Raw genomic sequence first — 228,141 nt, forward strand, 5'->3', positions numbered from 1 at the left:
TGCTTTGCGGAAACGCGGCGGCCAGGACCGTGCCGGGGATCGCTCAGGCGAGCCTTCGTGATCCGGTCGTGGTGGGCGGGTTGTCCCGCCGGACCGGCGCACCCGCGGGTTCACGTCGGGGGAGGACCGAGCTCGTCCGCGTTGGTGAAGCGGTGGAAGTCCCCGTCCGCGGCCGGCAGGGTGACCGCGGTCATCGCGGCGACCCTGGGGACGGTCATCAAGCGCCGCGCGACCGGGTCGTCCAACGCCTCGGCGGCCGGCCGCCGTTCCACCTCGGCGAGTTCGGCATCGTAGAGGTCGAGCTACCGCATCAGGGCACCCACGGTCTGCCGCTCGTCGGCGGACAGCGTCTGATGCTCCAGCCAGGCCATGCTGCGAGTGCCGAAGAGATCGGTCACCGGCGGTCGCTCCAGCATGTTGCGGTGCAGCACTGCCTGGACCTGGCTCGTCACCCGGATCCGCCCGCGCACGAGCTGAGTTCGGTGCGCGGACCTGCGCTGCAGCATCCTGATCCGCTCGTCCGGCGGCCAGGTACCCGGTAGGAAGTCAGCGGGCAGAACCTGGGCCGGGTTACGGGCGTCGACCTTGCCGGTCTTGCCCTGCTGGTGGCCTCCAGTGCCACTTGGTCGTCCGGGCGCAGCCCGGCGGCGAACCGATGAACCGCCCCACGGTCTGCTTCCGACACCTACGGACTCGCGCTCACGACGCAACCAGGCAGGTCGCAGGGGTGGCCATCATTCGCATCCTCGGTGAGATTGAGATTGAGATCGAGGAGTGGAAATGTCTCGGGGAATTGATCGTCAATGCCTTTGGCGACTTTCAATTCCTTCGCTATTGTTGTCGCCGCGTACCCCCTGTTGGCGCTGCTGTAGTCAGTCGGACTGCTCAACCGTGCTTTGAAACGGAATTGCTTCCAAGCTGCCACATTTCATAGTTCCCGCATTCTGCCGTGATCTCGGCCGTCGCTTGAGCGGCGGTGATGAAGTCGTCGACCACTGGCGAGGTGTGCGATGCCGCCACCGCGAGGCACACCTGGTCGGGCGCCAGATCCGGGATGGGTACATAGACGATGTTCGGATGTGAGTAGAACACGGTCGCCGAACGGGCCAGGAACGAGATGCCCCGGCCGGCCGCGACATGCTCGAGCGTTTCGTCCACCCCGCGCACCAGGTACCCGGCATTGGGGTGCGGGCGCCTGGTGGGCTGTGTGCTCGGGTCGGTGTGCCAGACCAGCGGTTCGCCGGTCAGGTCTGCCTCGGTGACCTCCTCCTTGCCGGCCAACCGGTGGCCGACGGGCAGCACCGCCACCCGCGGCTCGGTGTACAGCGGGGTGACGTGCAGGCCGGCCTCGTCGATGGGCAGCCGCACATAGCCGACGTCGATGCGGCCGTCGAGCAGCATCGGGGCTTGGTCGTCCCCTTCGATCCGCTGCACGTCCACGACCACGTCCGGGTGCTGGGCCTCGAACGCCCGCGCCGCCGGGATGACCGGGATGCCGGCCCGGAAACCGACCATCAGCCGCCGGCTGCCGCGGGCGGCCACGGACACCCTGCGGCGGACCGCGTGGGCGGAGGCGAGGAGCGGACCGGCGTCGGTCAGCAATTGTCGGCCCGCGTCGGTCAGCTCTACGCCGTGGCGATCCCTGGTGAACAGCGAGGCGCCGAGATCCTGCTCGAGTGCACGGATCTGCCGGCTGAGCACTGGCTGCGCGATATGTAGCTCTTCGGCGGCGCGGCCGAAGTGCAACTGGTCGGCCACGGCGGCGAAGTAACGCAATTTGCGCAGGTCCAGATCCATGACGTCTCCCAGTCCGGTGATGCCTTCAGGGTATCACCACGGCCAAAAGAAGTCTTGGACACGCACTCAGGTCAATGGCAACCTGAAAAGGTGCCTATCGGGGCCGAATTGAGTTCGGCACAAGAATTCGACATCGAAACTTGACAGCAGGGTCCAGGCCCAGAATGAGCACGCTGTTTCGGATACCTATTTAATTCAACGGAGTGATCGTGGGAAAGCTCGATGGCAAGGTGGCGGTGATCACCGGCGGATCCACCGGCATGGCACTGGCCGGAGCCAAACGGTTCGTCGAGGAAGGAGCGCACGTCTTCATTCAGGCCCGGCGGCAGGAAGCACTGGACGACGCCGTCAGGCTGATCGGCCGCAACGTCACCGCCGTCCAGGGTGACGCGGCCGAACTGGACGACCTGGACCGCTTGTACGACACCGTCAAGCGGGAAAAGGGCTCGATCGACGTGCTGTGGGCCAGCGCCGGGACGGGCGAACCCGCCGTCCTCGGCGAGATCACCGAGGAACAGTTCCACCGCGCCTTCTGGCTCAACGCGCGCGGCACCCTGTTCACCGTGCAGAAGGCGCTGCCGCTGATCAACGACAACGGCTCGATCCTCATGACCGGATCCAACGCCTCCCTCGGCGCCTTCCCCGGCTGGAGCCTCTACGCGGGAAGCAAAGCCGTCCAGCAGGCCTGGGCCCGCGTCTGGCTCAACGAACTGCGCGACCGCAGGATCCGGGTCAACGTCCTGACCCCCGGCCAGGTCTCCACCGCCAAACAGGAAGAACTGTTCGACGAGGCGACCAAGGCCGCATTCGAGTCCCTCATCCCCCGCGGAGAGATGGGCCGCCCCGAAGAAATCGCCACCGTCGCCCTGTTCCTCGCCTCCGACGACTCCAGCTACGTCAACGGCCTGGAACTGGTCGCCGACGGCGGCACCACCGCCATCTGAACCACACACCAGGAATGCCGCGGGCACACCCCACGCGAACGCCGAATTCGCTTGCCGACGAGCCGGAGGTGCCGGGAAAAGCACGGCAGTCGGCCCGGAACGCCGCGGCCGACGCCCTGCGGCCTGACCCGGCACGAGCGAGACAGAGCGACATCCCGAGAACAGGAAGAGAGCGCACCTCATGAGCAGCATCACCCTCATCGGTACGGGGAACATGGCCCGTACCATCGGCACGCTCGCGGTGGCGGGCGGCAACACCGTCGAGGTCATGGGACGCGATCAGTCCAAGGCCGATGACCTGGCCAAGGCTCTGGGCGGCGGCGCTACGACGGGCAGTTGGGGCGCCGTCCCGGCAGGGGACATCGTCATCACGGCCCTGTTGTACGACGGTGTCGTTCCGGTCGTAGCCGAGTACGGAGACGCCCTCGCGGGCAAGGTCGTCGTCGACATCAGCAACCCCTTCAACGCCACGTTCGACGGACTGGCCCACAGCGAGGAGACCTCGATCGCGCTGGAAGTCGCCAAGGTGGCCCCGGCCGGCGCCAGCGTGGTGAAGGCGTTCAACACCATCTTCCGCAATGTCCTGGAGAAGGGCCGGCCCAACGTCTTCATCGCCGGCGACAACGCGCAGGCCAAGGCCCGCGTGGCGGCATTCATCGAAAGCCTCGGGCTGCGCCCGCTGGACGTCGGCGGCCTGAAAATGGCGCACTGGCTGGAAGGAGTGGGCGTGGTGACGATGGGTCTCGCCGGCAACGGGGTCGGCCACGGGGACTTCGCCCTCGGCGTCCACGAGTTCACCGGCTGAGCCCCGGGGCCGAGCAGCCGGCGAGCAGGGCGCCGTGCGCCCTGACCATGGTTGACCCGGGCGGGGACAGCCGGGCCTTTTGCCCGCTCCGTCAACACACCGACTTCTTCCTCGGCGCCGGCATTCTCGGCTGAGCGCACCCGCACCACCACTTCTCGCGCCACATCACGCCAGTGGATCTGCGGCACGGGGAGAAGCGGCCCCTCCACCTACTCTCACAAGGACAGCGGTATGCGTGTTTTCGTCACGGGCGGGACCGGCCATTCCGGTTCGTACATCATCCCCGAGCTCATCGCCGCCGGACATGAGGTCACCGGCCTTGCCCGGTCGGACACGGCCGCGGCGGCGGTGTCCGCGCTCGGCGCGAAGGTGCGTCGCGGCGACCTCGAGGATCTCGACGGGCTCAAGGAGGCGGCCGCGGACTCCGACGGCGTCATCCACGTCGCGCACAGGCAGGACCTGCTTCCCTCCGGCGGGATCGACGCCGTGGCCGCTGCGGAGCTCCCCATCATGCTCGCGTACGGCGAGGCACTGGCGGGAACCGGAAAGCCGCTGGTCGCGGCGGGGAGCATAGGCTCGCCAGGGGATCTGGGCCGGCCGGCCACCGAGGAGGACCCGGCACTTCCCGGCGGCGATGAGTACCGGGGCACCCTACGGGTTCGCAACGTCGTGGAAACCGCCGTGGTCGGCCTCGCCGAGCGGGGAGTGCGGTCTTCGGTCGTGCGGATCGCCAACATCGCGCACAGCACGACCGATCGTGCCGGCTTCCTCGTGCAGTTGATCGCGCTCGCGCAGGAGAAGGGTTACGTCGGCTACCCCGGAGACGGCGCGAACCTGTGGAACGCCGTGCACGTCCGCGATGTCGCCTCCGTGTTTCGCCTGGCGCTGGAGAAGGGGCCGGCCGGCAAGTACTGGCACGCGGTCGGAGACGGGGGCATCCCGTTCCGCGAGATTGCCGAGGCCTTGGGCAGCCGTCTGGGCCTGCCCGTCGTGAGTGTTCCCGCGGACGTGCTGATGGTGCCGGGATACTTCGGGTTCCTCGCGAACGTGGTCACGCAGAGCTACCCGGCGTCCAACCTCATCACCCGCCGGACCCTCGGCTGGGAACCCGCTGAGCTCGGCCTGCTCGCCGATCTGGACAACGGCCATTACTTCTCCGCCGGTTGACGGCAGGGACCCGAATCGTAATGAGCCCGGCACGTGACAGGGGTTCGGCTCTTCTGGAAGGACGCTGAAAATATGACGACTGTGGGATTCATCGGAAGCGGCAACATCGGCAGTGCCGTCGCGCGGCTCGCCATCGAGGCCGGGCACCAGGTCGTGCTCAGCAACTCGCGCCGTCCCGAAACGCTCGCGGACACGGTCGCGGACCTGGGGCCGCGGGCATCCGCGGCGACGAGCGGGGAGGCCGCGGCGGTCGGCGACATCGTCGTGGTCACGGTGCCGGTCAAGGCCTTCCCCAACCTGCCGGCCGCGTCACTGGCCGGGAAGACGGTCATCGACACGTGCAACTACGGCCCCGAGCGTGACGGGCACATCCCCGAGCTCGACAGCGAGTCGCTCACTTCGAGCGAGCTGCTGCTGCGGTACATCCCGGACGCCGTGCTCGTGAAAGCGTTCAACAACATCTTCTTCAAGCACCTGCTGTCACTCGCCCGCCCGGCGGGGGCGGCCGACCGCTCGTACCTGCCGATCGCCGGGGACTCCGTGCCGGCGAAGGCGGCGGTGACCGAATTCATCGAATCCGTCGGGTACGGCGTGGTGGACGCGGGACCGCTGGCCGACAGCTGGCGGCAGGCGACGGGCACGCCGGTGTGGGGGACCCCGTATGGGCCGTACTCGGACGAGAAGGGTCGGCCGGTCGACGAGGACGCCATCCGCGCGGCACTGGCCGCCGCAACGCGGTAACCGTAAGTTGGCGCGGGCCGCGGTACAGCCGGACCGTGTCAGGGCCCGTCCGGTAGAGAGGCACCGGGCGGGGCCATGACGCAGAACTCGTTACCGTCCGGGTCCGCCGGATGCCATGTCCTGCCATGCTCGCGGACCGGACGCCCGTGAGCGCGGCCGCTTGCAGGTCGGTGACCTGGCGGACCTCGGCGGTCAGGTCCCGGGTACGCAAGTCCAGGGGAAGACGGTTCTCCCGCTTCCTGAGCCGGGGATCAGATGGGCGCGCGTGCATGGCTTGGCAGTTCGTCGTGGTCGAGCCAGCACTGTCGTGGCCGCCGGCTGGTGGACACGATCAAGGGCTCGGCAGGGCCACGGAGGTGCGGTCGTTGTTCGTGTTCGACCCGTACCGCCAGGCCGTGATCCTGGTCGGTGGTGACAAGGCCTCCTGTATGACATGACACGCGAGTCGGGCACCGAGTCGAGGGCGGGGCGGAGAGGTGAGACGGCTCTGGAGAGCATGGACCAACTGCTGGCTGACGTGGGCCGCAGGACGCTGTCGTGGAACGTCACACGCCAGGCGCTGCTGGCGCTGGCCCGGCACACCCCTTTCGACCAGTCCTACATCAGCGAGCACCTCCGCGATGTCGCTGTCTACTTGAAGCGTGGCCGCGAACAGGTCCTGGCCGTCGTACGGGAGAGCGTTCCGGCGACCGGTTCCCTGGTCATCGTCTCGCACAGCCGTCCAGCGAAACCTGAGGCACCCAGGCCCACACGCCATGGGCGTCGACTGGCTCACGGCCCACGACCCCGAGGACATCGTCGCACTGGGCCATCCCCTCCCGACCCGGTCCGCTTCGCTGGGTCGCCCTGCCTGGGGAGACGTACAGAACATCGCGGTCGACAACGGCGACAAGCCGCACGCCATCGACCGCTACCTCGCCCACCCGGACGTCGCTCAGCACATCGGGAGGGCGGCGACGCTGTGACGGCGTGCCAGGGGTACGGATCGTGGACCTCGGCTACCGGTATCCCACCCTCCACGCCGGGCCGCGCTCGTTCGGGCTCGACCCCGTACCGCTGGAGCACGAGGTGTGCAAGGCCAGGGGTTCCACCGGTGAACGCCCGTCACGGCACACCCGTACCCCCTGTCGTGACAGACCAGACACAGCAGCCGCACCGACGCCCCACAACCCGCCTGCGCCACGGCGCCGCCCTCGCCCTGCTCCCGCTGGCCGTGGCCTGCGGCGGAGGCGAGGACGACGGCGCGGCGGAACGCAAGCGCGCGTCCGTGACCGCCGCGCCCGAAGCCGGTGTCGTGGCGCCGGCGAAGGTCGAGGTGATCGCCGGGCTCACCGGCTGTACGGCCGAGATCCGGATCGACGCGGAGGAGTTGCGCGAGGGTGTGTGCCGGACGAAGCGGGGCGAGTACCGGATCACCACGTTCCCCGAGGACCGGTTCCAGGTGACCTGGCTCGACAGCGCCGCCGTCTACGGCGGCAAGTACCTCGTCGGCACCCGCTGGGTCGTCAGCGCGCGGCCGGAGCTGCTGGACGGCTTCCGCTCCCGGCTCGGCGGCACCGTGCGGGAACTGCGCGGGATCGGGCCCACCACGGCGCCCTGAGTCAAGGCTTCGCCATATGGCCCAGGTGAGTGAGAGGGCGGGAGTCTCCCGACGTATCCACAGGGGCAAGTGGTACGCCCGGCGAAGGGAAGCTCCGTGATCCAGCAGCGCATCGTCCTCCTCTCGGCCGCGGGCCTCGCCGCCACGTTCCTGCTGGCGGCGTGCGACAGCTCGATGGACAACACCTCTTCCGCACCGGCAGCCGTGACCTCCGTACCCGCGACCTCCGTGCCCGCCACACCCGCCACCGCGAGCAGCGCGCCGTCGGGCGCGACCACCGGCCTCGTGGCCGAGGCGGTCAAGGGCGGGGGTGATGTGGTGACCGACGACAAGGGGATGACCCTCTACCGCTACGACAAGGACGAGCCGTCTCCGTCCAAGTGGACGTGTTCCGGGGAGTGCACGAAGACCTGGATCCCCGTCATCGTGCGGAACTCCGTACAGACCACGGGAGTTGAGAAGAGTCTCCTCGGCACGGTCCACCGGTCCGGTCAGACGCAGCTCACCCTCGGCGGCTGGCCGTTGTACCGGTACGTGGGCGACACGGCGGCGGGTCAGCTCAACGGGCAGGCCAAGGACCGGATGTGGTATGCCGTCACCCCGTCCGGGCAGAAGCTGACCGCCGCGGGTTGAACCGGACGGCGCACAGGCCCAGTTCAGTGGAGGTGGGCCAGCACCTCCTCCAGCGGCAGGTCGAAACGGTCCTTGTCGTCGGTCCAGCGGCGCAGCACCGTTGCCGCTCCCTCCGCCAGGTCCGGCGGCAGTCCCGCCGTGCGCAGGGTGGCCGCGATCTCCTCCAACTCCGGTGCCCACCGCCACGCACGGGCGGCGACGCTCGGCAGTTGCTCCGTCTCCGCGAGGATGTTGGACGTCAACGCGCTTGCCTCCAAGGCCAGTTCGGCGCCCACTCCGTGGCTCGCGGCCAGGGCGTGCGACACGGCGGCCAGGACGCGGGCCGACTTCTGGTAGGAGGCGTACGACATCTTCAGCGCCGAGGCCGCGCCGACCCCGGCGTCGAGCGGGCGGGCCAGGACCCGGGTGTCCTCGAACACCGCCGCCACCCCGGCCACCGCCTCCCCGTCGCCGCTCAGATAGAGGCGCGGGGCGCTGTCCGGTCCTGGTGGGCCGCCCAAAATCGAGCCGTCGACCAGGAGCACCCCGCGCTCGGCGCAGGCCGCGGCGATACGCCGGGTGCGGTCCGGGCTGATGGCGTTGGCCTCGACGTACACGCCCCGGAAGGGGTGCGCGAGGACCTCGTGCGCCACGTCCTCCGCCGCGTGCGGCGGGCAGACCGACAGCACGAAGTCGCTTGCGGCCAGGGCGGATTCGAGGGACTCGGCCGCCTCCAGGCCTGCCTGCCGGGCCCGTTCGAGACTGGCGGGGCTCCGGCCGGTGGGGACGTACAGAACCCGGGTACCCGCAAGGGCCGCCTGGCCGCCGACTTTCGCGCCCATGGCGCCGGGATGCAGAAGCGTGAACGTGGTGGTCATGAGGCCACGTTACGAGGGTGCCGTGACAGCGCCGATGTTCTTGAGCGTCGAGAGGAAGAGTGTGGGGCATAGGAGAGGGGCATAGGAGTTATGAGCCTCGGGAGGGCGCCATGAACCGACAGATCCGTGTTCGCGTCAGTCGCCGGCCCGCCACGCCTCGTGACGACACCATCGACCGCAGGACGCCCTCGGGCCGACTCCTGCCGTACTGACGAGGCCCTGCCCCTCACAGAGGCGACCGCCAGTCCACCGTCGTGCCGGTGTCGCCGCCGTCGTCGTACACCGTCAGGCGTACGGCGTCCCGGCCGTCCGGCAGCGGGGTCGTCACGTCGAGTGTGATCTCCAGGCGGGAGGCGCCGGGGCGGCGGGACGCGGTGGTGAGGGCGCGGCGCAGGGCGGTGAGGAGTTGGGCCGCCACCTGGTCGGGGACGAGGGTGTCCACCGGGCCGGTGAAGTGCGTGGAGGGCTGGAAGCCCAGGGCGGCCGACGCGCTCGCCGTCTCCCGAAGTACCTTGCCGCGCAGGGTGGTTGGTGCTTCGGCCGGTGGTTGTTGCAGGGCGAAGATCGCCGTGCGGACCTCCTGGATCGTCGACTGGAGTTCGTCGACGGCACGACCGAGGACCTCATGGGCCGGGTCGGCAGGGCCGCCCCTGCGCTGGGCGGACTCCAGCAACATGCCGGTGGCGAACAGGCGTTGGACCACCAGGTCGTGCAGATCGCGGGCGATACGGTCGCGGTCCTCGTAGACCGCGAGGCGTTCGCGGTGGTGCTGGGCGTCGGCGAGGACCAGGGCGAGGGCGGCCTGCGAGGCGAACTGCGTCGCCAGCGACCGCTCCACGACCGTGTAGGGGCGGTCGGCCGGGCGGCGGGGGAGCGCGAGGGTGCCGATGAGATGGCCGTCCGCCTGGAGCGGCAGCATCATGCTGGGGCCGAACCGGTGCCGTACATGCGTCGTCATGCGCGGGTCGGTCGCCGAGTCGTCGATGAACACCGGTTCGCCGCCCAGGAGTTGGACGAGGACGGGGCTGCCGGGCGCGATGGTCGTACCGACGATGTCGCCCGGGTCCTCGAAGGTGGAGGCGGTGACGATCTCCATGCCGCCCGCCTCGGTGGGCTGGAGGATCACGCCCGCGGCGGCGTCGGCGAGCGCCCGGGCGCCCTCCGCGACGGTCATCAGCGCGTCGGCCGCGCTCTCGCCGGTGAGCAGCGCGGTGGTGACGGCCGCCGCGCCCTCGATCCAGCGCTCGCGCTGCCGGGCCGTCTCGTACAGGCGGGCGTTGCCGATCGCGATGCCGGCCTGCGCGGCGAGGACGTGCAGGAGTTGTTCGTCCTCGGCGGTGAAGGGGGCGTCGTGCCGTTTCCCGGCGAGGTGGAGATGGCCGAACGCCTCGTCCTGGACGTGGATCGGCACGCTGAGGGCGCCGGGGGACGGGGGCGCGACCGCACCGGTGCGGATCTCGGTGAGCCCGTCCTGGCCGGGGTCCGTGGTGCCGAGCGCCGCGTACCGTGCGCCGGTCAGCTCGGCCGCGCCGTCCACGATGTGCTGGAGCGTGGTGCGCAGTTCGAGCTCGGAACCCACGCTCAGGACGGCTTCGAGGAGCGGCGAGAGAGCGGGGACGGGCTCGCTCACCTCAGGTCGCCAGCGGGTCCAGGACCAGCGGCTCGATCTTGCCCTCCAGCATGTAGCCCAGGCCCTGTACGGCACATACGTCCGGCCGCTCGGCGATGTGCACCGGCATCCCGGTCGCCGCGCGCAGCATCTGGTCGAGGCCGGGGAGCAGGGCGCTGCCGCCGACCATCATGATCCCGCGGTCGACGAGGTCGGCCACCAGGTCGGGCGGGCAGTTGCGCAGCACCCTGCCGATGCCGTCCAGCACCGCGGTCAGCGGGGTCTCGATCGCGTCCCGTACGGCGGCGGTGTCGACCTGCACGGAACGGGCAAGACCGGTCGCCACGTCCCGCCCGTGGATCTCGGTCAGGGCCGGGCCGTGCGGGGTGAGACCGTTGCCGGACAGGGCGAGCTGGAGCGGACGTACGGACTGGCTCGGGAGCATCAACTCGTGCTCGTGGCGCAGGTGTTGGACGATCGCGTGGTCGACGGCCTCGCCACCCACCGGGATGCGCTCGGCGGTGACGATGGAGCCCAGGGAGAGCACGGCGACCTGGGTCGCGGCCGCCCCGCACACCATGATCATGGTCGCCTCGGGCCGCTCGACGGGGAGCCCGCAGCCGACGGCCGCGGCGATGAGCGTGTCGACCAGTTCCACCCGGCGCGCCCCGAGCCCGACCAGCGTCTCGATCGCGGCCCGCTGCGCCAGCGGGTCGGCGTCGTGCGGGGTGCAGGCGGCGGCCCGCAGCCGGGGCTTGCGGCGCAGCGCGCGGCGGACCTTGTCGCCGATCAGGTGCCGCAACATGCGCTGCGCCATCTCGATGTCGACGACGGTCCCGCCGGAGACCGGCCGGACCACCCGGATGTAGTCGGGCGTACGGCCCGTCATCTTCTCCGCGAACTCTCCTACGGCGATCAGCGCGCCGGTCCGCGTGTTCACGGCGGCGGCGGACGGCTGGTCGACGATGAGCCCGGCGCCCTTGACGTAGACGCGGGTGCGGGCCGCGCCCAGGTCGACGGCGAAGTGACAGCGTCGCAACTGCTCCAGACTGACGGTCATGGCAGGTTCTCCCGAGAGCGCGGACCGGGCGTCGCCGGGCGGCGGGCCTCCTTCGCATCGTGCGGGGGCGGGGGAGCGGGCGCGTCTTGTGGTGGGCCGGGTGGGGCGCGACTGAATGGGGGTATTTATCTGCAATGTCGGAGTTAAAGAACGGCTAAAGGGAAGTGGCGGTCATTCGGTTCGGTCCTGGGCCAGGGAGCGTTTCAGGAGCTTGCCCATGTCGTTGCGGGGGAGCGTGGGGAGGTGGTGGACGACGCGGGGGCGCTTGTGCGGGGCGAGGCGTGCCGCCACATGGTCGGCCAACTCCGTTAGTTGTGGCGGGGATTGAGGATCCGTCGGGACGATCCAGGCCACGATCCGTTCGCCCAGGTCGGGGTCCGCTTCGCCGGTGACGGCGGCCTCGCGGACCCCGGGGTGTTCCAGGAGCGCGTTCTCGATCTCGCCCGCGCCGATCTTGTAACCCCCGCTCTTGATCAGGTCGGTGGCCTTCCGGCCGACGATCCGTACATAACCGTCGGGGTCACGTACGGCCATGTCTCCGGTGCGGAACCAGCCGTCGGCGGTGAACGCGGCGGCCGTCGCGTCGGGCCGGTTGAGGTACTCGGTGAAGAGGTTCGGCCCGCGCACCTGGATCTCGCCCACGCTCTCGCCGTCGTACGAAGGGAGGGGGGTGCCGTCCTCCTCGACGAGCCGTAGCTCCACACCGGGCAACGGGACCCCCACCGTCCCGGCGCGCGGCTCACCGTCCGCCCGCACACTGGTGTTCATCAGGGTCTCCGTCATGCCGTAGCGCTCGATCACCCGGCGGCCGGTCGCCGACGTGATCCGCTCGTGGTCGTGGACCGGCAGCGCCGCCGAGCCGGAGACCAGCAGGCGGGCCCGGCCGAGGGCCTTGGCCAGCCCGGGGTCGTCGGGCAGGGTCTCCGCGATGCGGTGGTACATCGTCGGTACGCCGAACAGCATGGTCGCCCCGTCGTTCAGCTCCCGCGTCACACCCTCCGTGCTGAACCTGCCCAGGTGCCGTACCGAGCCGCCGCGCCGCAGCGGGCCCAGGATGCCCAGCACCAGACCGTGCACATGGAACAACGGCAGCCCGTGCACGAGCACGTCCTCGCCGGTCCACTGCCAGGCGTCGGCGAGCGCGTCCAGCGTCGCCGCGAGCGCCCGGCGCGGGATGACGGCGCCCTTCGGCGGGCCGGTGGTGCCGGAGGTGTAGACGACGAGGGCGGGGTCCTCGTCGCCGGGGGAGACGGCCCGGCCCGCGCCGCCCCCGACCGCCCGCACCTCGACATCGACGCGCTCCAACTCACCTAGCGCGGAAGGCAGTTCGTCGCCCGGAGCCGCCAGTACCACCGTCGGCGCGCTGTCCGCCAGGATGTGCCCCAGTTCCTTGTCGCCCGACTTCGGATTGAGTGGCACCGCGGCCACCCCGACCCGGAGCGCCGCCACCACGGCGACGGCCGTCTCCAGCGAGGGGGTGGCCCACACGGCGACCCGGCCGGCGCCCGCGCACCGCACCGCGAGGACGTCCGCAGCCGCGCCCAGCTCCGCGTACGTCAGGGACCGGTCACCGAACCTGAGCGCGGGCCGCTCGCCCGGATTCACCAGGGCCGGAAAGAGGATGGACACGCGGCGCACTCCTAAGCCGTCGGGGTCACGGATCCCCAGACCTCGGGGACACCCCCGTTCCTACACCACGTCCGCCACCACACAGGCGAGGAGGGCGCGGATCCGGTTGCCGTGGTTGCGGGGCGGCCGGTTAGCCTGCGGATCTGTCCGTAGTCCGTAGTCCGTACGACGAGGGAGATCCCCGTGCCCCGCATCGCGCTCGCCACCTACGACCCCGGACCCAAGCCCAGCAAGGACCGTGACCTTCCGGTACTGGTGGAGGCCTTGCGCGCGGCCGGCGCCGAGGCCGTCGCCGTGCCGTGGGACGACGAGGGGACCGACTGGGGCGCCTACGACCTCGTGGTCATCCGGTCGACCTGGGACTACAGCTGGCGGGCCGCCGAATTCGTGGCCTGGGCGGAGCGGGTCGGCAAGGCGACGCGGCTCGCGAACCCGGTGCAGGTCGTGCGGTGGAACACCGACAAGCGCTACCTCGGCGAGCTCGCGGCGGCCGGCGTGCCCGTCGTACCGACCCGCTATCTCGCCGCCGACGACCCGGTCGACCTCCCCGACGACCACGAGTACGTGGTCAAGCCGACGTCCGGCGCGGGCGCGCGCTTCGCCGCCCGCTACACGCCCGACGAACACGAGACGGCCGTACGGCAGTTGGAGCGGATGCACGCGGAGGGGTTCACCGCGATGGTGCAGCCGTATCTGACGAACGTGGACGTCACCGGGGAGCGGGCGCTGCTGTTCTTCGGGGGGCGTCATGTGCACGCCTCGCGCAAGGGGGCGGTGCTGGCGCGGGGCACGGCCTACGACGACGACAAGGTGTCCCACCCCGACCTCGAACCGTGGACCGCGACGGCGGCCGAACTCTCCGTCGCCGAGCGGGCGTTGGCCGCCGTACCGGACGCGCCGGAGTTGCTGTACGCCCGCGTGGACCTCGTGGACGGGCCCGACGGGGAGCCGTGTGTGATGGAACTGGAACTCGTCGAGCCGAACCTCTTCCTCGATCTGCATCCGGGGTCGCTCGCGGTCGTCGTCGAGGCGATCGTGGGGGCCGCTACTCGCTGACCGCCGTCCGCTGGAGCAGCCCCCAGGTGAACTCGGCCGCGCACCGGTGTCGTACGCCCCGGGCGTCCGGCGCGGTGAAGGCGAGGCCCCAGCGGGTGGGGGCCGTGCCCTCCAGGGGGCGGGCGGGGGCGAAGGCGCGGGCCGCCTCGTCGACCGTGCAGGACCAGGGGGTCAGGTCGTCGAGGGTGTGGAGGGGAGGGGCCTCCGCGCCCGGGGCGCGGACCAGCCATTCGTTCCACACCACGCCGTTCGGAGCGGTGAGCACCTCGAAGCGGAGGTCGGGCCAGAGCGGGACCGGCCACTGCCGGGCCTCGCACTCCAGATCGCCGATCTTCCGGTTCACCGTCGACTCGGGGGTGCCCAGGATCGAGCGGTACCGGGAGGCGGCGGCCCTCCCGCGCGGGGAGTGCAGCATGGCCTGCCAACGCTTGTTGGCCTCGCGCATGTCGGCGATCGAGACGCCCAGCTCATGACGGGCGTCCTCGACCAGGTCCGGATTGTGGTCCGCCATGCGGCGCAGCAGGACGAGTTGGAAGTCGAGGGGGCTGAACGGGGTCGCGGGGCGTTTCGCTTCGGGCATGCGATCCATCGTCGCGCACGCCACTGACACCCGGGCGTCGGCCGTCGGGGAGGAACAGGACCGAGTTGACGTACCGCGGACCGCGCGCGAAGGGCAGGACGCGGCGCAGCAGGCCCTGGGAGACGACGTACGAGGTCCGGGCCTGGTGCTCCTCCAGGGGGAAGGCCGACAGTCTCACCCAGGTTGTGTCCGGCAGAACCCAGCCCTCGTAGCCGAGCAGGGACAGGTAGGTCACCACAGGGGCGATCGGCTGGATGCGCGACTCCAGTTCGACGAAGAGCGCGGGGCGGTCGCGGGTCAGGAGGCCGGTCGCGCCGTGCAGGACGGCAAGTTCGTTGCCGTCCACGTCGATCTTGATGAAGTCGACCTCCTTGAGGCCCAGGCCGTCGAGGGTGACGCAGGGCACGTGCAGGGCGCGGGCGTGGATGTCCCGGCGGACCAGCGAGGACACGCCCCGGTCGCCCTCGTCGTCCGGCGGCAGCCACAGGCGGGCCGTGCCGGGGCGGTCGGAGGCGGCGGCCGGGACGACGCTCGCGTTCGCCGGGGCGGCCGAGGCGAGCAGCCGCGCCAGATGGGGGACCGGTTCGACGGTCACCACCCGACGCGCGTGTCTCCACAGGCGGTACGTCCAGGGGCCGTACCAGCCGCCCACGTCGACCGCCGTACCGCAGTCGGGCGGCAACAGGTCGCCCAGGCGGGCCAGTTCGGGTTCGAAGCGGGGGTAGACGGCGCGGGCGGTGGCGGCGACCAGACGGGTGGGGAGGAGGGGTGCGAGGCGGGCGGTGAGGGTGCGGGGCGTGGGGATGCGGGGCGCGGGGGTCATGGTGCCATCCGTTTGAGGAGTTCCTCGTGTTCGTCGTCGTCGGTCACTTGCTCTCCGGAGGAGGGCAGCAGTTGCGGGATGCCGTCGACGACCGGATAGCGGCGGCGCAGACGCGGGTTGTACAGGGCGCCGGTGGGCAGCAGATGCAGCGGGCCCTTGTCGAGCGGGCAGGCCAGGATCTTCAGCAGCGGGTCGTCCGGGTTCATGGGGGCGTCAACTCCTTCGCCTCGACCGGAGGTTGAGGCGCGTTGTCGTGCTTCGGCATGGTCAGCAGGACGGCGACCGCCAGTACGGTGCCCCCGATCCGCAGAGCCAGCCGCACCGGATCGTGCGGCAGGGCCTCGCCGAACGAGAGCGTGCCGAGCACCGCCGTGAACAGGCTGGTCACCGTCGTACAGACCGGCACGATCAGCGAGGCCCGGCAGCGTTGCAGCGCCGCCTGCGACATGACCAGCCCCAACGCGCCCGTGCAGAGCAGGAGATACGGGTACGGGGACCGCAGCAGGCCAACCACCGCCCCGCCCAGGTCACTTGTGGTCAGATAGCTCGACACCCCTTTGATGGCGAGCGAGCTGACCCCGTACAACAGCCCCACCGCGACGCCGTATTCGACACCCGTGGTGGGCAGCCGGTGCCGGTGGGCCGCGCTGCGCTCGGTCGACCGGTACAGCCAGACGCCGGCCGCCAGCGAGGGCACGCACACCAGCAGGATCAGCGGATAGGGCGCGGCGCGGCTCACATGGTCCGAGCCCTCCTTCAGTGACAGCACCACCATCAGCAGCGCGACGAGGATCGCGCCCAGCGCGTACCGTTCGCGGCCGGTGGTCTCCTCGCCGAGCATGCGCGCGGACAGCAGCACCAGCAGGACCAGCCCCGACACGAAGATGCCCTGCGCGGCGGCGATCGGCAGCGTCCGGTACACGGCGAGTTGCGCACCGAACCCGGCCGCGAGCGCCAGCGACCCCCCGATCCACAACGGACTGCCCAGCACCAGCCGCAGCAGCCGCCATGGTTGACGGACCGTCACCTCGGGCAGGGCCGCCAACGCCCTTTTCTCCAGCACGAATCCGGTGCTGTACAGCACGTTCGCCACCAGGGCCGCCGCCACTCCCCACCACACGGGCCGCGCCCCTACGTCTTCCGCGCGTGCAGCAACAGGATCGACGCCAACTGCGGTCTGGCACAGGCCAGTCGGTCCAGCGCGCGCAGCGGTCGCGGCACCCCGTGGAAGGGAGCGCCTTTGAGTCCTACGACCGTGAAGCCGGCCGCCGCCACGAACTCCCGCAGCGCGCGCGGGGTGTAGAGCCGCAGATGTCCTACGACCTCCTTTCCCGGGCGGCCGTGGATCGCGCGCAGGCTCACCTCCGAGAACACCGGCTGCACACCGGCGAGCAGCAGAGCGCGGTTGTACCAGGCGGCCAAGTTCGGTGTGGACAGCATGAGATGGCCTCCCGGACGCAGCACCCGACGGATCTCCGCGAGGGCCGTGTCCGGGTCGACGAGATGCTCGACCACCTCGCTGAACAGCACGGCGTCCGCGACGGCCGACCGCAGCGGCAGCGCGGTGAGTTCACCGCGGACGGCATACGGCAGGTGGGTGCGGGCGCGGGTGAGGGCGTCCTGGGACCAGTCGACGCCGACGATCCGGTGCCCGGTGAGGAGGGGCGCGGCGGTGGCGGCCGCGCTGCCGTCGCCGCAGCCGATGTCGAGGACGGTACGGGGACCCCCGGTGGCCGGGCCCAGCGCGGCGGCCAGGGCGCGGGCCTGGCGGAGGGTGCGGGAGGGGCCCGAGGCGACCGGCACGGCGGGGTTCTCGTAGAAGTCGCGGAGGCCGGACTGGTGCGGGGCGGTGGTCGTCATGCCTGGTGCTCCTCCGTCGTGTGCAGATAGTGCTCGAACAGGTCGCGGAGGTGGGCGCCGTCGCCGGGGCCGAGGAGGGTGCGGGACCAGCGCAGGGCCACGTGGAGCCGTCCGGCGGTGGACGCGGTCGTCACGGTGAGGCCGCGCGGCATACGGGCCGGGGCCGAGAACCACACGGCGTGCGCGCGGCCGGCGGTGTCGCCGAAGTCCAGGGGGTACGGGATACGGCCGATGTTGCTCAGGAGTGTCGTCGAGGTCCAGGGCGCGGCCGCCCTGCGCAGACCCCGGGTGAGGGTGGCGCGCCAGGCCACGGGGACGAGGGGGGCGGTCAACAGGGCTGCGCCGTGGCCGAGTTGGGGGCGGGGGAGGGACTTGAGGGCGCGGGTTCGGGTCGCTGTGCGGTGGAGGAGTTCGCCCATGCGGTGGTCGGGGGCGGCGGCGTTGGCCAACTCCTCGGGGGAGAAGGTGACTTCGACCAGTCGGGTGCCGTTGCCTATGGGCATGTCCGTGCCTCGGGAGCGGTCGTCCACGGGCATCGTGATGCGCATCGGGCGGGGGCGCTGGCCGTGTTCGCGGTTCCAGCGGGCGATCATCAGGGCCGTCGTGACCATGAGTTGGTCGTTCACCGTGTACGGGGACCCCTTGGGGCGGTGCGGGACGGGGAGTTCGGCGAGGGCCATGCCGTTGCCGCCGGGGGAGTGGTCCGGGGTGCCGGGGGCCACTCGGGCGGGCGGAGTCCATACGGAGGGGGTGTCGGTGGGGGGTTCCGGTGGGTCCGGGGGGCGGGTCGGTGGAGCGGTCGGGGCGTTGGCGTGACCGCTGTACAGCTCCGCCGCGGTGGCGAGGATGCGGAGGCAGGCGGGGCCGTCGAGGGCGGTGTGGTTGACGGTGAGGACCAGGACCGTTCCGGTGCCGGGGGATGTGTCGTGGGGGAGGCTGATCGCTTCGAGGCGGATGGGTGGGGAGGCGGTGAGGGGCGGGGTCTGGTCCAGGGCGCGGGTGCGGGCTTGTTTCAGGGCGTCCTGGGTCGGGGGTGGGAAGGTCACCACCTCCACGTCCGGGGACTCGGTCAGCTCCCATTCGTAGCGGCGGCGGTACCAGGGGCCGGGGGCCTCGCGCATGAGGATGCGGGGGTGGTGGTGCAGGGCTTCTGCGAAGGCTGAGCGGAGTCGTCCCGGGTTGAGCGGGCCTGGGAGGTGGACCTCTATGTGGACTGTTTCCGGCTCGGTGGACTGGTGGCAGTGGCGGGCTATTTCGTCGACTGTGGGAAAAGGGATGCGGCGGCGGGCGGGGCTGTGGGGTTGCGCGGGGTGGGCTAGGGCGGTCATTGGGTTTCGGTCCTTGGGTGCGGTTGGGTGGGGGGTTGTTGCGCAGTTCCCCGCGCCCCTAGGGAGTTGGCGTTGGGCGGTGTTGGGTCGTTGCCGTGGGCTGGGCGTGCCCGCGCGGCGGAGCCGTTTGCGTCATGGCCCCGCGCCTCTGGGCCCCGTGCGGAGATCGTGGGGCCGGACTCCGGTGCCACGGGCCTTTCGCCCATCGCGCTTGTGCCTCGCTCCCGGCGAGGCAAGTCCGGAACGTCTGGATCCGGGTCCTGCCACTCCCTCACGCTCACCAAGCCCGCGAACAGACCGATCAGTGCCAGGAGTTGAGCCGCGTGGCTGAAGGCGCCCTCGCCTTCGCTCACCGGGGTGCCCGCGCCCGTCGCCGCCACGATCCCCGCGCCCGCCAATGCTGTGAACGCGATCGGTACCAGTAGTGCGTGGCGGCGGTAGGCCAGCAGTGCCAGGGCCGGGACCAGGAGGGCGAGCCAGCCCGCGATCACCGCGCCGACCAGTGTCAGCGCCACCGTGCCCAGCCACAGTCCCGGCGGTGGTGGGGGCGGTTGCAGCTCGTCGGGGTTGGGTTCGTGGCGGCGCCAGATCACCAGGGCCAGGAGGACGGCCAGGGCCGCTCCGCTGCCGATGAGGCCGGCCTCGTAGGTCGTCGCCGGGGTGTAGGAGAGCTTGATCGTGCCGCCCGCGCCCGCGGGGACGCGCCAGCCCTGTTGCCAGCCGTCGAGGCGGACCGGTGACAACTCCTTGCCGTTCAGGGTGGCTTTCCAGCCGTCGTTGTAGTTCTCGTAGGTGGTGAGGTAGGAAGCCGCGCCCGCGCCCACCTCCACCTCTCGGCGGTCGCCCAGCCAGTCCTGGATCGTCAACTTGCGGGTCACGGTGGTGGGTTCGGTGACTGTGCCTCGGGTCAGCGTGATGTCCGTGAGTTGCAGGGGGCCCGCGTCCCCGGCCTCCACCCGGTGCGTTCCCGACGTCAGCTCCAATGCCGGGTCGCCTTTGCCTTCCTGACAGAGGGTCACCTCAACGCCTCGGCGCTCGGCCAGGTCCCTCACCGTTCCCGTCACGCTCGTCCGGTACAACTCGCCGTCCACCGAAACCACCGGGCCCTTTCCGCAGGGCAGCGTGAAGGTGCGGGTGGGGTCCGGTTGGGGGGTGCGGTACTGGTCGAGGGCCGGGATGTATGCCTCGGTCAGGCCCACCGGGAGTTGGAGGTTCTCGTCCGCCACCGGGTTGTGGAGGGTGAGCGGGGCGGTCTTCGTGATCGTGATGTCGAGGTGGTCCGTGGTGATGGGGTCGAAGCGGACCACGCCGTTCTCGTCCACGCCGGCGATCGTCGAGCCGTCGGGTGAGGTGATGTCGACCTCGGTCGGACGCGTCGACAGACCGCCTGCCGCCGCCAACACCACTTCGCCCACCGCCTGTTTACCGGTCCAGGAGAGGTGGATCGTCGGGCGGTCGCCCGCCACCCAGCCCGTCGTCAGGTCTCCGTCCGTGAGATTGCGGGCCGAGAGGCCGGCCCCCAGCGCGGCCGTGGAGTCCGCCGTCGCCGTGATGCGATGCTGCTGGCCGGGGGCCACCTCGTAGAGGAGCTTGTCGAGTTGCTCGCCGGGGATCGCCACCGCGCTCGCCTTCATCTCGTACGTTCCCGCCGTCGACGTCGAGAACGTGCGGTGCAGGCCCGCCTCCGTGCCGGTGGGGGAGAGGCCGGTCGGGTCGGCCGTGCGGTGCAGGGCGATGATCTCGGCGGCCGCGTCGGAGTCGTTGGCGTCGGTGGGGAGCTTGAGGAGCCGGGTGACCTGGACGTGCGGCAGGGTGATCTCGGAGAAGCCCGCGCCGGTGAGTCCGGTACGGCGGGCCACCGAGTCGACGATCGTCAGTTTCATCCAACTCGTGTCGCCCGGTGGGGCCTTGACGGTCTGGGTCGTGCCGTTCGGCTGGAGGTAGCTGGTCGCCGTTCCCCTCGCCGTCTGCACCCGTACCTCCGTGGCCGCCGCCCGCACGCTCTCCTGGGGGAGCGGGGTGACCTTGAAGGAACTCGGCATGTCGTAGGACCCGCCTGCGAAGCCGATGCGCAGCCACTGCCCGTTCGCCGAGCCCGCCGCGCCCTCCGCCCACGCGGTGCCGGGGTCGCCGTCGAAGGCGTTCACCGGGTCGTACTGGGGGAGTTGGAACAGCCAGTTGCCGCTGGAGGACGCGGTCACCGAGCGGGCTCCGCGCAACTGGGCCACCGTCTGGTGGGCGATGCCCTCCGTCGGCAGGATCTGCTTCGGTTTCTCGCCCGCGTCCTGGACCGCGTCCGGCGCGTTGCGTTCGTCGGGGGTGTACGTGTACGAGGTGTTGGCGTCGACCAGGCCGAAGCGGGTGTCCGCGCGGCGCAGTCCGTCGCCGACGATCTGGAGCGGAGCGGAGCCGAGGCCCGGGTGGTTGTCGCCCGTCAACACCGTTGCTCTGCCCCGGAGTTCGGTCGCGAGGGGGAGCAGGGACTCGGGGCCGCCGGAGAGCACCGCCGTGTCGGCCACCGGAGTCAGGCCCGCCTGGCCGGGGCGTAGGACGTCCTTGCTCGTCGGCTCGTAGATCTCCACCGCGCGCTGGCGCGGGTACAGGCCCTCGACCTGGAGCGGGGTGTCGTTCGCGATCCGGCCGCCGGTCATGACCGGGCCGAGGCCGGTCACCCGCTGGTAGCCGGACTGTTCGAGGGTGCGTTTGACGGTGGTGGACGGGACGTAGCCGATCTGGTCCGGGTCGAGGTCGTTGCGGACGACGACGTAGTAGACGCCCGCCCGGCTCAAGTAGTCGGCCAGGCCCGGGACTTCGCCGCCGCTGTCCAGTGCCTGCTCGACCGCGTCCATCGCGCGCCGGTTGCCGGCGGTGCCCATCGGGACGTAGTCCCGTTCCGCCCAGCGGGAGTCGGCGAGGACGTCGAGGGGTTCGTCGATGGGGGAGCCCCAGGTGTAGATGCCGTGCGCGGTCGCCGGGACGACCAGGGCGCGGGAGTCGGGGGAGTACTTGTGCAGCCAGTCCGCCGTGGACTGCCAGTACTTCGGGAGCTGCTGGAACGAACCCGGGTTCAGGATCGACCCGTTGAGGTACGGCCAGGCCAGGCCGGGCAGGACGAGGATCACCGCGATCAGCGGGACCAGCCGGCGGCCCCTGACCCGGCGGGCTCCGTGTGGCTCGGCGGCCACACCCACCAGGTGGGTCAGGCCCAGCACGAGGGCGAGGGCGAGGCCCGCCTGGAACTTGTAGATGTTGCGGAAGGGGACGAGCGGGCCGTTCAGCCAGTCCTGCACCAGACCGTGGAACGGCGCCCCGAACGCGCCGCCGTAGCCGGCGAACAGGATCAGCGAGACCGACACCGCGATCAGTACCAGCCAGCGCCGCTCCGGCATGTCCCGGCGGGCCAGTCCGGCGAGGCCCAGCCCGGCCGCCAGGGCCGAGCAGACGATCACGAGCACCGAGGAGGCGACGGTCCAGCCGGCCGGTATCCAGGCCTCGCCCAGGTGCAGATAGGCGACCCAGTCGCCGGCTCCGCGCAGGCCCTCCGTCGCGGACATGGTGTCGGTCGTCGTCTGTGAAGTCTCCACGTACGGAAGGAAGTTCTCGCCGTAGACGCCGAGCATCAGCAGCGGGATCCACCACCACGCCGTCGCCAGGATCACCCCGGGCACCCACCAGGCGATCAGCTTGCGCTGCCGTGGTCCGGGTGTACGGGAGAGGAGGTAGAGGCCGACCGGGAACAGGGACGCGAGGGTCGCCGCCGCGTTGACTCCGCCCATGAAGGGGACGATCAGCGCCGAGCGGAGGGCCGCGACCCGGGCCGTGTAGCGCTCGTTGGTGAGCGGCAGCAGGACCCAGGGGAGGAAGGCGCCGGGGAGTGCGGCGGCCGAGGTGGAGCCCACGACGATCGTGAACACCGGCCACAGCGCGTAGGTCACGGCACCGAGAAGGCGGGAGGCGGGGCTGCCGACGCGCAGCCGTTCGGCCAGGCGCAGCGCGCCCCAGAAGGCGACCGAGACGATCAGCGACAGCCAGAGGCGTTCCGCCAGCCACACCGGCAGATGCACGGCGTGGGCCAGCCAGTAGAAGGGGAGCATCGGCCACAGGTAGCCGGCGTACTGGTCCTGGATACCGCCGAAGGAACCCCGGTCGTGCCACAACTGGCCCAGATCCGAGAGGAATTGGCCGGGGTCCACGGTGACGCCGAGCTTGGTGTCGAAGGTCTGGCGGCCCGGGTGCACGGCGAGGAACAGCACGAACATCACGGCCCAGAACCCCAGTAGCCAGCGCCACGACCTCGGGCCCTCCGGGGGCCCCGTCAGGGGCGTGGTGGTGGGGTCGGCCGCCGGGGGCGGTGCCTGGACCGTGGTCGCCGTCATGGTGGACACCGCCGGAGGATGAGGAGGAGGTTCCAGGTGGCCAACTCCCTTATCCCGGGCGCCTTGACGACGGCTCGGTCCAGGAAGGGCCAGTAGCGGGAGCGCGCCGCTACGACCGTGACGTCGTCGCGGGCGCGGACCTGCCGCAGGGTGGTGCCGATGTGCACGGCGAACAGGTTCTCGCCGAGGGTGTGTTTGGCGGCCCTGCCGGTACGTCGCCGGTAGCGGGCGCGGGCCCGTTCGGCGCCGAGATAGTGCCAGGGCGCCCACTCGTGACCGCCCCACGGGGACAGCCAGTTGGTGAACGACACGTAGATCAGTCCGCCGGGTCTGGTCACCCGCGCCAGCTCGCTGAGGAATGTCTGCGGATCGGCCACGTGCTCAAGGACGTTGGAGGAGAAGGTCACATCGGCGACCCCGTCGGAGAGGGGGAGGAGATAGCCGTCCGCGATGACCGTTCCGGCGGGCGGTTTCTGCCCCAACTCCCTTGTGTCCGGCTCGAAGAGGTAGGCGTGGGCGCCGCGCCGCCGGAACTCCTCGGTGAAGTAGCCGCTGCCGCCGCCGACATCGACGACGGTCCGGCCGACGACCGGGCCGTGGTAGGCCTCGACCTGGTTGACGGCGTCGGTCGCCAGGAGCGAGTAGCAGGACTCGGGGTCGTCCTGTTCGTGCAGGAAGGCTCGGAAGAGGGCCAGCGACCTGCGTATCGAGGGGTCCTTGAGCCCGGTCACGGGGCCCAGCTCCTCACCGCCTCGGCGGCGACCGCTCGGAACTGTCTGACAGTCCGGTGCCAGCGGTAGCGGGCCGCCCGGTCACGCGCCGCCTTGCCCATGGCCTCGCGGCGATGCCCGGACAGGGCCAAGGTGCACCAGGCCGCCGCGAAGGAGGACTCCCCGCGGGCCAGCACACCCGTCTCGCCGTCCACGACCGAGTCGCGTAGTCCGGGTACGTCGAAGGCGATCGTCGGGGTCTCGCGGGCCGCCGCCTCCGTCACCACCAGGCCCCAGCCCTCCAGCGCGGAGGGGTGCAGCAACAGCCAGGCGGCGCAGAGCAGTTCGTGTTTCCGCGCCTCCGGGACATGGCCGGTGAACTCCACACCGGGCCCGGCGAGTCGCTCAAGGCGCTCGCGCTCGGGGCCGTCGCCGACGATCAGGAGTCGGCCGCCGGTGACCGGGCGTACCCGCTCCCACAGCCGCAGCAGCAGATCGATCCGCTTGTACTCGACGAGCCGTCCCACCGCCACGAAGAGCGGCTCGGTGGAGCGGTCGGCGCGGGGGCCCGGCTCCTCGACCCCGTTGTGGACGACCCGGATGCGGTCCCGTTCGACGCCGATGCCGCGCAGCGCGTGGGCGGTCGAGGGGGAGACCGCGACCAGCAGGCTCTGTTGCCGCACACCGGTCAGCGCCCAGTGTTCGAGGCGGCGTCCGATTCTCGCGGCCGGGGCCATCGGGCCGCTGAACCGCATCGTCCACAGGTCCGTGTGGACATGGTTGACCAGGCGCAGGGTCGGGCCGTGGTGCCAGACCGGAGCGAAGTAGGGCATGCCGTTGCACACCTCGACCAGCAGGTCGCAGTCGCCGATCCGCCGGGTGAAGGCCGTACGGGCGCGCAGGAAGTGGCCGTAGGCGCCGCCCGCCGACACGACTCTGTAGTCGCGGTAGGAGGCGGGGCCGCCGCACAGCAGGGTGACCTGGTGACCGAGTCCGGTCAGGCCGTCGGCCAGTCTGTCCACGAGGAGTTCGGAGCCGCCGGCCGAGGGGTTGTCGAGGTCCCGGTGGGCGAGGAAGACGATGCGGCGCGGCTGCGGCACGAGCGCCGGGGGATGCAGCGCGACCTGCGGATACGGGGGGCGATGGGGATCCCCCCGCCCGAGTGGATTCGAGGGCGGGGGAGAGTAGGGCACGTGCTGGGGCATGGGTGCTCCAACTCGTCTCGGGGTGCGGAAATCTGTGGGGGTGAAGGGCGGGCTCGGTGGGGGGTTCTGTGGGCGGGCTGTGCTCGGGTGGGGTGGACAGTTTTCGCCCCGGCGTTCCTGACGGCTACTCACCCGCATGACAATTTCCGGGGTTATTAGAACTGACGTCACGTCACATCGTGGGCGGATACTCGGATGAAGCGGGCGATTCCGGGCGACGCCGCCCACGGAGGACCAGAACGCCGCCGAGCACGGCCAGGACGCTTCCGGCCACAGCGGCACCGATGGGCAACGACTGTCCCACCAGCCTCAGTTGACCGCTCTCCCGCTTCGCCAGTTTCACCTGCTCCCGCTGGGTGGCGGTGGTGAAGGCGAGCTTGTCGGCGTCCAGGAGCAGCACCGCGTCGTAGGCGTGACCGGGGGCGCGCAGGGTGCGCCGGGGCCCGGTCCGGGCGTAGATCACCCGGCCGGTGCGCTGGTCGACGACCAGCTCGATGCCGTGGTTGGAGTACCACTCCTCGGCCAGAATCTGGGGGGATTTGGGCTGGTCGACGAGGCTGCCGGGGACCAGCCGGGTGCCGATCTTCGTGGGCGGGACCGTGCCCTTGAAGACATAACCCGAGTAGCCCTGCACCTTCTTGGTGCCCGAGTAACGCAGAGTCACCGTGTCGCCGAGGGAGTTGTCCCACCACTGGTACGGCTGTTTCCGCACGTCGAACGGGAACTTCAGATAGGCGTCGCCCTCGAAGTACGGGTTCTCGTGACAGCAGTGCACGGGCTTGTTCGTCCTACGGTCCGTGACCCACCGGTTGGGGAAGAACTCCAGCGCGTCGTGCGGATCGGCGGCCGGCAGCGACTTGTCGGTGTCGACGGTCGTGGTCACGTCCCACACCGCGTCCCCGCTCTTCTCGCTGTCCGCGACATCGCCCCGCACCTGCTGGGTGACGGTGATCCGCTTGTCGTCGACGGTCTTCAACTCGCCGGTGTCGAAGTAGCTTCCGATGCCCCGGTAGACCGCGGTGGTGTCGATGTCGATCGGGGTCACGGCGGCCCGCGGCTCGACGTACCACGCCAGCATCGGCGCCAGGACCAGCAGAAACGTGCCAAGTCCCAGCAGGATCAAGGAAAATGGAGAGGCTGTACGGCGCATCCGGACACTCCAGTGGGATGTGGTGACGGAGTTCGGCCGGCCCTTGGGCCGGGAACCGTAGGCGCCCCTTGACGGAGTGTCAATGTCTGCCGACACTGGGGCCGACGGGCAGGGGCGGGACCACCTCGGGACAGAACCTCCGGACAGAGAGGCCGACCCTGCGATGTCCAGACTGCTCGCCGCCGCGCTCACCATGGCCCTGGCCGCCGCCCTCGCCGTGGGTGCCGCGTTCGGCATCGTCGCGCTGCTCGACGCCAGGCCCGACCAGCCGAACACCCCGCTGATCACGTACGAGCAAGCAGGCCAGGGGAGTTGATCCCGTGGCCGCTCGACCGGCGACCGTGACCCAGCGCTCGGCGTGGTTCGACGTGCCCCGGCTCCAGGTGCGCGAGTTCGCCGCGATCGCCATGGCCGAGGCGCCCGCGCTCGCCGAGGAGATCCTGCGCGAGATCCGCCGTGAGCACCCTCAACTGCCCCTGGTCCTCGACGACTCGGGCGAACCCATGGCCCTGGTCGGGATCCGCCGCGCCATCGAGGTCTTCGTCCAGCACCTGGAGACCGCCGAGGGCCGCCCGACCGTACCGCCCGGCGTCTTCCAGGAGTTCGGGCGCGGCGAGGGCCTGCACGGCCGTAGCCTCGACTCGCTCCAGGCGATCTACCGGATGGGCGTACGGCTCGCCTGGCGGCGGTTCGCCGAGATCGGCCAGCGTGTCGAGATCCCGCCGCCCGCGATGTACGAACTGGTCGACGCGGGCTACGAGTACCTCGACGGCCTGGTCGACCAGTCCGTGCGCGGCTACGCGGAGGCCGCCGCCCGGCAGGCGGGCGAGCGGCTGCGGCTCCAGCGGCGGCTCATGGAGCTGCTGCTCGCCGAGCACCACCGCGGCGACCCGGCCGAGGCCCTCGCCGAACGCGCCGCCCGCATCGGCTGGCCGCTGCCCGAGAAGGTCTCCGTCGGCGTCCTGCTGCGGCCCGCCCCCGAGGCGGTCGCCCCGGCCGTGGGGCAGGAGGTGCTGCTCGACATGGAGTACGAGCTGCCCCGCATGGTCGTCCCCGAACCGGACGCGGGCGGCCGCCCCGAACTGCTGCACCGGGCGCTGACCGGCTGGTCCGGCGCGATCGGGCCCCCGGTGCCGCTGGCCGACGCGGCGAAGTCGGCGCGCTGGGCCGAGGCTGCCGTAGGACTGATGGAGCGGGGGCTGCTGCCGGCGGGCGGTGTTCTGTACTGCACCGAGCACACCGAGGCGCTGGTCCTGCTCCAGCCCGAGGAGCTGATCGACGATCTCGCGCTGCGGATTCTGGCCCCGCTGGAGCTCTGCGGGCCGACGCACGGGCGGCGGCTCGCCGAAACGTTACTGGCCTGGCTGGAGACGCGGGGCGGGGCGCCGGAGGTGGCCGCCAGACTCGGTGTGCACCCGCAGACCGTGCGTTACCGGCTGCGTCAGATCCGTGAACTCTGGGGCGACGAGATCGACGATCCCGACCGGCGCTTCGAGCTCGAACTCGTGCTGCGGGCCAAGCGGTTGCGCGGCGAACTGGGCGATCCGAGCGCCGGCCGGTAGTCGAGCGCTCACCCGACCATTGCCCGTGCACCCCGCTATGGCTAGCCTGTGTTCGTTATCCCGATCGCCAGTTGAAATTTCGAACACAGCCATCCACAGACACCTAGAAGGGGGCCGGTTGTGGGACGCCTCGTACCTGCCGTGACCCGGGCTCTCGACATTCTCGAGCTCTTCCTCGACGGGGACGGGACGCTCTCCGCCCCCGACATCGTGCGCAAGCTGCAACTGCCGCGCACCACCGTGCACGAACTGGTCACCACGCTCTCGGCCCGCTCGTACATCGTGCCCGTGCCCGGACAACCCGGACGTTACCGGCTCGGTGTCCGTCCGTACCAGCTCGGGAGCCGATACGCCGAGCAGCTCGACCTCGCCGCCGAGGGCCAGCAGGTCGCCCGGTCCGTCGCCGAGACCTGTGACGAGACCGTGCATGTGGCCATCCTCGAAGGCACCGACGTCATCTACATCGCCAAGGTCGACTCCACGCACGCGGTGCGCATGGTGTCGGCGGCCGGCCGTCGGCTGCCCGCCCACTGCACCTCCGTGGGCAAGATGCTCCTGGCCTCCCTCCCGGAGCCGGAGCTGACCTCCCGCATTCCCGTCGACGCGTCGCTGGCCGCGATGACGCCGAACAGCATCGTCGAGCCGGACGCCCTGCGCGCGGCCCTCGCGGAGATCCGGCAGCGCGGGATCGCGGTCGAGAACCGCGAGTCCAACCCCGACGTCTCCTGCGTCGCGGCCCCGGTCCGGGACCGCACCGGCCAGGTCGTCGCCGCGCTCTCCATCTCCGTCCCGATGATCCGCTGGAGCGACGAGCGCCGGGTAGAACTGGAACAGCTCGCAGCGAAGGGCGCCGCCGAGCTGTCGGAGCGACTCGGACACCGGAGTGTGGGATGACGTACGAAGTGGCGGTACGGACCGAGGCGACCCTCGGCGAGGGGCCGACGTGGGACGCGGCGGCCGGACGGCTGATCTGGATCGACGTCCTCGGCTCCCGGGTGCACACGTACGACCCCGCGTCCGGCGCCCGCACGGTCCGGGTGACCGAACAGCACGTCGGCGCGGCCAAGCCCCGAGTCGGCGGGGGGTTGGTCCTCAATCTCCGGGACGGCATCGGACTCGTCGACGTCGACGGTGCCTTCCGGTGGCTGCACCGCGAGCCCGTGCCCGGCCGACGCGCGAACGACGCGGCCGTGGCGCCCGACGGCGCGCTGTGGGCGGGCACGATGCGCTACGACGAGGCGCCCTGCGGCGGCACGCTGTCCCGGGTCACCGGGGACGGCTCGGTGGAGTTGATTCTGGACGACGTGGCGGTGAGCAACGGCACGGGGTGGAGTCCGGACGGGCGGCTCATGTACTACGTCGACTCGCCCACCCGCCGGATCGACGTCTTCGCGTACGCGGACGGGCGGGTGACCCACCGGCGCCGGTTCGCGGAGATCGAGTCCGGTGCGGGGTCTCCGGACGGGTTGACCGTTGATGCCGATGGGTGTGTGTGGGTGGCGTTGTGGGGTGGGGGTGCGGTGCGGAGGTATTCGCCGGACGGGGAGTTGGAGCGGGTGATTCCGATGCCTGTGCCGTTGGTCACCGCGTGTGCGTTCGGCGGGGTGGATCTGACCGACCTGTATGTGACGACCGCTCGGGTGGGGTTGGAGGCGCCGCATCCTGTGGCTGGGTCGTTGCTTGTTGTCCCGGGGGCGGGGAAGGGGTTGGCGCAGGCTGCCTTTGCCGGGTGAGGGTGGGTTTTGGGGCGCAGGCCGGTGGAGGCTGGCCGCGCAGTTCCCCGCGCCCCTAACAACGCTCCAGGCCGGCCAGGGTTTCTCTCTCCGCCCGTGTCAACGGCGGCCCCGAAAGGGGCGGTAGGAGTGGGCCGTTGGCGGCCGCCAGCAGTGTGCCGGGGCGCATCAGGGTGGACGCGTTCGCCTCCATGCTGGTGACCGACGCCAGGGCTGCCGCCGCAGGGTAGGAGCCCGTCGCCGTCTTCAGGAGGCGGCGGGAGTAGCGGGTGATCAGACGGTCGGCGCCGGTCGGCTCAGGGCCCCTGGTCTCGGGGTACCAGATGTCCTGGCCGACCGCCATCGCCCAGGCGCCCTCCACCGGTCCCGCCACCCCGCGCTGCACCTTCGCGGCCAGGCCGGGGGCGGTGAAGCCCTCGGTCTCCAGTTCGCGGGAGAGGACCTGTGCGCCTAGTGCCGCCACCGACATGCCTTGTCCGTAGGCCGGGTTGAAGGTGGCGAGCGCGTCGCCGAGGACGACCAGGCGGTCGGGCCAGTCCCGGACCTTCTCCAGATAGCGGCGGACGTTCTGGGTGCTGCGGCTGGTGTGCACGTCGGTCAGGGGTTCCGCGCCGGAGACCAGACGACCGAGGATCGGGTCGGGCAGGTCGCGGATGTACTGGAGGAAGCCGTCCGGGTCGGCGGGCGGTTCGGCGCCGCGCGTGCCGGCGAGGCTGACCATCCAGCGGTCGCCCTCGATGGGCAGGACCATGCCGGCGCGGCCGGGCCGCTTCGCGTACGGGTCGGCCTGGAGGATGGTGAGGGGGAAGTGCTGGGCGCCTTCGGGGCGTTGGTAGATCCGGGTCGCGTTGACGAGGCCCGAGTCGACGATCCGCTCCTCGACCCCGGTCACCCCGAGCGCATCCAGCCAGCGCACCACCCGGGAGCCGCGGCCGCTCGCGTCGACCACGAAGTCGGCGTCAAGTTCCTTCCTCCCGGCGTCCGTTGAGATGAGGACCCCGGTCACCCGGTGGGCGTCGCCGAGGAGTTCCAGGCCCTGCGCCCGGCGGATCTCCGTCTTCGTCCCGGCGAGTACGGCCTCGCGCACCACCCAGTCCAGCAGCGCCCGGCTGCACGTCAGCATCCGGGGGCCCTCGTGCCGCCAGCGGCGCAGCCAGCCCTCGGGGGTCAGCGCCAGCATGCCCGAGCTGAGGGATATCTCGTGGGCGCCCGCGGCGAGCAGCCGCTCGCGCATGCTCGCGCCGGGCACGAGGTCCTCCATCGCGGCCAGGCCGCCGGACATCAGCAGATGGGCGTGGCGTCCCTGCGGGAGCCCCTTGCGGTGCTCCGGCCCCTCGGGCAGCTCGTCCCGGTCCAGCACGATCACCTCGTCCGTGTGGACGGACAGGGCGGCGGCGGCCAGCAGGCCGGCCAGTCCGGCACCGACGACGACAGCTCTCCGCGGCATGGGGCTCCTCAAGTCAGCCAGGAAACACGGGTGTTCAGCACCGGTGGATCAACGGGGGGTGGCCTTCACCGTACTCTGCGGTACGGCCGCGGGGAGGCGCGACCGGGCGAGTGCCCGCGCCAACTCGACCAGCCCGCCGGTGTCGGAGACCTCCGTGGCGTAGAGGCGGTAGGTGCTCGGCGTGCCGAAGGGCTCCTCGCGGGCGGCGGCGCGGCGGGCGGCGTCGGCCACCATCGCCGCCTCGGCCGCGACCCGGGCCTCGTGCGCGGAGCGGCCCTCGTGCAGGGCGGCGTCACGGGTCCGCTCGCGGACCCGGTCGTCGAAGTAGGGGGCGAGGGCCAACAGGCCGTCATGTATGGACACTTCACGCCAGTGCAGCCGCATCCGGGGAAGCTGCCAGAGCGCGCTGGGCGGCTTCGGGGCGATGGACGCGAAGCGGACCTCCGACCACAACGGGCCCAGCCCGCGCAGGGCGCCCAGGTCACGCCAGTGCGCGCGGGCGGCCGGCAGCAGCCTCGGCATGGCGAACCCCGCGGAACAGGTCAGCGCGGCCAGCGAGGCCATCGGCGGGGCGATACCGGTGGACAGGAAGTCCAGGTCGTGCCCGGTCCAACGGGCCACCACCGCCGTGTACTTGACGAGCTGGAAGCCGACCACGTCCAACAGCGTGCCGACCAGGATGAGTTGCAGCCCGGTCCGCAGCAGCCCGGTGACCTCCCGGGCCCAGGTCACGCACACCGTGCACATCGCCAGGGTGGCCGCGCTGTGTCCCAGAAGGTAGAGCACGATCATCTCGCGCATATAGGGCGTGTTGGCGTAGTACGTGTCGAGGTCGGTGAGCCGCTCGGTGCTCGGGTCGGCCAGCGTGAACAGCACCACGATGGCGACGATCAGCGCGCCGTAGGCGGCCATGCTGCGCAGCACCATGCGGCGGATCCGGGCGGGGGAGCCGCCCCGCCAGTGGATCAGCAGCACGAGCAGCGAGCAACTGTAGGCGGAGAGCATGCCGTAGGTCAGCGGGGCGCCGAAGTTGGGGATGCCGGTGAGGTCGTTGACCGCTCCCAGGGTCAGCGGCGCCGAGCAGACCAGGACCAGGGAGCCGAGGACGATCGCCGCGCAGGTGGACACCGTCAGCGGGTCGCGCGGGAGGCTCAGGGGGTGGCGCAGCAGGACCGTGCAGGACAGCATGAAGACGGCGGCGGCGAGATACACCATGAGGCTCATGCCCGGGTGCTCCCTTCCGTCGTGCCCGCGTGGACTCGGGCGGCCGCGACGAGCGGGGACCGGGTCAGCGCGTCGGCGATGTGCACCAGGAGGGCGGTACCGGGGGCCGGGTCCGGGAGCCGGTCCGGTGCGAGGACCGGCGCGAGGTGCGGGTCGCTGTCGCGCTCCTCGGACACGGCCGCGGCGACGACCGCCGCCCACGCCGTCGCCTCGGCCCGCTCCGCCCCGCCCGTGCCGCGCGCCGCGGCCTCCAGCGTCCGCTCGTACAGGGCCCGGTCGAAGAACGCGTCCAGGTGACCGAGCGCGTTGTGGATGCTCGTCTGCCGCCACACCAGCCGGGTCGCGGGGGAGGCCCAGCGCGGCCGGGGCAGCCGTAGCGCACGGCGGGTGAGGAGTTCGTCCAGCTCGTGTTCCAGCGGTTCGAGCCGGGCGTACGTCCGCCGGGCCCGCCGCCGCTCGGTCAGCCGGGGGCCGCCCAGCGGGATCAGTACGCCGACGACGATCAGGACCGCGCCCAGTCCGGCGGCGGCCGGGGAGACGGTCGTACCGAGCTTCGTCCAGTCCCGTCCGCACCACCGCGCGATCACCGCCGCGAACTTGGTCACGCTGTACCCGGCGCCGAACAGCGAGCCGACGCCGAGGGTGACCAGCCCGGCGCGGAGCCAGCCGTGCACCTGCCGGGCCCAGCGCAGCGAGGACACCGTGGTGACGCTGACGGCGGCGAGATGCCCGGCCAGGTACAGCACGATCATCTCGGCGGTGAACGGCGTGGTCGCGTAGTAGGTGTCGAAGTCGGTGCGGCGCTCCACGGGGGTGTGGCCGAGCGCGAACATCACGGCGATGCCGACCAGGACGAGGGCGTAGGCCACGATCCAGCGGCGGGCGGTGCGGTGGACGTGCGGGCCGCCCCGCCAGTAGACGATCAGGACCTGGGAGGACGCGCTGTACGCGGTGATCGACGCGTACGTCAGCGGCGCGGCGAGGTTCGGGACGCCGCTGAGGTGGTTGATGGCGCCGACGGTGGGCGGCGCCCCGATGAAGAAGCAGGCGCCGGCCAGGCCGAGGAGCACACAGATGACACGGAGATAGGGGTCGCGCCAGTGGCGTATCAGATCCGGGGCCTTGACCAGCATGCCGAGCCACAGCAGGCCGCAGCTCAGGTAGTTGATCAGGCCGCTCATTTTCTGGTCCCGCGGTAGTTGAGGGCGGCACCGATGCGCCCGGCGACATCCTGCTGCGTCCCGTAGTCGGCCTCGGCGGGGGCGTGCGCGGGGTCCGTCACGGCCGCGGCCTCCAGCCAGGGGCGCAGCCGTCCGCTCATCAACATGCCGAACCTGTCGGCCTCCTGCTCGTCGGCGAGGCTGAAGTCGGTGCGCGCGGCGACGGGCCGTGGGCTGCCGTCGCCGGCCGCCGAGGGGAGGGGGTGGGCGTCGCGCTGGTGCATGTGCCACACCTCGTGGCAGAAGATCACGATCTGGTGCCAGGCGGCGGCCCGTTGGTCGATGACGATGACGTCGTAGGTGTCGCCCTCCAGCCACAGGCCGCTCGCGGTGTGCGGCGGGAACACCTCGCGGCGGACGACGACATCACGTCCCCGCCAGCGGACGACGGAGGCGACCAGCGCGTCGAAGAGGGCCTCGGGGTCGGCGGGGACCGGGACGCGCATGGGGTCGATGAGAGTACCGGCGAACCGCCGCATCTCCTTCTTCGTGCGCACCGCTGCAATATGCCAGGACATACGCCGACTCAGCCACCTCACCGTCGCCGCGAGAGCAGGATCCGGCCGCTTCCGCCGAACCGGCCCGGGCGGTCCGAGGTTACGCGCCCCCAACTGTCGACGTCATGTCGTCCGATGGCCGTTGTGGGACCGGGAACGACCGCTGTGTCCGGAAATCGCCCCCGCGAATGAACCGTGCACTGTGTTCAACCCATTGACGCGGAAGCGCTTCGATTTTACGGTCCCGTTCGAGCTTACGAGCATTATTCGATATGTCGAACGTGATGGGACTCCTACAGTGAGGGCAGGGAATGGGACTACCTGACCTGAATCGCAGGCATCTGCTGGCCACCGCCGGCGGCCTCGCGGTCGCGGGCACCTTCGGTTTCGCGGCCCTCGGCACCGGTGCCGACGCGCTCGCCGCCGGCGCCCGCACCCGGGTGACGTACTGGAACCTCTTCACCGGCGGCGACGGCGCCAACATGGTCGCGATGGTCGACGCCTTCCAGAAGGCCACCCCCGACATCGCGGTCAAGGCCTCGACGCTCACCTGGGGCGGCCCCTACTACACGAAGCTCGCCATGGCCGCCGCCGGCAGCCGCGCGCCCGACCTCGCCGTCATGCACCAGGGCCGCGTACCCGGCTTCGCGCCCGGCCGGCTCCTGGATCCCTGGGACATGGACCTGCTCACCAAGTTCGGCGTGAAAGAAGCCGACTTCAACCCGGTCCTGTGGCAGCGCGGCATCGTCGACGGCAAGCTCTACGCCCTGCCGCTCGACATACACGTGCAACTGAACTTCTACCGCACCGATGTCTGCAAGAAGGCCGGACTCCTCGACGCCGACGGCAAGTTGCCCTCGGCCACCTCCACCGACGACTGGTTCGCGATCCTCAAGTCGGCCAAGAAGCAACTGAAGTCGGGCGTGCAGACCCTCGGCCTGCACGCCAACGACCAGAACTTCTCCTGGTGGTTCTTCGTCGCCTTCTACCAGCAGCTCGCCGGCACCTACTTCGACGACGCCCGCACCCAGGTCACCTTCGACACCCAGAAGGCCACCCAGGTACTGGAGTTCTTCCGCCAGCACGTCACCGACGGCTACACGATCGTCGGCTCCACCGACGCCGAGGCCTTCCTCGCCGGATCACCCTTCACCTGGGAGGGCGACTGGTCGGTGCCCTACTACAGCGGCGAGAAGATCGGCTACGGCGCCCAGCCGCTGCCCCCGGTCTTCGGCACCCCCGCCACCCACGCCGAGTCGCACTCCTTCGTACTGCCCCACCAGGCCGACCGCGGCGGCGCCGCCAACGAGGGCGCCCACCGGCTCGCCGCCTACATGGTCAAGCACGCCACCGCCTGGGCGGGCGGCGGCCATGTCCCCGCCTATCTGCCCACCTTCCAGGACCCGGCCTACCTCAAGCTCACCCCGCAGGACGAGTACTCCAGGCCCGCCATGGAGCACCCCGCCACCGAACCGCACATCTGGTTCGCCGGCTCCACCGGTATCCTCGCCCAGCGCATCGGCCCGATCATCGCCGCCTCCAACCTCGGCTCCCTCAAGCCCGACGCGGCGGCCCGGAAGATGAAGTCCGCCCTGGAGCAACTCCTCGCGATGAAGAACCCGATGGACGGCCGCACCGCCGCCCAGGAACTGACGGGAGCCGGAGCATGACCGCCACCGCGGCACCCGCCGCCACATTGCGCCCCCGCACGACCACCGCCGCCGACTCCGCCCGCGTCCGCTGGGGCCGCCGCTTCCAGCACGGCGGCTGGTTCGTCGCCCCGTTCTTCGTCCTCTACGGCCTCTTCGTCGTCGTACCGGTCGTCCGCGGCCTCTACCTCAGCCTCACCGACGCCAACATCTCCGGCGACCACACCAGTTTCATCGGCCTCGCCAACTACCGCGAGGCGCTGGGCGACGACCTCGTGTGGTCCTCGCTGTGGCACAGCGTCAAGTTCACGCTGTGGGTCGTACCGATGATCGTCGTGATGGCCCTGCTGATGGCGCTGATCGCCCACCACACCGTCCACTTCAAGTGGCTGTGGCGGCTCTGCTTCTTCGCGCCCTTCCTGCTGCCCTCGGCGGTCGTCGGCAACCTGTGGTGGTGGCTGTTCCAGCCCACCAACGGCATGGTCAACCACGTCCTCGGCCTCCAGACCCCCTGGCTCGCCCAGAAGTCCACGGCCCTGCTCGCGGTCGTCATCGCCACCCTGTGGTGGACGGTCGGCTTCAGCTTCCTCCTCTATCTCGCCGCACTGCAGAACATCCCCCAACACCTCTACGAGGCGGCCGAGTTGGATGGGGCCAATGCCTTCCAGCGGCTGATCCACATCACCGTGCCCAACCTGCGCAACATCACCGGGCTGGTCATCGCCCTCCAGATCCTCGCCTCGCTCCAGGTCTTCGACCAGGCCGTGGTCATGTACCAGTTCGGCCCGGGACCCGAGGAATCGACCCGCACCTTCGTCCAGTACACCCTCGAACAGGGCTTCACCAGCTACCGCGTGGGCTACGCCTCCGCGATCTCCTTCATCCTGTTCCTGATCATCGCGGCCGTGGCCCTCGGCCGGATGTGGCTGCTGAGCCGCCGCGAGGAGGTCGCCCGATGACCGTCCCGACTCCCGTGCGGCGCAAGCCGCGCAGCACCTGGACCCCGACCCAGATCGCCCTGACGACGGTCGCCACCGCCCTCTCCCTGATCTGGCTCTCGCCGTTGGTCTGGGCCCTGTCCACCTCCCTCAAGACCCCGACGGAATCCGTCGCCTCCCCGCACTGGATCCCGGACCACTTCACCGTGGAGTCCTGGAAGGGCGTCATCGACGCCGGCAACATCCCCAACTGGTTCGTGAACTCGCTCGTGGTGTCGGTCTGCGTCACCGTGATCGTGCTCCTGGTCGCCTCACTCGCGGCCTACGGCTTCGCCCGCACCGAGTTCCGCGGAAAGCGCGCCCTGATGGCGCTCACCATGGCGGGCCTGATGTTCTCCCCGGCGATCCTCGGCGTACCGCTGTTCACGACGGTCCAGGCCCTCGGCATGGTGGACACCTACTGGGGCATGATCCTCCCGCAGTGCGCCCCGGCGGCCATGGTCTACATCCTCTACAAGTTCTTCCAGTCGCTGCCGAAGGAACTGGAGGAGGCCGCGTTCATCGACGGCGCGGGCCGCTGGCGGATCTTCTTCACGATCGTCCTGCCGCTGTCGAAACCGTCCCTGTCGGCGGTCGGCATCTTCACCTTCATCGCCTCCTGGAACAACTTCATCTGGCCCTACATGGTGACCAACAACCCCGACCTGATGACCATGCCCAACGGCATCGCCACCGTGCAGAACGCCTTCGGCATCATCTGGCCCCAGCTCATGGCCGGCGGCCTCATCGCGGGCCTCCCGCTGATCATCGTGTTCGTCTTCTTCCAGAGCCAGATCGTGCGGGGCGTCGCCCACACCGGCCTGGCAGGTCAGTAACTCACGTATGGAGGTACTGAGTTGAAGCGCCCGAGACTGGCAACCCTGCTGACCGCCGCCGTGCTCGCCCTGCTCCCCACCACGGCTCACGCGGACGTCACCTACCCCGACCCGCAACCCGTCACGGGCCAGCAGATCATCCACGACCCCACCGTCATCCGCCTCAACTCCGGTGGCTACGTGGCCTATTCGACCGGCGGCATCATCGGCGCCCGTACCTCCAAGGACCGCGTCCAGTGGGACGACGCGGGCAACGCCTTCGCCACGCCCCCGAGTTGGTGGTACGACTACAGCTCCACCGCCGACCCCTGGGCCCCCGACCTCTCCTACCGCGCGGGCCGCTACTGGCTCTACTACGCCGTCTCCTCCTGGGGCACCAACCACTCGGCGATCGGCGTCGCCACCTCCCGGACCGGCCTCCCCGGCACCTGGACCGACCACGGCAAGGCCTTCAGCTCCGAGACCACCGACGCGTGGAACGCCATCGACCCGGCCCTCGTCCGGGCCGACGGCAGACTCTGGATGGCGTTCGGCTCGTACTGGACGGGCATCCGCATGGTGGAGGTGAACCCCGCGACGGGCAAGGCGATCCCGGGCGCGACGGTCGCCCACCTCGCCACCCGCCCGGACGCGCCCTACGCGGTCGAGGGCGCGTATGTGCTGAAGCACGGCGGCTACTACTACCTCTTCGCCTCCTACGACGCCTGCTGTGCCGGTGTGAACTCGACCTACAGGATCAGGGTCGGCCGCTCGACCTCGGTGACGGGCCCGTACGCGGACAGCACGGGCAAGCCGATGCTGGAGGGCGGCGGAGACCTGGTGCTGGCGAGCCACGGCCGCTTCATCGGCCCGGGTGGAGAGTCCATCTCCCAAGACAAAGGTAAAGATGTCTTGACATATCATTACTACGACGCGAACGATTCAGGCACACCAAAGCTGGGGCTGAACACTCTCGGCTGGACACGGACCGGCTGGCCCATCGCCCTCTAGGGCACGCGACCTCGAAAGGCCCACATGCGTACCGCCCGTTTCACCCTCGACCCCGCCTTCACCGTCGGCGAGGTCAACCCACGGATCTTCGGCTCCTTCGTGGAACACCTCGGCCGCTGCGTCTACACCGGCATCTTCGAACCGACCCACCCCACCGCGGACACCGAGGGCCTCCGCCAGGACGTCCTGGACCTCGTCCGCGAACTGGGCGTGACGACCATCCGCTACCCCGGCGGCAACTTCGTCTCCGGCTACAAGTGGGAGGACTCGGTCGGCCCCGCCGAATCCCGCCCCCGCCGCCTGGACCTGGCCTGGCGCTCGACGGAGACCAACCGTTTCGGCCTCTCCGAGTACATCGCGTTCCTGCGCAAGCTCGGCCCCCAGGCGGAGCCGATGATGGCGATCAACCTCGGCACCCGCGGTGTCGCCGAGGCCCTGGAGCTCCAGGAGTACGCCAACCACCCGGCCGGCACGGCCCTCTCCGAGCAGCGCATCGCCCACGGCGACAAGGAGCCTTTCGGCATCAACCTCTGGTGCCTCGGCAACGAGATGGACGGCCCCTGGCAGACCGGCCACAAGACGGCCGAGGAGTACGGCAGGGTCGCCGCAGAGACGGCCCGCGCGATGCGCCAGATCGACCCGGACCTCGAACTCGTCGCCTGCGGCTCCTCGGGGCAGGGCATGGAGACCTTCGCCGAGTGGGAGGCGACGGTCCTGAAGGAGACCTACGACCTCGTCGACTACATCTCCCTGCACGCGTACTACGAGGAGACCGACGGCGACCGGGACTCCTTCCTCGCCTCCGCCGTCGACACCGAGTCCTTCATCGAGAACGTGGTGGCGACCTGCGACCACGTGGGCGCCCGCCTGAAGTCGAAGAAGAAGATCAACCTGTCCTTCGACGAGTGGAACGTCTGGTACCAGAGCCGGCCCAACCCGCACCCCGTCGAGGACTGGCAGGAGACCCCGCGCATCCTGGAGGACGTCTACACCGTCACGGACGCCGTCGTCTTCGGCTCGCTCCTCATCGCCCTGCTGCGGCACGCGGACCGCGTGACGGTCGCCTGCCTCGCCCAACTCGTCAACGTGATCGCGCCGATCATGACCGAACCGGGCGGCGCGGCCTGGCGCCAGACGACGTTCTTCCCCTTCGCGCAGGCCTCCAAGTACGGCCGGGGCCAGGTCCTGGACGTCCGTGTGGACTCGCCGACGTACGAGACGAAGAAGCACGGCGAGGCGGACCTGCTGCACGCCACCGCCGTGCGCGCCGAGGACGGTTCGGTGACCGTGTTCGCGGTCAACCGCAGCCAGACCGAGTCGCTGCCGCTCGAAGTCGCCCTGAACGGGCTGGGGTTGACGTCGGTCGTCGAGCACACCGCCCTCGCGGACGCGGACCCGGACGCCCGCAACACTGTGGACGACCCGGAGCGGGTGGCCCCGCACCCGGTCGAGGGCACCGCCCTCCAGGACGGCACCCTGACCGCCGTACTGGAGCCGCTGTCCTGGAACGTGATCCGGATCGCCTGAGCCGAAGGGTGGTCAGCGGCTGGGGGAGGCCACCGGGGTAACCGGTACTCCTCCGGCCGCGCTGCCGAGCAGGGTCAGCCGTACGTCCTTGGGGCCCGCCGGTGTGGTGCCGTCGGACAGGACGGCCAGGGCGAGTGTGTTGGTGCCACGTGTGAGGAGGATCCCGTTCGGCAGGGCGAAGGTGTGCTGTGGGCCTACGTCGTTGATGTACTGGCCCATGTTCCAGCCGTTCAGGAAAATCTGGACGCGGTAGGCGCGCGTCGCGTCGTCGTCGAGGGTGAGGCCGATCGAGGCGTCGACACCGGTGTCCACGGCGAGCTTGAAGGTGGTCCGGTACCAGGTCACGCCCTGCCGCCGGTCGGCGCGGGGGAGCGTGACGGCCTCCCAGTCGGTGTCCCCGAACCCGGGCAGATGCCAGCCCTCGCGTTCGCCGTACAGCCCGCCGTTGTTCTGCGGCCCGCGCACGGGATCGGGTGACGCCTCGCCCTGGAGTCGCCAACTCACCTTCGGGGAGGCGCCCTTGAAGGTCACCGCGGTGAGGCCGCGGGCCACCTTGTGGGTGTCGAGGGCCTTGCCGTCCATGTCGTGCTGCATCCGCCGGACGAGGACGGACAGCACGCGCGCACCGGCCTTCTTCGGGACGGCGAAGGTCGCCTTGGCGGTCCAACTGCCCTGCCGCACACTGCTGGTGGTCGGCACCGGCATCCGGTGGGTGCCCAGCGGTTCGCCGTCGAGCCAGGCCATCAGCAGCCCCTGGGTGCCGGTGCTGTAGGCGAGGGTCACCGAATCCAGGTCGTCGGTGGCGGTCGTGGTGAACCGGCCCCGGTACCAGACGTCGCCGTAGTGGAAGCCGTAGTCGTCCGCGAAGAGCACGGGCTGTCCGGTGGGCACGGCCGTCGTGCTGAAGGACGAAGTCCTGTTCGCCGCCGTCCACTTGGCGTCGTCGAAGGCGACCGCGGCCTCCGGGTTCTCCACCTTGCGCCGCCAGCCGTCGAGCGCGGGCAGCGGTACCGCGGGCACCCCCGGCAGCAGCGCGTCCGGGTTCGAACGCAGGCTGCCCGCGTTGGTGACGGTCGCGGGCACGGGCTGCCCGTTCCAGGTGACCTCCGCGATCCCGCGCGGCCCCCAGATCTCCAGGCCGGTCTCACCGATCGTGTCGCCGGTGAGGTGGGCGGTGGTGCCGCTGACGGTGGCCTCGCGGAGCAGCGCCGGGCCGTAGACCAGCGCGGTGCCCGATCCGGTCTCGTAGGGCCACAGGCGTACGGAGGTGGCCTCGTCGGCGAAGAGCAGCACGAGGGGGTTGTCGACGCCGCCGGCCTGGACGAGGACCCGGGTCAGTCCGCCGATGCCGAGCGGGACGGTGACATGCAGGAGGCCGCGGTCCCACACCCAGGCGGCCTGTGCGTCGAGCCGGGTCACGACCGGCTCCTCCGGGCAGTCGAGCACCACATGGGCCATCTCGCCGCGCTTCCCGGCGAACACCGCGAGGTCCTGCCGGCCGGTGCTGAGGAACATCATCGGGGTGACCGTCGAGTACCTCAACTTGCGCTCGCCGAGGGCCAGTTGGGTGACGAGGAGACGGGCGTCCTGGGCCGGGACGGTGACCTCGATGTCGTCGTCCGCCGTCGGCAGCGTGGAGGTGACCTCCTGGGTGCCGTCGTTGCGCAGGACGTAGACATGGGAGCCGGTGTCGGCGTTGGTGAGGTGGTAGACCTTCAGGCCGTCCGCCTTGACGTCCGCCGCCCGGTCCAGCTTGGCGAAGTCGGGCACGGTCCGCAGCAGATGGCCGAGCTGGTGCATCGGCACGAGTTTCGCGGTCGGGTTGCGGCCCTCGTCGAAGGCGGCGCCGTAGTCGTACGACGTGTAGACGACCGGTGCGGGCAGCCAGCCCCACGAGGTGCCGCCGAAGGTCATGTAGACGTTGTGCAGGGTGAGTCCGTTGGCGAGGTTGGTGAGATAGAAGCGCCGCTCGTACGCAGCGTCACGCGTCCGGCGCGACTCCGCGTACCCCTTCCCCTCGAACCAGGCCCCACCCCACGGGTCGAACCAGCCCCCGCCGAACTCCGGCACGAAACCAGGGGTCTTGGGGCTGGCGGTGGCCCCGCCCTTAGCCCCGCCGATCCCGAAGTGCCCCCAGTCCGGCGGCAGTTGGGACGGCGACGGATAGCCGTCGAACCCGTACAGCCAGCCGCCCTTGTCGCCACCGGTGTCGAACGACCCGGGGGTCCAATAGCCGTTGCGTCCCTTGTCGTTGTGGAACAGGGGGACGTCGATGCCGTCGGCACGCACCTTCTTGTACAGGTGGGACATGTAGTCGCGGCCGGCGGGCTCGGTGACGTGGGCGTCGTACTCGTTCTCGATCTGGTAGAGCAGGACCGTGCCCTTGCCCTGGGTGAACAGGTGCTTGGAGACGATGGAGTTGACCTCGGTGAGCCACTCGTCGACGTGCGAGAGGTACGTCGGATCGGCCGTCCTGGCGGTGCCCTTGGTGGCGGTCAGCCAGCCGGGGAAGCCACCCGCGTCGATCTCGGCGTTGATGTACGGGCCCGGACGCAGAATGACGTACAGCCCGGTCTCGGCGGCCATGCGCAGGAACAGGTCGAGGTCGCGGACGCCCGTGAAGTCGTAGCGGCCCTGCGCGGGGGAGTGGTAGTTCCACGAGACGTAGATGCAGACCGCGTTGTAGCCGAAGGCGCGCATCTTCTGCAGCACGTCCCGCCACAGGGACGGGCTCGGCAGCCGGAACGGATGCATCTCGCCGGACCACAGGACCAGGCGCTTGCCGTCGACGATCAGGGAGTAGCGGTCGTAGGCGATCGTGTGGCTCAGCCCGTCCGCGCCCGGCGGGGCGGGCGGCGGCCCGGTAGGCACGACGTGCGCGGCGTACGCGTCACCACCGCCGCCGCTGCCACCGCCCAGTGCGAATCCGAGCGCGGCCGTGCCCGCGAGGGTGCTGAAGGTACGCCTGCTCAGCTCCACTGGAAGCTCCTCCCGGGTCCGGTCCGTCGGCGGCACGTGCGAAGCCATTTTCCGTGGTGATCCCAGGAGGCCGTCGTGCGGGGTCATTCTCTACGCCACAACGGCCCACAATGGACCCATGAGGATCTCGGCACGGGCGGATTACGCGGTACGGGCGGTACTGGAGCTCGCCGTACAGGGTGACGACGGCCAGCTGAAGGCCGAGACCATCGCCACCACGCAGGACATCCCGCACAAGTTCCTGGAGGGAATCCTCGGCGACCTCCGGCGCGCAGGAATCGTCGACAGCCGGCGCGGCGGGGGCGGCGGCTACCGGCTGGCCCGCGCCGCCGACGCGATCACCGTCGCGGACGTCATCCGCGCCGTCGACGGCCCGATCGTCTCGGTCCGCGGCGAACGCCCCACCGGCCTCTCCTACACCGGCACCGCCGAACCCCTCCTCCCGCTGTGGATCGCGCTGCGCGCCAATGTGCGCAAGATCCTCGAGGGCGTCACCCTCGCGGACATCGCGGCGGACGCGCTGCCGGAGCCGGTACGCGCGCTCGCGGCGGAACCGGCGGCCTGGCAGAACCCGTAGCGGCGGGGTCGTTCATCGTCGTCTCAGGCCGCACTCAGATTCACCCTTTAGCGTCACCTCTCGTTCATCCCTACCTAACCGGTGGGAAAGCCAGGAACGACAGGACGCACCACATGCGCATGCTGATACTGCTCGCCCTCGCGGGCCTCGGGGCCCAGCTCGTGGACGGCAGCCTCGGCATGGCGCACGGGGTGATCTCCACCGCGCTGCTGCTGGCCCTGGGCACGAGCCCGGCCGCCGCCTCGGCCATCGTCCACTTCGCTCAGATCGGCACGGGACTGGTCTCCGGCGCCTCGCACGCCCGCTACGGCAACGTCGACTGGAAGGTCGTGGTCCGTATCGGCGTGCCGGGGGCCGCGGGCGCGTTCATCGGCGCGACCCTGCTGTCCCGGCTGTCGACCGCGCTCGCCGAACCGGTGATGGCGGTGATCCTGCTCGTGCTCGGCGTCTACGTCACCTACCGCTTCACCGTGCGCGGTGTGCCCAGGGGAAATCTCGGCAAGCCGCTGGGCAAGCGGTTCCTGGTGCCGGTAGGGCTGGTCGCCGGGTTCCTCGGCGCGACCGGCGGAGGCGGCTGGGGACTGATCGGGACGCCCGCGCTGCTGGCCAGCGGGCGGCTGGAGCCGCGCAAGGTGGTCGGGTCCGTCGACGCCAGCAAGGCGCTGGTGGCCGTCGCCGCGAGCCTGGGCTTCCTCTTCTCGCTCGGCGCGGACGGCGTGAACTGGTCCTGGGTGCTCGCGTTCCTCCTGGGCGGCATGGTCATCGCGCCGGTCGCCGCCTGGCTGGCCCGCTTCGTCGCGCCGCGCATCCTGGGCTCGGCGGTCGGCGGCCTGATCGTCCTGCTCAACGTCGGCACGCTGCTGGGCGGGGACTGGCTGAACGCCCCTGACGCGGTCAGCACGTCCGTCTACGTCGTCCTGTACGCGGGATGGGCTGCCGCCCTGGCGTACTCGATCCGCGCGCATCGCCGGGAGAAGGCGCTGGAGGCGCGGACCGAGTCCGAGTCCGCCGAGGGGCGGCAGCCAACTGGGGTGTGATCGGCGATCGCCGATCGGTGTCTGCTTGTCAACCGCCTCCCGACGCCTCCCGACCAGCTCGTGGACAGCGAAGTTACGGCCGTACCTGAAGAGTTCCTTGATGTGCGGCTGTGAAGAACCTGGGGACGGATCGGCCAACGCACGCTTATTTCAACAGAGTTCACACACTGTGGAGAGAGTGTGAAAGGCGCGGCTGTGAATGGCTTGAGTTCGCCCTGACCGTTTCGTGTGCGGCTTCCTACGATGCGAGCGCGCCGTCGGTCTTCACAGGAACTTCATTGGTTCTTCAAAGACTTGGGGCGCGGCCACCCCCCAACCCCAAGGAGAAACCATGCCTGGTGGGCTCCTCCTGAGCGGCGCCGTCGCCGCTCTTCTCGCCACCGTGCTGCCCGCACAGCACTCGTCCTCGCCCGTGTTCGACGACCCGCCCCCGGACAAGATCGTCATCAACGTCGCCACGGTGAACGGTTCGGGCTGCCCGCAGGGCACCACGGCGGTCGCCGTCTCCGAGGACAACACCGCCTTCACGGTGACCTACAGCGCGTATCTCGCCCAGGTCGGCGGCAACTCCGACCCCACGGCGTTCCGCAAGAACTGCCAGCTCAACCTGGTCGTCCACGTCCCGCAGGGCTTCACCTACGCCATCGCGAGCGCCGACTACCGCGGCTTCGCCTCGCTCCAGCCCGGCGCGAGCGCTGCGCAGAAGGCCTCGTACTACTTCCAGGGCTCGTCGAACACCGCGTCCAAGAACCATCCCTTCAACGGCCCCTACGACGACAACTGGCAGGCCACCGACACCACCGACTGGGCCCAACTGGTCTGGGCACCCTGCGGAGTTCAGCGCAACTTCAACATCAACACGGAGCTGCGGGTCAGCGCCGGCTCGTCGGCGCCCGGCGCGGTCAGCTTCATGACGATGGACTCGACGGACGGCGACATCAGCACGGTCTACCACATGGCGTGGCGGGAGTGCCCGAGCTCCTGACCTGAGGTGGCATGAGGAAGGGGTGGCCCGCTTCGCACCGCGGGCCACCCCTTCCGGGCGGATTCTCTCGGAGGTACGCCGGCTCAGCCCTGCTGGACGCCGAGGGTGAGGGCGCCCGTGTAGCCGGACGAGGTCGAACTGCCCAGGGCGGTCAGGGTCATGAGGCCGGACGCGGCGCCTCCGTCGTCGTAGACCGAGTCCTGGGCGAGGGTGGTGCGGGTGACCGTGTTGGTCGAGTACGGGGAGAGCTTGGCGACGGCGGTGGTGATGGTCTCGTCGATGAAGAGCTGGCCCGTGTGGAGTTCCTGGCCGCCGGTGAACGAGCCGTCCGAGGTGAGCGTGACGCCGGTGTGCACCTTGACGTGGATGTGCACGCACCGGCCGCGGTACCAACCGGGGTAGATCGTGGTGAGGTTGGCGAGGCCGTCGGCGTTCGTCAGGACGCCGCCGCGCAGGAAGGTGCCGTCGTCCGGTTCGCTGTGGCCGTTGTTGCCGACGTAGCCGGAGTACTCGCCGAGCGCGTCGCAGTGCCAGATCTCCACGAGCGCGTTCGGGAGCACGGCGCAGGTGCTGTCGTCCACGACGGTGAGAGCCAGCTTGAGCGGGATGCCGGCCTTGCCTTCGGTGACGTCGGCGCGGACGAGGGCGCCGTCGAGGTAGTAGGGGCCTTCGGTCATCTCCTTCGTGAGGGTGCAGACGGCTGCCGCCGCGGCGGGGGTGGCGGCGGTCGTGGCCCTGGGGGCTTCGGGTGCGGCGGCGCCCACGGCCAGTACGGCGGCCGTGGTGCCGGTGGCGATCAGGAGCGAACGGCGCCCGATCGCGTTGGTTCCTGTTCCTGCTGCGTCTTTCGATGAATCTGTCATGGACACGGCATCGTAGGAGTGCAGTCTGTCCGTCGGCTGTGAGGGTCGCAAAGTGACGAGACGTCAAGTTCCTTGCTGGACAGGGTGAATGGCGACTGCCGATACCTGCTTGCTGCCTGCTCGATGGATCGGGAGAGGGGCGGGTGGTGAACCTCTACCGCTCTCGTCGCGCCGACCCCGCTCGGCCAGGAGCCGCTGCGCTCTCGTAGAGGAGGAGGCGGGCGCCGGCGGCGAGGGTCGCGACCGACAGGGCGACCAGCAGTGGATGGCCGACCAGCCAGGTCTGGACGCCCTCGAACGGGTCGGTGGTGGTCAGTGTCGCGCGTTCCAGCATCCAGGATGTCGAGAAGAGCAGACCGACCGCGGCCGTTCCGATCCTGAACGCCGGGTAGGCGGCGGTCCGGGACAGGACCAGCAGCGACGGCATCAGCAGGGCGACGACCAGCAACTGGGTCACCTCGATGCCCAGGTTGAAGCCGAGCAGGGTGGTCACCAACGACCCTCGTTCCAGGCCGAGTTCACCGAGGGCCGAGGCGAACGCCAACCCGTGCACCAGCCCGAAACCGACCGCGATCACCACTTCGCCGCGCGCAACCAGTGGCCGTAGCGCATGGGCGGCGGACACCGCGATGGACAGGGCGATCGCCGTCTCGACGGGCCGGGTGGGGAGGTCGACCACGCCGGTGGCGGCCAGGGCCAGGGTGAGGGAATGGCCGAGTGCGAACGCCGATACGACGTGCACGACCCGGACCAGGGTCCGCCGCGCCGACCTGCTTTCCGCCGCCCGCCAGCGACCGCCCGCCGCCAGGAGCGGTGCCGGGATGAGCAGCATCAGCAGGAAGAGGAGGTGGTCGGCGCCGGTGCCCACGTGCTCGATGCCCAGCCTGGCGGCCGCCACGAAGCCGCTCAGCCAACTCTCTCTGTCCACAGGGACCTTAAGGCTCTTCGTGTCCCAGTCGAAGACCCCGAGGGTCTTCGACGCCACGGTCACGATGACGCGGTGGGTGAGGAGCTCCTCGACGATGACGTCGTAGCGGAGGTCGAAGTCGGTGACCGAGCGGCCGGCCGGCGGGCGAATGCTGATCGGGTAGACGAGGTGGGCCGTGCCGTCGATCGTGCGGGTCGTTCCCGTGCCGAGGGTGACCGACCAGGGGTGGTGGTCGGTGGCATCGGCGGCTGAGATGTGCGCGGCCGCGTAGGCGTGGAGGAAGGTGCGGTCGGCGCCCACCACGCTCTCGGGTGTGAGGTCGCGGTGGACGGCGATGGCCAGGCGGTCCAGGGGGAGTTGAACCTCGCCCTCGACCCGGTCGTCGCCGATGGACAGGAGGACGGCGGACGTGGCCATGGGGTGCGCGCCGGCCGACGGCACGGGGCCGCCGGCCAGCATCAGCACCGCCAGCAGGAGCACGGGCAGGAGACGGCGCATGACATGTCGCATGAGGTGACGTTCCGCTCCGTCATTCCCAGCCGTAGTCGGCGGTCTCGTCCCGGAAGATCGTGTGCTGGTGGATGCCGTCGGTCGAGGCGCCGGGCTGGTTGGAGAACTCGACCCAGGCGGACGGTCCGTCGATACGGACGTAGGTCTGGTCGTTGTCGATCGTCGTCCCGCCGCTCCAGCCGATGTACGTCCTGTCGTACTCCGAGACGTACTTGTGCATCAGCCGCGCCGCCGCCCGCTCGTCCAGGTCGTCGACCCAGGTCCGCAGCATGGCCGTGACCTTGGCTTGCTGCTGCTTGGTGAGATCGCTGACAAGGACGCCCTCGGGCTGGGTCGGGAAGGGGCCGTCGTGGCCGGGGCCGAGGTAGAGGTCGTCGAAGCTGCCGTTGATCTTCGCCGCCGTCAACTCGTCCGGGGTGAGGGACTGGATCGCCGCGATGGTCGTGGCCCGGTTGTCCGCGAGCGGGGCGAGGTGGGTGCCGTCGAGGTCGAACTCCTCCGGCTCGACTCCGGTCAGGGTGGGGGAGAGTGACACATTGTCACCGGCGTAGGTGATGTTGTACGCCGCGTGGTGGCCGCCGAACTGGACCATGAACTCCCCCTTCCTGCTGGGCTGTCCGAAGAAGGAGATGTAGTACCACTGCGAACCGAAGCTGGCGCCTCCACCACCGCCACCTCCGCCGGGCCCGCCGGGGCCACCGGTGGGCGTGTTCGTAGGTACGTTCGTGGGTGTGCCCGTGGGTGTGGGCCGGGGCCTCGGCGGCAGCGCGGCGAGGTAGTCGTCGGCCTCGCGGATCTCCACCAGCTCCTCGTAGCCCTTCTTGCTGAGCGCGGCCTCCATCACCTTCAGGGCCGCGGCCTGCTGGACGTCGGTGAGGTCGCCCATCTTGAGGCCGTTGCGGACGACGACGGGGATCGGGAAGTTCGACCAACCGGTCTTCTTGGCCGGGTCGTCGAAGTCGTAGAGCGCGGTGTCCTTCTGCTCGTCGGAGAGCGTCGCGAGGAACGCCTTGGCCGCTCGCACGACCTGAGCGGTGTTCGCCCCGCCGGCCCCGTGGCGGTGCGCGGAGGCGGGCACGGCCTTCACCGGGGTCGTCAACTCCGATGAGGAAGCAGCCGAGTTGAGAGCGGCGCAGCCGGTGGCGGCCAGGGCGACGCAGGTGGCGAGAGCCAGGGCGGGGTGGATCCGTCTGACGGTCGACATGGGGGGCTCCTGTGGGGTGGAGGCGGTCGGGTCGGGCGGCGGTGGCTCTCATGGTGGGTGAGCGGTCTCAGACTTCGTCGGGAGGAAGTCGGGAGCCGGGTAAGAGAAAGGCGCCGAGGGGGAGGGGAGATGGCTGGGGTTGAGGATGAGCCATTCATGAACTGTGGCTCGGACAACGCCGGTTGAGCCTGATGCGGGACCGGCGGCCGGTGTCCATCATGTGGACGTGGAGCAACGTGTCCTCATCGCCGACGACGATCGCGCGGTCCGTGAATCCCTGGCGCGGGCACTGGAGTTGGCGGGGTACGAGGTCGTCGCCGCCGTCGACGGGGTGGACGCGCTGACCCGGGCCAGGCGCGACGACTTCAGCGCGCTGGTGGTCGACGTGATGATGCCGTACGTCGACGGGGTGGCCGTGTGCCGGGTGCTGCGCGCGGACGGTGACCGCACTCCGGTGCTGATGCTGACGGCGCGGGCCGGGACCCCCGACCGGATCGCCGGGCTCGACGCGGGCGCCGACGACTATCTGCCCAAGCCGTTCGAGGTACCCGAACTGCTCGCCAGGCTACGCGCGTTGATACGCAGGACACCGTTCGTGCCGGACGACCGGGCGACGGCGACAGGTGGCGTACTCCGTATCGGAGCGTTGCGCGTCGACCCTGCGGGCCGGCGTGTCCGGTGGGGCGACGAGGAACTGCACCTGTCGAAGACCGAGTTCGACCTGCTGGAGCTGCTCGTGCGCCATGAGGGGATCGTGCTCGACCACGCGACGCTGTACCGACGGGTGTGGGGGCCGGAGGCGGGGGTGGACGCCAAGAACCTTGCGGGATACGTCGGTTACCTCCGCAGGAAGCTGACCGAGGCGGGCGCGCCCGAGCTGATCCACACGGTGCGGGGCGTGGGGTACGCGGTGCGGTGGGCGTCGTGAGTCTGCGGTCCCGGCTCGCGTTCTCCTTCGCCGCGGTCGGCGCCGTGGTGGCGGTGCTGGTCGGCGTGCTGAGCTACCGTGCCGCCTCCGACCGCGTCACCGCGGAGATCGACCGCTCCCTGCGCTCGGCCACGGTGGACCTGGCCCGCGACCCGGAACGCGCACTGGCTCTCGCCGATACGGTGGCGCGGGCCCCGGCCCTCTACCCCGCGCCGGACCGCCCTGGCCCCGGCGACGAACCCCCGCGCCCGGTGACCGTCCAGTCCGTTGCCCCCGACGGCACGGTCACCCATCTCACCGGCCCACCGCTCCCGGTCCCCGACAGGGCCCGCACCCTCGCCGCCTCCGGCACCACCGGCCAGTCCTACGTCACCGAGATCACCGTCGGCCACACCACACAACGCCAGTTGACCACCGCCCTGGGCGACGACCGCGGCGCCCTCCAGGTCGCCGTCCCGATCGACCAGACCCACTTCGTCCTGGGCGGCATGGCCAGAGAGATCGCCGCGGCAAGCCTGACGGTCATGCTCGCCGCGGCGGCCACGGGGTGGCTGCTCGCCCGGCGGATCACGCGGAGGTTGGTGCGGTTGGCGGCGGTCGCGGAGGAGGTGAGCGCGGGTGGGGTGGTGGGTGTTGACGCCTTGGCGCGAGGTGGTCTGTTGGGCGGCCGTCCTCTGGCGGGCAGTGGCGAGTTGCTCGGCGGTGATGGGCTGACGGGTCGTCGCCGTCCGGCGGGCGGCCGTGGTCTGTTGCGGGGCCGCCCTCTGGTGGGCGGTGGCGATGCGTTGGGCGGTGATGGCCCCGGGGGAGTCGGCCCTCTGACCGGTGCTGGGGGTCCAACGGGCGTCGGCGGTCCGCTGGGCTCTGGCCCCCTGGCAGGCGTCCGCCGTCTGCTGGGCGTCTGCCCTCTGGTGGGCGCCAGCGGTCTGCACAGCGCCCGCCGTCTGCTGGGCATCGGTCCTGAGACAGGCGCCCGCCGCTTGACCGGCAGCAACCGACCAACAAGTGCCGGTCGACCGCCGGACGGTAGACGCCCGGGGACTGGCCGCCCATCGCCACGCCGATCCCGCCTCGCCGCCGGACAGGACGAAGTCGGTCTGCTTGCCGCAGCGTTCGGGGGAATGCTCGGGCGGCTGGCTGTGGCTCGGGAGGCTCAGGAGCGACTGGTGCAGGAGGCCGCTCATGAGTTGCGTACGCCGTTGACCAGTCTGCGTACGAACGCGGATGTGCTGCGTCGGAGCACCGGGCTCTCCCGGGATGTCCGGGAGCGTCTCCTCGACGACGTCGAGGGGGAGACCCGCGAACTCACCCACCTGGTCGACGAGTTGGTGGAGCTGGCCCTCGCGCGAGGCCGGGACGAACCCGAACGGCCGGTGGAACTGGCCGAGTCGGCGCGTCGGGCCGCTCGTCGCGTGCATCGGCGTACCGGGCGTCTCGTCCATCTCGACGCCGACGACAGTGTGGTCCACGGCTGTCCACAGGCGCTCGAACGCGCGGTGGGCAACCTGCTGGAGAACGCGGCCAAGTTCGCCCCGGACGACCGCGAACCCATCGAGGTGCGCGTCCGCCGGGGCGAGGTCACCGTCTCCGACCGGGGACCAGGCATCCCCGCCGCCGACGCTACGCGCGTCTTCGACCGCTTCTACCGCGCCGGTCCGGCCCACGGGGTGCCCGGCTCCGGGCTGGGCCTCGCCATCGTGCGGGACGTGGCCGAGGCGCACGGCGGGACGGTGTTCGCGGGGCCGCGGGACGGTGGTGGTGCGGCGGTGGGATTCTCGGTGGCCGGTGCGAGGCTGGTGCGGCAGGATCGGTGAGTGAGTTACTTCTCCTACCACCCCGTCGAGCGCGGGCCCGGCCGCCCGGACCTCCCTGAGCCCCGCCGCGCCGAACCCGGCGAGTGGCCGCGCATCGAAGCCGCGCTCGCGATCGTCAACCGCGACCTCGCCGCGACCCTGCCCGACCAGCGCCCGCTGATACTCATGTCCTGCGACGAGGAGGTCTACGTGGCGATGCCCGACGGCTCCTGGCAGGGCAACGGCATCGCGCTAGCGGAAAGCGGCGCCTCCCATCTCCTCGGCCTCGTCGCGGACGCGGCGCAGGAGACGGTGATGGAACTGCTCTGGCAGGCCTGGCCGGTGTGCCCGTTCCACAAGATGGGCACGCATTCCCGCCCCGAGGGAACCACGGCCGACTGGGAGGGCGAGGCCAGGGGCGAGGGCGCGGTGTGGTGGTGCCGGGGACACCACGGCGGCGACTGCCACGACCTCGCCCCGGTCGGAGAACTCGCCGGCGCCCTGCCCGGAAAGCAGCGCCGGGAACTGCGGCGCGCGGAGCGCAGGCGGGGCGGGGCCCGGTAGCGCCGTGGCGCTGTGGCTGGTCACTCCCGCACTACGGGGCGTCGGAACGGGCTGCACCACGGCGCCAGTTGGAAGACTCCGAACACCGCCTCCACCACCAGGGACAGCCAGAGGAAGCGCGGGGCGCCCTGCGCGAGGTCGGTGCGTGCGAATCATTGACGCGCAAGTCGTTCGATTCTACGGTCCCGTCCGAAGTTCTGATCGGTGATCGGTATATCGAACACCCAAATGCCCTCCATTCAAGGAGCGTCAGCGTGAGCCGCACCTCTCGCACCAGAACCGCTCTCCTCGCCCTCCCCGCCGCCGTCCTGCTCGCCCTCGTCCCCAGCACGGCGTCGGCGTACCCCAACCCCGGCGCGGTCACCGGTGACGTCGTCGTGCACGACCCGACGATGATCCGCACCTCGGCCGGCCGCTACCTGCTCTATTCCACAGGCGGCGGCCTGGCGTACAAGACCTCCACCGACCGCACCGCGTTCACGGCGGGGAGCGACGCCTTCTCCGCCAAGCCGAGCTGGTGGTCCACCTACGCGACCGAGGCCTGGGCGCCCGACATCTCCTACCACGGCGGCAAGTACCTGATGTACTACGCCGTTTCGACCTTCGGCTCCAACAAGTCGGCGATCGGGCTCGCCGGTTCGACGACCGGTCTGCCGGGGTCCTGGACCGACTACGGCGTCATCTACACCTCCACCACCGCCAGCGACTACAACGCCATCGACCCGAACCTCTTCGTCGACGACGACGGCAAGTGGTGGCTGTCCTTCGGGAGTTGGTGGACCGGGATCAAGATGATCCGGATCGACCCGGCCACCGGCAAGCAGCTCCCGTCCGACACCACCCGGTACTCCCTCGCCCAACGACCCACCGGAACCAAGGCGGTCGAGGCCCCGTACATCGTCAAGCGCAACGGGTACTACTACCTCTTCGCCTCCTACGACCTCTGCTGCCAGGGCACCAGCTCCACGTACAAGGTCAAGGTCGGCCGGGCCACCAGCGTCACCGGGCCGTACTACGACAAGAGCGGCGTCGCGATGCTGAACAACGGCGGCACCGCCGTACTGGAGACCCACGGCAGCGTCATCGGGCCGGGCGGCCAGTCCGTCATGAACGACAGCGACGGAGATCTGATCGTCTATCACTACTACGACGGCAACGACAGCGGCACCCCCAAGCTCGGCATCAACCTGCTGAACTGGAGCACGGGTTGGCCCGTGGCGTACTGACCCGGCGGCGAACGCCTAACCCGCCTGCCCCATCCCCGCCGCGTTGGGCCAGTTCTGCGCGCCCGGGCTTGGCCACCCGGTCGCGGGCGCCGGCGCCAGGTTCTGCATCCCGTTGGGACTGGTGGCTCCCCGGACCTGCGCGGCCGTGAGCCCGTTGCGCGCGGGCACACCGGTCGGCGTCGGCCCCTGAGGCACCGGGGCAGGTGCGGGCATGCCGTACGGCTGCTGCTGAGGTTGAGGCTGCTGCTGGGCCACCGGCGCCATCTGCTGCGGCATCTGCGCGACGGGCTGCATCGGCATCTGCGGAGCCTGCGCGGCGGCGACCATCGGCTGGTACTGCGGCTGCTGTTGGGGCTGGGGCTGCGGCTGCGGCTGCGCGGGCATCGGCACCGGCGTGGGGGCCTGCATCGGCACCGGCTCGGGCTGCATCTGCATGGCCGCCGCGGCGATCTGCATCCCCGCCCCGTTGGTCGCCCCGACGAGGCGGTCCACGGCCGCCGTACCCGAGCTGTAGCTGGTCCCTGTGCTCAGCTCGGGTACGGCGGCTCCCCTCCTGGTCCCGTAGAGCACCTGTTCCAGGCCGGACACCAGGCGACGCACATCCACCTGGGGGCGCACCACGAGCCGCAGGAAGCGGCTGGACGAACCGATCTTGTTGCCGCACTCGCGGACCAGGATGCGGTGCTCGGTGAGCATCCGGTCCCGGACCACGGTGCCTTCGGCGCCCACGGGGAGGCGTACGAAGAGGAAGTTGCCCTGCGACGGGTAGACCGTCAGACCGGGCAGCGCGGAGAGATGGCTCGCCATGTCGAGCCGGTCGCGGCGCACCTGCTGGAGGCTCTGCGCGTACTCGGCGCCGTGCTCCTTGAGGATGAACACCACGTGTTCCGCGAAGGCGTTGAGGTTCCACTTGGGCAGCATCGAGCGGACGCGGCCGGCCAGGGCGGGGTTGGCGACGAGGTAGCCGAACCGTATGCCGTGCAGGCCGAAGTTCTTGCCGAGGCTGCGCAGGACGATCACGTTGGGACGGATCATCGCCTCATGTACGACGCTGGGTTCGACCTCGGCGTCGGCGAACTCCAGGAACGACTCGTCGATGACGATGAGGTCCAGGTCGGCCATCGCGTCCATGAACTGGACGAGCGCCTGCTTGTGCAGGAAGCCGCCGTCGGGGTTGTTCGGGTTGCAGATGACCGCGACCTTGGTGTTCCGCTTGCGGATGAACTCGGCGTACTGCGCGAGGTCCAGGGCGAAGCCGCTGGACTCCTGGAGCGGGAACATGTCGACCCGCTTGCCGGTCTCCATGGGCTGGTCGGTCCAGCGGCCGAAGGTGGGGACGGGGATGGCGAGGGACTCCCGGACCATCAAGTGGTCGATCCAGGTGATCAGTTCGGTGGAACCGTTGCCCATCGCCACGCACTGCGGCGGGAGTTGGAGCAGATCGCACAGCTCGGCCGTGATGGTGTCCGCGCTGCTCGGGTAGTACGTGATGATCTCGCGCAGCCGGGCCGCCATCTCGTCGAACATGGCGGGGGTGGGGAAGTACGGGTTGCACGGGATACAGAAGTCCACCGGCCCGGTGCCGTCGCTCTCGCGTGCCAACGCCGCCATCGACGGGCTGTGTGCCGCCGTACTGCGGAACAGCGAGGTGACGTTGGAGTCGGCCAAGGGAACCTCCGTCTGAAGGCGGGCCCGGTGGGGACGACCGGGCCCGTCGTCTTGGGTGGCCCGCGCGGGGGAGCACGGGCCGCCCTTGAATACGGAGACGAGTGTGGCGCTGTTCAACCTGTGTGAAATTGGTGTGAGTTCGGGAACCTCTGGCCCGAGTCGGCCGTCAGCGTCAGTTGTCGAACGAGTGGATCGTCGTGGTGCGGTACGTCTGGCCGGGGCGCAGGACGGTCGTCGGCCAGGACGGCTCGTTCGGCGAGTCCGGGAAGTGCTGGGTCTCCAGGCACAGTCCGTCGCCCTGCCGGTAGGTGTGGCCGGAGGTGCCGACGAGGGTGCCGTCGAGGAAGTTGCCCGAGTAGAACTGCAGGCCCGGCTGGTCGGTGGCGATCTTCAGGGTGCGGCCGGAGCGCGGGTCGCGCAGAGTGGCGATGTGCTGCGGCTTGGCGGTGACGCCCTTGTCGAGGACCCAGTTGTGGTCGAAGCCCTTGGCCTGCACCTGCTGGGGGTGGCCCGCGCGGATGTCCTGGCCGACCGGCTTGCCCTTGCGGAAGTCGAAGGGGGTCCCGGAGACCGTCGCCAGCTCACCGGTGGGGATCAGACCCGTGTCGGTGGGTGTGTAGCGGCCTGCGGCGATCGTCAGCTCGTGGTCCTCGATCGTGCCGCTGCCCTCGCCGGCGAGGTTGTAGTACGTGTGGTTGGTGAGGTTGACCACCGTCGGCTTGTCGGTGGTGGCCTCGTAGTCGATGCGCCAGTCGCCGTGCTTGGTGAGGGTGAAGGTCACCTTCGTCTTGAGGGTGCCCGGGTAGCCCATCTCACCGTCGACGCTGGTGTAGTAGAGGTGCAGGCCGACGTCGGAGCCCGAGGTGAAGGGCTCGATGTCCCACACCTTCGTGTTGAAGCCCTTGGCGCCGCCGTGCAGGCTGTTGACGCCGTCGTTGACGGAGAGCTGGTAGCTCTTGCCGTCCAGGGTGAACTGGCCCTTGGCGATACGGTTCCCGTACCGGCCGATGGTCGCGCCGAAGAAGGTGGTGCCGGCGACGTACGCGGCCAGGTTGTCGTAACCGAGCGACACGTTGGCGTACTTGCCGTGCCGGTCGGGGATCTCCAGCGACTGGATGATGCCGCCGTAGGAGAGGACCTTCAGGCTGGTGCCGCCGTTGGCCAGGGACCAGCGGTAGACCTTCGTCCCGTCGGCGAGGGTGCCGAAGAGTTCCTTCACGGGCTTTCCGCCTCCAGAGGCCGCCTGGGCCGTACCGGTACCGAGCGTGCTCGCGGCGATACCGGCTGCCGCGGCGCCCGCGATGACAGTGCGTCTGTTCAGTTCCATTGAGCGGCTCCTGCACATGGAAGGGGCCCCGTCGTGCCTTGCTTGTCTTGCGACAGTGAGACAGCGGACGGGGCCCGAGCTGAAATTACGAACCGGACTTGCGCTTGTTCCACACGTCGAAGCCGACCGCGGCCAGCAGGGCGAGGCCCTTGATGACCTGCTGCCAGTCGGTGCCGACGCTGAGGAGGTTCATGCCGTTGTTCAGCACGCCGAGGACGAGACCGCCGATGATGGCGCCGAGGACGGTGCCGACACCGCCGCTCATGGACGCTCCACCGATGAACGAGGAGGCGATGGCCTCCAGTTCGAAGCCGTCGCCCGCCTTCGGCGAGGCCGCGTTCAGACGGGAGGTGACTACCAGACCCGCCAGGGCCGCGAGCACGCCCATGTTCAGGAACACCTGGAAGGTGACGCGCTTGTCCTTGACGCCGGACAGCTTCGCGGCCGGCAGATTGCCGCCGATCGCGTAGATGTGGCGGCCGAAGACCGCGTTGCGCATCACATAGCCGTAACCGGCCACCAGGACACCGAGGATGATCAGCACGATCGGGGCGCCGTCGTAGCTGGCGAGCAGCAGCGTGATCCAGGCGATCGCGGCGATGATCGCGACGAGCTTGAGCAGGAACAGCTTGGCGGGCGCCACCTCCAGCGAGAACTCCTGCTGGCGGCGCCGGTCGCGCACCTCCTGCCACACCACGGCGGCGATCATCACCAGGCCCAACAGCAAAGTGATGTTGTGGTAGTTGGTGTTCGGGCCGACCGCGGGCAGGAAGCCGTTGCCGATCTTCTGCAGGCCGTTGGGGAAGGGGCCGAGGGTCTGGCCCGCGAGCAGGATCTCCGTCAGACCGCGGAAGAGCAGCATCCCGGCGAGGGTGACGATGAACGACGGTATGCCCGCGTAGGCGATCAACAGCCCTTGTACGGAGCCCGCCACCGCGCCCATGAGCAGACACAGCACCAGCGCGATCGGCCACGCCACATGGTGGTTGACCATCAGCACCGCCGCGAAGGCGCCCACGAACGCCGTCAGCGAGCCGACCGACAGGTCGATGTGCCCGGCGATGATGACCAGCATCATGCCGATCGCCAGGATCAGGATGTAGCTGTTCTGCAGTACCAGGTTGGAGACGTTGCGCGGCAGCAGCAGGTCCCCGCCGGTCCAGACCTCGAAGAAGATCACGATCAGACCCAGCGCGATCAGCATGCCGTACTGCCGCATGTTGCGCCGCAGGCCGCCCAGTACCAACTGCAACAGGCCGCCGCCCGCGGCCGATCCGCTCTTGCCCGGCGGCGCGGGGGCCGGGCTCTTGGCGGTGACGTCCGTGCTCATCGGGTTACCTCTTTGTCCTTCGTCATCTGGCGCATCAGCACTTCCTGCGTGGCCTCGGCCCGGGGCACCTCACCGGTCAGCCGGCCCGCCGCCATCGTGTAGATGCGGTCGCACATGCCGAGCAGCTCCGGCAGTTCGGAGGAGATGAAGACCACCGCCTTGCCCTCGGCGGCGAGTTGGTCGATGACCGTGTAGATCTCGTACTTGGCACCCACGTCGATGCCGCGGGTGGGCTCGTCCAGGATCAGCACCTCGGGACCCGCGAAGATCCACTTGCTGAGGACGACCTTCTGCTGGTTGCCGCCGGACAGCCTGCCCACCGTCTCGAAGACGGTCGGCGCCTTGATGTTCATCGACTTGCGGAAGCGCTCGGAGACCTGGCGCTCCTCGTGCTCGTCCACCACACCGCGCTTGGCGACCTTGCCCAGGGCGGTCAGCGAGATGTTGCGGTTGATGTTGTCGATGAGGTTCAGGCCGTAGTGCTTACGGTCCTCGGTGACATAGGCGATGCCGTGTCCGACCGCCTCCGCGACCGACTTCGTGCGGATCTCCTGGCCGTCCTTGAGGACCGTGCCGCCGGCGTAGCGGCCGTAGGAGCGGCCGAAGACGCTCATCGCGAGTTCGGTGCGGCCGGCGCCCATCAGTCCGGCGATGCCGACGATCTCGCCCCTGCGCACGTTGATCGACACATCGTCGACCACCTTGCGCTGCTGGTCGATCGGGTGGAACACCGTCCAGTCCCGGATCTCCAGCGCGGGCGCCGCCTCGGGCTCGCCCTCGTAGGGGGTGCGCTCGGGGAAGCGGTGGTCGAGGTCGCGGCCGACCATGCCGGAGATGATCCGCTCCTCGGTCGTCTCCGGCGCCTTCACGTCGAGGGTCTCGATGGAGCGGCCGTCGCGCAGGATCGTCACCGAGTCGGCGACCCTGCGGATCTCGTTCAGCTTGTGGGAGATGATGATCGAGGTGATGCCCTGCTTCTTCAACTCCAGGATGAGATCCAGGAGTTTGCCGCTGTCCTCGTCGTTCAGCGCCGCCGTCGGCTCATCGAGGATGAGCAGCTTCACCTTCTTCGACAGCGCCTTCGCGATCTCCACGAGCTGCTGCTTGCCCACGCCGATGTCGGCGACCCGGGTCTCCGGGTGGTCGCTCAGACCCACCCGGCGCAGCAGTTCGGTGCCGTGCTTGAGCGTCTCGTTCCAGTTGATGAGCCCGCGCGAGGCGTGCTCGTTGCCGAGGAAGATGTTCTCCGCGATCGACAGGAACGGCACCAGCGCCAGCTCCTGGTGGATGATCACGATGCCGCGCTGCTCGCTCGCCCGGATGTCGCGGAAGGAGCACTCCTCTCCCTCGAAGAGGATGTCGCCCTCGTAACTGCCGTGCGGATGGACGCCGGAGAGCACCTTCATCAAGGTGGACTTCCCGGCGCCGTTCTCACCGCAGATGGCATGGACCTCGCCCTGACGGACCGTCAGTGTGACGTCCGAGAGCGCTTTGACACCGGGAAAGGTCTTGACGATCGAGCGCATTTCCAGGACGGGTCCCGCCATGGTCGTGCCTACCAATCAGTGTGAGGTGGGGGAACTGGCCACGTACTTACTTGAGTTGGGCGTCGGTGTAGTACCCGCCCTTGACCAGAACGTCCTCGTAGTTGGACTTGTCCACGCTGACCGGCTGCAGCAGGTAGGCGGGGACGACCTTGGTGCCGTTGTCGTAGGTCTTGGTGTCGTTGGTCTTCGGCGTCTTGCCGTTGAGCACGTCGTCGATCATGGTGTCCGCGACCTTGGCCAGCTCGCGGGTGTCCTTGTAGACGGTCTGCGTCTGCTGACCGGCGATGATCGACTTCACCGAGGCCAGCTCGGCGTCCTGGCCGGTGATGACCGGCAGCGGCTTGCTGGCGGAGCCGTAACCGTCCGACTTCAGCGCGGAGAGGATGCCGATGGAGATGCCGTCGTAGGGCGAGAGCACCGCGTCGACCCGGCCGGTCTTGTAGGAGCCGGTGAGGATGTCCTCCATGCGGTTCTGCGCGGTGGTGCCGTCCCAGCGCAGCGTGGTGACCTTGTTGAGCGCGGTCTGCCCGGACTTGACGACCAGTTCCTTCTTGTCGATGTACGGCTGGAGCACGCTCATCGCGCCGTTGAAGAAGTACTTGGTGTTGTTGTCGTCGTTCGAGCCGGCGAAGAGCTCGATGTTGAACGGGCCCTTCTTGCCGCTGTCCAGACCGAGCTTCTTGATGATGTACGAGCCCTGCTCGACGCCGACCTTCGAGTTGTCGAAGGAGGCGTAGTAGTCGACGTTCTTGGTGCCGAGGATGAGGCGGTCGTAGGCGATGACCGGGATCTTCGCGCTCGCGGCTTCCTGAAGCACGTTGTTCAGGGACTTGTTGTCGATCGCCGCGATGATCAGGCCCTTGACGCCCTGCGTGATCATGTTCTCGATCTGCGAGACCTGGGTGTCCGGGTCGTCCTCGCCGTAGACCAGCTTGGTCTTGTAGCCCTTGGTCTTCAGGTCCTTGACCATGTTGTTGCCGTCGGAGATCCAGCGCGCGGAGGACTTCGTCGGCATCGCGATGCCGATCGTGCCGCCCTTGGCGCTGCCCGTGGACTCCTTGCTGCCGCCGGAGCCGCTCTGCCCGCACGCGGACAGGGTCAGGGCCAGGGAGGCGGCACCGGCTATGAGGGTGAGGGCGCTTCTGCGGTTGCGCATGTGATCTTGCCTCATTCTTCTCGTCGTTGAGAGGTGGAGCGAGTGTCGGGGTGGATCAGGCTTCGGTGGGGAAGCGGTCGAGCGCTCCGGGGAGCCGGGTGCCGAGCGGAGCCATGTCGCCGCCCGCGCCGTGCCGCTCCAGCAGGTCGAGGGCGAGCCGGCCGCGCCGGACCCGCTCCCGCGCGGTGTCCAGGGTCACGTCCCGCAGGTGGGTGCCCCACGGGTAGATGCCGGGCGCCTTGGACAGCCCGAACTTCAGGTAGAGCGGGGCGCCGCGGCGGATCAGCTCGGCGACCTCGTACATCCGGATGTAGCCGCCGAGATCGTCGGGGGCCTCGATGTACATGTCCATGGGAGCGGCCGACACCCGCCGGATCTCGGTGAGGTGATCCAGCGTCAGATCGCTGGGCACGTTCAGCGAGTCGGCGCCGAGCCGCTCGTAGACGGCGTAGGCGGCCGGGTTGACCGGGCCGATCAGCGCCGAGACCTTGAGGGTCGTGTCGGCCGGGATGATCCCGGCGACACGCGCCCGGTGCAGCGTCCACAGCACGCCCTCGTCGGCGACGAGCAGGCACTTGACGCCCAACTCCGTTGCCCGGACGGCGTCTTCGACGCAGCCGGCGACCGCGTCGTGGCCGCGGGCACGCAGGCCGGCGCCGCGCGAGTCGGAGCGCACCGAGCCGCCGATGTCCCAGGTCCCGCGGGGACCGGTGAACAGGCAGAGCTCGATGTCGCGTTCGGCGGTGGCCTCGACCATCTCGGTGATCTCGGCATCGGTCAGCATCCACACGCCGCTGCCCTGGCTGATCCGGTGGATCGGCACGTCGAGGCGCGAGGACTCCTTGAGAACGACCGCGAGCGCCTCGGGACCCTCGCACGAGGGGATCTCGGTGCGCCAGCGACCGCCGCCCGGGAAGATATGGGGAGAGGCGTCGGCGGGATCGAGGGCGGGCGCGCCCAGGCCGAGCGCGGAGAGCGCCTGCTCCCCGGGCCTGTGGGCTGCCGTGGCGGTGTCGGTCACTGGCTGTCCTTCGTGTTCGGTATTTCGGACGAGGTTCGCGGCTCGGAGTACGGAAAGACTCTGGTGGTACGCCGGTACGGGGTGGTCAGGACACCCCGTACCGGCGTACGGCTGGGGTTTCCTACGGCCGCAGCAGCACCTTGCCGACCTTCGGATCGCCGGACCCCACCAGCTCGATGGCCTGGGGGAACTCGGCGAGCGGCAGTTCATGGGTGACCAGGGGCAGCGGATCGAGCAACCCGGCCCCGAACACCCGCACCGTGTGCGCCCAGGCGTCCGGAGGTGCCCCGAAGACGGTGTGCACCTCCACCTGCCGTACGACGAGATCGGTCGGGTCGAGACCCTCGGCGCCCGGCGCCGGGATCCCCGTGAGGACCAGACGCCCGCCGCGCCGCAGCAGGGAAGCGGCGGTGCGCGCCGCGTCCGCCGAGCCGGCGGTCTCGATCACCACGTCGAAGTCGTCGGGAAGCGGCTCGCTCTTGGTACGGAAGTCCGTCGCGCCGAACTGCTCCGAGAGGGCCGCCCGGTCCGGACGGGACCCCACCACGAGGAGCTCGGCGGGAGAGTTCGCCCTGAGGAACTGGATCGCGAACATACCGAGGGTTCCGGTGCCCACGACGGCCACCCGCTCACCCGGCCGCGCGTTCGCCTTCAGCGCGGCGGCCGCGATGCAGGCCGCCGGTTCCAGCAGCGCCGCGGCCGTCAAGTCGGCCTCGTCCGGGAGGACATGGAGCAGCCGGGCGGGCAGCGTCAGCGTGGTCGCCATCGCGCCCGGCTGAGTGAAGCCGGTCTCCTCGTAGCCCGCCGTGCACAGCGTCGTCTCGCCCGCGTGACACCGGTCGCACACCTGGCAGTTGCGGAAACCCTCCCCTACGACCTTGCGGCCGACCAGGGACGACGGCACCCCGGCGCCGACCGCCTCCACCGTGCCGGACCACTCGTGGCCCGGAGTGAGGGGGTAACGGACGTACCCCTCGGGCCTGTTGCCCTGATACACCTCGCGGTCGCTGCCACAGATACCGACCGCGTGCACGCGCACCAGCGCCTCACCCGCGTCCGGCTGCCGGGGCTCGTGCGAGGCCAGCCGGTGCTCGCCCGGGGCCTCGATGACGACCGCGGCGCTCACTTGGTGCCCTTCGGCTTGCGCTGCTCCCAGCCGTCCGCCCACAGGTCGAACCGCGCCTGCTGCTGCGGGAATTCGGCCGCCGCGTCGGTGTCCAGCTCGACCCCGAGACCGGGCGCGTCGGACAGGTGGAAGTAGCCGTCCACCACCTGCGGGGCGCCCTTCACGACCTTCTTGATGTCCGCGTCCGCGAAGTCGTTGAAGTGTTCCAGGATCTTGAAGTTCGGCGAGGAGAAGCCGACTTGGAGCGAGGCCGCGGTCAGCACCGGCCCGCCGACGTTGTGCGGGGCGACGAGCATGTAGTGCGTCTCGGCGGTCGCCGCCAGCTTGCGGGTCTCCCAGATGCCGCCGATGTGACCGACATCGGGCTGGATGATGTCGACGGCCTGGCTCTCGAACAGCTCGCGGAACTCGATGCGATCGTGAATGCGCTCACCCGTGGCGACCGGGATGTCCACCTTGGCGGCGACCTTCTCCAGCGCCTTCAGGTTCTCCGGCGGGCAGGGCTCCTCCAGCCACGCGGGCTTGAAGGGGGCGAGTTCGTTCGCCAGCCGGATGGCCGTGGCCGGCGAGAACCGGCCGTGCATCTCCAGCATCAGCTCGGCGTCCGGCCCGATGGCGTCCCGCACGGCCTCGATGAGCGAGACCGCGTACAGGGTCTGCTCGTGGTCGAGCTCGAAGTGCCCGGTGCCGAACGGGTCGATCTTCAGGGCCTTGTAGCCCCGCTCCATGACCCCCTGCGCGGCCTTGTGGTAGGCCTCCGGGGTCCGCTCGGTGGTGTACCAGCCGTTGGCGTACGCCTTCACCTTGTCGGTGACCTTGCCGCCGAGGAGCTGCCACACCGGCACTCCCAGGGCCTTGCCCTTGATGTCCCAGCAGGCCATCTCGATCACCGCGATGCCCGACATCACGATTTCGCCCGCACGGCCGTAGTCGCCGTACTTCATCCGGCGTACGAGGTCTTCCACCGCGAACGGATCGGAACCGAGAATGTGGTTGGTCTCGGCCTCACGCAGATAACCGATCAGCGCGTCGGTGTGGCCCAGCATGCGGGTTTCGCCGACTCCGGTCAGGCCCTCGTCGGTGTGCACTTGGACGTACGTCAGATTGCGCCATGGCGTCCCGACCACGTGCGTGCTGATTCCCGTGATGCGCACGGCAGATGCCCCCTGTGCTCTTCGGTGCTGTTCGAAATTTCGGCTCACGTTCGAAATGCTGGGCAGACAGTAAGGATGCGGGGGCGGGAGTGTCAATGGGTCGAACATGTAACGGTTTCGGCAAGGCTTTCGATCGCGGTTTCGGTCAGGCGCGCGGTTCCTTGCACAACTTTCACAGGTGTGACTATGAACGTTACCTGTGAGGAACTTAGTCTTCCCGCGTCATGGACTACTGCCACCCCTGCGGCCGGCACCTCAACGGCGCCCTCGCGTGCCCGGGGTGCGGCACGCCCGCCCAAGCGCCGACCGAGTCATCTCCCTTCCTCACGCGGGAAGTTGACACACATTCGCAAACCGGCCCCACGTCGCCCGAGCCCACCGGCAAAGGCCCGGACGCGCCCTCCTCCACCGCCGCGTACGAGGCGGCGGACGACGGCGCCGGACACGGGGGGCGGGCCGCGCGGCGGAAGGGTCGTGGGCGCGGCCGGGGTGCGGATGACGGTTACGTGGCGGGGGCAGGCGCGTACGAGGGCTCCGGCGGCCGTGAGGAATTCGGCGAGGCCGACGGGCGGCGTGGGCGCGGGCGGGGTGAGCCTGACGGTTACGCGGAGGGGCCCGGCGCCTACGGCGAATTCGGCGTCCATGAGGGTTCCGGCGAGGGTGACGAGGGTGGCGTACGGCACGGGCGCGCCGCGCGGCGGAAGGGCCGCCGGGGTGAGGCTGACGGTGACACCGAGGGGCCGGGCGCGGCCGGCGCGAGTCGTCGCGATCGCAAGGCCGCGGCACACCGCCGGAGACGGCGCCGGGTGCTCCTCGTCGCGGCCGGCTTCGTGCTGGCGGCCGGCGGGCTGAGCCTGGCCGAGCTGGGTACCGACGCGCCGTTCTCCACCCCGAAGTCCGCGGCGCCCGGCGACGCGTCGGCGGAGGGCGGGGCGACCTCGGAGGCGGGCAGCACGGCCGAACCCCTCGACGACACGAAAACCACCGGAGCCGGCACGGGCTCGGCATCCCCGGACGCCTCGGCATCCCGGTCCGCGTCACCCTCGGCGTCCGAGAAGAGCACGAAGGATCCCACCGAGTCGGGGACACCCACGACGGGCGCCGGCGACGGCACCACATCCGCTGCTTCGACGGCCCCCTCGGATCCGAGTACCACGCCGTCCTCCGAGCCGTCGTCCTCGCAGCCGAGTCCGACGCCGACGCCTTCGGAGACGTGCAAGCAGATTCTGTGGTGGTGTTCCTGAGCCGTTCGGTTCAGTTCAAGGGGCGGCTTGCGTCAGGCATCCAGCATGCGCCGCAACAAACCCCGTAGCGCCAGCCGTTCCTCGTCCGACAACCCCGCGAGCGGCTCCCGCGCGAACCGCAACGACTCACGCAGGCTACGGGCCATCCGGCGCCCCTCCTCCGTCGCCGCCGCCAGCTTCACCCGCCGGTCGGCAGGGTCGGGGCGGCGCTCCACCAGGCCCCGCGTCTCCATCCGGTCCACGATCCCCGTGACGTTCGACGGCTCGCACTTCAACTTCTGCGCCAACTTGCGCATGGGCAGCGGCTCCAGGGACAGCAGACTCAGCAGCCGCGCCTGCGCGCCGGTCAGCCCGTGGTCGCCCGCCGCCTCCTCGTAGTCCTCGTAGAACCGCGCCACGACGTCGCCGATCAGCTCGACGACCTCCAGGGTCACGGGGTCGGAGCAGCGCGTCTTTTCGGGTGTGGCCATAACCTCCACAGTACCTCGTTACTTGACAACATGAAATATTCAAGCGCATGGTTGTTTCAGGTACTGAAGTATTTGAAGCATCCAGGAAAGGCGCTTGTGATGATCAACCGCGAATGGCACCTGCTCAGCCACCCCGTCGGCTGGCCGAAGCCCGAGGACTTCGCCCTCGTGGAGACCGAGACCCGGACCCCGGGCGAGGGTCAGGTGCTGGTGCGGAACAAGTACCTGTCCGTCGACCCGTACATGCGCGGCCGCATGAGCGCCGCCAAGTCCTACGTCGCCCCCTTCGAGCTGGGCAAGGTCATGCAGGGCGGCGCGGTCGGCGAGGTCGTCGAGTCGAACGCGGAGGGCATCGCCGTCGGCGACCACGTCCTCCACTTCGGCGGCTGGCGCGAGTACGCCACCATCGACGCCAAGACCGCCGTCAAGGTCGACCCCGACCTCGCCCCGCTCTCCACCTACCTCGGCGTCCTCGGCATGACCGGCCTCACCGCCTACGCCGGTCTGCTGCGCACCGCCTCCTTCAAGGAGGGCGACTCGGTCTTCGTCTCCGGCGCCGCCGGTGCCGTGGGCAGCCAGGTCGGCCAGATCGCCAAGCTCAAGGGCGCCTCCCGGGTCATCGGCTCCGCCGGCTCCGACGAAAAGGTCAAGCTCCTCGTCGAGGAGTACGGCTTCGACGCGGCCTTCAACTACAAGAACGGGCCGGTGAGCCGGCAACTGCGCGAGGCCGCCCCGGACGGCGTCGACGTGTACTTCGACAACGTCGGCGGTGATCACCTGGAGGCGGCCATCGGGTCGCTCAACGAGCGTGGGCGCATTGCCATTTGCGGCATGATCTCGGTCTACAACAACACCGAGGCCACCCCCGGCCCGAAGAACCTGGGGCGTCTCATCCAGACCCGCGGCCGCATCGAGGGCTTCCTCGTCGGCGACCACTACGACCTTCAGCCGGAGTTCGTGCGGGAGGTGGGGGCGTGGGTCGCGTCCGGTGAGCTGAAGTACCGCGAGACTGTGGTCGAGGGCATCGAGAACAATCTTGAGGCGTTCCTTGGGCAGTTGCGGGGGGAGAACACGGGGAAGATGATCGTCAAGGTCTGAACACCAGGCCGTGACTGGGTCTGTGCTGGAGCATCGGGCCGTGACTGAGCCGGTGTTCACAACTCCCGTCGCGCGCACCTCTATTGGTTCGGTCGCCTTCGGGGCGCTCTCAGCCGGTGTCGAGAGCCCGATCGTGCTCGACCCTTCGGGCCTCCGCGCGTTCGGGCTCTCGACACCGGCGCGCCCCTACGGCTCCCTCTCGGCCGGCGCGTGGGGACAGTGGGAGTTGGTGGGCCCGTGCCGTTGGCCGGGGTGGGCCGCCGGTGTTTTAGCTTGCCAGGGCTGCTTTGTGGACGGCTTTGACTAGGCGGTTGTTCTCCTGGGCGGGGCCGCCGGGGTAGGCGAAGCGGCGGCGGGTGTAGCCGTAGGCGAGGCCGCTGCGGGGGTCGGCGAAGGCCTGGGAGCCGGCCGCGCCGCTGTGGCCGATCGTGCCGGCGCCCAGGAACGGGTACACGAAGGCCGAGGTCGCCTGGAAACCCAGGCCGAACGCCCGGTACGTACGGGTCACCACGTCGTAGCCGACGGAGTGCGGTTGGCCGAACTCCGCCACCGTGTCCGCCTTGAGTAGCGCGGCACGGTCCTCGACCTCGCTGATCGCCGCCGCGTAGAGGCCGGCGAGGCCGCGTGCCGAGGCCACTCCGCCGACCGACGCGGGGCCCTTGGCGCGGATCACCCGTTCGTTCGGCAGGGACACCAGGTCGGTGGGGTGTGGCGCGTGTTCGTTGAAGGCGATCGCGGTGAGGCTGTGGGGGGCTGGTGGCTCCGCCGCGCGCAGGGCTTGTTGTTCGGGGGTGAGGGTGGGGGGCTGGGTGGTGCGGAATCTGGGTTCGTGGGGTGTGGGGAGGCCGAGGAAGAAGTCCAGGGCGTACGGTGCTCGGACTCTTTCCTCGTGAACTTCCTGGAGGGAGCGGCCCGTTGCTCGTCTGACGATCTCGCCGGTCAGGGCGCCGATCACCAGGGCGTGATAGCCGAAGGCCGCGCCCGGGCGCCAGAACGGGCGCTGGTCGGCGAGGCGTTCGGCGATGGCGCGGTCGTCGGCCAGTTCGTCGAGAGTGAAGCCGGTGTCGGTCCCTATCAGGCCTGCTCGGTGGGCCAGCAACTCGCGTAGAGTCAGCGCGTCTTTGCCCTCGGCCGCGAACTCCGGCCAGTAGTAGGTCACTTTGCGGTCCAGCTCCAGTGTGCCGTCTTGCACGAGCAACGCCACTACCAGGTGCGCGGCGCCCTTGGTGGACGAGAACACGCCGTAGAGGGAGTCGCCGTCGGCGTCCGTCCCGGGTGGGGCCGCCCACAGGTCTACGACGCGGCGGCCGTGTACGTATGCACACAACTGGCCTTCGTAGTCGGCGCGTTCCTCCGCCACGAAGGCGGCGAACTCGTCCCGGACCGTCTCGAAGCCGTCGGCTACGGTGCCGTGGATCTTCTGGGTCATCCGCTCTCCTCAACTGATCCGCTGCTCGCGTGTGCCATGTGCTCGCGTGTGCCATGGTGAACAACGCCTGTCCGACCTGCGGGAGTTCCCCCTCGGACCTCCTCCTGGTTCCGTAGATCGGTACGGCGAACGGTGCCCGTTCGACTCAACGACGGCGACAAGGTGTTGGTGTTGTTGATACCCGGACGTCGCATGCGCGGTGCCGGGGAGCGGGCATGCTGAGCACAGGTACCGGGCAGTGGACGGCGGGCGCGCACGGCGAGGAGTTCCCATGGCTACGATTCCTTCGCTCCCCAGCAGGGACGAGGTGCTGCGGATGGCGCGCAGCACCACCGACATCACCGGCCAACTCCTGGACACGGCCGGGAACATCACCAGGATCGCGATCAACACCCTTGATCCACGGGACGGTTCGGGTGCGGAGGCGGTGCGGGTGCTGCGGGAGACCACCGCCGAGCTGGCCGAGGCGAGCGCTTCGCCGCAGGCCCAGGAGGCCTTCTACCGCATCGTCGACGCCCTGACCCGGCTCGGCACGACCGGCGCCCCGCTGGCCGTGCACCCGGCGAGCCGGCCCGCGCAGGCCCTGTTGGGCGTGCTCGGCGACAGTCTGCTGCCCGTGCTCGACGCGGTGGAACCGGCGGTCGAGGAGATCGCCGCCGCGCTCGGCGAACTGGTCGAGGCCGCCTCCCCGTTGCTGCCCGCGGCGGCGGGTGTCGCCGCGGGCATGATGCTCGCCCTCACCCCGCTGATCCGGTCACTGGCCGACGCGCTGACCGACGCGACGCCTGAACTCCGCCGTATCGCCGAGGCGTTGACGTCCGCGCCGGCCCCGCTGCTGCCCCTCCAAGTGGCCCTCGCCGGTCGGGCCGCGAGCGCGGGCGTGAACGTCGTCCGCGCCGCCCTGCCGCCGCTCGCCGACCTCACGGAGGCGGCCGCGGCGACCACCAAGGCGGCCGGTCCGATGCTGGTCGCGGGTGAGGAGGTCCTGGTATCCGCTCTGGAACGGGTTCAGCCCGCGCTGCTCGCGGCGACCTCCCGCGCGGGGCGGGTGGCCCGGGCGACCGCGGTGCGGGTGACGGCGGCGGTGTCGCCGGCGGCCGACCGGGGCGTGGTGGTGGCCGTCTCGGCCGTGTAGTGCCGGTCGACCGCGTCATGCCGACGGTGAGTAAAGTTCTCCCCATGCATGATCTTGGGGCGGGATTCAGCTACCTCCTGAAGGGCCAGCGCTGGATGGCCCGGCACGGACGGCACTACGGGTTCGGGCTGATCCCTGGCCTGATCACGCTGGTCCTCTATGTCGCGGTGCTGGTCGCGCTGGCGCTCTGGGGCGGGGACTTCGTCGGCTGGGCGACGCCCTTCGCGGACGACTGGTCGAGCCCCTGGCAGGGTCTGTTCCGGGGCTTCCTCACGGCGGTGCTGTTCGTACTGGCCCTGCTGCTCTCGGTGTTGACCTTCACGGCCGTCACCCTCCTGATAGGGCAGCCCTTCTACGAGACCCTCTCCGAGAAGGTCGACCGGGACATCTCGCCCGACGGCACCGCCCCGGAGTCGGGCCTCCCGCTCTGGCGCGAACTGTGGATCTCGGCCCGCGACAGCCTCCGTGTGCTGGTGCGGGCTCTGCTGTGGGGCGTGCTGCTCTTCGCCCTCGGGTTCCTGCCGTTCGTCGGGCAGACGGTGATCCCGGTGATCGGGTTCTTCGTCACCGGGTTCTTCCTCACCGAGGAACTGACGGCCGTGGCCCTCCAGCGCCGGGGCGTCGACCTCCGCGCCCGCCTCACCCTGCTGCGCTCCCGCAAGACCCTCGTCTGGGGCTTCGGCACCCCCCTCGGCCTCTCCTTCCTGGTCCCGTTCGTCGCGGTGTTCCTCATGCCGGGGGCGGTGGCGGGGGCGACGATGATGGCGCGGGACCTGCTGGGGGAGGAGACCGAGGGGGACGGCGAGGAGGGCGAGGGGCGCGGGGCCGTGTCAGGCGGCTCGTGAGGCGTTCATCGCCACCGTCACCATCGCCCTGACCTGCGCGATGATGTCGACGCGGTTCCGTACGAACTCCGGGTCGGTGATCGTCCCCGTCGCCGGGTCCGTGTTGCCCGGCCCGAACTCCAGCACCGGCGTGTGGATATGGCCGCCCGGCAGCGAGTCGTGCAGCCCGAGCCGGTCCCGCAGCAGGGTCGCGCGGTAGGCGATCTCGTTGGAGAGATAGTCGCCACCGCCCCCGGCCCGCGCCGTGGACCCCGTGGTCGGCCCGTCCGGCCGTACGACGGGGTCGGTTCCGCCCGCCGGGATCTCGGTCACCTCGGTGTGGTCGTAGACGGGGAAGCGCCCGGTGTCGGCGGTCGCAATCTCCTTGTACGGCAGGGTCGTTGACGTCCACTGGGGCTGTGAGGCCGGGTCGGTGACCGGGACCGTCTCCGTCCGGGACACGTTGTCGTTGTCCGGGAACCCGCCCCGCCAGGCACCGTTGGTCCGCTCCACGTCGAACCGGCCCACCCGCCCCTGACTCACGGTCGTGAACAGATCCACCTTCGGCAGATACGGCCGCAACGCCCGCTCCACCGTCCCCTCCGCGAAGTCCGCCCACCGCACCGGGAACATCGCCGTCTCGATCCGCGCCAGGCCGTCCGCAGTCCGGATCACCGTGCCGTCGAGCGCGAGCGCGATCGCCCCCGAGGGATTGGAGATCCGGATGTCCCGGTCCAGCGTGAACGGGTCGAACCCGGTCACCAGAATCCGCTTGATCCCCTTCTCCTGCGGATACCGGATACCGCTCTGCCCGCGCGAGGTCAGCTCCAACTCGGAGAGCAGCGCCGCCCGTTGACTCTCACTGACCCCGAACTGCGGCTCCCACCCCCGCACTTCCCGCGTCATCCCGAGCCGCGCCCAGTACAGCGGCCGATCGTCGTCCCGACTGAGATCCCCACCCGCCGGCCCCCGCCCCTGCGCACGGTCAACGGCCCGCCGCCACAGGGCCGTTCCCTCGCGTACGACGACCCGGCGGGCCTGCGCGTAGCTGTGCGCCCCTTCGAGAGCACGGGTGAACTCCGTTGCCACGGTGTCGAATCCGGAGTGCTGAAGAATCTCCTGCGGTACCGCCTTGTCGAGTCGCTGCTCCTCTACGGTCGGGGAGAGGGGTGAGACAGCGGTGACGGCCGCCGCCGGTCCGGTACCGGGCGCGGAGAAACCCGCCAACAGGGCCAGCCCGAGGACACTCGTCCTAACTCGTATGCCGTTCACGGTGGTTGACACCTTCCGTCGCAGTGGGGTGCGGGACGACGGCGGCAGTATCGCGTGACGGGAGTGGTCTACGCCACGGGTTCCCGGTGGGCTGAGTTGCGCCGTCGGCACGCACCCCCCTTGGCCGTCATCTGGCGCCAGTGACCGGTGAGTTCAGACCTCGCCCAGCAGCGCCAGGAAATCCCTGAACGCCCCCGGCATGTCCACCGACTCCGGGTCCAGCAGCCACTGGTACTGGAGGCCGTCCATGACCGCGACCAGCAGCGGAGCCGTGCGCTCGGGGGTGAGGCCGTTCGGGAGGTGGTCGCCGTACTCGGTGCGGAGGACCGCCGCCATGCCGGCCCGGACGCGGGCGTAACGCTCGGTGAAGTAGTCCCGCGCCGGATGCCCCTCCGTCACGCTCTCGCCGAGCAGCGCCGAGAAGGTCTGGATGATGCCGGGCCGCATCGCGTTGTACTCGACCAGTGAGGCGAGCAGGTCGATCCGCCAGCGGCTGTCCGGTACGGCGTCCCACTGGTCCCGTTCCTCCAGGACGGCGACGAGCAGCGCGTCCTTCGTCGGGAAGTAGTGCAGCAGCCCCTGCTGGGTCAGCCCGACCCGCTCCGCCACCGCCGCCAGGCTCGCGCCCCGGTAGCCGCGCTCGGCGATCACCTCCAGGGCGGCCCGCACGATCTCGGCGCGCCGCTCCTCACTCTTGGCCCTGGCGTTCATGGCGTCACCGTACGACATCCGGCCCCTATGAATATAACGACGGCGTTACGAAACCTACCGCTCTACAGGTAACCGATGCACGATGAGAGGCACAGGGCACAGGACGGACTCACCCAGGAGGCACCGTGGTGGCGCACACCCATGAAGCAGTCGTCGAGGCGGCCCTCGGCAAGCTCGATCTCGACGCCAAGACCCGGTTCCTGGCCGGGCAGGACATGTGGTCCCTGCCCGCCCTCCCGGAGATCGGGCTGAGGTCTCTCGTGATGTCGGACGGCCCGATCGGCGTCCGGGGCGTGCGCTGGACCGCCGACGACCCGTCCGTCGCGCTGCCGTCCCCGACCGCCCTCGCCGCCTCCTGGGACCCCGAACTCGCCCGCCGCGCGGGCGTGTTGCTCGCCCAGGAGGCCCGACGCAAGGGGGTTCACGTCCTGCTCGCGCCGACCGTCAACCTGCACCGCTCCCCGCTCGGCGGCCGGCACTTCGAGGCGTACAGCGAGGACCCGTACCTCACCGGGCGGATCGGCTCCGGGTATGTGCGAGGCGTCCAGTCCGGAGGTGTCGGCACCACCGTCAAGCACTTCGTCGCCAACGACGCCGAGACCGACCGCTTCACCGTGAACAACCTCGTCTCCCAACGCGCCCTGCGTGAGCTGTACTTGGCCCCCTTCGAGCACATCGTCGAGAACGCCCACCCCTGGGGCATCATGACCGCCTACAACACCGTCAACGGCACGACGATGACCGAGCATCGCCAGTTGGTGAACGAGGTCCTGCGCGGCGAATGGGGCTTCGACGGCTTCAACGTCTCCGACTGGACGGCCGCGCGCTCGACGACCGGTGACATCGAGGGCGGCCTCGACGTCGCCATGCCCGGCCCCAAAACCGTCTACGGCGTCGCGCTCGCCCGGGCCGTGCGCGACGGCGAGGTCGACGAGGCCACGGTCGACGCCGCCGTACGGAACGTGCTGCGGCTCGCCGCCCGCGTCGGCATCCTGGAGGGCGCCGAACCCGTCGTCGCGGCGGACCAACTCCCGGACACCGTCGACGGGGAGGCCCTCGCCCGCGAGATCGCCCGCCGGTCGTTCGTCCTCGTCCGGAACGAGGTTCGGGACGGGAACAGGGCGCTTCCGTTGAAGCCGGACGGCACCGTCGCGCTCCTCGGCGCCGCCGCCCGCGATGCCCGTGTCCTCGGCGGCGGTTCCGCCACCGTCTTCCCGGCCCGGGTCGTCTCCCCGCTCGACGGCCTCACCGCCGCCCTCCCCGAAGGCACCCTCACCTACGCCGTCGGCGCCGACCCGAACACCGAACTCGCCGTCGCCGACAAGGGGTTCGAGCTGCGAGCCGTCTGCCGGGACACCGACGGCACGGTCATCGGCACCGGCTCCGCGCCCAACGGGCAGATCCAGTGGATGGGTTCGGACCTCCCCGAGGGCGTCACCCACGACACCCTGCACACCGTCGAACTCACCGGCACCTTCACCCCGCGCGACACCGGACACCACACCTTCGGCATCAAGGGAGTCGGCGCCTTCACCCTCGTCGTCGACGGCACGACGTACTACGACGACGTCCAACGCCCCCTCAAGGGCGACCCGTTCATCTCCTTCTTCGGCGCCCCCGAACCCCGGGCCCGCGTCGAACTCACCGCCGGCACCCCGGTCGAGGTGTCCCTGACCTACGTCGTCGCCCTCCCCAAGGACCTCCCCCTCAAGGCCATCGGCTTCACGCTCGTCCACCAGGAGCCGCAGCGAGACCCCGACGAACTCATCGCCGAGGCCGTCGAGGCGGCCCGCGCCGCCGACACCGCCGTCGTCGTGGTCGCCACCACCGAGCGCGTGGAGTCGGAGGGATACGACCGCACCGACCTCCGGCTCCCTGGCCGCCAGGACGACTTGGTGCACGCCGTCGCCGCCGCCAACCCGAACACCGTCGTGATCGTCAACTCCGGCTCCCCGGTCGAACTGCCCTGGCGCGACGAGGTCGCCGCCGTCCTGCTCGGCTGGTTCCCCGGCCAGGAGGGCGGCGCCGCCCTCGCCGACGTCCTCACCGGCACCCACGAGCCCGGCGGCCGCCTGCCCACCACCTGGGGGTCCCTGACCGACGCCCCGGTCACCCGGGTCGTCCCGGAGAACGGCGAACTCCCGTACACCGAGGGCGTGTTCATCGGCTACCGGGCCTGGGAGAAGGCGGGCCGCACTCCGTCGTACGGCTTCGGGCACGGTCTCGGCTACACCGAGTGGACGTATGAGGGGATCGTGGTGGAGAGCACGGCGGAGGGCACGTCCGTCACCGTCCGGGTCACCAACTCCGGTGCCCGGCACGGTCGTGAGGTCGTCCAGGTCTACGTCGCCCCGGCGGACGCCGACCCGGAGCGTCCGGCCCGCTGGCTGGCCGGTTTCGCGGGGGTGGAGGCCGGGCCGGGGGACAGCGTCGACGTGATCGTCGAACTTCCGCACCGGGCTTTCGAGATCTGGGATGAGACGACGAACGGGTGGGCAGTTGTAAAGGGTTCGTACGAGATCCACGCGGGCCGCTCGATCACGGACCGCAGGGTCGCCACGACGATTAACGTCTGAACAGGGACACGTTTCCCCACAGACAGCCCCGGTCCGGGACCTGACCCCTGGACCGGGGCTCATTCATGCCCGAAACCGGCACGCTCAGCGCGCCGAGAAGCCGTACACCGTCTCCGACCGGTAGGTCTGGCCCGGGCGCAGCTCCGTGCTGGGGAAGTCCGGGTGGTTGGGGGAGTCGGGGAAGTGCTGGGTCTCCAGGGCAATGCCGTCGCCGGGGGCGAAGGGGTCGTCGAGGTGGTCGGCGGTGTAGAGCTGGATGCCGGGCTCGGTGGTCGCCACCGTCAGCACCCGGCCGGACGCCGGGTCGTGCAGCTCGGCGATCTCCACCGGGGCCGGGGTCAGGCCCTTGTCGAGCACGAAGTTGTGGTCGTAGCCGGCGCCGGCCTTCCGCGGCTCACGGAAGTCGAAGCGCGTGCCCGTCACGTCGTCGAGGGAACCGGTGGGGATCAGGTCCGCGTCGACCGGCGTGAACCGCGAGGCGACGAGCCGGAGTTCATGGCCGGCCGCGGTGCCGGAGCCGCTCAGGTTGAAGTAGCTGTGGTTCGTGAGGTTGACGACGGTCGGCGCGTCCGTCGTCGCCTCGTAGCCGAAGCGCAGCGCGCCCGACTCGTCGAGTGTGTACGTCGCCGAGACGTCCAGGCGGCCCGGGAAGCCCTCCTCGCCGTGCGGGCTGACCCTGCTGAGCCGCAGCCCGTGCTCGACCGGCTCGACGTCCCACACCCGCTTGTCGAAGCCGCGCTCACCGCCGTGCAGGGAGTTCGGCGCGTTGTTCTGCGCGAGGGAGTGGGTCACGCCCTCCAGTGGGAAACGGCCGCCCGCGATCCGGTTCGCGTACCGCCCGACCAGAGCGCCCAGATACGGTGCCGGGTGCGTGAGATAGCCGTCCAGGTCCGCGAAACCGAGCACCACGTTCACGGTGTGCCCGGCGCGGTCCGGCACCTCCACCGACTGCACGATTCCGCCGTACGACAGCACCCGCACCCGGACGCCCGCCCGCTCCAGGGTCCAGCGGTGCACGGGGGTGCCGTCGGGCAGGGTGCCGAAGAGTTCGCTCATGAGGGAAACCCTAGGGCCTGTCTGACAATTCCCGTCGTCGCCCGGAGGGCGGCCTCGCGGCGTCAGGTGCGTGCTCTCGGCGTGCCCGGCGTAGACCCGCGTACTGGACGTACTCGGGTCTGCGCCGGGTGCGGCGAGAGTGCGTGCATGGCGTCGCGCGGCAGACGGGAATTGTCAGACAGGCCCTAGGTCAGGGTTGGCGTGCGGTGATCCGCTGGTAGGCGATCGCGGCGAGCTGGGCCTGGCCGTTCCTGCTCGGATGGAACCAGTCCCACTGGCTCAACTGGTCCGTGCCGAAGCGGTAGTCGTAGACCGCGTCCCCGTCGAAACGGCATCGCTCGTCCGTCGCGCACACCTGCTCCAGGACCTTGTTGTACGCCTCCACCCTCTCCTGCACGGTGTCCCGCCGCTCGGTCGCGGCCGAGTCCAGGGCGTCCGCGTCGGCCAGCATCGAGGGGCAGATGCCCAGCTTCCACACCTCCTTGCCCAGCGGGTTGGTCCGCCCCTGCGACCAGAGCCGCTTGAGATTGGGCACGCTCGCCACGTAGACCTGCGTCTTCGGCAGCGCCCGGCGCAGGGCCTTGAGCGAGTCCTCGAACTCGGCGCGGAAGTCGGCCACGGAGGTCATCGCGGAAGTCGAGGCCCGGCAGGCGTCATTGGCGCCCACCATCACCGTCACCAACTGCGGCTTGCGCACGGCCGCCCGGCCGATCTGCGCGGGCAGGTCGGCCATCCGCGCCCCGGTCTCCGCGTAGTTCCAACTGCGCTCCGCCGCGCCCGTCGCTCCCAGCAGGCGTACGGCGACGCTGTCGACCGAGGCCTCGCTGCCCGTCGCCCAGGACACCTCCGGGCAGTCGGACAGGACCGTACAGGCGTCGAAGCCGCGGGTGATGGAGTCGCCGACCGCCGCGACCGAGGACGGGCTGCGGTCCCACGCCGGGGTGGGGGAGGGCTTCGCCGCGGTCGCCGTACCGCTCTTGCTGTGCGCGCCGGCCGAGTCGCCCCCGCCCGCGTCGCAGCCGGCCGCGCCCAGCACGGCCGCCGTCACGACGGCGAGCGCGGCACGTGAACGACGACGTCGGATTCGCATGTTGAGACCCATCCCCTCCACAACGGTCTCAACCCATAACAACGCGCCAGGGTTCCCGTCCGCGCGCGCTGCAACGGCTCACCCCCGTACAAGCGTCCCCCTGGGTGAATGGCGGGGTTTCCTGGCACCGGGACGGACGGTACGTCACACTCCTTGCGCTGCCGCACGGTAGCCTCGCCCTCAACGTGGCGGCCCTGCCGCCGCCGTTTGCCAGCCCGCAAGATGCCCCGCTCTGTCCGGAGGTCCCGGTGACGACACGTGGAGTTCTGTACGTGCACTCCGCGCCGCGCGCGCTGTGCCCGCACGTCGAGTGGGCCGTCGCCGGGGTGCTCGGCACACGCGTCAGCCTCGACTGGATCCGGCAGCCCGCGGCGCCCGGCACCTGGCGCTCCGAGTTCTCCTGGCAGGCCGAGGTCGGCACCGCCTCCAAGCTGGCCTCCGCGCTGCGCGGCTGGCACCTCCTGCGCTTCGAGGTGACCGCCGAACCCTGCCCCACCGCCGAGGGCGAGCGCTACAGCTGCACCCCCGACCTCGGCATCTTCCACGCCGTCACCGGCATCCACGGCGACATCCTCATCCCCGAGGACCGGCTCCGCGCGGCCCTGACGAGGTCTCAACAGGGCGAGACCGACCTGGAGGCGGAGATCGCCAAGCTGCTCGGCAAGCCGTGGGACGACGAGTTGGAGCCCTTCCGATACGCGGGCGAGGGCGCTCCGGTGCGCTGGCTGCACCAGGTGGTCTGAGCTCCGGACCCGGACACGCGTGAAGGGCCCCCACCAGCCGGTGGGGGCCCTTCAGCGTCGTACAGGGACTTCTCAGACCGTACGGAACGCCAGCACCACGTTGTGCCCGCCGAACCCGAACGAGTCGTTCAGAGCGGCGATACGGCCCTCCACCGGCAGCTTGCGGGCCTCGCCGCGGACGACGTCCGCGTTGGCCTCCGCCTCCGGGTCGAGGTTCTCGACGTTGATGGTCGGCGGAGCGACGCGGTTGTACAGCGCGAGGACGGTCGCGACCGACTCGACACCGCCCGCGCCACCCAGCAGGTGACCGGTCATCGACTTGGTCGCCGAGACCGCCATGTGGTCCGCTTCGTCGCCGAACACCTTGCGCAGCGCCTTCAGTTCGGCCACGTCACCGGCCGGCGTCGAGGTCGCGTGCGCGTTCACGTGCACGATCTCCGCCGGGTCCAGGTCGGTGTTGGCGAGCAGGTTCCGCAGCGCCTGCGAGATACCGCGGCCCTCCGGCTCCGGCTGCACGATGTCGTGGCCGTCGGCGGAGATGCCCTGCCCGACTGCCTCCGCGTACACCCGGGCACCGCGCGCCGCGGCGTGCTCGGCGGACTCCAGGACCAGGACACCGGCGCCCTCGCCGAGGACGAAGCCGTCCCGGGCGGTGTCGTAGGGACGCGAGGCGCCCTGCGGGTCGTCGTTGTTCTTGGACATCGCCATCATGTTGCCGAACGCGGCGATCGGCAGCGGGTGGATCGCCGCCTCCGTGCCACCCGCGACGACGACGTCGGCGCGGCCGGTGCGGATCATCTCGATGGCGTAGCCGATGGCCTCGGCGCCCGAGGCGCACGCGGAGACCGGCGTGTGCACACCCGCGCGGGCGCCCACGAGCAGACCCACGTTGGCGGACGGGCCGTTCGGCATCAGCATGGGGACGGTGTGCGGGGAGACGCGGCGGACGCCCTTCTCCTTCAGCACGTCGTACTGGTCGAGCAGGGTCGTCACACCACCGATACCGGAGGCGATGACGGCGCCCAGACGGTCGGCGTCCACGGCGGGGTCGTCACCGGCCTTGTCGGTGAAACCGGCGTCCGCCCACGCCTCCTTGGCCGCGATCAGCGCGAACTGCGCCGAGCGGTCCAGACGGCGGGCCTGCGGACGCGGGATGACCTCGGAGGGCTCCACGGCCACCGGCGCGGCGATACGGACCGCCTGCTCGGCGGCCCACTCCTGCTCCAGGGGCTTGACGCCGGACCTGCCGGCGACCATCCCCTCCCAGGTAGAGGCTACGTCGCCACCCAGCGGTGTGGTTGCGCCGATACCGGTGACGACCACGGTGCGATTGGTCGGGCTCACGGGAAATCTTTCTCCAACGGTACGAGGATTAAGCGGCGCCACCGCCGGGTGGCGGGGCCATGCAGCCGGGCCTAAGAGGTGGCTCAGGCCTGGTGCTTGAGGATGTAGTCGGTCGCGTCGCCGACCGTCTTGAGGTTCTTGACGTCCTCGTCGGGGATCTTGACGTCGAAGCGCTCCTCGGCGGCGACGACGACCTCGACCATGGACAGCGAGTCGACGTCCAGGTCGTCGGTGAAGGACTTGTCCAGCTGGACGTCCTCAACCGGGATGCCGGCGATCTCGTTCACGATGTCGGCGAGACCGGCGACGATCTCTTCCTGAGTGGCGGCCATGTCAGGCGCTCCTTCTTAGTGATCCAGAGGGTTTGGCGATGGTGCACGAACCGGATCGTCGGTGATGATCCGGCACGCAGTGCCTAGGGGAGGGTAACGACCGTCGCGGCGTACACGAGACCCGCCCCGAAGCCGATGACGAGCGCGGTGTCGCCGCTCTTCGCCTCACCGGTCGCCAGAAGCCGCTCCATAGCGAGCGGAATCGAGGCGGCCGAGGTGTTGCCGGTGGTGCGTACGTCACGCGCGACCGTGACGTGCTCCGGCAGTTTCAGCGTCTTCACCATCGAGTCGATGATCCGCTCGTTGGCCTGGTGGGGAATGAAGACATCCAGGTCGTCCGGGGTGATCCCGGCCGCGTCCAGCGCCTGCTGGGCGACCTTCGCCATCTCGAACACGGCCCAGCGGAACACCGCCTGGCCCTCCTGCGTGATCGCAGGGAACTTGCCCGTGCTGTCGTACTGGTCCCACGGCACGGTCTGCTTGATGGTGTCGGATTTGTCGCCCTCCGAGCCCCACACGGTCGGGCCGATGTGCGGCTCCTTGGCGGGCCCCACCACGACCGCGCCCGCCCCGTCACCGAACAGGAAGGCCGTCGCGCGGTCCTCCAGGTCGGTCAGGTCGGAGAGCCGCTCCACGCCGATGACGAGCACGTACTCGGCGCTGCCCTCGACGACCATGCCCTTGGCGAGCGTGAGGCCGTAGCCGAAGCCCGCGCAGCCCGCCGAGATGTCGAACGCGGCGGCCTTCCTCGTCCCCAGCTTGTCGGCGATCTCCGTCGCCACCGCCGGGGTCTGCTTGAAGTGCGAGACCGTCGACACGATCACGCCGCCGATCTGCTCGGCGGAGATCCCCGCGTCCGCGATCGCCTTGCCGGACGCCTCGATGGACATCGCGGCGACGGTCTCCTCGTCGTTCGCCCAGTGCCGGGTCTCGATGCCCGAACGCGAGCGGATCCATTCGTCGGACGAGTCGATCGTCTCCAGGATCACCTCGTTCGGCACGACACGGACCGGACGGTAGCCGCCCACACCGAGGATGCGCGCGTACGGTGCGCCCTTGCTCGGCTTGATCTTCGACATGTGCGTACGGCTCCTTCTTCAGGCGTTGGCGTGCTCGGCGATGAGCTCGCGGGCCGCGTCGAGGTCGTCGGGGGTCTTCAGGGCCAGCGTCTGCACACCGGGCAGGGCGCGCTTGGCGAGGCCGGTCAGGGTGCCGCCGGGGCACACCTCCAGGAGGGCGGTGACGCCCAGCTCCTTGAAGGTCTCCATGCACAGGTCCCAGCGGACCGGGTTGGCGACCTGGCCGACCAGCCGCTCCAGCACCTCGGCGCCGGTGGCGACTGCCTTGCCGTCCTTGTTCGAGATGTACGTGACCGTCGGGTCGGCCGGCGTCAGCTCCCGCGCGGCCTTGTCCAGCGTGTCGACCGCCGGGGCCATGTGCCGCGTGTGGAACGCGCCGGCCACCTTCAGCGCCACGACCCGGCGCACACCCTCGGGCTTGTCGGCCTCCAGGGCGGCAAGCTGCTCCAGCGTGCCGGCGGCCACGATCTGGCCCGCGCCGTTCACGTTCGCCGGGGTCAGGCCCAGCTTCTCCAGGTGCGCGACCGTGGTGTCCGGGTCGCCGCCGAGCAGCGCCGACATCCCGGTCTGCGTGATCGCGGCGGCCTCGGCCATCGCCAGACCCCGCTTGCGTACGAGGGTCAGGGCGGCCGTGTCGTCGAGCACGCCCGCGAAGACGGCGGCGGTGATCTCACCGACGCTGTGACCGGCGACGGCACCCGGCGACACCTCGCCGAGCGCGGCCGCGGAGACCAGTCCGGCGGCGACCAGCAGCGGCTGGGCGACGGCCGTGTCACGGATCTCGTCCGCGTCGGCGTCCGTGCCGTAGTGCACCAGGTCGAGGTCGACGGCGGCCGAGAGGGCACGCAGACGGTCCTCGACACCGGGGAGGTCGAGCCAGGGGGTCAGGAAGCCGGGCGTCTGGGCGCCCTGGCCGGGAGCGACGAGTACGAGCACTCTCACACTCTCTCTTGGGGACGGGCACGGCCGCCCGTGGGGACAGGGACGAAGAACCCGGGGGCGTTTTGTGGACCCCCGACAAAAGGCTAGGTCTGGGGATCTCCATCGGCCAGACGCCCCAGGATCAGCGCGATCCGCAGCGTGAACGCGGAACGTACATCGGATGGCGACCAGCCGGTGACGTCAGTCACACGTCGAAGCCGGTAGCGCACGGTGTTGGGATGCACGAACAGCATCCGCGCCGCACCTTCGAGGCTACTCGCCTGCTCCAGGTAGACACTGAGCGTCTCCAGGAGCGCGGACCCGGCCTCCTCCAGCGGTCTGTAGATCTCCTCCACCAACTGGTCCCGCGCACCCGGGTCACCGGCCATCGCGCGTTCCGGAAGCAGGTCGTCCGCCAGTACCGGGCGCGGGGCGTCCTGCCAGGCGGAGCACGCCTTGAGCCCGGCGGCGGCGGCCTGCGCGGACCGGGTGGCGGCCAGCAGATCGGGCACGATGGGCCCGGCCACGACGGGTCCGGCCGCATAAGGCCCGATCAGCGACTTGGCCACGGCGAGCGGATTGTCGTTGCCCCCGGCGATGACGACGAGCCGGTCCCCGAGCACCCCGGTCAGCACCTGGAGCTTGGCGTGCCGGGCGGCCCGCCGGATCGCCTCCACGGTCAGCTCGCTGTCACCTTCGGGCGCGGTGCCCAGCACCACGCAGACGTGTTCGGGCGAGTTCCAGCCGAGCGCGGCGGCCCGGGATACGGCCCCCTCGTCGGCCTCACCACTGAGCACGGCGTTCACGACGAGCGACTCCAGCCGGGCGTCCCAGGCACCGCGCGCCTCGGCGGCCTGCGCGTACACCTGGGCCGTCGCGAACGCGATCTCCCGGGCGTACACCAGCAGCGCCTCACGCAGCACCGACTCGTCACCGGGAGCGGCCACCTCGTCGATGGCGGACTCCATGACCTCGATGGTCGTCCGCACCATCTCGACGGTCTGCCGGAGCGTGATGGCCCGGGTCAGCTCACGCGGCGCGGTCCCGAACACATCGGTGGAGATCGCCTGGGGCGCGTCCGGGTGCCGGAACCACTCCGTGAACGCGGCGATACCCGCCTGCGCGACCAGCCCGATCCAGGAGCGGTTCTCCGGTGGCATCGCCCGGTACCACGGCAGCGTCTCGTCCATCCGCGCGATGGCCTGGGCGGCAAGACTCCCGGACGACTGCTCCAGCCGCTTCAGGGTCGCCGGGTGCGAGTGGGCACGGGGCAGGGGGGCGGCGGGTCTGCTGGTTTCGGGTTCGGGCACGGGACAAGACTGCCTTATCGGGACGGCACTGTGCGGTGGTGGGTCGCGACCGAGGTCTACCGTGGTGTCCGTGATGGACGTACGGCGTGCCGACGAGCGTTACCCCGGGGGCGACCCGGCGGCCGGGATCGAGACCCGGCATGCCTTTTCCTTCGGGGCGCACTACGACCCGGACAACCTCCGCTTCGGCGCGGTCATCGCCTGCAACGAGGAGCGGCTCGCGCCCGGCGCCGGTTTCGACGAACACCCGCACAGCCACACCGAGATCATCACCTGGGTCGTGGAAGGGGAGCTGAGCCACCGCGACTCCACGGGCCACCTGACCCGCGTCCGCCCCGGCGACGTCCAGCGCCTCAGCTCGGCGGCCGGTGTGCGGCACGTCGAACGCAACGACACCGACGGCCCGTTGACCTTCGTGCAGATGTGGCTGGCCCCGCTGGAACCCGGCGGCGAACCGTCGTACGAGATCGTCCACGGCATCGCCGACTCCACGCCCTACGCGGTACCGGAGGCGGGCGCGATGCTGCACGTGCGGCGGCTCGGGCCGGGGGAGCGCACGGCCGTACCGGACGCCGTGCATGTGTATGTGCATGTGGTGCGCGGTGAAGTGCGGCTGGAGGGAGAGAAGTTGGGGGCCGGGGACGCTGCGCGCATCACGGACGCGCGGGATCTGGTGGTGGAGGCGGAGACGGGGGCCGAGTTGTTGATGTGGGAGATGGCCTAGAGGTCGGCCAGGACGGAGTCCGTGAAACTCGGCCACACCTCGACCGCCCACGCCCCGAACGCCCGGTCCGTCAGTGCCACGCATCCCACGCCCGCCGCCGGGTCGATCCACAGGAACGTACCGGACTGGCCGAAGTGGCCGAAGGTGCGCGGAGACGATGAACTGCCGGTCCAGTGGGGGGACTTGGAGTCGCGGATCTCGAAGCCCAGGCCCCAGTCGTTCGGATTCTGGTGGCCGTAGCCGGGCAACACGCCTTTGGTGCCCGGGTATTGGACCGTCATCGCCTCGGCGACCGTGCGGGGGTCGAGGAGGCGGGGGGCCTGGACCTCGGCGGCGAAGCGGAGGAGGTCCTCGGCCGTCGAGACGCCGTCCTTCGCCGGGGAGCCGTTCAGTGAGGTCGAGTTCATGCCGAGGGGGGCGAGGACGGCCTGATGGAGGTACTCCGCGAAGGGGATCTCCGTCGCCTTCGCGAGGTGGTCGCCCAGTTGCTCGAAGCCCGCGTTCGAGTACAGGCGGCGCTGTCCGGGCGGGGCCGTCACGCGGTGTTCGTCGAAGGCCAACCCCGAGGTGTGGGCGAGGAGATGGCGGACCGTGGAGCCGGGCGGGCCGGCCGGTTCGTCCAGTTCGATCGCGCCCTCCTCGTACGCGACGAGGACGGCGTACGCCGCGAGGGGCTTGGTGACCGAGGCGAGCGGGAAGCGGTGGTCGACGGGGCCGTGGGTCCCGAGGAGGGTGCCGTCGGCTCGTACGACACCCGCCGCGGCGGTCGGCACCGGCCAGTTCTCGATCAGCGCGAGGCTCTGCAAGGACATGCTGTCGAGGGTAGGTGGTTCAGAGCGTCAGACTCATCACGGGGTCCGGCTTGCGGGTGAAGCCGAGGGAGGCGTAGAGCGGCTCGGCCTCGGGGGAGGCGGTGAGGAGGACCTGGCCGACGCCGCGCTCGCGGAACCACTGGAGCAGCTCGTCCATGCAGGCGCGCGCGTATCCGCGGCGCCGGGCGTCGGGATCGGTGGCGACGCTGAAGACGTAGCCTGCCTTTCCGTGCGGGTTCTCCGCCTTGCCGATGCGGTAGTCGACCGTCCCCACGACCAGGGCCGCCAACGCGCCCGGCCGCTCCGGGTGGTCGACGACGAAGGCCCCGAAGTCGTCGTCCGCGTCGAGCCGGTGCCGTAGCGTCGGCAGGGACTCCGCGTGCCAGTCCGTGGAGTGGTCCCGACTCGGCATCGAGTCGATCATCACCTGGCGCAGTCGCAGCAGTTCGGCGGCATCGTCGGGGGTTGCCCGTCGTACGAGACTCATGGTCCGTACGCTATCGACCGCGCCTGAGGGGCGTCCCGTCGATTTCTTACCGGTTCCGCTTGCTTCGAGTGCACTCCAAGGTCATAGCGTGGTGGCCATGACGGTGATGGAGACCACGGGTACCAGGACCGACAACTGCGCGGGACTCCCGCAGGCCGACCGGCGGCCGGACGGTGAGGACAGCTACACGATCAGCGAGGTCGTCGCCTTCACCGGCCTGACGGCACACACTCTGCGCTGGTACGAGCGCATCGGCCTGATGCCGCACATCGACCGCTCGCACACCGGGCAGCGCCGCTACAGCAACCGCGACCTCGACTGGCTCGACCTCGTCGGCAAGCTCCGCCTGACCGGTATGCCGGTCGCCGACATGGTCCGCTACGCCGAGCTGGTCCGCGAGGGCGAGCACACCTACGGCGAACGCTTCGCGCTCCTGGAGACGACCAGACGCGACGTCGTGGCCAGGATCGCCGAACTCCACGACACGCTCGCCGTTCTCGACCGGAAGATCGCCTTCTACGGCGAGGCCGGTCACGCATACGAGAAGGAGAAGACAGCATGACCGACAGCACGGTCCCGACCGTACGACTGGGTGCCGACGGCCCCCAGGTCGGTGTACAGGGACTCGGCTGCATGGGCATGAGTTTCGCCTACGGCCCCCCGGACGCGAAGGAGTCGCGGGCCACCCTTGACCGGGCCCTGGAACTGGGCGTGACCCTGTACGACACGGCCGACGCGTACGGCGCGGGGGACAACGAGCGGTTCCTGTCACCGTTCTTCAAGGCGCACCGCGACGAGGTCGTCATCGCGACGAAGTTCGCCATCTCGATCCCGCCCGGTGAGCCCAACCGGCGGGTCATCCGCAACGACCGGGCGTACATCCGCGCATCCGTCGAGGCGAGCCTTCAGCGGCTGGACGTCGATGTCATCGACCTCTACTACATGCACCGGCGGGATGTGAACGTCCCCATCGAGGACACCGTCGGCGCGATGGCCGAGCTGGTGGCCGAGGGCAAGGTCAAGCATCTCGGGCTGAGCGAGGTCACCGGCGCGGAGCTGCGGGCCGCGCAGGCCGTGCACCCGATCGCCGCCGTGCAGTCGGAGTGGTCGCTGTTCAGCCGTGACGTCGAGATCAGCCTGGTCGGGGCGGCCCATGAGCTGGGCGTGGCCCTGGTGCCGTACTCGCCGCTCGGCCGGGGCTTCCTCACCGGGTCGTTCGCGAACGCCGACCAGGAGCTGACGGAGGGCGATGTGCGCCGTACGCAGCCCCGGTTCACCGGTGAGAACGCGGCGGCCAATGTCGCGCTCCTGGAACCGGTCCGCGCGGTCGCCGAGGCGCACGGTGCCTCGCTCGGGCAGATCGCGCTGGCCTGGGTCCAGCAGCAGGCCCAGGTCCACGGTCTGCCGGTGGTACCGATCCCGGGCACCCGCAAGGCCACCCGGGTCGAGGAGAACACGGCGGCGACCAGGATCGTCCTGACCGACGAGGAACTGTCCCTCCTGGAGCCGATCGCGGCGAAGGTCTCGGGAGACCGCTACCCGGACATGAACTTCGCCTCCGCCAGTAGGGAATAGGGCTACAGCTCCGCGAGCAGTTCCGCCTTCTTGACCGTGAACTCCTCGTCCGTCACCAGTCCCGACGCGTGGAGTTCCGCGAGATGGCGGATGCGCTCGGCGATGTCGGCGGGGTCGCGGCGGGCCGCCGGGATCACGGCCGTGGGACGGGCGGAGCGCACCGCGGCCAGGACCGCGGCCGCGAACGGGAGTGACTCGTGGACCGGGCCGTATCCGAGGCCGAACACCACGGCCGCCGGGTCCTGGTCGACCGGCACCGGCGGGGCGGTCCCGCGCAGGAGTCGTAGATGACCCTCGAAGACCTCGGGGGAGTGCCACTCGACGCCGTTCAGGTCGGCGACCGGAAAACTCTGGTCGCCGGCCTTCCACTTCGCCGACGAGGCGCCGGTCCAGAACCAGCGGAAGAACACCGTCTTCCCGTCGAAGGACGCCTTCCCGTCGTACGCCTTGAAACGCAGCGGCACCTCGGGCGCGGCCACCAGGAAGCGTTCGGCCGGGCCCGTCCCCTTCAACCGTGCGCGCAGCTCGTCGGCGTAGTACTCGGCGAGGGTCTCGCGCTCGGCGGGCAGCACCAGGCGGTAGGGGTCGCAGCCCTCCTTGAGCTGGCCGGCGGCCGCCTCCATCAACGGGTCGGCGCCTGGCCGGGGTTCGGCGCGCAGCACGACGGTGCCGCGTCGGCCGGGGGCGAGTGTCACCGTCTCGATCGCCTCGAAGGGGATCCGGCGTTCGCCGAGCGCCTGGAAGAGCTTGGGTGTGCGCATGCCCCGTTCGTAGCGGATGAGCACGGAGTCGGACTCGAACTCCCAGGCGGCATGAAATCCGGCCAGTACGTCACCCATGCGGCTCATCGTAGGCGGCACATGCTCCTCCGTCCCATCCCCGCGCAGACCGCAGTTCCTGCTGTTTCTACGCGCGTCCGGCGGGCAAGGCGCCGGACAAACCCTCTCGGCAGGTGCCGCCCTGGTGGGCGCAGGTCACCGCGCGGTACGCGCCAACTCCGATGTCGGCGAAATTGCTGAGGCTGTCCGTGCCCGGCGCGAAGTAGCCGGTGTGGCCCTCGGCGTCCTTCGCGGCCAGCACCCGTGCGCCGAAGGCGTGGGACACCGGGTCCTCGCCGTGGCCGAGGCCGCCGACCTCCATGTAGGGCACGTCCTGGATCCAGTCGTCGGCGTCCCGCATCGCCCACACCCGGGCGAGCGTGTGCAGGTGGGAGGCCTTGGAGGCGCGCATTCCGGGGCTGCCGGCCACCGCGATGTCGGTCACCCGCAGCGGCAGTTCGTGCGCGGCGACCCCGCACACCACCGAGCCGTAGCTGTGGCAGAACAGGGCGACCTGCGAGGTCCCGGGCAGCGCCCGCACCAGCGCGTTCAGCCGTACGGCGCCGGCCTCGGCGCGGCCCGCGGTGGCCGAGTCGATGCCGAGGCCGCCGGGGGCGGTGTAGTCGGCCCAGGCGATGACGGCCGTCCGCGTGCCGGTGTCCGTCGCGGACTTCGCCGTGTTCTCGGCCGCGTACAGGTTCTGCGCCATGCCGACCGGTGCCGAGTAGTTCTTGTACGTCTTCTGGAAGGTGAGCAGGTCGGTGTCGACGCCGGGGACGATGACCGACACGCGCTGCGCGGTGTCCAGGTCGCCGAAGACCTCGGCGATCCGGCCCGAGCCGTCGGGGTCGAAGGCCAGGATGTGGCGGTCCCCGCTCATCAGCGCCTCGAAGCGGTGCATGAGGCGGCCCGCCTCCTGCTTGCCGACGGGCGTCAGCCGGTTGTCGTGCATGCGCTTCTTCTCGACCTTGCGGGCCTGGTCGAGGGCGATGTGGTTGGCGCGGTAGCGAAGCGAGACCGGGGCGCCGTTCATGTTGCCGACCGCGAGGGGGTAGCGGTGCGCGAGGCGGGTGCGCTGCTGTGCGGTGAGCGAGGTGAAGAAACGGGCGAGCCGGCCGGCGGAGGCGCCAGGGTCGGGAAGTTCATGCCCGTCGATGTGTCCGTGCTCCCATGCGGAGAGGGAGGCCTGGAGTGCCGTTTTGCCGGGGTGGCTGCGCACCGCGGTCCAGCCGCTGGTCGTCAGCATCACGAACACCACGGCCAGCGCGAGCAGCGCGCGCCAGGCGTTCAGCGTGGGGGAGGAGTCGAAGGAAGTCACTGGGAGGACACACTAGGAGAACGAGAGGGTCTCGCGTTAACCGAGTGACTGGGATCACGTTTCAGTGGTACGTGATGAGGAACTCAGTACGACTCGCTCGTGCGCCAGTTCCCCGCGAGCGCCGGTCCCACCCCGTCGAGATAGGCGGCCGTCAGCTCCCGCATCGCCTCGATGCTGAGGTCGTCCCCCGCGATCCACATCCGCTCCACCACCCGCATCACCCCGCCGAACACGGCCACCACCAGCCGCGGCCGGGGATCCACGGCCACCTCGAGCCCCTCCCGCCGGGCCACGATGTCCGCCAGCTCCGCCTCCAGCTCCATCGACCGCCGCAGATGCGCCGCGAGCAGCGCGGGCGTCGACTCGATCACGCGGTAGGTACGCATGTGCAGTTCCAGCGGTACGACCTGTTCGATCGCCTCGTTGATGGTGTCCCAGCTCTCCAGCACGGCCCGGCGCAGCGCCTCCAGCGGGGCCTCGTGCGGCGGGCGGGCGCGGACCGCGTCGACGAAGTGCGTCTCGGTCAGCCGGGCCACGAAGAAGGTGGCCTCCTCCTTGCTCGCGAAGTAGCGGAAGAAGGTGCGCTGCGAGACGCCGACGGCCTCGGCGATCTCGTCGACGGTGGTCCGCTCGTAGCCCTTGGCCGTGAACAGTTCGAGGGCGGCACGCAGCAGCGCGTCCCGCGTACGGGCCTTCTTGCGCTCGCGCAGTGTCTCCATGCCGTTCTCCTCGCCTTGTTGACAGTCGCCGACATCTGAATCTGTTTGTCAACTGTCAGCGGCTGACATTAGCCTCGAACGCATGACTAGTCAGACCACCATCAGCGCGACGGGGCCGGGGGACAAGGCGCCGGCGACCCCGTCCCCGACGCCGTCCAAGGGGCTGCGTGGCCACCCGTGGTTCACCCTCATAACCGTCGCCGTCGGGGTCATGATGGTGGCCCTCGACGGCACCATCGTGGCCATCGCCAACCCGGCCATCCAGAAGGACCTCGGCGCCAGCTTCGCCGACGTCCAGTGGATCACCAACGGCTACTTCCTCGCCCTCGCGGTCTCCCTCATCACCGCCGGCAAGCTCGGTGACCGCTTCGGCCACCGCCAGACCTTCCTGATCGGCGTGAGTGGCTTCGCCCTCGCGTCCGGTGCCATCGGGCTGTCCCACAGCATCGCGTTCGTCGTCACCTTCCGTGTGCTCCAGGGGCTGTTCGGCGCGCTGTTGATGCCGGCCGCGCTCGGTCTGCTGCGGGCCACCTTCCCGGCCGAGAAGCTCAACATGGCCATCGGCCTGTGGGGCATGGTCATCGGCGCCTCCACCGCGGGCGGCCCGATCCTCGGCGGAGTCCTTGTCGAGCACGTCAACTGGCAGTCGGTGTTCTTCATCAACGTGCCGGTCGGCGCCGTCGCGCTGATCCTCGGCCTGCTGATCCTGCGCGACCACCGCGCTGAAAATGCGCCGCGCTCCTTCGACATCCTCGGCATCGCGCTGCTCTCCGGCGCGATGTTCTGCCTGGTCTGGGCCCTCATCAAGGCGCCGACCTGGGGCTGGGGCGACGGCATGACGTGGACGTTCCTCGCCGTGTCCGTCGTCGGCTTCGCCCTGTTCGCCTTCTGGGAGCAGCGGGTCGCCGAACCCCTCATCCCGCTGGGCCTGTTCCGCTCGGTGCCACTGTCCGCGGGTGTGGTCCTGATGGTGCTGATGGCGATCGCCTTCATGGGCGGCCTGTTCTTCGTGACGTTCTATCTGCAGAACGTGCACGGTATGAGCCCCATCGACGCCGGTCTGCACCTCCTCCCGCTCACCGGAATGATGATCGTCGGCTCGCCGCTGGCCGGCGCGGCGATCACCAAGCTCGGCCCGCGTATCCCGCTGGCCGGCGGCATGGCGGCCACCGCGATCGCCATGTACGGCATGTCCACGCTCGACGCGAGGACCGGCAGCGCGGTCATGTCCATCTGGTTCGCCCTGCTGGGCCTCGGCCTCGCCCCGGTGATGGTCGGCGCCACCGAGGTCATCGTGGGCAACGCGCCCATGGAGCTGTCCGGTGTGGCCGGTGGTCTCCAGCAGGCCGCGATGCAGATCGGCGGCAGCCTCGGTACGGCCGTCCTCGGCGCGGTGATGGCGTCCCGCGTCGACAGCGACCTGGCCGGCAACTGGACGGACGCGGGCCTGCCCAAGCTCACCGGGCCCCAGTTGGACGCGGCCTCCGAGGCTGTGCAGGTCGGCGTCGCTCCGGTCGCCAAGGGCACCCCGGAGGCGATCGCCGCGAAGATCACGCAGGTCGCCCACGACACGTTCATCTCCGGCATGAGCCTGGCCTGCCTCGTCGCGGCCGGGGTCGCGGTGGTCGCGGTGTTCGTCGCGCTGCTGACCAAGCGTGGCGAGAACGCGGAGGCGGGCGCGGGAGCGGCCCATATCTGACGGCGTGTATCCCACCCTGACGCAGGGCGAGTTCGCCTATCAGGGTGACTCCGCTAAAGATCCCTGGTGCTCGGCACGCGCCGCAGGTCACAGTAAGTCAAGTCCTCCGCAGGGCAGGGGGGACGAGGTGGTCTGCGGCGCGCTGCCGGAGGGGGGCAGCGCGCAGGCAGGCTTTTTTCGTCTGTACCGGGGTACCCGAAGGTCGTAGGAGTGCTGGCCGAACGGGCATGGACGCCCAGGGAGTTGACGATGACGGGCTTCGGCAACGGAACGCGCAGGTACCCCCGCTCACGTGGCCGCATCAGGTCAGGGACCGGGCCGGATCGCGCGACGCTCGGCATCATCGGCCTCGTCTGCGCGATCGCCGGCTTCTTCACCCTGGGCATCATCCTCGGCCCGGTCGCCCTGATATGCGGCTGGCTGGCCATGGGCCGAACGTGGGCGGGCTCCCGCTCACTGCCGGCCCTGGTCGCGCTGATCCTGGGGGCGATCGACACGGTGGCGGCGTTCATGTGGACGTTCTTCTGATCTACGGACGTTCCTCCGGGGCGCCCCCGACCAGGCTCGGCGCCTCCGACAACGCCGCCACCTCCGCCCGCAACGCCCGCACCTCCTCCGTCAGTGCCTCGATCGCCTCTGTCTGGCGCCGTTCCTCCACGTCGTCCTTCTCGAAGCGGGCGATGAACCAGGTGGCGATGTTCGCGGTCACGACACCGAGCAGGGCGATGCCGGACAGCATGAGGCCGACGGCGATCATGCGGCCGAGACCGGTGGTCGGGGCGTGGTCGCCGTAGCCCACCGTCGTCATCGTCGTGAAGGACCACCAGACGGCGTCACCCAGCGTCCGGATGTTCCCGTTGGGGGAGTCCCGTTCCACGGACAGCACCGCGAGCGAGCCGAACATCAGCAGCCCGACCACCGCGCCGGCGACATACGTCGTGAGCTGGATCTGCGAGGCCATCCGGGCGCGCCGCCCGACGAGTATCAGCGTCGACACCATCCGCAGCAGCCGCAGCGGCTGCAGTATCGGCACCACCACCGCGCACAGGTCCATCCAGTGCGTCCGCACGAACCGGCGACGGTTCCGGGACATCGCGAGCCGCATCAGGTAGTCGGCGGCGAACGCGCCCCACACCACCCACTCGACCGCCGTGCACACCGTCGTCAGTGAATGCCCTGCGGTCGAGTCCACGATCGGCACGGCATAGGCCACGGCGAACGCCACCGCGAGCGCCAGCAGGGGCCGTTGGGTGCGCTGCTCCCAACGGGCCTGCGCCGACTGTTCCTTCATGGCCGCATCGTAGGGAACGGGAAAGGGCGGCGGAGCCACAGCTCCACCGCCCTTCGACCGCCGCGGTCACTTCCTACGCGTCGCCGCCCGCCGCCCCGGGATGCGCGGCCGTGACATCCAGCAACTGGTACCGGTCGATCGCCTGCTTCAGCACGGACCGGTCGACCTTCCCCTCCCGCGCCAGCTCCGTCAGCACCGCCACCACGATCGACTCCGCGTCGATGTGGAAGAACCGCCGAGCGGCCCCCCGCGTGTCGGCGAAGCCGAACCCGTCCGCGCCCAGCGACTGGTACGTCCCCGGCACCCACCGCGCGATCTGGTCCGGAACCGACCGCATCCAGTCGGAAACCGCCACGAACGGGCCCTCGGCCCCGCTCAACTTCCGCGTGACATAAGGAACCTGCTGCTCCTCCTCGGGGTGCAGCAGATTGTGCCGCTCCACCTCGACGGCCTCGCGCCGCAGCTCGTTCCAGGAGGTCGCCGACCAGACGTCGGCCCGTACGTTCCAGTCCTCGGCGAGGATCCGCTGCGCCTCGATCGCCCACGGCACCGCCACACCGGACGCCATGATCTGCGCCGGCACCGTGCCCGCCGAACCCTGGCTGATGCGGTGGACGCCCTTGAGGATGCCCTCCACGTCGACGTCCGCCGGCTCGGCCGGGTGCTGGATCGGCTCGTTGTAGACGGTGAGGTAGTAGAAGACGTCCTCGCTGTCGGGGCCGTACATCCGGCGCAGCCCGTCCTGCACGATGTGCGCGATCTCGTACCCGTACGCCGGGTCGTAGGCGACACAGCCCGGGTTCGTCGACGCCAGCAGCTGCGAGTGCCCGTCCGCGTGTTGCAGACCCTCACCGGTCAGAGTCGTACGTCCGGCGGTCGCACCCAGCACGAAACCGCGCGCCAACTGGTCGGCCATCTGCCAGAACTGGTCACCGGTGCGCTGGAAACCGAACATCGAGTAGAAGACGTAGACCGGGATCAGCGGCTCGCCGTGCGTCGCGTAGGCAGAACCGGCTGCGATCAGCGAGGCCGTGCAGCCCGCCTCCGAGATGCCGTCGTGCAGCATCTGCCCGGTCGGCGACTCCTTGTACGCGAGCAGCAGTTCACGGTCCACCGACTCGTACTGCTGGCCGAGCGGGTTGTAGATCTTCGCGCTCGGGAAGAACGAGTCCATGCCGAACGTGCGGTACTCGTCCGGCGCGATCAGCACGAACCGCTTGCCGATCTCCTTGTCCCGCATGAGGTCCTTGAGCAGTCGTACGAACGCCATGGTGGTGGCGATCGACTGCTGGCCGGAGCCCTTCTTCACACTCGCGTACGTCTTTTCCTCGGGCAGCGCGAGCGGCTTCGACCGCACGACGCGCGTCGGGACGTACCCGCCGTTCGCCTTGCGCCGGTCGTGCATGTACTGGATCTCCTCCGAGTTCCGGCCCGGGTGGTAGTACGGCGGCGCGCCGGACTCCAGCTCCTGGTCGGTGATCGGCAGGTGCAGCCGGTCGCGGAAGCCCTTGAGGTCGGCGACCGTCAGCTTCTTCATCTGGTGCGTGGCGTTGCGGCCCTCGAAGTTGGGGCCCAGGGTCCAGCCCTTGACGGTCTGCGCCAGGACCACGGTCGGCTGGCCCTTGTGCGCCTTGGCCGCCGCGAAGGCCGCGTACACCTTCCTGTGGTCGTGCCCGCCGCGCCCCAGGTGCAGGATCTGGTCGTCGGTCATGTGCTCGACCATCGCGCGCAGCCGCTGGTCGTGCCCGAAGAAGTGCTCGCGGATGTACGCGCCGGTCTCGGTGGCGTACGTCTGGAACTGGCCGTCCGGGGTGGTGTTGAGCTGGTTGACCAGCAGACCGTCCCGGTCCTGGGCCAGCAGCGGGTCCCAGGTGCGGTCCCAGACCAGCTTGATGACGTTCCAGCCGGCGCCCCGGAACTGCGACTCCAGCTCCTGGATGATCTTGCCGTTGCCGCGCACCGGGCCGTCGAGCCGCTGGAGGTTGCAGTTGACGACGAAGGTCAGGTTGTCCAGGCCCTCGCGCGCGGCGATCGAGAGTTGGCCGAGCGACTCCGGCTCGTCCATCTCGCCGTCGCCGAGGAACGCCCACACGTGTGACTTCGAGGTGTCGGCGATCCCGCGCGCCTCCATGTAGCGGTTCATCCGCGCCTGGAAGATCGCGCCGAGCGGGCCGAGGCCCATGGACACGGTCGGGAACTCCCAGAAGTCCGGCATCGACCGCGGGTGCGGGTACGAGGACAGTCCGTACGGCGCCTTCGACTTCTCCTGGCGGAACGCGTCGAGCTGCTGCTCACTGAGCCGGTCCAGGAGGAACGCGCGGGCGTAGATGCCCGGCGAGGCGTGCCCCTGGAAGAAGATCTGGTCGCCGCCGTCGCCCTGGTCCTTGCCGCGGAAGAAGTGGTTGAAGCCCACGTCGTAGAGCGAGGCGGAGGACGCGAAGGTCGCGATGTGGCCGCCGACGCCGATGCCGGGACGCTGGGCCCTGGACACCATCACGGCGGCGTTCCAGCGGGTCGCGTTCAGGATCTTGCGCTCGATCTCCTCGTTGCCGGGGAAGAACGGCTCGTCCTTGGTGGCGATGGTGTTGACGTAGTCCGTGCTGCGCATCTCGGGCACGGCCACGCGCTTCTCGCGGGCCCGCTCGATCAGCCGGAGCATCAGGTAGCGGGCCCGCTCACGGCCGCGCTGGTCCACGGCGGCGTCGAGCGAGTCGAGCCACTCCTGGGTCTCTTCGGGATCGAAGTCAGGAACCTGACTCGGAAGGCCGCCAATGATGATCGGATTGCGATCGGATCCGGAAGCCACGCTGTTCCTTACCTGTCAGAGGGCTGGCTGAGGGGCTGCCCGGGGGCTGTCTGGGCTTGTCTGGGGCCGGGGTCTGCGCCGTTCCCCATCGTGTACCTCGGTGGAGCAATCGTCATCTCTACCGTGAGGTAACCGAGACTCGTTTAGCAAAGTCATTCGAGTCGCGTACCCTCGGAGGGTTCTCAAACGTGCAAACCGGGCAGAACGCTGTGGTGTACGTCACCGGCGGCCGCGATAGCGTGCCTGGAGTTGCGACGACACGGCCAGGATCGTCACCGTTTCGGCGTTCCGAATCGCCGGGTACTTGCGCGATCCGGCCCGTCCGTGTGGACTACGGCCAATGCTTCGCGCACGCGCGTGGCTGGACATTCATCAAGACATGATCAGGAGGCAACCCGTGAGCGCGACCGCGGACCACGCGGAGGAGCGGACGAACCCTGCCGTCAGGCTGGGGTTCCAGCCCGAGCAGGTGGTCCAGGAGATCGGCTACGACGACGACGTAGACCAGGAACTCCGCGAGGCCATTGAAGAAGTCATCGGCAGCGACCTGGTGGACGAGGACTACGACGACGTCGCCGATGCCGTGGTGCTGTGGTTCCGCGACGAGGACGGCGACCTGACCGACGTACTGGTGGACGCCATCTCGTACGTCGAGGAGGGCGGCTCGATCCTGCTGCTGACGCCGAAGACCGGCCGTGACGGCTACGTCGAGCCCAGCGACATCTCGGAAGCCGCCACGACCGCGGGACTGTCCGCGGCCAAGAGCGTCAGCGTGGGCAAGGACTGGAGCGGCAGCCGGCTGGTGACGCCCAAGGCCGCCAAGTCCAAGAGGTAGTCGCAGAGGTACCTCGATCGTCGAACCCCGGACGGGCTGGCCATGCCAGCCCGTCCGTCCGCATGCGGTGATCGCTGCGTAGGGTGGTGGTCCCAGAGGGTGCTCTCACCCGAACAGCCCCACCGAAGGGATGCAGGACGAGATGGCGATCCAGGTCGGCGAAAAGGCCCCCGATTTCGAGCTCAAGGACAACCACGGCGCCACCGTGAGGCTGTCGGACTTCCGGGGCGAGAAGAACGTGGTGCTGCTCTTCTACCCCTTCGCCTTCACCGGCGTCTGCACCGGTGAACTGTGCTCCCTGCGCGACAACCTGCCGCAGTTCACGGACCGCGACACGCAGCTCCTCGCGGTCTCCAACGACTCCATCCACACCCTGCGCGTCTTCGCCGAGCAGGAGGGCCTGGAGTACCCGCTGCTCTCCGACTTCTGGCCGCACGGCAACACTTCGCGCGCCTACGGCGTCTTCGACGAGGACAAGGGTTGCGCCGTGCGCGGGACCTTCATCATCGACAAGGAGGGCGTCGTGCGCTGGACCGTCGTCAACGGCCTGCCGGACGCGCGTGACCTGGGCGAGTACGTGAAGGCGCTCGACACCCTGTGATTGTTCGGTTCCAGGGCCTGCGAGGGCCGGGAACCCGTCACTAGGATCGAGACGTTGATCCGATACCACGCACTACGGGGCATCCCCGCCCCTGGACACCAATGGAGGACTCGTGGGAGTCAGCCTCAGCAAGGGCGGCAACGTTTCACTGACCAAGGAGGCCCCGGGCCTGACCGCGGTCATCGTCGGTCTGGGGTGGGACGTCCGCACCACCACCGGTACCGACTTCGACCTCGACGCCAGCGCACTGCTGCTGAACAGCGCGGGCAAGGTCGCCAGCGACGCCAACTTCGTCTTCTTCAACAACCTCAAGAGCCCCGACGGCTCCGTCGAGCACACCGGTGACAACACCACCGGTGAGGGCGAGGGCGACGACGAGGCGATCAAGGTGAACCTGGCGGCGGTCCCGGCCGACGTGGACAAGATCACCTTCCCGGTCTCGATCTACGACGCCGAGAACCGCCAGCAGTCCTTCGGCCAGGTCCGCAACGCGTTCATCCGCGTGGTGAACCAGGCCGGCGGCGCCGAGATCGCCCGCTACGACCTCTCCGAGGACGCCTCGACCGAGACCGCCATGGTCTTCGGCGAGCTGTACCGCAACGGCGCGGAGTGGAAGTTCCGCGCCATCGGCCAGGGCTACGCCTCGGGCCTGCGCGGCATCGCCCAGGACTTCGGCGTCAACGTCTGACGTACGACGTCCAAAGGCATCACCGCCCGGCGCCGCACGGTTTGCGTGCGGCGCCGGGCGTGCAGGACAACCCAATAGGGATCACCTCGGGGAGGACCAGCACTATGGGCGTCACGCTCGCCAAGGGGGGCAATGTCTCCCTGTCCAAGGCCGCACCCAACCTCACGAACGTACTCATCGGGCTCGGCTGGGACGCACGCTCCACCACCGGCGCCGACTTCGACCTGGACGCCAGCGCGCTGCTGTGCGGCGGCGGTCGGGTGCTCGGGGACGAGTGGTTCATCTTCTACAACCAGCTCAAGAGCCCGGACGGCTCGGTGGAGCACACCGGCGACAACCTCACCGGTGAGGGCGAGGGCGACGACGAGTCGATCCTGGTCGACCTGCCGAAGGTGCCGGCCACCTGCGACAAGATCATCTTCCCGGTCTCCATCCACATGGCCGAGGAACGCGGCCAGGCCTTCGGCCAGGTCAGCAACGCCTTCATCCGCGTCGTCAACCAGGCGGACGGCCAGGAGCTCGCCCGCTACGACCTCTCCGAGGACGCCTCCACCGAAACGGCCATGATCTTCGGCGAGTTGTACCGCTACCAGGGCGAGTGGAAGTTCCGAGCGGTCGGCCAGGGGTACGCGTCGGGACTGCGGGGCATCGCGATGGACTTCGGGGTCAACGTCTCGTAAAGAGCCCTGGTCCCGACCGGCTGTCCCGGCCGAGGGAGTCTCCCTCTACACTCTGTGCTCGAAGTCAAATTTTAAGTAAAGCCGAGTACGGCGCGGGGGAGACCCTCCCCCAGACTCCGTCTGGGGGGACCCCCAACACACGATTGGGTAGCCAGTGCTTCTGAAAACCTTCGGCTGGTCGTTCGCGGTCACCGCGCTCGGCCTGGTCGCAGCGGCGTTCTACGGGGGGTGGGAAGCCTTCGGAATCGTGGCGATCCTGGCCGTCCTGGAGATCTCGCTGTCCTTCGACAACGCGGTGGTCAACGCCGGGATCCTGAAGAAGATGTCCGCCTTCTGGCAGAAGATCTTCCTCACCGTGGGCGTGCTGATCGCGGTCTTCGGTATGCGGCTGGTGTTCCCCGTCGTCATCGTCGCCGTCACCGCCAAGATCGGTCCGATCGACGCGGTCGACCTCGCGCTCAACAACAAGGACCACTACCAGCAGTTGGTCACCGACGCCCACCCGGCGATCGCGGCCTTCGGCGGCATGTTCCTGCTGATGATCTTCCTGGACTTCATCTTCGAGGACCGGGACATCCAGTGGCTGCGCTGGATCGAGCGCCCGCTGGCCAAGCTCGGCAAGGTCGACATGCTGTCGGTCTGCATCGCGCTGATCGTCCTGCTGATCACCTCCTTCACCTTCGCGGCCCACGCCCACCAGCACGGCGGCGCTCACGCGGACAAGGCACAGACGGTCCTGATCGCCGGTATCTCCGGCCTGATCACGTACATGATCGTCGGCGGCCTCTCCGGCTACTTCGAGGACAAGCTCGAAGAAGAGGAGGAGCGGGAGCACGAGGAGGAGGAAGAGGCCGCGCGCACCGGCAAGCAGCGCTCGGCGGTGGTCCTCGCCGGCCAGGCCGCGTTCTTCATGTTCCTGTACCTGGAGGTCCTGGACGCGTCGTTCTCCTTCGACGGCGTGATCGGCGCGTTCGCGATCACCAACGACATCGTGCTCATGGCGCTGGGCCTCGGCATCGGCGCGATGTACGTCCGCTCGCTGACGGTGTACCTGGTCCGCCAGGGCACCCTGGACGACTACGTCTACCTGGAGCACGGCGCGCACTACGCCATCGGCGCCCTGGCCGTGATCCTCATGGTGACCATCCAGTACCAGATCAACGAGGTCATCACCGGCCTGGTCGGCGTCGTCCTGATCGGCTGGTCCTTCTGGTCCTCGGTCCGCCGCAACCGCGCCCTCGCGGAAGCCGAGGGAAAAGCAGGCTCGGACGAGAAGACTGAGGTCTCGTCCGGGGTGTGACAAGCTCCCTGGTAAGGGAACGCTCTGTTCGGGGCGGCCGTCGAGGACATGTCCTCTGCCCGGCCGCCCCGACGGTGTTGTCATGCGGGGCAGCGGAATGTGGACGTGGGGGCGGGAATGGGCTTCTTCGACGGGATCTGGCGGCGCGAGACCGACTTCGACTCGGGCAGTGCGGCCAGCAACGCGATAGAACTGACCAAGCGGCACCACCAGGTCTCGCTCACCAAGCAGGGCGCGGCCACCGGCAACCTCCGGGTCAACCTCACCTGGCGGATGCGCACCTCGGACATCGGCGGCACCCAGCGGGACAGCCTGCTGCGCCACCCCTTCAAGGCGCTGAAACCGCCCGAGGTCATGGGCCACAGCCAGAGCATGGTCAACGTCGACCTCGACCTCGGCTGCCTGTACGAGCTGATGGACGGCACCAAGGGCGTCGTACAGCCCCTCGGCGGCCTCCTCGGGGACGTCAACTCACCGCCGTACGTGAAGCTCAGCGGCGACGACCGCTTCGGGTCCGCGTCCGGCGAGACGATGTACGTCAACCTCGACCACCGCGAGCAGATCAAGCGGCTGCTGGTCTTCGTCTACATCTACGACCAGACCCCGGCCTTCGACCGCACCCACGCGATCGTCACCCTTTACCCGAGCAACGGCCCCCGCATCGAGATAGGCCTCGACGAACGCCACCCGCAGGCCCGCTCCTGCGCGGTCGTGATGATCGAGAACGTCAAGGGCGAGCTCGTGGTCCGCCGCGAGGTGAAGTTCGTCTACGGCTTCCAGGCCGAGCTGGACCGGTTGTACGGCTGGGGACTGCAGTGGGGCCGGGGCTACAAGACGAAGGTCGAGCAGTGAGCCGTATCCCCGCCGCCGTCAGATGAACTGCGGCCCCTGCGGCGGCATCCGGAAGTCCGGATCCGGCGCGGTCGCCACCGGTACCGGCTGCGGATACCCGTAGGTGCCGGCCGGGGACGGCTGCGGATAGCCGTACGCGGGCTGGGTCGCCGGCTCCTGGGGATACCCGTACGCGGACTGCGCGGGCACCGCGGTCGGCTGCTCGGGCGGCAGCGGCTGGGAGGTCTCGGGAGCGGAGGGGCCGGAGGGGACCGCGGAGGGGACCGAGGGGGCCCCGGTCTCCGACTCGTCCACCGTGATGCCGAAGTCCATGGCCAGCCCGCGCAGCCCGTTCGAGTAGCCCTCGCCGAGCGCCCGGAACTTCCAGCCCTCGCCGCGGCGGTACAGCTCGCCGCAGATCAGCGCGGTCTCCTCGCCGGTCTCCGGCTTGATGTCGAAATACAGCAGCGGCTCACCCTCGGCGACGGCCGCGTCGTACAGCAGGATGCGCAGGCCCGGTACGTGGTCGAAGGTGACGTCCTCCGCCGAAGCGACCACGAGAATCCGGCCGACTTCGGACTCGACACCGGCGAGATCTGTCTGGATCGTGTCGGTGGGGCCCTCCGCGACACGCTTCTTGCCGAGCCACCAGACCTTCCCGGAGGGGTGCCGGGGCTGGTTGTAGAAGACGAAGTCCTCGTCGGAACGCACCTGACCGGCGGGGCCGAGGAGCAGCGCCGAGGCATCCACGTCCGGGACCCCCTGCCCGGGCGTCCAGCGCAGCACGGCACGTACCGTGGTGGCCTCCAGCGGGACGTTCGACCCCTTCAGCATGGCGTGCGTCATGCGGTCATCCTGCCCTCTCGGTCCTGGTCACGACAACGTGGGGGTGCGGACACGGACACGGCCGAGTTACCTGAAGTTCATGCCCGGCGGGAACGCTTGACATGGGTTTGTACGTACTATTACCGGCCACCCGTAGAGAACACACACGGGTCACATCGTCACCACGGGGGAGCTTTATGCGTCATTTCGGGCACATTGCCCCTGAGGTACGGCAGCGTCTCTTCTTCCAGGAGCCGTGCGAGTTCGAGGCGGACTCCCCGGCCCGGCTGCTCGCCGCGGCCCTGGGCGCCACGCTCTACAGCCCGGCCACCCGCCCCCGCCTCGCCGACGACATCGTGAAGCTGGCGGCGCGCGGTGTGGTGTCGATGGTGCTGTGCCTGGAGGACTCGATCGGCGACGAGGACGTGCCGGCCGCCGAGGAGAACCTGGTCCGCCAGTTCACCGAGCTGGCCGCCCGCCCCGAGGCCGACCTCCCCCTGCTGTTCATCAGGGTCCGGGTGCCCGAGCAGATCCCCGACCTCGTGCGCCGTATGGGCCCCGCCGTCCGGCTCCTCTCCGGATTCGTGATGCCGAAGTTCACCGAGGAGCGCGGCATGCCCTTCCTGGAGGCGCTGTCCGCCGCCGAGGCGGCCAGTGGCCGCCGGCTGTTCGGCATGCCGGTCCTGGAGTCGCCCGAGCTGCTCTACCGCGAGTCCCGGGTGGAGACCCTGGAGGGAATCTCCCGCGCGGTCGACAAGTACCGCGACCGGGTCCTGGCGCTACGCCTCGGTGTGACGGACTTCTGCTCGTCCTACGGCCTGCGCCGGGCCCCCGACATGACGGCCTACGACGTCCAGATCGTCGCCAACGTGATCGCCGACGTGGTGAACATGCTGGGCCGCGCCGACGGCACCGGCTTCACGGTGACCGGCCCGGTGTGGGAGTACTTCCGCGTCCAGGAGCGGATGTTCAAGCCGCAGTTGCGCCGCAGCCCGTTCCTGGAGGGAAAGGCCGAGGAGCTGCGCGAGGCGCTGATCGAGCACGCCATGGACGGGCTGCTGCGCGAGATCGCCCTCGACCAGGCCAACGGGCTGATGGGCAAGACCTGCATCCACCCCACACACGTGCTGCCCGTGCACGCGCTGTCCGTGGTCAGCCACGAGGAGTTCTGCGACGCGCAGGACATCCTGCGCCCGGAGCGCGGCGGCGGGGGCGTGCTGCGCTCGGCGTACACGAACAAGATGAACGAGGTGAAGCCGCACCGCGCCTGGGCCGAGCGGACCATGCTGCGCGCCGAGATCTTCGGGGTCGCACGCGAGGACGTCGGCTTCGTGGAGCTGCTCGCCGCCGGAATCCCCGGCTGAATCGCAAGGGACGTATGAACAAGGCAGTGAACGACGAGGTCTGGTCCGGCAGTTGGGTCGCGGAGCGGCTCGGTGTCGAGCTGGTCGGCGACCCCGAACTGACCGACCTCCTGGGCCTGGCCCTCCGCCGCAACCCCAAACGGGCCCACCTCCTCGTTTCGAACGTGCTCGGCAAGCACGTCCCCCAGTCCCCGTCGGTCGTCTACGGCCATGGCTTCACCCTGGGCCGCCGGGTACGGGATCTCCTGGGCGCGAAGGAGGCCGGCGCGGCGGTCGTCCTCGGCTACGCGGAGACGGCGACGGGCCTCGGCCACTCGGTCGCGGACGGCGTGGGCGTGGCCCCCTACCTCCACTCCACCCGCCGCCCGGTCCCCGGCGTGGCCCCCGCGGGCGGCTTCGAGGAGTCCCACTCCCACGCGACCTCGCACCTGCTGCTGCCCGAGAACCCCGCGCTGCTGGCTGCCGCCGGCCCTCTGATCCTGGTCGACGACGAGTTCTCGACCGGCAACACGGTGCTGAACACCATCCGGGACCTGCACGAGCGCTATCCGCGGAAGCGGTATGTGGTCGTTGCCCTGGTCGACATGCGGTCGGCTGCGGACGCGGGGCGGTTGGACGAGTTCGCGGTGGAGATCGGCGCGAGGGTGGATCTGGTGGCGGCGGCCTCGGGGACGGTGCGGTTGCCGGAGGGGGTGTTGGAGAGGGGGCAGGAGTTGGTGGCACGGTATGAGAGGGCAGCTGGGTCGTCGGGTAGGGGTTCGTCGGTGCTGGGCGCGCAGTTCCCCGCGCCCCTAGGGGATGAGGCCTGCCCGGCACCCATCAGCGCCCGGAACTCTGCAACCGACCCGAACTCCAACCCCCTAGGGGCGCGGGGAACTGCGCGCCCAGCCCCCGCGGGCCCGCACTCGACAGCCGCCCCCACTGTCCCCACCCGCCGAGTAGACCTCCGCTGGCCCCCCGGCCTCCCCGACGGCGCCCGCCACGGCTTCACCCCCGCGCACCGAATACGCCTGGAGCGCGCCCTCCCCGCCATGGCCGCCCGCCTGGCAGAAGCACTCCCCGCCAAGGCCCAGCGCGTGCACATCCTCGGCTTCGAAGAGCTGATGTACGCCCCGCTCAGACTCGCCCGTGAGCTGGAGCAGGTCGTCGACGCCGACGTGACCTACTCGACCACCACCCGCTCACCCGTCCTCGCGGTCGACGACCCCGGCTACGCGATCCGCACCCGCCTCACCTTCCCCGCCCACGACACCCCCGCCGACGGCCCGGGCGACCGCTACGCCTACAACATCGCGGGGGCCGGCTTCGACGCGGTGGTCGCGGTCGTCGACTCCCGCGCAGACACCCCCGAACTGCACGGCCTGCTCAGCCAGTTGGCCGCCCACACCCCGTACGTACTGCTCGCGGTCGTCCCCTCGTACGTCCCTGAAAGGCCCCCCATGCTGCCCGAGCCCCTCCGCGGCCCCGCCTTCTCCTCGTACGCGCCCGAAGAGGTCGGCTGGCTGCTCCAGGATCTCTCGGACGTGACGCTGGAGGCGCCGACCGAGGAGCGCGAGGAGGCCATCCAGAGCGGTGGGGCGCACTACGCGGAGTCGCTGCCGGTGGAGTACCAGCCGAGCGAGCGGTACCAGGAGCTGTTCCACGAGGCGCTCAGGACGTCGGCGACCCGGATCGCGCAGGCGGTCGGCGCGGTGACGGAACTCGTGCTCGCCGAGCGGTCCCCCCGCCCGGTGCTGGTCTCGTTGGCCCGCGCGGGTACCCCGGTCGGCGTCCTCATGCGCCGCTGGGCGAAGTTCCGGCACGGGCTCGACCTGCCGCACTACGCCGTGTCGATCGTGCGGGGCCGCGGCATCGACGTGAACGCGCTGCGCTGGCTGGCCGCCCACCACGACCCCCGGGATGTCGTCTTCGTCGACGGCTGGACCGGAAAGGGCGCCATCACCCGCGAACTCGCCGACGCGATCGAGGAGTTCGAGGAGTCCGACGGCATCACCGGCTTCGACCCGGAGATCGCGGTGCTCGCCGACCCCGGCTCGTGCGTGCGGACGTACGGCACCCGGGAGGACTTCCTCATCCCCTCCGCCTGTCTCAACTCCACCGTGTCGGGGCTCATTTCGCGCACGGTGCTGCGCGCGGACCTGGTCGGCCCGCACGACTTCCACGGCGCCAAGTTCTACCGCGAACTCGCCGGCGCGGATGTCTCGGTGGATTTCCTGGACGCCGTCGAGGCCCGCTTCCCGGAGGCCGCCCCGGAGGCACTCGCCCGCGCGAAGAAACTGCTCGACACCGACCGCCGCCCAACCTGGGAGGGCTGGGCGGCGGTTGAGCGGATCAGTGAGGAGTACGGCATCCACGACGTGAACCTCGTCAAGCCCGGCGTCGGCGAGACCACCCGGGTGCTGCTGCGCCGGGTGCCCTGGAAGATCCTCGCGCGGGCCGGTGCCGGTGCCGACCTCGACCATGTCCGGCTGCTCGCCGACCAGAGAGGCGTGCCCGTCGAGGAGGTCGACGAACTGCCGTACACCTGCGTGGGGTTGATCCACCCCAAGTACACCCGGGGCGCGACCGGTGCCGATGGCAGGGCGGTGTCGGTCTGATGCCGGTACTCGTCGCGAGCGACCTCGACCGTACGCTCATCTACTCCTCGGCCGCCCTCGCGCTGACCATGCCGGACGCGCGGGCGCCCCGGCTGCTCTGTGTGGAGGTGCACGAGAGCAGGCCGCTGTCCTTCATGACGGAGACGGCGGCCGGACTGCTCACCGAACTCGGCGACGCGGCCGTGTTCGTGCCGACGACCACCCGCACCCGCAAGCAGTACCAGCGCATCAGCCTGCCGGGACCCGAGTCGAAGTACGCGATCTGCGCCAACGGCGGGCATCTGCTGGTGGACGGTGTCACCGACGAGGCCTGGCACGCCGGGGTGCAGGCGAGGCTGGCCGCCGAGTGCGCGCCGCTGGAGGAGGTGCGGGAGTATCTCGCGGCCTGTGCCGACCCGGCCTGGGTGCGCAAGCACCGCGTCGCCGAGGACCTCTTCGTCTACCTCGTCGTCGAGCGCGAGCTGCTGCCCGAGGAGTGGGTGAAGGAGCTGGCGGTGTGGGCGGAGAACCGCGGCTGGACGGTGTCGTTGCAGGGCCGCAAGATCTACGCGGTGCCGAAACCGCTCACCAAGAGCGCGGCCATGCGTGAAGTGGCCCGCCGCACCGGCGCCGAGCTGACCCTCGCCGCCGGTGACTCCCTGCTCGACGCCGACCTGCTGCTCGCCGCGGACACGGGCTGGCGCCCGGGCCACGGCGAGCTGGCCGAAGCGGCCTGGACGGCGCCGCACGTCACGGCCTTGCCCGAGCGGGGAGTGCTGGCAGGGGAGCGCGTCCTGCGGGAATTCTTGACGGCAGCTCGCGCGGCGACCCCCTAGGGGTGCGGGGCGCGTCCGGCATGCGGCTACCGCCGCGTGGGCGCGCTCAGCCCCCACGGACCCGCAGCCAGAAAACGCACCGACCCGCCTAGCCGCAGCACCCTCCACCACAGCAGCCGCCCCCGCCGCCTCCACCTGCTTGAGGCGCGGGCGCGGTCGTGCCGCCGACGGCCACCGTCGACAGGAGCTTCACGGTGTCGTCGTGTCCCGAGGGGCAGGACGCCGGGGCGGCGGACTCCGCCATGGGACGGCTGAGCTCGAAGGTGTCTCCGCAGGTGCGGCAGCGGTACTCATAGCGAGGCATGGGCTCAGGCTAACGTCGTCCCCACATGAGTACGGCACCTTGTTTTTTCATGAAGGTTTCGGCTGTGTCCTGTTCTGTCGTTTTCTTATATGGAGAACTTGCGAAGACCACTGGTAATTTGAGCTGGCCGCGTGACCTGTGAGGCCGGGGGGAACCGGAATTTGCAGCCGCGTCGACGGCAACGGTGTAAGAGGGAGACGCGTCGTGACCCACGAGGGGGAGGGGGAGAAGCCTCAACGACCTGACGAGACCATGCAGTTGAAGCTCCCCGCCGGGTTCCGGCCGGACGAGACCATGCAACTGCGGGTGTCCGATCTGGAGATACCCGAGGCGTCGGAGATACCCGAGGGGGAGGCGAAACCGGTACGGCACCGGGGACGCAAGGCCCCCAGTCCCTCCCTCCGCACCCGCCTCGCCCCCGTCGCCGCCCGCCTCGCCCCGCTGGTGACCTTCCTCACTCCGTACGTCCGCAGGATGCGCCCGCAGTACCCGCGCCCCGGCCGTACCGACTGGCGCCGCTGGATACCCTCCTGGCGGCAGTGGGTGGGCGGAGTGCTCGCCTCCATCGGGCTCAGCGGACTCTTCCTGGTCGTCGCGTACGCGACCACCGACATCCCCTCGGACCTCAACACGTACGCCACCCAGCAGGACAACGTGTACTTCTGGTCGGACGGGACACCCATGGCCCGCACCGGCTGGGTGCAGCGGCAGGCGATGCCGCTGAAGGACATCCCGACCGACGTCCGCTGGGCGGTGCTCGCCGCGGAGAACGAGAGCTTCTACAGCGACCCCGGTATCTCCATGAAGGGCATCGCCCGCGCGCTGTACCGCACGGTCGGCGAGGGCGACACCGAGGGTGGTTCCACGATCACCCAGCAGTACGTCAAGAACGTCTACCTGACCCAGAACCAGACGGTGAGCCGCAAGTTCACCGAGGCGATGATCTCCCTCAAGCTCGACAACAAGATGAGCAAGGACAAGATCCTCGAGGGCTATCTCAACACCAGTTGGTTCGGCCGCGGCACCTACGGCCTCCAGCGCGCCTCCCAGGCCTACTACGGCAAGGACGTCAGCCAGCTCAACGCCAGCGAGGGCGCCTTCCTCGCCTCGCTGCTGAAGGGCGCGGGCCTCTACGACCCGACACTCAGCAAGGCCAACCACGCCCGCGCGGTGGCCCGTTGGACCTGGATCCTGGACCGCATGGTGAAGATCGGCAAGCTCTCGCCGGCCGAGCGCGCCAAGTACAAGACGTTCCCCGAGCCGCTCAAGCAGTCGATCACCTACGACACCGGCAAGCAGAGCGACTACCTGGTCGAGCTGGCCACCCAGTACGCGAAGAAGACCGCGCACATCTCGGACAAGGACTTCGACCTCGGCGGCTACCAGATCTACACGACCTTCGACCGCGACCGCGAGACCGAGCTGACGGACTCCGTCACCAAGGCCCGCAAGGCCGCGCAGAAGAGCGACGCCGCCACCGCGAAGACCGCCCACTACGGTGCCTCCTCGGTCGCCTCCGACGGCCGGATCCTCGCCGTCTACGGCGGCCCCGACCACCGTACGCAGGGATACAACGACTCCAACGCGACCACCGTCCCGGCGGGTTCGGCCTTCGAGCCCTTCGTCTACGCTGCCGCCCTGGAGCACGGGGTCACCAAGACCCGGGGCAGCCCGCCGACCCAGGTCACCCCGGACACGCTGTACGACGGGGACGACGCCGTGCCGGTCACCACGCCGGAGGGGCCGTACTGGGACCGCAGCGGCAAGAAGGTCTCCGCGCACAACGACGGCAACAAGTCCTACGGGCAGATCAGTCTGCGCCAGGCCCTCGCCGAGTCCGTGAACACGCCGTTCATGCAGCTCGGTATGGACACCGGCCTGACGACCGTCCGCAAGACCGCCGAGGCGGCCGGACTGCTCTCCTCCAGTTTCGGGGCGCAGGTACCGGCGCTGTCCATCGGCAACGCCACACCCAGCGCGCTGCGGATGGCGAGCGCGTACGGCACGTTCGACGCCGGGGGCGTCCACACCGAGCCGTACTCGGTCCTCCGTATCACCCGCAACGGCGCCAAAGTGGCGCTGAAGCGGCCGGAACCGAACCGGGCGGTGAGCAGGACCACCGCCCGTGAGGTGACGGAGGCGCTGACGGACTCCTTCGCCGACGCGCACCCCGACGACGCCAAGGCCGGCGCCGACGTGGCGGGCAAGGGCGGCACCACGCAAAACGACACCGCCGCCTGGTATGTCGGCACGGCCAAGTCCGTGTCGACCGCCGTCGTCGTCTACCGCATCGATCTGACCAAGAGTCTCGAACCCCTGCCGCTGAAAGGAATCTCCGGCACGCCAGTCACCGACGTCCCCTACGGCATCTGGTCGAGAGCCATGACCACGCTCGGCTGACCACCGCAGCGAACCCGCCACCTCCTCGCAGAATGAGCCGCCCATGAAGCCTCGGACGAAGGCACCGTCCGGCCGCCGCCGCCGAGCCCGTGAATCTCGCCGTAACCCGAAGACGGGTTTCCTCACCCTCGCGGTGTTCCTCGTCGTCGCCTCGCTGGTGACCGGGTATCTGGCGTTGAACCGGGACAACACGACACCGACCGCGTCGGCCGGCAGGAACGCCACGCCCAAGTCGTCCAAGGAACCCGCGTGGGACGGCAAGACGAAGGTGCTGGGGGACGGCTCCACCTCGTACACGGGGCCGCAGAAGGACCAGTTGAAGGCCGTACCGCTCAAGCCCGGTGAGAAGCCTCCCCAGTTCGTCGTCTTCTCCTGGGACGGCGCGCTCCAGGGCGACGACAAACTCTTCTCGCACTACCGGGAGATGGCCGAGAAGTACAACGCCCATATGACCTTCTTCCTCACGGGCATCTATCTGCTGCCCAAGAGCAAGAGGAACCTCTACCACCCGCCCATGCACGCGGTGGGCTCCGCCGCCATCGACTTCCCCACCGACCAGCACATCCGCGACACCCTGGAGCAACTCCGCCTGGCCTACGAGCAGGGCAACGACATCGGCACCCACTTCAACGGCCACTTCTGCGAGGCCAAGGGCGGCGGTGACTGGAGCGTCGCGCAGTGGAAGAGCGAGATCGACCAGTTCTTCTCCTTCGTCGAGAACTGGAAGACCAACACCGGCTACACCGACATCCCGGCCCTGCCCTTCGACTTCAAGAAGGAGGTCGTCGGCGGCCGCGCCCCGTGTCTTGAGGGTCAGCCCAACCTCCTGAAGGCGCTGAAGGGTTACGGCTGGCGCTACGACGCCAGCTCCCCGGGCGACTTCCAGATATGGCCCACCAAGAAGGACGGCCTCTGGGACTTCCCGCTCGAACTGCTCCCGTACGGGAACAACATCCAGGCCCTGTCGATGGACTTCAACTTCCTCTACAACCAGTCCGGCGGCGCGACCCAGGGCGACTCCTCGAAGTTCGCCGACTGGGAGAAGAAGACCGTCGACTCGTACATGGCCGGCTTCAACCGCGTCTACTACGGCAGCCGGGCGCCCCTGTTCATCGGCAACCACTTCGAGGACTGGAACGGCAGCATCTACATGAAGGCCATCGACCAGATCATCCCGAAGATCTGCACCAAGAAGGGCGTGAAGTGCGTGTCCTTCAAGGAGTTGTCGGACTGGATGGACGTGCAGTCGCCGCAGACCCTGCAGCAACTGCGCAGCCTGGACCCGGCCCAGTCGCCGGACTGGTCCACGGTCGTCAAATGACCTCTCGGACCGGTGGACTTCTCAGGTCCAACCCCCTTCACAGGAGCCACACATGGCGTGCGAAGATGCCTTCTCCCGGTAGGCGTACCGGCGTAGAGGGGAACACCATTGAAATCCAGAAAGCTGAGCCGTAGGCGGAGTCGTACGGCCATAGTCTCGGCGGCGGCCGCCTCGGTCGTCGCCGGCGTCGCCCTCGTGCCCAACTGGAGCGCGGGCGCGGCTGTTGTGAACGATCCGACCGTGGACGCCTCGACCAAGGCGACCTTCCAGAAGCTGGCGGACGCGGTCTTCACCGACCGCACCCAGGCGCTGGTCCACGGGGCCACCACGAAGCAGAGCACGTCCCGCTTCTCCGGCGACGTCCGTCTCTCCAACACCCAGTCGCGCGACGAGAGTTCCGCGCTGACCCAGTTGCGGGGCCGTCAGAACAGCCTCGCCAAGGTCGGTGAGACGTACCGCGCGGGCACCACCAAGGTCACGCTCGACGCGACCCGGGTCACCGGCCGCACCGCCAAGGCCGACGTCACCGAGACGACCACGCTGACGTACGCGAAGGTCACCGGCGACGCGCCGAAGACCACCGACTTCCAGGCCCACCACGAGCTGACCTTCAAGGCAGACCGACAGGGCACCTGGCAACTGTCGAAGATCGAGGACACCGACGAGGGCGGCCTCGCCGTCAACACGCTCTCCAAGCCCGCGGTCAAGGCGCCCGCGCCGGCCGACGACGGCAACACCACGCCGGACGCCCCGCGCGCGGCGACCACCCGCAACCCGGTGGCCGTGCCGAAGACGAGCACGACGTACGACTACAAGGCGATGGCGGCCTACGCCGAGAAGTACTGGAACGTCTACAACACGGACTACCCGAACTTCAACGGCCACGCGGACGGCGGCGACTGCACCAACTTCGTCAGCCAGTCCCTCAAGGCCGGCGGCTGGAAGCACGTCCCGGGCTATGTGTACGACTACACGAAGTGGTTCGGCACCGCCGACATCCAGTCCGACTCGTTCGTCGGCGTCAACGAGTGGTCCTGGTTCGCGCAGAACTCCAAGCGGACCACCCCGCTCGCCAACGTCTACCAGGCGGAGGTCGGCGACGTCATCCAGGTCGACTTCGACCGGGACGGCGCCAAGGACCACACGATGATCGTCACATACAAGGCCAACGGCGTTCCGTACGTGACATACCACTCGAACAACACCTTGCGCAGGTCGCTGTCGAGTCTCATCGCGTCCTACCCGAACGCGTACTACTACGCCTACCGCACCTGATCCGGATGGGGAGCCGGGCTCAGTGTCCGGTTCCCCGCTCCTCGCGGATCTGGCCGACCACCCGCGCCACGGACTGCCGTACGGCCTCCGTCTCGGTCAGGAAGTGCCAGTAGTCGGGGTGGCGGCCCTCCAGCGTGGCGACCGCGCGGTCCAGGCGGGCGACGGCGTCGTCGAGCGGCCGGGCGTGCCGGGGATCGGGGGTCGTCCGGCCGGTCATCGCGAGGCGCTGGGCGTCGCGGATCGCGAAGCGGGTGCGGTCGATCTCCTGCTGCGGGTCCTTCTGTACGGCGTTCAGCCGGCGCAGCCGGTCACCGGCCGCCGAGACGGCCTCGTCGGTGGTGTTCAGCAGCGCCCGGACCGTCGACAGCAGTGAGGTGGCGTCCGGCCAGCGCTGCGCGTCCCGCGCGGCCCGCGCCTCCTTCAGCTTCAGCTCCGCCTGCCGTACGTTCTCCGTCGCCTGGTCCGGGACCTGCTGGAGGTCCTGCCAGCAGGCGGCCGAGAAGCGCCGCCGCAGCTCGCTCAGGACCGGGTCGACCTGGCCGGCCCGGGTGGTGAGCGCCTGGGCGCGGGTGCGCAGCGAGACGAGCCGGTGGTCGATCTCGGCGGCCCGCTCGGGCAGCCGCCCGGCCTCGGCCCCGATGGCCTCCGCCTCCCGCGCGACCTGCGCCGCCCGCTCCAGCGTGCGCGGCACACCGTGCTGCCCGGCGCCCTGGTTCAGCTTCGTCAGCTCCGGCCCGAGCGCGGCCAGCCGGGCGGCGAGATCGTCGGCGCGCAGCCCCGATGCCCGTACGGCGTCCAGCGCGTTGCTGGCGGCCAGCAGCGCCTGCCGGGCCCGCTCCACGGCCGGCGCGAGCCGGGCCAACTGGGTCTCCGCCTTGCCGAGCAGTGGTCCCAGGCCGCTCTCGAACCGGTCCAGTTCCTGCTTGACCTGGCCCAACTGGTCCTTGGCGGCGGTCAGTTCGCTGCGGGCGCGGTTCGCGGCGGCGGCCTCCAGGTCGTCCCGGTCGAGGTCGTGCGCGTCGACGGCGTTGATGTACCGGCCGCTCGCCTCGTCGATGCGCCGCCCCAGCGCCTCGAAGTCGGTCACCGCGCGCCGCGCGGCCGGCGAGTCGTCGACCGCGGTGATGGTGTCTATCGAGATCCGCAGATCCCGCTGGGCGGTGTCCAGCTCGTAGAACGCGGCGGCGGCGGCGTCCTTCGCCGCCTGCGCCTCGGCCCGCTGGCTCTCCGCCCGCCCGCCGAACCAGCGCCGGGTGCCACCGCCCGCGAACGCGGCGGGCAGCGCGAGCGCGGCGAGCAGCGGCAGACTCATCAGCGTGAGGCTGTCGAGAGCGGCACGGGCGGCTGAACCGCGCCGGGACCGTGTGAGCGGCGAATACGGCTGCGCAGGTGTCGCCGTCACATCCCTCTCCCGTGCTGTCTTCCGTCCGACAGGTTCTGACCGTTGTCATTCTCCCACCGGTGAAGGACGAACACACGGGCCGGTCAGTTCGCGTTCCGCACCGTGACTTTCCCATCGCCCGTGTGGGCGGTCACCACATGCGAGCTCGTCGAGTCCTGGGGCACCGACACATCCACCGATCCGTCCCCGGTCTTGGTGGTCACGCGGTACTTCGTGCCGCCGCCCTTGGGCAGCGTGACCGTCACCGACCCGTCGCCGCTGCGGGAGTCCACCAGGTCCGGTACGGCGCCGAGTTCGAGGTGCACGGACCCGTCACCGGTCTGCGCGTGCACCTCCCGGGACGTCACCTCGGCGCGCACGGAACCGTCCCCGCTGCGCAGCGTCATCGGCCCGGTGGAGTCGGTCACGTGCACGGACCCGTCGTGCGTCCGCACACTCAGCGCGTCCGCGAACCCGCGCGCCCGCACACTCCCGTCCCCGTCCTCCACCGTCACGGCGACCCCGCGCGGCACCTCGATCAGATGCTTGGACGAGCAGTCGGCGATCACCCCGGAACACTTCAGCCGCAACTCCAGCCGGTCGCCTTTCATGGCCCAGGTCGCTTTGGGATCCGATCCGATCGCCACCTTCCCCTGCCACCACCGGGTGACCTCGACCTTCCCCGTCGGGTTCGACGCCGCCGCGACGATCTCCAGCGCGGAGTCGTCGGACACGATCGTGAGGCTACGGCCGGACAGCGCGAAGGTGCGGTGATCGGGATGCTTGTCGTCCCCGGCGGAGGCGGTACCGCAGGCGGTGGCGCCGAGAAGCAGCAGGGCGACGGCGGTGCCGGCGGTGAGGGCGCGGGCAGTGCGGGTACGGGTGCCGGTTCGGTTCACGATGATGTTCCCCCTGGACGGACGCGGAGTCCCAGCGACTCCTACGGCTCCCCTCGACCGTAGAGAGCCCCGCCCCGCGACGGCATCCGGCGCACTCCCGGACCCGGGGTGGGGTAAACCCCCGGGCACCCCTCCGCACGGATACGGGTTTCAGGACAGGCCGCCTGGCCATGTAGGCTGTCGACTCGTCCTGGGCGCGTAGCTCAGGGGTAGAGCGTCGCCCTTACAAGGCGAATGTCGGCGGTTCGAAACCGTCCGCGCCCACCAGGATCAGTTGCAGGTCAGAGGCCTTTCGGGGGGATCCCCGGGGGCCTCTTCCTGTTGCCCGGGTCCGAAAACACGGTGGCCGCCCGATGCGGGGTTCAGTACCTTGCACCCCATGACCGACAACCGAAAGGGCAATGCCGCGTAGGCGCCCGTCCGCCCTGCGCGGCGAACACCCCGTACGTCACCTGAGCCGCTTCCGGTACCCGGCCATCGACCGGCTGTCCGCCTCCTGCGCGGCCGATCTGCGGCGGCTCGAACACGCCCGCTTTCTGCCCGAGGCCACGGCGGAGGCGTTCTGGCACTGGAAGGCTCTTGCCGACGGTCCGATGAGGCTGATCGCGGACCCGGTGAGCGCGAACCGGTGTGGCATTCCCGGGTGTTGCGACCCGGGCTACTTCCGCGATCATCTCGAAGCCGTCCTGCACGCCCTGCCCAAGAAGAGCGCACGCGAACTGCGCGCCCTCGTCTGCGCCCTCGACGACAGGATCCTCACGAAGGCCAGGGCCATCCGGGCCGGATATCCCGGAGTGCCGTGGTGGCGGGACGAGTTGTAGCGGATGCGGGCGGTGGGCAGGATGGCCCCATGACGCAACCAGGCACCGCATCCTCGGGCTCCGTGCTGTCCCTGTGGTCGAAGGACTCGGTGCTGTCGATCGGCTCGGTGGGATCGGTGCTGTCCATCGGGTCCGTCGGGTCGAGCCTGTCCGTCGGGTCGATCGGGAGCGCGCTGTCGGTCGGTTCGATCGGCTCGGCCCTGTCCCTGGTCTCGGCCGGTTCGTGGCTGAGCACGGGGTCGGTGCTGTCCGCCCAGTCGCGGTGGTCGGTGCTGTCCTGGCGTTCGACGCACGGCTTTCGGGCCGCCGGTGCCGTAGGAGCCGTGGCGGCCCTGCTGGTGGCCCAACGGGCGCTGCGGAACCGGTAGTTGCCGCAGTCGGGCGGGGTCAGGACCAGAACTCGTTCGCCCTGTCGATGTCCTCCACACACTCGTCCAGGTCCGTGATCCTCTCGCCGAGGATGCGGAAGACGATGCCTCCGGTTTCGTCGATGTGCTTGCCGTCGCGATCGGCCGTGAGGTGGTGGAGCGAGACCGCGTGGCCCCGGCCGTCGACGAGGACCGTACGCAGGTCGATGCGCAGGGTGCCGTTCGTCCGCGTGAAGAGCTGCCCGTACATGTCGATGATCGCGTCCTGGCCCTTGAAGTCGCCGGACAGCGGGTGGGTGCCGGGCACGTGGTGCGTGGCGTCCGAGGACATCAGCGAGCGCAGGGTGTCCATGTCACCGCGGACGAAGGCCTCGTAGCCCTTGCGGACGAGGAGTGCGTGCGGGTGGTCGGCCATGATGGATCGCCGCCTCTCGGTTGCTTCGGCGATATGCGGCTTCTCTCACCCATTGTCCGCCTGATCGCTCGCCGGAGGCGCCTCGTGGGCGTGCTTCAGCCTCATCCGCTGGTCCACGCGCTCCGTCGCCGTGACCTCCGTCCAGAAACGGTGGCCGCTGACGAAGACCGCGAGTTCGTGCTCGCGCTGCCGGAGCTTCTCCACCTCGGCCTGTTCGTCGGGTGTCCAGCCGGGGGAGGCGGGGCGCTCCACCTTGCGCCAGCCGCCCGTGTCGCTGAACCCGTCCAGGGGCTCGACCGACCAGGGCAGCCGCTTCAGCAGGGCCGACAGCTCGGCCCGGACCTGATGCAGCTCCTCCTGACCGGCGAGGAGGTCACTCGGGAAGTCATAGGTCGTAGCCACGCGCTAATGCTACGCCTGTTCGAATTTGGGTCGCGAGTTCCTTCCGGGACTTCATACGAACGAGTGTGGGCCGCCGACAGTGATCGGGCCCGGTGTCAGACCCGTGTGCGAGCGTGTGAAGCACAGGCAAGTGGCGTCTCGGAGGGGGATCGGTGGCGGCCGAGAGTGACGGTTGGGTCGGCATGGGCTGGGACTGGACGGATGTCGACGGCGTTCGTCGGCGTCTCGACGAAGGCGCCGATCCGGAGAGATGGAGCGGGGGCCGACCGCTGCATCGCGCGGCGGTGTTCGGATCCCCGGGGGTCGTCGCGGAGTTGGCTGAGCGCGTCGCGGACGTGGACGCGCTGGAGAACGGGGTGACGGCGCTCTGGGAGGCCGTCGTATCCAGAAAGCCGGAGAACGCGCGAGCCCTCGCCGCCGCCGGGGCCGATCCCTGGAGGCCGTCGCTCGGCGGTTGGTCGCCGGGGCGGCTGAGCCTGGCCGGACCCACGCCGGGCCTGTTCCCGGTACCGGAAGGGGTGTGCCTGACCGGCACGGAGCGTGCGGCGGCGGAAGAGGCCGATCGGCTCATCACGGCACTGGGCACGTTCTACTACGACGGGACCGGGCTGGCCTGCGTCGCCGGCATCGACGCGGCCGAGGCGGTCGGCCGTCTGGAGGCGGTGCCTCTGGCGGGCGACATCATCGATGAGCTTCTGGACGATCCGTACGCGTACGACACGGACGAGAGCCTGCGGATCATCGGCGTGACGTCCGTGCCGGGCGGCTGCGTCGTGACCCAGCCCTGGGGATACGCGCCGCAGATGCCGGGCGTGCTCGCCCGGTTGTCCGCCGACACCGTCTGCTACGGCATATACGCCAACCCCAAGAGCGGCAACCAGGGCGCCATCGCCCGCCATGGAACCGTCGAGGGCTGGGACCTGCACCCGGGCGGGGGGCCGCACGAGAACGACACCTCGGAGGAAGTGCTGGCTTCGTACCTCTACCAGTACAACCCCGTGGCCTACTCCTGTGCCTTCGCGGGACTGCGCCCCACCGACAGACGCGCCGTGGTCGGACCGCCCGACGCGTGGGTGGAACTGCCTCGCCGGGACTACTGGGGTCACTGAACGGGACCGTCGCCGCCCCTCGGGCAGCCCTGGATGTCAGTGCCCTCGCCTAGCGTGCACGCCATGGACGAGGAACAGGTGAGACTCCACCCCTGGGCAGATGCTGACTTCTGGTTGTTGGAGCGGCTCAACAGCCCTGAGATGACAGAGCACTTGGGGGGACCCGAGGACGAGGCGCGGCTTGCCGACCGGCACCGGCGTTATCTCGCGCTGGAGTCGGGGTGCATGTACCGGGTCGAGTCGGCGGGGAGTGGGGAGACCGTCGGCTCGATCGGATTCTGGGAGCGGGAGTGGCGGGGCGAGCCGGTGTGGGAGACCGGGTGGGGGGTGCTGCTCGAGTTCCAGGGGCGTGGGCTCGCCGCCCTCGCGGCCCGCGCCGTCGTCGAGGCGGCGCGGGCCGTCGGGCGGTACCGGTATCTGCACGCCTTCCCGAGCGTCGACCACCACGCCTCGAACTCGGTGTGCCGGAAAGCCGGGTTCACCCTGCTCGGTGAGGCGGAGTTCGAGTACCCCAAGGGGCACTGGATCACCTCCAACGACTGGCGCGTCGACCTGGAAGACCTCTAGGGCCTCACAGCGTGGTTCGCGCCGGTCAGTTGGTGTCCTGTTCCTCCAACTCCCTTACCAGCCTTGCCGCCACCGGCACCGCGACCCCCTGCCGCTCCGCCGCTCGCAGCAACGCCCCGCCGATCGCGTCCAGTTCGAGCGGTCGGCCCGCCTCCGCGTCGCGCTGCATCGACGACTTCATCCCCGGAGTGAAGGCGTCGTACCGGGCCAGTGCCCCCGCCGGGTCCGACGGGCCGCCGTAGGCGCGGCTCACCGCCGCCGTCTCCTCCAGCAGGGCCGTCAACTCCGGGCGGTGGCGCGTGCGTACGTCGCCCAGGGCGAGGCCGTAGCGGGTGGTGAGGAGTGCGAGTGGGGCCAGGAACGTCATCTTGGCCCAGAGGGCGGCCGTCTCGTCGGACAGGACCCGGGTCGTCGGGCCGGCGGCGTCGAGTGCCGTCGCCAGGGCGTCCAGACGGTCGCGCGGCACCGTGTCGCCCGTCAGGTCGATCTCCACGAAGGGGCTGCCGTGCTCGATCACCCCCGGAGCGGTGCGAGTCGACTCGACCCGGATGATCGCGGGGGCGACCTGCGCGGGGGTGTAGCGGGCGCGCAGGTGCGCGGGGTGTTCCACACCGTTCAGAAACGGGACGAGGAGTCCGTCGCCGAGTGCCGTGGCGGGGACGCGGGCCAGTGCCGTGTCGAGGGCCGTCGCCTTGACCGCGATCAGACAGGCGTCGACCGGTTCGCGGAGTTCGGTGTCGGCCTCCACCGGCGCGGTGAAGTCGCCGAAGTGGGCGCTGCGGACCTGGATACCGTGCGTACGGAGCGTGCCGGCCGTCTCTTCCCCGGCCAGGCAGATCACCCGGTGGCCGACCCGGGACAGCAGCGCCGCGAGCAGACCGCCCACGCCGCCGGGGCCCAGGACCGCCACTGTCAGTTCGTTGTTCGCCATGTCGTTCCTCTCGTCGGTCGACCCCGCGCACGCGGTGGCCGCCTCGGAAGGATCATCGCAGACGTGTTCGGGAGAGGACCGGCGATATCGCTCACGAAGCGCGAGACTGGACGTATGTGCCGCAGTATCAAGACGCTTCGCCCGCCCGCCCTCCCCGACGAGGCCACGGAGGAGGAGATCCGCGCCGCCGCGCTCCAGTACGTGCGCAAGGTCTCCGGGTTCCGGGCCCCCGCCGCCCACAACCAGGAAGTCTTCGACCGAGCCGTGGACCTGATCGCCGAGGCCACGGCGGAACTGCTCGCAGGCCTTGAGGTGAGGGGGCGCGCCCAGCAGGTCGGCTAGGCCGTGTCGTCACTGTCCCGTCGTCAACTTCCCACGTCGCCCGGCGACGCGACTCCCGCTCCCGCACCGCCCCAAGGGCACGAGAGTCACCACTCACCACGCCGGGCCAGACCACCGCGTACATCCCGTACGACGGGGGGAACGTGACGGCAGGGCGGTGGCCGGCGCCCAGACGGCCGCCACGCGGCCCAGCCGCCCAGCACCCACCCCCCCACGCGCGCCTACGACGCGCTCGCCTCCGCCGCCCCCACCCCCGGCTGCCTCCGCATCACATACGCCGCCCCCGCCCCCGCCCCGAACAGCGCCACCAACGACACCCCGGTCGACAGCCAGGTCGCGCCCAGCCACTGAGCCCCGAAGTAGCCGAGGGCCACGCTGTACGCGGCCCAGGACAGGCCCGCCAGGGCCGACCAGGGGAGGAAGTCGCGGGCGCGGCGGTGGGCGGCGCCCGCGCCGAGGGAGACGACCGAGCGGCCGGCCGGGGCGAAGCGGGCCAGGATGACCAGGGCTCCGCCGCCGCGGGCCAGGGCCTGGCCGAGACGTTCCTGCGCGGTGGTGAGGCGGCGCGAGCGGGAGATCGCGCGGTCCAGGCGCTCGCCGCCGCGCCAGGCCAGGCGGTACGCCACCAGGTCGCCCAGTACGGATGCGGTGGCGGCGGACGCGATCAGGGCCAGGGTGCTGGGGACCTCGTGCGGCACGGGAACGGCGTCGGCCGCCGCGCCGGTGCCCGCTGCCGCCGCCGTCGCGGCGGTGATGACCAGGACACCGCTCGGCAGAACCGGCAGGAACACATCAAGGAGCACCGACAGGGCGACCATGGCGTAGATCCATGGGCTGCCGGTCAGCGACCCCACACTCTCGAACAACACGACTCCCCGTGAACTCCCCCGTGGGCCAGACCGTGCCGCGGTGTCGCGGGGGAGCGGCAGGGGCGGCCAGTGACAGCCATACAGCGTACGCCCGGGTGGTGACAGGAGATTCACGGGGGGCGCGAGTGATCCGCACAGTCTGTTCACCCGACTGCCCCGTACCGGTGTGAGGAGCGGCACACGTCCTGGTGACGGTCCGCCTCATCATGCCCTCAGCGGGGTCCGTGGGATCAGCGGGGTGTCAGCGGGGACTCCTCCACCGTCTTCAACGTCCCGTCCGCCCGCGCCTGCTCCAGCCGCAGCCGGGCCGAACGGCCTTGCAGCGTAAGGGTCATGAGCTGGTTGCCGAACCAAGGGCCGCTCGTCTTGCGCCACTTGACCGAGAGCCGGGGGAGGCGGCCGTGTCGAGCGAGACGGCGGCCCAGCCCGCGCGCGATGGCGCTCCAGCCGAAGCGGAAGCCGAAGCGCATGTAGGCGGGGACGGAGTTGTGGACGGGGGAGCAAGTGAGCTGGAGGACACGGGAGTTCGGGGCGCCGGTCCGCCACTCGGGCTCCGCCGCATACGCGTGATGGACATCGCCCGATAGCACGAGCACCGACGCCGGCGCACGGTCCCCCGAGCCCACCTCGGCGATCAGGTCCGCGAGTTGCTCGAAGGACTCCAGGAACGCGGCCCAGTGCTCCAGGTCGGCGGCGCGGCGCAGCTTCTCCCCGAAGTCGGCCCAGCGGGCGCCCCGTTCGCCTCGGCACAGGGCCGCGTCCCAGGCTTCGGCGTCGTGTATGAGGTGGGGCAGCAGCCAGGGCAGCGAGGTGCCGATGAGGAGATGGTCGTAGGAACCGGGGTCTGCCAGCGCCTCCGTGCGCAGCCAGTCGGCCTCGCCGGGGTCGAGCATCGCGCGCCGCTGCTCGTCGAGGACTCGGGCCGCCCTGCTGTCCACCATCAGCAGCCGGACGCGTCCGAAATCGCGCCGGTAGCTCCAACGGACGGAGGCCGGGTCGACGTCGGCGCGGCAGGCGAAGGCGCGGAGCGCGTCGGTGCCGTCGGGGGCGTCGCGGACCGCCAAGTACAGCGGATCGGCGGCCAGTTCGGCGGGGGAGAGGTTGCCCAGGTGCTGGTGGACCCAGTACGACATGAGGCCGCTCAGCAGCCGCTCGCGCCACCACGGGGTGGCCCGCATGTCGGCCAGCCAGGCGGCGCTGGTGTTCCAGTCGTCGATGACGTCGTGGTCGTCGAAGATCATGCAACTCGGCACGGTGGACAGCAGCCAGCGGATCTCCGGGTCGAGCCAGGACTCGTAGTAGAGGTGCGTGTACTCCTCGTAGTCCGCGACCTCGCTGCCGGGCGGCTCGCTCAGGTCGCGGCGGGCGGAGAGCCAGCGGCGGGTCGCGTCGGAGACCTCGTCGGCGTACACCTGGTCGCCCAACAGGAGGAGTACGTCCGGCCGTTCGGACTCCGGGTCGCGCGCGATGCGCGAGGCCAGCGTGTCCAGGGCGTCCGGGCCCACCGGGTCGTGCTCGTCGGCGGCCGGCGCGGCCCAGCGGCAGGAGCCGAACACGACGCGGACGGTCCCGTCGGCGTCCGGTGTGTGGATCACCGAGGGCGGGAAGGGCGAGTCCGGCAGCGGCCACACCCGCTTGCCGTCCAGGAGGACGTCGTACGGCGTCGAAGTGCCGGGCGTGAGGCCCTCCACCGGCACCAACGCGTAGTGGTGGCCCGCGACCTGGAAGGTGCGGGCCGTGCCGCCGGCGCCGTCCGCGCAGCGCACCTCGGCGGTACACGGACGGCTCGCCTCGACCCAGACGGTCGCGGACGAGCCGTCGGCGTAGCGAAGCAGTGGGCCCAGGCGCAGTCCGGCCACGGTTGATCACTCTCCTCCGTCGCCCCGTACGGTACGGAACGACGGAGGTCAGTGACCAGGCCTGGCGCTGTGAGGAAGGATCAGCAACTGGCGAGGTAGTTCGTCAGCGCGGTCTTCTCGGCGGTGTCGACCGAGAGGTTGTAGTAGTACTTCACCTGCACCCAGGCGCGGACGTAGGTGCAGCGGTACGAGGTGAGGGACGGCATCCAGGTGGCCGGGTCCTGGTCGCCCTTGGACTGGTTGACGTTGTCCGTCACGGCGAGAAGCTGCGGGCGGGTCACGTCGTTGGCGAAGGCCTGGCGCTGGGCGGTGGTCCAGTTGCGGGCACCGGAGTCCCAGGCCTCGGCCAGCGGGACGAGGTGGTCGATGTCGACGTCGGAGGCGGCGGTCCAGGTGGCGCCGTCGTAGGGGGAGTACCAACTGCCGCTGGTGGAGACGCAGGCGGAGTCCGTGACGACGTTCGTACCGTCCCGCTTGAGGATGTACTCACGGGTGTTGCAGGTGCCGCTGATCGTGATCCAGGTGGGGAACAGGTCACGCTCGTAGCCGGTCCTGACCTCGGTCGCCACGGTGAGGGAGGCGAGGTAGGTGCGGGCGGTGGCGGCGCTGACGGGGGTGGGGAGGGCGGCGGAGGCGTTCGGGCCGTTGAAAAGGGCGACGGAGGCTATGAGTCCGGTGAACGCCGCGAGTATGCTCAGGCGTCGACGCGCGTAGACCCTCGAGAAGCGAGCCATGCGAACTCCCTTGTGGTGTGGGGGTGTTGGAGTGCGAGCCAACGAATGCTCGCGGTGCCGTGTTGCGGTGGGGTGTGCGTTCGGTAAGAAGTTAGTGACGTGTGCATGACAAGGCAATGCCCTGGCGTCAGGTACTGTGGACGGCGCAGAAGGGGAGTAGCTCTTCGCCGGACCGTCGACATACTGCTCAGCTCGTCTGAGCCGGCGCCCGGAGGACGACCTCGTGCAGGTCGGCCAGCGAGACCTTCGGCAACGCAGTGCACCATTCGTGTGTGCTGCCGTGCCGAGGTGTCCGCAGACGGTTTACACACTCTCGGTGGGGCAGCCCCGACCGATTGAGGAATTTTGATCAGCATCACCGTCACGGCGCTCGTCTTCGGCGTCGTCTTCCTTGCCGAACTCCCCGACAAGACCGCACTCGCCGGGCTCGTCCTCGGCACCCGTTACCGCGCCTCGTACGTCTTCGCCGGGGTCGCCGCCGCGTTCCTGCTCCATGTCGTGCTCGCGGTGGCGGCGGGCAGCGTGCTGACGCTGCTGCCGCAGCAGCTCGTGCACGCGATCACCGGTGTGCTCTTCCTGGGCGGTGCCGCCGTCCTCCTGATGAGGAAGGACGAGGAGGAGGAAGAGATCCGCAAGCCCGAGAACCAGTCCTTCTGGAAGGTCGCGGGCGCCGGGTTCATGCTCATCCTCGTCGCCGAGTTCGGGGACCTGACGCAGATCATGACGGCCAACCTGGCCGCGCGTTACGACGACCCGTTGTCCGTCGGGCTCGGCGCGGTGCTGGGACTCTGGGCGGTGGCTGGGCTGGGCATCGTGGGCGGAAAGGCGCTGATGAAGCGGGTGCCGCTGAAGCTGATCACGCAGGTGGCGGCGGTCTTGATGTTGGCGCTGGGCGCGTGGAGCCTGTGGGGGGCCGTGGCGGGCTGAGAGGCGGTGTGAGGGCCTCGCGAGCTGAACGGTGAGTGAACTGTTTCCGGGGGTGGTGGCGCGATGCCCCTCCGGTTTTGTACCGTGGAGAAACAAAGTGGCTCCCGTCCGTTTTCCCTGACCGGCGGACGGGGCCACCTTGTCCCCCTCACGCGTCTTGGAGCTTGCCGATGACGGCCACCACCGTGCTCACCGCCCGCGCCCTCCTGCTGGACATGGACGGCACCCTCGTCGACTCGCACGCCGTCGTCGAGCGGATCTGGCGGCGCTGGTCCGAGCGGCACGGGCTGGACGCGGACGAGGTCATGAAGGTCGTGCACGGCCGGCAGGGTTACGCGTCCATGGCGCTGCTGCTGCCCGGCCGCCCCATGGAGCAGAACCACGCCGACAACGCCCGCATGCTCGCCGAGGAGACCGCCGACGTCGAGGGCGTCGTCCCGATCCTGGGCGCGGCGGAGTTCCTCGCATCCCTGCGGGGGCTGCCGCACGCGCTCGTCACCTCGGCGGACGTCGCGCTGTCCACCGCGCGGATGGGCGCGGCGGGGCTGGAGTTGCCGGAGGTCCGCATCACCGCCGAGTCCGTCGGCGCCAGCAAGCCCGACCCCGAGGGCTTCCTCAAGGGCGCCGCCGAACTGGGCATCGCCCCCGCGGACTGCATCGTCTTCGAGGACTCCGGGGCGGGGATCGCGGCGGGGCGCGCCGCGGGGATGCGGGTGGTGGGGGTCGGGCCGCAGGCCGGGTTCCATCAGGCGGATGTGGTGGTGCGGGATCTGCGGGAGGTGCGGGTGGAGGCTGCGGGGGGCGGGGAGATTCGGGTGTGCGTGGGGTAGGGGGTTGGGGTGCTGCGGGGGAGGGGTGGGGGGCTGCGGGTGTGGAGTGTGCGGTGAGGGCCTAGGCCTACGGGTGTTGGCCCACGTGTGTTGCCCTACGCACGTGGGCACGCGTTCGTGGGCCTGTGGGTGTTGGCTTGCGGGTGTTGGCTCGCCTGTGTAGCCCACGCGTGCTGGTCGGCGCGTGGTGGCCCACGTGCGTTGGCTGATGCAGGGTGGCCCACGTCCGTTGGCCTACGCAGGGTGGCTCACGTGCGTTGGGCCTGCGCTTCTTGGCCCACACGGGTTGGCCCACACTTGTTTGCCCACCTGCGTTGGCCAACAACCGTCGGCCTTCCAACGCCGGCCCACGGGCCCGCCCTCACCGCCACCCCACCCTCACCACCAGACCATCCTCACCCCCACCCCGCCCTCACCCCACCCAGACCCCGCCTCAAGCCCCCGTACCCGTCTCCGAGTCGACCGCAGCCGCCCGCAACGCCGCCGCCACCCGCGCCACCGGCTCGGTCGGCGCCTCGGGGAGGCGGGCCAGGAGCAGGCGGCGTTGTTCCTGGGGGCCGCCGCGGACGGGGAGGATGCGGACGCCCTGTGGGGCGGCCGCAGCCAGCGACGCCGGTACCGTGGTCAAGCCGCAGCCCGCGGCGACCAGTTGGAGCTTGGCGAGCCAGTCGCGGGCGGTGTGGGCGATCTCCGGCCGTTCGTCCAGGCCGGGCCACACGCCCATCAGCCGGTCCTCGCCCGAAGACGAGCCCGCGATCCAGCGCTGTCCGCGCAGGTCGGCCACGTCGACGAAGTCGCCGCGGGCCAGCGGATGCGCCGCGGGCACCGCCAGGCACAGGGCGCGTTCGGTGAGGGTCCGCAGGACGAGCGGGGGTGACTCGTCGTCCGGCGGGCGGAACGGCGGCGCCGACGCGAGCAGGGCCAGATCGAGGCTGCCCGCCCGCAACGCGCGCGCCAGCGCGGGGGTGCCGCCTTCCCGGCCGACGACCCGGACGCCGGGATCCGTACGGCCGAGCGCGACCAGGGCGCGGGGCACCAGCACGGCGCCGGCGCTGGGCAGCCAGCCCAGCCGGACGATCCCGGCCTGCCCCGGCAGACCGGAGAGTTCGCGCGCGGTCGCGTCGATCTCGTCGAGCACGACCGCGGCGCGGCGCATGACCAGCCGGCCCGCCGCGGTGAGCCGTACGCCCTCGCGCCGCCGCTCGATCAGTTCGGCGCCCGCGGCCCGTTCGATCGCGGCGATCTGCCGGGAGACCGCCGACTGCGTGTAGCCGAGCGACGTGGCGGCCGCGGTGAAGGTCCCCTGCTCGGCGACGGCCCGGAAGACGCGCAACGCGGTGAGTGACACATCAGTGAAGTCCATGACGTTTACGCATACTAGCCGTGCCGAACTTTCGTTGGACTCATGGATGTGACGTTCCTAGCGTGGAACGCATGAACACCTCGCGCATCGCCCTCGTCACGGGCGCCAACCAAGGACTCGGCCGCGCTCTCGTCGAAGGGCTGGCGGCCCGTATGGGGCCGGAGGACCTGGTCCTGCTCACCGGACGCGACCATCAGCGGGTGACGAAGGCCGCCCACGAGGTCGCTCTGCTGCCCGGCACCCGGGCCCGCGTCGAGGGCCGCGTCCTCGATGTCACCGACGGCGACGCCGTCGCCCGACTGGCCGAGGACCTCCGCGTCCACCACGGAGGGGTCGATGTCGTCATCTCGAACGCGGTCGCCCGGCTGCTGCCCGAGGAGTCGCAGGCCGAGCGGGCCGACGAGTTCATCGACGTCTCCAACACCGCCACCCACTCGATCCTGCGCGCCTTCGGCCCCGTCCTGCGCCCGGGCGGCCGACTGCTCGTCGTGGCCAGCGGCCTGGGCACCCTCGGCCACCTCGACCCGCGTCTGCACCACCTCTTCGACGGCGCGACCCTCGACCAGGTCGAGTACGCCGTCGAGTCGTGGCGCGGTGCCATCCACCACCGCACCGCGCGGGAGGCGGGCTGGCCCGTCTGGCTGAACGTGCCCTCGAAGGTGGCCCAGGTCGCCGCCGTCCGCGCACTCGCCGCCGAGCGCCGCGAACACGACCTCGCCACCGGCACGCTGATCGCGTCCGTGTGCCCCGGCATGGTCGACACCGCCACCTCGCGCCCCTGGTTCAGCGACTTCAGCCAGGCACAGTCACCCGCCCAGGCCGCCGAAGCCGTACTCGACCTGGTCTTCTCCGACCACGTCGATCCCGCCCTCTACGGCGAACTGGTCCGCTTCGGCAAGGCCCTGGACTGGTACGAGGGCACGCCCCCGGTGGAGCAGGACCGCCTGGTCACCCCCTGAACACACGCGCCGCCGACGCACTCGATCCCCGTACACGGCAAGGAAGTTCACGCATGAGCACCGCCCGCATCACCACCCCCTTCGGCTTCTCCAGCACAGCCGCCGAAGTGGCGGCAGGCATCGATCTCACCGGCCGCCAGGCAGTCGTCACCGGCGCCTCCTCCGGCCTCGGCGCCGAGACCGCCCGCGCCCTGGCCGGGACCGGCGCGGGCGTCACCCTCGCCGTCCGCGACCTGGCTGCGGGCGAACGGGTCGCCAAGGACATCACCGCGTCGACCGGCAACCAGGATGTGCGGGTCGCGCGGCTCGACCTCACCGACCTCGGATCCGTCGCCGCCTTCGCCGCCGAGTGGCAGGGCCCGCTGCACGTGCTGGTGAACAACGCGGGCGTCATGGCCTGCCCCGAGCGGTACACGGAGCAGGGCCGGGAGTGGCAGTTCGCGACCAATCACCTGGGCCACTTCGCCCTCGCCATCGGACTGCGCGACGCGCTCGCCGCCGACGGCAACGCCCGTGTCGTCGTGGTGAGTTCGACCGGCCACCAGCAGTCGCCCGTCGTGTGGGACGACGTCGACTTCGCCTTCCGCCCCTACGACCCGTGGCTGGCCTACGGGCAGTCCAAGACCGCGAGCGTCCTCTTCGCGGTGGAGGCGACCCGCCGCTGGGCCGACGACAACATCACCGCCAACTCCCTGATGCCCGGCGCCATTTACACCAACCTCCAGCGCCACACCGGCGGCCGGGGCAGTGGCCGGGTGCCCGCCGAGCTGATCAAGAGCGTCGAGCAGGGCGCCGCGACCTCGGTCCTCCTCGCCACCTCACCCCTCCTCGAAGGCGTGGGCGGTCGGTACTTCGTCGACTGTGACGAGACCGAGGTCCTCGACCGGCGCTCCGGCACCCTGCACGGCGTCGCCCGCTACGCCGTCGACCCCGACAACGCCCGGCGCCTGTGGGACCTGTCGCAGGACCTGCTGGCCCAGGCGAAGTCCTCGTAGTCCGCAGCGGGACCGGCACCTTCAAACGCCGCCCGGCGAGCGCGGCGTCAGGGCGTCACGGCTGGGTCGTCTCCGACTCCAGCTTCGTCCGGGTCGCCGCCCCGTACACCCCCAGCGTGTCGGACTGGATGCCGCGGGACCACTGGTAGTTCTTCAGGGCGCTCTCCGTCGGATCGTCGAAGGTGCCCGTGGCGGTGCCCGTGTAGAGGTACACCTGGGCCAGCCGGAGCTGGAGTTCGGTGACCTCCGTGCCTTTGTCGCCGGGCCGCAGGACCGGGGCGGCGCTGCTGCCGGCACGGCGGCCGGTACCGGCGCTCGCGGTGGCGCTGGCCGTGGCCGTCTGGGTCGGGCTGGGGTTCGCGGACCTCGACGCCGTGGCGGACGGGGTCGACGAGGGCGAGGAGGACGGGCTCGCGCTGAGGGACGGGGCCGGGGACGCCGATGTCGGCCGCGCGGACGTGGAGCCGCTCGTGGACGGTGTCACCGGCGCTGTGCTCGCCGTAGCGGACGGAAGGCCGGGCCGTACGTCCTGAGCGCCCGCGTCGTCCCGCGACGGTGTCTCGTACGAAAACAGGCCGCTCGCGAAACCCGCCGCCGCGACCACCGCGACCACGGTCCCCGCGGCGGCGAGGAGCACGGTACGGCGACGGCTGCGCGGGGAGTCGGCGTCCGTGGGCGGTGCCGGGGTGCCCCCGCCGTCCTCGAACAGGCTCAGGTCGGCGGTCCGCAGCGCGGGGAGGATCGACGTATCGGCCGCCGTGGGCGGCACCGCTCGCAGCGGCATCGTCTCCTCGACCGCCGGTAAAGGCTGGGTCTCGCCCTCCGGCGACTCGCGTGCGTTGCCGTCCAGCTCCACATACGGCCTGATCCGCAGCGGGTCGAAGTCCTCCGCCGCTGCCGCCTCCGCCGTGCGCGCGTCACGCAGCGCTTCGGACGCCCGTTCGGTGCAGGAGCAGGACGGGGAGCCGTCGGCTGCCCTGGGTGCCCCGCACTGCGGGCATATGTGGCCCTTCGCCTCGTTCACGTGTTCGTCCCTCCCCGTCGGACTCCAGAGGTTATGCGGATCTCCTTCACACCGTCTCCTCCGACCCCCGGAATGACAGCTTCCATTCGGACTCGACAGGCCGTAACCGGACACACCGATCACCATGGGGTGTGTAACGAGAGCCTCGGGAGGTCTTCATGGCTGGCGATGCGCACGGTATGCCAGGGAATGTGCACGACGCGCAGCCACCGCAGGAACCCCCGCGGCGGGGTGACGCCGCCCAGGAACACGTGTCGGGCAGCGTCCTCGTCTCCATCGGGGCGCTGCTCCTCGGGCTGCTGCTGGCCGCCCTCGACCAGACCATCGTGTCGACCGCGCTGCCGACGATCGTCAGTGACCTCGGCGGGCTGGAACACCTGTCATGGGTGGTCACCGCGTATCTGCTGGCCTCCACCGCCGCGACCCCGCTGTGGGGCAAGCTGGGCGACCAGTACGGGCGGAAGCGGCTGTTCCAGATCGCGATCGTGATCTTCCTGATCGGATCGGCGCTCTGCGGTATGGCGCAGAACATGCCCCAGTTGATCGCCTTCCGGGCCCTCCAGGGCCTGGGCGGCGGCGGGCTGATCGTGCTGTCGATGGCGATCGTCGGTGACGTCGTCTCGCCGCGTGAACGCGGGCGCTACCAGGGGCTGTTCGGCGCCGTCTTCGGCGCGACCAGTGTCCTCGGACCGCTCCTCGGCGGACTGTTCACCGAGCATCTGAGCTGGCGCTGGGTCTTCTACATCAACCTCCCGGTCGGTGTCGTCGCCCTCGCCGTCATCGCGACCGCCCTGCACATCCCGCGCAGGTCGACCCACCACGTGATCGACTACCTGGGCACCTTCCTCATCGCCGCCGTCGCGACCTGCCTCGTGCTCGTCGCCTCACTCGGCGGCACCACCTGGGGCTGGGGCTCGCCGCAGATCATCGGGCTCGCGGTGCTCGGCGCGGTCCTGATCGTGGCGTTCGTGGCCGTGGAGCGGCGGGCCGCCGAGCCCGTCCTCCCGCTCAAGCTGTTCCGCGTCCGCACCTTCACGCTCGCCGCCGTCATCAGCTTCATCGTCGGCTTCGCGATGTTCGGCGCGATGACCTATCTGCCGACCTTCCTCCAGGTCGTCCAGGGCATCTCGCCCACCATGTCCGGTGTGCACATGCTGCCGATGGTGTTCGGCATGCTGCTGTCGTCCACGGCATCCGGCCAGATCGTCAGCCGCACCGGCCGCTGGAAGGTGTTCCCCATCGCGGGCACCGGTGTCACCGCCCTCGGCCTGCTGCTGCTCCACCAGCTCGACGAGGGCAGCTCCACCGGCGAGATGAGCGCGTACTTCTTCGTCTTCGGTCTCGGACTCGGCCTGGTCATGCAGGTGTTGGTGCTCATCGTGCAGAACGCCGTCTCGTACGAGGACCTCGGCGTCGCCACCTCAGGCGCGACCTTCTTCCGGTCCATCGGCGCCTCGTTCGGTGTCGCCATCTTCGGCACGATCTTCGCGAGCCGCCTCGGCGACAAACTCACCGACGCCCTCCAGGGCACCACGCTCCCGCCCGGCGTCACCCCGGACGGCCTGGAGTCCGACCCGCGCGGCATCTCCCAACTCCCGTCCGGCGTACGCCCGGAGGCCCTGCACGCCTACGCCTCGTCGATCACGGACGTCTTCCTCTACGCCGCGCCCGTCGCCCTCGTCGGCTTCGCCCTGGCGTGGTTCCTCAAGGAGGACAGGCTGCGCGGCTCGGTCACCGCGCCGGACCTCACCGAGACCCTCGCCAGCAACCCGGTCCAGCGCTCCTCCTACGACGAGGTGTGCCGCGCGCTGTCCGTGCTCGGCACCCGCGAGGGCCGCCGCGAGATCTACCGGACCATCACGGCCAAGGCGGGCTACGACCTTGAGCCGGCGGCGAGTTGGCTGCTGCTGCGGATCAAGCGGGACGGCTGGGCGGAGCCGGGTGTGCTCGCCGAACGCAGCTCCGTGCCGCTGCCCGCCATCCTCGCCGCCGTCCGCCAGATCGAGGGCCGCCGACTGGCCGTACGTACCGGTCTCGACCTCCAACTGACCGACGAGGGACGGGAGGTGGCCGAGCGACTGGCGAAGGCCCGGGAGGAGTCCCTCGCGGAGACCCTCGGCGACTGGTGGGGCCCGGACCGGCCCACCGACCTGATCCAACTGGTGAAGGAACTCAACGGCGAGCTGTGCGGCTCGGACCAGGAGCAGCCGCATGACGGCACGGCGGAGACGCTCGGTTGAGGTCAGCCGAGTTTCTTGCGGAACCAGTGTTCCGCGTACGGGTCGGTGTTGTACCGCTCGGTCTCCTCGTAGCCGAGCCGCGCGTACAGGGCACGGGCCTCCACCAGGTCGTGCCGGGTGTCGAGGATCATCGCCTCGGCCCCGAGCTCGCGGGCGGCCTCCTCGGCGGCTCCCACCAGCCTCGGAGCGCCGCCCCGGCCGCGCGTCCCCTCGTGGAGGAAGACCCTCTTCAGCTCGGCGGTCCTCGCGTCGAGCAGCCGTACACCCGCGGTGCCGACCGGTTCCCCGCCGTACCGGGCGACCAGCAACTGCCCCTGTGGCGGGGCGAGTTCGGACCAGGTGTGGGCGACGATCTCCCGCTCCAGTTCGGCGGGGTCCGTCCGGCGGTCCTCATGCAGGAGGTACCAGCGGTCGCTGACCTCGGTGTAGTACGCCCGCCAGAGCGCGGCGGCGACGGGGGAGTCGAAGGGTTCCGGGGCGATCGTCCAGGTCATACCGGCATTGTCATGAGCCGGAGGGGATCCGGCGCAACCGAATATGGGTCACCCCGGGAGAGTCCAGCACCTGTGTCTTGTCCCACTCGATGTGCGCGTCCCCCACGTTGTCGAACAGCCGCCGCCCACCGCACACGAGCACCGGTACGACATGCAGCAGCAGTTCGTCGAGCCATCCGGCGCGGATGAACTGCTGGACCAGGTCGGCGCCGCCGGCCAGCGAGACGTCCTTGCCGGCGGCGGCCTCGCGGGCGAGTTCCAGTGCGCGTCCCGGTCCCTCGGTCACGAAGTGGTAGGTGGTCCCGCCCTCCTTCACCACCGACGGGCGCGGCTGGTGGGTGACGACGAACACGGGCGCGTGGAACGGCGGTTCGTCGCCCCAGGGGATCTCCCCGGTGATGAACATGCCGTGCCCCATGACCACCGCGCCCGGCCGTTCGGTCCACTCGGCGATCAGCGTGTCGTCCGGCCCCTCCGTGCCCCCCTCCATCCCCTGCATCCGCCGGAAGCTCCGCAGCCCGAACACCCACGAGTGCAGCCGCTCCCCACCGATCCCGAGCGGATGCTCCCGCCCCGACTCCGGCCCGGCGATGTACCCGTCCAGCGACATGGCCAGCCGTGCGATGACCTCACCCATGACAGCCTCCCGATCCATTTCGTGATCCATTCGGTGATCCCTTGCACCTGTGCGTCGATCGGGGCGCCGCCGGATCGACACATCGGCCCCGTGAATTCAGATGTTCTCCGGAGACCGGGTGTCATGAACCGCACCGACCGGCTGTACGCCCTGGTGGAGGAGCTGGGTCGGGGGTGCCGGTGTACGCGGAGCCGGGCCGCGGCGGGGGATACGTCCTCGACCGGCGGCGCACGCCGCTGACCGTCACCCCGGCCGAGGCGACGGCGCCGGCGGTCGGGCTGCACGCGCTCGCGGGCACACCGTTCGCGGCCGACGCCCGCAGCGCCCTGCACAAGGTGCTCGCGGTGATGCCGGAGCGGGCGGCCGCCGCCGAGATGGTCGCACTGGTACCTGGCGGGCGGGGGCCGGCTCGGCGAGGCGCCGCGTGGCTTCCGGCTGGACCGGATCCGGTCCGTCGAGGCACTCGACGAACGGGTTCCGTCGCGACCCGTCGAATCGCGTACGCGTTGGAGGCAGGAGCCCACTCCTGACGCGAGACGAAAGGCGGCACCCCATGACCACGACCACCCCCCTCCCCCCGACGCCCGTCGACACCGGCGTGGGCAAGATCGCCTCCCGCTGGTAGGTCACGCGTGCCGACGGCTCCCAGAAGAGCGGTATCGATCTCTTCGAGGTCGTGGACGGCCGGATCGCGACCGTGTGGTCGGTCACCGGGGCGTGGCGCTTCGGCGCGTGACGGCAGCCGTTTGAAGGGTGCCTTCGGGGCAACCCGATACGGGAAGCGACCGACTACGAGAGCCGGTCGGCCAAGAACCCGGAAGGCACTCATGTCCACAGGCGTGATCATCGTTTTGATCGTGATCGTGGTCGGCGTGGTCGCTGCCGCGGCGGCCCTGGCGCTGCGTGCCCGAGGCGCGACCGGCGGCTCGGGTCTGAAGCGCCGCTTCGGGCCCGAGTACGACCGGGCCGTGGCCCGGCACGACGGCGACGCGAAGGCCGCCGAGCGGGAGCTCGGCGAGCGCGTCCAGCAGCACGGTTCGCTCCAGGAAAAGCCGCTCGAGCCCGCGGCCCGTGAGCAGTACCAGGCCCGCTGGGCGGCTGCCCAGGAACTCTTCGTCGACTCGCCCCGCCAGGCCATGGCCGACGTCGACCAACTGCTCGGCGAGGTGGCAGGCGCCCGGGGCTTCCCCGACGTCGCCGAGTACGAGAAGCAGTTCGACGCACTGTCCGTGCACCACGCGCACCACGTCCACGGCTACCGGCGTGTGCACCACGTCGTCCACACGCGCACCGACAGCGCCCAGGAGAGCCAGGCCGGCACCGAGGAGATGCGTGAGGCCATGCTCGAGGCCCGTGCCCTCTTCGACGACCTGATGAGCGCGGACAACGGCGGTGGCGGCGGCCATGGGCGCACCGGACGCCACGCGTTCGGCTCATTCAACAGGCAAGCACTGAAGGGAAGTTGAGCCGCATGACCGATGTGACACGATCCGACGGCGACACCGGCGACGAGCGCGGGCGCACCGACGCCACGGGCCTCACCGGCGCCGAGCGCCGCGAGAACGCTACGGGCACCACGGGTACGGGTACGGGTACCGACCGGAGGGACCCGACGAGGACGACCGCCGCCGGGCAGCCGGACCCCACGAGGACCGGCGACCGGCGGGAGGCCACGAAGGCGACCCCGCTGCCGCGCGAGACCGACCGAGAGACGGACAAGGCCGCACCGCGCGAGACGGCGTCGCGTGAGCGCGACCTGCGCGAGGAGACGGCCGGAGGCGAGCAGCGGTCGGCACGGTCGGCCGTACACGCCCCCGAGCCCGCTCCCACGTCCGCCACCGGCCGCGACCGCGACCAGCGGCTCGACCGGCCGGACACCGGCAACGGCAGCCTGCTGCCGCACGACGAGAGCGACAAGTTCAACCTGCGGCTGCAGCACGCCGTGACCGGGTTCGTCGACGAACCCCGGTCCGCCGTGGAGGAAGCCGATCACGTACTGGAGGAGGTGGCCGCCCGCTTCACGGAGGCCGTCACCAAGCGCCGCGCCACCCTGCACGGCTCCTGGGAGACCAAGGGCTCCGAGGACACCGAGCAGCTCCGCCTGGCGCTGCGCGACTACCGCGAGCTGACGGAGCGGCTTCTACATCTGTGACCCGCGGGCATCATCGACCGCCCGGCGCTCCCGCCACTGGCGTGCGACGTCTTCCACGTCGTACGGCTTCATACCCAGCGGGGGGCCGGGCGGCGGCTTGAACATCATGTCGCGGATCTTCACGTTGACTTCGGTGATGATCTGCCGTGCGATCCGCTCCGAAGGGGCCGAGTACGCCGCAGCGAGGGCGTCCTCGGCCTCCTTGCGCAGGGCCAGCGTCGGCGGCAGCACGGAGATGCCCTCGCGGGCCATCTTCTGCTTGATCCACCACAGTTCGTCGTACGTCGTGTCGGAACCGGAGGGCAATGGCTTTCCCGCGCCCGGGAGTTGATCGAACTCGCCGGCTCGCTCCGCGTCACGGATCTGCTTGTCGACCCAGGACTCGAAGGACACACCCGGTGGCTTTCGCTCGGTCATGACTCCATTGTGCCGGACGCGGCAGGGCCGGGCGATTTATCATGCGCCCGCTGCTGTAAGGACACTTCAAGGGGAGCGCACGTGCTCGAACTCACCATGGCCACGGTCTCCGGGACGGACGCGGGCGCGACCGCCGGGATGCTGATGGCCGACTCGCCCAGCGACCCGGGCGCGGTGCTGCGGGTGGGCCGGGACGAGACGGTGTGCCGGCTGGTGACACCGGACGACTGGCTGTTCATCTCGCGGGTCCATCTGGAGTTCCTGTGCGGACCCGAGGGCACCTGGCAGGTGAACTGGCTGCGCGGCTCCCAGCTCGACCCCTCCTCCGAAGTCCGGCTGATCGTCGGCGAGTACGCCCAGACCGTCGCCTACGGCGGGAGCGTGCCCCTGCCCCGGGGCGGCAGCGGCGAGATCGTCATCCAGGACCGCACCGGGCCACGCAGCGTCAACGTCGGCTTCTATCACGAGAGTTGACAAGCCCTAGACGGATCAGTCGAGCACCCGGGCCAGCGCGAACCCGTCGTAGCCCTTCCTGCCGACCGTCTGGATCGCCGTGCCGGACAGGCGCGCGTGGGAGCCGATCAGCTCGATCGCGGTCCGCGTGCCGCGCACGTCCGGCGAGGTGTTGTCCGGGTCGGCGACCCGGCCGCCGCGGACCACGTTGTCGATGATGATCAGGCTGCCGGGGCGGGTGAGCTTGAGGGCCCACTCCACGTAGTTCGGGTTGTTGTCCTTGTCCGCGTCGATGAAGACCAGGTCGAAGGGGGCCTGGTCCTCGTCGGCCAGCTCGGCCAGCGTCTCCAGGGCCGTGCCCACCCGCACCTCGACGATCTTGTCGAGGCCCGCGCGGGCGAGGTTGCGGGTGGCGACCTCGGCGTGCTTCGCGCTGTACTCCAGGGTGACCAGCCGGCCGTCGGCGGGCAGCGCGCGGGCCATCCAGATCGTGCTGTAGCCGCCGAGCGTGCCGATCTCCAGGATGCGGGAGGCGCCCTGGATCAGGGCGAGGAGATGGAGCAGCTTGCCCGCGGCGCCGGAGACCGAGATCCCGGGCAGCCCGGCCGCCTCACTGTCCCGCAGGGCCGCCGCCAGCACCTCGTCGTCCGGGGCGAGGTGGCCGGTGAAGTAGTCGTCGACGTCGTCCCACACCTGTGACTGGCTCATTGGCTGTGCCTTCCGTCTTTCCACGCGTCTTTCCGCTGACGATCACTTCCTACCCAAGTACCCGCCGGATCGCCACGGGGATATTTGCTGTGCCCAGGCAACCCGGGGCCGACTATCGTCATCCGGACAAAAGGAGGGCGGACGTCAGGTGAAGAGGGGGTTGCCTGCGTCTCTCCCGCCGGGGGTGCGAACCTCATAGGGTTCGCAGAGGGACAGCCGCGCGTGTGACGCGTGGGACGAGCGGGGCGGGAGGCCTACGAGGCGTGGCGAACGTGGAGCACAGCGGGCGACCGGCGAGAGCCGCGGGAGCGTACGGGCCGAGTGCCGCCGGGACGGCCAGGGCACGTCTGCGCGCGGCGCGGCTGGCCCTGTGGCTGGTCGCCGCGGTCCTCGCCGTACGGCAGGTGGCCGTGGTCCTCAGCACCCCGCGCGGGGACCGCCTGACCGACCTGGAGACCTGGGTCGGCCCGAACGGCGTCCTGCATGTGAAGGGCTCGCTGTACGACTCGACGCAGTTCACCGGCACCCCCTTCGCCGGGCTCGTCCTCAAGCCCCTCACCCGGGCGGCCGAGCAGGCCCTCGGCTGGGGCTGGACCTTCGGCACCCTGCTGCTGGTCGTGGCACTCGGCCTGGTCGTCTCCCGGGCCCTGCCGCAGCCCGTCACCCGCCGTGCCTCGCTGCTCGCCGCACCCGTCGCGATCAGCCTGCTCATGCTGTCGCTTCCGGTGCGCAACACGCTCTGGCTCGGCCAGACCAGCATCATCCCGGTCCTGCTCGTGCTGCTCGCCTGCTTCACGGTGCGCGGCGAGCGGGCCAGCGGCGTACTGATCGGCCTCGCCGCCGCGCTCCAGCCCACCGTGCTGCTGTTCGCGCCGCTGCTGTGGTTCACCGACCGCCGCCGGGCCGCCGTCACCTCCGCGCTGACGTTCGCCACGAGCGTCGTGATCGCGTGGGCGGCGATGCCGCACGACTCGTACACGTACTGGGTGCACCACATGGCCGGGGTCGGCCTCGGCGGCAATGCGGACGCCCTGGGCAACCAGTCCCTGCACGGCGCGCTGCTGCGGCTCGACCTGACCGGCCCGCTGGAGATCGGTGTCTTCCTCGCGCTCGGCGCCGCCGTCACGTACCTGGGCCTGCGCCGGGCCGTGCGGTACGCGCGCGACGGACAACTGCTGCTCGCGGTCGCGGTCACCGGCTGCGCGGCGATCGCCGTGTCGCCGACGACCTGGCAGCACCAACTGCTGTGGGTGCTGCTCGCGGTGGTCGGCCGGGTCGGCAAGCGGGCCTCGGACCGCTTCGTGTGGCCGGTCGCGGTGGTCCTCGTGGTCACGCTGCCCGCGAAGATGATGCTGCCGAACATGCCAGCCCTCTACCCGCTGCGTGACAACGTCGTCCTGCTCATGGCGCTCGCCGCCGCGACCGCCGTGCCGTTCCTGTCCCGCACGTCGGAGTACTACCGGCGGCCGATCCCCACGGAGTACGCCGAGCCGGTCCCGACCCGCTGGAAGCACGTCCCGCTGCTCCCGCACCTGCGCCGGGTCCTGACCCGCCCGAACCTCCTCCTCGAACTCCTCCTGATCCGGGTCACCTACGCCGCCTACCAGCAGGTCCGCCTCGCCGCGACGGGCGGCACCAACGCGGGCGGCCGGGCCACGGCCGAGCACCACGGCCACGAGATCCTCTCGATCGAGCGCTTCCTGCACATCGACATCGAGCACGCGGTCAACCACTGGGTCGTGAAGGTCGACTTCCTCAAGGACTTCTTCAACTTCTACTACGAGTCCTTCCACTTCGTGGTCCCGCTGGCGGTCATGGCCGTCCTCTACTGGCGCCGCCCTGTCGACTACCGCTGGGCCCGCTCCGCCCTCGGCTTCGCCACCCTCCTCGCCCTGATCGGCTTCTGGCTCTACCCGCTGGCCCCGCCACGCCTGCTGCCCGGCCTCGGCATCATCGACACGGTCCACGGCGTCCAGGACTTCTCCAAGCCGGACTACGGCACCCTCACCGCCCTCACCAACCAGTACGCGGCGATGCCGTCCCTGCACTTCGGCTGGTCCCTGTGGTGCGGCGTCGTCATCGTGGCCCTCGCCCCCAAGTGGTGGATGAAGGCACTGGGCCTCCTGCACCCGTTCTTCACCGTCACGGCGATCGTCGCGACCGGCAACCACTGGGTGCTGGACGCGGTCGGCGGCGGGGCGGTGGTCGCGGCGGGCTTCGGCCTGGCGTACGTCTTCCAGGGGCCGCGGGCGCGCTCACTGACGAAACCGGCCACGGAGATCGACACCGGTTCGGTACCGGCGACGGGCGAACGCGTCCGCGCCGACGCCGCCGATGCCGTGTCGCGCGCGGTCACCGGGGACGGGCGAGCCGCTCCTTGAGGCGGGCATGGCGGAACTGGTAGACGGGGCCCGTCGCGCGCAGGAGGTTGCGGCGGCGGGCGTCTTCCAGGAAGGCGATCAGGCGGAGCGGGGTGCCTTCCTCGACCCGGAGCTGCGCCGAGGTGAAGGCGGCGGCCACGGCGAGGTTGCTGGCGGGGCCCGTCATGATGGCGGTCGGCAGGCCAGCTCCTACCGCCGCTGTCACGGCGAGCCCGGGGCCCAGCCACCAGGCCACCAACGGGGCGATGAACAGGGCCGCCGCGAGCCCGGTCAGCAGCCCGAGAAACAGACGTAGTCCCATGTGGTGGCGCCACACATCGCGCGGACCGATCGACCGGGTGTCCGCCACCGGAGGACGGTTGTGGAACTGCCGCACCGAGTCGTACCAGGATCCCGCTCCGATGGACAGGAAGGGGGTACCGGCGACGATCCCGTGACCGCGGCCCGTGACCAGTACACCGGTGAATCCCAGGGGCAGCGTGGTGAGGAAGCAGAGCCACACCGGAAGCGTGTCGCCGGGCAGGTACGACGCGGTCACACTCGCCAAGGCGGCCGTCACCAGCCACTCGACGATCCCCGACACGATCGCCCCGCGGCTGAAGATGTCGCGCCACCCGGCACTGGACAGCGGCTGCGGATCGTTGAGATCCGCGAAGCGGCCACCGGCCGCCCAGCCGCCCAGGCACGCGCTGGGAAGGCCGAACACCCAGGCCAAGGCGGAGTGGGTCATCGTCCACACCAGCAGCGCGAGGGGAAGCCCGCCCACCAGCATGACCAGGATCTGCATGGCGAGCCTTCTCGGGCGGGGCCGCGTCCAGCTGGGGAGGTGCCACCAGCGCAGGTCGTGGATGCCCTGCCCGGTGAGCTGCCGCGCGATGTACCGCAGCGTCCGCTCGGCGGTCTCGGGGGACCAGCCGGGGCGCGGATGTCCGTCCCTCGGCGTGTACGCGGCGGTGACCGCGCGGTCGAGGAGGTGGTCCTGGAAGGCCTCGGGGGTGGGGAGGGCGAGGAGTTCGTCGGGCGGGCCGTCGTCGGCGTAGCCGTCGAGCAGCAGGGTGGTCGCCAGCGGGTTGTCGAGGGCTCGGGCCACGACGCTCTCGGGGTCGTGCCGGAGACGTTCGGTCAGCGCCCGCCAGGCGGGCGAGGGCGGACTGGGCAGGGAGTTGAGAAGGTACTCCGCGGCATCCTCGGGACACACCGGCTGGATCTCCAGGATCACGGCACCGCCGAGCCGGGTCCGCTTCGCCGTGAGTACGGCTTCCAGGGCCCGGGAGAGCAGCACGATCCGGAAGGGGGCCAGCTCCAGCGCGCTCACCATGGCCCCCCGTAACTTGTTGCCGTCCACCTCGTCGAAGCCGTCCAGGAACAGCGCGACCCGGCCCTCTTCCACCAGCCTCCGGGCCCGCGCGCGTCCGCCGCGGCCCGCGAACAGGGTGTATTCGCGGGACAGCCGGCCGGCCGCCCAGTCCACCGCCTTCTCCCGCTTCGGGTCCCAGCCGTCGAGCGACAGCAGGACCGGGACGGGGATGAGGGCGCGGTCCGCGGGGGTGGCGGTCCTGCGATGTTCGAGGGCGTCGAGGAGCAGCAGCACCCCGGCGGACGTCTTGCCCGCCGGGGTGCTGCCGACGAGTTGGAGGCGCCCGGAGGCCAGGCCACCGTAGACCTCGTACAACTGGTCGAGCGCGCCGCCCGCGTGCAGGCTTTCGCGGGTGACGGGCCGCAGTCCCGGCAGTGGGGTGAACCGGGTGCGTGTCCCCTCGGCGGTCGCGGCGGCAATCCGGCTCGCCACCACCTTGCGTTCGGTCAACCGCCAGCGCAGCGGCAGCGGAGGGGGCTCCAGCAGGCGCCGCAGCGCGGCCTCCTCCAGCCACTGGACGTGCACCGCGCGAGCCAGTTCGTCGGCCTCCACGTCGACCGGTGAACTGGCCGCGGTTTGGTAGTAGTTGCTCTGGTGGTAGTTGTACTGGACGCTACCGGTGCCGGTCTGGATGGCGACGGGACCGTTGAAGGTGTTGCCGGACACCTGGCTGTTCATTCGGTCACCCCGAAGTGGTTCTCCTGACGGCTGTGGTTCCCCGTCTGGAAGGCCACCGGCCCGTTGAAGGTGTTGCCGGACCCGGCACCTCCCGAGGTGCCGGGTCCGCCGCCGAACTCCCGCTCCAGGGCGTGCAGTTCGAGGAGAGCGTCCGCCCGTTCCCGCTCGCCCAGAAGCTCAAGCAGCGACGTGAGCTCCCCCTGCCAGGAACGTTGGTGGTCCGCCCGCAGCCGCTCCCGCTCCTCCTGGCCGACTGCCGCGGACAGCACGGTGGCCGTCCGGTCCAGGCGGTGGAGCGCGTCGTTCTCGCGCGCCGGGTCGCCGCGGCCGATGAGCCGCGCGCCGCGACTCCGCAGCAGCACCCAGAAGTCGGTGCCCACGGCCTGTACCACGGCCGTCCCACCGGCCGCCGCACCAGCCGTCATGATCTCGCTCAGCACTCGCGTCGCCTCCTCGAAACCGGCAGCCGTTCGGCGCCGGGCGTCCACTGTGGGGCAACTCGGGTGATGCTGTGACGATTTCGTGGAAAATCGGGTGATGGCACCTCAGGTGATGGTCTGGTGCCCGCACTCGAACCACACCGTCTTTCCACCCCCCGCCGTCCGCGTCACCCCCCACTTGTCGGTCACCGCGTCCAAGAGCACGAGCCCCCGCCCGTTCTCCGACTCGGTGTCCAACTCCGCGTGCAGGTCCGGGAGTTCTGAGGACCCGTCGCTCACCTCGACCCGCATGCCGGTCGGCAGTCGCAGCAACAGCAGTGCGCAGCGCCGGTCCGGGACATGCCGTACGACGTTGGCGAGCAGCTCCGTCATGGCCAGTTCGACGGCGTCCGACAGCTCCGGCATGCCCCACTCCAGCAGGAACGAGCGGACGATACGGCGGATGTGCCGGGCCGAGTGCTCACCCACGGTGAGGCGCATGACGTACCGCTGGCGGTGGGGAACGGCCAGCATGGGAGGGGGAATTGGTTGGTTCACGCTACGAGCCTGATGTCTCGCCGCTACCCTCGGCAACTGTGTGAATACAACCCGTTCGCGGGTGGACAGGTCGGGAGACGAGGGGGCTTCGCGTGACCCACATCAACACGCTCGATCCGGGTGCGTCACCACTGGACTACTACGGCTTCGAGCTGCGCCGCTACCGGGAGGCGGCGGGCCTCACGCAGCGGCAACTGGGCGTCATCATCAACTACACCGGCTCGATGATCGGTCAGATCGAGACGGCGCGGAAGCTTCCGACGCTGGAGTTCAGCCAGCGGGTGGACGCGGCGTTGGGGACGGGCGGGTTGCTGACGCGGTTGCTGGATCTGGTGTTGCGGAGTCAACTCCCTTCCTGGTTCCAACAGGTGGCGGAGTTGCAGGGGCGGGCCGTCGACATCTGCTCCTTCGAAGCGCAGATGATCCACGGTCTCCTTCAGACCGAGGAGTACGCCCGTGCCGTGCTCGGCACGCTGGACCAGAGCAAGCTGGACGACCGGACCGCCGTGCGCATGGCTCGTCAGCGCATCCTGGACAAGGAGAACCCGCCGGTCTTCTGGGCGATCCTGAGCGAGGCCGCGCTGCATCTGGAGATCGGCGGCCGGAAGACCATGAGGAACCAACTGGCCCGCTTGTTGGCCTACGAGGACAATCCCCGAGTCAACATCCAGATCCTGCCGTTCTCGGCCGGAGCGCACGCGGGACTGACGGGCTCGTACGACCTCTACCGCTTCCCGAGCGATCCGCCCATCGTCTACACAGAGGGCTACGGAAGCGGGCAACCGACTGCCAACCCGGACACCGTCAACGACTGTTCGCTCCGTTACGATCATCTTCAGGCCGCCGCCCTCTCCCTCAGGGACTCGGCGGAGCTGATCCGGCGCGTGATGGAGGAACGTTATGGGGAACAGCGCGATGCCGACGAGGACTCAGTGGCGGAAGTCGAGCTACAGCAGTGATCAGGGCGGCAATTGCGTCGAGTGCGCGCCACTCGGCCCCCTCGCCTGGCGCAAGTCCTCCTACAGCGGCGACGAGGGCGGTAATTGTGTAGAGATCGCCGAAACCCCCACCCTCGCCATCCGAGACTCCAAGACCCCGGCGGGACCGATCCTCACCCCCGGCCCCGCCGCGTTCAGCACCTTCGTCAACTGGGCCGCTACGACTGCTCGTTGAAGTAGTAATCGTGGTCGAGGTCGGCGAGCAGGCCGATCCGGGTCGGGGTCCAGCCGAACCGCTTCCGGGTGAGGGTGCTCGTGCCGGTCAGGTCGGACGAGTAGAAGTGGCCCAGCCAGCCGAAGTGGGCCCCGGCCTCCTCGACCGGCACGCTCTTCACCGGTAGGTCCAGCCGCTTGCCGATGACCTCGGCGATCTCCCGTACCGGGATGCCCTCGTCGTGGACCGCGTGCAGGACCGTGCCCGCAGGGGCGTTCTCCAGGGCCAGCCGGTACAGCACCGCCGCGTCGTCGCGGTGGACGGCGGCCCAGCGGTTGGTGCCGTCGCCCGGGTAGGCCGAGACGCCCTTGGCGCGGGCGATGCCGATGACGCCGGGGACGAAGGCGTGATCGCCCTCGCCGTGCACTTGGGGGAGCCGTACGACCGAGGCGCGGATCCCTCGCGCTGCCGACGCCAGGGCCGTCACCTCCGCCGGGAGGCGAAGGAGGTCGGGGCGGGCGGTGGGGTCGGGTACGTCGTTCTCGGTCGGGCCGTGGCTCATCACGGAGCTGATGACGAGGGGGCGGTCGGAGCCGGAGAGGGTTTCGATGAGGGTCTTGACCGCGCTGAGGTCGATCGCGACACAGGCCGCGTAGTTCGAGAAGTCGTGGATGAAACCGGTGTGGATCACACCGTCGCAGGCGGAGGCGCCGACGCGCAGGGCGTCGAGGTCCTCCAGGGAGCCGCGGTGGACCTCGGCGCCGGTCGCGGCGAGCCGGTCCGCCGAGGTGTCCGAGCGGGCGAGGCCCAGTACTTGGTGTCCCGAGTCGAGCAGTTCGCGGACGACGGCGGCGCCGACGAAACCGGTCGCTCCGGTGACGAAAACACGCATGACGAAATCACCCCAGGTGGGTTCGGAAGTGGTGTGCTTCCAGCGTGCGTCCGCTGGGTGCGGCCCGTCCAAGACGGACTCCGGAAGACGTGATTCGGTTCCGGTATCAGTGCAGCTCGGGCGGTCGAGCGGTCGTACAGTCGAGGGATGAGCGATCTGGATCTGCGTCTGGTGCGCTGCTTCACCGTCGTCGCCGAGGAACTGCACTTCGGGCGGGCGGCGGCCGCGCTGCATCTCGCGCAGCCGTCCCTGAGCCGTCATGTGCGGCGGCTTGAGGGCGAGTTGGGGGTACGGCTCTTCGACCGGACCACGCAGGGCACGCGGTTGACCGAGGCGGGGGAGGCGTTCCTGCCCCGGGCGGAGGCGCTGCTGCGGTCGGCGGAGGAGGCGACGGCGCTGGTGCGGGCGGTCGCGGAGCCGAGCCGGGTCGTCATCGGGTTCATGACGGGGCTCATCGTCACCCCGGCGGTGATCGCCCTGCGGGGACACCGCCCGGACGCCGAGGTGCACAGCCGCTTCCTCGGCTGGGGCGAGCTGCCGTCCGCCCTTCTGGAGCACCGGGTGGACGTGGTGGTGGGCCGACTCCCGTTCCCCACCGAGGGGTTGAGCGTGACGGTCCTCTACGAGGAACCCCGGGTGCTGATGATGCCGGTCACCCACCGGCTGGCCGGCAAGGAGTACGTCACCCTCGACGACATCGCGGACGAGCCCGTCCCCCGTTTCCCCGACGAGGAGTTCAGCGCGTTCTGGCGCGTCGACCCCCGCCCGGACGGCCGCCCGGCGCCGGACGGCCCCCTGGTCAAGGAGTTGGAGGACAAGCTCGAACTCATCGCCGCGGGCGAGGCGGTGGCCCTCGCACCGGCAGGCGCCGTCGCCAAGGGCCTACGCCCCGACCTGACCACGGCCCCGATCGAGGGCGTACCCCCCATCCCCGTCATCGTGGCCACCCGCGCAGGCGAGGAAAACCGCCCCTTGCTCGCGGCCTTCCACGCCTGCGCGAAGGCTCATCTGTCCTGAGCCTCAGCTTCGCCAACTGGCCTGCTGCGGCGGGTGGTTGGATGTCGCCCAGGCGTGTGCAATCGATTGAGGGTGACGCACTGCGTCTGTCCAGCCGGCGCGGGCGAGGGGGCCGCCCTCCACTCGCGGCGTTCCGCGCCCGCGCGAGGCCGACCCGAGCTTGGCTCGGGCCCGCTGCAACCGGTGGTTGGTCGTCGGCTGCTCCGGCCCCGCGCCATGGCGTCTGGCCACGGCCCCCGGCAAGGGTGTCGCACCGCGTCCATCCCGGGGCGGCCCGGCCAGTCAGCGCCTGCGCGGAACACCGCCCCTGCTCGCGGCCCTCTGCGCCTGCGCCGAGGGCGAGTTGGCTCCCGCAACCGACTGGCTACAACCGCTGAATGATCGTCCCTGTAGCCAACGCCCCACCCGCGCACATCGTGATCAGCGCGAACTCCTTGTCCGCCCGCTCCAGTTCGTGCAGGGCGGTGGTGATGAGACGCGCGCCGGTCGCGCCGACCGGGTGCCCGAGGGCGATCGCGCCGCCGTTCACGTTGACCTTCTCCAGGTCCTGGCCGAAGACCTGGGCCCAGCTCAACACCACTGACGCGAAGGCCTCGTTGATCTCGACGATGTCGATGTCCTTGAGGGTCATGCCGGCCTTGCCGAGCACCGCGCGCGTCGCGTCGATGGGGCCGTCGAGGTGGTAGTGCGGGTCGGCGCCGACCAGTGCCTGGGCGACGATCCGGGCCCGGGGGCGGAGCTTGAGCGCGCGTGCCATCCGCTTCGACGCCCACATGATCGCCGAGGCGCCGTCGCTGATCTGCGAGGAGTTGCCCGCCGTGTGCACGGCCGTGGGCATGACGGGCTTGAGCCGTGCCAGCGCCTCCATCGAGGTGTCGCGCAGCCCCTCGTCCCGGTCGACGAGCCGCCACATGCCGAGGCCCGCGCGCTGCTCGTCCTCCGTCGTCGGCACCTGGACGGCGAACGTCTCCTTCTTGAAGCGCTCCTCGGACCAGGCGATCGCCGCCCGCTCCTGCGAGATCAGCCCGAGCGAGTCGACGTTCTCGCGGGTCAACTGCCGGTTGCGGGCGATGCGTTCGGCGGCCTCGAACTGGTTGGGCAGATCGACGTTCCACTCGTCCGGGAACGGCTTCCCGGGCCCGTGCTTGGACCCCGAGCCCAACGGCACCCGGGACATCGCCTCCACGCCACAACTGATCCCGACGTCGATGACACCCGCCGCGATCATGTTGGCGGTCATGTGCGAGGCCTGCTGCGAGGAGCCGCACTGACAGTCGACCGTCGTGGCCGCCGTCTCGTACGGCAGACCCATGGCCAGCCAGGCCGTGCGCGCGGGGTTCATGGACTGCTCGCCGGCATGCGTCACCGTGCCGCCGACGACCTGCTCGACGCAGTCGGCGTGAATGCCGGTGCGGCCGAGGAGTTCACGGTAGGTCTCGCCCAGGAGATAGGCGGGATGCAGATTGGCGAGCGCGCCGCCGCGCTTGCCGATGGGGGTGCGTACGGCTTCCACGATGACGGGTTCCGCGACCATGGGACACGTCCTCTCCTCGTACACCGCGCGGCGCGGGCGTCCCGGCCACCCGCCACGCAGAACTAGTACGCGTTCTAGTTCTGTGTGCAGTCTGCTGACAGGCCGTCCACAACCGCAAGGGTCGTGCAGGGAATTCGGCTTGCCGTACCCCTTGCGAGTTGTAGAACCCGTTATTACCTTCACGGCAGCCCGGTTCCTGATGACCCGTCAGATGGCGGGAGTTGACGGGAGTTGACGATGCCCTGTCCAGCGTTGCCCGACGGGTTCGACTTCACCGACCCCGACCTGCTCCACCACCGCGTGCCCCTACCGGAGTTCGCCGAGCTGCGCGCGGCCGAACCGGTGCGCTGGATTCCGCAGCCCGCAGGCATCGCCGGCTTCCAGGACGAGGGCTACTGGGCCGTCACCCGGCACGCCGACGTCCGGTACGTCTCCACGCACCCCGACATCTTCTCCTCGACCCTCAACACGGCGATCATCCGCTTCCACGAGCACATGGAGCGCGACGCGATCGACGCCCAGCGGCTGATCCTGCTCAACATGGACCCGCCCGAACACACCCGGGTCCGCCAGATCGTCCAACGCGGCTTCACCCCACGGGCGATCCGCGCCCTGGAGGAACGCCTGCGCGACCGCGCCCAGTCGATCGTGACGAACGCCCGCGCCCACTCGGGCCCCTTCGACTTCGTCACCGAGGTCGCCTGCGAACTGCCGCTCCAGGCCATCGCCGAGCTCATCGGCATCCCGCAGAACGACCGCGCCAAGATCTTCGAGTGGTCCAACAAGATGATCGCGTACGACGATCCCGAGTACGCCATCACCGAGCAGGTCGGCGCCGAATCGGCCGCCGAACTCATCACCTACGCGATGGCCATGGCCGCCGAGCGCAAGCAGTGCCCGGCCCATGACATCGTCAGCACCCTGGTCGCCGCCGAGGACGAAGGCAACCTGAACTCCGACGAGTTCGGCTTCTTCGTGCTGATGCTGTCGGTGGCCGGCAACGAGACGACGCGCAACGCCATCACCCACGGCATGCACGCCTTCCTCACCCACCCGGAGCAGTGGGAACTCTACAAACGCGAGCGTCCGTCGACCGCCGCCGAGGAGATCGTCCGCTGGGCCACCCCGGTCAACGCCTTCCAGCGGACCGCGACCCAAGACACCGAACTGGGCGGCAAGTTGATTCACCAGGGCGACCGGGTCGGTATCTTCTACGCCTCCGCCAACCACGACCCCGAGGTCTTCGAGAACCCGGACGCCTTCGACGTGATGCGCGACCCGAATCCCCATCTGGGCTTCGGCGGCGGAGGCCCGCACTACTGCCTCGGCAAGTCCCTCGCGGTCCTCGAAATCGACCTGATCTTCAACGCGATCGCGGACGCGATGCCGAACCTGACCCTGACGGGCGACCCGCGCCGACTGCGCTCCGCGTGGATCAACGGGGTCAAGGAGCTTCAGGTGACCGCCGGTTGAGGCGATCTCCTTCGAGGTGACCACACAGCTCGGGCCGGCGGCATCCCGGCGCCGCCGGCCCGTCCTCAACCACCGCCGCGCTTACTTCCGTATGGCGAACTTCATGAGCTCCCGCTCGTCCCCCTGCTTGATCTTCCCGGTCTCGTTGATGACCAGGAGCTTCCAACTGCCGCCTTCCCGGACCGCCTTGGCGACCGCGCAGCCGTTGTCCGCGCTGAGCAGGTTCGGCCAGATCTCGGCCACCTGCTGGGTGGAGCCACCGCTCGCGTCGTACACCTTGAAGGCGATGTTCCGCGCCTTCTGGAAGGAACTGCCCTTCTTGTAGGCCGCGGCGACGAACACGATCGAGGTGATGGCGGCCGGGATCTTGGTGAGGTCGACGGTCACCGTCTCGTCGTCGCCGTCGCCCTTGCCGGTCTGGTTGTCACCGCTGTGCAGCAACGAGCCGTTGCCCAGCGGGTCCAGGGAGTCGAGCCCGGCGAGCCGCACCGGCTCCGCGCCCTGCATCGCGATGGCGATCAGATCGAGGTCGGTACCGGCCTTCTGGCGCAGCTTCCCGATGATGCCGCCGCTGCTGCCGACGGTCGGGTCCCAGGACGCCCCGATCTCCAGATGGGTCACTCCGTCCAGATCCGCCGGACCGTCTTCCTTCGTGAGCGTGATCATGTGTGATCGATCCTTTTGATCGTGGGACTCAGACGCACGAATTCTGCCTTCTTGGGCAGCCTTTGGGCTACTCCCGTCCGGACGCGGTCACCGCGAAGACCCCGGCGGCCAGGGCCGCGACCAGGAGCGGGTAGCGCAGACCGTGATGCAGAGTGAGCCAGGCGCCGAGGAACGCGCCGGCGACCATCGCGACTATCGCCGAGACGCGGCGCAGCGCGCCGGGGGCCGAAGTCTCGCCCGCGGCCGAGTCGGCGAACAGACCGGTCAGGGTCATCGTCAGGACCGTGGTGGTGGTGAAGTTGGCGACCTTGAGTTTGCGGACCGTCGCGTTGCGCATCCCCATCGCGAAGGCGGTGAGGGCGATGAGGGAGTACGTGGTGACACCGTCGCCCGGTGCCACGAAGGCGATCAGCGCCGCCGCGCCCACCAGCAGCGCCTCCGCGCCGAGACTCACCCGGGCCCATGTGCGGCGGGAGTCGGTGTCCATCCGGGCCGCGATCCGGCCGCCGGCCACCGCGCCCACCAGGAAGGCGACCAGGGAGGTGAGGATGTGCGGCACCGAGAAACCGGGTGCCCCGGCGGCGGCGAAGCCCAGGACCACCACGTTGCCGGTCATGTTCGCGGTGAAGACATGGCCGAAGCCCAGATAACTCACCGCGTCGATCAGCCCGCTGACCACGGTCAGCCCCAGCAGCACGGGCACCAGCCGGACCCCGCGCGCTTCACGGTCGTAGGACTCCATGAACGCAATGTAGCGGCGGTCCCTTGCGTACAAGGGACCGCCGCTGCAGAGGTGTTTGTGTGGGCCGGTGATCAGTACCAGCCGTTGGACTGCCAGAAGCTCCAGGCCGCGGCGGGGCTGCCGTAGCGGGAGTTCATGTAGTCCAGGCCCCACTTGATCTGCGTGGCGGCGTTGGTCTTCCAGTCGGAGCCGGCCGAGGCCATCTTCGAACCGGGCAGCGCCTGGACCAGGCCGTAGGCGCCGGAGGAGGAGTTCGTGGCGGTGACGTTCCAGCCGCTCTCGTGCTCGACGATCTTGCTGAACGCGTTGTACTGCGTGGCGCTCGGGATCATCTTGTGCGCGATCGACTGAGCGGAGGAGGCGGAGGTCGTCGCGGCCTGAGCGGGAGCCGAGGTCAGCACCATGCCGGTGGTGGCGGCGGCCAGAGCGGCGGCGGTCAGGGCCTTCTTCGGGGAGGCGATGCGAGCGACGATGCGGGAGACGGACACGGAGAACCTGTTTCTTCGGGGACAGAGACGTCGTATGCGTGCCTGCTTCGCTGAATGCGCGGTGCGGGCAATGCGTCGGCGCCGAGGCCCGTGAGGACTCGTCGGCGCCGTGCGACTGCTCCAGAGAAGCACTCTGGATCCGTGTCCGCAAAGACCCCTTTTACTAGTTGTGGTCGCATGTGGGTGAATCGTCAACTGTGTGACGTGGCTCTCAAACCCCAGGTCAGAGGCTGTTGGGGCGCGTACATGCCACGCAGATGTCCTACTAATCCACTTCGTTGGTGACATGGGTCATGTGGGCCTCTTCACCACCTCTATGACGGTTGGCGCACGGTGTCTCACGCAGGGCGAGGAGGCAATAGGTTCTGGCCATGTCGACGACGGGGAAGCTGATCGGTTCCGGCCGTACCGCGGACGTGTACGAGATCGACGAGGCGTGGGTACTGCGCCGCAACCGCGAGGACTGGGGGGACGCGGCGGCCGAGGGCGCGGTGATGGAGCATGTGCGGGCGCACGGCTATCCCGTGCCCCGGGTGCGCGTCGGGACCTCCCGGACCGACCTGGTGATGGAGCGGCTGACCGGGCCCACCATGCTGGAGGCCTTCGCCCGGGGCTCGATCGGCGCGCGGGAGGCGGGGATCACGCTCGCCGCGCTGCTACGGCGGTTGCACGCGATCCCCGGCCGACGCCCCGGCACCCGCGTCCTGCACCTCGACCTCCACCCGGAGAACGTGATGCTCACCCCGGCCGGCCCCCGTGTCATCGACTGGGGCACCGCGGAGGACGGCGACCCCGGGCTCGACTGGGGGCTCTCCGCGATCATCCTCGCCCAGGTCGCCGTGGACGACCTGCCGATCGCCGACCCGGCCCGCGCGATGCTCGCCACACTCCTCGCCGATCCCGCCGACCTCACGGAGGAGGGGCTGACGGAAGCGCGGCGGAGGCGGGCGGCGAACCCGACGATGACGTCGCACGAGGTTGAACTCCTGGGCGGGGCAGTGGAGTTGGTCCGGTCGCTGGCGTAGTGCGTGCGTACTCAGAAAACATGTCGGCCGGCACCTCACGCGCTGACGCGCACGCGAGAGCCGGGTCCGTACGGTGCCGACGGCCACGCCCAGGGCCTCGGCCGCCGCGTGGTGAGGTCCAGGCCCTCCCACACGCACAGCGGCCGGGCTATTGCTCAAGCGGGGCCGGCCCGGTCAGGTCCAGGACCCGCACCGGTGCCGTCACCTCCGATGGCTGGCACAGCACGAGCGCCAGGTCGTCGGTGGGCGGGCCGCCGACGTGGGCGATGAGCCGGTCGTAGAGGGCATGCAGCGCCGCGTCCGGCATCGGCTCGCTGAGGGCCGTCGCCGACTCGGTGAGGAGGGCGAAGGGGGTGCCGTCGGGGGCGTGGGAATCGGTGAGGCCGTCGGTGTAGAGGAGGAGCCGGTCGCCGGGCTGGAGCCGGACCCGGTACTGCTGTGGATCCGGGTGCAGGCCCAACGGCGTGGTGGGGACCCGGGGTTCGAGGAGTTCCAGGCGGTGGCCCGAGCGCAGGGGCGCCGGATGACCGCAGTTGACCAGCCGCACCTCGCCCGGCCCGAACTCCACCAGCACCGCCGTGACGAAGTCCTCGGGGCCGAGGCCGGGGGAGAGGCGGGCGTCCAGCGCCTTCGCCAGGACCGTCAAGTCCGGTGCTGTATGGGCGAGTTCACGGAACCCGGTGATCGTGTCGGCCGCCGTCCGCAGCGCGTCCAGTCCGTGCCCGCGCGCGTCCCCGACCAGGACCCGCAGACCGTACGGCGTCACCGCGAGGTCGTAGAGATCGCCGCCGACCGACGACTCGCGGTGCGCGCAGTGGTAGCGGGTGCTGACATGGGTGCCGGACAGGGTGCGGGAGACGGGCCGGAGGATCGTTTCCTGGGTGACGCGGGCCACCTCCCGTGCCTCCGTGAGCCGTTGCCGCAGCCGGCCGCGCTGCCGGGCCGCGTAGACACTGCACACGCAGCCCAGCAGCAGCCCGCCCCAGCCGACGGCGCACCCGGCGTCGAGCCGTGTCCCCGGCCCGAGATCCGCCGCCAGCGCGAGCAGCACGGTCCAGCAGCAGACCAGCACCGTACGGCGGGCGTTCAGAAAGGTCGCGGCCATCAGCGGACCGATCGCCAGCAGCGGCAGGATCGGCTGCACCCGGCCGATCAGCAGCCCCGGCATCGCCGTCACCAGACAACCGACCGGCGCGAGGAGCAAGCGGCGTCCTCCATCCATCACATTCACGCCACGACGATCGCGGAATTCCGCTCTCCGTACCCGCGCGGAGGGCGAGTTGAGCAGATCTTGATCTCAACGCGTCGATCCGGGGCGACAAGTGATCGCAAAGAGCGGCTGTTGTGACGGCGACCCGACATTTCCGGGCAGCCGTGGGCCGGGTTGCTGGACCCACGCATGGAGCCGCTGACGTCCGGACACGCTGGACCGCCTGCCGGGCACGACTCACCCGAACCCCTGGAACCACGGGTACCTCGGGAAGCTGCCGCCCGAGACCCACAGGGCCGTGGGGCGGCGCACCGAACTCGATTGTCCACAGGCCGAGTTGGGCCCCCGGTGCCGACACGGCCAGACTGGTGAGCGTCGTCGGGGCCGACGGGGTCGGCAAGACCCGGCTCGCGCTGCGCGCGGCGACGGAGGTCCGGGACGCCCATGCCGACGGCGTCCGGCTGACCGAACTCTCCCCCTTGCGCACCGCCGGACTCGTCGGTCTCGCCGTCATGGAGACGCTCCGACTCGACCGCCAGTCGACTCGCCCGGTCGTCGACGTCATCACCGAACGGGCGCACCGCAAACGGCTGTTGATCGTCCTCGACTCCGGCGAGCACCTCGGCGACGACATGCACGAGACGGGATACCGGGCGGCGGCGCTGGCGATGTCGTACCACGAGGGAATCACCTACGTGACGACCCGTCAGTGACGCGGGGTGGCACCGCCGAACGGCAGGAACAGTGTCCGGGTGCCGATCAGCCAATTCCCGTCCACGCGGCGGAAGGTGTCCTCGTAGTGTCCGACCTGGACGGGCGGCCCGGCGGCGACCTGACCCCCGTGAAAACCATCGATCCGGTACGTCGTGAAGTACGCCGTCGAGATCGCGGAGTCGGGGGAGGTGAGGCGATCAGCCGGTCCCCGTCCGGCCACTCCCATCTGCCGTCCTCGGTGAACAGCTCGGCGACGGAGGACGGTTCACCGAGATCGAGCCGGCGGACGAAGTCCAGGACGACGCGTTCACAGGCACGTTCGGCGAGGAGTTGCTGCAAAGGGTCCAGGTCCATGGGGACGTTGGTACCAGCCGCACCCCCCGCCCCACGACCGAATTACACCGCCACGTACGTCACCGGCTCGCTCCCCGTCACCGCCTCCGCCTGGCCCAGCTTCACCAGTCGCCGCAGATGCGCCTCGGCCTCGGACACCGCGATGTTCCTTGATGGGTAGGGGATTTGGGCCCATGGCCGGTTCCACTCCATGCGCTCCGCGACCTGCCAGGCGGTGAGGGGTTCGGACAGCAGGGTCAGCAGGCCGGTCAGCCGGTCCTCGTGGTGGGCGAGCAACTCCCGTACTCGGCTGGTCGCGTCGGTGAAGGTGTGCTGGTGGGCCGGGAGCACCTCGGCGGGGGCGAGCCGGCCGATCCGCTCCAGGGAGTCGAGGTAGTCGCCGAGGGGGTCGGCGATCGTGGTGTCGTCCGGGTCCTCGTACAGACCGATGTGCGGGGTGATCTCGGGGAGGAGGTGGTCACCGGAGAACAGCCGTCCATGGCCGGGGAGTTGGGCCGGGTGCTGCTCCTCCAGGTGAAGGCAGACATGGCCGGGCGTGTGGCCCGGTGTCCAGATCGCGCGGAGTCTGCGCCCCGCCAGGTCGAGGAGCTCACCGGGGACGATCTCGCGGTCGGGCAGCGCGGGCGCGAGACCCGGGACGCTGCGCGGGCGGGCGGCGCGCAGGGGAGCGAGGTGCTCCTCGGGGGCACCGGCCGCCACGAGCTTCGCGGTCATGTACGTCAGCCAGCGGCCCGGCTCGGTCGAACGCGCCCGCCGGACGATCGCCGTGTCCGCCGCGTGCATCGCCAGCCACGCCCCGGACGCCTCGCGCACCCGCCCGGACAGGCCGTGATGGTCGGGGTGGTGGTGGGTGATGACCACGCCGTGCACCTCGCCGACCGGCGAACCACAGGCATCCAGCCCCTCGACGAGGGTGTCCCAGGAGGCCGGGTCGTCCCAGCCCGTGTCGACCAGTACAGGTCCGCGATCGGTGTCGACGACGTACACCAGCGTGGTGCCAAGTGGGTTGTCCGGGATGGGGACTTCGATGGAGCGAACGCCGCCGCCGTGGTCGTGGACCTGAGCCATGGACTCCCCAATCGCCGCCTTCCGGCCACTATACGTGGACTCCATCGACCGGAACTGGTATTCAGTCTTCGTATCTGATGGATCGTCAGACCGTGCGTCAGGCAGCGGTACCGGGAGGCATTCGGCCATGACCGAGCTCGTGGAACACCGACAGCTTTTCATCGGCGGGGAGTTGACCGATCCCCTGGGCAAGGACGTCATCGAGGTGATCTCCCCGCACACCGAGGAGGTCATCGGACGCGTCCCGCACGCGTCGGCCGAGGACGTGGACCGGGCCGTCGCGGTGGCCCGCAAGGCCTTCGACGAGGGGCCCTGGCCGCGCATGACACTCGACGAACGGATCGCGGTCGTCACCCGCATCAAGGACGCGATCGCCGCACGGTACGAGGAGATCGGCCGCGTCATCTCCTCCGAGAACGGCTCGCCGTACTCCTGGAGCATCCTCGGGCAGGCCCTCGGCGCGATGATGGTGTGGGACGCGGCGATCAACGTGGCGAAGGGCTTCACCTACGAGGAGCAGCGGGACGGAGTCCTCGGCCGAATCCTCGTCCGCCGGGAGCCGGTTGGGGTGGTCGCGGCCGTAGTCCCGTGGAACGTCCCCCAGTTCGTGGCCGCCGCCAAACTCGCACCGGCCCTGCTCACCGGCTGCACGGCGATCCTGAAGCCGTCGCCCGAAGCACCCCTGGACGCCTACCTGTTGGGCGAGATAGCGAAGGAGGCCGGGCTGCCGGACGGCGTCCTGTCGATCCTCCCCGCCGACCGCGAGGTCAGCGAGTACCTCGTCGGACACCCCGGCATCGACAAGGTCTCCTTCACCGGCTCGGTCGCGGCCGGCAAGCGCGTGATGGAGGTCGCCGCCCGCCATCTCACCCGGGTGACACTGGAGTTGGGCGGCAAGTCGGCGGCGATCGTGCTCCCCGACGCGGACATCACGACGGCTGTCCCCGGCATCGTCTCGTCGGCCTGGATGAACAACGGCCAGGCGTGCGTGGCCCAGACCCGCATCCTCCTGCCGCGCTCGCGCTACGACGAGTTCGCGGACGCCTTCGCGGCGGCGGCGAGCGCGCTGGTGGTCGGCGACCCGCTCGACCCGGCGACCCAGGTCGGCCCGCTGGTCGCCCGGCGCCAGCAGCGGCGCAACCTCGACTACATCCGCATCGGCCAGGAGGAGGGCGCCAAGATCCTTACCGGCGGCGGCCGTCCACCCGGCCTCGATCACGGCTGGTATGTGGAACCGACCCTCTTCGGCGACGTCGACAACTCGATGCGGATCGCCCGCGAGGAGATCTTCGGCCCGGTGATCTGCCTGCTCCCGTACGGAGAGGAGACCGAGGCCGTGAAGATCGCGAACGACTCCGACTACGGCCTCAGCGGCAGCGTGTGGACCGGCGACGTGGCCCACGGCATCGACATCGCCCGCCAGGTCCGCACCGGCACCTACAACGTCAACACCTTCAGCCTCGACATGCTCGGCCCCTTCGGCGGCTACAAGAACTCCGGTCTGGGACGGGAGTTCGGGCCCGAGGGCTACTCCGAGTTCCTCGAACACAAGATGATCCACCTGCCCGCCGGCTGGGAGGGGTGAGCAGGGGATGGGCGACCGCTGGCAGATAGAGGTCGACCGCTCCATCTGCATCGGCTCGGCCCAGTGCACCCACCAGGCCCCCGACCGCTTCCACCTCGACTCGGCGATGCAGTCCCACCCGACCGCCTCGGAGACCGACGCCAACGAGAAGATCCTCGCGGCGGCGGAGGGCTGCCCGGTGGAGGCCATCATGATCACGCTGCTGGGGAGCGGGGAGCCGGTGTTCCCGCCCGAGGAGTAGGGCGCCTCGGGCGGGGCTGGGGGCGGGAGTTCAGCGCCAGGAGGCGATGGTTCGGGCGGTGTCGCGCAGGTCGGCTTCCTGTGCCCGGATCGCGCCGGCCAGCAGGTGCACGTCGTCCGTCTTCGGGTCGACCGGCTGGTCGGAGGCCGTCATGTACAGCGAGGCGCAGGCCCAGCCGATGACGCCGTTGTAGTCGGCGAACGGGCGGAGCAGTAGGGCGGTGTGGAATAACGTCGCGGCGCGCGCGGCCGGTTCCTCGTAGTAGAGCTGGCCGTGCGGCTGCTCGTAGAGGTGCCGGGTGGCCATGGCGTCGAGGGCGCCCCAGTCCGCGATGGGGGTGTTGACGGGAGAGACGCGTGTCTGGATCTCAAGGATCCAACCGGCGTCGACGCGGATGACAGGGCTCAACGCTGGCCCTCCGGCATGTCCTTGAAGACGTCCAGAGCGAAGGCCACGGCGGCGTCGGCGTCCTTCAGAAACGCCGCCCGCTGTGCGTCGGCGAGGATTATGTCGTGCGCGTGGGCACGCATCGACTTGCCGAGCGAGGCGGCGTGCGCCTTCGCCTCGGCCAGCTCTTCCTCGGTGAACTCCACTGTGATCATCGGCATGCAGCCATGCTAGCAGCGATGAAATCAGTGGCACTACCACCGGTCAATCGTCGGTTGACGTCAGATCGATCAGCCTGCACACCGTCTCGATGTCGATCTTCACTTGGGCGATGGACGCACGGCCCGACAGCCAGGTGATCAGGGCCGAGTGCCAGGTGTGCTCGATGACCCGGACCGCGGAGAGCTGGTCCGGGGTCGGGTTCTCCAGGCCCATCGCGTCCAGGATGATCACCGTGGTCTGCCGGGAGACCTGGTCGACCTCGGGGGAGACGCTGCGGTCCGCGAAGGTCAGCGCGCGGACCATCGCGTCGGCGAGATGCGGCTCGCGCTGGAGTGCGCGGAAGGCCCGCATCAGCGTCTCCGCGACCCGCTCGGCCGCGCTCTCGCCGCCCGGCGGCTTCTTGCGCAGCGTGCCGTGCATGTGCTCCAACTGGTCCTGCATCGTGGCGACAAGGAGATGCACCTTGGACGGGAAGTACCGGTACAGCGTGCCGAGCGCGACCTGCGAGGACTCCGCGACCTCACGCATCTGCACCGCGTCGAAACCGCCCCGGCTCGCCAACTGCGCGCTCGCGTGCAGGATGCGGCGCCGCCGGGCCTCCTGCCGCTCGGTGAGGGGCGGCGAGGTCCGCGCAGTGGCTTCGGGCTTGGCTTGCGCTGGCATGGCTCCCGTTCCGTGACTGTCGGTGAGGGCGGGTGATCGGACCGATCATGGCAGGGGTCCGGCCGTGGTGTGAATCACCTGATCCACTTCTCACAGCGCCCGTACCGGCCGGTAGATTCAGAACCTCCTGGACGATCAAGTCTGAAACTTGTTCTAGATTAGCGTCCCGGCGTAATCTCGCGGGACAGTGCAGGCAGAAGGGGGCTCAGAGTGACCGCTGAGGCCAGTCAGGCGGGTCCCCAGGAGGATCCGGCAGCCGACGGCGAGCGACCGCTCCGTATCGCACTCCTCACCTATAAGGGGAACCCGTTCTGCGGGGGCCAGGGCGTCTACGTCCGCCACCTCTCCCGCGAACTGGCCCGCCTCGGCCACCGCGTCGAGGTGATCGGCTCCCAGCCCTACCCGGTCCTCGATCCGGGCTACGACGGCATCTCCCTGACCGAGCTGCCCTCGCTCGACCTCTACCGCTCCCCGGACCCCTTCCGCACCCCGAAGCGCGACGAGTACCGGGACTGGATCGACGCCCTCGAAGTCGGCACGATGTGGACCGGCGGCTTCCCCGAGCCGCTCACCTTCTCGCTCCGCGCCCGCCGTCAACTCCGTGCCCGGCGCGGCGAGTTCGACGTCGTGCACGACAACCAGACGCTCGGCTACGGGTTGTTGGGGGACGTCGGCGCGCCGCTGGTGACGACGATCCATCACCCCATCACCGTGGACCGGCAGTTGGAGCTGGACGCGGCCGAGGACTGGCGGCAGCGGATGTCCAAGCGCCGCTGGTACGCCTTCACGCGAATGCAGAAGCGGGTGGCCCGCAGGCTGCCGTCCGTCCTCACCGTCTCCGGCACCTCGCGCCAGGAGATCATCGACCACCTCGGCGTCCGCGACGACCGCATCCACGTCGTCCACATCGGCGCCGACACCGACCTGTTCTCCCCGGATCCCGCCGTACCGCAGGTGCCGGGCCGGATCGTCACCACGTCCAGCGCGGACGTCCCCCTCAAGGGCCTCGTCTTCCTCGTCGAGGCCCTCGCCAAGGTCCGCACCGAGCACCCGGACGCCCACCTCGTCGTCGTCGGCAAGCGCCCGGCCGAGGGCCCGGTCGCCCAGGCCGTCGAGCGCTACGGCCTCGAAGGCGCCGTCGAGTTCGTGAAGGGCATCTCGGACGCCGAACTCGTCGACCTGGTGCGCTCGGCGGAGGTCGCCTGCGTGCCCTCGCTCTACGAAGGCTTCTCGCTCCCGGCGGCGGAGGCGATGGCCACCGGCACGCCCCTCCTCGCCACCACCGGCGGCGCGATCCCGGAGGTCGCCGGACGCGACGGCGAGACCTGCCTCGCGGTACCGCCCGGCGACCCGGGCGCGCTGGCCTCGGGCCTGAGCCGACTGCTCGCCGACCCGGCCCTGCGCACCCGCCTCGGCGCGGCCGGCCGCGAACGCGTACTGGCCCGCTTCACCTGGGCGAAGGCCGCCGAGGGCACCGCGGCCAGGTACCGCGAGGCCATCGCGGGCCGCCGTACGACCTCAACCTCCCCTTCCCAGACCAGTGTTACCGGCGTCTCTCCCGAAAGCAGGGCCACGTGCTGACCGTCGACTTCTCCCGGTTCCCGCTCGCCCCTGGCGACCGTGTCCTGGACCTCGGATGCGGTGCCGGGCGGCACGCGTTCGAGTGCTACCGGCGAGGGGCACAGGTCGTCGCCCTCGACCAGAACGCCGAGGAAATCGCCGAGGTCGCCAAGTGGTTCGCGGCGATGAAGGAGGCCGGCGAGGCCCCCGCCGGAGCCACCGCCACCGCGATGGAGGGCGACGCGCTCGCGCTCCCCTTCCCCGACGAGTCCTTCGACGTCGTGATTATCTCCGAGGTCATGGAGCACATCCCGGACGACAAGGGCGTACTCGCCGAGATGGTCCGAGTGCTGAAGCCCGGCGGCCGCATCGCCATCACCGTCCCGCGCTACGGCCCCGAGAAGGTCTGCTGGACCCTCTCCGACGCCTACCACGAGGTCGAGGGCGGCCACATCCGCATCTACAAGGCGGACGAACTCCTCACCAAGATCCGCGAGGCCGGCCTCAAGCCGTACGGCACCCACCACGCGCACGCGCTGCACTCGCCGTACTGGTGGCTGAAGTGCGCGTTCGGCGTGGACAACGACAAGGCGCTGCCGGTGCAGGCGTACCACAAGCTCCTGGTCTGGGACATCATGAAGAAACCTCTCGCCACCCGGGTCGCCGAGCAGGCGCTGAACCCGCTGATCGGCAAGAGTTTCGTGGCCTACGCCACCAAGCCGCACCTGCCGCGGGTGGCCGCCAAGTGACCACCCCCCGGACAGAACACCTCGTCCTGCCCGGGGTCCTCACCGCGGAGCAGGCCGCCGCGACCGTCGCCGGCATCCTCGCCGTGCAGCGGGAGGACGGGGCGATCCCGTGGTTCCGGGGCCATCACCTCGACCCGTGGGACCACACCGAGGCCGCGATGGCGCTCGACGCGGCCGGCGAGCACGAGGCCGCCGAGCGGGCGTACGACTGGCTCGCCCGGCACCAGAACGGCGACGGGTCCTGGTACGCGGCCTACGCCGACGGAGACCCGCACGACGTCACCGACCGGGGCCGCGAGACCAACTTCGTCGCCTACATAGCCGTAGGAGTCTGGCACCACTACCTCGCGACCGGCGACGACACGTTCCTGGACCGGCTGTGGCCGACGGTCTACGCGGCCGTCGAGTTCGTGCTCCGGCTCCAGCGGCCCGGCGGGCAGATCGGCTGGAAGCGCGAGGACGACGGCACGGACACCGAGGACGCGCTCCTCACCGGTTCCTCCTCGATCCACCAGGCACTGCGCTGCGCGCTCGCCATCGCCGAACAGCGTGAAGAGCCGCAGCCGGACTGGGAGTTGGCGGTCGGCGCGCTGCGGCACGCGATCCGCCGCCATCCGGAACGGTTCCTGGACAAGGACCGCTACTCGATGGACTGGTACTACCCGGTCCTGGGCGGCGCGTTGACCGGTACGGAGGCCAAGTCCCGGGTGGAGGAGGGCTGGAGCCGCTTCGTCGTACCCGGCCTCGGCGTCCGCTGCGTCATCCCCAACCCCTGGGTGACCGGCGGCGAGTCCGCCGAACTCGCCCTCGCCCTCTGGGCGTTGGGCGAGTCCGACCGCGCCCTCGACATCCTCCAGTCCATCCAGCACCTGCGCGACGCGGAGAGCGGCCTGTACTGGACGGGCTACGTCTTCGACGACGACGCGATCTGGCCGCGCGAACTGACCACGTGGACGGCGGGGTCCCTGCTCCTCGCGGTGGCCGCGCTGGGGGGCCACGATGCGACGTGTGCGGTTTTCGGCGGGGAACACCTGCCGTGCGGCTTGGACCCGGACTGCTGTTAGGTGCTCAGCGATGCACCCGGTTGGCGATCGCGTGGCCGATGAAGAGGTAGACCACCGCTGCCAGGCCGTAGCCGCACACGACTCGTGCCCAGGCCTCGTCGAAGGTGAACAGGTCACGGGACCAGCCGGCGAGCCAGTTGGCCATGTGGTGGACGAACTGCACGAGGTCGTTCGCGCGGTTGGCGTCCAGGAGGTACATCAGAATCCAGAGGCCCAGGATGAGGGCCATGATGTCGGCGATGATCACGATGACGTTGCCGACGGATGTGGAACCTCGTCGATAGTAGGGGGACATGCCGACCGGATTACCGCTCGCGCCCGGATGAAACCCCGAACGGTTCGCAAGGGCGACTCGACCGACGCGATGGCGAGTTCGCGGTGACCGACAAGGTGCCGTCGACGGGTCGACTGGCGGGTGGCTCCTAGGAGTTCAGCTCGGCCAGGACCCGCAGCGTGTGCGGGTCGGGCGCAAGGGCCAGCAGGTCCGTCACCGGGCCCTTGCGCCACAACTCCAGCCGCTCCGCGATCCGTTCACGCGGCCCGACCAAGGAGATCTCGTCGGCGAACGCGTCCGGCACGGCCATGACGGCCTCCTCCCGGCGCCCCGCGAGGAACAACTCCTGTATCCGCCGGGCCTCTTCCTCGTACCCCATGCGCGCCATCAGGTCGGCGTGGAAGTTGCGGGCCGCGTGCCCCATCCCGCCGATGTAGAAGCCGAGCATCATCTTCACCGGAAGCAGTCCCTCGGCGACGTCGTCGCAGACCTTCACCCGCGCCATGGGAGCGACGAGGAAGCCCTCACGGAAGACGGTCGTCCCGTACACCTCGGGCCGGCTCGGCGACCAGTACAACGGCAGCCACCCATCAGCGATTTCGGCCGTCTGCGCGACGTTCTTCGGCCCCTCGGCCCCGAGCAGCACCGGCAGGTCCGAACGGAGCGGGTGCGTAATGGACTTGAGCGGCTTGCCGAGCCCGGTACCGTCCGCGCCCCGGTACGGATGCGCGTGGAACCGCCCGTCCACCTCGACCGGCGCCTCCCGCCGCAACACCTGCCGTACGACCTCGACGTACTCCCGGGTCGCGGTGAGCGGCGACTTCGGGAACGGCCGCCCGTACCACCCCTCCACCACCTGCGGCCCCGACAGCCCGAGGCCCAGCAGCACCCGCCCGCCGGAGAGATGGTCGAGGGTGAGCGCGTGCATCGCGGTGGTGGTCGGCGAGCGGGCCTCCATCTGCGCAACGGCCGTACCCAGCTTGATCCTTGAGGTCCGCGCCGCGATCCAGGTCAGCGGAGTGAAGGCATCGGACCCCCACGACTCGGCCGTCCACACGGAGTCGTACCCCAGCCGCTCGGCCTCCAGCGCCAGCGGCACATGATCGGCGGAGGGCCCGCGCCCCCAGTACCCGAGTGCGAGACCGAGCCGCATATCGCCTCCACAGCCACAGAACTGACGGTCCGTCAGGGATCGACGGCTGCGACTCTACGACAACAGCCCCCCACCCGGAAAGGGCGAGGGGCCGTAGGAGACGCTGCGGGGGCTCAGCCGCGCTGGATCCCCGAGGTGTCCTGCAGTACGCCACGACGGCCGTCCTGCGTCTGCGCTACGAGCGCCGGGCCGCGCTGCTCGACAGCCAAGTACCAGGTACCCGGCGCGAGTTCGGCGATCGGCGCCTGCGAACCGTCCTCTGCGAACAGCGGCCGGGCCACCGGCACGGCGAACCAGAACGGCGAGAAGTCCGCGGCCGGAGCCGGCGCGGGCTGCGGCTGGGGCTGCCCGAACGGCTGCCCGGCCTGCGCCTGCTGCGGCGGGGTGCCGTACGAGGGCTGCTGCGGCGCACCGGCGCCCGGGTAGCCGTAGCCACCGGGGGGCTGGGCGCCGTAGGGCTGCGGGGCGACGGGCTTGGGGGCCGGGATCAAGGCCGCCTGAAGAGCGGGAACCAGCGGCGTCGCGATGGCGGCACCGGCCATGACCAGGGCGGCGATGAAGCCGAGGATGAGGCCCGCGGCGGGGCTGGCGTTGTCCCCGACATCCACCATGAACCAGAACAGGCTCCACGCGGTGAGGACCGCGAATGCCGCGCCCACCGTCCCGAGGTCCAGACCCGCGATCTTGCGCGGCTGGGGCAGGCAGCGGTTGACGACGATCAGCGCGGCACCGATGACGCCGCCCATGTAGGTGCCGAGTCCGTTACCGAGACTGGTCCAGGCAGTCACGTCCAAGTTGAACCCGGAAACGGAATAGAGCTTGAGAAACGACGCGATGAAGAGCAATACCGCTGCTCCGATCACCACGCCGTCGCCTCGTGTGAGGGAGCGGATATTCACTTCAGGTCCTTCGTAGGTCGTCTCGTCGTCGGTAGACCCTATCGTCCACCCCGTCAGGGTGTCCGCCCGGATCAGCCCACTGATCGCTACCCGCGCAGGAAACTCACGATTCCCTCAGAGATTCCCTGCGCCGCCTTCTGTCGCCAGGCGCCGCTCGTCAGCAGTGCGGCATCCTTGCTATCGCGCATATTGCCGCACTCGATGAACACCTTGGGAACCGTTGACAGATTGAGACCGCCCAGGTCCTTACGCGTGACGAGACCGGTGCCCTCGCCGATGTAATTGGAGGGCTGTTCGCCCGTTGCCCGAAGGTAGTTGCTCTCGACGCTCCGGCCGAGAGCGGCGGAGGGGGCGACGATGGCGCGGGTGTCGGCGGCGCCCGCGTGGACCGAGGCCGGCATGATCACGTGGAAGCCCCGGTCGCCGGCGGCCGCGCCGTCCGCGTGGATGGAGATCGCGGCGTCCGCGTGCGCGTCGTTGCCGATCTTCGCGCGCTGGTCGACGCAGGGGCCCCAGGACGGTGAGTGGCCCTCGTGGGTCAACTTCACCGTGGCGCCCTGCAGTTGGAGCAGAGCCTTCACCCGGTAGGACACGTCCAACGTGAACTGGGCTTCCGCGTAACCCTTGTTGGTGGAGGTCCCGGTGGTGTCGCACTCCTTCCAGTTGGTGCCGATGTCCACCTTGCGGTTGATCTCGGCGGTGTGCTGGAAGTTGGTGATGTTGTGTCCCGGGTCGATCACGACGACCTTGCCCTTGAGGGGCTTGGAGTTCGGCGGCTTGTCGTCGTTCGACGCGGTGGCCGAGGGAGAGACGGCCGCGCTCGACGACGCACCGGCCGCGGCGCCGCCCGAGCCGTCACCCGGGCTGCCCACCGCCTCGTACACGAACCAGCCGATCAGCGCCCCCGGGACCAGCGCGGCCAGCGCCACGGTCAGGGGCCCCCGGCGGGGACGGCGGGGACGACGAGACAGCGGAGAATCGAATTCCGGACCTACGTACGACACGGAAGCCACCCTAACCGCCACCCGGAGCCGGTTTGCCGAACCGGCAACAAGAGTCGTGGACGAGCCGCGCCGGGGCGCAGGATCGACCCATGACCATGGTCAAGGACATCGACATCACCCACCGACTCGTCCCCGCTCCCGCCGGCCGTATCCACCTCGTGGAACAGGGCACCGGACCACTCGTCCTGCTGGTGCACGGCTTCCCGGAGTCCTGGTACTCGTGGCGGCACCAACTGCCCGCGCTGGCCGCCGCCGGATATCGCGCCGTCGCCGTCGACGTACGCGGCTACGGCCGCTCCTCGAAGCCCGACGACGTCTCCGCGTACCGGATGCTCGACCTCGTCGAGGACGCCGTGGCCGTGGTACACGCGCTCGGCGAACGGTCCGCGGTGATCGTCGGCCACGACTGGGGCGCGGGCATCGCCGCCAACTCCGCCCTCCTGCGCCCGGACGCCTTCCGAGCCGTAGGACTGCTGAGCGTCCCCTACACCCCGCGCGGCGGACCACGCCCCGGTGAGATCTTCGCGGGGATGGGCGGGGAGGAGGAGTTCTATGTCTCGTACTTCCAGGAGCCCGGCCGGGCGGAGGCCGAGATCGAGCCGGACGTGCGCGGCTGGCTCGCCGGTTTCTACGCCGCAATGTCCGCCGACACCATGCCCGCGCCCGGCACCCCCGACCCGCACTTCGTGAGCCGGGGCGGTGGGACGCTGCGCGAGCGGTTCCCGGCGGAACGGCTGCCCGGCTGGCTGAGCGAGGACGAACTCGACGTCTACGCGGGGGAGTTCGAGCGCACCGGCCTCACCGGCGCGCTGAACCGCTACCGGAACATGGACCGGGACTGGGCGGACCTGGCCGACCTCGACGGCGCTCCCATCACCCAGCCCTCCCTGTTCCTCGGCGGATCCCTGGATGCCTCCACCACGTGGCTGGCCGACGCGATCGCCGCCTACCCGGTGACCCTTCCCGGCCTGCGCGGCTCGCACATCCTGGAGGGCTGCGGGCACTGGATCCAGCAGGAGCGGCCGACCGAGGTCAACCAGTACCTGACGAAGTGGCTGGCGGAGCTGCCGAGTTGAGGTCAGATGCCGGTACCCGTGCGCCGTAGGACACGTAGGGAGTCCGTCGCCGACACCTCGGTGAAGGCGCCGGACTCCAGGGCCCTGAGGTACACGCGGTACGGGGCCTGGCCGGTGAACTCGTCCGCCGGATGCGGGAACACGTCGTGGATGACGAGGAGGCCGCCCTCGGCGACATGGGGTGCCCAGCCCTCGTAGTCGCCGTTCGCGTGCTCGTCGGTGTGGCCGCCGTCGATGAAGACGAGGCCGAGCGGGGTGCCCCAGATCCGGGCGACCTGCGGCGACCGCCCGACCAGGGCCACCACGTGCTCCTCCAGACCGGCCCGGTGCAGCGTCCTGCGGAACGTGGGCAACGTGTCCATCAGGCCGATCTCGGGGTCCACGGTCTCCGGGTCGTGGTACTCCCAGCCCGGCTGCTGCTCCTCGCTGCCCCGGTGATGGTCGAGCGTGAGCGCGACGACCCCGGCCTCACGGGCCGCATCCGCGAGGAGGATCGTCGAGCGCCCGCAGTACGTGCCCACTTCCAGCAACGGCAGTCCCAGCCGCCCGGCCTCCACAGCGGCGGAGTGGAGAGCCAGTCCCTCACCGGCCGGCATGAATCCCTTCGCCGCTTCGAACGCGGCGAGGATCTCGGGCTTGGGCGCCGGGGGCATAGGAGTTCCTTCGGTGAGGACGGGCTGCTGGGCTCGGCCAAGAGTACGACCCGCCGACTACGCGCTGACCGTCTCCCCGGGCAACGCGAGATCCAGGTCGACCGCGACCTCGTCCCCCGCGTGCGTCGCGGACGAGGCAAGCGGACCATGACCCGCCGCCCGCGCGGCCAGCACATACGCCCCCTGCGAAGGCACAGCCAGGACATAACTCCCGTCATCCTCGGAGAGAGTCGCCCCCGCCTGCCGCCCCCGCCGGTCGATCAGCGTGACCCTGGCCCGGGCGACGGGCGAACCGTCGGCGCCCAACACCCGCCCACGGAAGCCCCGTAGAACCTCCTCCGCACGCTGCAGGTTGGCCTCCTCCTCGCTGCTGAAGTTCAACTGCGGCGCCCGGTTCGGCTTGGGGAGGAACAGCGCCATCAGCAGGCCTACGGCGACCGCGCCGGTGGCGATCAGGAAGGACACCCGGAAGCCGTGCATGGTCGGGATCGCGACCCCGCCCACATGGTTCGCGGTGTTGGCCAGCACCATGCCGATCACCGCGCTGGACACCGACGTACCGATGGACCGCATCAGGGTGTTGAGACCGTTCGCCGCGCCGGTTTCCGAGGCCGGGACCGCGCCGACGATCAGCGCGGGGAGCGAGGAGTAGGCGAGGCCGATGCCCGCGCCGAGGACGACGGCGATGACGAGGCTCTGCCAGGGGGCGCTCATCAGGCCGAGGCCGGCGCCGTAGCCGATGCCGATGATCAGCATGCCGAGGATCAGGGTGACCTTGGGGCCGTACTTCGCCGAGAGGCGGGCGTAGACCGGGGCCGTGAACATCATCGTCAGGCCGAGCGGCGCGACCAGCAGACCGGCGGTGACCATCGACTGGCCGAGGCCGTAACCGGTGGCCTTGGGCAGCTGGAGGAGCTGGGGCAGGACGAGGGAGACGACGTAGAAGGAGACGCCGACCATGATCGAGGCGAGGTTGGTGAAGAGGACCGCCGGGCGGGCCGTGGTGCGCAGGTCCACCAGCGGTGCCTTCAGGCGCAGCTCCATCACGCCCCACAGGACGAGGACGACCGCGGACGCGGCGAACAGACCGAGCGTGGTGCCGGAGGACCAGCCCCAGTCGCTGCCCTTGGTGATCGGCAGGAGGAAGAGGACGAGGCCCGCGGAGAGGCCGATCGCGCCGAGTACGTCGAAGGTGCCCTCGGCGCGCATCGGGGACTCCGGTACGACGAGGAGGACGAGGAGGATGGCGAGGACACCGAGGCCGGCGGCGCCGTAGAAGAGGGCGTGCCAGTCGGCGTGCTGCGCGACCAGGGCCGCGCTGGGCAGCGCGAGGCCGCCGCCGACGCCGATCGAGGAACTCATCAGGGCCATGGCCGAGCCGAGCTTCTCGCGGGGCAGCATGTCGCGCATCAGACCGATGCCCAGCGGTATCGCGCCCATCGCGAAGCCTTGGAGCGCGCGGCCCACGATCATGATGATGAGATCGCTGGTGAGCGCGCTGATCAGGGAGCCGACCACCATCACGGCCAGGCTGGCGATCAGCATCCGCCGCTTGCCGTAGAGGTCGCCGAGGCGGCCCATGATGGGCGTGGCCACCGCTCCCGAGAGAAGTGTCGAGGTCAGGACCCAGGTGGCGTTGCTGGGCTCGGTGCCCAGCAGTTGCGGCAGGTCCTTGATGACCGGGACGAGCAGGGTCTGCATCACCGCGACCACGATGCCCGCGAAGGCGAGCACCGGCACGATGGCGCCGGACGGCCTCCGTGCGGGCTGGTCGGTCGACGTGTGCGTCATGGAGTGAGGCCTCCAGGCCTGAAGAGGTGGGTGGAGCGGGACGAGATAAGTGGTGGGTAAACCTCGTATGCATGGGCAACTATTCCGATGCTTCGGCGTACTAACGAATCCTTGACCGTCCCATGAACATCTGACTCTCTGTCATGCCTGTCACCCGGCTCTGGTCATTTACTGGAACGTGTTCTAATGTCACCCGCCATGAAGGCCTATGTCGCCGGCGTCGGGATGACGAAGTTCGAGAAGCCGGAGAGCCGGGAGTGGCAGTACTGGGACATGGTGCGCGAGGCGGGCACCGCCGCCCTCGCCGACGCCGGGATCTCCTACGACGAGGTGGAACAGGTTCCGATCGGGTACTGCTTCCAGCCCTCGACCGCCGGTCAGCGCGCCGCCTATGAACTGGGCCTCACCGGCATCCCCGTCTACAACGTCAACAACAACTGCGCCACGGGTTCGACCGCCCTGATGCTGGCCCGGCAGCTCGTCGAGGGCGGCGCCGCCGACTGCGTGCTGGCGGTGGGCTTCGAGAAGATGAAGCGGGGCGCGCTCGGGGGCGGTGCCGACGGGGGCGCCCGCGGCGGAGCCGCTAATGACTGGAGCGCCACCTCTCCGGTAGCCCGGCACTACGGGATCATGGCCGCCCGGCACGGCTTCGAGATGTCCCCGCCCACCGCGCAGATCTTCGGCGACGCGGCCCACGAACACATGGAGAAGTACGGCACGACCGAGGCGCAGCTGGCCGCCGTCGCCGCCAAGAACCACCGGCACTCCGCGCACAATCCGAACGCCCAGTTCCAGGACGTCTACGACGTCGACGACATCCTCGCCGCGCGGGTCGTCCACCACCCGCTGACGAAGCTCCAGTGCTCCCCGACCTCGGACGGCGCGGCGGCCGCGGTCGTCGTCTCCGAACGCTTCGCGCAGACCCGCGGCCTGCCCGGCCCGCTCGTCGAGATCGTCGCCCAGACGATGACCACCGACACCGAGGAGTCCTTCGCCTCGGGCTCCTGCGTCGACGTCGTCGGACAGCCCATGTCCCGGGCCGCCGCCCGCCAGGTCTACGAGCGCTCGGGACTCGGCATCGAGGACGTGGACGTCGTAGAACTGCACGACTGCTTCTCGATCAACGAACTGCTGACGTACGAGGCGCTGGGCATGTGCGAGCCCGGTGAGTCCGGGAAGCTCGTCGAGTCCGGGGGGACGACGTACGGCGGGCGGTGGGTGGTCAACCCGTCCGGCGGGCTCATCTCCAAGGGGCATCCGCTGGGGGCGACCGGAATAGCCCAAGTCGCCGAGCTGGTCTGGCAGTTGAGGGGGACCGCGGGGGAGCGGCAGGTGCCGGGGGCCGAGGTGGGGCTCGCGCACAACATCGGGCTGGGCGGGGCGGCGGTGGTCACCATGCTGCGGGCCGTGTAGATCCCATGACGTAGGTCCTACGGCGGTCCTGTGGTCGGGGCGAAATACCGATGCAAGGGGCGCAGACCGGTTGAGAGTATGACGACCATGCCCCGAGCCGCTGACGCCTCCCGAATAGCCCGCCCGTCCCGTTTCTTCCGGCAGGGCGCGGCACCGCCCGCCTGGCTGGTCGTGGCGCTCGCCTGTGCCGGGCAGTTCCTCGTCGTGCTCGATGTGTCCGTCGTCAATGTGGCGCTGCCGTCGATGCGGGCCGACCTGGGGATGAGCGCGTCGGGGCTCCAGTGGGTGGTCAACGCGTACGCCATCGCCTTCGCCGGGTTCATGCTGCTCGGCGGGCGGGCCGGTGACCTCTACGGACGCAAGCGGATGTTCCTGGTCGGGCTCGCGCTCTTCACCCTGGCCTCGCTCTGCGGCGGGCTGGCCCAGGACGGCTGGCAACTGCTGCTCGCCCGGGCCGTGCAGGGACTCGGCGCCGCCGTGCTGGCCCCCTCGACACTGACCATCGTCACCTCGGCGGTACCGGAGGGCGCGGCCCGCGCCCGGGCCATCGCCACCTGGACGGCGGTCGGCGCGGGCGGCGGGGCCGCGGGCGGGCTCGTCGGCGGAGTGCTGGTGGACACGCTGTCCTGGCGCTGGGTGCTGCTGATCAACGTGCCCGTCGGCGCGGTGGTGTTGCTCAGCTCGCTGCGCTGGCTCCCGGAGAGCCGGGCCGGCGACGGGCGACGGCTCGATCTGCCCGGTGCCGTGCTGGTCACGGCGGGGCTCGGGGTCCTGGCCTACGGCATCTCGCAGACCGAGGCCGAGGGGTGGACGGCCGCGGCCACCCTGACACCGCTGGCCGCCGGGCTCGCGCTGGTCGCCCTCTTCCTTCTCGTCGAGGCGCGTACGGCGGCTCCGCTGATGCCGCTCGGACTGTTCCGGGCGCGGGCGGTGTCGTCGGCGAACGCGGGGATGTTCCTGTGCGGGTCCGCGATGTTCTGCATGTGGTTCTTCATGACGCTGTACACGCAGAACGTGCTCGGGTACACACCGCTGGAGGCCGGGCTCGCGCTGGTGCCGAGTTCCCTGGCCGTCCTGATCGGCTCCAAGTCGGCGCCCCGCTTCATGCCGGTCCTCGGCGCGCGCAACGTCGCCGTGCTCGGGACGCTGATCGCGGCGGTGGGCTTCGGCTGGCAGTCCCTGATGACCGCGCGCGGGGACTACCTGACCGACATCATGTTCCCCGGCATCCTGATGATGCTGGGCGCGGGCCTGACGGCCACCCCGCTCGCCGCGCTCGCCACGTCCGGGGCGGCGGCGGGGGAGGCCGGTCTCGTCTCCGGGCTGGTCAACACCTCGCGCACGATGGGTGGTTCGCTGGGTCTCGCCGTGATGTCGACGCTCGCGGCGGCGCGTACGGCGCGGGCCGCGGGGAGCGGCGGGATCACGCCGGAGGCGCTGACGGACGGGTACGCGCTGGCGTTCCGCACGGGGGCGGGGGTGCTGCTCGGCGGGGTGGTGCTGATGGTGGTGTGGCTGCCGTGGCGCAATGCGGCGGTGCCCGCGGTGGCGGGGGTGGGCACGGACGCGGCGGTGGCAGCGGAGGGCGTGGAGAACACGGCTGCGACGACTTTCGAGAAGTGAGGCAACGGTTCGGGCCGCTCATGGACTCCTTTAGACATCTAGGAGGTGCCCATGGGGGAGCGCAAGCAGGCTCGGGAGACTCGGCATGACGAGTTCCAGGGCTTTGTCGGCGTATGTCCGGCGCGTGATGATCAACGCGCACGCTCCGGCCGCCGCCCCGGAATCTAGGTCAGATGACGGATGCCACCGTAAATGCGCACTTCATAGGGTCCATGGCATACCACCCCGACGAAGTCAGCCGTGCGCGGCCCTTGCATGAGGAGTCCCATGAGTACCGAGGTTTCCCGCCGTCAAGTACTGGCCGCCGGAGCGGCGTTGGCCGGGTCGGCAGCGCTGACAGCCGGTGCCGAAGGAGCGGCCGACGCGGCGACGGCCACCGCCGGCACCGGTGAGGAGAAGTCGAAGGTGAAGCCCACCATCGTGCTGGTCCACGGCGGCTACGCGGACTCGTCCTGCTGGAACGCCACCATCGGGGAGCTGCAGGAGAAGGGCTACACGACGGTCTGCGGATCGAACCCGCTCCGTGGCATTCCGACCGACGCCCCCTACATCGCGAGTCTGCTGGACTCCATCAGCGGACCGGTCGTACTGGTGGCGCACTCCATGGGGGGCACGGTCATCACGAACGCCGCCGCCGGGAAGAGCAACGTCAAGGCGCTGGTCTACATCGCGGCGTTCGTTCCCGACGTGGGCGAGACACAGGGGGAGCTCATCACCAAGTTCCCCGGCAGCGAGGTCGGGCCGGTGAGTGTGCCGGTGCCGTACACGAAGGCCGACGGCACGACCGGAACCGACCTGTATCTGAGCAAGGACGGCCAGGCGGCCTTCGCCGCCGACATATCCGCCGCCGACTTCCGGGTCCTGCAAGCCACGCAGCGGCCGTTCGACGCGGATTCCTTCGTCTTTCCGACGACGGCCGCGGCCTGGAAGACGATTCCGACGTTCGGGCTGGTCGCGGGCCGGGACAAGGCGATCCCGCCGGCCTGCGAGCGCTGGATGTACAGCCGTGCCAACGCCCGCAAGATCGTCGAAGTACCGCGCTCCTCCCACGTCGTGATGATCAGTCACCCGAAGGCGGTTGCCGACCTCATCCAGGACGCGGCCAGGGCGACCGCCTGACGCTCGCGACGAACGGCCCGGTCCACCGCCCGCCCTCTCCCCCCTATGATCGACGCCTCGGAGAGGGGGGCCGGATGGACCAGCGTGGGCGGAACATACGCACGGTCGACGACGTACTGCGGCTGCTGGACGGGCTGTTCGCGCCGGAGGCCGACCGCTGGAGCTCCAGGGCCGCCTCCTGGTGGGACGGTTTCTACGCCGACCGCACCAAGCCGGTGCCGTTCTTCGCGGCGAAGCCGGACGAGAGCCTGGTCGGGTATCTCGACCGGGGTCTGATCGCCGGGGGCGGCCGTGCCCTGGACCTGGGGTGCGGCCCGGGACGCAACACCCTCCAACTGGCCGCTTGGGGCTTCGAGGTGGACGCGGTCGATCTCTCGCCGACGGCGGTCGCCTGGGCGGAGGAGCGAGCCCAGGATTCCGGAATCCGGGCCCGGTTCCACTGCGGGGATGCGTTCGCCCTCGCCGGCACGGAACTCCCGGGCCCGTACGACCTGGTCTACGACTCCGGGTGCTTCCACCATCTGCCCCCGCACCGGCGCATCAGCTATCTCACCCTGCTGGACCAAGTCCTGGCACCCGGCGGCCACTTCGCGCTCACCTGTTTCGCGGCCGGCGCGATGGGCTCCGAGCTGCCCGACGCCGACCTGTACCAAGGCTCCGGCCTCCAGGGCGGGTTGGCGTACACACCCGAAGCCCTGCGCCGGATCTTCGGGGACCTGGAGGAGGTCGAGCTGCGCCGGATGCGCGACGAACCGCCCCAATCGCCGTGCTTCGGCGAGGACTTCCTCTGGACGGCACTGTTCCGCCGCCCCCACATGGAGGGTTAGAGCCACCCCTGCTGTCGGGCCTCCCGCGTCGCCTCCATGCGGTTGCGGGTTCCGGTCTTGCCGATCGCGGAGGAGAGGTAGTTGCGGACGGTGGACTCGGAGAGGTGCAGCTTCGTGGCGATGTCGGAGACCGTCGCGCCGTCCACCGAGGCCTTGAGGACATCGCACTCACGGGCGGTCAGCGGATTGGGCCCGGCGCTCAACGCGGCCGCCGCGAGCGCGGGATCGATCACCGTCTCGCCGGTGAGGACGCGGCGGATCGCGGCCGCCAGGTCCTCCACCGGGCCGTCCTTCACCAGAAAGCCCGCGGCGCCCGCCTCCATCGCCCGGCGCAGATAGCCGGGGCGGCCGAAGGTCGTGAGGATCAACACCCGGCAGTCCGGGGCCTGTTCGCGGAGTTCGACGGCCGCGTCCAGGCCGCTCATGCCGGGGAGTTCGATGTCGAGGAGGGCGACGTCGGGGCGGTGGGTCAGAGCCGCGTCCACGATCGTGTCACCCGTCCCGACCTGGGCGACGACCTCCAGGTCCGCCTCCATGCCGAGCAGCAGGGCGAGGGCGCCGCGCATCATGCCCTGGTCCTCGGCGAGCAGCACTCTGACGGACTTGGCAGGCCGGTGGTCCCGGGGCATCTCATCCACGGGGCCAGGGTAAGGCCCGGGACGGTTGTCAAAAACTCTTCATTGTTCGCGTCCGCGAGTCTTGACGGTCCACGGCCGCGGGCAAACAATCGCCTCGGCATTCCACAAGTCATTCCGGGAATTCCGGGGCCGCGCCATTCTCGGAAAACTTTCGACAGTTCGACATTTCGATCGCGAACAGGTTCGGCATTTCGATCGAACGGCGTTCGGTATATCGACCGGGCGTCGTTGCCCTCCCCGCACCCGCGTCAACCACCCGCACCGCCTACCAGGAACGAAATGAGGTGCACCGTGTTCTTGAGATTCCTCCGCACCCGGCCGCGCCGGCTGAGAAACGCCGTCCTGGCCGCGCTGTCGGCGCTCGTGACCGTCGCCGCGCTCGCCGTCGGCGTTCCGCAGGCGTCGGCCGCCACCTCGCTCCCGTGCGACATCTACGCCACCGCCGGCACGCCCTGCGTCGCCGCGCACAGTCTCGTCAGGGCGCTCTACTCCTCGTACAACGGCTCGCTCTACCAGGTGCAGCGCGCCTCCGACAGCGCCACCGCGAACATCGGCCTGCTGGTGGCCGGGGGCTATGCCAACGCGGCGGCGCAGGACTCGTTCTGTGCCGGTACGACCTGCATCATCACCAAGATCTACGACCAGTCGGCGCGCCACAACGACCTCACCATCGAGGGCGCCGGCGGGGCGGGCGTAGCCGATGTCGGGGCGCCCGCGGACGCGCTGCCGGTGACCGTCGGCGGGCACCAGGTCTACGGCCTGGAGATCTCGGCCGGCATGGGCTACCGCGACAACTCCACCTCGGGCGTGGCCACCAACGGCGCCGCCGAGGGGATGTACATGGTGACCTCGGGCACCCACGTCAACAGCGGTTGCTGCTTCGACTACGGCAACGCCGAGACCAACAACCAGGACACCGGCAACGGGCACATGGACGCGATCAACTTCGGCACCGAATGCTGGTTCGCGCCCTGCTACGGCGGGGGCCCGTGGGTGCAGGCCGACCTGGAGAACGGGCTGTTCCAGTCGGACTCCGGGTACAGCAAGAACACGGCGAACACCGGTACCGGGGCGATGCCGTTCGTCACCGCTTTGCTGAAAAACAACGGTCAGGACCATTTCGCGCTGAAATACGGAAATGCCCAGACGGGCAGTCTCACGACCACCTATTCCGGCGGTGAACCCACCACCAGTGGTTACTCGCCCATGCACCAGGAGGGCGCGATCGTCCTGGGCACCGGCGGGGACAACAGCAACGGCTCCATCGGCTCGTTCTTCGAGGGCGTCATGACCGCGGGCATCCCCACGGACGCCGCCGACAACCTGGTGCAGGCCAACATCGTGTCCGTCGGCTACGGCGGCTCGACCGGCACCACCGGCACGCTCGCGGCCGGTTCGGAGATCTCGCTGCGCGCGACCACCTCATGCTGCACCGGCGACTACATCCGCCACCAGGCCAACGCGGCGGTCGTCTCGGCCATCACGTCGAGCAGTTCGGCGCTCGACAAGGGCGACGCCACCTGGATCGTCCGCAGGGGACTCGCCAACAGCTCCTGCTACTCCTTCGAGTCACGGAACTACCCAGGCGACTTCCTGCGCCACTTCAACTACCAGCTCTACCGACAACCGATGGTCGGCACCGCGCAGTTCAGACAGGACGCCACGTTCTGCGCCTCGACCGGCAAGAGCGGCACGGGCACCTCGTTCGCGTCGTACAACTACCCGACCAGATATCTCCGGCACTACAACTACAACGTCTACATCGCGAGCGACGGCGGCTCGAACGCCTTCGACAGCGCCACCTCGTGGACGGACGACGTCAGTTGGGTGGTCACCGCGCCCTGGGCGCCGTAGTCACCTCGGAGGATGTCAACTCCGCCGACTCCACCGGGAGTTCGGCGGTGACGGTGAAGCCGCCGCGCGGCGACGGGCCGGCCCGCAGGGAGCCGCCCGCCGCCGCGAGGCGTTCGGTGAGGCCCTTCAGCCCGGTCCCGCCGACGCCCTCGGCGGAACCCGTACCCGCACCCGTGCCGTCGTCCGCGACGGTCAGGCGGACCCGGTCCAGGACGCCGTCGAGCGTGATCTCGCAGCGGGCCGCGCCGCTGTGCCGTACGACGTTGGTCACCGACTCGCGGACCACCCAGCCCAGCAGGGCCTCGGTCTGCGGGTTCAGGGGCGGGCCGGACTGGCGGACCACCGGGTCGATGTCGGCGGCGGACAGGGCGGAGCGGGCGCGGTCGAGTTCGGTGGCGAGGCTGCCCTCGCGGTAGCCGGTGACCGCCTCGCGGATCTCGGTGAGGGCCTGCCTGCCGACCGATTCGATGTCGGTGATCTGGCCCAGCGCCGCCGCCATGTCACGGGGGGCGAGCCGCCGGGCCGCCTCCGACTTCACCACGATCACCGAGAGCGTGTGCCCGAGCAGGTCGTGCAGGTCGCGGGAGAAGCGCATCCGTTCCTCCGCGACCGCGCGGCGGGCCAACTCCTCGCGGGCGGCGCGCAGTTCACGTACGGCCTCGGAGAGGGAGAGGATCGCCGCGGTCACCATCGTGGACAGGAAGGTGCCGTAGGCGACGTTGATCGCGTCCCAGCCCGCCCGGAACACGGAGACCGCCGCCGCGAGCGCGGTCAGCGCGAGGCCGACCTGGCCGAGGCGCGGGCCGCGCAGACAGGCGCCGGTGGCGAGGCCGAGCAGCGGGAAGAAGTACAGCCAACTGCCGCCGTAGCCGAGGGCGAGGCCGCAGGTGATCACGCCCATCACGACCAGCGCCACCCGCGTCGAGACAGCCTCGCGCTTCTCCTTCACGAAGGAGCGGAAGACGACGTTGATGTAGAGGGAGTTGAAGGCGAGCAGGCCCAGAGCGCCGATCCAGGGGTTGGCGGTCTTGCCCTGGAGGAGGTTGGAGAAGGAGCCGAGACCCATCAGCAGCCACGGCAGCAGCGAGAAGCCGGTCGGCGGCGGGCCCGGGTGCTCGGGCCGCTCGCCCGTGCGGCGCGCCTCCTTCTGCGCGGTCTTGAACTCCGCCATGTCGGCCCTCCACTGGGCCCGCGCCGCCCGCAACTGCCGTATCTGGCAGGTGATCCCTCGCATCCAGGACATCTCTCGCTCCCCCGGTCACACGGTCCGCCCGGTCCGGCGGCACGCCAGCACAGCGTACGAACCGAACGCGAGCAGCCAAGCCGTCAGAACCACGATCGCGCCGAGTGCGGGTGCGTGCCCGTCGGCGACGGAGGTGCCGAGTTCCGCGAAGCGGTTGGTCGGGGTGTACTCCGAGACCGCCCGCAGCCAGCCCGGGAACAGACTGATCGGGAACCACAGACCGCCGATCACCGCGAGCCCCAGGTTGCAGGCCATGTTGGCGACGCCGGTGGTCTGGGAGGTCAGACCGTAGCCGTTGCCGAGCCCGAGCAGGGTGAAGGGGACCGAGCCCAGCCACAGCAGCAGCGCGACCAACGCCCACTGCCAGACGGCCAGCCGAACCCCGTTGACCAGCCCTCCGGCCGCGAGCACCGCCACGATCGAGGGCAACACGGTCACCGACCCGGTCAGCGCCCGACCGATGACGACCTGGCGCGGCGTCATCGGCGTCACCCGCAGTTGCCGCAGCCACCCGATCGCCCGATCCTCGGCGACCCCGCCCCCGGTGTTGAGAGCGGAACCGACCGCGCCGTAGGCGGCCATACCGACCATCGCCGTGGCCTTGTAACCGCCGTCGTCGCCACCGAGGTTGGTGAACAGCAGATACATCATCACCGGCATCGCGATCCCACCGATGACGAACCCGAGGTCACGCAGGGTCCGGCGTACTTCGAGGCGCAGGTAGTCGAGCATCAGAGGGTTTCCGTCTCGGTGTCGGTATGGGCGGGGGAACGGTGGTGCGGGGTCGCCGGGGTGGTGTCGATTGGGCGGCCGGTGTCCGTGCGGGCGGTCGTCGAGTGGGAGTCGCGTGGGGTGCGGCTGTCTGCGAGCCGTAGGCGAGCGAGCATCAGGCGGTCTCCGTCTCGGGGGTCGTGCGGGTGGGGAATCGGTGGTGCGGGGTCGCCGGAGTGGCGTCGAGTGGGCGGCCTGTGTCTGTGCGGGCGGTTGTCGGATCGGAGTCGCGCGGGGTTCTGGCGGTCTGCGAGCCGCGGGCGGTCGAGCATCAGACGGTCTCCGTCTGTTGCTGGGGTGGCGTCGAGAAGGCAGTCCGTGTCTGTGCGGCCGGTCGTCGAATCGGAATCGCGCGGCGTGCCGCGATCCGCGAGCCGCAGGCGGGCGAGCATCACACCGTCTCCGGTTCAGGTCGGGACGTCAGCGCCAGGAACGCGTCGTCCAAGGAAGCCGGGGTGACCTCCAAGCCGCGGATCGCGTTGCGCGCGGCCAGGGCGATCACCGTCGCGTCCGAGTCGTCCGTGCGCAGCAGCGCGCGGCCGCCGCGGACTTCGAGGGTGCGTACGCCGGGGAGGTGGGCCAGGTCCTCCGTGGAGTGTCCTGCCAGGTCGATGGAGACGAGGCTGCCGCCGGCCGCTCGCTTGAGGTGCTCGCCGGTGCCGTCCGCGACGATTCGGCCGTGGTCGATGACGACGATCCGGTCGGCGTGTGCGTCCGCCTCCTCCAGGTAGTGCGTGGAGAACAGGACGGTGTGACCGCGCCGGGCGTAGGCCCGCATCGAGTGCCAGAACGCGTGCCGTGCCTCCACGTCCAGGGCGGCGGTCGGCTCGTCCAGGACGATCAGTGACGGGTTGCCGGCCAGGGCCACGGCGAACCGCACGCGCTGCGTCTGGCCCCCCGAGAGGCGGTCCACCCGGCGCCCGGCCAGCTCGCCGATCCCGGCCAGGTCGAGGGCCTGCGCGACGGGCATCGGGGTCGGGTAGCGCCGGGCGACGAACGTGATCAGCTCGCCCACGGTGACCCGGGGCACCGCCCGTGTCTCCTGGAGCATCGCCCCGACCAGGCCGCTCCGTACGGCCAACTCGGGCCGCGCGCCGAACAGTTCGACGGTGCCGGCGTCGGGCGCGTTCAGCCCGAGCAGCAGCGAGATCGCTGTCGACTTGCCCGCACCGTTGCGGCCGAGCAGCGCTACCGTCTCGCCGCGCCCGATCTCCAGGTCCACCCCGTCCACGGCGCGCACCGCGCCGAAGGCCTTGACCGCCCCCGCGAAGGACACCGCCCGCTCTGCCCCACCTGTCTGTGTCATGGCTACGACGCTACGAACCCGAGCCCCCCGCACGGCAGATGCGCATGTACGGACTCGGGCAGGACAAATGTCACGGGCGCCGCCGCCGACACCGACCTGACACAGTGTCAGGAGCCTTCACAACTGCCGGGTGCTGGGCTATACAAGGGTCGCCGGACTGGAACGCGTTCTAGGTCGGCCCGTGACGACCTCGGTGCGGCCGACGGTGCGGACGGCCGCACCGAGGTCTTCGACCACCGGCGATCAGGAGCCCCATGCCCATCGACGCAGCCCAGGCCCTCGCGGCCGAACCCCGGACCGGCGAGATCTCCTGGACCACCAAGGACGTGCAGCTCTACCACCTCGGCCTCGGCGCGGGCACCCCGGCGACCGACCCCGACGAGCTGCGCTACACCCTGGAGTCCCGGCTGCACGTCCTGCCGAGCTTCGCCACCGTCGCGGGCAACGGCTCACCCGGCGTGATCAGCGGCCTGTCCATGCCCGGCATCGAGGTCGACCTAGCCCGCGTCCTGCACGGCGGACAGTCCCTGCGCCTGCACCGCCCCATCCCGGCCCAGGGAACCGCGACCAGCACCGGCAAGATCGCCGCCGTCTACGACAAGGGCAAGGCGGCCGTCCTCGTCATGCGCACCGAAGTCGCCGACACCGACGGCCCGTTGTGGACCAACGACGCACAGATCTTCATCCGCGGCGAGGGCGGCTGGGGCGGCGACCGCGGCCCCTCCACCCGCCTCGAACCACCAACAGGCGCCCCCGACAAGGTGGTCGAGCGTCCCGTCCGCGAGGACCAGGCCCTCCTCTACCGCCTCTCCGGCGACTGGAACCCGCTGCACGCCGACCCCGAGTTCGCCAAGGTCGCCGGGTTCGACCGGCCCATCCTGCACGGCCTGTGCACCTACGGCATGACGCTCAAGGCGGTCGTCGACACCCTGCTCGACGGCGATGTGACGAGGGTGCGCGGCTACGACACCCGCTTCGCCGGAGTCGTCTTCCCCGGCGAGACACTGCGCATCCGCATGTGGCGCCTGGGCGACACCGAGGTCCGGGTCGCGGTGAGCGCCGTCGAGCGGGACGACGCGCCCGTCCTCGCCGACACGATCGTCGAACACTCCTGAGCCAGGCCAGACTTGAGGGGAGCCGCACCATGCGCGCAGCCGTACTGCACGAGATAGGCCAGGACAAACTGGAAGTCCTCGACGACGTCGAGGCGACGGGATTCGGGCCCGGCCGGGTCAGGATCCGGGTGCGGGCCACGGGGCTGTGCCACTCGGACCTGTCCGCGATGGCCGGCGTACTGCCGCAGCCCGCGCCGTTCGTGCCCGGCCACGAGGGCGCGGGCGAGATCCTCGAAGTCGGCGCGGGCGTCAGCCACTTGAAGCCCGGCGACCGGGTCGTCGTCTGCTGGCTGCCGGCCTGCGGAGTCTGCCCCGCCTGCAAGCGCGGCCAGACCCAACTGTGCCTGGCGGGGTTCATGAACGCGGGCACCCCCAACTTCAAGCGCCCCGGCGGTGATGTCTTCGGCTTCGCAGGCACCGGCACCTTCGCCGAGGAGGTCGTCGTCGACGCGGGCTGTGCCGTCCCGATCCCCGACGACGTGCCGTTCGACATCGCGGCCCTCATCGGCTGCGGGGTCACCACCGGACTCGGCGCCGCACTCAACACCGCTGACGTGGAGGCCGGTTCGTCGGTCGCCGTGATCGGCTGCGGCGGGGTCGGCATCTCGGCGATCCAGGGCGCCCGCCTCAAGGGAGCCGCCGAGATCGTCGCCGTGGACCCGGTCGCCTCGCGCCGCGAGTCGGCCCTCAAGTTCGGTGCCACGAGGGCGATCTCACCGGACGAGCTGCCGACCGCCAAGCAGGAGGTCACCGGCGGAGAGGGCTTCGACTACGTCTTCGAGGTCGTCGGCCGCTCCACCACCGCCCGCACCGCCTACGAGAACACCCGCCGCGGCGGCACCCTCGTCGTCGTCGGCGCGGGCGCCCTGGACGACTTCCTCCAACTCAGCATGTTCGAGCTGTTCTTCGACGAGAAGCGCATCCTGCCATCGATGTACGGCGGCGGCGACGTCCTGCGTTCCTACGAGCGCACGATCGCCCTGTGGCGGGCGGGCCGCGTCGACCTGGAGGGCCTGATCACCCACCGCGTGCCGCTGGCCGGCATCAACGAGGCCCTCGACCAGATGCGGCAGGGGACGGCCCTGCGCACCTGCATCGAGATCTGAGGGCCGGTATGTCGCTGCCACTTGAGGGCCTCTCCGCGATCGTCACCGGCGCCGCGCGAGGGCTCGGCCGCGCCGAGGCGCTCGAACTCGCCCGGCTCGGCGCGGCCGTCGTCGTCAACGACTACGGACAGCCGGGCCGGGACGGCTCCGGCGAGGCCTCCGCGGGCCCCGCCGAAGGGGTCGCCGCCGAGATCCGCGCGGCCGGCGGCCGGGCCGTCGTCCACACCGGGGACGTCGCCGACTTCCAACAGGCGAGCGAACTGGTCGAGTTGGCGATCGACCAGTTCGGCAGGCTGGACATCCTCGTCAACAACGCGGGCATCCTGCGCGACCGCATGGTCTTCTCCATGACGGAGGGCGAGTGGGACGCGGTGATCCGGGTCCACCTCAAGGGCCACTTCAACACCACCCACTTCGCCGCCGCGCACTGGCGCGAGCGGTCCAAGGCGAGCGGCGCGCCGGTGTACGGGCGGATCGTGAACACCTCGTCCGAGGCGTTCCTCGCCGGTTCCGCCGGACAGCCCAACTACGCCGCCGCGAAAGGCGGGATCGTCGGCCTGACCACCTCCACGGCCCTCGCCCTCGCCAAGTACGGCGTGACGGCGAACGCCATCTGCCCGCGCGCCCGCACCCGGATGACCGAGGACGTCTTCGCCGGCTTCGAGGAGCCCGACGACGGCCTCGACCCGCTCGCCCCGGAGCATGTCGCCCCGCTCGTCGGCTACTTGGCCTCACCCGCCGCCGGACGGATCAACGGACAGCTCCTCGTCGTCCACGGCGGCATGGTCGCGATCGTCGAACGCCCGCACGTCCAGGCCAAGTTCGACAGCAAGCAGGACACCTTCAGCTACGACGAGCTGGACGCCGTACTCACTCCGCACTACGCGCGACGGACCGCAGGCGAGACGTTCGCGGCGGCCGAGGTGCTCGGGCTCAAGCGGGAGTCGGACCAGACCTAGGGAACGCGACGGCCCCGCCCGTCCGAGGACGAGCGGGGCCGGTTGATGCTGACGTTCCGTCAGACAGTCGCGTACTTGGACTGCGTGGACTGCTCGGACGGCTTGCGGTGACGGCCGTGGGCGGCCGTATCGCCGTCCTGTGCCGAGACCGGGCCCCGGTGCTTGCCGTGACCGGACGCCTCGTGTGTGTCGGCAGACATGGTCTGCGCGGTGTTCGTGTCGTTCATCGGATACTTCACCCCGTAGCAACAAGATCCTTCATACAACCCGTTGATCTTATCCAGCCGTTCCCGGGGTGACGCGCGACGGCCTGCCGTCCGGAACGACTTCGTTACCGAGCCACATCACTTCGTTACCCGACCGCCACCCGGCCTTTCAACGGCGCCTCCCGCAACGGCACCGGACGCGGTGCGACCGGCACCGGGGGATCCGGTTCGGACGGCTCCCGCGCGGCCTCCCCAGGCGCGCCTGCCGCCCCGTCCCGAACCGGATCCCCCGGGCGTGTTTCCCCCGTTTCCCCAGGAGCCCCCGCCGCCCCCTGGCCCCCCGTTCCCCCCGCCCCCCAGGGCACCGCGAACCGCGCCACCCCACACGGCACTTCCCGTGTGGCGTACGGCAGTCGCAGCACCCCGTCCGTGGTCCACAGCCCGGCGCCCGCCAACCACCCCTCGGGCGCCGGGAGTTGGAGCAACTGCCGGTCGGCGGGCCGCCACACGCCGAGCCAGCTGCCGCCCGGCCCGTCGACGCGCAGCGCCACCCCGCAGCTCTCCGGCATCAACACCAGACCCGGCTGGATCGCGAACGGCGTCACCGTGCACTCCGGCACCCGCAGGCACTCCGGGAACCGCACCGGCAGCGTGGAGCCGAGCACCCCCCAGCCCAGCCGGTCCCGCCCCGGCGACGGCGCGTCCGAGCGGATCAGCAGCAGCCCGCTGTCCGGGTCGGCCAGCAGCAGCCGGTCGTCGCTGTCCGCGGCGATCTGCAACAGCGGCGACACCTCCCCGTCCCGCTCCAGGTCCACCACGATCGCCTTGGTCCGGCCACCGACCTCCCGGTCCAGCGCCAGCATCCGGCCCGCCCTGTCCAGCCACACCCCGCCCGAACAACGCCCCGGAACCATCGCGAGATGCTCAGGACCGAACGCCCCGCCCGCCACCAGCCACACGGCGGTGGAGCGCCGGCCCACGGCGAGGGCGTACGCCTTCTCGCCCCCCGGCGCCGGCGGCAGCAGCCGCAGTTGCGTGTCCGGGTCCGGGCACTCGACCGCGCCGAGCGGCAGCTCACCGGTGCCGGGACCGGTCGGGTACAGCAGCGAGAAGGTGTGCCGCCCGTCCACCAGCCGCCGGATGAGCACCCGCCCGTCACCCATCGGCTGCACCTCCGTACCGGGCTCCTCCGGCTGGTTGCCGGGCAGCGGCACGGCGTACGGCTCGGGGCCGTCCAGGGTCCACCGCTCCGGGAACAGACAGTCACCCGCCGGAGCGAGACGGGCTGCGTACGCCCCGTCCGCGGTGATCGCACACGCGGAACCATCGGTCCGCGGGTCCCCGCACTCGTCCCCGTCCTCGTCCGCCGCCGTGGGCTCGATCGCACAGGCCGTCATGGTTCGGTCACCTCCGGCGACGAAACTAGTTTTCGTACGTACGGGCGTGGGACCGATGAGCAGCCGCATCACACATAAGGGTGGCCAAGTAACGATTCGCCTGAGGAAACCGGGACGGGTGTGCTGAACGGGGTCGTAGAGCGTCTACGGCTCCTTCGGCGGTTCAGCCGCACAGTGCGGCCAGGTAGCCTTTCCCCGTGCCCCGTCAGCCCGTATCCCGTCAGTCCGCACCTCGCCTGTCCGAAGTCGTTGCCGCGCTGGAGAACCTCTGGCCCGCTGAGCGAGCCGAGTCCTGGGACGCGGTCGGCACCGTCGTGGGCGACCCCGAGCAGGACGTCACCCGCGTGCTGTTCGCCGTGGACCCCGTGCGCGAGATCGTCGACGAGGCCGTGAAGCTGGGCGCCGACCTGCTGGTCACCCACCACCCCCTCTACCTGCGCGGTACGACCACGGTCGCGGCCTCCACCTTCAAGGGCCGTGTGGTGCACACCCTGATCAAGCACGACATCGCGCTGCACGTCGCCCACACCAACGCCGACCGCGCCGACCCGGGAGTCTCCGACGCCCTCGCGGGCGCGCTCGACCTCCGTGTCGTACGACCGCTCGTGCCGGACCCCACCGACCCGGACGGCCGCCGGGGACTTGGCCGCGTCTGCGAGCTGGACCACCCGATCACCGTCCGCGACCTCGCCGCCCGCGCAGCCGAGCGGCTGCCCGCCACCGCGCAGGGCATCCGCGTCGCCGGCGACCTCGACGCCCTGGTCCGCACGGTCGCCGTCAGCGGCGGCTCCGGCGACAGCCTCTTCGACGACGTACGCGCGGCGGGCGTCGACGCCTTCCTCACCGCGGACCTCCGCCACCACCCCGTATCAGAGGCCCGCGCCCACAGTCCTCTCGCGCTGCTCGACGCGGCGCACTGGGCCACCGAGTGGCCCTGGTGCGAGCTGGCCGCCGCCCAGCTCGACGAGATCTCCGACCGCGAGGGATGGGGCCTGCGGGTCCACGTCTCCAAGACGGTCACCGACCCCTGGACCGCCCACGCGGCGTCCTCCGCCACACCAGACTCAATGGGAGCCCCCAACTGAACGCCGCGCCCGCCGACCAGATCCGACTTCTCGAAGTCCAGGCTCTCGACGTACGCCTCTCGCAGCTCGCGCACAAGCGCAACTCCCTGCCCGAGCACGCCGAGATCGACTCGCTGACCAAGGACCTCACCCAGCTGCGCGACCTGCTCGTGGCCGCGCAGACCGAGGAGAGCGACTGCGCCCGCGAGCAGATCAAGGCCGAGCAGGACGTGGACCAGGTGCGCCAGCGCGCCACCCGCGACCAGCAGCGCCTCGACTCCGGTGCCGTCACCTCGCCCAAGGACCTGGAGAACCTCCAGCGCGAGATCGTCTCCCTCGCCAAGCGCCAGGGCGACCTGGAGGACATCGTCCTTGAGGTCATGGAGCGCCGTGAGTCCGCGCAGGAGCGTTCCGCCGAACTGACCGAGCGGGTCGGTTCCGTGCAGGGGAAGATCGACGACGCGATCGCCCGCCGCGACGCGGCCGCCGAGGTCCTCGACGCCGAGGAGGCCACCGCCGAGAAGGAGCGCGAGGTCGTCTCGGCCACCATCCCCGCGGACCTCCTCAAGCTCTACGACAAGCTGCGCCAGCAGCAGGGCGGCGTCGGCGCGGCCAAGCTCTACCAGCGCACCTGCCAGGGCTGCCGCCAGGAGCTGGCCATCACCGACATCAACGAGATCCGCGCGGCGGCCCCCGACACGGTGGTCCGCTGCGAGAACTGCCGCCGCATCCTGGTGCGCACGTCCGAGTCGGGTCTGTAGAGGCCAAGGAGTCCTGGGCGTGCGGGAGTTCATCGTCGAGGCCGACGGCGGTTCCCGGGGCAACCCGGGGCCCGCGGGCTACGGCAGCGTGGTCATCGACGCGGCGACGGGGGAGACCCTGGCGGAGGCGGCCGAGTACATCGGCGTCACCACCAACAACGTCGCCGAGTACCGGGGCCTGCTGGCCGGCCTCCGCGCCGCCCACGCCCTGGACCCGACCGCCCGCGTCCACGTCCGTATGGACTCCAAGCTCGTCGTCGAGCAGATGTCGGGCCGCTGGAAGATCAAGCACCCTGCCATGAAGCCGCTGGCGGCGGAGGTGGCCGCGGTGTTCCCGGCGGATCAGGTGACATACGAGTGGATCCCGAGGGAGCAGAACAAGCACGCGGACCGCTTGGCGAACGAGGCGATGGACAGCGGGGCCGAGCCCCCGCGAGCCCGCGCCGCGACGATCACGGACAAGACGGCCGCCGATCTCCGCGCCGCCGTCAACGTGGCCACTCCCAGCCCGGGTTGGGCCCCCGCCGACATGGGCGCCCCCGCCACCTTCGTCCTCCTCCGCCACGGTGAAACCCCTCTGACCCCCCAGAAGCGCTTCTCCGGCAGCGGCGGCACGAACCCCTCCCTCTCAGACGTCGGCCGCGACCAAGCGGCGCGCGCGGCAACCGCGTTGGCGGCTCGCGGCACCATCCAGGACATCGTCGCCTCCCCTCTCACCCGCACCCGCGAGACCGCCGCGGCCGTGGCGGAGCGGCTCGGCCTCGACGTGACGATCGAAGAGGGCCTGCGCGAAACGGACTTCGGCGCATGGGAGGGCCTCACCTTCGGCGAAGTCCGCGAGCGCTACCCGGACGACCTGACCACCTGGCTGGCCGATCCGGCGGCCCAACCCACCGGCGGCGGCGAGAGTTTCGCGGCGACGGCGACCCGGATCGCCGCCACCCGCGACAAGTTGGTCGCGGCCTACGCGGGCCGCACGGTCCTGCTCGTCACCCACGTCACCCCGATCAAGACGTTCGTCCAACTCGCCCTGGATGCCCCGCTCCAGGCCCTGTTCCGCATGGAACTCTCGGCGGCCTCGCTCTCGGCGGTCGCGTACTACGCGGACGGCAACGCGAGCGTACGGCTGTTCAACGACACGTCCCACCTGCGCTGAGCGCCGCCGCCTCGCGGGCCAGCGCCTCGATCCGCCCCCAGTCGCGCGCGGCCACCGCGTCCGCCGGGATCATCCAACTCCCGCCCACACAGCCGACGTTGGGCAACGCCAGGTACTCCGGGGCGGAGTCGATCCCTATCCCGCCGGTCGGACAGAACCGCGCCTGCGGCAACGGCCCGGCGAGGGACCTGAGATACGCCGTGCCGCCCGCCGCCTGAGCCGGGAAGAACTTCATCTCCCGCACCCCGCGTTCGAGCAGCGCCACCACCTCGGACGTGGTCGACACCCCCGGCAGGAACGGCACCCCGGACCCCCGCATCGCCTCCAGCAGCAGATCCGTCCACCCGGGGCTCACCAGGAACCGCGCCCCGGCCGCCACGCACTCCTCCACCTGCCCCGGAGTCAGCACGGTCCCGGCTCCGACCACGGCCCCGGGCACCTCACCCGCGATCGACCGCAACGCCTCCAGTGCGGCCGGCGTCCGCAGGGTCACCTCGATCGCCGGCAGCCCACCGGCGACCAGCGCCCGCGCGAGCGGTACGGCGTCGGCGGCGTCCTCGATGACGACGACGGGGAGTACGGGAGCGAGCCCGAGCAGGGAGGAGGAAGCCATGGCCTCATCCTGCCGAGCCGATGCAGTGTGCGCAAAGCTCATTGCGCACACTGCAACGCATTCAAAGATGCCCTCAGTGAATCTCGTCCACGAGCACATCCAGCGACCAGGCCTGCCCCGCTCGCGCGGGCGCCTCCGCCTCCACCTCGTACCCCAGCCCCCGCAACGCCTCCACCAGCTCCGCCGGCGTCCCGGGCGTGCTTGCCCCCGACAGCAGACTCCGTACGATCCGCCCCTTCGTCGCCTTGTTGAAGTGGCTGACGACCTTCCGGGTCGGCGCGTGCAGCACCCGTACGGTCGCCGTCCGCCCCGCGATCTCGCCCTTCGGCTTCCAGGCCGCCGCGTACGCCGAGGACCGCAGGTCGAGCACCAGCCCGTTCCCGGCGGCCTCGGGCAGCACGGACGCCATCGGCGCGCGCCAGTGCGCGCCCAGCGCCCCGAGCCCCGGCAGCCGTACGCCCATCGAGCAGCGGTACGACGGGATCCGGTCCGTCACCCGGACCGCGCCCCACAGCCCGGAAAACACGAGCAGCGAGCGCGCGGCCCGCCGCTTCGCGGCCGGTTCGAGGGAGGCCAGGTCCAGGGCGTCGTAGAGGACACCCGTGTAGATCTCCCCGGCGGGCCGCGCCCCGGCCGTGCGCAGCTCCGTGTTCTTCGCGATCTCGCCCCGCAGCCCCTCGCTGAGCCCGAGCACCTCGCGCGCCTTGTCCTCGTCGGCCGCGCACAGCTCGACCAGTTCGTCGAGTACGGCCGCGCGGGCCTCGGCGAGTCCCGGCAGTGACAGCGACTCCGGTTTGAGCGGGGCGCCGCGTCCGGAGGAGGCCTTGCCTTCGGAGGGCGGCAGCAGGACGAGCACGGTGGTTTTCTCCTTACGGTGGGTGCTGCGCCAGCGTAAAGGGTGCGGCCCGGCGGAATGTGCCTACGCTCGTGTCATGCCCCGCCGCCGCATCCGGGTGACCGGCACCCCCGAAGCCCCGCTCCGCGCCGCGCTCAGCGCGCTCCGCACCGAACTCGGCGTACCCGAGAACTTCCCGCCGGAGGTACAGGCCGAGGCGGAACGGGCGGCCGCGGCCCCGCCGCCCCCGCTCCCGGACGCCACGGACATCCCCTTCCTCACCGTCGACCCGCCCACCTCCATGGACCTCGACCAGGCGATGCACCTGTCCCGCCGGGGCACCGGTTTCCGGGTCCGGTACGCCATCGCCGACGTCGCCTCCTTCGTGGCCCCCGGCGGGGCGCTGGACGCGGAGGCCCACCGGCGCGTCACCACGCTCTACTTCCCGGACGAGAAGACCCCGCTGCACCCGCCCCTGCTGAGCGAGGGCGCCGCGAGTCTGCTGCCGGACGTGACCCGGCCGGCCGTGCTGTGGACGATCGACCTGGACGCGGACGGCCGTACGACCGCCGTCGACGTCCACCGGGCGCTGGTCCGCAGCCGGGCCAAACTCGACTACGAGACCGTGCAGCGCCGGATCGACGAGGGCACCGCCGAGGACCCCCTCGCGCTGCTCAAGGACATCGGCGAGGCTCGGGAACGGCTGGAGGTGGAGCGCGGCGGCATCTCCCTGAACGTGCCGGAACAGGAGATCGTCGAGCGCGACCACACCTACGAACTCGGCTACCGCGCCCCGCTCCCCGCCGACGGCTGGAACGCCCAGATCTCCCTGCTCACCGGTATGGCCGCGGCCGAGCTGATGCTCGCGCACGGCACGGGCGTCCTGCGCACCCTGCCCGCCGCCCCGGACGGCGCCGTGGCCCGCCTCCACCGCACCGCCCACGCCCTGCACATCGACTGGCCGCACCACATGTCGTACGCCGGTCTCATCCGCACCCTCGATCCGCGCCGCCCGCACCACGCGGCCTTCCTCCAGGAGTGCACGACCCTGCTGCGCGGGGCGGGCTACACGGTCTTCCGGGACGGCGACCTCCCCGCCCTCACCACCCACGCGGCGGTCGCCGCCCCCTACACCCACTGCACGGCCCCGCTACGACGGCTGGTCGACCGCTACGCCGCCGAGATCTGTCTCTCGCCCGCGTCACCGCCCGCCTGGGTGCTGGCCGGCCTCGACGCCCTCCCCAAGCGGATGGCCGAGGGCACCCGCCTCGCCGGCACCGTCGAGCGCGAGTGCGTCGACATCGTTGAGGCGGCCCTGCTGAAGGACCGTGTCGGCGACCTCTTCGAGGGCTGTGTGGTCGACGTCGAGGAACACCAACCCACCGTGGGACGAGTCCAGTTGGACACCCCGGCCGTCGTCGCCCGGCTGACCGGCGGCACCACTCCGCTGCCCCTGGGGGAGCGACTGCGGGTCCGCCTCACCCAGGCCGACCCGGGGACGGCGAAGGTACAGTTCGCGCCCGCGTGACCGCTTCCACCAGGGCTTCTACGAGGCGTTCGGCGTCGTCGGCGTGGAAGCGGACGGTGTCGACCGCCCGCCGGCCCCCGACGAACGTGAAGTGGGTGACGGGCTCGGTGAGCTGAAGCGTGACGGAGGTGCGGAAGCCGACGGGGAGATCGAGTTCACCGTCGGCCCGGCGGCGGGCGGTACGCGACTCGCCCTCGGCCGAGCCGATCCGGCCCAGCGGGATGACCAGGTCGGCACGGACGGCCCGCCGGAGCCGCAGTGCGTCCCGGTCGAGCTGATGCGGGCGGGCGACGGAGGAGGCGTGCAGGGCGGCGACCGCCCCGACCGCGAACAGGCCCAGGAACGGCACCAGTTGGTGCAGCACTGGCGAGTACCGCAGCAGCACCGACAGGGTGAGCGTCTCCAGGACACACGCGAGCGCCGACCCGGCCACCAGGGCCCGACGCCCCCGCGCATACCCGAACACCCGCCCGCCACCTGCCCAGTTGATCCTCATGGGGTCAGTACAGATGCTGACGTCGCGGGAGGGTCAAGCGCCAACGGGCGCGCCGAACCACAAGCGCAGAGCCTCCGTCGGATCGTCCTCGGCGCTGTCCGCGTCCGCCGCCCAGGCCGTGATGCCGTCCGGGCGCACCAACAGGGCGGCGAGTTCCGGCCGTCCGGGGCAGGTGGTGGTGAGGACGTCCACCACACCCTCGTAACCCTCGGCGCGGGCCCGGAGTTTGGAGTCGTCGGCGAGGTCGAGGAGGAGAGCGCGGCCGGTGCGGAGATGGTCGGCGAGGTGGGTGGCGTCGGCGAGTTCGAGGTCGGGGGCGCTCCGGCCGGTCAGCGGGTGGTCGCCGGGCAGGTCGTAGTGCTGCCAGACACCGGAGATCCGCTTGACGAGATACGTCGTCCCGTCGACCGTCCGCGTGAGGTCGGTCAGCACCTCGCGCAGGGCGCGGGAGTGTGGCTCGGGGCGCATCACCGCTATCTGGGCGCGTGTCCAGTCCAGCACCCAGGCGCCGATCGGATGCCGCTCCGCCGTGTAGGAGTCCAGGAGTTCCACCGGCGCCCGGCCGCCCACCACGAGGGCGAGCTTCCAGCCGAGATTCATCGCGTCCCCCACGCCGAGGTTGAGCCCCTGCCCGCCGAACGGCGAGTGCACATGCGCCGCGTCGCCCGCGAGCAGCACCCGGCCCGAGCGATAGGTGTCCGCCTGACGGCAGTTGTCGGTGAACCGGGTCGAGGTGTGCACCTTGTGCACGGTGACGTCGACACCGGTCACCCGGCGCACACTGGCCTGCAACTCCTCAGCGGTGACCGGGGATTCACGGTCGGCGGGCGGTCCGTCGAACTCGACGGTGAGGATCCGACCCGGCACCGGACCGTAGGCGTACGTCCCCACGTCGGTGGTGTTCCAGCCGCCCCGCAGCGGTTCGGTGCCGGTCATGTCGGCGAGCGCCTGGTAGCCGGTGATCTCCGGTGCGGTGCCCGGGAATTGGATCCCGGCGAGCTTGCGCACGAGGCTGCGCCCGCCGTCGCAGCCGACCAGCCAGCCCGCGCGGAAGGTCTGCGGCGCGGAGCCGTCCACAGGGGCGAGGTGCACCGTCACCCCGTCCTCGTCGGTGTCGAAACCGGTCAACTCGACCTGCCTGCGCACCTCGACGCCGAGTCCGTCGGCGTGCCGGCCGAGCAGCCGCTCCAACGGGGCCTGCGGGACGAGCCCGACCCGCTCGACCGGGCCGAGGTCGGCGAAGGCGGGGTCCGAGTCGTCGAGCAGATCGGCCCGCAGCATGATCCCGGAGAAGTGCCCGGCGAACTTCGGCGGCGGCACGGGGTTGTCGTGACCGGGGCCGCCGTGCTGCCGCGTGAACTCCTTGAAGCGGTTCATCGCCTCCTCGTGCACCTCGGTCAGCGCGGGCAGCAGTCCTCGCCGGTAGAGGGCGACGGCGGTCGTGGAATTGATGCCGCCCGCCTTGATCGTCTCGTTCACCTCGGCCAGCTTCTCCACGACCAGCACACGGGCCCCGCCGAGGGCCAGTTCGGCGGCCAGGAGCAGCCCCACGGGCCCGGCTCCGGCCACCACGACGTCGTAGTTCCTGTCAGTGTCCATGGCTGTAAGTGTAGTCACTAAAAAATTATGTTCGCTACACTGTTCTCATGAGCGAGGGCGAGCTCTCCCTGAGGGAGCGCAAGAAGCGGGCCACCCGGCAGCGGATCTCGAACGTCGCCACGGAGCTGTTCAAGGAGCGTGGCTTCGACGCGGTGTCGGTGGCGGAGGTCGCGCGCGCCGCAGAGGTGTCGACGATGACCGTCTTCAACTACTTCCCGCGCAAGGAGGACCTGTTCCTCGACCGCATCCCGGAAGCGGTCGAGACGCTCAGCGGGGCGGTACGCCACCGCGCCCCGGACGAGACCCCGCTGGCCGCGCTGCGCCGCCTCTCGCTCCAACTCTTCGACCAGCACCACCCGTTGGCCGGACCCAACGACACCTTCCCGGACTTCTGGCAGGTCGTGATCGACTCACCGGCCCTGCGCGCCCGGGCCCGCGAAGGCCTGGAGGAGATCGAGAACGCCCTGGCCGACGCCCTCGCCGAGACCGCCCCGGACACCCCCGACCCCGCCCTGACGGCGGCACTGATCGTCGCCGCGTACCGATCGGTCTACGTCACCACCGCGCGCCGCCTGCTCGCGGGCGACCGCGGGAAGGGGCCGGCCGAGGACCACCAGATCCGGATGAACGCGGCCTTCGACCTCCTGGAGCGGGCGCTCACCCCGGCATGACACGTGGCCCCGGAGCGTTGCACCCTGTGGAGGAAAGGGGGTGCCACCGGTGACCGCACGCGAACAGGCCCTGTGGACGAGGGCGAGGCTGGGCCACCGCGGCCCGCCCCTGGACCTCCTCACCGCCCGCTTCGACCGCCACGTCTACGCCCCGCACGCCCACGCCGAGTTCACGATCGGCGTCTGCGTCGACGGCTACGAGGTCATCGACTACCGCGGCGACCGCATCCGCACCGGCCCGGGCTCGATCGTCGTCCTCGCCCCCGGCGAGATGCACACGGGCGGCCCCGGCAGCCCGACCGACGGCTACGCCTACCGCGCCCTGTACGCCGACCCCGCCCTTCTCGCCGACGGCACCCTCGGCGGCGGCCTCCCGCACTTCCGCGAACCCCTCCTCGACGACGCCGAACTCGCCCTCGCACTGCGCCGAGCACACACCGAACTCAGCGCCTGCCCCGACCCGTTGGAGGCCGAGTCCCGCCTCCCATGGCTCCTCACGGCCCTCACCCGCCGCCACTCCACCGCCCGCCCGGCACCGGACCTGATCCCCGGCGCGACCCAGGTGGCCCACGCGATACGAGACCGCCTGGCGGACGAGTTGCTCACCCCACCCTCCCTCTCCTCCCTGGCCGCGGACTTCGACCTGTCCCGCTACCAGCTCCTCCGCGCCTTCCGTACGACGATGGGGATACCGCCGTACGCCTGGCTCGCGCAGTACCGGGTGACCCTGGCCCGCGGACTGCTGGAGGCGGGCGGCCGCCCCGCCGAGGTGGCGGCCCAGGTGGGCTTCGCGGACCAGGCGCATCTGACCCGCTGGTTCCGGCGGGTGCTGGGGGTGACCCCGGCGGCGTACCGCAACAGCGTTCAAGACTCCCGGTGAGGGGCGGCACAGACTCGCCGTATGACTGCACGCGGCTGGTTCCTGTTCTCCCTGATGGGAGTGGTCTGGGGCATCCCCTACCTGATGATCAAGGTGGCGGTGGACGCCCCGCTGTCCCCGTCCATCGTCGTCTTCACGCGCTGCGCCGTGGGCGCCGTACTCCTCCTGCCGTTCGCGCTACGACAGGGCGGCCTGCCCCGCACGATCCGGACGCACTGGCGCCCGATGCTGGCCTTCGCGTGCATCGAGATCATCGGCCCGTGGTTCACGCTCACGGACGCGGAACGCCACCTGTCGAGTTCTACGGCGGGTCTGCTGATCGCGGGCGTCCCGATCGTCGGCGTACTGATGGCGAGGTTCTTCGGCACCGCGGAACGACTGGGCGCCCGCAGGATGTCCGGCCTGGCCCTGGGCCTGGCCGGAGTCACCGTCCTCACGGTCCCGCACCTCACGGGAGGCGACGCCCGCTCACTGGCGGAGGTGCTGCTGACGGTCCTCGGCTACGCGACGGCCCCCCTGATAGCGGCCCGCTACCTCAAGGACGTCCCGACCCTCCAACTGACGGCCCCCTGCCTGGCGTTGGCGGCCCTGGTCTACGCCCCGGCGGCCGCGCTGACCCGGCCGACCTCGGTCCCGTCCCCCCAGGTCCTGGCGTCCCTCGCCGGCCTGGGCGTGATCTGCACAGCGGTGGCGTTCGTGGCTTTCCTGGAACTGATCAAGGAGGTCGGCCCCACCCGCTCGACGGTGTTCACCTACGTCAACCCGGCGGTGGCGGTGGCGGCGGGCGCGCTGTTCCTCGGCGAGGACCTGACCGTGGGCATCGTGGTGGCCTTCACCCTCATCCTGGCGGGCTCGGTCCTGGCGACGGCGGGACCTGGCGCCGGTCGGAGGGACGACGGCCGCCCGGTAGCATGGTCCACACGGCAGACGAGCCGGGCGGACGGCCGCGTGGAGTGCCCCTAGCGGGAACTCCCCGAGGAACGTCCGGGCTCCACAGGGCAGGGTGATGGCTAACGGCCACCCGGGGTGACCCGCGGGAAAGTGCCACAGAAAACAGACCGCCCGGTGCTTCGGCACCGGGTAAGGGTGAAACGGTGGTGTAAGAGACCACCAGTGCCCAGGGTGACCTGGGCAGCTAGGTAAACCCCACCCGGAGCAAGGTCAAAAGGGAGCGCCTCGGCGCTCCTGCGGGGACGTTCGAGGGCTGCCCGCCCGAGTCCCCGGGTAGACCGCACGAGGCCGGTGGCAACACCGGTCCTAGATGGATGGCCGTCGCCGAGAGGACCGTGAGGTCCTCTCGGACACAGAACCCGGCGTACGGCCCGGCTCGTCTGCCATCAGGGCCTGTCGGTCACAGCGCGGCCCGCTCCTTCAGCGGTTCCCACCAGGCACGGTTGTCGCGGTACCACTGCACCGTCTCCGCGAGGCCCTGCTCGAAGGTCTTGCGGGGCTCGTAGCCGAGCTCCTCACGGATCTTCGTGCAGTCCACCGAGTAGCGGCGGTCGTGGCCCTTGCGGTCGGTGACGTACTCGACGCTGCTCTCCCAGTCGGCTCCACACGCCTTCAGCAGCAGTTCGGTCAGCTCCCTGTTGCTGAGCTCCGTGCCGCCGCCGATGTTGTAGACCTCGCCGGCGCGGCCCTTGGTGCGTACGAGTTCGATGCCCTGGACGTGGTCGTCGATGTGCAGCCAGTCGCGGACGTTGCCGCCGTCGCCGTACAGCGGGACCTTCTTGCCGTCGAGGAGGTTGGTCACGAACAGCGGGATGACCTTCTCGGGGAAGTGGTGGTGCCCGTAGTTGTTGGAGCAGCGGGTGACGCGGACGTCCAGGCCGTGGGTGCGGTGGTACGACAGTGCGATCAGGTCGCTGGAGGCCTTCGCCGAGGAGTACGGCGAGTTGGGCTGCAGCGGGTGTGTCTCCGGCCAGGAGCCCTCGTCGATGGAGCCGTAGACCTCGTCGGTGGAGATATGCACGAAGGTCTTGATGCCCGCGCGGTGAGCCGCGTCGATGAGAGTGTGGGTGCCGACCACGTTGGTGCGCACGAACTCCGCGCCGCCGTCGATGGAACGGTCGACATGCGACTCGGCGGCGAAGTGCACCACCTGGTCGTGCTCGGCCAGAAGCCTGCCGACCAACTCGTGGTCGCAGATGTCGCCTTGCACGAAGGCGAAGGAGGGGTGCCCGTGCACCTCGTCGAGGTTGGCCGGGTTACCCGCGTACGTCAGCTTGTCCAGGACGGTGATGGTGACGTCGCCGGGACCCTCGGGGCCGAGCAGCGTACGGACGTAGTGCGAGCCGATGAAGCCGGCACCGCCGGTCACCAGGATCCGGGTCGAGGGGGACGGAGCCGAAGGGGAGGTCATGAAGAGATCTGTACCTTGCTGTGGTCGCCGAGGACGAGACGGTGGGCTGCGGGGTTGCGGGGGGCGGGGGTGACCTGGACGTTGCGGCCGATGAGGGACACCTCGACCCGCCGTACGCCGGTGATGGAGGACTCGCGCAGGACGATGGAGTACTCGACTTCGCTGTCGTCGATCCGGCAGTCCTCGGAGACCGAGGTGAAGGGGCCGATGTACGAGTCACTGATCACCGTGCCGGGACCGATGACGGCCGGGCCGACGATGCGCGATCCTCGGACTTCGGCGCCGGCTTCGATCCGTACGCGGCCGATGATCTCGCTGGACTCGTCGACGGTGCCCTCGATGCGGGGCTCGACCGTCTCCAGGACGGAGCGGTTGACCTCCAGCATGTCGGTGACGTTCCCGGTGTCCTTCCAGTAGCCGGAGATGGTCGTCGAGCGCACGTCCTTGCGCTGGTCGATCAGCCACTGGATGGCGTGGGTGATCTCCAGCTCGCCGCGCCAGGAGGGCTCGATACTGCGGACGGCTTCGTGGATCGCCGGAGTGAAGAGATACACGCCCACCAGCGCGAGATCGCTCTTGGGCCGCTTCGGCTTCTCCTCCAGTCCCTTGACGCGGCCGTTTTCGTCGAGCTCGGCGACACCGAACGATGTCGGGTTGGGCACCTTGGTCAACAGGATCTGCGCGTCGGGGTGTTCGGTACGGAACTCGTCCACGAGGCCGGTGATGCCGCCCACGATGAAGTTGTCGCCGAGGTACATGACGAAGTCGTCGTCGCCGAGGAACTCGCTCGCGATGAGCACCGCGTGCGCCAGGCCGAGCGGCTTGTCCTGGGGGATGTACGTGACGTTGATCCCGAGCTTCGAGCCGTCACCGACGGCTTCCCGGATCTCTTCGGCGGTGTCACCGACGATGATGCCGACATCCGTGATCCCGGCGTCGGCGATGGCCTCCAGCCCGTAGAAGAGCACGGGTTTGTTGGCCACGGGCACCAGCTGTTTGGCCGATGTGTGGGTTATGGGGCGCAGGCGGGTGCCCGAGCCACCGGAGAGAACGAGAGCCTTCATGCGCTGCATCCTAGCTGGGGCCATGTCAAGCGACACTCCGGCTGGTCCGCCACAGTTCGTGAAACCGTTCCCCGGGCTTTGTGATCCGTTTGTGTCCTGGCCCGTCACTTGCTGTGACTGGGGTGGGGTCGTCACCCGCTAGCCTGAATCGAACGTCGACCGAGCGATGTCGTACGCCGGGTCCTGACGAAATGATTCCCAGCAGCTGAGGCGGAAGAAGACACATGCCCATCAAGGTGAGCGTGGTGGTCCCGGTCTACAACCCGGGCCGGTACATCGAGGACTGCATCGCCTCTCTTCTGCGTCAGAGCCTGGCGGACGACGAATACGAAGCGATCTTCGTGAATGACGGTTCCACCGACGGCACCCCGGAACTTCTGGACCGGCTCGCCGCCGAACACGCGAACATGCATGTAATCCACCAGGAGGCGTCCGGTTGGTCCGGCAAGCCACGCAATGCTGGTATTGCTGCCGCGAAAGGTGAATTCATCCAGTTCGTGGACAACGACGACTGGTTGGGCGATGAAGCTCTCGAACGTATGTACAACTACGGTGTGAAGAACAACGCCGACGTCGTCGTGGGCAAGATGGTCGGCAAGGGACGTGGGGTTCCCCGGGAGCTGTTCCGTAAGAACCGTCCGCATGCCAATGTCGACAACGCCCCACTGATCGACAGCCTCACGCCCCACAAGATGTTCCGCAGGGAATTCCTCGACCGGCACAACCTCCGCTATATGGAGGGGCGTCGGCGTCTTGAGGATCACGTCTTCGTCACCGAGGCGTACTTGCGGGCGGAGAACGTCTCTGTCCTCAGCGACTATCTGTGCTACTACCACGTGAAGCGCGACGACGCGTCCAACGCGGGATTCCAGCGCTTCGACCCGGTCGGGTACTTCAAGAACCTCCGCGAGGCCTTGGACGTCGTCGAGGAGCTCACCGAGCCCGGGCCGCTGCGGGACAAGCTCTTCCGCCGTTGGCTGCGCAACGAGATGGTCGAGCGCATGCGCGGACAGCGTCTGCTGAAGCTTCCTGAGGACTACCGACAGGAGCTGTTCGACGAGATCCACAAGGTCGTCGTCGAGCGCTTTGGACCTGGTGTCGCGGCCGGCCTGCAGCCCACGCAGCAGATCGTCGCGGGGCTGATCGCGACCAACCGGCTGGCCGACGTCGAGGAGTTCGCCCGGTGGGAGTCGGGGATCAAACCCTCCGGTGTTCTTGAGGAGCTCGGCTGGGAGGACGGCAGGCTGACGATCGGTTTCACCGCCGAGTACAAGTCGGGCGGCGAGCCCATCACCTTCCGTGCGGACGGCGAGAAGGACCTGCTCGTTCCGCCGTTGCAGCAGACCAGCCTGGACGCCATCGCCCTGCTCGGTACGAACACCGCTGCTCCGCTGGCCAAGTCCAAGGTGGACCTCGTCCTGCGCGAGCGTTCGACGGCCGCGGAGTTCTTCCAGCCTGTCGATCTCACCCGCGAGAAGGTCGCCGTGGCGGGGCGGGAGGGACACTTCCGACAGAGGCTGCATGCCGTCTCGCGGGTGAACCCGTTGTCGGCGGCCAACGGCGCCTCGCTGAACGCCGGTATCTGGGATGTCCTTGTCCGCATCAGCTCCTGCGGCTGGTCCAAGGAGACCCGCCTCGGTTCTGTCCGTGGTGTGGAGGCCGGGCGCGGGCGCGGTGGCGCCGTTGTCGGTTCCCCGGCCCACTTGGTCCTGCCGTACTGGACCGACCCGCAGGGCAACCTGTCACTCGACATCGACCAGGAGACCGACCGGCTCGCGTACGAGTTCGCCGGTCTCGCCGCCGCCGACGTCACCGTGACGACGGATCCCGGCCGCCTCGTGGTTGTCCTGCCGTTCCACGTACAGGGCCCGAGTGAGGCAACCTTGAGGCTGACGAACGTCGCGAGCAGTCGTGCGGTCGCCCTCCCCGCCACACTGACCGCCCGCGCGACCGGTGACGCCGATCTGAGTGCCGACCTTCCGCTCGACGAATTGACGGAGGGTCAGTGGCGACTGGAACTGACTCCGCCCTCGACCAGGGGTGACAGTGGCACGCCGGTGGCCCTCCCCCTGGCTCTCGATGTCTCCGAGAGCGGAGGAGGCGTCGTCGTCAAGCGTCTCGCCGCCGCTGCGGCCGACCTGGCAGCCAAGGATCCCGGACGGCGCAAGCCTGCCCCTCGCCCTGGGGCGTGGACGATCTTGCGCCGTGCCGCGGGCAAACTCCGTCGGGCTCTGAAGAAGTAGACGAACTCGCGAGCAAGGATCGACACGTACGGCCACTGGGTATTGAGGGCGCTTGGGTGCTGTCATCGTCGATCACCGCATCGGCTCTCCGGGACCGTCACCAAGCGCAAGTGACGGAAGGCCGCTACCGCTTCGGTACCTGGATGTCCCTACTGCTCAACGTCTGCGGTCTGTCGGTGAATACCCTCAGCCGTACCCGCAAGTGGGCCCGGTTCGGCAGGGAATAGCGTCCCGTGTTCGGCACCAGGACGTAGCGCGCCGACTGGTGCGGGCGCAGCACGGCTGGGCCGCTGTGCACGGTCCAGTACGCGGACGCGCTCTCGCCGACGCTGGAAGCGAAGTGCGGAGCCAGCGCGGTGTCACCGGTGTTCGTCGCCTGCACGGTGAGCCCGTGTATCCCGCCGCTGTCGCCCCGTACGTTGCTGATCACCAGCCGGATCGGCGGCCCGCTTGCGGCAGCGACGGTCACACAGACAGCAGCGGGGGCCAGTAGCACCGCGACCAAGGCCACGCCGACCGCTCGCCGCCGCCCCGGAGGCAACCGGGGCTGCCAGGCTGAAGCGAAGTCGGAGCTGGTGGCGGTGGCGGCGGCAGCGACCCACAACGGGGTCATCATCAAGTAATAGCCGTCCTGCGATCGCGTGGCCAGGTAGAACGCGCACCAGGGCAGTACGACGGCGGCAGGGCCCAACCGCCGTACGAAGAGGACGAACAGCACGAGCAGCGCGGCGGCCAGCAGCATGCTGCCGTACGAGTAGAAGTCCAGGTGACTGCTGCCGTCGGTGAAGTAGTACGACAGGCCCATGATGCCCTGGCCATGGGGCACTCCGTGCTGGGTGAACGGCAGGGCCAGGCCGGACACCCAAGCTCGTGGGCCCTGCGCGATGAAGTAGGCGTTGGCGGTCAGGGCCACGACAGCGGAGATCGCGGTGAACCGTGCGACCACACCGAGAGCCGCCCGCGCCGAGAGCTCACCGCGCCGTACCGCGTAGACGCCCATGAGCAGGAACGGCGTCAGGAACCAAGGCAGTTGATGTGTCGCACACGCGGCCCCGAGAGGCCCCGCGCGCACGATGTCCGAGCGGCGAAGCCGCCCCCCGGCGCCGATCGAGGGCCAGTGGATCACCACCGGGATGAGCAGTACGAGTGCCGGGATCGCCGGGTAGCCCATGGCCGCGTACCCCTTGAGCATGGGGAAGCCCAGGCAGACCGCTGTCGCTGCCGACCGCCACGGTGTCGGCAGCAGTACCCACAACACAGCGGCGCCGACGATCAGCAGGACCGTCGGGACGAACGTGACCGCCTTGGCGCCGATCAACGCGTATACGGGAGCGTTCAGCAGCACTGCCAACGGCGGATACGCGAAGGAGTAGTCCGCGCCGCCCGACATCGTCTTCGTCACCCCGACGTGGTGTTGCTGGAACACCCACGGCCATTCGTGCCCGTACACCGCGTGGCCGTGCACCAACTCGTGCGTGGCCTGGGTCATCAGCACCGTCTCGTCGTTCATCCCGCCGCCGAGGGCGTACGAGCACAGTGCCAGCACGATGCCGAGCAGCAGTGCGCCGATGTCGACGCGTACAAGGGCACGGCGGCTGCGCACCACGAGAGCGAGAATCCCGAGAAGCAGGATTCCCGCGTAACAAAGGGTGATGACACCACCGATCGCCGGCCGCTTCGCGATCGCGGTGTTCCAGTCGGTGCGCGTGCCGATGAACAAGGTGATGACGGCGAGCAGTGTGATCGCTCGGTGCAGTGGTGCCGGCGCGGTCGGTGCCGACAGGCCCGGACAGTTCGACGCGGCATCGGGGACGGTGACGGAGGCGTCGGCCGTCTTGCTCATGTGGGGAGCCTTTTGAGTGAGCGGGTCATGGTCGGATGAGGGAGCTCTCGCAGTGGAAAATCGCCGTCTTGGCGCCTTTCCCGGAAGGCTCGACGGTGAAGCCGACGCCGTTTCCGAACCCCTTGGCTTGGAGAGCTGTTCGACCTGTCATGTCGTCGTCCCCCTGGAGTTCTCCTCGGTTGTGAGGGGGAATTGAAGCATCTGGTGATCTCGTGACGCCAGGCCCGGTTTGTCGCCGGGACGGTTGCGTGGCGTTCGTCCTGGACGCGTACTCGCGGCCGCTGTTCAAAATTTCGGCAAACGTGATCCAAATCACTTCCGTAAAGAGACTGTGAAGAGGCGATTGGTGTTGATCACCCGTTTTGCGGGGCTGTCGGCTGACCGTTGAGGCCGCTTAACGTGCCCCTTTGATCAGGCTGTGAACGGCGGTCAACTCATCGACCGCTCGATGTCATGGCCTGTTCACTTTGCTTTCCTGCTGGGATTGGGACCAGCTTGGCTGGGGTGGGGGGATGGTCCGTGCGGTTGATGCACAGACACAGAACGAAGGCTTCGTGGGCGCTGGCCGCGGCATTGGCCGCGTCACTGCTGGGCGCACCGGCGGCCGAGGCCGCGGCGGCGGTCGTCGCGTCGGGGCCGAAACCGGTGAACGTACCTGCTGAGACCGCCGGGAGCGTGCCGCGTGACGGCGCGGAGCCGACGCGGACCAAGGCCGTCCGCCCGAGCTGGCCGAAGGCGGCCCAGGCGCGGATATCCCTGTCCGGCCTGGCGACGGGCAAGTCCGCTCCGGTCACCCCGACTGCCGGAGGCAAGGCGACCGTCCAGGTGGGGCCCGCCCCCGCGTCCGCGCTCGTATCGTCCCTCGCCGGGAACCGGTCGCCGCTCACCGCCGCCCCGAAGGACGTCGATGTCAAGGTCCTCGACCGCGCTCAACTGGCGTCCGTCGGCGGCACCGGCGTGGGCGTCAGGGTCACACGGCGAGACGGTACCGGCACTCCGGGCCCGGTTCGCGTCGCCATCGACTACTCAGGCTTCAAGGACGCCTACGGCGGCAACTTCGCCTCCCGGCTGCGCCTCGTCGCCCTGCCCGCGTGCGCGCTGACCACACCGAAGGCCAAGGGCTGCTCGCACGGCACCCCGAAGTCCGTGCCGATCAGCAACGACACGGCGAAGAACACGATCACGGCGACCGTGCAGGCGGACGGAGACCCGGCCGCCGGTGTCTCGGTGATCCAGCCCAACGGCTCGACGCTGTCGCAGTTCCAGTCCATCCAGACCCTCTCCGCCGCCGACTCCGGGACGGTGTACGCGCTGGCATCCGGCTCGTCGTCCGACGCCGGCGACTATCGCGCCTCCCAGCTGAGCCCGACCGGCTCGTGGAACGTCTCCAAGGGGTCGGGCGCGTTCACGTACAGCCTCCCGATCGACGTACCGAAGCCCCCCGCCGGCAGCGCGCCCAGCCTGTCGCTCAACTACAACTCGCAGTCCGTGGACGGCATGACCTCGGCCGTGAACACGCAGGCCGGGACGGCCGGCCTGGGTTGGGACCTCGGCATCGGATTCATCGAGCGACGCTACCGCGGCTGCCAGGACGACGGCACCGGCACCGGCTGGGTCGGAGACCTGTGCTGGGACTCGCCGAACTCCACCAAGGAGCCCGACGGCGCGGTCTACGTCATCAATCTCAACGGCGTGACCTCGGAACTGGTGCAGGACAACGATGGCACCGGCTGGTACCACGTTCTGGACGACCCGGGCTGGCGGGTGCAGCATCTGAGCGGCGGCTACGGCTCGGACGACGAGTACTGGGTGGTCTCCACCCAGGAGGGCATGCGCTACTACTTCGGCTGGGGCCGCTCGGAGCGCCAGACGGGCACCCCGACGAACTCGGTGCTGACGGTCCCCGTCTTCGGCAACAACCCGGGCGAGCCCGGCTACAACGGCGGCATCGGCGTCTCCACCCAGGCGTACCGCTGGGGGGTGGACCGGGTCGTGGACGCCAACGAGGTCGAGACGGCCTACTTCTACGAGAAGGATCAGAACCAGTACCGCTCCGTCCTGCTCACCGACCAGGCCCGCACCTACGACTCCGCCGCCTACCTGGTGCGCATCGAGTACGGCTGGGCCTCCCAGATCACCGGTGCCCAGCTTCCCGCGAAGGTCGACCTGCGCTACGTGGGCCGCTGCGTGGAGCGGATGTCCGACATGGACCCGCTGGCCAAGGAGCCGGACGCGTGCCCGGGCATCTCCTCGAACCCGGACTCCTACCCCGACGTGCCCACGGACCTGATGTGCGACGGCACCGACGGCTGCAAATCCATCACCGGTGAGACGTACTCGCCGACGTTCTTCTCCACCAAGATGCTGTGGGACGTCAAGACGTACGTCCGGGACACGGACGCCGCGGCGTGGGATCCGGCGATGCAGTACCAGATGAAGTACGGCCTGCCGAACCCGGACGGCGTGATCGACGCCAACCTCTGGCTGGACTACATCCAGCGCCGGGGCTATGGCAACGGTACGGACATCACCTTGCCCACCATCAACATCAACGGCGAGTGGCGGGACAACCAACTCGGCGGCGGCGTACTGAACTTCCGCCGCGTCACCCAGATCCACGGAGACCTGGGCGCGTTCACCAACGTCACCTACCGGGACTACGACGCGCAGGACACCTGCGACATCAACAGTCCGCCGTCCGAGTCAAACAACACCCAGGCCTGCTTCAAGCAGCGTTGGGTGCCCGAGGGTTCGACGACCGAGAAGACCGGCTGGTTCAAGAAGTACGTGGTCGCCAAGGTCAGCGTCGACCCCGGCCCCGGAGCGGGCACCGCCAACGACGGCGACCCGGTGATGACGACGACGTACGACTACGTGGGCAAGCCCGCCTGGGCGTTCCCCAACGACCCGCTGGTCAAGGACGAGAACGAGTCCTGGACCGACTGGCGTGGCTACCAGCAGGTCGAGATCCACACCGGCACCAAGGACAACGCAGCATCCACCTACTACTGGCTGTACCGCGGTATGGACGGCGACCGCACGTCCAAGACCGACTCGTCGGCCACTCGTTCCGTGACCGTCGACGACGGTGACAGCGGCAGTACGGCGAAGACCGACTCCCCCTGGCTGGCGGGCCGTGTCCTGGAGTCCAGCAATCGCGACGGCACCGGCCAGTCGCACAAGCGGGTGTGGCACGAGTACTGGGCGTACGACACCGCCCAGTACGACGGCCTGCCCGACGCCCGCTTCGTGCGCGAGTCCAAGACCACCACGCACGACCTGACCTCCGCGGGCTGGCGCGAGCACATCGTCATGGACGAGTACGACGACGCGGACGCGCGCAGCTCCACGTACGGCCGCCCGGTGCGCACCAACGACTGGGGCCTCAGCTCCTTCGACGACAACCGCTGCACGACGTACGGCTACGCCTACAACACGGACCTGTTCCCGAGTTCGCAGGTCCAGCGCTGGATGGTGCTGCAGGACGATGTGCGCCACTACGACGCGGACTGCGCCGCCACCGATCGGCTGAGCAAGCAGAGCGGCCACGCCGTCAAGCTCTTCGACAACGCGGCGGTCGCGGCCGGCAGCGAGCCGGCCGCCAACAACAAGCCCGGCGACGCCAACATCACCGCTGTTCTGAAGTACACCGACGGGACGAACTACCGCATCACGAAGTACGGCTACGACGCGGCGGGCCGGACCACGTCGACCACCGACGGCAAGAACAAGACCACCACGACCGTCTACCAGCCGAACACGTCCTGGCCGGTCAACGGCGTCAAGGTCACCACTCCCGACCCGGACGACAGCGGTCCCGCGACCGCGCAGTCCACCACCACCTGGTCGTCCCGGCTGTGGGGCATCCCGCAGCAGGTCCTGGACGCGAACGGACAGACCACCCGGACCGTGCTCGACGCGGTGGGCCGCGTAGTCCAGGTCTTCAAGCCGGCCCAGATCGCCAACTACCCGGACGGCACGCCGACGGCGAAGTTCAGCTACACGATCACCACGTCCGACAACAGCGAGGGCGTCCCGGACCTGGTGTCCACCGTCCCGCCGAAGGTGACGACCCAGCAACTGCTGTCCGGCTCCACGTTCATGACCGGCTACACCTACACCGACGGCCTGGGCCGCACCCGCGAGACCCAGACCCTGGCGCCGACCGGCTCGGGCCGTACCGTCGTCTCCACCCGGTACGACACCTCCGGCAACGTCACCGGCACCAGCGCGCCGTTCTACAACAGCTCCACGGCGGGCTCCGGAATGGTGCTGCCCACGGTGGCGAACCTGCCCTCGTACACCGACCTGCTTGTCGACTACGCGGGCCGCACCACCCAGTCGCGGCTGATGGCGCTGGGCAACCCCCAGGCCCAGTTGCAGACGCTGAGCAACTACCACGGCGACTACGTCACCGAGATGCCGGCCGTCGGCGAGCGCAGGAACGTGTACAACGACGTCTTCGGCCAGACCTCCAAGATCGTGGAGTTCGGCCCGTCCACGTACACCACCACCTACGACTACGACCGCTCCGGCCATCTGACCAAGCTCACCGACGCCAAGGGCAACATCTCGACGTACGAGTACAACTGGCTCGGAGAGCAGACCAAGTCGGTCGAGCCGGACACCGGCACGCGGCTGACGCAGTACGACGCCAACGGCCTGATCCAGCAGACCACCGACGGCAACAACGCCGTCCTGACCTACGCCTACGACAACCTGAACCGGGCGCTGACCGTGTCGAAGGGCAGCACCGTGCTGACCCGCAGGACCTACGACACCGCGACCGGCGGCATCGGCAAGGCGGCCACCTCCACGTCGTACTCGGGCGGCTTCGCCTACACGACCGAGGCCGTGAAGTACGACGCCAACGGCCAGTTGACCGACAGTAAGGTCACCGTCCCCACCGACGGCAACGGGTTGCAGGGCAGCTACACCACGACCTACGGCTACGACGCCGCGGGCCACCCCACCACTGTCGCCTACCCGGCCACCGCCGGGCTGCCGGCGGAGACGGTGACCACGTCGTACGACGCGTCCGGCCTTGAGGACAAGGTGACCAGCAGCATCAGCGGCACCACCTATGTCGACGCCACCGACTTCGACTCCCTCGGCCGCCTCACCGGCCGCACCTACGGCGCCACGGGCGCCGCCAACAGCGCCAAGCGTACCTACACCTACGAGGACACCACCGGCACCGGCTGGCTCAAGAACATCACCACGACCACCACGGCCAAGGGCACCGTCCAGAACGACGACTACACCTACGACCTGGGCGGCCAGATCACCGATCTGAACGACAGGACCACCGGCCAGCACCAGTGCTTCAACTACGACGAGCTGAACCGGATCTCCAAGGCGTACACCACGCTGAGCACCAGCGGCTGCACGGGCCCGTTCGCGCCCGACCTGGCCACCGGCACCGACCCGTACCAGCTCGACTACACCTACGACGGCGCCGGCAACCTGCAGAAGGTCACCGACACCAAGGCCACCGGTGCCGAGGTCAACGACTACGTCTACCCCGGCTACTCCGCCGACCAGTCGACCTACACCCCCGGTGCGGCGCGTCCGCACGCCGTCTCCTCCGTCAAGACGCCCACCGGAACCGACAGTTACGGCTACGACAACGCCGGCCAGATGACGTCGCGGACAGTGAAGGGGGCGAGTACCACGCTGATCTGGAACGAGTTGGGGCAGCTCGTCCAGACCACGGGTGCCTCTGCCACGTCGTACGTCTACGGCGCGGACGGCAACCTGCTGCTCCGTAAGGGCAGCGCGGCCACGGTCCTCTACCTGGGCGGCCAGGAGATCCGCAAGGTCGGCAGCACTGTCACCGGCACGCGGTACTACTCGGACGGCGCCAGCACGGTGGCGATGCGCACCTCGGGGACCGGCGCCACCGTCACCTGGCTGATGTCCGACGCGCAGGCGTCGACGTCGGTGGCGGTGGACTCCGCGACCAACACCGTCACCCGCCGCCGCTACCTGCCCTTCGGCGCCCAGCGCAGCGGAAGTCTGCCGAGCGGCACCGACCAGGGCTTCCTCGGCAAGAGCGAGGACTCCGACACCGGGCTGTCCGTCCTGGGGGCCCGGATGTACGACAACAAGCTGGGACGGTTCATCTCCACGGACCCGCTGAGGACGCCGTACACACCGCAGAACATGAACCTGTACAGCTACTCGATGAACAACCCGATCGCCTACAGCGACCCGACGGGCCTGGAGCCGCACGGCGACCCGTGCCTGTACGACCTCTCTGACTGCCCCAAGGACGTGCAGGAGTCGGTGGGTTACGACCCGGGCTCGGGCAAGGTCTACCCGGAGAAGGGCACCGCGGTCGGCGACGGGTCGATCAACGAGTGGATCGCCAGCGGCAAGAAGCAGGACACATCCAAGAAGCTCAGCGAGAAGACCTTCGACTGGCTGAAGAAGAACCTCGGCTACACCGGGTCGCAATACATGAGCCGGGGCGAGGCGGCCGCGTGGTTGGAGAACGCGAAGGATGAGTGGCAAGGGGCGATCCAGGCGTTCGTGGGCTGCTACGTCGTCTCGACGCAGAGTTCCGGCCAGTGCCAGAAGGCCGTGGAGCACGATCACAAGGACGTGTTCGAGAAGGGCGACGGCGGCCTGTGGGGTTGGACGAAGAAGCTGGTCAAGGACCACATCGGGGATATCATCGGGGTGGTCGGCGGTGGACTCTGCGTCGCACTGACGGTCACCGTGGTGGGCGGGATAGCCTGCGGGGTTGCCGTCGCCGCGGCGGGCGGTGCGCTCGGGTACTGGATGTCCGACGAAGAGCACAAAACGGTCGGAGGCTATGCCGAGTCGGCCGCCGTCTCCGGAGTGTTCGCCCTCGGTGGCGCCGGGACAGCCAAAGTCGGAGAGCTGGCCGCAGCGAAGATAGCAAGAGCCACGGCGATGGCGAACCTGCTCGGTGGCTGACACGGAGCAACAGCCCGGCGGTCGGGCGGGCATTGTGCCTGTCCGACCGCCGGGTTGTCCTGAACGAGAGTGGAGGTGACGCGCGGATGAGTCCTCGCCGGCGTGTGTTCCGGGCTGACGGCCGTTCCACGCCCGGGGTGCGGGCGCCTGGGCGGGCGGAGGCGCTCGCCGCCCGCTATCCCGTGCGCACCGCTCTGATCGCCGCGGTCTGTTTCGGTGTCCTGGCCGCGCTGGCCATATCCGACGTCACCTGGGACGTGGTGCTGTGGGGGGTGGGGATGGGGGCGGTGTTCGGCCTGGCGAGTCTTGGCGTGCGCTGGGAACTTGGCCGGCGCATGCCCGAGGGACCCCGGGGGCGGACCCCTGTTGCGCCGTCCGCGGGACAGGGGCGGGCGACATGGCCCGGTGTCGCCCTCTGCCTGGTGGCCTGGGGCGTGGGGACGGTGCTCCTCTGGCTCCTGGGACACCTCCGCCCCGTGCCCATCGAATGGTCCGCCAGCGCGGTCATCGCGGTCGTGCCCGTGGCGATCGGTGTGCTCATCGGCTTGCGCAGGACACGAGCGTCGCGCCTGCCCCGGAGCGAGGACTGAGACTGTGATCTCCCTGCCGCCCAGGGGTGTCAGGAATGGGGCTCCGAGAGAAAGGCTGGACGGATCAGATGAGACTGCTCTTGTAGTAGAAGCTCGCCCTCTTGTTCGTGTCAGTTGCTGAATTCTCCGAGGCGAACCCCATGACCAGTCGACAGGCAGCCGTGTTGCTGGTGTCCGGGATCTGAATGGCGAGGCCCTCGGGTTCGCGGAAGTAGAGGCTTTGGGCGGCCTTCGTGAGCTGGCGATCGCTGACGGACCCGGTATTCCAGTCGATTCTGGTGACGTAAGTGTTGCCGTCGGGGTCGGTAGGTGTCGTCGTGGTGCTGTTGGCGTACGTGTAGGCGTTTCCGTCGATCATGTACAGGTACTGGCCGAGGCTGGTGAAGCCCTGGAAATCGGAATAGGCACTGCCGGTCGGCTGGGTGATCGTGGCCAGCGGAGTGAACGTGCCGGATTTGAAGGTGGCCAGGTCGTAGAGGCTGAATTTGAAGACGCCGCTGACTCTGTAGCGCACGGCCAGACGGCTGTTGACCGGATCGATGGCCACCGTGGTGCGGTCCGCTCCCGAAACCGGGCTGAACTTGGTCAACTGCCACGAATCAGTGGTGAGGACTGTGCCGTTGGCGAATTTGAAGCGAGCCAGTTTGCTGCCCCAGCCATTGGTGTTGCCGCTCGAATCGGTGGCTGCGACGGCGTCCGTCTCGGTCCACAGATAGGCGCTGTTGCCGGACGGCTCGGCGGCTATCTGAACGCCATGACCGAAGCCTTTGAGATACATGCGGCCGATTTCGGCCCCGGTGAGGTCGAGCCGGGTCACGACAAGGTCGCCGTTGGCTGAGCGTTCGTCCCCGGTGTACTGGCGCGATTCTCCGGGGAGTTGTCGAGATCCCTGGACCAGGCCAACCGCGTAGATGTGCTTGTTGGTGTTGTCGAAGGAGAAGGACTGCAGGACGCGTACGTCCTGGAGATCTATTTCCCGCAACAACTCGCTTGACGGCGCTGTGAGGTCGAACTTCGTGGACGAGGCGACGGCCGCGGAGGCGGTGCCGCTGCTTACTGCGACGGCCGCTGTGCCCAGTGTGGCCGTTCCGAGTATTCCGCCGGCCCATTTCACCAGTTGTCTGCGGCTCATCGACGAGAAGGCGTCTCGCATGCTGTCCCCAACCCCCTGAATCCCCTTGGATGCGGGGGATTGAAACACCAAGTGATCAGTTGGCGCCAGCCCTGGGCTCCCTTAGTTCCCGAAGCGCATGAAGTGTGACGCACATCACGTAACAGTTCTGTCTGATCTTGTCGTCATCTGATGATCACTGTCCGTTTTATTGACCTTTTCCCTGACGTTAGGCGGCGGTTAAGTTCCGGATCGCTCTGTGGCCGTGCTGTGGATTTCAGGTGAAGCCGCAGCGTCGGGAGTGGGCTGTGAGTGTTTGCCGGAACGGGGCCGGGGATCGTGCGGCGTCCGCGCCATGTCTGGTGGGGGTTGCTCGGTGTCGTCGCGGTTGAAGAGCCTGATGCTTGTCGTCTCCGGCGCCCTGGTGGCCGGCCTAGTCTCCGGTGTTCCGGCGACGGCCGCACCGCAGTCGGCGACATCGCATGTCACGCGCACGCCTTCGGTGCCCGCGCAGTCCGCCGCGGCGACTCGCAAGGACGAGGTGGATCCGACACCGACCAAGCCGGCCAAGGCCAGTTGGCCCGAAGCGACCGGTGCCGTGGTGAACCTCAAGGGCGTCAAGCGTGGCACAGCCCTTGCCGTGGCCCCGTCCGGTGCCGTGGTGGACGCGGCAGGCACCAGTGCGGACGCCAAGGCTGCGGCGGTGTCGGTCGGCCCGGCCCCCTACGACCTGGTGAACAACGCTCCGCACTCGAGTCTGTTGAACGGCACCGGAGCGGCGAACGCGGCCTCTGTACCGGCCTCGGTGCACGTCGAGGTGTTGGACCGCAAGGCGGTGGCCCCGGCGGGTGCTGTCGGACTCGGAGTCCAACTGACCCGCAAGGACGGGGTCTCCGCCGCCGGTCCGGTGCTGATGACGCTGGACTACTCCGGCTTCAAGAACGCCTACGGCGGTGACTTCGCCTCCCGCGTGCGGCTGGTGAAGTTCCCGGCATGTGCGCTGACCACCCCGAAGGTCAAGGGGTGCTCACCGGGCGACCGGACGATCGTCCGGGCGACCAACGACACGAAGAACGGCACCCTGACGGCGACGGTCGAGGCGGACGGGGACCCCTCGGGGACGCTCTCGGGCCAACTGCCGTCGGACGGACTGGACTCGGAAGGCCTGATATCGGGTACCTCGACGCAGCTGGAGCGGTCGGCGCCACTGGCGGCGTCCACTTCGTCGTCGGCGACGGTGTACGCCGTGGCGTCGGGATCGTCTTCGGACGCCGGCGACTACCGGGCGTCGTCGCTGAGTCCGTCGGGTTCGTGGAACGTGTCGGCCGGGTCCGGTGCGTTCACCTACAACCTCCCGATCGAACTGCCGAAGCCTCCGACCGGGTCGGCGCCCTCGCTGTCTCTGTCGTACAACTCCCAGTCGGTGGACGGCCTGACGTCGGCGGCGAACACCCAGGCGTCGTGGGCAGGTCTGGGCTGGGACCTGAACGTCGGCTACATCGAGCGGCGGTATCGCAACTGCAGCCAGGACGGCGTCTCAGGTGTGGGCGACCTGTGCTGGGATTCGCCGAACACCGCCAAGGAGCCGGACGGCGCGGTGTACGTGATCAGCCTGAACGGGGTCAACTCCGAACTGGTGCAGGACGATACCGGCACGGGTTCGTACCACGTGCAGGATGACCCGGGCTGGCGGGTGCAGCACCTGACCGGCGGCCACGGCGCGGACGACGAGTACTGGGTGATCTCCGAGCAGAACGGAACCCGCTACTACTTCGGCTGGGGCCGCTCGGAGCGCACGGACCCGGACGCGAACTGGGACAAGTACACGCACTCGGTGCTGACCGTACCGGTGGTGGGCAACAACGCGGGCGAGCCGTGCTACTCGCAGTTCCCGGAGCCGTGCACACAGGCGTACCGGTGGAACCTGGACCGGGTCGTGGACGCGAACGAGGTGGAGACCTCGTACTTCTACGAGAAGCAGGAGAATCACTACCGCTCGGTGATCTCCACGGACAAGGCCAGGGTCTACGACGCCGCCTCGTACCTGACGCGCATCGAGTACGGGTGGGCGTCGCAGATCTCGGGGGCGCAGCTACCGGCCGAGGTGACGCTCGGTCATGTGGGCCGGTGTGTGGAGCGGATGTCGTACACGGATCCGTTGACGCAGTCCGTCCCTGCCTGCCCGGGAATCTCCGACCACCCGGACTCCTATCCCGACGTGCCGACGGACCTGATGTGCGACGGCACCGCGGCGGACGACTCGTGCAAGAGCATCACCGGAGTGACGTACTCACCGACGTTCTTCTCCACCGACATGCTGTGGGACATCCACACCTGGGTCCGCGACAGTGACACCTCGGCCTGGGATCCGGCGATGCAGTACCAGATGAAGTACGGCCTCCCCGACCCGTCCGGCACCATCGGCAATCAGCTGTGGCTGGACTACGTGGAGCGCAAGGGCTACGGCGACGGCCCGGACATCACCCTGCCGACGATCAACTTCAACGGTGAGTGGAAGGACAACCAGGTTGGCTCCAGCCTGCTCAACTTCCGCCGGGTCAACGAGGTCCACGGCGACCTGGGCTCCTTCGTGGATGTCACCTACGCTCAGCCGGACGCCTGCGACATCGACAATCTGCCTACGGAGTCGTCCAACACCCAGGACTGCTTCAAGCAGATGTGGACTCCTGAGGGCGCTACCAGTCAGCGCAGCGGGTGGTTCAAGAAGTACCTCGTCAGCAAGGTCACTTCGGACGCCGGTGTCGGCAAGGGCGCCGACGACGACGGCGATCCGGTGATGACCACCACCTACGAGTACCACGGCGGCGCCGCGTGGGCGTTCCCCAACGACCCGTTGACGCCGGACAGTGACGAGTCGTGGTCGGACTGGCGTGGCTATCAGCAGGTGGAGGTCTTCACCGGTACGAAGGCCAATGCCGCCTCCACGTACTACTGGCTGTACCAGGGCATGGACGGCGACCGCACATCCAAGACCGACTCCTCGCAGACCCGCAGCGCGAGTGTGACCGACGGCGCCGGCACCAGCTACACCGACCACGCCTGGCTGAGCGGCCAGGTCCTGGAGTCCAGCCAGCGCGACGGTACGGGTCAGTCCCATCAGCGGGTGTGGCACGGCTACTGGTGGTACGACACCGCCACCTACGACGGACTGCCCGACGCTCGGTTCGTACGGGAGGCCGCGACCACCACGGACGAACTGATCTCGGGCGGGGCTTGGCGCGAGCACGTTGTCACCAACGTCTACGACAACTCCTCGTCGGTCAGCACCACCTACGGTCTGCCGGTTCGTACGGAGGACGCGGGCGACAGCGGCGTCACCGGCGACGAACGCTGCACCGTCTACGGCCGCGCCTACGACACCGACACCTTCACCGACTCATCGGTCAAACGGTGGATGGTGCTCCGCGACGAGACGATCCACCACGCCTCCACCTGTGCGAACCGCACCGACGCCAACCGCGACAGCGATACCGTCACCCTGTACGACGGGGCGACGTCGCTGGCCACGGACAAGCCGACCGACGGCAACCCCACGACCTCGACCGTCTACACCGACGCGACACACTCCCGTACGGTCACCAGCACCTACGACACCGCAGGCCGGATCCGGACCAGCACGGACGGCAAGGGCAACGCCACCGGCGACACCGCCAACCACACCACCACGACGACGTATTCGTCGGCCACGTCCTGGCCGACCAGCGGAGTGAAGGTCACCACGCCGGATCCCGACGGGTCCGGCTCCGGCACCGCGATGTCCACCACCACCTGGTACTCGCGGCTGTGGGGCAGCGCGTACAAGATCCTCGACGCCAACGGGCGGACCACCCGGATCGACCACGACTCGGTCGGACGGACCTCGGCCGTGTGGAAGCCGACCGAGGTGAGTGGCTACGACGCCGGCACCACCCCGTCGATGAGGTTCACCTACACCATCACCACCGCGAGCAACTCCGACGGAGTGCCGTACCTCGTCAACCGCGGCGACGCGCCACCGGTCGTCAAGAGCGAGACGCTGCAGTCCGGTACCACGTACGTGTCGTCGTACACCTACCTCGACGGTCTGGGCCGGACCCGCGAGACCCAGACCACTGCCCCCGGCGGCACCGGCCGCACGGTGACATCGACCCGCTACGACACCTCGGGCAACGTCACCGGTACCTCGGCCCCGTTCTACAACACCAGCAGCGCCGGTTCCGCCATGGTGAACCCGACGGTCGCGTCTCTGCCGTCGTACACCGACCTCCTCGTGGACTTCGCCGGGCGTACCACCCAGTCGCGGATCCTGGTCTACGAGAAGCCGCAGATCCAGGACCAGACGATCACCAACTATCACGGTGACTACACCACCACGGTGCCGTCGGTGGGGGAGCGGACCAACACCTACACCGACGTGTTCGGCGAGCCCACCAAGGTGGTCGAGTTCGGCGGTTCGACGTACACCACTTCCTACCTGTACACAGCCACCGGCAAGCTGTCGAAGATCACCGACGCCAAGGGCAACATCTCCACCTACACCTACGACTGGGCCGGCGAGCGTCTGACGACCACTGACCCGGACACGGGCCATTCGTCGACCACGTATGACGACAACGGCAACGTGTTCACCACCACCGACGCGACCAGCGCCACCGCGACGGACCCGGCCACCGCCAAGGTGACCTACGCGTACGACAACCTGAACCGGCCGCTGTCCGTCAGCCAGGGCAGCACGGTTCTGGCCGCCCACACCTATGACACGGCCGCAGGCGGCCTGGGCCAACTGGCGTCGGCGACCACCTACTCCGGCGGTAAGGCGTACACCACATCGGTCACCGGCTACGACGCGGATGGCAGGGCCACCGGCACGAAGTACACGCTGCCCGACGACGGCATGGGGATGGCCGGCAGCTACACCTACTCTTACGGCTACGACGCCGCCGGTCACCAGACCAGCGTCTCCTACCCCGCGGTCGGCGGCCTGCCCGCAGAGACGGTGACCACCGCGTACGACGGCCTCGGTCTGCCCACCAAGGTCACCGGCTCGCTGGGCACCACCTATGTCGACGCCACCAACTTCGACACGCTCGGCCGGCTCACCGGGCGCACCTACGGGACGACGGCGACCACCACGACGACCGCCCAGCGCAGCTACGCCTACGACGACTCGACGGGTACCGGCTGGCTGAGCAACATCACCACGACCACGAGTACGAAGGGCACGGTCCAGAACGACAGTTACACCCGCGACGCGTCCGGGCAGACCACCGGGCTGAAGGACAACCTCACCGGTCAGAGCGAGTGCTACACCTACGACGAGCTCGACCGCGTCACCAGGGCATGGACAACGGAAGCCGCCACGGGCTGCTCCGGCGCGTTCACCCCGGACCTGACCAGCACCGCGCTGTCGCCGTACCAGCTGGACTACACCTACGACGGCATCGGCAACCTGCAGAAGGTCACCAGCACAACCTCCTCCGGCGCCGCCGTCCGTGACTACGTCTACCCCGGCTACTCCGCCGACCAGTCGACCTACACCGCGGGGGCCGCCCAGCCGCACGGCGTCACCAGCATTGCCACCTCCAGTGGCACCAACGCCTACAGCTACGACGCCGCCGGCCGGATGAAGTCCCGCACCGAATCGGGCATCTCGACCGACTACGCCTGGAACACTCTCGGCCAGCTCACCAAGACCACCGTGCACGCCACCGGCGGTGACAAGACCACCAGCTATGTCTACGACCCCGACGGCAACCTCCTGGAGCGCGTCGCTCCCACCGAGTCCGTCCTGTACCTCGGCGCCCAGGAAATCCACAAGGCAGGCACCGCCAGTCCCGTCGCCACCCGCTACTACAGTGACGGCACCTCCACGTCCGCCATGCGCGTCGCCGGCACCGGCAACGGCACCCTCACCTGGGTGATGTCCGACCTGCAGAACTCCAGCCAGGTCACCATCGACACCGCCACCGGCACCGCCGGCCGCCGCCGCTACCTCCCCTTCGGCGCCCAGCGCTCCACGTCGCTGCCCAGCAGCACCGACCGCGGCTTCCTCGGCAAGACCGAAGACGACTCCACAGGCCTGGACATCCTCGGCGCCCGCGCCTACGACCCCACCCTGGGACGCTTCCTGAGCGCGGACCCGATGAGCAGTCCGTACGCGCCGCAGGGGCTGAACGCCTATACCTACTCCCGCAACAATCCGACGAACTTCAGCGACCCCACAGGGCTCGACCCGGGCGGTACACAGGGCACTTGCCTGTACGACCCGTCACTGCCCTGCAAGAAGTCCAAGCCGGCCACGGCCGCCGGCGCCGGGGCCGCGGCGGCCGCGACCCTGGGCAAGCCGAACAAGGGCGACGGCGGCTCCCGCACCCTCACCCTGAAAGACGGTTCGACATATCGGCTCAACAACCGTGAGATCAACGGGAACGCCGATGAGAAGCCGGTCTTCGACTACCTCAACAACGGACTGAAGGACCAGGGCAAGTACTCGGACTTCGGTGACCAGGACGGCATCCAGTACGTCGGAATCCTGCGGGAAAAGGGCAGACGCACGGCCGACATGATTCGCCTGAAGTGGTCGGGTGGAAAGATCGTCGAAGCGATCCGGGTCGACATCGTCACTCGTGCGAGCAACGCGGTCAACGGCGCCATCATGCGGCTGAAGGACAAGGCAGGTCAGATGGCCGGCAAGGACCGGCAGGCGGACGCGGCCGTAGTGAGCTTCAAGGGGGTGTCCGAGGACGATGCCAGTGCCATTCTCAGCGCGGCCAAGGATCAGATCGACATGGACGCGGTGAAGGCGGTAAGCCTCGACCAAGGCAACTTCTTCGACGAGACCCAGGTGATCAAGCCCGGGGCCAGCAGCGTGTTCGACGACATCGACGCGGTTGTGGGTGTCGGGGGCGGCGCGCCGATCGTCGAGGACGGCGTTCCCCTCAACCCGCGCGGGTCGACCGGGAGTAGTGGGTCCACCCCGATCGAGCCCGAAGAGGAGCCCCTGCCCTTCGAGCCGATCGAACCCATCGAACCCATCGCCTGAGCCACCTGGTAGGAATGCGGAGGAAGGAGGCCGAACATGGGTGGCTTCAAGTGTGTGTGCGGCAAACTCTTCAGCGGTTCCCACAATCCTGGAGAACAGTTCCGTCTCGTCCCCGACGACCTTTTCGACCAGATCGCCTGGCCCGACCCCTCGGATCTGGATACCGCGGAACGGCAACGTGCCGTCGAGGCGTCTTTCTCGTCCCTCTACGCGTGCGGCAACTGCGGGCGACTTCACCGGGAGGGCGACAACGGTTCGCTCACTCCGTACGTCGCCAACGCCTCCCCGCCTCGTATCTGGGCCGACTTCACGCTCCGGGACGAAAGCGGCCGCGTACTCCTCCGCCACGACAGAAGCCTCGCCGACATCCGTCGCCAGAAGCTCCTCCTCAACCCGCCCCTCGAAGTGGTTCTCTACGACGACACCGGTACTGAGGCGTCAGGAGAGGCAGGCTTCGGTAACGACGGGTCCGGAGGCTGGGACGAAACGCTTTGGGCGGTCACCCTGGAGGATTCCGGCGGCTGAGTGGTCACACCAGGGCGGGTTCGCGGAGAAAGCTTCCGCCGGGAAAGCGGCATACCCCGGCTCGTCTGCCGCCCCCAGTGGCCCCCTCGCAGGCCCCCGTGCCCATGGTAGGTACCGCGCACCCAGGCACACCGCGACCTGGTTCCGATTCCGTCGTGCGATGAACCTAGTGGCCAGGCAGCCGCAGTAGCTGCCGAGGATCCGCCACTGAGGAGCACGCCATGCACATCACCGACGCGGACACCACGGACGCCGCCCCCACCACCGGCTGGAACGCCCGGGCCCTGGAGGAGATCGTCGCGGACGACGGCGGTCGTCCCGTGCTGTTCACCAACGCCCGGATCCTGACGACGGATCCGCTGATCGGGACGGTGACCGGCGCCGATCTGCTGTTCGTCGGTTCCCTGCTGGTGGGCGTCGGCCCCGGCATCATCACCGCGGCCGGCGACGACAACGCCATCGTCGTCGACTGCACCGGCATGACCATCGCCCCCGCCGTCGTCGACACCATCGCCCTGACCGGCGGGCGCGGACACCGTTCCGACCACGTCGGCACCCTCACCCCCGGCAACAGCACCGACTTCCTCGTGCTGCCCGACGACCTCGCCGACGACGTGCCGAGCGCGGTGGCCACCCTTCTGAACCGGCCGGAGCAGGTCCGCGCCCTGGTCGCGGCCGGCCGACCCGTCCTGTGGGCCGGTACCGACGTCCCCGGCCGGGCAGTCGCCCCCGAGACGGGCGCCCCCGATCTCACCGGCAGCCCGCGCGTCGGCGTCTGGATCGACGTCAAGGGCTTCCTGCACCAGGAGCTCACCGCCGACGGCCGCTACGACGAGACCCGGGGCGGGCGCCCGCACGCCTACCAGGGCCGGTACTGGATCGACGGCGACCGCATCGACTACCTCGACGACCTCGGTTTCTGGGCCTACGGCGAGTTCACGGACGACGAACTCCACCACGCCGGCTACGTCATGAAACTCGGCTGATCCCGCCCCCTTCCCTCTCGCGCGTAAGAAAAGAAGGCCTCCCATGAACGTGAACGACACCACCAGCCCCGCCGTCCTCGACCAGCTCCGACGCCTGCCCGCCGACCAGCGGCGCGTCCTCTTCACCGGCGCGACCGTCGTCACCATGGACCCCGAGCTCGGCATCATCGAGGGCGGCGACGTCCTCGTCGAGGGCGACACCATCACCGCCGTCGGTCCCCACCTGGACGCCGGCGACGCCGTAGTCGTGGGCGCCGCCGGCACCGTCCTCACCCCCGGCTTCGTCGACACCCACCGGCACGCCTGGGAGGCCCAGTTGCGCCGGATCATGCCGGACGTCGACGACCTGGGCGGCTACGTCATGGCCACGCTGGCCGGTTACGCGACCGTGTACCGGCCCGAGGACATGTTCATCGGCACCAGGCTGGCCGCCCTGACCGCGATCGACAGCGGCATCACCACGATGCTCGACTTCTCCCACAACTCCCGTACCCGCGAGCACTCCGACGCCGCGATCGAGGCGCTGATCAGCACGGGCATCCGGGGCGTGCACGCCTCCATGGGGCCGCACTTCGGCGACTGGGACCGGCAGTGGCCCGGTGACCTGACCCGCCTCAAGAACCAGTACTTCAGCAGTGACGACCAACTGCTCACCCTGCGCCTGGCGACCCTGGCCACCGACGAGATCGCCGGTCCCGCGCTCGCCTACGGTCCCGAACTCGCCCGCGTCGCCCAGGACTTGGGGGTTGGGGTGAGCGTGGACGCCGTGTTCGGCGCGTCCGGCTCCGAGGCCGTGCTGCGCTGGGTCAAGGACGGCATCCTCAGCCCCGAGGTCACCCTCATCCATTCCACCGGACTCACCTCCGAGGCATGGAAGATCATGGGGGAGACCGGCACCACCGTGGCCCTCGCCCCCACCTCCGACGCCCAGATCGGGCTGGAGACCGCGGTTCCCGCCGTCGACGAGGCACTCGCCGTCGGCATCCGCCCCGGACTCAGCATCGACGTCGAAGTCGCCCTGGCCAGCGACATGTTCACGCAGATGCGGGCCCTGCACGCCATCCAGCGGATGCGCGCAGTCAACTCCGTCTACGGCACCGGGCGGCAGCCCTCCCGCATCACCACCCACGACGTCCTGGACTTCGCCACCCTCCAGGGCGCCCGCACCAACGGCCTGGCCGGCGTCACCGGTTCACTCACCCCGGGGAAGAAGGCCGACCTGCTGGTCATCCAGGCCGAGGACCTCAACAACATGCCGCTCAACGACCCGATCGGCACCGTCGTGTTGGGCTCCGACGCCCGCAACATCAGCGCCGTAATCGTCAACGGCGAGGCCCGTAAGTGGAACGGGCAGGTCCTCGACGTGGATCTGCCCGCCCTGCGCGCCGAGGTGCACGCCTCGCGCGACTACGTGCTGAACACCCCGGCCGCCTGAACATCACCCGGCGAGGTTCCCGGCCTGTCGGCGGGCAGCCGGACCGTGAAGACCGTTCCCACCCCGAGGGCGCTGGTCACGGACACCGTTCCGCCGTGGGCCTCGGTGAGTTGACGGACGATGGCGAGGCCGAGGCCGCTGCCGCCGGTCCGACGGCTGCGGGACTTCTCGGCGCGCCAGAACCGGTCGAAGACCCGGGGCAGGTCCTCCTCGGAGATACCGCAGCCGGTGTCGGCGACCTCGATGGCCACCTCGTCCCCGTCGCGACGGCAGGTCAGGGTGACGCTGCCGCCGGACGGGGTGTGCCGTACGGCGTTGGACACCAGGTTGCCGACGGCCTGACGCAGCCGGACGGGGTCGGCGGACAGCGGGGGATCGCCCTCGGTGCGGGCCGTGAGGGCGACACCGGCGGTCTCGGCACGGCTGCGGTGGACGGCGACGACATGGTTGAGGAGTTCGCGCGGGGAGACCGGCTCGGGATGCAGCCGCAACTGCCCGGCGTCGGCCTCCGCCAGATCCTGCAGATCGTCGACGACCCGCTGCAACAGCAGGGCCTCCTCCAACAGTGAGGCGACGAACGCCTCGTCGGAGACGGCCACACCGTCCTGCGCGGCCTCGAGCCAACTGCGGATACTGCTGAGCGGGGTGCGCAGTTCATGGGCGACATCGCTGACCATGGCCTTGCGCTGGTCCTCCATGCGTTCGCGGCGCTCGGACAGGTCGTTGAAGGCGGCGGCCAGGTAGCCGATCTCGTCGTTGGTGGTGACCGGCACCCGCAGGTGCTCTCCCGCCGGACGCCGGGCGGCGTGGGCCAGCGCCCGCAGTGGTCTGACCAGCCTGGTGCCGACGGTGATGGTGACCGCCACGGTGACGAGCAGCACCAGGGCCGCGACCCCGGCGATCCGGGCCGTGTTCTCCCCGGAGAGATCGATTCCGGGGGCGGTTCTCCCGGCCGGCGTGGTGACGAAGAGCAGGGCGGCGGAGGCGACGTACGGGGCGAGTTGGTCGCGGCGGGCGGTGTCGACGCAGTTCTGCACGGCTGGGGCGCTGTCGGCATGGGCGGTGAAGTCGAGACCGATCTTCACGGTGTCGCCCAGATTCCCGCGCCGCACGCACTCGTTGACCAGGGTGTTGAGCCGGGCGAGCGCCGTGACCTCGGTCTCGGTCAGGTTGTCCGAGAGGCTGCTCAGACCGCAACTGTCGTACATCGCCTGGAGTTTGGGGTTGTCGGCCGGCGCGTACGAGGGGCGGCCGTCGGGTGTCTCGGTGAGCTTGACGGCCGGATAGCCCGCGTTGTGCAGACAGGTGAGGGGCTTCGCCGCCAGGTCGCGCAGGTGCTCGCGGTCGGCGGCGGTCAGTCGGTACGGGCCGACGGCGCGGGGGTCGATGCGGTTCGCCTCGGTGGTGGGCAGCAGCGCCGGGTCGGTGCGCAGCGGGTCGACGACCGCCGAGGCTCTGACCGGGAGGGCGGTGACGGAGCCGGACGCGGCGAGGGGCTTGCGGTCCTGGGTGGTCAGCGTGATCCGCCGCCCGCTGTGCTCGGCCAGGCGGCGCAGGGTCGGTCGTACGCCGGACCAGTCGCGGTGGACCGCGGCGTAGCCGACGAGCGTGTCGTAGATGTCGGCGTCGTCCGAGAGGACCTGGCCCTGTTCGCGCTGGATGGCGCTGGTGGCGGTCCGCGCGGCCAGCCAGGCGGTGGCCGCGACCGCGCAGACGGCGATCGCGACGGAGGCGCCCAGCAGCCGGACGAGGAGGCTCCTGTGCAGCGGCACCTTGGCCCGCACTCGCGTCCTGGGCCTGGCCTCGGCTGTCATTGCCTTCGTCTCAGCGCGCACGGTCGCTGCCGTCGATGATCTTGTATCCGACGCCGAACACCGTCTGTAGATAGGCCGGTTGACGGGGTGCGGGTTCGATCTTCTTGCGGAGGTTCAGGACGTGTACGTCGATGGTGCGCTCGGTGATGTAGCGGTCGGACCCGCGGGTCCGGGCCAGCAACTGGCTGCGGGTGAAGACCCGTTCCGGCTCGGCGACCATCGTCGCGAGGATGTCGAACTCGCCCGGGGTGCAGTCGACTTGGCGGCCGTCGATCGCGACGCTGCGCCGGACCGGGTCCACGGCGAGGCCTCCGACCCGCAGCACGGGATCGTCCGGTACGGCGGCGGCGGCCCGGGTGCGCCGCAGGAGGGTGCGGATGCGGGCCATCAGCTCGCGGGGGCTGTACGGCTTGGTCATGTAGTCGTCGGCGCCCAGGTCGAGGGCGAGCAGCAGGTCCCGTTCGGTGGTGCGCGCGGTCAGCATCAGCATCGGCAGATCGGACTCGCGGCGCAGGATGCGGCACACGTCCAGACCGTCCACCAGGGGCATCATCACGTCGAGCACCAGCAGGTCGGGCGGCCTGCGGCGCACCTCGTCCAGCGCCGCGCGCCCGTCGTGGACCACCTGGGCCGTGTGGCCCTCGCGTTCCAGGTAGCGGCGGACGATCTCGGCCTGTTTGGCATCGTCCTCGGCCACCAGGACATGTGCGCTCATGCGCCCACCATAAATTCGCCCCGGTGACCTCAGACAGGATTCTGATCGCGGTCTGACAGGATCTTCATAACCTCCGGTCACGGTGTCCGCCATGTCGAACCCCACAGACCGAGCGCGGCCGGATCTTGGCCGTGCGCTGCGAACATCCCTGGTCGGCGTCGTCGGCGCGACGGCGCTTGTCGTCCTCACCGCGTGCGGTGGCGGCGGATCGAGCGACGCGGACGGCAACGGCAAGGCCAAGGACGACGGCGTCGCCTCGATCAACGACCCGGGCGGGAGCGATAGTTCGGCGAAGGCGAACGCCGGCGCCGACTCGGGCCGTCCTCAGCTCCGGCTGGACACCAGCGACGAGGAATCGGCGCGGCTGGAGGCGGTCTGGACGGCCTGTCTGCACGACGAGGGTGCGCCCACCGGGCACAAGCCCGGCTCGACCGCGTGGAGCATCGACGGAAACCTCGAAAAGTACCCCGCCGCCGTCAAAGCGTGTCAGTCGAAGCAGCCGCTCCCTCCGCCGGAACTGGACCCGTCCACGAACCCCCACTACGTCGACGACTCCCGCGCGTATGTCAAGTGCCTGAACGACCACGGCATAAAGGTCCACATGATCCAGGACCACTCCGCGGGAACGGACGCGCTCTCGTGGACCTTCAACGAGGGCTATGTCCAGACGGTGAGCCAAGCCGAATTCGACAAGATCGACGAAAAATGCGAACGGGAAGCCTTCAGCGATGACAAGTGATACGCGACCTCACCCTCTTGTCCTGTTCGCCGTCGGGATGTCGGCGCTCGTAGCCCTCACCGGGTGTGGTGGTGGCGGCAAGGCCAAGGACGACGGCGTCGCCTCGATCAAGGACCCGAGCGGGAGCGGTGCTTCGGCGAAGGCGACCGCCGACGCGGACTCGGGCCGTCCCCAGCTCCGGGTGGACACCAGCAACGAGGAAGCGACCCGGCTGTTCGCCGTCTGGACGGCCTGTCTGCACGACAAGGGTGTTCCCGGCGCGCACAAGCCCGGCGCGGGGGACACCTGGTTCATCGACGGACCGGCCGCCAAGTACCCCGCCCAGTACAAAGCGTGTCTGTCGAAGCAGCCGCTCCAGCCGCCGGAGGAGGACCCGGACAAGAACCCCCATTACGTCGACGACTTCCGCGCATGGGTCAAGTGCATGAACGACAAGGGCATGAAGGTCCACATGATCCCGGACCGCTCCGCGGGAAGGGACGCCTTCTCGTGGACCTACAACGAGGGTTATGTCCCGACGGTGAGTGAAACCGAAGGGTACAAGATCCAAGACGATTGCAAACGGAAGGCCTTCAGCGGTGACAACTGATGTGCGCGCTCACCCTGTTGTCCTGTTCGTCGTCGGGATGTCGGCGCTTGTGGCCCTCGCCGGGTGCGGCGGTGGCCGCCACGAATCCGAAATACGGCGACGGCGCACGGGCCATGGTGAAGTGCATGAACGACCACGCATCGACAAAGAAAGTACGCAGGAGCCCTTCAGTGGTAGAAACCGACGACACCCAGGAACTCCGCCGAATACGTCCACGCGTAGACGACGCCGAGGAAGTCCCGCGCGGGGCAAGGCGGATGAACCGGCGCGTGGTCATCGCCGTCGCCGCCCTGTCGGTCCTCTCCGCGAGCGCGCTCACCGTCGCCATGTGGCCCGGAGGCGACCCGAAACCGGCCGCCGCGGCCGGTGACTCCGCGCATGTGAAGACCGCCGTGGTGACCAAGGCCGACCTGTCGAACGACCAGACCCTCCAGGGCACCCTCGGCTACGGCAAACCGTTCACCGTGAAGGGCGGCAAGTCCGGCCTGATCACCTGGCTCGCGAAGACGGGCACCACCGTCAAGCGGGGCAAGCCGCTGTACAAGGTGGACAACAACCCGGTGCCGGTCTTCTACGGCGACACACCGCTGTACCGCACGCTCTCGGCCAGGGGCACCACAGGCCCCGACGTGAAGACGGTCGCGGACAACCTCAGGGCGCTCGGCTTCGACATCGGTGCGCAGCCGGCCACCGGCACCTGGGTCACCCAAGAGCAGCCGCTACCCACGGACGAATCCGCCGCGAACACGGACGACACGGCCCCGAAGGACGACACGGCCAAGGAGTCCGGGAGCCCCTCCGCCGCCTCCGCCGCGCCCTCGGCCGCCCCCACCTCCACGCCCACCTCGATCAAGGTCAAACAGGGCGACGGCGTCCTCACCACCGACCTGATCGCCGCGATCAAACGCTGGCAGACCTTCACCGGCGTACCCGCCACCGGCATCCTCGGCATCGGCGACATAGCCGTCATGCCGGGCCCGGTCCGGGTCGGTGCCGTACAGGCGCAGTCCGCCGACCCGGCCGACGGGGCGCTGATGACCGTCACCTCCACCGCCAAGTCCGTCACCGTGCCGGTGGACGCGTCGGACGCCGGCACGATGTCACGCGGCGACAAGGTGACCGTGACCCTGCCCGACAGCTCCAACGTCACGGGCACCGTCACCACCATCGGTACGACCGTCCAGAGCAGCGAGGACAACGGCGGCGGAGGCGGCTCGGACGGCCCCGCGCAGCTCACCGTCTCCGTCTCGGTGCCGGACAACGAGGCGATACGGAAGCTGACCTCCGCCCCGGTGCAGGTGCTGTTCACCTCGGAGACCCACAAGGGCGTCCTCACCGTGCCGGTGGACGCGCTGCTCGCGCTGAGCGAGGGCGGCTACGCGGTCCAGCGGCCCGGCGGCCGGCTGCTGGCCGTGAAGACCGGGATGTTCGCCAAGGGGCTCGTGGAGGTCAGCGGTACCGGTGTCACCGCCGGCCTGCGGGTCGTGACGAGCTCATGAACCGGCGCCCGGTCCTGGCCGTGCTCAACGCGGGCATGGCGTACCCCGGCGGGGTCAAGGCGCTGGACGGTGTCTCGCTCGCGATCGAGGCGGGCGAACTGCTGGCCATCGTCGGCCCCTCCGGATCCGGCAAGTCGACCCTGCTGAACATCATGGGCACCCTGGACCGGCCGACCAGCGGCACGGTGGAGATCGGCGGCCAGGACGTCGCCCGGCTCTCGGACCGACGACTGTCGGCGCTGCGGGGCCGCTGGCTCGGCTTCGTGTTCCAGCAGTTCCACCTCACCGACGGTCTGACCGCCGCCGAGAACGTCGCCACCGGCCTGCTCTACGCGGGGGTCCCGCGCCGCAAGCGCCAACCGCTGGCCCTGGAGGCGCTGGCCAGGGTCGGTCTCGCCCGCCGTGCCCGGCATCTGCCGAACCAGCTCTCCGGCGGCGAACGGCAGCGCGTGGCCATCGCCCGCGCGCTCGTCAACCAGCCGGCCCTGGTGCTCGCCGACGAACCCACGGGCGCCCTGGACACCGCCAACGGCAGGGCCGTACTGGACCTGCTGACCGCACTGAACCAGGAGGGCACCACCATCGCGATCATCACCCACGATCGGGACATCGCCGCCCAGTTGCCCCGCCGCGTGGAGATCCTCGACGGTCACCTCGTCGCCGACAGCCACCTCGACACCGCCACCTCAACCGCCGCTCAAGCCAACGCACTTGGGAACAGCTGGTCATGACCGCCACCCTCACGCCGACACCCCCGACCACACCGGTCGCCGACACCCGCCCCGTCCGGCTGGCCCCCCTCGACATCCTCAGACTCGGCCTGCTGGGCATCCGTACCCGCAAGATCCGCGCGGCCCTCTCCGCCCTGGGGATCTCGATCGGCATCGCCACGATGATCGTGGTCACCGGAATCCCGGCATCCAGCCAGAAGGCCCTGATGAACGAGCTGTCCGCGCTCGGCACCAACATGCTCCAGGCCGTGCCGAACTCCACCAGCACCAACCCGGTGCTCCTGCCCCCGCAGTCGGTGGACATGGTCCGCCGCATCGGACCCGTCACGCAGGCCAGCGCGGTCGCCAACACCCACGCCACCGTCTACCGCAACGACAAGGTCGACCCCAACGACTACGCGGGCCTCACCGTCCTCGCCAGCAAGACCAACCTGCTCAAGGCGATCAACGCCAAGGTCCGGTCGGGCCGGTTCCTGAGCCCGGCCACCGAGAAGTTCCCTGCGGCGGTGCTCGGCTCGGTGGCGGCCTCCCGCCTCGGCGTGGCCAATGCGGGTGGCGGAGGCAGCGACGCGCTGATCTACATCAACAACCGCTGGTTCACGGTCATCGGCGTCCTCGACCAGACACCCCTGTCGCCCGACATCGACCGCGCGGTCCTGGTGGGTTGGGACGCGGCCCGTACGCAGTTGAGGTTCGACGGCCATCCCACAGTGCTCTACATCAAGGCCGAGGAAGACCGGATGGAGGCGGTACGGAACGTCCTGCCCGCGACCATCTACCCCGAACTGCCCGGCATGGTCACGGTCAGCCGCCCCTCCGACGCGCTGGCCGCCAAACGGGCCACCCAGAGCACGTTCTCCGCGCTGTTCCTGGGACTCGCCGGGGTCGCTCTGCTCGTGGGCGGTATCGGTGTGGCCAACACCATGGTCATCTCCGTCCTCGAACGCCGCCGCGAGATCGGACTGCGCCGCGCGCTGGGCGCCAACCGGGGCCAGATCCGCAGTCAGTTCCTCACCGAGTCCGTGGCTCTCTCCGGGCTGGGCGGCCTGGCCGGCACTGTCCTCGGCGTCCTGGCCACCGTCGGCTACGCCTCCTACCAGGGCTGGCCGCCCGTCGTCCCGCTGACCTCGGTGGCGGCGGGCTTCGGTGGCGCGATCGTGATCGGCATGGCCGCCGGGGTGTATCCCTCCATCAGGGCCTCCCGGCTGACCCCTACCGAGGCGCTGGCGACGGCATAGCCGTAGCGCCGACGCCGGTGCGGGCGGGGACGGAAGTCGCCCTGCCCGCACCGGCGTCGGAGGTGTCTCAGATGGCCTGGGCCGTGGGGAGGATGGTGATCTCGGTGAGGTTGACGTGCCGGGGGACCGCTGCCATGAAGGCGACCGTCTCGGCGATGTCCTCGCTCTGGAGGACGTCGATGTCGTGGATGAGGTCGGCCATCAGCTTGGAGGCGTCGGGGTCGGTGACGTGGTCCGGGAGTTCGGTGTCGACCATGCCGGGCTCGATGGTGGCGACGCGGACCATCTTGGGGCCCAACTCGACGCGCAGCAGGCGGGTGAGGTGGCTGATGTAGGCCTTGGTGCCGGAGTAGATGGAGAACTTGGTCAGGATGCGGGTGGCCGCGATCGAGGAGGTGTTGATCAGGTCGGCCGCCTTGCCCTGGGCGGCCGATTCGGTGAGGTGGGGGAGGAAGGCGGCGATGACGTTCATCAAGCCGCTGATGTTGAGGTCGATCTGGCGCTGCCAGTCGTCGACCTTCAACTCCTCGATACCCGAGATGAGTTGGACACCGGCGTTGTTGAACACCAGGTCCGCCTTGCCGAAGCGGTCGGCGACCTGGTCGGCGGCCTGCTGGACGGCGGCTCGGTCGGTGACGTCGACGGCGATCGCCAGCGCGGTGCCGCCCGCGGACTCGATGTCCTTCACGATGCCGTCGAGCTTGTCCTTGCGGCGGGCCAACACGACCACGGTGGCGCCGAGTTCGGCGAGGCGCCTGGCGGTGACGGCGCCCATGCCGCTGGAGGCGCCGGAGACGACGGCGACGCGGTCGGCGAGGGGGGTACCGGTGAGCAGGGCAGCGGACATCACAAAACCTCGATCTCTTTGATGCGAACGGTGATTGACGGTGCGTCAGGCTGTGGGGGGGGGAAGAGGGGGGAGCGTCGGGCGATACGGTGCGTCAGGCGGCGTCGTCGTGTGCGGTGGCCGCGGACTTCTCGCGCCACGGGGCCAGGTCGTCCTGCACCTGCCGGTACTTGACGTCCAGCCGCTCAAGGGTGTCGCGGCCCAGGTAGAGGTGGGTGGGCAGCTTCTCGCCGGAGGCGACCTCGACGATGAGGGCGGCGCCCTTGACCGGGTCGCCGAGCTGGGCGTGGTTGGCCTGGTCGATCCAGTCCAGCGTCACGTGTGCGGGGGTGTCGTCGTAGTCGGAGATGCGGTTCGCGGCGACCGACAGGGAGCTGTTGTCGAGGAAGTCGGTGCGGAACACCCCCGGTTCGACCACCATCGACTGGATGCCGAACGGCGCCATCTCGGCCGACAGCGCCTCGCTGACACCGGCGACGGCGAACTTCGACGCGGCGTACAGGCTGACGCCGGGCTCGCCCTCGAAGCCGGAGCGCGAGCCGATGTGCACCAGCTTGCCCGAGCCCTGCTTGCGCATGACGGGGAGCACGGCGCGGGTGACGTTGATCAGGCCGAAGACGTTGAGGTCGAACAGCGAGCGGGCCTCCGCGTCGGTGACCTCCTCCAGCGCGCCCAGCAGGCCGCGGCCGGCGTTGTTGACCAGCACGTCGATCCCGCCGAACCGGTCCACGGCCGCGTCGATCGCCCGGGGGATCCCGTCGTTGTCGGTGACGTCCAGAGCGACCGCGAAGACGTTCTCGGAATTCTTCAGATCTTCGGGGATGCGGTCCGGATTTCGAACGGCCATCACGACATTGTTGCCTTCTGCCAATGCGGCGCGGGTGATCTCGGCGCCGATTCCTCGCGAAGCTCCGGTGACGAACCACGTAGCCATGAGAAATGCCTCTCTCGTTGATTCCCCTTTTTCAGGGGTTCGGTGGCTTGCGTGTTTGAGTCTGCCGTCGGCCGGAAGTCCTATGAAGGCAGCGGTTTTCCTGGGTGTCACACACCTAGGCTGGGAAGAATGGTGGTGACGCAGGGTGTTCGATCGGCGGCGGGGGGTCACATCGCCTGGGCCATTCCTCCCGTACCCCCGTCGGTTTAGTGTGACCCCATGAGCAATGGATCCCCTTTGGGTGATTTCCTCAGAGCCCGACGCGAAGGCTTGAAGCCCCAGGACGTCGGTCTTCCCGAGTACGGCCGACGTCGTGTCCCGGGACTGCGCAGAGAGGAAGTCGCGATGCTGGCGGGGGTCAGCGCCGACTACTACATCAGGCTTGAGCAGGGCCGTGAGACCAGCCCCTCGTCCCAGGTCCTCGAATCCGTGGCCGGGGCGCTGAGGCTCGACGAGGAGGCCTTCGGCCATCTCCACCGGTTGTGCCATGCCGCCGAACGCCATCACCCCGACCGGGGTCACGATGGAGTCGGTGTTCAGCTCCAGCAGTTGATGGACGGGTGGGAGCACACTCCCGCGTTCATCATCGGCCCCGCCCTCGACATCCTCGCGGGCAATTCCATGGCGACCGCCCTGCACACGGGGTTCGACAGGTTCGACAACCTGGCCCGCATGGTCTTCCTCGACCCCGCCGGCCGCGAGTTCTATCAGGAATGGGAGCGGGCGGCGCACTCCTGTGTCGCCGAGCTGAGAGCGGCTTACGGTTATGCCCCTTCCTCGGCCAGGATCTCCGAGGTGGTGGAGGAACTCTCGGAACACAGCGAGGAGTTCGTCGGTCTCTGGGCGCGGCACGACGTGAAAAGCAAGTCCCAGGAAGGCAAGCACCTCAAGCATCCGCAAGTGGGCGACCTGTACATCCAGTTCTCCGCGTTCACCGTCAACGGCGCCCCGCACCAACAGCTCGTGGTCTACCAGGCGGAACCGGCCGGCCCTACGGCCGCCGCCTTCGAAAAGCTGCGCGCCAAGGCGACGGCACCCAAATACGCGGAGTCCGGCCGCTTGTGACGCTGGGTGCGTGGCACCCAGGAAGCCCGCACCTGGGTGGACGGCGGCCTGGTCGGCATCGGGCGCCGGGCCCACCGTAGACCCATGACCAGCAATGACACTTCCAGCAACCACCCGCACCCGTACGTCGGGATGTGGGTGACCGCGGACGGGTTCATCCGTCAGGAACTGCTGCCGAACGGCCGTTACGACGAGGCGCGTGGCAGCAGGCGGAGCGCCTACACCGGCAGCTACACCGTCACCGGAAACCATATCGACTACGTCGACGACACCGGCTTCACCGCCACCGGCGACGTCCGGGACGGAGTCCTCTACCACGAACACCTCGTCCTGTACCGCTGAAAGTCGGGCGCCGGGCCTCAGTTGTCGCTGAGAGCCCGGCGCGCAATTGTTTCCGCGCATTCGGGAACGGAGTTCGGCGGAGGCGGTGGCAGTGGGGCTGGTGGGTTCGGCGTGTTCGACGACCATTTGCAGTTGCGGGGGGCCTCGTTGACCGTGAAGGCCGAGAACCGGGTCTTCAGGGCGCCGACTTGAGGGTGCGTGAGGTCCTTCGCCTGCTGGGTCTTGTCCTGGACACCTGGTGCCGTGCCCAGAGTTCGGCGACGCACGAGTTCGCGACCTTCTCTCAATTCCGGTAGAACTCGCGTCTCGCCGGGTCGAGGAAGGCCATCCGGGACAGGTTGTCGACCGCTGGAATCCGCTGTGCAGTGCGGTGGCGACGGTGTTGTGCGCCAGGACGTCCAACTATCGCGTGCAGGTGCGGAGTTGCGGACTGACCCGACCCTGACCGGCAGGGTCGCCACGGCGTTCGTTCGGCGCGCGCGTGAGCCTGGGCAGGTGATCGAGCGCCGCCTGGTCGAGGCGGACTGCGACGGCGACCGCCTCGACGACCTGCGCCGACGGGCTGTTCTCCCGGCCCTGTTCCAGGCGCATGTAGTAGTCGGGGCACGCCGTGCTCTGAGGAACTCTCCCAGAGGGGGCGTCGCTCACCTCGCCCCCCTGACGCTGAGCGACCCGAGCAGCGAGAGCGCGTCGGCCGAAGTGCTGCCCGGTTCGGCCTGGTAGACGATGAGTTGCTGGGTGGGGGCGCTGTTGACGGTGAACGCCTCGTAGTGCAGCTCCAGGTCGCCGACCTGCGGGTGGTGGAAGAGCTTGGCCTCGCGGATCTTGCCCCGCACGTCGTGACGCGCCCACAGCTCGCGGAAGTCGGCGCTCTTCAGGGCGAGTTCACCGACGAGTTCGCGCAACCGGGGGTCCTCGGGGTCGACACCGGCCGCCCGCCGCAGTGTGGCCACGGCCGATTCGGCGGCGCGGTCCCAGTCGCGGTAGAAACCGCGCGCGGCCGGGTCCAGGAACGTCATGCGCAGCAGGTTGTCGGAGTGGGCGAAACCGGAGTGCAGGGCGTCCGCGAGCCGGTTGGCGGCCAGCACGTCCAGGGCATGGCCGAGCACGAAGGCGGGCGTGG

General features: G+C 69.9%; 210 protein-coding genes, 1 tRNA gene, 1 other RNA gene and 2 pseudogenes (1 of these 214 only partly in view). 106 read left to right on the forward strand and 108 right to left on the reverse strand.

Annotation, left to right across the window (positions count from 1 at the left end):
- Positions 1–110: 110 nt before the first annotated feature.
- From ABZT04_RS08860 to ABZT04_RS08870, 3 genes are all read right to left on the reverse strand, one after another.
- Positions 111–272, reverse strand: coding sequence for a hypothetical protein (locus tag ABZT04_RS08860; RefSeq protein ID WP_356054604.1), 162 nt, complete (start codon positions 270–272; stop codon positions 111–113).
- A 30-nt stretch (positions 273–302) separates the two neighbouring features.
- A complete protein-coding gene (locus tag ABZT04_RS08865; protein WP_356054606.1) occupies positions 303–506 on the reverse strand; it encodes a hypothetical protein in 204 nt (67 codons plus the stop codon).
- A gap of 379 nt (positions 507–885) precedes the next feature.
- Positions 886–1,797 (reverse strand): LysR substrate-binding domain-containing protein, encoded by a 912-nt coding sequence (locus ABZT04_RS08870; RefSeq protein WP_356054608.1) that lies wholly within the window; start codon positions 1,795–1,797, stop codon positions 886–888.
- A gap of 209 nt (positions 1,798–2,006) precedes the next feature.
- On the opposite strand from ABZT04_RS08870, the gene ABZT04_RS08875 reads away from it, so the two are divergent.
- The 7 genes from ABZT04_RS08875 (at position 2,007) to ABZT04_RS08905 (ending at position 7,687) form a co-directional block, all read left to right on the forward strand.
- Positions 2,007–2,741 (forward strand): SDR family oxidoreductase, encoded by a 735-nt coding sequence (locus ABZT04_RS08875; protein ID WP_356054610.1) that lies wholly within the window; start codon positions 2,007–2,009, stop codon positions 2,739–2,741.
- 181 nt (positions 2,742–2,922) lie between these two features.
- On the forward strand, positions 2,923–3,546 hold the full coding sequence (locus ABZT04_RS08880) for an NAD(P)-binding domain-containing protein (protein ID WP_356054612.1): 624 nt from the start codon (positions 2,923–2,925) through the stop codon (positions 3,544–3,546).
- 231 nt (positions 3,547–3,777) lie between these two features.
- On the forward strand, positions 3,778–4,713 hold the full coding sequence (locus tag ABZT04_RS08885; RefSeq protein ID WP_356055149.1) for an SDR family oxidoreductase: 936 nt from the start codon (positions 3,778–3,780) through the stop codon (positions 4,711–4,713).
- Positions 4,714–4,794: 81 nt separating this feature from the next.
- The gene (locus tag ABZT04_RS08890; RefSeq protein WP_356055151.1) at positions 4,795–5,454 is read left to right on the forward strand and encodes an NAD(P)-binding domain-containing protein; all 660 of its coding nucleotides are present in this window, start codon (positions 4,795–4,797) and stop codon (positions 5,452–5,454) included.
- Between the two features lie 755 nt (positions 5,455–6,209).
- A complete protein-coding gene (locus tag ABZT04_RS08895; RefSeq protein ID WP_356054614.1) occupies positions 6,210–6,419 on the forward strand; it encodes a hypothetical protein in 210 nt (69 codons plus the stop codon).
- A 164-nt stretch (positions 6,420–6,583) separates the two neighbouring features.
- Entirely contained in the window at positions 6,584–7,054 is a 471-nt protein-coding gene (locus ABZT04_RS08900; protein ID WP_356054616.1) for a hypothetical protein, read from the forward strand.
- Positions 7,055–7,150: 96 nt separating this feature from the next.
- Positions 7,151–7,687 carry a hypothetical protein gene (locus ABZT04_RS08905; RefSeq protein WP_356054618.1) on the forward strand — a complete coding sequence of 179 codons (537 nt, stop codon included), beginning with the start codon at positions 7,151–7,153 and terminating at the stop codon, positions 7,685–7,687.
- Between the two features lie 23 nt (positions 7,688–7,710).
- On the opposite strand, the gene ABZT04_RS08910 is transcribed toward ABZT04_RS08905, so the two are convergent.
- From ABZT04_RS08910 to ABZT04_RS08925, 4 genes are all read right to left on the reverse strand, one after another.
- Positions 7,711–8,544 carry a DUF1932 domain-containing protein gene (locus tag ABZT04_RS08910; RefSeq protein ID WP_356054620.1) on the reverse strand — a complete coding sequence of 278 codons (834 nt, stop codon included), beginning with the start codon at positions 8,542–8,544 and terminating at the stop codon, positions 7,711–7,713.
- Between the two features lie 226 nt (positions 8,545–8,770).
- Positions 8,771–10,174: a GAF domain-containing protein gene (locus ABZT04_RS08915; protein ID WP_356054623.1), complete on the reverse strand. Its 1,404-nt coding sequence runs from the start codon at positions 10,172–10,174 to the stop codon at positions 8,771–8,773.
- A gap of 1 nt (position 10,175) precedes the next feature.
- A complete protein-coding gene (locus ABZT04_RS08920) occupies positions 10,176–11,213 on the reverse strand; it encodes a rod shape-determining protein (protein ID WP_356054625.1) in 1,038 nt (345 codons plus the stop codon).
- Positions 11,214–11,384: 171 nt separating this feature from the next.
- A complete protein-coding gene (locus tag ABZT04_RS08925; protein WP_356054627.1) occupies positions 11,385–12,842 on the reverse strand; it encodes an acyl-CoA synthetase in 1,458 nt (485 codons plus the stop codon).
- Positions 12,843–13,025: 183 nt separating this feature from the next.
- Here ABZT04_RS08925 and ABZT04_RS08930 point away from each other — a divergent pair, with 183 nt between their 5' ends.
- Positions 13,026–13,898, forward strand: coding sequence for a hypothetical protein (locus ABZT04_RS08930; protein WP_356054629.1), 873 nt, complete (start codon positions 13,026–13,028; stop codon positions 13,896–13,898).
- Here ABZT04_RS08930 and ABZT04_RS08935 read toward each other — a convergent pair.
- The 10 genes from ABZT04_RS08935 to ABZT04_RS08980 all read right to left on the reverse strand — a co-directional run bounded on the left by ABZT04_RS08935 (position 13,888) and on the right by ABZT04_RS08980 (position 25,930).
- Complete coding sequence (locus ABZT04_RS08935; protein WP_356054631.1) at positions 13,888–14,409, reverse strand: hypothetical protein; 522 nt, start codon at positions 14,407–14,409, stop codon at positions 13,888–13,890. The genes ABZT04_RS08930 and ABZT04_RS08935 overlap by 11 nt on opposite strands.
- Positions 14,366–15,301, reverse strand: a complete 936-nt coding sequence (locus ABZT04_RS08940) for an FkbM family methyltransferase (protein WP_356054633.1) — start codon at positions 15,299–15,301, stop codon at positions 14,366–14,368. The genes ABZT04_RS08935 and ABZT04_RS08940 overlap by 44 nt, the downstream gene beginning before the upstream one ends.
- Positions 15,298–15,507, reverse strand: a complete 210-nt coding sequence (locus tag ABZT04_RS08945; protein ID WP_355914250.1) for a Trm112 family protein — start codon at positions 15,505–15,507, stop codon at positions 15,298–15,300. Before ABZT04_RS08945 ends, ABZT04_RS08940 begins: the two co-directional genes overlap by 4 nt.
- Positions 15,504–16,409 carry a hypothetical protein gene (locus tag ABZT04_RS08950; protein WP_356055153.1) on the reverse strand — a complete coding sequence of 302 codons (906 nt, stop codon included), beginning with the start codon at positions 16,407–16,409 and terminating at the stop codon, positions 15,504–15,506. Before ABZT04_RS08950 ends, ABZT04_RS08945 begins: the two co-directional genes overlap by 4 nt.
- Before the next feature lie 23 nt (positions 16,410–16,432).
- Entirely contained in the window at positions 16,433–17,161 is a 729-nt protein-coding gene (locus ABZT04_RS08955; protein ID WP_356054636.1) for a class I SAM-dependent methyltransferase, read from the reverse strand.
- Positions 17,158–18,489 (reverse strand): condensation protein, encoded by a 1,332-nt coding sequence (locus ABZT04_RS08960; RefSeq protein ID WP_356054638.1) that lies wholly within the window; start codon positions 18,487–18,489, stop codon positions 17,158–17,160. The genes ABZT04_RS08955 and ABZT04_RS08960 overlap by 4 nt, the downstream gene beginning before the upstream one ends.
- The gene (locus ABZT04_RS08965; RefSeq protein ID WP_356055155.1) at positions 18,486–22,865 is read right to left on the reverse strand and encodes an alpha-(1->3)-arabinofuranosyltransferase; all 4,380 of its coding nucleotides are present in this window, start codon (positions 22,863–22,865) and stop codon (positions 18,486–18,488) included. The genes ABZT04_RS08960 and ABZT04_RS08965 overlap by 4 nt, the downstream gene beginning before the upstream one ends.
- On the reverse strand, positions 22,862–23,596 hold the full coding sequence (locus ABZT04_RS08970; protein ID WP_356054640.1) for a class I SAM-dependent methyltransferase: 735 nt from the start codon (positions 23,594–23,596) through the stop codon (positions 22,862–22,864). Before ABZT04_RS08970 ends, ABZT04_RS08965 begins: the two co-directional genes overlap by 4 nt.
- Positions 23,593–24,780, reverse strand: coding sequence for a glycosyltransferase family 4 protein (locus ABZT04_RS08975; RefSeq protein ID WP_356054642.1), 1,188 nt, complete (start codon positions 24,778–24,780; stop codon positions 23,593–23,595). Before ABZT04_RS08975 ends, ABZT04_RS08970 begins: the two co-directional genes overlap by 4 nt.
- Before the next feature lie 172 nt (positions 24,781–24,952).
- The gene (locus ABZT04_RS08980; protein ID WP_356054644.1) at positions 24,953–25,930 is read right to left on the reverse strand and encodes a DUF3068 domain-containing protein; all 978 of its coding nucleotides are present in this window, start codon (positions 25,928–25,930) and stop codon (positions 24,953–24,955) included.
- A gap of 163 nt (positions 25,931–26,093) precedes the next feature.
- Between ABZT04_RS08980 and ABZT04_RS08985 the strand changes: the two genes are divergently transcribed.
- The 4 genes from ABZT04_RS08985 (at position 26,094) to ABZT04_RS09000 (ending at position 29,225) form a co-directional block, all read left to right on the forward strand.
- Positions 26,094–26,246, forward strand: coding sequence for a hypothetical protein (locus ABZT04_RS08985; protein WP_199827545.1), 153 nt, complete (start codon positions 26,094–26,096; stop codon positions 26,244–26,246).
- Between the two features lie 4 nt (positions 26,247–26,250).
- The gene (locus ABZT04_RS08990; RefSeq protein WP_356054646.1) at positions 26,251–27,492 is read left to right on the forward strand and encodes a helix-turn-helix domain-containing protein; all 1,242 of its coding nucleotides are present in this window, start codon (positions 26,251–26,253) and stop codon (positions 27,490–27,492) included.
- 120 nt (positions 27,493–27,612) lie between these two features.
- Positions 27,613–28,386 carry an IclR family transcriptional regulator gene (locus ABZT04_RS08995; RefSeq protein WP_355914272.1) on the forward strand — a complete coding sequence of 258 codons (774 nt, stop codon included), beginning with the start codon at positions 27,613–27,615 and terminating at the stop codon, positions 28,384–28,386.
- Positions 28,383–29,225, forward strand: a complete 843-nt coding sequence (locus ABZT04_RS09000) for an SMP-30/gluconolactonase/LRE family protein (RefSeq protein WP_356054649.1) — start codon at positions 28,383–28,385, stop codon at positions 29,223–29,225. Before ABZT04_RS08995 ends, ABZT04_RS09000 begins: the two co-directional genes overlap by 4 nt.
- Positions 29,226–29,280: 55 nt before the next feature.
- On the opposite strand, the gene ABZT04_RS09005 is transcribed toward ABZT04_RS09000, so the two are convergent.
- From ABZT04_RS09005 to ABZT04_RS09020, 4 genes are read right to left on the reverse strand one after another with little or no spacing between them, the layout of a single operon-like run.
- Positions 29,281–30,672 carry an FAD-dependent monooxygenase gene (locus tag ABZT04_RS09005; protein ID WP_356054651.1) on the reverse strand — a complete coding sequence of 464 codons (1,392 nt, stop codon included), beginning with the start codon at positions 30,670–30,672 and terminating at the stop codon, positions 29,281–29,283.
- A 48-nt stretch (positions 30,673–30,720) separates the two neighbouring features.
- On the reverse strand, positions 30,721–31,896 hold the full coding sequence (locus ABZT04_RS09010; protein ID WP_356054653.1) for an MAB_1171c family putative transporter: 1,176 nt from the start codon (positions 31,894–31,896) through the stop codon (positions 30,721–30,723).
- Positions 31,893–33,077, reverse strand: a complete 1,185-nt coding sequence (locus ABZT04_RS09015) for an MAB_1171c family putative transporter (RefSeq protein WP_356054656.1) — start codon at positions 33,075–33,077, stop codon at positions 31,893–31,895. Before ABZT04_RS09015 ends, ABZT04_RS09010 begins: the two co-directional genes overlap by 4 nt.
- Complete coding sequence (locus ABZT04_RS09020) at positions 33,074–33,613, reverse strand: toxin (RefSeq protein WP_356054658.1); 540 nt, start codon at positions 33,611–33,613, stop codon at positions 33,074–33,076. Before ABZT04_RS09020 ends, ABZT04_RS09015 begins: the two co-directional genes overlap by 4 nt.
- 311 nt (positions 33,614–33,924) lie before the next feature.
- Between ABZT04_RS09020 and ABZT04_RS09025 the strand changes: the two genes are divergently transcribed.
- Genes ABZT04_RS09025 through ABZT04_RS09045 form a run of 5 tightly spaced genes read left to right on the forward strand, consistent with a single transcriptional unit; the run spans position 33,925 to position 39,592 of the window.
- Positions 33,925–35,283 carry an extracellular solute-binding protein gene (locus ABZT04_RS09025; RefSeq protein ID WP_356054660.1) on the forward strand — a complete coding sequence of 453 codons (1,359 nt, stop codon included), beginning with the start codon at positions 33,925–33,927 and terminating at the stop codon, positions 35,281–35,283.
- Complete coding sequence (locus ABZT04_RS09030) at positions 35,280–36,221, forward strand: sugar ABC transporter permease (RefSeq protein ID WP_355914294.1); 942 nt, start codon at positions 35,280–35,282, stop codon at positions 36,219–36,221. Before ABZT04_RS09025 ends, ABZT04_RS09030 begins: the two co-directional genes overlap by 4 nt.
- On the forward strand, positions 36,218–37,075 hold the full coding sequence (locus ABZT04_RS09035; RefSeq protein WP_356054662.1) for a carbohydrate ABC transporter permease: 858 nt from the start codon (positions 36,218–36,220) through the stop codon (positions 37,073–37,075). The genes ABZT04_RS09030 and ABZT04_RS09035 overlap by 4 nt, the downstream gene beginning before the upstream one ends.
- A gap of 21 nt (positions 37,076–37,096) precedes the next feature.
- Positions 37,097–38,065 carry an arabinan endo-1,5-alpha-L-arabinosidase gene (locus ABZT04_RS09040; RefSeq protein ID WP_356054664.1) on the forward strand — a complete coding sequence of 323 codons (969 nt, stop codon included), beginning with the start codon at positions 37,097–37,099 and terminating at the stop codon, positions 38,063–38,065.
- A gap of 24 nt (positions 38,066–38,089) precedes the next feature.
- Positions 38,090–39,592, forward strand: coding sequence for an alpha-N-arabinofuranosidase (locus ABZT04_RS09045; protein ID WP_356054666.1), 1,503 nt, complete (start codon positions 38,090–38,092; stop codon positions 39,590–39,592).
- 12 nt (positions 39,593–39,604) lie between these two features.
- On the opposite strand, the gene ABZT04_RS09050 is transcribed toward ABZT04_RS09045, so the two are convergent.
- The gene (locus ABZT04_RS09050) at positions 39,605–42,571 is read right to left on the reverse strand and encodes a beta-galactosidase (RefSeq protein WP_356054668.1); all 2,967 of its coding nucleotides are present in this window, start codon (positions 42,569–42,571) and stop codon (positions 39,605–39,607) included.
- A gap of 118 nt (positions 42,572–42,689) precedes the next feature.
- Here ABZT04_RS09050 and ABZT04_RS09055 point away from each other — a divergent pair, with 118 nt between their 5' ends.
- From ABZT04_RS09055 to ABZT04_RS09065, 3 genes are all read left to right on the forward strand, one after another.
- Positions 42,690–43,148: an Rrf2 family transcriptional regulator gene (locus ABZT04_RS09055; RefSeq protein ID WP_356054669.1), complete on the forward strand. Its 459-nt coding sequence runs from the start codon at positions 42,690–42,692 to the stop codon at positions 43,146–43,148.
- 113 nt (positions 43,149–43,261) lie between these two features.
- Complete coding sequence (locus ABZT04_RS09060; protein ID WP_356054670.1) at positions 43,262–44,185, forward strand: sulfite exporter TauE/SafE family protein; 924 nt, start codon at positions 43,262–43,264, stop codon at positions 44,183–44,185.
- A gap of 331 nt (positions 44,186–44,516) precedes the next feature.
- Complete coding sequence (locus tag ABZT04_RS09065; RefSeq protein ID WP_356054672.1) at positions 44,517–45,170, forward strand: DUF4360 domain-containing protein; 654 nt, start codon at positions 44,517–44,519, stop codon at positions 45,168–45,170.
- An 83-nt stretch (positions 45,171–45,253) separates the two neighbouring features.
- Here the strand turns inward: ABZT04_RS09065 and ABZT04_RS09070 are convergent, their stop codons facing one another.
- From ABZT04_RS09070 to ABZT04_RS09080, 3 genes are all read right to left on the reverse strand, one after another.
- A complete protein-coding gene (locus tag ABZT04_RS09070; protein WP_356054674.1) occupies positions 45,254–46,033 on the reverse strand; it encodes an intradiol ring-cleavage dioxygenase in 780 nt (259 codons plus the stop codon).
- Between the two features lie 154 nt (positions 46,034–46,187).
- Complete coding sequence (locus tag ABZT04_RS09075) at positions 46,188–47,471, reverse strand: HupE/UreJ family protein (protein ID WP_356054676.1); 1,284 nt, start codon at positions 47,469–47,471, stop codon at positions 46,188–46,190.
- 19 nt (positions 47,472–47,490) lie between these two features.
- The gene (locus tag ABZT04_RS09080; RefSeq protein ID WP_356054678.1) at positions 47,491–48,675 is read right to left on the reverse strand and encodes a DUF3500 domain-containing protein; all 1,185 of its coding nucleotides are present in this window, start codon (positions 48,673–48,675) and stop codon (positions 47,491–47,493) included.
- 226 nt (positions 48,676–48,901) lie between these two features.
- Between ABZT04_RS09080 and ABZT04_RS09085 the strand changes: the two genes are divergently transcribed.
- The 4 genes from ABZT04_RS09085 to ABZT04_RS09100 all read left to right on the forward strand — a co-directional run bounded on the left by ABZT04_RS09085 (position 48,902) and on the right by ABZT04_RS09100 (position 53,186).
- Positions 48,902–49,603, forward strand: coding sequence for a response regulator transcription factor (locus ABZT04_RS09085; RefSeq protein WP_356054681.1), 702 nt, complete (start codon positions 48,902–48,904; stop codon positions 49,601–49,603).
- The gene (locus ABZT04_RS09090; protein WP_356054683.1) at positions 49,600–51,417 is read left to right on the forward strand and encodes a HAMP domain-containing sensor histidine kinase; all 1,818 of its coding nucleotides are present in this window, start codon (positions 49,600–49,602) and stop codon (positions 51,415–51,417) included. The genes ABZT04_RS09085 and ABZT04_RS09090 overlap by 4 nt, the downstream gene beginning before the upstream one ends.
- Positions 51,418–51,960, forward strand: coding sequence for a hypothetical protein (locus tag ABZT04_RS09095; protein ID WP_356054685.1), 543 nt, complete (start codon positions 51,418–51,420; stop codon positions 51,958–51,960).
- A 254-nt stretch (positions 51,961–52,214) separates the two neighbouring features.
- A complete protein-coding gene (locus ABZT04_RS09100; protein WP_356054687.1) occupies positions 52,215–53,186 on the forward strand; it encodes an arabinan endo-1,5-alpha-L-arabinosidase in 972 nt (323 codons plus the stop codon).
- A 15-nt stretch (positions 53,187–53,201) separates the two neighbouring features.
- On the opposite strand, the gene ABZT04_RS09105 is transcribed toward ABZT04_RS09100, so the two are convergent.
- The 8 genes from ABZT04_RS09105 to ABZT04_RS09140 form a co-directional block, all read right to left on the reverse strand.
- Positions 53,202–54,854: an aminotransferase class I/II-fold pyridoxal phosphate-dependent enzyme gene (locus ABZT04_RS09105; RefSeq protein WP_356054689.1), complete on the reverse strand. Its 1,653-nt coding sequence runs from the start codon at positions 54,852–54,854 to the stop codon at positions 53,202–53,204.
- Positions 54,855–55,026: 172 nt separating this feature from the next.
- Positions 55,027–56,181 carry an aldose epimerase family protein gene (locus tag ABZT04_RS09110; RefSeq protein ID WP_356054691.1) on the reverse strand — a complete coding sequence of 385 codons (1,155 nt, stop codon included), beginning with the start codon at positions 56,179–56,181 and terminating at the stop codon, positions 55,027–55,029.
- A gap of 85 nt (positions 56,182–56,266) precedes the next feature.
- A complete protein-coding gene (gene mmsB, locus ABZT04_RS09115; protein WP_356054693.1) occupies positions 56,267–57,511 on the reverse strand; it encodes a multiple monosaccharide ABC transporter permease in 1,245 nt (414 codons plus the stop codon).
- Complete coding sequence (gene mmsA, locus ABZT04_RS09120; RefSeq protein ID WP_356054696.1) at positions 57,508–59,058, reverse strand: multiple monosaccharide ABC transporter ATP-binding protein; 1,551 nt, start codon at positions 59,056–59,058, stop codon at positions 57,508–57,510. Before mmsA ends, mmsB begins: the two co-directional genes overlap by 4 nt.
- Before the next feature lie 46 nt (positions 59,059–59,104).
- Positions 59,105–60,214 (reverse strand): multiple monosaccharide ABC transporter substrate-binding protein, encoded by a 1,110-nt coding sequence (gene chvE, locus ABZT04_RS09125; RefSeq protein ID WP_356054698.1) that lies wholly within the window; start codon positions 60,212–60,214, stop codon positions 59,105–59,107.
- A gap of 55 nt (positions 60,215–60,269) precedes the next feature.
- A complete protein-coding gene (locus ABZT04_RS09130; RefSeq protein WP_356054701.1) occupies positions 60,270–61,235 on the reverse strand; it encodes a hypothetical protein in 966 nt (321 codons plus the stop codon).
- Between the two features lie 121 nt (positions 61,236–61,356).
- The gene (locus tag ABZT04_RS09135) at positions 61,357–62,361 is read right to left on the reverse strand and encodes an alcohol dehydrogenase catalytic domain-containing protein (protein WP_356054703.1); all 1,005 of its coding nucleotides are present in this window, start codon (positions 62,359–62,361) and stop codon (positions 61,357–61,359) included.
- A complete protein-coding gene (locus tag ABZT04_RS09140; protein WP_356054705.1) occupies positions 62,358–63,515 on the reverse strand; it encodes a mandelate racemase/muconate lactonizing enzyme family protein in 1,158 nt (385 codons plus the stop codon). Before ABZT04_RS09140 ends, ABZT04_RS09135 begins: the two co-directional genes overlap by 4 nt.
- Before the next feature lie 506 nt (positions 63,516–64,021).
- On the opposite strand from ABZT04_RS09140, the gene ABZT04_RS09145 reads away from it, so the two are divergent.
- Positions 64,022–64,759 carry a hypothetical protein gene (locus tag ABZT04_RS09145; RefSeq protein WP_356054707.1) on the forward strand — a complete coding sequence of 246 codons (738 nt, stop codon included), beginning with the start codon at positions 64,022–64,024 and terminating at the stop codon, positions 64,757–64,759.
- A gap of 32 nt (positions 64,760–64,791) precedes the next feature.
- Here the strand turns inward: ABZT04_RS09145 and ABZT04_RS09150 are convergent, their stop codons facing one another.
- Complete coding sequence (locus ABZT04_RS09150) at positions 64,792–65,229, reverse strand: MarR family transcriptional regulator (RefSeq protein ID WP_356054709.1); 438 nt, start codon at positions 65,227–65,229, stop codon at positions 64,792–64,794.
- 99 nt (positions 65,230–65,328) lie between these two features.
- On the opposite strand from ABZT04_RS09150, the gene ABZT04_RS09155 reads away from it, so the two are divergent.
- Positions 65,329–66,327, forward strand: coding sequence for an NADP-dependent oxidoreductase (locus ABZT04_RS09155; RefSeq protein ID WP_356054711.1), 999 nt, complete (start codon positions 65,329–65,331; stop codon positions 66,325–66,327).
- Between the two features lie 268 nt (positions 66,328–66,595).
- On the opposite strand, the gene ABZT04_RS09160 is transcribed toward ABZT04_RS09155, so the two are convergent.
- The gene (locus ABZT04_RS09160; RefSeq protein ID WP_356054713.1) at positions 66,596–67,756 is read right to left on the reverse strand and encodes a serine hydrolase domain-containing protein; all 1,161 of its coding nucleotides are present in this window, start codon (positions 67,754–67,756) and stop codon (positions 66,596–66,598) included.
- Between the two features lie 271 nt (positions 67,757–68,027).
- Between ABZT04_RS09160 and ABZT04_RS09165 the strand changes: the two genes are divergently transcribed.
- A complete protein-coding gene (locus tag ABZT04_RS09165; RefSeq protein WP_356054715.1) occupies positions 68,028–68,891 on the forward strand; it encodes a hypothetical protein in 864 nt (287 codons plus the stop codon).
- A 44-nt stretch (positions 68,892–68,935) separates the two neighbouring features.
- The gene (locus ABZT04_RS09170; RefSeq protein WP_356054717.1) at positions 68,936–69,736 is read left to right on the forward strand and encodes an EI24 domain-containing protein; all 801 of its coding nucleotides are present in this window, start codon (positions 68,936–68,938) and stop codon (positions 69,734–69,736) included.
- On the opposite strand, the gene ABZT04_RS09175 is transcribed toward ABZT04_RS09170, so the two are convergent.
- Together ABZT04_RS09175 and ABZT04_RS09180 are read right to left on the reverse strand one after the other, a co-directional pair.
- Positions 69,722–70,987 carry a pyroglutamyl peptidase gene (locus ABZT04_RS09175; RefSeq protein ID WP_356054719.1) on the reverse strand — a complete coding sequence of 422 codons (1,266 nt, stop codon included), beginning with the start codon at positions 70,985–70,987 and terminating at the stop codon, positions 69,722–69,724. The genes ABZT04_RS09170 and ABZT04_RS09175 overlap by 15 nt on opposite strands.
- Positions 70,988–71,140: 153 nt before the next feature.
- Entirely contained in the window at positions 71,141–71,716 is a 576-nt protein-coding gene (locus ABZT04_RS09180) for a TetR/AcrR family transcriptional regulator (protein ID WP_356054721.1), read from the reverse strand.
- A gap of 110 nt (positions 71,717–71,826) precedes the next feature.
- Between ABZT04_RS09180 and ABZT04_RS09185 the strand changes: the two genes are divergently transcribed.
- A complete protein-coding gene (locus tag ABZT04_RS09185; RefSeq protein ID WP_356054723.1) occupies positions 71,827–74,274 on the forward strand; it encodes a glycoside hydrolase family 3 C-terminal domain-containing protein in 2,448 nt (815 codons plus the stop codon).
- A gap of 84 nt (positions 74,275–74,358) precedes the next feature.
- On the opposite strand, the gene ABZT04_RS09190 is transcribed toward ABZT04_RS09185, so the two are convergent.
- Together ABZT04_RS09190 and ABZT04_RS09195 are read right to left on the reverse strand one after the other, a co-directional pair.
- Positions 74,359–75,330 (reverse strand): aldose epimerase family protein, encoded by a 972-nt coding sequence (locus tag ABZT04_RS09190; RefSeq protein ID WP_356054725.1) that lies wholly within the window; start codon positions 75,328–75,330, stop codon positions 74,359–74,361.
- Positions 75,331–75,520: 190 nt separating this feature from the next.
- The gene (locus ABZT04_RS09195) at positions 75,521–76,420 is read right to left on the reverse strand and encodes an SGNH/GDSL hydrolase family protein (protein WP_356054726.1); all 900 of its coding nucleotides are present in this window, start codon (positions 76,418–76,420) and stop codon (positions 75,521–75,523) included.
- 248 nt (positions 76,421–76,668) lie between these two features.
- Between ABZT04_RS09195 and ABZT04_RS09200 the strand changes: the two genes are divergently transcribed.
- Entirely contained in the window at positions 76,669–77,163 is a 495-nt protein-coding gene (locus ABZT04_RS09200; RefSeq protein WP_352183372.1) for a DUF3145 domain-containing protein, read from the forward strand.
- 72 nt (positions 77,164–77,235) lie between these two features.
- On the opposite strand, the gene fabF is transcribed toward ABZT04_RS09200, so the two are convergent.
- From fabF to fasR, 5 genes are all read right to left on the reverse strand, one after another.
- Positions 77,236–78,507: a beta-ketoacyl-ACP synthase II gene (fabF, locus tag ABZT04_RS09205; RefSeq protein ID WP_356054728.1), complete on the reverse strand. Its 1,272-nt coding sequence runs from the start codon at positions 78,505–78,507 to the stop codon at positions 77,236–77,238.
- 83 nt (positions 78,508–78,590) lie between these two features.
- Positions 78,591–78,839, reverse strand: a complete 249-nt coding sequence (locus ABZT04_RS09210) for an acyl carrier protein (RefSeq protein ID WP_015660680.1) — start codon at positions 78,837–78,839, stop codon at positions 78,591–78,593.
- An 83-nt stretch (positions 78,840–78,922) separates the two neighbouring features.
- Positions 78,923–79,918, reverse strand: coding sequence for a ketoacyl-ACP synthase III (locus tag ABZT04_RS09215; RefSeq protein WP_356054730.1), 996 nt, complete (start codon positions 79,916–79,918; stop codon positions 78,923–78,925).
- An 18-nt stretch (positions 79,919–79,936) separates the two neighbouring features.
- Positions 79,937–80,854: an ACP S-malonyltransferase gene (locus tag ABZT04_RS09220; protein ID WP_356054732.1), complete on the reverse strand. Its 918-nt coding sequence runs from the start codon at positions 80,852–80,854 to the stop codon at positions 79,937–79,939.
- Between the two features lie 89 nt (positions 80,855–80,943).
- Complete coding sequence (fasR, locus tag ABZT04_RS09225) at positions 80,944–82,149, reverse strand: fatty acid biosynthesis transcriptional regulator FasR (RefSeq protein ID WP_356054734.1); 1,206 nt, start codon at positions 82,147–82,149, stop codon at positions 80,944–80,946.
- Between the two features lie 73 nt (positions 82,150–82,222).
- Here fasR and ABZT04_RS09230 point away from each other — a divergent pair, with 73 nt between their 5' ends.
- The gene (locus ABZT04_RS09230; protein WP_356055156.1) at positions 82,223–82,873 is read left to right on the forward strand and encodes a pirin family protein; all 651 of its coding nucleotides are present in this window, start codon (positions 82,223–82,225) and stop codon (positions 82,871–82,873) included.
- Here ABZT04_RS09230 and ABZT04_RS09235 read toward each other — a convergent pair.
- Both ABZT04_RS09235 and ABZT04_RS09240 read right to left on the reverse strand, forming a co-directional pair.
- Entirely contained in the window at positions 82,870–83,685 is an 816-nt protein-coding gene (locus ABZT04_RS09235; protein ID WP_356054736.1) for a serine hydrolase domain-containing protein, read from the reverse strand. The genes ABZT04_RS09230 and ABZT04_RS09235 overlap by 4 nt on opposite strands.
- A gap of 19 nt (positions 83,686–83,704) precedes the next feature.
- The gene (locus tag ABZT04_RS09240) at positions 83,705–84,172 is read right to left on the reverse strand and encodes a GNAT family N-acetyltransferase (RefSeq protein ID WP_356054737.1); all 468 of its coding nucleotides are present in this window, start codon (positions 84,170–84,172) and stop codon (positions 83,705–83,707) included.
- Positions 84,173–84,269: 97 nt separating this feature from the next.
- Between ABZT04_RS09240 and ABZT04_RS09245 the strand changes: the two genes are divergently transcribed.
- Positions 84,270–84,734 (forward strand): MerR family transcriptional regulator, encoded by a 465-nt coding sequence (locus ABZT04_RS09245; protein WP_356054739.1) that lies wholly within the window; start codon positions 84,270–84,272, stop codon positions 84,732–84,734.
- Positions 84,731–85,747: an aldo/keto reductase gene (locus ABZT04_RS09250; RefSeq protein WP_356054741.1), complete on the forward strand. Its 1,017-nt coding sequence runs from the start codon at positions 84,731–84,733 to the stop codon at positions 85,745–85,747. Before ABZT04_RS09245 ends, ABZT04_RS09250 begins: the two co-directional genes overlap by 4 nt.
- 2 nt (positions 85,748–85,749) lie before the next feature.
- Here the strand turns inward: ABZT04_RS09250 and ABZT04_RS09255 are convergent, their stop codons facing one another.
- The 3 genes from ABZT04_RS09255 to ABZT04_RS09265 form a co-directional block, all read right to left on the reverse strand.
- The gene (locus ABZT04_RS09255) at positions 85,750–86,595 is read right to left on the reverse strand and encodes a DUF4429 domain-containing protein (RefSeq protein ID WP_356054743.1); all 846 of its coding nucleotides are present in this window, start codon (positions 86,593–86,595) and stop codon (positions 85,750–85,752) included.
- Positions 86,596–86,653: 58 nt separating this feature from the next.
- Positions 86,654–87,883, reverse strand: a complete 1,230-nt coding sequence (locus ABZT04_RS09260) for an alpha/beta hydrolase (protein ID WP_356054745.1) — start codon at positions 87,881–87,883, stop codon at positions 86,654–86,656.
- Between the two features lie 83 nt (positions 87,884–87,966).
- On the reverse strand, positions 87,967–88,602 hold the full coding sequence (locus tag ABZT04_RS09265) for a TetR family transcriptional regulator (RefSeq protein ID WP_356054747.1): 636 nt from the start codon (positions 88,600–88,602) through the stop codon (positions 87,967–87,969).
- 82 nt (positions 88,603–88,684) lie between these two features.
- On the opposite strand from ABZT04_RS09265, the gene ABZT04_RS09270 reads away from it, so the two are divergent.
- Together ABZT04_RS09270 and ABZT04_RS09275 are read left to right on the forward strand one after the other, a co-directional pair.
- Positions 88,685–90,301: an MFS transporter gene (locus ABZT04_RS09270; protein ID WP_356054748.1), complete on the forward strand. Its 1,617-nt coding sequence runs from the start codon at positions 88,685–88,687 to the stop codon at positions 90,299–90,301.
- A 249-nt stretch (positions 90,302–90,550) separates the two neighbouring features.
- Positions 90,551–90,829 carry a small hydrophobic protein gene (locus ABZT04_RS09275; RefSeq protein ID WP_356055157.1) on the forward strand — a complete coding sequence of 93 codons (279 nt, stop codon included), beginning with the start codon at positions 90,551–90,553 and terminating at the stop codon, positions 90,827–90,829.
- 1 nt (position 90,830) lies between these two features.
- Here ABZT04_RS09275 and ABZT04_RS09280 read toward each other — a convergent pair whose 3' ends face one another.
- Both ABZT04_RS09280 and aceE read right to left on the reverse strand, forming a co-directional pair.
- Positions 90,831–91,592, reverse strand: a complete 762-nt coding sequence (locus ABZT04_RS09280) for a potassium channel family protein (RefSeq protein ID WP_356054750.1) — start codon at positions 91,590–91,592, stop codon at positions 90,831–90,833.
- Between the two features lie 73 nt (positions 91,593–91,665).
- Positions 91,666–94,398, reverse strand: a complete 2,733-nt coding sequence (gene aceE / locus ABZT04_RS09285; protein WP_356054752.1) for a pyruvate dehydrogenase (acetyl-transferring), homodimeric type — start codon at positions 94,396–94,398, stop codon at positions 91,666–91,668.
- Positions 94,399–94,795: 397 nt separating this feature from the next.
- Between aceE and ABZT04_RS09290 the strand changes: the two genes are divergently transcribed.
- The 6 genes from ABZT04_RS09290 to ABZT04_RS09315 all read left to right on the forward strand — a co-directional run bounded on the left by ABZT04_RS09290 (position 94,796) and on the right by ABZT04_RS09315 (position 99,354).
- Positions 94,796–95,233 carry a DUF3052 domain-containing protein gene (locus ABZT04_RS09290; protein ID WP_019060358.1) on the forward strand — a complete coding sequence of 146 codons (438 nt, stop codon included), beginning with the start codon at positions 94,796–94,798 and terminating at the stop codon, positions 95,231–95,233.
- A gap of 142 nt (positions 95,234–95,375) precedes the next feature.
- Entirely contained in the window at positions 95,376–95,834 is a 459-nt protein-coding gene (locus ABZT04_RS09295; protein ID WP_356054754.1) for a peroxiredoxin, read from the forward strand.
- Positions 95,835–95,946: 112 nt separating this feature from the next.
- Positions 95,947–96,522, forward strand: coding sequence for a TerD family protein (locus tag ABZT04_RS09300; protein ID WP_019060360.1), 576 nt, complete (start codon positions 95,947–95,949; stop codon positions 96,520–96,522).
- Positions 96,523–96,626: 104 nt separating this feature from the next.
- Entirely contained in the window at positions 96,627–97,202 is a 576-nt protein-coding gene (locus ABZT04_RS09305; RefSeq protein WP_356054756.1) for a TerD family protein, read from the forward strand.
- A 154-nt stretch (positions 97,203–97,356) separates the two neighbouring features.
- Positions 97,357–98,502, forward strand: a complete 1,146-nt coding sequence (locus ABZT04_RS09310; RefSeq protein ID WP_356054758.1) for a DUF475 domain-containing protein — start codon at positions 97,357–97,359, stop codon at positions 98,500–98,502.
- A 117-nt stretch (positions 98,503–98,619) separates the two neighbouring features.
- Positions 98,620–99,354 (forward strand): Tellurium resistance, encoded by a 735-nt coding sequence (locus tag ABZT04_RS09315; RefSeq protein WP_356055158.1) that lies wholly within the window; start codon positions 98,620–98,622, stop codon positions 99,352–99,354.
- An 18-nt stretch (positions 99,355–99,372) separates the two neighbouring features.
- Here the strand turns inward: ABZT04_RS09315 and ABZT04_RS09320 are convergent, their stop codons facing one another.
- Positions 99,373–100,179 carry a TerD family protein gene (locus ABZT04_RS09320; protein ID WP_356054760.1) on the reverse strand — a complete coding sequence of 269 codons (807 nt, stop codon included), beginning with the start codon at positions 100,177–100,179 and terminating at the stop codon, positions 99,373–99,375.
- 176 nt (positions 100,180–100,355) lie between these two features.
- On the opposite strand from ABZT04_RS09320, the gene ABZT04_RS09325 reads away from it, so the two are divergent.
- From ABZT04_RS09325 to ABZT04_RS09335, 3 genes are read left to right on the forward strand one after another with little or no spacing between them, the layout of a single operon-like run.
- Positions 100,356–101,522 (forward strand): HpcH/HpaI aldolase/citrate lyase family protein, encoded by a 1,167-nt coding sequence (locus ABZT04_RS09325; RefSeq protein WP_356054762.1) that lies wholly within the window; start codon positions 100,356–100,358, stop codon positions 101,520–101,522.
- Positions 101,523–101,536: 14 nt separating this feature from the next.
- Entirely contained in the window at positions 101,537–104,119 is a 2,583-nt protein-coding gene (locus tag ABZT04_RS09330) for a phosphoribosyltransferase domain-containing protein (RefSeq protein WP_356054764.1), read from the forward strand.
- Positions 104,119–104,934, forward strand: coding sequence for an HAD family hydrolase (locus ABZT04_RS09335; RefSeq protein ID WP_356054765.1), 816 nt, complete (start codon positions 104,119–104,121; stop codon positions 104,932–104,934). Before ABZT04_RS09330 ends, ABZT04_RS09335 begins: the two co-directional genes overlap by 1 nt.
- A gap of 88 nt (positions 104,935–105,022) precedes the next feature.
- On the opposite strand, the gene ABZT04_RS09340 is transcribed toward ABZT04_RS09335, so the two are convergent.
- On the reverse strand, positions 105,023–105,238 hold the full coding sequence (locus ABZT04_RS09340) for a zinc ribbon domain-containing protein (RefSeq protein WP_356054766.1): 216 nt from the start codon (positions 105,236–105,238) through the stop codon (positions 105,023–105,025).
- Positions 105,239–105,490: 252 nt separating this feature from the next.
- Between ABZT04_RS09340 and ABZT04_RS09345 the strand changes: the two genes are divergently transcribed.
- The 3 genes from ABZT04_RS09345 to ABZT04_RS09355 all read left to right on the forward strand — a co-directional run bounded on the left by ABZT04_RS09345 (position 105,491) and on the right by ABZT04_RS09355 (position 110,234).
- Complete coding sequence (locus tag ABZT04_RS09345; RefSeq protein WP_356055159.1) at positions 105,491–107,638, forward strand: transglycosylase domain-containing protein; 2,148 nt, start codon at positions 105,491–105,493, stop codon at positions 107,636–107,638.
- Between the two features lie 43 nt (positions 107,639–107,681).
- Positions 107,682–108,959, forward strand: coding sequence for a hypothetical protein (locus ABZT04_RS09350; protein WP_356054767.1), 1,278 nt, complete (start codon positions 107,682–107,684; stop codon positions 108,957–108,959).
- 108 nt (positions 108,960–109,067) lie between these two features.
- A complete protein-coding gene (locus ABZT04_RS09355; protein ID WP_356054768.1) occupies positions 109,068–110,234 on the forward strand; it encodes an amidase domain-containing protein in 1,167 nt (388 codons plus the stop codon).
- A gap of 19 nt (positions 110,235–110,253) precedes the next feature.
- Here the strand turns inward: ABZT04_RS09355 and ABZT04_RS09360 are convergent, their stop codons facing one another.
- Positions 110,254–111,636: a hypothetical protein gene (locus tag ABZT04_RS09360; RefSeq protein ID WP_356054769.1), complete on the reverse strand. Its 1,383-nt coding sequence runs from the start codon at positions 111,634–111,636 to the stop codon at positions 110,254–110,256.
- An 83-nt stretch (positions 111,637–111,719) separates the two neighbouring features.
- On the reverse strand, positions 111,720–112,514 hold the full coding sequence (locus tag ABZT04_RS09365; protein WP_356054770.1) for a DUF4097 family beta strand repeat-containing protein: 795 nt from the start codon (positions 112,512–112,514) through the stop codon (positions 111,720–111,722).
- 192 nt (positions 112,515–112,706) lie between these two features.
- Here ABZT04_RS09365 and ABZT04_RS09370 point away from each other — a divergent pair.
- The 3 genes from ABZT04_RS09370 to ABZT04_RS09380 all read left to right on the forward strand — a co-directional run bounded on the left by ABZT04_RS09370 (position 112,707) and on the right by ABZT04_RS09380 (position 113,703).
- Positions 112,707–112,781: transfer RNA gene (locus tag ABZT04_RS09370), tRNA-Val, on the forward strand.
- Positions 112,782–112,915: 134 nt separating this feature from the next.
- Entirely contained in the window at positions 112,916–113,335 is a 420-nt protein-coding gene (locus tag ABZT04_RS09375) for a hypothetical protein (RefSeq protein WP_356054771.1), read from the forward strand.
- Positions 113,336–113,364: 29 nt separating this feature from the next.
- On the forward strand, positions 113,365–113,703 hold the full coding sequence (locus tag ABZT04_RS09380) for a hypothetical protein (RefSeq protein WP_356054773.1): 339 nt from the start codon (positions 113,365–113,367) through the stop codon (positions 113,701–113,703).
- Positions 113,704–113,722: 19 nt separating this feature from the next.
- Here the strand turns inward: ABZT04_RS09380 and ABZT04_RS09385 are convergent, their stop codons facing one another.
- Together ABZT04_RS09385 and ABZT04_RS09390 are read right to left on the reverse strand one after the other, a co-directional pair.
- Positions 113,723–114,118 carry a nuclear transport factor 2 family protein gene (locus ABZT04_RS09385; RefSeq protein ID WP_356054774.1) on the reverse strand — a complete coding sequence of 132 codons (396 nt, stop codon included), beginning with the start codon at positions 114,116–114,118 and terminating at the stop codon, positions 113,723–113,725.
- Positions 114,119–114,163: 45 nt separating this feature from the next.
- Complete coding sequence (locus ABZT04_RS09390) at positions 114,164–114,520, reverse strand: hypothetical protein (RefSeq protein WP_356054775.1); 357 nt, start codon at positions 114,518–114,520, stop codon at positions 114,164–114,166.
- Between the two features lie 152 nt (positions 114,521–114,672).
- Between ABZT04_RS09390 and ABZT04_RS09395 the strand changes: the two genes are divergently transcribed.
- Together ABZT04_RS09395 and ABZT04_RS09400 are read left to right on the forward strand one after the other, a co-directional pair.
- Positions 114,673–115,629, forward strand: coding sequence for an ankyrin repeat domain-containing protein (locus tag ABZT04_RS09395; RefSeq protein WP_356054776.1), 957 nt, complete (start codon positions 114,673–114,675; stop codon positions 115,627–115,629).
- A gap of 63 nt (positions 115,630–115,692) precedes the next feature.
- Positions 115,693–116,196: a GNAT family protein gene (locus ABZT04_RS09400; RefSeq protein WP_356054777.1), complete on the forward strand. Its 504-nt coding sequence runs from the start codon at positions 115,693–115,695 to the stop codon at positions 116,194–116,196.
- A 25-nt stretch (positions 116,197–116,221) separates the two neighbouring features.
- Here ABZT04_RS09400 and ABZT04_RS09405 read toward each other — a convergent pair whose 3' ends face one another.
- Positions 116,222–117,127, reverse strand: coding sequence for a 2-dehydropantoate 2-reductase (locus tag ABZT04_RS09405; protein WP_356054778.1), 906 nt, complete (start codon positions 117,125–117,127; stop codon positions 116,222–116,224).
- A 114-nt stretch (positions 117,128–117,241) separates the two neighbouring features.
- Between ABZT04_RS09405 and ABZT04_RS09410 the strand changes: the two genes are divergently transcribed.
- Positions 117,242–117,469, forward strand: coding sequence for a DUF2277 domain-containing protein (locus tag ABZT04_RS09410; protein WP_356054779.1), 228 nt, complete (start codon positions 117,242–117,244; stop codon positions 117,467–117,469).
- 221 nt (positions 117,470–117,690) lie between these two features.
- On the opposite strand, the gene ABZT04_RS09415 is transcribed toward ABZT04_RS09410, so the two are convergent.
- The 3 genes from ABZT04_RS09415 to ABZT04_RS09425 form a co-directional block, all read right to left on the reverse strand.
- Positions 117,691–118,335: a VTT domain-containing protein gene (locus ABZT04_RS09415; protein WP_356054780.1), complete on the reverse strand. Its 645-nt coding sequence runs from the start codon at positions 118,333–118,335 to the stop codon at positions 117,691–117,693.
- Positions 118,336–118,568: 233 nt separating this feature from the next.
- Positions 118,569–120,197: an alkaline phosphatase D family protein gene (locus tag ABZT04_RS09420; RefSeq protein WP_356054781.1), complete on the reverse strand. Its 1,629-nt coding sequence runs from the start codon at positions 120,195–120,197 to the stop codon at positions 118,569–118,571.
- Between the two features lie 80 nt (positions 120,198–120,277).
- Entirely contained in the window at positions 120,278–120,931 is a 654-nt protein-coding gene (locus ABZT04_RS09425; protein WP_356054782.1) for an HNH endonuclease family protein, read from the reverse strand.
- Between the two features lie 345 nt (positions 120,932–121,276).
- Here ABZT04_RS09425 and ABZT04_RS09430 point away from each other — a divergent pair, with 345 nt between their 5' ends.
- On the forward strand, positions 121,277–121,858 hold the full coding sequence (locus tag ABZT04_RS09430) for a TMEM165/GDT1 family protein (RefSeq protein WP_356054783.1): 582 nt from the start codon (positions 121,277–121,279) through the stop codon (positions 121,856–121,858).
- A gap of 170 nt (positions 121,859–122,028) precedes the next feature.
- Positions 122,029–122,688, forward strand: coding sequence for an HAD-IA family hydrolase (locus ABZT04_RS09435; RefSeq protein ID WP_356054784.1), 660 nt, complete (start codon positions 122,029–122,031; stop codon positions 122,686–122,688).
- 433 nt (positions 122,689–123,121) lie between these two features.
- On the opposite strand, the gene ABZT04_RS09440 is transcribed toward ABZT04_RS09435, so the two are convergent.
- Positions 123,122–124,051 carry a LysR family transcriptional regulator gene (locus ABZT04_RS09440; protein ID WP_356054785.1) on the reverse strand — a complete coding sequence of 310 codons (930 nt, stop codon included), beginning with the start codon at positions 124,049–124,051 and terminating at the stop codon, positions 123,122–123,124.
- Between the two features lie 71 nt (positions 124,052–124,122).
- Between ABZT04_RS09440 and ABZT04_RS09445 the strand changes: the two genes are divergently transcribed.
- Complete coding sequence (locus tag ABZT04_RS09445) at positions 124,123–125,010, forward strand: SDR family NAD(P)-dependent oxidoreductase (RefSeq protein ID WP_356054786.1); 888 nt, start codon at positions 124,123–124,125, stop codon at positions 125,008–125,010.
- 53 nt (positions 125,011–125,063) lie between these two features.
- Entirely contained in the window at positions 125,064–126,005 is a 942-nt protein-coding gene (locus ABZT04_RS09450) for an SDR family NAD(P)-dependent oxidoreductase (RefSeq protein ID WP_356054787.1), read from the forward strand.
- 55 nt (positions 126,006–126,060) lie between these two features.
- Here the strand turns inward: ABZT04_RS09450 and ABZT04_RS09455 are convergent, their stop codons facing one another.
- Complete coding sequence (locus ABZT04_RS09455; RefSeq protein ID WP_356054789.1) at positions 126,061–127,029, reverse strand: peptidoglycan-binding domain-containing protein; 969 nt, start codon at positions 127,027–127,029, stop codon at positions 126,061–126,063.
- Between the two features lie 158 nt (positions 127,030–127,187).
- Here ABZT04_RS09455 and ABZT04_RS09460 point away from each other — a divergent pair, with 158 nt between their 5' ends.
- A complete protein-coding gene (locus ABZT04_RS09460) occupies positions 127,188–129,269 on the forward strand; it encodes an MDR family MFS transporter (protein WP_356054790.1) in 2,082 nt (693 codons plus the stop codon).
- A 2-nt stretch (positions 129,270–129,271) separates the two neighbouring features.
- On the opposite strand, the gene ABZT04_RS09465 is transcribed toward ABZT04_RS09460, so the two are convergent.
- Positions 129,272–129,763 (reverse strand): GNAT family N-acetyltransferase, encoded by a 492-nt coding sequence (locus ABZT04_RS09465; protein WP_356054791.1) that lies wholly within the window; start codon positions 129,761–129,763, stop codon positions 129,272–129,274.
- Between the two features lie 10 nt (positions 129,764–129,773).
- Complete coding sequence (locus ABZT04_RS09470) at positions 129,774–130,400, reverse strand: dihydrofolate reductase family protein (RefSeq protein WP_356054792.1); 627 nt, start codon at positions 130,398–130,400, stop codon at positions 129,774–129,776.
- 173 nt (positions 130,401–130,573) lie between these two features.
- On the opposite strand from ABZT04_RS09470, the gene ABZT04_RS09475 reads away from it, so the two are divergent.
- The 4 genes from ABZT04_RS09475 to ABZT04_RS09490 all read left to right on the forward strand — a co-directional run bounded on the left by ABZT04_RS09475 (position 130,574) and on the right by ABZT04_RS09490 (position 132,552).
- Positions 130,574–130,930 (forward strand): hypothetical protein, encoded by a 357-nt coding sequence (locus ABZT04_RS09475; RefSeq protein ID WP_356054793.1) that lies wholly within the window; start codon positions 130,574–130,576, stop codon positions 130,928–130,930.
- Positions 130,836–131,150, forward strand: a complete 315-nt coding sequence (locus ABZT04_RS09480; protein ID WP_356055160.1) for a hypothetical protein — start codon at positions 130,836–130,838, stop codon at positions 131,148–131,150. The genes ABZT04_RS09475 and ABZT04_RS09480 overlap by 95 nt, the downstream gene beginning before the upstream one ends.
- Before the next feature lie 77 nt (positions 131,151–131,227).
- A complete protein-coding gene (locus ABZT04_RS09485) occupies positions 131,228–131,866 on the forward strand; it encodes a hypothetical protein (protein WP_356054794.1) in 639 nt (212 codons plus the stop codon).
- Between the two features lie 5 nt (positions 131,867–131,871).
- Complete coding sequence (locus ABZT04_RS09490; protein ID WP_356054796.1) at positions 131,872–132,552, forward strand: hypothetical protein; 681 nt, start codon at positions 131,872–131,874, stop codon at positions 132,550–132,552.
- Here the strand turns inward: ABZT04_RS09490 and ABZT04_RS09495 are convergent.
- Positions 132,541–132,969 carry a DUF1992 domain-containing protein gene (locus tag ABZT04_RS09495; protein WP_356054798.1) on the reverse strand — a complete coding sequence of 143 codons (429 nt, stop codon included), beginning with the start codon at positions 132,967–132,969 and terminating at the stop codon, positions 132,541–132,543. The two genes, ABZT04_RS09490 and ABZT04_RS09495, sit on opposite strands and share 12 nt — an antisense overlap.
- Positions 132,970–133,050: 81 nt before the next feature.
- On the opposite strand from ABZT04_RS09495, the gene ABZT04_RS09500 reads away from it, so the two are divergent.
- Entirely contained in the window at positions 133,051–133,443 is a 393-nt protein-coding gene (locus ABZT04_RS09500) for a hypothetical protein (RefSeq protein ID WP_355917204.1), read from the forward strand.
- Between the two features lie 15 nt (positions 133,444–133,458).
- On the opposite strand, the gene ABZT04_RS09505 is transcribed toward ABZT04_RS09500, so the two are convergent.
- A complete protein-coding gene (locus ABZT04_RS09505) occupies positions 133,459–134,130 on the reverse strand; it encodes an O-methyltransferase (protein WP_356054800.1) in 672 nt (223 codons plus the stop codon).
- Between the two features lie 263 nt (positions 134,131–134,393).
- Between ABZT04_RS09505 and ABZT04_RS09510 the strand changes: the two genes are divergently transcribed.
- Entirely contained in the window at positions 134,394–136,511 is a 2,118-nt protein-coding gene (locus tag ABZT04_RS09510) for a bifunctional glycosyltransferase 87/phosphatase PAP2 family protein (RefSeq protein WP_356054802.1), read from the forward strand.
- Here ABZT04_RS09510 and ABZT04_RS09515 read toward each other — a convergent pair.
- The 3 genes from ABZT04_RS09515 to ABZT04_RS09525 form a co-directional block, all read right to left on the reverse strand.
- Positions 136,483–138,546 carry a hypothetical protein gene (locus ABZT04_RS09515; protein WP_356054804.1) on the reverse strand — a complete coding sequence of 688 codons (2,064 nt, stop codon included), beginning with the start codon at positions 138,544–138,546 and terminating at the stop codon, positions 136,483–136,485. The two genes, ABZT04_RS09510 and ABZT04_RS09515, sit on opposite strands and share 29 nt — an antisense overlap.
- Positions 138,543–138,986: a hypothetical protein gene (locus tag ABZT04_RS09520; protein WP_356054806.1), complete on the reverse strand. Its 444-nt coding sequence runs from the start codon at positions 138,984–138,986 to the stop codon at positions 138,543–138,545. The genes ABZT04_RS09515 and ABZT04_RS09520 overlap by 4 nt, the downstream gene beginning before the upstream one ends.
- Positions 138,987–139,091: 105 nt before the next feature.
- Positions 139,092–139,499: an ATP-binding protein gene (locus tag ABZT04_RS09525; protein WP_356054808.1), complete on the reverse strand. Its 408-nt coding sequence runs from the start codon at positions 139,497–139,499 to the stop codon at positions 139,092–139,094.
- Positions 139,500–139,615: 116 nt separating this feature from the next.
- Here ABZT04_RS09525 and ABZT04_RS09530 point away from each other — a divergent pair, with 116 nt between their 5' ends.
- Both ABZT04_RS09530 and ABZT04_RS09535 read left to right on the forward strand, forming a co-directional pair.
- Positions 139,616–140,482, forward strand: a complete 867-nt coding sequence (locus ABZT04_RS09530; protein ID WP_356054811.1) for a helix-turn-helix transcriptional regulator — start codon at positions 139,616–139,618, stop codon at positions 140,480–140,482.
- A complete protein-coding gene (locus ABZT04_RS09535; protein WP_356054813.1) occupies positions 140,439–140,696 on the forward strand; it encodes a DUF397 domain-containing protein in 258 nt (85 codons plus the stop codon). Before ABZT04_RS09530 ends, ABZT04_RS09535 begins: the two co-directional genes overlap by 44 nt.
- Here the strand turns inward: ABZT04_RS09535 and ABZT04_RS09540 are convergent.
- Positions 140,680–141,567 carry an SDR family oxidoreductase gene (locus ABZT04_RS09540; protein ID WP_356054815.1) on the reverse strand — a complete coding sequence of 296 codons (888 nt, stop codon included), beginning with the start codon at positions 141,565–141,567 and terminating at the stop codon, positions 140,680–140,682. The genes ABZT04_RS09535 and ABZT04_RS09540 overlap by 17 nt on opposite strands.
- A 147-nt stretch (positions 141,568–141,714) precedes the next feature.
- Here ABZT04_RS09540 and ABZT04_RS09545 point away from each other — a divergent pair, with 147 nt between their 5' ends.
- Complete coding sequence (locus ABZT04_RS09545) at positions 141,715–142,584, forward strand: LysR family transcriptional regulator (protein WP_356054817.1); 870 nt, start codon at positions 141,715–141,717, stop codon at positions 142,582–142,584.
- Between the two features lie 364 nt (positions 142,585–142,948).
- Here ABZT04_RS09545 and ABZT04_RS09550 read toward each other — a convergent pair whose 3' ends face one another.
- Positions 142,949–144,118, reverse strand: a complete 1,170-nt coding sequence (locus tag ABZT04_RS09550; protein ID WP_356054819.1) for a steroid 3-ketoacyl-CoA thiolase — start codon at positions 144,116–144,118, stop codon at positions 142,949–142,951.
- A 237-nt stretch (positions 144,119–144,355) separates the two neighbouring features.
- Between ABZT04_RS09550 and ABZT04_RS09555 the strand changes: the two genes are divergently transcribed.
- On the forward strand, positions 144,356–145,591 hold the full coding sequence (locus ABZT04_RS09555; protein ID WP_356054821.1) for a cytochrome P450: 1,236 nt from the start codon (positions 144,356–144,358) through the stop codon (positions 145,589–145,591).
- An 81-nt stretch (positions 145,592–145,672) separates the two neighbouring features.
- On the opposite strand, the gene ABZT04_RS09560 is transcribed toward ABZT04_RS09555, so the two are convergent.
- From ABZT04_RS09560 to ABZT04_RS09570, 3 genes are all read right to left on the reverse strand, one after another.
- Positions 145,673–146,257 carry a TerD family protein gene (locus tag ABZT04_RS09560; RefSeq protein ID WP_356054823.1) on the reverse strand — a complete coding sequence of 195 codons (585 nt, stop codon included), beginning with the start codon at positions 146,255–146,257 and terminating at the stop codon, positions 145,673–145,675.
- A gap of 67 nt (positions 146,258–146,324) precedes the next feature.
- Positions 146,325–146,999: a YoaK family protein gene (locus ABZT04_RS09565; protein ID WP_356054825.1), complete on the reverse strand. Its 675-nt coding sequence runs from the start codon at positions 146,997–146,999 to the stop codon at positions 146,325–146,327.
- Positions 147,000–147,070: 71 nt separating this feature from the next.
- Complete coding sequence (locus ABZT04_RS09570; RefSeq protein WP_355917170.1) at positions 147,071–147,487, reverse strand: transglycosylase SLT domain-containing protein; 417 nt, start codon at positions 147,485–147,487, stop codon at positions 147,071–147,073.
- A gap of 371 nt (positions 147,488–147,858) precedes the next feature.
- On the opposite strand from ABZT04_RS09570, the gene ABZT04_RS09575 reads away from it, so the two are divergent.
- Positions 147,859–148,512: a phosphotransferase gene (locus tag ABZT04_RS09575; RefSeq protein ID WP_356054827.1), complete on the forward strand. Its 654-nt coding sequence runs from the start codon at positions 147,859–147,861 to the stop codon at positions 148,510–148,512.
- A gap of 148 nt (positions 148,513–148,660) precedes the next feature.
- Here ABZT04_RS09575 and ABZT04_RS09580 read toward each other — a convergent pair whose 3' ends face one another.
- Complete coding sequence (locus ABZT04_RS09580; RefSeq protein ID WP_356054829.1) at positions 148,661–149,716, reverse strand: PP2C family protein-serine/threonine phosphatase; 1,056 nt, start codon at positions 149,714–149,716, stop codon at positions 148,661–148,663.
- Positions 149,717–150,090: 374 nt separating this feature from the next.
- Between ABZT04_RS09580 and ABZT04_RS09585 the strand changes: the two genes are divergently transcribed.
- Positions 150,091–150,435 carry a hypothetical protein gene (locus tag ABZT04_RS09585; RefSeq protein ID WP_356054830.1) on the forward strand — a complete coding sequence of 115 codons (345 nt, stop codon included), beginning with the start codon at positions 150,091–150,093 and terminating at the stop codon, positions 150,433–150,435.
- On the opposite strand, the pseudogene ABZT04_RS09590 reads toward ABZT04_RS09585, so the two are convergent.
- Both ABZT04_RS09590 and ABZT04_RS09595 read right to left on the reverse strand, forming a co-directional pair.
- Positions 150,429–150,790, reverse strand: a pseudogene (locus ABZT04_RS09590) (nuclear transport factor 2 family protein). The gene ABZT04_RS09585 and the pseudogene ABZT04_RS09590 sit on opposite strands and share 7 nt — an antisense overlap.
- Positions 150,791–150,832: 42 nt before the next feature.
- On the reverse strand, positions 150,833–151,858 hold the full coding sequence (locus ABZT04_RS09595) for an MBL fold metallo-hydrolase (RefSeq protein WP_356054831.1): 1,026 nt from the start codon (positions 151,856–151,858) through the stop codon (positions 150,833–150,835).
- A 127-nt stretch (positions 151,859–151,985) separates the two neighbouring features.
- Between ABZT04_RS09595 and ABZT04_RS09600 the strand changes: the two genes are divergently transcribed.
- Positions 151,986–153,443: an aldehyde dehydrogenase gene (locus ABZT04_RS09600; RefSeq protein WP_356054833.1), complete on the forward strand. Its 1,458-nt coding sequence runs from the start codon at positions 151,986–151,988 to the stop codon at positions 153,441–153,443.
- Positions 153,444–153,450: 7 nt separating this feature from the next.
- Entirely contained in the window at positions 153,451–153,684 is a 234-nt protein-coding gene (locus ABZT04_RS09605; RefSeq protein WP_356054835.1) for a ferredoxin, read from the forward strand.
- A gap of 30 nt (positions 153,685–153,714) precedes the next feature.
- Here ABZT04_RS09605 and ABZT04_RS09610 read toward each other — a convergent pair whose 3' ends face one another.
- From ABZT04_RS09610 to ABZT04_RS09620, 3 genes are read right to left on the reverse strand one after another with little or no spacing between them, the layout of a single operon-like run.
- Complete coding sequence (locus ABZT04_RS09610; protein ID WP_356054837.1) at positions 153,715–154,092, reverse strand: hypothetical protein; 378 nt, start codon at positions 154,090–154,092, stop codon at positions 153,715–153,717.
- The gene (locus ABZT04_RS09615; protein WP_356054839.1) at positions 154,089–154,292 is read right to left on the reverse strand and encodes a hypothetical protein; all 204 of its coding nucleotides are present in this window, start codon (positions 154,290–154,292) and stop codon (positions 154,089–154,091) included. The genes ABZT04_RS09610 and ABZT04_RS09615 overlap by 4 nt, the downstream gene beginning before the upstream one ends.
- A gap of 43 nt (positions 154,293–154,335) precedes the next feature.
- A complete protein-coding gene (locus ABZT04_RS09620) occupies positions 154,336–154,956 on the reverse strand; it encodes a TetR family transcriptional regulator (protein ID WP_355917141.1) in 621 nt (206 codons plus the stop codon).
- Between the two features lie 210 nt (positions 154,957–155,166).
- Between ABZT04_RS09620 and ABZT04_RS09625 the strand changes: the two genes are divergently transcribed.
- Genes ABZT04_RS09625 through ABZT04_RS09635 form a run of 3 tightly spaced genes read left to right on the forward strand, consistent with a single transcriptional unit; the run spans position 155,167 to position 158,329 of the window.
- Positions 155,167–156,537, forward strand: coding sequence for a glycosyltransferase family 4 protein (locus ABZT04_RS09625; RefSeq protein ID WP_356054841.1), 1,371 nt, complete (start codon positions 155,167–155,169; stop codon positions 156,535–156,537).
- Positions 156,531–157,265: a class I SAM-dependent methyltransferase gene (locus tag ABZT04_RS09630; protein ID WP_356054843.1), complete on the forward strand. Its 735-nt coding sequence runs from the start codon at positions 156,531–156,533 to the stop codon at positions 157,263–157,265. Before ABZT04_RS09625 ends, ABZT04_RS09630 begins: the two co-directional genes overlap by 7 nt.
- Complete coding sequence (locus ABZT04_RS09635; RefSeq protein WP_356054845.1) at positions 157,262–158,329, forward strand: prenyltransferase; 1,068 nt, start codon at positions 157,262–157,264, stop codon at positions 158,327–158,329. The genes ABZT04_RS09630 and ABZT04_RS09635 overlap by 4 nt, the downstream gene beginning before the upstream one ends.
- A gap of 4 nt (positions 158,330–158,333) precedes the next feature.
- Here ABZT04_RS09635 and ABZT04_RS09640 read toward each other — a convergent pair whose 3' ends face one another.
- From ABZT04_RS09640 to ABZT04_RS09655, 4 genes are all read right to left on the reverse strand, one after another.
- On the reverse strand, positions 158,334–158,624 hold the full coding sequence (locus ABZT04_RS09640) for a hypothetical protein (protein WP_355917130.1): 291 nt from the start codon (positions 158,622–158,624) through the stop codon (positions 158,334–158,336).
- A gap of 127 nt (positions 158,625–158,751) precedes the next feature.
- The gene (locus ABZT04_RS09645) at positions 158,752–159,756 is read right to left on the reverse strand and encodes an LLM class F420-dependent oxidoreductase (RefSeq protein WP_356054848.1); all 1,005 of its coding nucleotides are present in this window, start codon (positions 159,754–159,756) and stop codon (positions 158,752–158,754) included.
- A 113-nt stretch (positions 159,757–159,869) separates the two neighbouring features.
- Positions 159,870–160,622: a hypothetical protein gene (locus tag ABZT04_RS09650; protein WP_356055161.1), complete on the reverse strand. Its 753-nt coding sequence runs from the start codon at positions 160,620–160,622 to the stop codon at positions 159,870–159,872.
- A 119-nt stretch (positions 160,623–160,741) separates the two neighbouring features.
- Positions 160,742–161,659, reverse strand: a complete 918-nt coding sequence (locus ABZT04_RS09655; RefSeq protein WP_356054850.1) for an N-acetylmuramoyl-L-alanine amidase — start codon at positions 161,657–161,659, stop codon at positions 160,742–160,744.
- An 89-nt stretch (positions 161,660–161,748) separates the two neighbouring features.
- Between ABZT04_RS09655 and ABZT04_RS09660 the strand changes: the two genes are divergently transcribed.
- Positions 161,749–162,735, forward strand: a complete 987-nt coding sequence (locus ABZT04_RS09660) for an alpha/beta hydrolase (protein WP_356054852.1) — start codon at positions 161,749–161,751, stop codon at positions 162,733–162,735.
- Between the two features lie 2 nt (positions 162,736–162,737).
- Here ABZT04_RS09660 and ABZT04_RS09665 read toward each other — a convergent pair whose 3' ends face one another.
- Both ABZT04_RS09665 and ABZT04_RS09670 read right to left on the reverse strand, forming a co-directional pair.
- Positions 162,738–163,388 carry a class I SAM-dependent methyltransferase gene (locus tag ABZT04_RS09665; protein WP_356054854.1) on the reverse strand — a complete coding sequence of 217 codons (651 nt, stop codon included), beginning with the start codon at positions 163,386–163,388 and terminating at the stop codon, positions 162,738–162,740.
- A 57-nt stretch (positions 163,389–163,445) separates the two neighbouring features.
- Positions 163,446–165,179, reverse strand: coding sequence for an MFS transporter (locus tag ABZT04_RS09670; protein ID WP_356054857.1), 1,734 nt, complete (start codon positions 165,177–165,179; stop codon positions 163,446–163,448).
- A 198-nt stretch (positions 165,180–165,377) separates the two neighbouring features.
- Here ABZT04_RS09670 and ABZT04_RS09675 point away from each other — a divergent pair, with 198 nt between their 5' ends.
- The 4 genes from ABZT04_RS09675 (at position 165,378) to ABZT04_RS09690 (ending at position 170,161) form a co-directional block, all read left to right on the forward strand.
- Positions 165,378–166,592 (forward strand): lipid-transfer protein, encoded by a 1,215-nt coding sequence (locus ABZT04_RS09675; RefSeq protein ID WP_356054859.1) that lies wholly within the window; start codon positions 165,378–165,380, stop codon positions 166,590–166,592.
- Positions 166,593–166,670: 78 nt separating this feature from the next.
- A complete protein-coding gene (locus ABZT04_RS09680; RefSeq protein ID WP_356054861.1) occupies positions 166,671–168,215 on the forward strand; it encodes an MFS transporter in 1,545 nt (514 codons plus the stop codon).
- Between the two features lie 267 nt (positions 168,216–168,482).
- On the forward strand, positions 168,483–169,334 hold the full coding sequence (locus ABZT04_RS09685; protein WP_356054863.1) for an alpha/beta hydrolase: 852 nt from the start codon (positions 168,483–168,485) through the stop codon (positions 169,332–169,334).
- A 74-nt stretch (positions 169,335–169,408) separates the two neighbouring features.
- Positions 169,409–170,161: a class I SAM-dependent methyltransferase gene (locus ABZT04_RS09690; protein ID WP_356054865.1), complete on the forward strand. Its 753-nt coding sequence runs from the start codon at positions 169,409–169,411 to the stop codon at positions 170,159–170,161.
- Here ABZT04_RS09690 and ABZT04_RS09695 read toward each other — a convergent pair.
- Complete coding sequence (locus ABZT04_RS09695) at positions 170,158–170,790, reverse strand: response regulator transcription factor (protein ID WP_356055162.1); 633 nt, start codon at positions 170,788–170,790, stop codon at positions 170,158–170,160. The two genes, ABZT04_RS09690 and ABZT04_RS09695, sit on opposite strands and share 4 nt — an antisense overlap.
- 300 nt (positions 170,791–171,090) lie before the next feature.
- On the opposite strand from ABZT04_RS09695, the gene ABZT04_RS09700 reads away from it, so the two are divergent.
- The gene (locus ABZT04_RS09700) at positions 171,091–172,653 is read left to right on the forward strand and encodes an alpha-L-arabinofuranosidase B (RefSeq protein WP_356054867.1); all 1,563 of its coding nucleotides are present in this window, start codon (positions 171,091–171,093) and stop codon (positions 172,651–172,653) included.
- Here the strand turns inward: ABZT04_RS09700 and ABZT04_RS09705 are convergent.
- The 4 genes from ABZT04_RS09705 to ABZT04_RS09720 all read right to left on the reverse strand — a co-directional run bounded on the left by ABZT04_RS09705 (position 172,631) and on the right by ABZT04_RS09720 (position 175,973).
- Positions 172,631–173,896, reverse strand: a complete 1,266-nt coding sequence (locus ABZT04_RS09705) for a sensor histidine kinase (RefSeq protein ID WP_356054869.1) — start codon at positions 173,894–173,896, stop codon at positions 172,631–172,633. The two genes, ABZT04_RS09700 and ABZT04_RS09705, sit on opposite strands and share 23 nt — an antisense overlap.
- Positions 173,897–173,911: 15 nt before the next feature.
- On the reverse strand, positions 173,912–174,628 hold the full coding sequence (locus tag ABZT04_RS09710) for an ABC transporter permease (protein ID WP_356054871.1): 717 nt from the start codon (positions 174,626–174,628) through the stop codon (positions 173,912–173,914).
- Positions 174,628–174,783, reverse strand: coding sequence for a hypothetical protein (locus ABZT04_RS09715; RefSeq protein ID WP_356054873.1), 156 nt, complete (start codon positions 174,781–174,783; stop codon positions 174,628–174,630). Before ABZT04_RS09715 ends, ABZT04_RS09710 begins: the two co-directional genes overlap by 1 nt.
- A gap of 275 nt (positions 174,784–175,058) precedes the next feature.
- A complete protein-coding gene (locus ABZT04_RS09720) occupies positions 175,059–175,973 on the reverse strand; it encodes an ABC transporter ATP-binding protein (RefSeq protein ID WP_356054875.1) in 915 nt (304 codons plus the stop codon).
- A gap of 254 nt (positions 175,974–176,227) precedes the next feature.
- Between ABZT04_RS09720 and ABZT04_RS09725 the strand changes: the two genes are divergently transcribed.
- From ABZT04_RS09725 to ABZT04_RS09735, 3 genes are read left to right on the forward strand one after another with little or no spacing between them, the layout of a single operon-like run.
- On the forward strand, positions 176,228–177,088 hold the full coding sequence (locus tag ABZT04_RS09725; protein ID WP_356054877.1) for a MaoC/PaaZ C-terminal domain-containing protein: 861 nt from the start codon (positions 176,228–176,230) through the stop codon (positions 177,086–177,088).
- A gap of 29 nt (positions 177,089–177,117) precedes the next feature.
- Positions 177,118–178,194 (forward strand): Zn-dependent alcohol dehydrogenase, encoded by a 1,077-nt coding sequence (locus ABZT04_RS09730; RefSeq protein ID WP_356054879.1) that lies wholly within the window; start codon positions 177,118–177,120, stop codon positions 178,192–178,194.
- 8 nt (positions 178,195–178,202) lie between these two features.
- Positions 178,203–179,153: a 3-oxoacyl-ACP reductase gene (locus tag ABZT04_RS09735; RefSeq protein WP_356054881.1), complete on the forward strand. Its 951-nt coding sequence runs from the start codon at positions 178,203–178,205 to the stop codon at positions 179,151–179,153.
- 59 nt (positions 179,154–179,212) lie between these two features.
- Here the strand turns inward: ABZT04_RS09735 and ABZT04_RS09740 are convergent, their stop codons facing one another.
- Complete coding sequence (locus ABZT04_RS09740; RefSeq protein ID WP_356054883.1) at positions 179,213–179,380, reverse strand: hypothetical protein; 168 nt, start codon at positions 179,378–179,380, stop codon at positions 179,213–179,215.
- 125 nt (positions 179,381–179,505) lie between these two features.
- A complete protein-coding gene (locus ABZT04_RS09745) occupies positions 179,506–180,756 on the reverse strand; it encodes a hypothetical protein (RefSeq protein WP_356054885.1) in 1,251 nt (416 codons plus the stop codon).
- Positions 180,757–180,953: 197 nt separating this feature from the next.
- Between ABZT04_RS09745 and ABZT04_RS09750 the strand changes: the two genes are divergently transcribed.
- From ABZT04_RS09750 to ABZT04_RS09760, 3 genes are read left to right on the forward strand one after another with little or no spacing between them, the layout of a single operon-like run.
- Positions 180,954–181,841, forward strand: coding sequence for a Nif3-like dinuclear metal center hexameric protein (locus ABZT04_RS09750; RefSeq protein ID WP_356054887.1), 888 nt, complete (start codon positions 180,954–180,956; stop codon positions 181,839–181,841).
- Complete coding sequence (locus ABZT04_RS09755) at positions 181,838–182,581, forward strand: C4-type zinc ribbon domain-containing protein (protein WP_356055163.1); 744 nt, start codon at positions 181,838–181,840, stop codon at positions 182,579–182,581. The genes ABZT04_RS09750 and ABZT04_RS09755 overlap by 4 nt, the downstream gene beginning before the upstream one ends.
- 19 nt (positions 182,582–182,600) lie before the next feature.
- Positions 182,601–183,737, forward strand: a complete 1,137-nt coding sequence (locus tag ABZT04_RS09760; protein ID WP_356054889.1) for a bifunctional RNase H/acid phosphatase — start codon at positions 182,601–182,603, stop codon at positions 183,735–183,737.
- Here ABZT04_RS09760 and eda read toward each other — a convergent pair.
- Together eda and yaaA are read right to left on the reverse strand one after the other, a co-directional pair.
- Entirely contained in the window at positions 183,712–184,350 is a 639-nt protein-coding gene (gene eda, locus ABZT04_RS09765; RefSeq protein ID WP_356054891.1) for a bifunctional 4-hydroxy-2-oxoglutarate aldolase/2-dehydro-3-deoxy-phosphogluconate aldolase, read from the reverse strand. The two genes, ABZT04_RS09760 and eda, sit on opposite strands and share 26 nt — an antisense overlap.
- 73 nt (positions 184,351–184,423) lie before the next feature.
- Complete coding sequence (gene yaaA, locus ABZT04_RS09770; protein ID WP_356054893.1) at positions 184,424–185,206, reverse strand: peroxide stress protein YaaA; 783 nt, start codon at positions 185,204–185,206, stop codon at positions 184,424–184,426.
- 76 nt (positions 185,207–185,282) lie between these two features.
- On the opposite strand from yaaA, the gene ABZT04_RS09775 reads away from it, so the two are divergent.
- Complete coding sequence (locus tag ABZT04_RS09775) at positions 185,283–186,713, forward strand: RNB domain-containing ribonuclease (protein WP_356054895.1); 1,431 nt, start codon at positions 185,283–185,285, stop codon at positions 186,711–186,713.
- On the opposite strand, the gene ABZT04_RS09780 is transcribed toward ABZT04_RS09775, so the two are convergent.
- Positions 186,664–187,209, reverse strand: a complete 546-nt coding sequence (locus ABZT04_RS09780) for a hypothetical protein (RefSeq protein ID WP_356054897.1) — start codon at positions 187,207–187,209, stop codon at positions 186,664–186,666. The genes ABZT04_RS09775 and ABZT04_RS09780 overlap by 50 nt on opposite strands.
- Before the next feature lie 33 nt (positions 187,210–187,242).
- Entirely contained in the window at positions 187,243–188,808 is a 1,566-nt protein-coding gene (locus tag ABZT04_RS09785; protein WP_356054899.1) for an FAD-dependent monooxygenase, read from the reverse strand.
- 47 nt (positions 188,809–188,855) lie between these two features.
- On the opposite strand from ABZT04_RS09785, the gene ABZT04_RS09790 reads away from it, so the two are divergent.
- From ABZT04_RS09790 to rnpB, 4 genes and pseudogenes are all read left to right on the forward strand, one after another.
- Entirely contained in the window at positions 188,856–189,479 is a 624-nt protein-coding gene (locus tag ABZT04_RS09790; RefSeq protein ID WP_356054901.1) for a TetR/AcrR family transcriptional regulator, read from the forward strand.
- A 49-nt stretch (positions 189,480–189,528) separates the two neighbouring features.
- Positions 189,529–190,359 (forward strand): AraC family transcriptional regulator, encoded by an 831-nt coding sequence (locus ABZT04_RS09795; RefSeq protein WP_356054903.1) that lies wholly within the window; start codon positions 189,529–189,531, stop codon positions 190,357–190,359.
- Between the two features lie 84 nt (positions 190,360–190,443).
- Positions 190,444–191,211, forward strand: a pseudogene (locus ABZT04_RS09800) (DMT family transporter); the annotation flags it as partial.
- 76 nt (positions 191,212–191,287) lie between these two features.
- Positions 191,288–191,693: RNase P RNA component class A (gene rnpB / locus ABZT04_RS09805), an RNA gene on the forward strand.
- 17 nt (positions 191,694–191,710) lie between these two features.
- On the opposite strand, the gene rfbB is transcribed toward rnpB, so the two are convergent.
- Together rfbB and ABZT04_RS09815 are read right to left on the reverse strand one after the other, a co-directional pair.
- Complete coding sequence (gene rfbB, locus ABZT04_RS09810) at positions 191,711–192,721, reverse strand: dTDP-glucose 4,6-dehydratase (protein ID WP_356054905.1); 1,011 nt, start codon at positions 192,719–192,721, stop codon at positions 191,711–191,713.
- Entirely contained in the window at positions 192,718–193,785 is a 1,068-nt protein-coding gene (locus ABZT04_RS09815; protein WP_356054907.1) for a glucose-1-phosphate thymidylyltransferase, read from the reverse strand. The genes rfbB and ABZT04_RS09815 overlap by 4 nt, the downstream gene beginning before the upstream one ends.
- A gap of 224 nt (positions 193,786–194,009) precedes the next feature.
- Here ABZT04_RS09815 and ABZT04_RS09820 point away from each other — a divergent pair, with 224 nt between their 5' ends.
- Entirely contained in the window at positions 194,010–196,028 is a 2,019-nt protein-coding gene (locus tag ABZT04_RS09820; protein WP_356054909.1) for a glycosyltransferase, read from the forward strand.
- Positions 196,029–196,152: 124 nt separating this feature from the next.
- Here the strand turns inward: ABZT04_RS09820 and ABZT04_RS09825 are convergent, their stop codons facing one another.
- Positions 196,153–197,871 (reverse strand): hypothetical protein, encoded by a 1,719-nt coding sequence (locus ABZT04_RS09825; protein WP_356054911.1) that lies wholly within the window; start codon positions 197,869–197,871, stop codon positions 196,153–196,155.
- Between the two features lie 528 nt (positions 197,872–198,399).
- Between ABZT04_RS09825 and ABZT04_RS09830 the strand changes: the two genes are divergently transcribed.
- Positions 198,400–204,816, forward strand: a complete 6,417-nt coding sequence (locus ABZT04_RS09830) for an RHS repeat-associated core domain-containing protein (RefSeq protein ID WP_356054913.1) — start codon at positions 198,400–198,402, stop codon at positions 204,814–204,816.
- An 86-nt stretch (positions 204,817–204,902) separates the two neighbouring features.
- The gene (locus tag ABZT04_RS09835; protein ID WP_356054915.1) at positions 204,903–205,406 is read left to right on the forward strand and encodes a hypothetical protein; all 504 of its coding nucleotides are present in this window, start codon (positions 204,903–204,905) and stop codon (positions 205,404–205,406) included.
- 64 nt (positions 205,407–205,470) lie between these two features.
- On the opposite strand, the gene ABZT04_RS09840 is transcribed toward ABZT04_RS09835, so the two are convergent.
- Positions 205,471–206,559, reverse strand: coding sequence for a Tat pathway signal sequence domain protein (locus ABZT04_RS09840; protein WP_356054917.1), 1,089 nt, complete (start codon positions 206,557–206,559; stop codon positions 205,471–205,473).
- A gap of 358 nt (positions 206,560–206,917) precedes the next feature.
- Here ABZT04_RS09840 and ABZT04_RS09845 point away from each other — a divergent pair, with 358 nt between their 5' ends.
- The 4 genes from ABZT04_RS09845 (at position 206,918) to ABZT04_RS09860 (ending at position 216,505) form a co-directional block, all read left to right on the forward strand.
- On the forward strand, positions 206,918–213,559 hold the full coding sequence (locus tag ABZT04_RS09845) for an RHS repeat-associated core domain-containing protein (protein ID WP_356054919.1): 6,642 nt from the start codon (positions 206,918–206,920) through the stop codon (positions 213,557–213,559).
- 36 nt (positions 213,560–213,595) lie between these two features.
- Positions 213,596–214,084 (forward strand): hypothetical protein, encoded by a 489-nt coding sequence (locus ABZT04_RS09850; protein ID WP_356054921.1) that lies wholly within the window; start codon positions 213,596–213,598, stop codon positions 214,082–214,084.
- 221 nt (positions 214,085–214,305) lie between these two features.
- Positions 214,306–215,070: an Atu4866 domain-containing protein gene (locus ABZT04_RS09855; RefSeq protein WP_356054923.1), complete on the forward strand. Its 765-nt coding sequence runs from the start codon at positions 214,306–214,308 to the stop codon at positions 215,068–215,070.
- 43 nt (positions 215,071–215,113) lie between these two features.
- The gene (locus tag ABZT04_RS09860; RefSeq protein ID WP_356054925.1) at positions 215,114–216,505 is read left to right on the forward strand and encodes an amidohydrolase family protein; all 1,392 of its coding nucleotides are present in this window, start codon (positions 215,114–215,116) and stop codon (positions 216,503–216,505) included.
- Here the strand turns inward: ABZT04_RS09860 and ABZT04_RS09865 are convergent.
- Entirely contained in the window at positions 216,478–218,319 is a 1,842-nt protein-coding gene (locus ABZT04_RS09865; RefSeq protein ID WP_356054927.1) for a HAMP domain-containing sensor histidine kinase, read from the reverse strand. The genes ABZT04_RS09860 and ABZT04_RS09865 overlap by 28 nt on opposite strands.
- 10 nt (positions 218,320–218,329) lie before the next feature.
- The gene (locus tag ABZT04_RS09870) at positions 218,330–219,034 is read right to left on the reverse strand and encodes a response regulator transcription factor (RefSeq protein WP_356054929.1); all 705 of its coding nucleotides are present in this window, start codon (positions 219,032–219,034) and stop codon (positions 218,330–218,332) included.
- A gap of 91 nt (positions 219,035–219,125) precedes the next feature.
- Between ABZT04_RS09870 and ABZT04_RS09875 the strand changes: the two genes are divergently transcribed.
- Complete coding sequence (locus ABZT04_RS09875; RefSeq protein WP_356054931.1) at positions 219,126–219,773, forward strand: hypothetical protein; 648 nt, start codon at positions 219,126–219,128, stop codon at positions 219,771–219,773.
- Positions 219,774–219,810: 37 nt separating this feature from the next.
- The gene (locus ABZT04_RS09880) at positions 219,811–220,362 is read left to right on the forward strand and encodes a hypothetical protein (RefSeq protein WP_356054933.1); all 552 of its coding nucleotides are present in this window, start codon (positions 219,811–219,813) and stop codon (positions 220,360–220,362) included.
- Here ABZT04_RS09880 and ABZT04_RS09885 read toward each other — a convergent pair.
- Entirely contained in the window at positions 220,346–220,477 is a 132-nt protein-coding gene (locus tag ABZT04_RS09885; protein WP_356054935.1) for a hypothetical protein, read from the reverse strand. The genes ABZT04_RS09880 and ABZT04_RS09885 overlap by 17 nt on opposite strands.
- A gap of 55 nt (positions 220,478–220,532) precedes the next feature.
- On the opposite strand from ABZT04_RS09885, the gene ABZT04_RS09890 reads away from it, so the two are divergent.
- From ABZT04_RS09890 to ABZT04_RS09900, 3 genes are read left to right on the forward strand one after another with little or no spacing between them, the layout of a single operon-like run.
- Positions 220,533–221,861, forward strand: a complete 1,329-nt coding sequence (locus ABZT04_RS09890; RefSeq protein ID WP_356054937.1) for a hypothetical protein — start codon at positions 220,533–220,535, stop codon at positions 221,859–221,861.
- Positions 221,858–222,592: an ABC transporter ATP-binding protein gene (locus tag ABZT04_RS09895; RefSeq protein WP_356054940.1), complete on the forward strand. Its 735-nt coding sequence runs from the start codon at positions 221,858–221,860 to the stop codon at positions 222,590–222,592. The genes ABZT04_RS09890 and ABZT04_RS09895 overlap by 4 nt, the downstream gene beginning before the upstream one ends.
- Positions 222,589–223,830, forward strand: a complete 1,242-nt coding sequence (locus ABZT04_RS09900) for an ABC transporter permease (RefSeq protein ID WP_356054942.1) — start codon at positions 222,589–222,591, stop codon at positions 223,828–223,830. The genes ABZT04_RS09895 and ABZT04_RS09900 overlap by 4 nt, the downstream gene beginning before the upstream one ends.
- 67 nt (positions 223,831–223,897) lie before the next feature.
- Here the strand turns inward: ABZT04_RS09900 and ABZT04_RS09905 are convergent, their stop codons facing one another.
- Positions 223,898–224,680: an SDR family oxidoreductase gene (locus tag ABZT04_RS09905; RefSeq protein ID WP_356054944.1), complete on the reverse strand. Its 783-nt coding sequence runs from the start codon at positions 224,678–224,680 to the stop codon at positions 223,898–223,900.
- 91 nt (positions 224,681–224,771) lie between these two features.
- Complete coding sequence (locus tag ABZT04_RS09910; protein WP_356054946.1) at positions 224,772–225,611, reverse strand: SDR family NAD(P)-dependent oxidoreductase; 840 nt, start codon at positions 225,609–225,611, stop codon at positions 224,772–224,774.
- A gap of 219 nt (positions 225,612–225,830) precedes the next feature.
- On the opposite strand from ABZT04_RS09910, the gene ABZT04_RS09915 reads away from it, so the two are divergent.
- Both ABZT04_RS09915 and ABZT04_RS09920 read left to right on the forward strand, forming a co-directional pair.
- Positions 225,831–226,676, forward strand: coding sequence for a helix-turn-helix transcriptional regulator (locus ABZT04_RS09915; RefSeq protein WP_356054948.1), 846 nt, complete (start codon positions 225,831–225,833; stop codon positions 226,674–226,676).
- A gap of 84 nt (positions 226,677–226,760) precedes the next feature.
- Positions 226,761–227,018, forward strand: coding sequence for an Atu4866 domain-containing protein (locus ABZT04_RS09920; protein WP_356054950.1), 258 nt, complete (start codon positions 226,761–226,763; stop codon positions 227,016–227,018).
- A gap of 644 nt (positions 227,019–227,662) precedes the next feature.
- Here ABZT04_RS09920 and ABZT04_RS09925 read toward each other — a convergent pair.
- On the reverse strand, positions 227,663–228,141 hold the 3' portion of the coding sequence (locus tag ABZT04_RS09925) for a helix-turn-helix transcriptional regulator (RefSeq protein ID WP_356054952.1). 370 nt of this gene lie beyond the right edge of the window; only the last 479 of its 849 coding nucleotides appear in the window; the start codon falls outside the window, past its right edge; its stop codon occupies positions 227,663–227,665.

Origin of the sequence: Streptomyces sp. NPDC005492 (assembly GCF_040605995.1) — a bacterium.
Classification (GTDB): Bacteria; Actinomycetota; Actinomycetes; order Streptomycetales; family Streptomycetaceae; genus Streptomyces.

Coding starts and splice junctions, on each gene's coding strand:
- mmsB (WP_356054693.1), bottom strand. CDS start 57,511: ATGAGCACGGACGTCACCGCCAAGAGCCCGGCCCCCGCGCCGCCGGGC.
- ABZT04_RS09235 (WP_356054736.1), bottom strand. CDS start 83,685: ATGTCCTTGCAGAGCCTCGCGCTGATCGAGAACTGGCCGGTGCCGACC.
- ABZT04_RS09705 (WP_356054869.1), bottom strand. CDS start 173,896: ATGTCCTGGATGCGAGGGATCACCTGCCAGATACGGCAGTTGCGGGCG.
- ABZT04_RS09110 (WP_356054691.1), bottom strand. CDS start 56,181: ATGGAACTGAACAGACGCACTGTCATCGCGGGCGCCGCGGCAGCCGGT.
- ABZT04_RS08910 (WP_356054620.1), bottom strand. CDS start 8,544: ATGACCACCACGTTCACGCTTCTGCATCCCGGCGCCATGGGCGCGAAA.
- ABZT04_RS09565 (WP_356054825.1), bottom strand. CDS start 146,999: ATGGAGTCCTACGACCGTGAAGCGCGCGGGGTCCGGCTGGTGCCCGTG.
- ABZT04_RS09350 (WP_356054767.1), top strand. CDS start 107,682: ATGAAGCCTCGGACGAAGGCACCGTCCGGCCGCCGCCGCCGAGCCCGT.
- ABZT04_RS09620 (WP_355917141.1), bottom strand. CDS start 154,956: ATGCCAGCGCAAGCCAAGCCCGAAGCCACTGCGCGGACCTCGCCGCCC.
- ABZT04_RS09525 (WP_356054808.1), bottom strand. CDS start 139,499: ATGCTGGCCGTTCCCCACCGCCAGCGGTACGTCATGCGCCTCACCGTG.
- ABZT04_RS09915 (WP_356054948.1), top strand. CDS start 225,831: ATGAGCAATGGATCCCCTTTGGGTGATTTCCTCAGAGCCCGACGCGAA.
- ABZT04_RS09485 (WP_356054794.1), top strand. CDS start 131,228: ATGTCCACAGGCGTGATCATCGTTTTGATCGTGATCGTGGTCGGCGTG.
- ABZT04_RS09575 (WP_356054827.1), top strand. CDS start 147,859: ATGTCGACGACGGGGAAGCTGATCGGTTCCGGCCGTACCGCGGACGTG.
- ABZT04_RS08895 (WP_356054614.1), top strand. CDS start 6,210: ATGGGCGTCGACTGGCTCACGGCCCACGACCCCGAGGACATCGTCGCA.
- ABZT04_RS09410 (WP_356054779.1), top strand. CDS start 117,242: ATGTGCCGCAGTATCAAGACGCTTCGCCCGCCCGCCCTCCCCGACGAG.
- ABZT04_RS09245 (WP_356054739.1), top strand. CDS start 84,270: ATGACGGTGATGGAGACCACGGGTACCAGGACCGACAACTGCGCGGGA.
- ABZT04_RS09075 (WP_356054676.1), bottom strand. CDS start 47,471: ATGCGACATGTCATGCGCCGTCTCCTGCCCGTGCTCCTGCTGGCGGTG.
- ABZT04_RS09885 (WP_356054935.1), bottom strand. CDS start 220,477: ATGGCCCGTGCGCCGTCGCCGTATTTCGGATTCGTGGCGGCCACCGCC.
- ABZT04_RS09335 (WP_356054765.1), top strand. CDS start 104,119: ATGCCGGTACTCGTCGCGAGCGACCTCGACCGTACGCTCATCTACTCC.
- ABZT04_RS09670 (WP_356054857.1), bottom strand. CDS start 165,179: ATGACGCACACGTCGACCGACCAGCCCGCACGGAGGCCGTCCGGCGCC.
- ABZT04_RS09825 (WP_356054911.1), bottom strand. CDS start 197,871: ATGAGCAAGACGGCCGACGCCTCCGTCACCGTCCCCGATGCCGCGTCG.
- ABZT04_RS09820 (WP_356054909.1), top strand. CDS start 194,010: ATGCCCATCAAGGTGAGCGTGGTGGTCCCGGTCTACAACCCGGGCCGG.
- ABZT04_RS09250 (WP_356054741.1), top strand. CDS start 84,731: ATGACCGACAGCACGGTCCCGACCGTACGACTGGGTGCCGACGGCCCC.
- ABZT04_RS09685 (WP_356054863.1), top strand. CDS start 168,483: ATGAGTACCGAGGTTTCCCGCCGTCAAGTACTGGCCGCCGGAGCGGCG.
- ABZT04_RS09465 (WP_356054791.1), bottom strand. CDS start 129,763: ATGACCTGGACGATCGCCCCGGAACCCTTCGACTCCCCCGTCGCCGCC.
- ABZT04_RS09505 (WP_356054800.1), bottom strand. CDS start 134,130: ATGAGCCAGTCACAGGTGTGGGACGACGTCGACGACTACTTCACCGGC.
- ABZT04_RS09325 (WP_356054762.1), top strand. CDS start 100,356: ATGCGTCATTTCGGGCACATTGCCCCTGAGGTACGGCAGCGTCTCTTC.
- ABZT04_RS09170 (WP_356054717.1), top strand. CDS start 68,936: ATGCATGATCTTGGGGCGGGATTCAGCTACCTCCTGAAGGGCCAGCGC.
- ABZT04_RS09195 (WP_356054726.1), bottom strand. CDS start 76,420: ATGCGAATCCGACGTCGTCGTTCACGTGCCGCGCTCGCCGTCGTGACG.
- ABZT04_RS09065 (WP_356054672.1), top strand. CDS start 44,517: ATGCCTGGTGGGCTCCTCCTGAGCGGCGCCGTCGCCGCTCTTCTCGCC.
- ABZT04_RS09470 (WP_356054792.1), bottom strand. CDS start 130,400: ATGGGTGAGGTCATCGCACGGCTGGCCATGTCGCTGGACGGGTACATC.
- ABZT04_RS08940 (WP_356054633.1), bottom strand. CDS start 15,301: ATGACCCCCGCGCCCCGCATCCCCACGCCCCGCACCCTCACCGCCCGC.
- ABZT04_RS09845 (WP_356054919.1), top strand. CDS start 206,918: ATGCTTGTCGTCTCCGGCGCCCTGGTGGCCGGCCTAGTCTCCGGTGTT.
- ABZT04_RS09055 (WP_356054669.1), top strand. CDS start 42,690: ATGAGGATCTCGGCACGGGCGGATTACGCGGTACGGGCGGTACTGGAG.
- ABZT04_RS09880 (WP_356054933.1), top strand. CDS start 219,811: ATGTCGGCGCTCGTAGCCCTCACCGGGTGTGGTGGTGGCGGCAAGGCC.
- ABZT04_RS09660 (WP_356054852.1), top strand. CDS start 161,749: ATGACCATGGTCAAGGACATCGACATCACCCACCGACTCGTCCCCGCT.
- ABZT04_RS09270 (WP_356054748.1), top strand. CDS start 88,685: ATGACTAGTCAGACCACCATCAGCGCGACGGGGCCGGGGGACAAGGCG.
- ABZT04_RS09150 (WP_356054709.1), bottom strand. CDS start 65,229: ATGGCCACACCCGAAAAGACGCGCTGCTCCGACCCCGTGACCCTGGAG.
- ABZT04_RS09775 (WP_356054895.1), top strand. CDS start 185,283: ATGCCCCGCCGCCGCATCCGGGTGACCGGCACCCCCGAAGCCCCGCTC.
- ABZT04_RS09875 (WP_356054931.1), top strand. CDS start 219,126: ATGTCGAACCCCACAGACCGAGCGCGGCCGGATCTTGGCCGTGCGCTG.
- ABZT04_RS09720 (WP_356054875.1), bottom strand. CDS start 175,973: ATGACACAGACAGGTGGGGCAGAGCGGGCGGTGTCCTTCGCGGGGGCG.
- ABZT04_RS09295 (WP_356054754.1), top strand. CDS start 95,376: ATGGCGATCCAGGTCGGCGAAAAGGCCCCCGATTTCGAGCTCAAGGAC.
- ABZT04_RS09675 (WP_356054859.1), top strand. CDS start 165,378: ATGAAGGCCTATGTCGCCGGCGTCGGGATGACGAAGTTCGAGAAGCCG.
- ABZT04_RS09645 (WP_356054848.1), bottom strand. CDS start 159,756: ATGCGGCTCGGTCTCGCACTCGGGTACTGGGGGCGCGGGCCCTCCGCC.
- ABZT04_RS09255 (WP_356054743.1), bottom strand. CDS start 86,595: ATGAGCCGCATGGGTGACGTACTGGCCGGATTTCATGCCGCCTGGGAG.
- ABZT04_RS09345 (WP_356055159.1), top strand. CDS start 105,491: ATGCAGTTGAAGCTCCCCGCCGGGTTCCGGCCGGACGAGACCATGCAA.
- ABZT04_RS08945 (WP_355914250.1), bottom strand. CDS start 15,507: ATGAACCCGGACGACCCGCTGCTGAAGATCCTGGCCTGCCCGCTCGAC.
- ABZT04_RS09515 (WP_356054804.1), bottom strand. CDS start 138,546: ATGAACAGCCAGGTGTCCGGCAACACCTTCAACGGTCCCGTCGCCATC.
- ABZT04_RS09665 (WP_356054854.1), bottom strand. CDS start 163,388: ATGCCCCCGGCGCCCAAGCCCGAGATCCTCGCCGCGTTCGAAGCGGCG.
- ABZT04_RS09540 (WP_356054815.1), bottom strand. CDS start 141,567: ATGCGTGTTTTCGTCACCGGAGCGACCGGTTTCGTCGGCGCCGCCGTC.
- ABZT04_RS09690 (WP_356054865.1), top strand. CDS start 169,409: ATGGACCAGCGTGGGCGGAACATACGCACGGTCGACGACGTACTGCGG.
- ABZT04_RS09160 (WP_356054713.1), bottom strand. CDS start 67,756: ATGACCCAGAAGATCCACGGCACCGTAGCCGACGGCTTCGAGACGGTC.
- ABZT04_RS09840 (WP_356054917.1), bottom strand. CDS start 206,559: ATGCGAGACGCCTTCTCGTCGATGAGCCGCAGACAACTGGTGAAATGG.
- ABZT04_RS09790 (WP_356054901.1), top strand. CDS start 188,856: ATGAGCGAGGGCGAGCTCTCCCTGAGGGAGCGCAAGAAGCGGGCCACC.
- ABZT04_RS09615 (WP_356054839.1), bottom strand. CDS start 154,292: ATGCCGATGATCACAGTGGAGTTCACCGAGGAAGAGCTGGCCGAGGCG.
- ABZT04_RS09780 (WP_356054897.1), bottom strand. CDS start 187,209: ATGAGGATCAACTGGGCAGGTGGCGGGCGGGTGTTCGGGTATGCGCGG.
- ABZT04_RS09865 (WP_356054927.1), bottom strand. CDS start 218,319: ATGACAGCCGAGGCCAGGCCCAGGACGCGAGTGCGGGCCAAGGTGCCG.
- ABZT04_RS09680 (WP_356054861.1), top strand. CDS start 166,671: ATGACGACCATGCCCCGAGCCGCTGACGCCTCCCGAATAGCCCGCCCG.
- ABZT04_RS09725 (WP_356054877.1), top strand. CDS start 176,228: ATGCCCATCGACGCAGCCCAGGCCCTCGCGGCCGAACCCCGGACCGGC.
- ABZT04_RS09315 (WP_356055158.1), top strand. CDS start 98,620: ATGGGCTTCTTCGACGGGATCTGGCGGCGCGAGACCGACTTCGACTCG.
- ABZT04_RS09855 (WP_356054923.1), top strand. CDS start 214,306: ATGCACATCACCGACGCGGACACCACGGACGCCGCCCCCACCACCGGC.
- ABZT04_RS09600 (WP_356054833.1), top strand. CDS start 151,986: ATGACCGAGCTCGTGGAACACCGACAGCTTTTCATCGGCGGGGAGTTG.
- ABZT04_RS09495 (WP_356054798.1), bottom strand. CDS start 132,969: ATGACCGAGCGAAAGCCACCGGGTGTGTCCTTCGAGTCCTGGGTCGAC.
- ABZT04_RS09860 (WP_356054925.1), top strand. CDS start 215,114: ATGAACGTGAACGACACCACCAGCCCCGCCGTCCTCGACCAGCTCCGA.
- ABZT04_RS09900 (WP_356054942.1), top strand. CDS start 222,589: ATGACCGCCACCCTCACGCCGACACCCCCGACCACACCGGTCGCCGAC.
- ABZT04_RS09025 (WP_356054660.1), top strand. CDS start 33,925: ATGGGACTACCTGACCTGAATCGCAGGCATCTGCTGGCCACCGCCGGC.
- ABZT04_RS08960 (WP_356054638.1), bottom strand. CDS start 18,489: ATGACCGCCCTAGCCCACCCCGCGCAACCCCACAGCCCCGCCCGCCGC.
- rfbB (WP_356054905.1), bottom strand. CDS start 192,721: ATGACCTCCCCTTCGGCTCCGTCCCCCTCGACCCGGATCCTGGTGACC.
- ABZT04_RS08880 (WP_356054612.1), top strand. CDS start 2,923: ATGAGCAGCATCACCCTCATCGGTACGGGGAACATGGCCCGTACCATC.
- ABZT04_RS09155 (WP_356054711.1), top strand. CDS start 65,329: ATGATCAACCGCGAATGGCACCTGCTCAGCCACCCCGTCGGCTGGCCG.
- ABZT04_RS09425 (WP_356054782.1), bottom strand. CDS start 120,931: ATGGCTCGCTTCTCGAGGGTCTACGCGCGTCGACGCCTGAGCATACTC.
- ABZT04_RS09070 (WP_356054674.1), bottom strand. CDS start 46,033: ATGACAGATTCATCGAAAGACGCAGCAGGAACAGGAACCAACGCGATC.
- ABZT04_RS09045 (WP_356054666.1), top strand. CDS start 38,090: ATGCGTACCGCCCGTTTCACCCTCGACCCCGCCTTCACCGTCGGCGAG.
- ABZT04_RS09265 (WP_356054747.1), bottom strand. CDS start 88,602: ATGGAGACACTGCGCGAGCGCAAGAAGGCCCGTACGCGGGACGCGCTG.
- ABZT04_RS09305 (WP_356054756.1), top strand. CDS start 96,627: ATGGGCGTCACGCTCGCCAAGGGGGGCAATGTCTCCCTGTCCAAGGCC.
- ABZT04_RS09210 (WP_015660680.1), bottom strand. CDS start 78,839: ATGGCCGCCACTCAGGAAGAGATCGTCGCCGGTCTCGCCGACATCGTG.
- ABZT04_RS09870 (WP_356054929.1), bottom strand. CDS start 219,034: ATGAGCGCACATGTCCTGGTGGCCGAGGACGATGCCAAACAGGCCGAG.
- ABZT04_RS09010 (WP_356054653.1), bottom strand. CDS start 31,896: ATGAGCCTCATGGTGTATCTCGCCGCCGCCGTCTTCATGCTGTCCTGC.
- ABZT04_RS09535 (WP_356054813.1), top strand. CDS start 140,439: ATGCCGACGAGGACTCAGTGGCGGAAGTCGAGCTACAGCAGTGATCAG.
- ABZT04_RS08865 (WP_356054606.1), bottom strand. CDS start 506: ATGCTGCAGCGCAGGTCCGCGCACCGAACTCAGCTCGTGCGCGGGCGG.
- ABZT04_RS09595 (WP_356054831.1), bottom strand. CDS start 151,858: ATGGCTCAGGTCCACGACCACGGCGGCGGCGTTCGCTCCATCGAAGTC.
- ABZT04_RS09545 (WP_356054817.1), top strand. CDS start 141,715: ATGAGCGATCTGGATCTGCGTCTGGTGCGCTGCTTCACCGTCGTCGCC.
- ABZT04_RS09385 (WP_356054774.1), bottom strand. CDS start 114,118: ATGGCCGACCACCCGCACGCACTCCTCGTCCGCAAGGGCTACGAGGCC.
- ABZT04_RS09640 (WP_355917130.1), bottom strand. CDS start 158,624: ATGTCCCCCTACTATCGACGAGGTTCCACATCCGTCGGCAACGTCATC.
- eda (WP_356054891.1), bottom strand. CDS start 184,350: ATGGCTTCCTCCTCCCTGCTCGGGCTCGCTCCCGTACTCCCCGTCGTC.
- ABZT04_RS09730 (WP_356054879.1), top strand. CDS start 177,118: ATGCGCGCAGCCGTACTGCACGAGATAGGCCAGGACAAACTGGAAGTC.
- chvE (WP_356054698.1), bottom strand. CDS start 60,214: ATGCGCAACCGCAGAAGCGCCCTCACCCTCATAGCCGGTGCCGCCTCC.
- ABZT04_RS09280 (WP_356054750.1), bottom strand. CDS start 91,592: ATGAAGGAACAGTCGGCGCAGGCCCGTTGGGAGCAGCGCACCCAACGG.
- ABZT04_RS08885 (WP_356055149.1), top strand. CDS start 3,778: ATGCGTGTTTTCGTCACGGGCGGGACCGGCCATTCCGGTTCGTACATC.
- ABZT04_RS09190 (WP_356054725.1), bottom strand. CDS start 75,330: ATGAGCGAACTCTTCGGCACCCTGCCCGACGGCACCCCCGTGCACCGC.
- ABZT04_RS09240 (WP_356054737.1), bottom strand. CDS start 84,172: ATGAGTCTCGTACGACGGGCAACCCCCGACGATGCCGCCGAACTGCTG.
- ABZT04_RS08955 (WP_356054636.1), bottom strand. CDS start 17,161: ATGACGACCACCGCCCCGCACCAGTCCGGCCTCCGCGACTTCTACGAG.
- ABZT04_RS09835 (WP_356054915.1), top strand. CDS start 204,903: ATGAGTCCTCGCCGGCGTGTGTTCCGGGCTGACGGCCGTTCCACGCCC.
- ABZT04_RS08935 (WP_356054631.1), bottom strand. CDS start 14,409: ATGGCGGACCACAATCCGGACCTGGTCGAGGACGCCCGTCATGAGCTG.
- ABZT04_RS09015 (WP_356054656.1), bottom strand. CDS start 33,077: ATGAGCGGCCTGATCAACTACCTGAGCTGCGGCCTGCTGTGGCTCGGC.
- mmsA (WP_356054696.1), bottom strand. CDS start 59,058: ATGGCGGGACCCGTCCTGGAAATGCGCTCGATCGTCAAGACCTTTCCC.
- ABZT04_RS08975 (WP_356054642.1), bottom strand. CDS start 24,780: ATGCCCCAGCACGTGCCCTACTCTCCCCCGCCCTCGAATCCACTCGGG.
- ABZT04_RS09745 (WP_356054885.1), bottom strand. CDS start 180,756: ATGACGGCCTGTGCGATCGAGCCCACGGCGGCGGACGAGGACGGGGAC.
- ABZT04_RS09450 (WP_356054787.1), top strand. CDS start 125,064: ATGAGCACCGCCCGCATCACCACCCCCTTCGGCTTCTCCAGCACAGCC.
- ABZT04_RS09435 (WP_356054784.1), top strand. CDS start 122,029: ATGACGGCCACCACCGTGCTCACCGCCCGCGCCCTCCTGCTGGACATG.
- ABZT04_RS09060 (WP_356054670.1), top strand. CDS start 43,262: ATGCGCATGCTGATACTGCTCGCCCTCGCGGGCCTCGGGGCCCAGCTC.
- ABZT04_RS09375 (WP_356054771.1), top strand. CDS start 112,916: ATGCCGCGTAGGCGCCCGTCCGCCCTGCGCGGCGAACACCCCGTACGT.
- ABZT04_RS09550 (WP_356054819.1), bottom strand. CDS start 144,118: ATGGTCGCGGAACCCGTCATCGTGGAAGCCGTACGCACCCCCATCGGC.
- ABZT04_RS09215 (WP_356054730.1), bottom strand. CDS start 79,918: ATGTCGAAGATCAAGCCGAGCAAGGGCGCACCGTACGCGCGCATCCTC.
- ABZT04_RS09165 (WP_356054715.1), top strand. CDS start 68,028: ATGGCTACGATTCCTTCGCTCCCCAGCAGGGACGAGGTGCTGCGGATG.
- ABZT04_RS09815 (WP_356054907.1), bottom strand. CDS start 193,785: ATGAAGGCTCTCGTTCTCTCCGGTGGCTCGGGCACCCGCCTGCGCCCC.
- ABZT04_RS09180 (WP_356054721.1), bottom strand. CDS start 71,716: ATGTCGTACGGTGACGCCATGAACGCCAGGGCCAAGAGTGAGGAGCGG.
- ABZT04_RS09735 (WP_356054881.1), top strand. CDS start 178,203: ATGTCGCTGCCACTTGAGGGCCTCTCCGCGATCGTCACCGGCGCCGCG.
- ABZT04_RS09330 (WP_356054764.1), top strand. CDS start 101,537: ATGAACAAGGCAGTGAACGACGAGGTCTGGTCCGGCAGTTGGGTCGCG.
- ABZT04_RS09490 (WP_356054796.1), top strand. CDS start 131,872: ATGACCGATGTGACACGATCCGACGGCGACACCGGCGACGAGCGCGGG.
- ABZT04_RS09320 (WP_356054760.1), bottom strand. CDS start 100,179: ATGACGCACGCCATGCTGAAGGGGTCGAACGTCCCGCTGGAGGCCACC.
- ABZT04_RS09695 (WP_356055162.1), bottom strand. CDS start 170,790: ATGCCCCGGGACCACCGGCCTGCCAAGTCCGTCAGAGTGCTGCTCGCC.
- ABZT04_RS09340 (WP_356054766.1), bottom strand. CDS start 105,238: ATGCCTCGCTATGAGTACCGCTGCCGCACCTGCGGAGACACCTTCGAG.
- ABZT04_RS08870 (WP_356054608.1), bottom strand. CDS start 1,797: ATGGATCTGGACCTGCGCAAATTGCGTTACTTCGCCGCCGTGGCCGAC.
- ABZT04_RS09710 (WP_356054871.1), bottom strand. CDS start 174,628: ATGCTCGACTACCTGCGCCTCGAAGTACGCCGGACCCTGCGTGACCTC.
- ABZT04_RS09910 (WP_356054946.1), bottom strand. CDS start 225,611: ATGGCTACGTGGTTCGTCACCGGAGCTTCGCGAGGAATCGGCGCCGAG.
- ABZT04_RS09400 (WP_356054777.1), top strand. CDS start 115,693: ATGGACGAGGAACAGGTGAGACTCCACCCCTGGGCAGATGCTGACTTC.
- ABZT04_RS09440 (WP_356054785.1), bottom strand. CDS start 124,051: ATGGACTTCACTGATGTGTCACTCACCGCGTTGCGCGTCTTCCGGGCC.
- ABZT04_RS09445 (WP_356054786.1), top strand. CDS start 124,123: ATGAACACCTCGCGCATCGCCCTCGTCACGGGCGCCAACCAAGGACTC.
- ABZT04_RS09380 (WP_356054773.1), top strand. CDS start 113,365: ATGACGCAACCAGGCACCGCATCCTCGGGCTCCGTGCTGTCCCTGTGG.
- ABZT04_RS09080 (WP_356054678.1), bottom strand. CDS start 48,675: ATGTCGACCGTCAGACGGATCCACCCCGCCCTGGCTCTCGCCACCTGC.
- ABZT04_RS09460 (WP_356054790.1), top strand. CDS start 127,188: ATGGCTGGCGATGCGCACGGTATGCCAGGGAATGTGCACGACGCGCAG.
- ABZT04_RS08920 (WP_356054625.1), bottom strand. CDS start 11,213: ATGACCGTCAGTCTGGAGCAGTTGCGACGCTGTCACTTCGCCGTCGAC.
- ABZT04_RS09230 (WP_356055156.1), top strand. CDS start 82,223: ATGGACGTACGGCGTGCCGACGAGCGTTACCCCGGGGGCGACCCGGCG.
- ABZT04_RS09895 (WP_356054940.1), top strand. CDS start 221,858: ATGAACCGGCGCCCGGTCCTGGCCGTGCTCAACGCGGGCATGGCGTAC.
- ABZT04_RS09275 (WP_356055157.1), top strand. CDS start 90,551: ATGACGGGCTTCGGCAACGGAACGCGCAGGTACCCCCGCTCACGTGGC.
- ABZT04_RS09920 (WP_356054950.1), top strand. CDS start 226,761: ATGACCAGCAATGACACTTCCAGCAACCACCCGCACCCGTACGTCGGG.
- ABZT04_RS09850 (WP_356054921.1), top strand. CDS start 213,596: ATGGGTGGCTTCAAGTGTGTGTGCGGCAAACTCTTCAGCGGTTCCCAC.
- ABZT04_RS09555 (WP_356054821.1), top strand. CDS start 144,356: ATGCCCTGTCCAGCGTTGCCCGACGGGTTCGACTTCACCGACCCCGAC.
- ABZT04_RS08985 (WP_199827545.1), top strand. CDS start 26,094: ATGTCCAGACTGCTCGCCGCCGCGCTCACCATGGCCCTGGCCGCCGCC.
- ABZT04_RS09035 (WP_356054662.1), top strand. CDS start 36,218: ATGACCGTCCCGACTCCCGTGCGGCGCAAGCCGCGCAGCACCTGGACC.
- ABZT04_RS08965 (WP_356055155.1), bottom strand. CDS start 22,865: ATGACGGCGACCACGGTCCAGGCACCGCCCCCGGCGGCCGACCCCACC.
- ABZT04_RS09740 (WP_356054883.1), bottom strand. CDS start 179,380: ATGAACGACACGAACACCGCGCAGACCATGTCTGCCGACACACACGAG.
- ABZT04_RS09005 (WP_356054651.1), bottom strand. CDS start 30,672: ATGCCGCGGAGAGCTGTCGTCGTCGGTGCCGGACTGGCCGGCCTGCTG.
- ABZT04_RS08980 (WP_356054644.1), bottom strand. CDS start 25,930: ATGCGCCGTACAGCCTCTCCATTTTCCTTGATCCTGCTGGGACTTGGC.
- ABZT04_RS09605 (WP_356054835.1), top strand. CDS start 153,451: ATGGGCGACCGCTGGCAGATAGAGGTCGACCGCTCCATCTGCATCGGC.
- ABZT04_RS09785 (WP_356054899.1), bottom strand. CDS start 188,808: ATGGACACTGACAGGAACTACGACGTCGTGGTGGCCGGAGCCGGGCCC.
- ABZT04_RS09560 (WP_356054823.1), bottom strand. CDS start 146,257: ATGATCACGCTCACGAAGGAAGACGGTCCGGCGGATCTGGACGGAGTG.
- ABZT04_RS09000 (WP_356054649.1), top strand. CDS start 28,383: ATGACGTACGAAGTGGCGGTACGGACCGAGGCGACCCTCGGCGAGGGG.
- ABZT04_RS09715 (WP_356054873.1), bottom strand. CDS start 174,783: ATGCTCGCTCGCCTACGGCTCGCAGACAGCCGCACCCCACGCGACTCC.
- ABZT04_RS09405 (WP_356054778.1), bottom strand. CDS start 117,127: ATGGCGAACAACGAACTGACAGTGGCGGTCCTGGGCCCCGGCGGCGTG.
- ABZT04_RS09830 (WP_356054913.1), top strand. CDS start 198,400: ATGCACAGACACAGAACGAAGGCTTCGTGGGCGCTGGCCGCGGCATTG.
- ABZT04_RS09030 (WP_355914294.1), top strand. CDS start 35,280: ATGACCGCCACCGCGGCACCCGCCGCCACATTGCGCCCCCGCACGACC.